211 protein-coding genes, 1 tRNA gene, 1 pseudogene and 1 riboswitch (2 of these 214 cut by a window edge) are annotated in these 230,686 nt (G+C 62.3%); of the genes and pseudogenes, 109 read left to right on the top strand and 104 right to left on the bottom strand.

Annotated features, from left to right (window positions below; genetic code table 11):
* From QN222_RS11350 to QN222_RS11340, 3 genes are all read left to right on the top strand, one after another.
* A protein-coding gene (locus QN222_RS11350) for a 6,7-dimethyl-8-ribityllumazine synthase (protein WP_283964663.1) crosses the window boundary here: on the top strand, positions 1-433 show its 3' portion. 41 nt of this gene lie to the left of the window's left edge; the window shows 433 of its 474 coding nt (coding positions 42-474); the start codon falls outside the window, past its left edge; it ends in the stop codon at positions 431-433.
* A gap of 189 nt (positions 434-622) precedes the next feature.
* Positions 623-1,507, top strand: coding sequence for an AraC family transcriptional regulator (locus tag QN222_RS11345; protein WP_283964662.1), 885 nt, complete (start codon positions 623-625; stop codon positions 1,505-1,507).
* A 183-nt stretch (positions 1,508-1,690) separates the two neighbouring features.
* Entirely contained in the window at positions 1,691-3,898 is a 2,208-nt protein-coding gene (locus QN222_RS11340; RefSeq protein ID WP_283964661.1) for a TonB-dependent siderophore receptor, read from the top strand.
* Positions 3,899-3,998: 100 nt separating this feature from the next.
* On the opposite strand, the gene QN222_RS11335 is transcribed toward QN222_RS11340, so the two are convergent.
* Together QN222_RS11335 and QN222_RS11330 are read right to left on the bottom strand one after the other, a co-directional pair.
* On the bottom strand, positions 3,999-5,276 hold the full coding sequence (locus QN222_RS11335) for a low temperature requirement protein A (protein WP_283964660.1): 1,278 nt from the start codon (positions 5,274-5,276) through the stop codon (positions 3,999-4,001).
* A 73-nt stretch (positions 5,277-5,349) separates the two neighbouring features.
* Entirely contained in the window at positions 5,350-6,153 is an 804-nt protein-coding gene (locus QN222_RS11330; RefSeq protein ID WP_283964659.1) for a LuxR C-terminal-related transcriptional regulator, read from the bottom strand.
* A gap of 287 nt (positions 6,154-6,440) precedes the next feature.
* Here QN222_RS11330 and QN222_RS11325 point away from each other — a divergent pair, with 287 nt between their 5' ends.
* The 5 genes from QN222_RS11325 to QN222_RS11305 all read left to right on the top strand — a co-directional run bounded on the left by QN222_RS11325 (position 6,441) and on the right by QN222_RS11305 (position 11,394).
* On the top strand, positions 6,441-7,559 hold the full coding sequence (locus tag QN222_RS11325; RefSeq protein ID WP_283964658.1) for an ABC transporter ATP-binding protein: 1,119 nt from the start codon (positions 6,441-6,443) through the stop codon (positions 7,557-7,559).
* Between the two features lie 12 nt (positions 7,560-7,571).
* Positions 7,572-8,732, top strand: coding sequence for a spermidine/putrescine ABC transporter substrate-binding protein (locus QN222_RS11320; RefSeq protein ID WP_283964657.1), 1,161 nt, complete (start codon positions 7,572-7,574; stop codon positions 8,730-8,732).
* A gap of 211 nt (positions 8,733-8,943) precedes the next feature.
* Complete coding sequence (locus QN222_RS11315) at positions 8,944-9,810, top strand: ABC transporter permease (protein ID WP_284005442.1); 867 nt, start codon at positions 8,944-8,946, stop codon at positions 9,808-9,810.
* Entirely contained in the window at positions 9,810-10,628 is an 819-nt protein-coding gene (locus QN222_RS11310) for an ABC transporter permease (RefSeq protein ID WP_283965960.1), read from the top strand. Before QN222_RS11315 ends, QN222_RS11310 begins: the two co-directional genes overlap by 1 nt.
* 4 nt (positions 10,629-10,632) lie before the next feature.
* Positions 10,633-11,394: an SDR family oxidoreductase gene (locus tag QN222_RS11305; protein ID WP_283965959.1), complete on the top strand. Its 762-nt coding sequence runs from the start codon at positions 10,633-10,635 to the stop codon at positions 11,392-11,394.
* Positions 11,395-11,413: 19 nt separating this feature from the next.
* Here the strand turns inward: QN222_RS11305 and QN222_RS11300 are convergent, their stop codons facing one another.
* The 6 genes from QN222_RS11300 to QN222_RS11275 form a co-directional block, all read right to left on the bottom strand.
* On the bottom strand, positions 11,414-13,072 hold the full coding sequence (locus QN222_RS11300; protein ID WP_284005432.1) for a urocanate hydratase: 1,659 nt from the start codon (positions 13,070-13,072) through the stop codon (positions 11,414-11,416).
* A 170-nt stretch (positions 13,073-13,242) separates the two neighbouring features.
* Complete coding sequence (locus QN222_RS11295; RefSeq protein WP_283964490.1) at positions 13,243-13,572, bottom strand: TfoX/Sxy family protein; 330 nt, start codon at positions 13,570-13,572, stop codon at positions 13,243-13,245.
* Positions 13,573-13,584: 12 nt separating this feature from the next.
* Positions 13,585-14,682, bottom strand: coding sequence for a DUF917 domain-containing protein (locus QN222_RS11290; RefSeq protein WP_283964491.1), 1,098 nt, complete (start codon positions 14,680-14,682; stop codon positions 13,585-13,587).
* A complete protein-coding gene (locus tag QN222_RS11285) occupies positions 14,683-15,951 on the bottom strand; it encodes a Zn-dependent hydrolase (RefSeq protein ID WP_283964492.1) in 1,269 nt (422 codons plus the stop codon).
* The gene (locus QN222_RS11280; RefSeq protein ID WP_283964493.1) at positions 15,948-17,330 is read right to left on the bottom strand and encodes a dihydroorotase family protein; all 1,383 of its coding nucleotides are present in this window, start codon (positions 17,328-17,330) and stop codon (positions 15,948-15,950) included. Before QN222_RS11280 ends, QN222_RS11285 begins: the two co-directional genes overlap by 4 nt.
* Positions 17,331-17,361: 31 nt before the next feature.
* Positions 17,362-18,900, bottom strand: a complete 1,539-nt coding sequence (locus QN222_RS11275; protein WP_283964494.1) for an aromatic amino acid lyase — start codon at positions 18,898-18,900, stop codon at positions 17,362-17,364.
* 134 nt (positions 18,901-19,034) lie between these two features.
* Here QN222_RS11275 and QN222_RS11270 point away from each other — a divergent pair, with 134 nt between their 5' ends.
* Positions 19,035-20,216 carry a LysR family transcriptional regulator gene (locus tag QN222_RS11270; protein WP_283964495.1) on the top strand — a complete coding sequence of 394 codons (1,182 nt, stop codon included), beginning with the start codon at positions 19,035-19,037 and terminating at the stop codon, positions 20,214-20,216.
* A gap of 84 nt (positions 20,217-20,300) precedes the next feature.
* Here the strand turns inward: QN222_RS11270 and QN222_RS11265 are convergent, their stop codons facing one another.
* A complete protein-coding gene (locus tag QN222_RS11265; protein WP_283964496.1) occupies positions 20,301-21,272 on the bottom strand; it encodes a GlxA family transcriptional regulator in 972 nt (323 codons plus the stop codon).
* Positions 21,273-21,381: 109 nt separating this feature from the next.
* Between QN222_RS11265 and QN222_RS11260 the strand changes: the two genes are divergently transcribed.
* From QN222_RS11260 to QN222_RS11220, 9 genes are all read left to right on the top strand, one after another.
* Entirely contained in the window at positions 21,382-22,284 is a 903-nt protein-coding gene (locus QN222_RS11260; RefSeq protein WP_283964497.1) for a 3-keto-5-aminohexanoate cleavage protein, read from the top strand.
* Positions 22,285-22,439: 155 nt separating this feature from the next.
* Positions 22,440-23,930 (top strand): carnitine 3-dehydrogenase, encoded by a 1,491-nt coding sequence (locus QN222_RS11255; protein WP_283964498.1) that lies wholly within the window; start codon positions 22,440-22,442, stop codon positions 23,928-23,930.
* A 252-nt stretch (positions 23,931-24,182) separates the two neighbouring features.
* Positions 24,183-25,343 carry an acyl-CoA dehydrogenase family protein gene (locus tag QN222_RS11250; protein WP_283964499.1) on the top strand — a complete coding sequence of 387 codons (1,161 nt, stop codon included), beginning with the start codon at positions 24,183-24,185 and terminating at the stop codon, positions 25,341-25,343.
* Positions 25,344-25,558: 215 nt separating this feature from the next.
* Positions 25,559-27,622 (top strand): acetate--CoA ligase family protein, encoded by a 2,064-nt coding sequence (locus tag QN222_RS11245; protein ID WP_283964500.1) that lies wholly within the window; start codon positions 25,559-25,561, stop codon positions 27,620-27,622.
* 5 nt (positions 27,623-27,627) lie between these two features.
* On the top strand, positions 27,628-28,410 hold the full coding sequence (locus QN222_RS11240; protein WP_283964501.1) for a carnitinyl-CoA dehydratase: 783 nt from the start codon (positions 27,628-27,630) through the stop codon (positions 28,408-28,410).
* A gap of 328 nt (positions 28,411-28,738) precedes the next feature.
* Entirely contained in the window at positions 28,739-30,328 is a 1,590-nt protein-coding gene (locus QN222_RS11235; protein ID WP_283964502.1) for an ABC transporter substrate-binding protein, read from the top strand.
* The gene (locus tag QN222_RS11230; protein ID WP_283964508.1) at positions 30,328-31,440 is read left to right on the top strand and encodes an ABC transporter permease; all 1,113 of its coding nucleotides are present in this window, start codon (positions 30,328-30,330) and stop codon (positions 31,438-31,440) included. The genes QN222_RS11235 and QN222_RS11230 overlap by 1 nt, the downstream gene beginning before the upstream one ends.
* On the top strand, positions 31,437-32,264 hold the full coding sequence (locus QN222_RS11225) for an ABC transporter permease (RefSeq protein ID WP_283964503.1): 828 nt from the start codon (positions 31,437-31,439) through the stop codon (positions 32,262-32,264). Before QN222_RS11230 ends, QN222_RS11225 begins: the two co-directional genes overlap by 4 nt.
* Positions 32,257-33,888, top strand: a complete 1,632-nt coding sequence (locus QN222_RS11220; RefSeq protein WP_283964504.1) for an ABC transporter ATP-binding protein — start codon at positions 32,257-32,259, stop codon at positions 33,886-33,888. Before QN222_RS11225 ends, QN222_RS11220 begins: the two co-directional genes overlap by 8 nt.
* A 118-nt stretch (positions 33,889-34,006) precedes the next feature.
* Here the strand turns inward: QN222_RS11220 and QN222_RS11215 are convergent, their stop codons facing one another.
* Complete coding sequence (locus QN222_RS11215; RefSeq protein ID WP_283964505.1) at positions 34,007-34,801, bottom strand: helix-turn-helix transcriptional regulator; 795 nt, start codon at positions 34,799-34,801, stop codon at positions 34,007-34,009.
* 128 nt (positions 34,802-34,929) lie between these two features.
* Between QN222_RS11215 and QN222_RS11210 the strand changes: the two genes are divergently transcribed.
* Positions 34,930-36,519: an ABC transporter substrate-binding protein gene (locus QN222_RS11210; protein WP_283964506.1), complete on the top strand. Its 1,590-nt coding sequence runs from the start codon at positions 34,930-34,932 to the stop codon at positions 36,517-36,519.
* A gap of 80 nt (positions 36,520-36,599) precedes the next feature.
* Positions 36,600-38,597 carry a CocE/NonD family hydrolase gene (locus QN222_RS11205; RefSeq protein WP_284005429.1) on the top strand — a complete coding sequence of 666 codons (1,998 nt, stop codon included), beginning with the start codon at positions 36,600-36,602 and terminating at the stop codon, positions 38,595-38,597.
* Positions 38,598-38,797: 200 nt separating this feature from the next.
* Here the strand turns inward: QN222_RS11205 and QN222_RS11200 are convergent, their stop codons facing one another.
* Together QN222_RS11200 and QN222_RS11195 are read right to left on the bottom strand one after the other, a co-directional pair.
* The gene (locus tag QN222_RS11200; protein ID WP_283963699.1) at positions 38,798-39,217 is read right to left on the bottom strand and encodes an ACT domain-containing protein; all 420 of its coding nucleotides are present in this window, start codon (positions 39,215-39,217) and stop codon (positions 38,798-38,800) included.
* A gap of 4 nt (positions 39,218-39,221) precedes the next feature.
* Positions 39,222-40,145, bottom strand: a complete 924-nt coding sequence (locus tag QN222_RS11195) for an alpha/beta hydrolase (RefSeq protein ID WP_283963700.1) — start codon at positions 40,143-40,145, stop codon at positions 39,222-39,224.
* A 227-nt stretch (positions 40,146-40,372) separates the two neighbouring features.
* Here QN222_RS11195 and QN222_RS11190 point away from each other — a divergent pair, with 227 nt between their 5' ends.
* The 11 genes from QN222_RS11190 (at position 40,373) to QN222_RS11140 (ending at position 52,546) form a co-directional block, all read left to right on the top strand.
* The gene (locus tag QN222_RS11190) at positions 40,373-41,281 is read left to right on the top strand and encodes a LysR family transcriptional regulator (RefSeq protein WP_136506594.1); all 909 of its coding nucleotides are present in this window, start codon (positions 40,373-40,375) and stop codon (positions 41,279-41,281) included.
* Between the two features lie 188 nt (positions 41,282-41,469).
* Positions 41,470-42,630 (top strand): ABC transporter substrate-binding protein, encoded by a 1,161-nt coding sequence (locus tag QN222_RS11185; RefSeq protein ID WP_283963701.1) that lies wholly within the window; start codon positions 41,470-41,472, stop codon positions 42,628-42,630.
* A 164-nt stretch (positions 42,631-42,794) separates the two neighbouring features.
* The gene (locus QN222_RS11180; protein WP_283963702.1) at positions 42,795-43,793 is read left to right on the top strand and encodes an ABC transporter ATP-binding protein; all 999 of its coding nucleotides are present in this window, start codon (positions 42,795-42,797) and stop codon (positions 43,791-43,793) included.
* Complete coding sequence (locus QN222_RS11175) at positions 43,790-44,740, top strand: ABC transporter permease (RefSeq protein WP_283963703.1); 951 nt, start codon at positions 43,790-43,792, stop codon at positions 44,738-44,740. Before QN222_RS11180 ends, QN222_RS11175 begins: the two co-directional genes overlap by 4 nt.
* Positions 44,730-45,545, top strand: a complete 816-nt coding sequence (locus QN222_RS11170; protein WP_283963704.1) for an ABC transporter permease — start codon at positions 44,730-44,732, stop codon at positions 45,543-45,545. The genes QN222_RS11175 and QN222_RS11170 overlap by 11 nt, the downstream gene beginning before the upstream one ends.
* A gap of 25 nt (positions 45,546-45,570) precedes the next feature.
* Positions 45,571-46,998, top strand: a complete 1,428-nt coding sequence (locus QN222_RS11165) for a gamma-aminobutyraldehyde dehydrogenase (RefSeq protein WP_283963705.1) — start codon at positions 45,571-45,573, stop codon at positions 46,996-46,998.
* A gap of 15 nt (positions 46,999-47,013) precedes the next feature.
* On the top strand, positions 47,014-47,505 hold the full coding sequence (locus QN222_RS11160) for an ester cyclase (RefSeq protein WP_283963706.1): 492 nt from the start codon (positions 47,014-47,016) through the stop codon (positions 47,503-47,505).
* Positions 47,506-47,768: 263 nt separating this feature from the next.
* A complete protein-coding gene (locus QN222_RS11155; RefSeq protein ID WP_283963707.1) occupies positions 47,769-49,970 on the top strand; it encodes a TonB-dependent siderophore receptor in 2,202 nt (733 codons plus the stop codon).
* Between the two features lie 5 nt (positions 49,971-49,975).
* A complete protein-coding gene (fhuF, locus tag QN222_RS11150) occupies positions 49,976-50,731 on the top strand; it encodes a siderophore-iron reductase FhuF (RefSeq protein ID WP_283963708.1) in 756 nt (251 codons plus the stop codon).
* Between the two features lie 24 nt (positions 50,732-50,755).
* On the top strand, positions 50,756-51,871 hold the full coding sequence (locus tag QN222_RS11145; RefSeq protein WP_283963727.1) for an ABC transporter substrate-binding protein: 1,116 nt from the start codon (positions 50,756-50,758) through the stop codon (positions 51,869-51,871).
* 156 nt (positions 51,872-52,027) lie between these two features.
* Positions 52,028-52,546, top strand: a complete 519-nt coding sequence (locus tag QN222_RS11140; RefSeq protein ID WP_283963709.1) for a hypothetical protein — start codon at positions 52,028-52,030, stop codon at positions 52,544-52,546.
* A 95-nt stretch (positions 52,547-52,641) separates the two neighbouring features.
* Here the strand turns inward: QN222_RS11140 and QN222_RS11135 are convergent, their stop codons facing one another.
* Positions 52,642-53,226 carry a cysteine hydrolase family protein gene (locus QN222_RS11135; RefSeq protein ID WP_283963710.1) on the bottom strand — a complete coding sequence of 195 codons (585 nt, stop codon included), beginning with the start codon at positions 53,224-53,226 and terminating at the stop codon, positions 52,642-52,644.
* 114 nt (positions 53,227-53,340) lie between these two features.
* Between QN222_RS11135 and QN222_RS11130 the strand changes: the two genes are divergently transcribed.
* On the top strand, positions 53,341-53,784 hold the full coding sequence (locus tag QN222_RS11130; RefSeq protein WP_283963711.1) for an Lrp/AsnC family transcriptional regulator: 444 nt from the start codon (positions 53,341-53,343) through the stop codon (positions 53,782-53,784).
* A 42-nt stretch (positions 53,785-53,826) separates the two neighbouring features.
* Here the strand turns inward: QN222_RS11130 and QN222_RS11125 are convergent, their stop codons facing one another.
* The 3 genes from QN222_RS11125 to QN222_RS11115 all read right to left on the bottom strand — a co-directional run bounded on the left by QN222_RS11125 (position 53,827) and on the right by QN222_RS11115 (position 60,470).
* The gene (locus tag QN222_RS11125; protein ID WP_283963712.1) at positions 53,827-55,371 is read right to left on the bottom strand and encodes a trimethylamine methyltransferase family protein; all 1,545 of its coding nucleotides are present in this window, start codon (positions 55,369-55,371) and stop codon (positions 53,827-53,829) included.
* A 207-nt stretch (positions 55,372-55,578) separates the two neighbouring features.
* Complete coding sequence (locus QN222_RS11120; RefSeq protein WP_283963713.1) at positions 55,579-58,026, bottom strand: FAD-dependent oxidoreductase; 2,448 nt, start codon at positions 58,024-58,026, stop codon at positions 55,579-55,581.
* Complete coding sequence (locus QN222_RS11115; protein ID WP_283963714.1) at positions 58,023-60,470, bottom strand: FAD-dependent oxidoreductase; 2,448 nt, start codon at positions 60,468-60,470, stop codon at positions 58,023-58,025. The genes QN222_RS11120 and QN222_RS11115 overlap by 4 nt, the downstream gene beginning before the upstream one ends.
* Positions 60,471-60,596: 126 nt before the next feature.
* Here QN222_RS11115 and QN222_RS11110 point away from each other — a divergent pair, with 126 nt between their 5' ends.
* Complete coding sequence (locus tag QN222_RS11110) at positions 60,597-61,448, top strand: LysR family transcriptional regulator (RefSeq protein WP_283963715.1); 852 nt, start codon at positions 60,597-60,599, stop codon at positions 61,446-61,448.
* Positions 61,449-61,626: 178 nt separating this feature from the next.
* Here QN222_RS11110 and QN222_RS11105 read toward each other — a convergent pair whose 3' ends face one another.
* Positions 61,627-63,309, bottom strand: a complete 1,683-nt coding sequence (locus tag QN222_RS11105; protein WP_283963716.1) for an alpha/beta-hydrolase family protein — start codon at positions 63,307-63,309, stop codon at positions 61,627-61,629.
* Between the two features lie 123 nt (positions 63,310-63,432).
* Entirely contained in the window at positions 63,433-63,891 is a 459-nt protein-coding gene (locus QN222_RS11100; RefSeq protein ID WP_153440780.1) for an Lrp/AsnC family transcriptional regulator, read from the bottom strand.
* Between the two features lie 230 nt (positions 63,892-64,121).
* Here QN222_RS11100 and QN222_RS11095 point away from each other — a divergent pair, with 230 nt between their 5' ends.
* Complete coding sequence (locus QN222_RS11095) at positions 64,122-65,405, top strand: cystathionine gamma-synthase family protein (RefSeq protein ID WP_283963717.1); 1,284 nt, start codon at positions 64,122-64,124, stop codon at positions 65,403-65,405.
* A gap of 2 nt (positions 65,406-65,407) precedes the next feature.
* Here the strand turns inward: QN222_RS11095 and QN222_RS11090 are convergent, their stop codons facing one another.
* Positions 65,408-65,791, bottom strand: coding sequence for a VOC family protein (locus QN222_RS11090; RefSeq protein ID WP_283963718.1), 384 nt, complete (start codon positions 65,789-65,791; stop codon positions 65,408-65,410).
* A gap of 31 nt (positions 65,792-65,822) precedes the next feature.
* Entirely contained in the window at positions 65,823-66,401 is a 579-nt protein-coding gene (locus QN222_RS11085; protein ID WP_283963719.1) for a helix-turn-helix domain-containing protein, read from the bottom strand.
* A gap of 82 nt (positions 66,402-66,483) precedes the next feature.
* On the opposite strand from QN222_RS11085, the gene QN222_RS11080 reads away from it, so the two are divergent.
* Complete coding sequence (locus QN222_RS11080) at positions 66,484-67,275, top strand: crotonase/enoyl-CoA hydratase family protein (RefSeq protein ID WP_283963720.1); 792 nt, start codon at positions 66,484-66,486, stop codon at positions 67,273-67,275.
* Positions 67,276-67,294: 19 nt separating this feature from the next.
* Here QN222_RS11080 and QN222_RS11075 read toward each other — a convergent pair whose 3' ends face one another.
* Positions 67,295-67,771, bottom strand: a complete 477-nt coding sequence (locus tag QN222_RS11075; protein ID WP_283963721.1) for an anthrone oxygenase family protein — start codon at positions 67,769-67,771, stop codon at positions 67,295-67,297.
* Between the two features lie 114 nt (positions 67,772-67,885).
* Here QN222_RS11075 and QN222_RS11070 point away from each other — a divergent pair, with 114 nt between their 5' ends.
* The 3 genes from QN222_RS11070 (at position 67,886) to QN222_RS11060 (ending at position 70,111) form a co-directional block, all read left to right on the top strand.
* On the top strand, positions 67,886-68,536 hold the full coding sequence (locus QN222_RS11070; RefSeq protein WP_283963722.1) for a TetR/AcrR family transcriptional regulator: 651 nt from the start codon (positions 67,886-67,888) through the stop codon (positions 68,534-68,536).
* A gap of 40 nt (positions 68,537-68,576) precedes the next feature.
* Positions 68,577-68,844: riboswitch (cobalamin riboswitch) on the top strand.
* Between the two features lie 41 nt (positions 68,845-68,885).
* On the top strand, positions 68,886-69,062 hold the full coding sequence (locus QN222_RS11065; protein WP_136506572.1) for a CbtB-domain containing protein: 177 nt from the start codon (positions 68,886-68,888) through the stop codon (positions 69,060-69,062).
* A 260-nt stretch (positions 69,063-69,322) separates the two neighbouring features.
* Entirely contained in the window at positions 69,323-70,111 is a 789-nt protein-coding gene (locus tag QN222_RS11060) for a CbtA family protein (RefSeq protein ID WP_283963723.1), read from the top strand.
* A gap of 168 nt (positions 70,112-70,279) precedes the next feature.
* On the opposite strand, the gene QN222_RS11055 is transcribed toward QN222_RS11060, so the two are convergent.
* A complete protein-coding gene (locus QN222_RS11055) occupies positions 70,280-71,131 on the bottom strand; it encodes a ferric iron reductase (protein WP_283963724.1) in 852 nt (283 codons plus the stop codon).
* Between the two features lie 16 nt (positions 71,132-71,147).
* Positions 71,148-72,461 (bottom strand): glucoamylase family protein, encoded by a 1,314-nt coding sequence (locus tag QN222_RS11050; protein WP_283963725.1) that lies wholly within the window; start codon positions 72,459-72,461, stop codon positions 71,148-71,150.
* Positions 72,462-72,800: 339 nt separating this feature from the next.
* Here QN222_RS11050 and QN222_RS11045 point away from each other — a divergent pair, with 339 nt between their 5' ends.
* A complete protein-coding gene (locus tag QN222_RS11045; RefSeq protein WP_284005428.1) occupies positions 72,801-73,595 on the top strand; it encodes a DUF1194 domain-containing protein in 795 nt (264 codons plus the stop codon).
* A 16-nt stretch (positions 73,596-73,611) separates the two neighbouring features.
* On the opposite strand, the gene QN222_RS11040 is transcribed toward QN222_RS11045, so the two are convergent.
* The 9 genes from QN222_RS11040 to QN222_RS11000 all read right to left on the bottom strand — a co-directional run bounded on the left by QN222_RS11040 (position 73,612) and on the right by QN222_RS11000 (position 84,031).
* Positions 73,612-74,364 (bottom strand): SDR family NAD(P)-dependent oxidoreductase, encoded by a 753-nt coding sequence (locus QN222_RS11040; RefSeq protein ID WP_284005427.1) that lies wholly within the window; start codon positions 74,362-74,364, stop codon positions 73,612-73,614.
* Positions 74,365-74,425: 61 nt separating this feature from the next.
* Positions 74,426-75,259, bottom strand: coding sequence for an ABC transporter permease (locus QN222_RS11035; protein ID WP_283965971.1), 834 nt, complete (start codon positions 75,257-75,259; stop codon positions 74,426-74,428).
* Positions 75,260-75,269: 10 nt separating this feature from the next.
* Positions 75,270-76,079, bottom strand: a complete 810-nt coding sequence (locus tag QN222_RS11030; RefSeq protein ID WP_180938520.1) for an ABC transporter ATP-binding protein — start codon at positions 76,077-76,079, stop codon at positions 75,270-75,272.
* A 29-nt stretch (positions 76,080-76,108) separates the two neighbouring features.
* Positions 76,109-77,104 (bottom strand): ABC transporter substrate-binding protein, encoded by a 996-nt coding sequence (locus QN222_RS11025; protein ID WP_283965970.1) that lies wholly within the window; start codon positions 77,102-77,104, stop codon positions 76,109-76,111.
* 68 nt (positions 77,105-77,172) lie between these two features.
* Positions 77,173-77,997, bottom strand: coding sequence for an NAD(P)-dependent oxidoreductase (locus QN222_RS11020; RefSeq protein ID WP_284005425.1), 825 nt, complete (start codon positions 77,995-77,997; stop codon positions 77,173-77,175).
* A gap of 20 nt (positions 77,998-78,017) precedes the next feature.
* Positions 78,018-79,787 carry a hydantoinase B/oxoprolinase family protein gene (locus tag QN222_RS11015; protein WP_283965725.1) on the bottom strand — a complete coding sequence of 590 codons (1,770 nt, stop codon included), beginning with the start codon at positions 79,785-79,787 and terminating at the stop codon, positions 78,018-78,020.
* Positions 79,787-81,847 carry a hydantoinase/oxoprolinase family protein gene (locus tag QN222_RS11010; RefSeq protein ID WP_283965724.1) on the bottom strand — a complete coding sequence of 687 codons (2,061 nt, stop codon included), beginning with the start codon at positions 81,845-81,847 and terminating at the stop codon, positions 79,787-79,789. The genes QN222_RS11015 and QN222_RS11010 overlap by 1 nt, the downstream gene beginning before the upstream one ends.
* Before the next feature lie 178 nt (positions 81,848-82,025).
* Positions 82,026-82,961 carry a LysR family transcriptional regulator gene (locus QN222_RS11005; RefSeq protein WP_283965723.1) on the bottom strand — a complete coding sequence of 312 codons (936 nt, stop codon included), beginning with the start codon at positions 82,959-82,961 and terminating at the stop codon, positions 82,026-82,028.
* Between the two features lie 11 nt (positions 82,962-82,972).
* A complete protein-coding gene (locus tag QN222_RS11000; protein ID WP_284005424.1) occupies positions 82,973-84,031 on the bottom strand; it encodes a LysR family transcriptional regulator in 1,059 nt (352 codons plus the stop codon).
* A gap of 256 nt (positions 84,032-84,287) precedes the next feature.
* On the opposite strand from QN222_RS11000, the gene QN222_RS10995 reads away from it, so the two are divergent.
* On the top strand, positions 84,288-84,449 hold the full coding sequence (locus tag QN222_RS10995; RefSeq protein ID WP_283965721.1) for a hypothetical protein: 162 nt from the start codon (positions 84,288-84,290) through the stop codon (positions 84,447-84,449).
* Between the two features lie 311 nt (positions 84,450-84,760).
* On the opposite strand, the gene QN222_RS10990 is transcribed toward QN222_RS10995, so the two are convergent.
* Positions 84,761-84,836, bottom strand: a tRNA-Ile gene (locus tag QN222_RS10990).
* 153 nt (positions 84,837-84,989) lie between these two features.
* On the opposite strand from QN222_RS10990, the gene QN222_RS10985 reads away from it, so the two are divergent.
* Positions 84,990-85,775 carry an SIMPL domain-containing protein gene (locus QN222_RS10985; protein ID WP_283965720.1) on the top strand — a complete coding sequence of 262 codons (786 nt, stop codon included), beginning with the start codon at positions 84,990-84,992 and terminating at the stop codon, positions 85,773-85,775.
* 286 nt (positions 85,776-86,061) lie between these two features.
* Here the strand turns inward: QN222_RS10985 and QN222_RS10980 are convergent, their stop codons facing one another.
* From QN222_RS10980 to QN222_RS10965, 4 genes are all read right to left on the bottom strand, one after another.
* Positions 86,062-86,421 carry a hypothetical protein gene (locus QN222_RS10980; protein ID WP_284005423.1) on the bottom strand — a complete coding sequence of 120 codons (360 nt, stop codon included), beginning with the start codon at positions 86,419-86,421 and terminating at the stop codon, positions 86,062-86,064.
* A 268-nt stretch (positions 86,422-86,689) separates the two neighbouring features.
* Complete coding sequence (locus QN222_RS10975; protein WP_283965430.1) at positions 86,690-87,094, bottom strand: ketosteroid isomerase-related protein; 405 nt, start codon at positions 87,092-87,094, stop codon at positions 86,690-86,692.
* 75 nt (positions 87,095-87,169) lie between these two features.
* Positions 87,170-87,592 (bottom strand): secondary thiamine-phosphate synthase enzyme YjbQ, encoded by a 423-nt coding sequence (locus tag QN222_RS10970; protein ID WP_283965431.1) that lies wholly within the window; start codon positions 87,590-87,592, stop codon positions 87,170-87,172.
* A gap of 240 nt (positions 87,593-87,832) precedes the next feature.
* Entirely contained in the window at positions 87,833-88,186 is a 354-nt protein-coding gene (locus tag QN222_RS10965; RefSeq protein WP_283965432.1) for a DUF1428 family protein, read from the bottom strand.
* A 217-nt stretch (positions 88,187-88,403) separates the two neighbouring features.
* On the opposite strand from QN222_RS10965, the gene QN222_RS10960 reads away from it, so the two are divergent.
* Positions 88,404-88,856, top strand: coding sequence for a VOC family protein (locus QN222_RS10960; RefSeq protein ID WP_283965433.1), 453 nt, complete (start codon positions 88,404-88,406; stop codon positions 88,854-88,856).
* Positions 88,857-88,863: 7 nt separating this feature from the next.
* Here the strand turns inward: QN222_RS10960 and QN222_RS10955 are convergent, their stop codons facing one another.
* Complete coding sequence (locus tag QN222_RS10955) at positions 88,864-89,433, bottom strand: transglycosylase SLT domain-containing protein (protein ID WP_180938534.1); 570 nt, start codon at positions 89,431-89,433, stop codon at positions 88,864-88,866.
* 70 nt (positions 89,434-89,503) lie between these two features.
* On the opposite strand from QN222_RS10955, the gene QN222_RS10950 reads away from it, so the two are divergent.
* Positions 89,504-90,334, top strand: coding sequence for a DUF2066 domain-containing protein (locus tag QN222_RS10950; protein ID WP_283965434.1), 831 nt, complete (start codon positions 89,504-89,506; stop codon positions 90,332-90,334).
* A gap of 79 nt (positions 90,335-90,413) precedes the next feature.
* Here QN222_RS10950 and QN222_RS10945 read toward each other — a convergent pair whose 3' ends face one another.
* From QN222_RS10945 to QN222_RS10915, 7 genes are all read right to left on the bottom strand, one after another.
* The gene (locus QN222_RS10945; RefSeq protein WP_283965435.1) at positions 90,414-90,707 is read right to left on the bottom strand and encodes a GYD domain-containing protein; all 294 of its coding nucleotides are present in this window, start codon (positions 90,705-90,707) and stop codon (positions 90,414-90,416) included.
* A 284-nt stretch (positions 90,708-90,991) separates the two neighbouring features.
* Positions 90,992-93,052 (bottom strand): RNA polymerase sigma factor RpoD, encoded by a 2,061-nt coding sequence (gene rpoD / locus QN222_RS10940; protein ID WP_283965436.1) that lies wholly within the window; start codon positions 93,050-93,052, stop codon positions 90,992-90,994.
* Positions 93,053-93,536: 484 nt separating this feature from the next.
* Entirely contained in the window at positions 93,537-94,571 is a 1,035-nt protein-coding gene (gene tdh, locus QN222_RS10935; RefSeq protein WP_283965437.1) for an L-threonine 3-dehydrogenase, read from the bottom strand.
* A gap of 34 nt (positions 94,572-94,605) precedes the next feature.
* The gene (locus QN222_RS10930) at positions 94,606-95,793 is read right to left on the bottom strand and encodes a glycine C-acetyltransferase (RefSeq protein WP_283965438.1); all 1,188 of its coding nucleotides are present in this window, start codon (positions 95,791-95,793) and stop codon (positions 94,606-94,608) included.
* Positions 95,794-96,051: 258 nt separating this feature from the next.
* Entirely contained in the window at positions 96,052-97,917 is a 1,866-nt protein-coding gene (gene recQ / locus QN222_RS10925) for a DNA helicase RecQ (RefSeq protein ID WP_283965439.1), read from the bottom strand.
* Between the two features lie 288 nt (positions 97,918-98,205).
* Positions 98,206-100,188 carry a DNA primase gene (gene dnaG, locus QN222_RS10920; RefSeq protein WP_284005422.1) on the bottom strand — a complete coding sequence of 661 codons (1,983 nt, stop codon included), beginning with the start codon at positions 100,186-100,188 and terminating at the stop codon, positions 98,206-98,208.
* A gap of 156 nt (positions 100,189-100,344) precedes the next feature.
* A complete protein-coding gene (locus tag QN222_RS10915; protein WP_283965140.1) occupies positions 100,345-100,794 on the bottom strand; it encodes a GatB/YqeY domain-containing protein in 450 nt (149 codons plus the stop codon).
* A 327-nt stretch (positions 100,795-101,121) separates the two neighbouring features.
* Between QN222_RS10915 and carA the strand changes: the two genes are divergently transcribed.
* Positions 101,122-102,327 carry a glutamine-hydrolyzing carbamoyl-phosphate synthase small subunit gene (gene carA, locus QN222_RS10910; RefSeq protein ID WP_283965139.1) on the top strand — a complete coding sequence of 402 codons (1,206 nt, stop codon included), beginning with the start codon at positions 101,122-101,124 and terminating at the stop codon, positions 102,325-102,327.
* Between the two features lie 201 nt (positions 102,328-102,528).
* Positions 102,529-103,167, top strand: coding sequence for a glutathione S-transferase family protein (locus tag QN222_RS10905; protein WP_283965138.1), 639 nt, complete (start codon positions 102,529-102,531; stop codon positions 103,165-103,167).
* 111 nt (positions 103,168-103,278) lie between these two features.
* Here the strand turns inward: QN222_RS10905 and QN222_RS10900 are convergent, their stop codons facing one another.
* Complete coding sequence (locus QN222_RS10900) at positions 103,279-104,169, bottom strand: LysR substrate-binding domain-containing protein (RefSeq protein ID WP_283965137.1); 891 nt, start codon at positions 104,167-104,169, stop codon at positions 103,279-103,281.
* 118 nt (positions 104,170-104,287) lie between these two features.
* On the opposite strand from QN222_RS10900, the gene QN222_RS10895 reads away from it, so the two are divergent.
* The gene (locus QN222_RS10895) at positions 104,288-105,049 is read left to right on the top strand and encodes an SDR family oxidoreductase (RefSeq protein ID WP_283965136.1); all 762 of its coding nucleotides are present in this window, start codon (positions 104,288-104,290) and stop codon (positions 105,047-105,049) included.
* A 24-nt stretch (positions 105,050-105,073) separates the two neighbouring features.
* Positions 105,074-105,970, top strand: a complete 897-nt coding sequence (locus QN222_RS10890; RefSeq protein ID WP_283965135.1) for an NAD(P)-binding domain-containing protein — start codon at positions 105,074-105,076, stop codon at positions 105,968-105,970.
* 89 nt (positions 105,971-106,059) lie between these two features.
* Here the strand turns inward: QN222_RS10890 and QN222_RS10885 are convergent, their stop codons facing one another.
* Positions 106,060-107,262 carry a pyridoxal phosphate-dependent aminotransferase gene (locus QN222_RS10885; protein WP_283965134.1) on the bottom strand — a complete coding sequence of 401 codons (1,203 nt, stop codon included), beginning with the start codon at positions 107,260-107,262 and terminating at the stop codon, positions 106,060-106,062.
* A gap of 485 nt (positions 107,263-107,747) precedes the next feature.
* On the opposite strand from QN222_RS10885, the gene QN222_RS10880 reads away from it, so the two are divergent.
* The 3 genes from QN222_RS10880 (at position 107,748) to QN222_RS10870 (ending at position 111,995) form a co-directional block, all read left to right on the top strand.
* Positions 107,748-110,060 carry a marine proteobacterial sortase target protein gene (locus QN222_RS10880; protein ID WP_283965143.1) on the top strand — a complete coding sequence of 771 codons (2,313 nt, stop codon included), beginning with the start codon at positions 107,748-107,750 and terminating at the stop codon, positions 110,058-110,060.
* Positions 110,053-110,721 (top strand): class GN sortase, encoded by a 669-nt coding sequence (locus tag QN222_RS10875; RefSeq protein WP_283965133.1) that lies wholly within the window; start codon positions 110,053-110,055, stop codon positions 110,719-110,721. The genes QN222_RS10880 and QN222_RS10875 overlap by 8 nt, the downstream gene beginning before the upstream one ends.
* Positions 110,722-110,804: 83 nt before the next feature.
* A complete protein-coding gene (locus QN222_RS10870; protein WP_283965132.1) occupies positions 110,805-111,995 on the top strand; it encodes a PQQ-dependent sugar dehydrogenase in 1,191 nt (396 codons plus the stop codon).
* 21 nt (positions 111,996-112,016) lie between these two features.
* Here QN222_RS10870 and QN222_RS10865 read toward each other — a convergent pair whose 3' ends face one another.
* Positions 112,017-112,454, bottom strand: a complete 438-nt coding sequence (locus QN222_RS10865) for a hypothetical protein (protein WP_283965131.1) — start codon at positions 112,452-112,454, stop codon at positions 112,017-112,019.
* A gap of 206 nt (positions 112,455-112,660) precedes the next feature.
* On the opposite strand from QN222_RS10865, the gene QN222_RS10860 reads away from it, so the two are divergent.
* The 3 genes from QN222_RS10860 (at position 112,661) to QN222_RS10850 (ending at position 115,136) form a co-directional block, all read left to right on the top strand.
* Entirely contained in the window at positions 112,661-113,560 is a 900-nt protein-coding gene (locus tag QN222_RS10860; RefSeq protein ID WP_283965130.1) for a DMT family transporter, read from the top strand.
* A gap of 780 nt (positions 113,561-114,340) precedes the next feature.
* Positions 114,341-114,556 (top strand): cold-shock protein, encoded by a 216-nt coding sequence (locus QN222_RS10855; RefSeq protein WP_128442587.1) that lies wholly within the window; start codon positions 114,341-114,343, stop codon positions 114,554-114,556.
* Positions 114,557-114,707: 151 nt separating this feature from the next.
* Positions 114,708-115,136, top strand: a complete 429-nt coding sequence (locus tag QN222_RS10850; RefSeq protein WP_283965129.1) for a BA14K family protein — start codon at positions 114,708-114,710, stop codon at positions 115,134-115,136.
* 126 nt (positions 115,137-115,262) lie between these two features.
* On the opposite strand, the gene QN222_RS10845 is transcribed toward QN222_RS10850, so the two are convergent.
* Positions 115,263-115,904, bottom strand: a complete 642-nt coding sequence (locus tag QN222_RS10845) for an MBL fold metallo-hydrolase (RefSeq protein ID WP_283965142.1) — start codon at positions 115,902-115,904, stop codon at positions 115,263-115,265.
* A 123-nt stretch (positions 115,905-116,027) separates the two neighbouring features.
* A complete protein-coding gene (locus tag QN222_RS10840) occupies positions 116,028-116,189 on the bottom strand; it encodes a hypothetical protein (RefSeq protein ID WP_284005421.1) in 162 nt (53 codons plus the stop codon).
* 212 nt (positions 116,190-116,401) lie between these two features.
* Between QN222_RS10840 and QN222_RS10835 the strand changes: the two genes are divergently transcribed.
* On the top strand, positions 116,402-117,031 hold the full coding sequence (locus tag QN222_RS10835) for a DUF1236 domain-containing protein (protein WP_283965702.1): 630 nt from the start codon (positions 116,402-116,404) through the stop codon (positions 117,029-117,031).
* A 444-nt stretch (positions 117,032-117,475) separates the two neighbouring features.
* The gene (locus tag QN222_RS10830) at positions 117,476-117,742 is read left to right on the top strand and encodes a hypothetical protein (RefSeq protein WP_283965703.1); all 267 of its coding nucleotides are present in this window, start codon (positions 117,476-117,478) and stop codon (positions 117,740-117,742) included.
* A 123-nt stretch (positions 117,743-117,865) separates the two neighbouring features.
* On the opposite strand, the gene QN222_RS10825 is transcribed toward QN222_RS10830, so the two are convergent.
* Positions 117,866-118,756, bottom strand: coding sequence for a branched-chain amino acid aminotransferase (locus QN222_RS10825; protein WP_283965701.1), 891 nt, complete (start codon positions 118,754-118,756; stop codon positions 117,866-117,868).
* Positions 118,757-119,026: 270 nt separating this feature from the next.
* On the opposite strand from QN222_RS10825, the gene QN222_RS10820 reads away from it, so the two are divergent.
* The 4 genes from QN222_RS10820 to QN222_RS10805 all read left to right on the top strand — a co-directional run bounded on the left by QN222_RS10820 (position 119,027) and on the right by QN222_RS10805 (position 122,735).
* Positions 119,027-119,509, top strand: coding sequence for a MarR family transcriptional regulator (locus tag QN222_RS10820; RefSeq protein ID WP_283965700.1), 483 nt, complete (start codon positions 119,027-119,029; stop codon positions 119,507-119,509).
* A 141-nt stretch (positions 119,510-119,650) separates the two neighbouring features.
* Complete coding sequence (locus QN222_RS10815; protein ID WP_180938560.1) at positions 119,651-120,352, top strand: response regulator; 702 nt, start codon at positions 119,651-119,653, stop codon at positions 120,350-120,352.
* A gap of 14 nt (positions 120,353-120,366) precedes the next feature.
* Entirely contained in the window at positions 120,367-121,749 is a 1,383-nt protein-coding gene (locus QN222_RS10810; protein ID WP_283965699.1) for an ATP-binding protein, read from the top strand.
* A gap of 194 nt (positions 121,750-121,943) precedes the next feature.
* Positions 121,944-122,735, top strand: a complete 792-nt coding sequence (locus tag QN222_RS10805; RefSeq protein ID WP_283965698.1) for a hypothetical protein — start codon at positions 121,944-121,946, stop codon at positions 122,733-122,735.
* 55 nt (positions 122,736-122,790) lie between these two features.
* Here QN222_RS10805 and QN222_RS10800 read toward each other — a convergent pair whose 3' ends face one another.
* The 6 genes from QN222_RS10800 to QN222_RS10775 form a co-directional block, all read right to left on the bottom strand.
* Entirely contained in the window at positions 122,791-123,474 is a 684-nt protein-coding gene (locus QN222_RS10800; protein WP_283965697.1) for a glycosyltransferase, read from the bottom strand.
* Between the two features lie 179 nt (positions 123,475-123,653).
* The gene (locus QN222_RS10795; protein WP_283965696.1) at positions 123,654-124,217 is read right to left on the bottom strand and encodes a protein-tyrosine phosphatase family protein; all 564 of its coding nucleotides are present in this window, start codon (positions 124,215-124,217) and stop codon (positions 123,654-123,656) included.
* 5 nt (positions 124,218-124,222) lie between these two features.
* Positions 124,223-124,564 carry a tRNA-binding protein gene (locus tag QN222_RS10790; RefSeq protein ID WP_283965695.1) on the bottom strand — a complete coding sequence of 114 codons (342 nt, stop codon included), beginning with the start codon at positions 124,562-124,564 and terminating at the stop codon, positions 124,223-124,225.
* Between the two features lie 26 nt (positions 124,565-124,590).
* On the bottom strand, positions 124,591-125,409 hold the full coding sequence (gene proC / locus QN222_RS10785) for a pyrroline-5-carboxylate reductase (protein WP_284005420.1): 819 nt from the start codon (positions 125,407-125,409) through the stop codon (positions 124,591-124,593).
* Position 125,410: 1 nt separating this feature from the next.
* The gene (locus QN222_RS10780) at positions 125,411-125,911 is read right to left on the bottom strand and encodes a YbjN domain-containing protein (protein WP_136506450.1); all 501 of its coding nucleotides are present in this window, start codon (positions 125,909-125,911) and stop codon (positions 125,411-125,413) included.
* A gap of 568 nt (positions 125,912-126,479) precedes the next feature.
* On the bottom strand, positions 126,480-126,746 hold the full coding sequence (locus tag QN222_RS10775) for an accessory factor UbiK family protein (protein WP_283965992.1): 267 nt from the start codon (positions 126,744-126,746) through the stop codon (positions 126,480-126,482).
* Between the two features lie 145 nt (positions 126,747-126,891).
* On the opposite strand from QN222_RS10775, the gene lgt reads away from it, so the two are divergent.
* The 6 genes from lgt to QN222_RS10745 all read left to right on the top strand — a co-directional run bounded on the left by lgt (position 126,892) and on the right by QN222_RS10745 (position 133,421).
* A complete protein-coding gene (gene lgt, locus QN222_RS10770; RefSeq protein ID WP_283965990.1) occupies positions 126,892-127,773 on the top strand; it encodes a prolipoprotein diacylglyceryl transferase in 882 nt (293 codons plus the stop codon).
* A gap of 12 nt (positions 127,774-127,785) precedes the next feature.
* The gene (locus QN222_RS10765; RefSeq protein WP_284005418.1) at positions 127,786-128,889 is read left to right on the top strand and encodes a class I SAM-dependent methyltransferase; all 1,104 of its coding nucleotides are present in this window, start codon (positions 127,786-127,788) and stop codon (positions 128,887-128,889) included.
* Between the two features lie 248 nt (positions 128,890-129,137).
* Positions 129,138-129,932: a peptidoglycan editing factor PgeF gene (pgeF, locus tag QN222_RS10760; RefSeq protein ID WP_283965574.1), complete on the top strand. Its 795-nt coding sequence runs from the start codon at positions 129,138-129,140 to the stop codon at positions 129,930-129,932.
* Between the two features lies 1 nt (position 129,933).
* Positions 129,934-131,085 (top strand): Xaa-Pro peptidase family protein, encoded by a 1,152-nt coding sequence (locus QN222_RS10755; protein ID WP_283965573.1) that lies wholly within the window; start codon positions 129,934-129,936, stop codon positions 131,083-131,085.
* 157 nt (positions 131,086-131,242) lie between these two features.
* Entirely contained in the window at positions 131,243-132,178 is a 936-nt protein-coding gene (locus QN222_RS10750) for a hypothetical protein (protein WP_283965572.1), read from the top strand.
* A gap of 310 nt (positions 132,179-132,488) precedes the next feature.
* Entirely contained in the window at positions 132,489-133,421 is a 933-nt protein-coding gene (locus tag QN222_RS10745) for a ribose-phosphate pyrophosphokinase (RefSeq protein ID WP_283965571.1), read from the top strand.
* A gap of 180 nt (positions 133,422-133,601) precedes the next feature.
* Here QN222_RS10745 and QN222_RS10740 read toward each other — a convergent pair whose 3' ends face one another.
* Positions 133,602-134,636 carry an aldo/keto reductase gene (locus QN222_RS10740; RefSeq protein ID WP_283965570.1) on the bottom strand — a complete coding sequence of 345 codons (1,035 nt, stop codon included), beginning with the start codon at positions 134,634-134,636 and terminating at the stop codon, positions 133,602-133,604.
* Positions 134,637-134,759: 123 nt separating this feature from the next.
* Between QN222_RS10740 and QN222_RS10735 the strand changes: the two genes are divergently transcribed.
* A complete protein-coding gene (locus QN222_RS10735) occupies positions 134,760-135,680 on the top strand; it encodes a LysR family transcriptional regulator (RefSeq protein ID WP_283965569.1) in 921 nt (306 codons plus the stop codon).
* Between the two features lie 18 nt (positions 135,681-135,698).
* On the opposite strand, the gene QN222_RS10730 is transcribed toward QN222_RS10735, so the two are convergent.
* From QN222_RS10730 to QN222_RS10715, 4 genes are all read right to left on the bottom strand, one after another.
* Positions 135,699-136,292, bottom strand: coding sequence for a hypothetical protein (locus QN222_RS10730; RefSeq protein ID WP_283965568.1), 594 nt, complete (start codon positions 136,290-136,292; stop codon positions 135,699-135,701).
* A 217-nt stretch (positions 136,293-136,509) separates the two neighbouring features.
* Positions 136,510-136,899, bottom strand: coding sequence for a DUF779 domain-containing protein (locus QN222_RS10725; RefSeq protein ID WP_283965567.1), 390 nt, complete (start codon positions 136,897-136,899; stop codon positions 136,510-136,512).
* 99 nt (positions 136,900-136,998) lie between these two features.
* Complete coding sequence (gene adh, locus QN222_RS10720) at positions 136,999-138,507, bottom strand: aldehyde dehydrogenase (protein ID WP_283965566.1); 1,509 nt, start codon at positions 138,505-138,507, stop codon at positions 136,999-137,001.
* 154 nt (positions 138,508-138,661) lie between these two features.
* A complete protein-coding gene (locus QN222_RS10715; protein ID WP_284005416.1) occupies positions 138,662-139,618 on the bottom strand; it encodes a helix-turn-helix domain-containing protein in 957 nt (318 codons plus the stop codon).
* A 299-nt stretch (positions 139,619-139,917) separates the two neighbouring features.
* On the opposite strand from QN222_RS10715, the gene QN222_RS10710 reads away from it, so the two are divergent.
* The 7 genes and pseudogenes from QN222_RS10710 to QN222_RS10680 all read left to right on the top strand — a co-directional run bounded on the left by QN222_RS10710 (position 139,918) and on the right by QN222_RS10680 (position 146,727).
* Positions 139,918-141,099, top strand: coding sequence for a benzoate/H(+) symporter BenE family transporter (locus QN222_RS10710; RefSeq protein WP_283961609.1), 1,182 nt, complete (start codon positions 139,918-139,920; stop codon positions 141,097-141,099).
* A gap of 158 nt (positions 141,100-141,257) precedes the next feature.
* Entirely contained in the window at positions 141,258-141,875 is a 618-nt protein-coding gene (locus QN222_RS10705; protein ID WP_283961610.1) for a 50S ribosomal protein L25/general stress protein Ctc, read from the top strand.
* Between the two features lie 126 nt (positions 141,876-142,001).
* Positions 142,002-142,292 (top strand): hypothetical protein, encoded by a 291-nt coding sequence (locus QN222_RS10700; RefSeq protein ID WP_283961611.1) that lies wholly within the window; start codon positions 142,002-142,004, stop codon positions 142,290-142,292.
* Positions 142,289-144,661, top strand: coding sequence for an EAL domain-containing protein (locus QN222_RS10695; RefSeq protein WP_284005415.1), 2,373 nt, complete (start codon positions 142,289-142,291; stop codon positions 144,659-144,661). Before QN222_RS10700 ends, QN222_RS10695 begins: the two co-directional genes overlap by 4 nt.
* A gap of 26 nt (positions 144,662-144,687) precedes the next feature.
* Positions 144,688-145,422, top strand: a complete 735-nt coding sequence (locus tag QN222_RS10690; protein ID WP_284005413.1) for an ABC transporter substrate-binding protein — start codon at positions 144,688-144,690, stop codon at positions 145,420-145,422.
* Between the two features lie 128 nt (positions 145,423-145,550).
* Positions 145,551-146,270, top strand: a complete 720-nt coding sequence (gene pth, locus QN222_RS10685) for an aminoacyl-tRNA hydrolase (protein ID WP_283961614.1) — start codon at positions 145,551-145,553, stop codon at positions 146,268-146,270.
* A 6-nt stretch (positions 146,271-146,276) separates the two neighbouring features.
* Positions 146,277-146,727, top strand: a pseudogene (locus tag QN222_RS10680) (GNAT family N-acetyltransferase).
* 4 nt (positions 146,728-146,731) lie between these two features.
* On the opposite strand, the gene clpS reads toward QN222_RS10680, so the two are convergent.
* Complete coding sequence (gene clpS, locus QN222_RS10675; protein WP_283961615.1) at positions 146,732-147,043, bottom strand: ATP-dependent Clp protease adapter ClpS; 312 nt, start codon at positions 147,041-147,043, stop codon at positions 146,732-146,734.
* A gap of 285 nt (positions 147,044-147,328) precedes the next feature.
* Between clpS and ychF the strand changes: the two genes are divergently transcribed.
* From ychF to QN222_RS10660, 3 genes are all read left to right on the top strand, one after another.
* Positions 147,329-148,432, top strand: a complete 1,104-nt coding sequence (gene ychF, locus QN222_RS10670; RefSeq protein ID WP_283961616.1) for a redox-regulated ATPase YchF — start codon at positions 147,329-147,331, stop codon at positions 148,430-148,432.
* Between the two features lie 103 nt (positions 148,433-148,535).
* A complete protein-coding gene (locus tag QN222_RS10665) occupies positions 148,536-148,991 on the top strand; it encodes a MaoC family dehydratase (protein ID WP_283961617.1) in 456 nt (151 codons plus the stop codon).
* Complete coding sequence (locus QN222_RS10660) at positions 148,988-149,458, top strand: MaoC family dehydratase (RefSeq protein ID WP_283961618.1); 471 nt, start codon at positions 148,988-148,990, stop codon at positions 149,456-149,458. The genes QN222_RS10665 and QN222_RS10660 overlap by 4 nt, the downstream gene beginning before the upstream one ends.
* Positions 149,459-149,534: 76 nt before the next feature.
* On the opposite strand, the gene QN222_RS10655 is transcribed toward QN222_RS10660, so the two are convergent.
* Positions 149,535-150,080, bottom strand: a complete 546-nt coding sequence (locus QN222_RS10655; protein ID WP_283961619.1) for an adenine phosphoribosyltransferase — start codon at positions 150,078-150,080, stop codon at positions 149,535-149,537.
* A 253-nt stretch (positions 150,081-150,333) separates the two neighbouring features.
* Between QN222_RS10655 and QN222_RS10650 the strand changes: the two genes are divergently transcribed.
* Positions 150,334-150,519 (top strand): DUF1059 domain-containing protein, encoded by a 186-nt coding sequence (locus tag QN222_RS10650; RefSeq protein WP_173509582.1) that lies wholly within the window; start codon positions 150,334-150,336, stop codon positions 150,517-150,519.
* 45 nt (positions 150,520-150,564) lie between these two features.
* Here QN222_RS10650 and QN222_RS10645 read toward each other — a convergent pair whose 3' ends face one another.
* Genes QN222_RS10645 through QN222_RS10635 form a run of 3 tightly spaced genes read right to left on the bottom strand, consistent with a single transcriptional unit; the run spans position 150,565 to position 153,076 of the window.
* A complete protein-coding gene (locus QN222_RS10645) occupies positions 150,565-151,827 on the bottom strand; it encodes a CCA tRNA nucleotidyltransferase (RefSeq protein WP_283961620.1) in 1,263 nt (420 codons plus the stop codon).
* Positions 151,824-152,456, bottom strand: a complete 633-nt coding sequence (locus QN222_RS10640) for a CoA pyrophosphatase (RefSeq protein ID WP_283961621.1) — start codon at positions 152,454-152,456, stop codon at positions 151,824-151,826. The genes QN222_RS10645 and QN222_RS10640 overlap by 4 nt, the downstream gene beginning before the upstream one ends.
* On the bottom strand, positions 152,453-153,076 hold the full coding sequence (locus tag QN222_RS10635; RefSeq protein WP_283961622.1) for a DUF1285 domain-containing protein: 624 nt from the start codon (positions 153,074-153,076) through the stop codon (positions 152,453-152,455). The genes QN222_RS10640 and QN222_RS10635 overlap by 4 nt, the downstream gene beginning before the upstream one ends.
* Before the next feature lie 281 nt (positions 153,077-153,357).
* Between QN222_RS10635 and QN222_RS10630 the strand changes: the two genes are divergently transcribed.
* Genes QN222_RS10630 through QN222_RS10615 form a run of 4 tightly spaced genes read left to right on the top strand, consistent with a single transcriptional unit; the run spans position 153,358 to position 160,191 of the window.
* Entirely contained in the window at positions 153,358-154,371 is a 1,014-nt protein-coding gene (locus tag QN222_RS10630) for a MoxR family ATPase (protein ID WP_283961623.1), read from the top strand.
* A gap of 3 nt (positions 154,372-154,374) precedes the next feature.
* Positions 154,375-155,295 carry a DUF58 domain-containing protein gene (locus QN222_RS10625; protein WP_283961624.1) on the top strand — a complete coding sequence of 307 codons (921 nt, stop codon included), beginning with the start codon at positions 154,375-154,377 and terminating at the stop codon, positions 155,293-155,295.
* Positions 155,292-158,111, top strand: coding sequence for a DUF4159 domain-containing protein (locus tag QN222_RS10620; RefSeq protein WP_283961625.1), 2,820 nt, complete (start codon positions 155,292-155,294; stop codon positions 158,109-158,111). Before QN222_RS10625 ends, QN222_RS10620 begins: the two co-directional genes overlap by 4 nt.
* 10 nt (positions 158,112-158,121) lie before the next feature.
* Complete coding sequence (locus tag QN222_RS10615; protein ID WP_283961626.1) at positions 158,122-160,191, top strand: hypothetical protein; 2,070 nt, start codon at positions 158,122-158,124, stop codon at positions 160,189-160,191.
* 88 nt (positions 160,192-160,279) lie between these two features.
* Here the strand turns inward: QN222_RS10615 and QN222_RS10610 are convergent, their stop codons facing one another.
* A complete protein-coding gene (locus QN222_RS10610; RefSeq protein ID WP_283961627.1) occupies positions 160,280-160,840 on the bottom strand; it encodes an N-acetyltransferase in 561 nt (186 codons plus the stop codon).
* Positions 160,841-161,097: 257 nt separating this feature from the next.
* Between QN222_RS10610 and QN222_RS10605 the strand changes: the two genes are divergently transcribed.
* Complete coding sequence (locus QN222_RS10605; RefSeq protein ID WP_283961628.1) at positions 161,098-162,129, top strand: glutathione S-transferase family protein; 1,032 nt, start codon at positions 161,098-161,100, stop codon at positions 162,127-162,129.
* A gap of 3 nt (positions 162,130-162,132) precedes the next feature.
* On the opposite strand, the gene QN222_RS10600 is transcribed toward QN222_RS10605, so the two are convergent.
* A complete protein-coding gene (locus tag QN222_RS10600) occupies positions 162,133-162,600 on the bottom strand; it encodes an NUDIX domain-containing protein (protein ID WP_283961681.1) in 468 nt (155 codons plus the stop codon).
* A gap of 111 nt (positions 162,601-162,711) precedes the next feature.
* Here QN222_RS10600 and QN222_RS10595 point away from each other — a divergent pair, with 111 nt between their 5' ends.
* The 4 genes from QN222_RS10595 (at position 162,712) to QN222_RS10580 (ending at position 165,867) form a co-directional block, all read left to right on the top strand.
* Positions 162,712-163,614, top strand: a complete 903-nt coding sequence (locus tag QN222_RS10595; protein WP_283961629.1) for a metallophosphoesterase — start codon at positions 162,712-162,714, stop codon at positions 163,612-163,614.
* A gap of 138 nt (positions 163,615-163,752) precedes the next feature.
* The gene (locus QN222_RS10590; protein WP_283961630.1) at positions 163,753-164,298 is read left to right on the top strand and encodes a tetratricopeptide repeat protein; all 546 of its coding nucleotides are present in this window, start codon (positions 163,753-163,755) and stop codon (positions 164,296-164,298) included.
* 219 nt (positions 164,299-164,517) lie between these two features.
* Positions 164,518-165,036, top strand: coding sequence for an RNA polymerase sigma factor (locus QN222_RS10585; protein WP_283961631.1), 519 nt, complete (start codon positions 164,518-164,520; stop codon positions 165,034-165,036).
* A 3-nt stretch (positions 165,037-165,039) separates the two neighbouring features.
* The gene (locus QN222_RS10580) at positions 165,040-165,867 is read left to right on the top strand and encodes an anti-sigma factor (protein ID WP_283961632.1); all 828 of its coding nucleotides are present in this window, start codon (positions 165,040-165,042) and stop codon (positions 165,865-165,867) included.
* Positions 165,868-165,946: 79 nt separating this feature from the next.
* On the opposite strand, the gene leuA is transcribed toward QN222_RS10580, so the two are convergent.
* From leuA to QN222_RS10545, 7 genes are all read right to left on the bottom strand, one after another.
* On the bottom strand, positions 165,947-167,656 hold the full coding sequence (leuA, locus tag QN222_RS10575) for a 2-isopropylmalate synthase (protein WP_283961633.1): 1,710 nt from the start codon (positions 167,654-167,656) through the stop codon (positions 165,947-165,949).
* Between the two features lie 441 nt (positions 167,657-168,097).
* Entirely contained in the window at positions 168,098-168,685 is a 588-nt protein-coding gene (locus tag QN222_RS10570; protein WP_153438054.1) for an ATP-dependent Clp protease proteolytic subunit, read from the bottom strand.
* 167 nt (positions 168,686-168,852) lie between these two features.
* A complete protein-coding gene (gene queF / locus QN222_RS10565) occupies positions 168,853-169,317 on the bottom strand; it encodes a preQ(1) synthase (RefSeq protein ID WP_283961634.1) in 465 nt (154 codons plus the stop codon).
* Positions 169,318-169,433: 116 nt separating this feature from the next.
* Positions 169,434-170,345 carry a cation diffusion facilitator family transporter gene (locus QN222_RS10560; RefSeq protein ID WP_283961635.1) on the bottom strand — a complete coding sequence of 304 codons (912 nt, stop codon included), beginning with the start codon at positions 170,343-170,345 and terminating at the stop codon, positions 169,434-169,436.
* Between the two features lie 169 nt (positions 170,346-170,514).
* The gene (locus QN222_RS10555) at positions 170,515-172,704 is read right to left on the bottom strand and encodes an anthranilate synthase (protein ID WP_283961636.1); all 2,190 of its coding nucleotides are present in this window, start codon (positions 172,702-172,704) and stop codon (positions 170,515-170,517) included.
* Positions 172,705-172,817: 113 nt separating this feature from the next.
* Complete coding sequence (gene trpLE / locus QN222_RS10550) at positions 172,818-172,862, bottom strand: trpE operon leader peptide TrpLE (protein ID WP_180980694.1); 45 nt, start codon at positions 172,860-172,862, stop codon at positions 172,818-172,820.
* 121 nt (positions 172,863-172,983) lie between these two features.
* Entirely contained in the window at positions 172,984-175,185 is a 2,202-nt protein-coding gene (locus QN222_RS10545; RefSeq protein WP_283961637.1) for a TonB-dependent hemoglobin/transferrin/lactoferrin family receptor, read from the bottom strand.
* Between the two features lie 273 nt (positions 175,186-175,458).
* Here QN222_RS10545 and QN222_RS10540 point away from each other — a divergent pair, with 273 nt between their 5' ends.
* Entirely contained in the window at positions 175,459-176,292 is an 834-nt protein-coding gene (locus QN222_RS10540) for an extensin family protein (RefSeq protein ID WP_283961638.1), read from the top strand.
* Positions 176,293-176,381: 89 nt separating this feature from the next.
* Positions 176,382-176,891 (top strand): DUF1993 domain-containing protein, encoded by a 510-nt coding sequence (locus QN222_RS10535; RefSeq protein WP_283961639.1) that lies wholly within the window; start codon positions 176,382-176,384, stop codon positions 176,889-176,891.
* 134 nt (positions 176,892-177,025) lie between these two features.
* Here the strand turns inward: QN222_RS10535 and QN222_RS10530 are convergent, their stop codons facing one another.
* The 7 genes from QN222_RS10530 to QN222_RS10500 all read right to left on the bottom strand — a co-directional run bounded on the left by QN222_RS10530 (position 177,026) and on the right by QN222_RS10500 (position 186,385).
* Positions 177,026-178,705: a formate--tetrahydrofolate ligase gene (locus QN222_RS10530; protein WP_283961640.1), complete on the bottom strand. Its 1,680-nt coding sequence runs from the start codon at positions 178,703-178,705 to the stop codon at positions 177,026-177,028.
* 92 nt (positions 178,706-178,797) lie between these two features.
* Complete coding sequence (locus QN222_RS10525) at positions 178,798-180,024, bottom strand: DUF2333 family protein (RefSeq protein WP_283961641.1); 1,227 nt, start codon at positions 180,022-180,024, stop codon at positions 178,798-178,800.
* A 3-nt stretch (positions 180,025-180,027) separates the two neighbouring features.
* Positions 180,028-181,317, bottom strand: a complete 1,290-nt coding sequence (locus tag QN222_RS10520) for a DUF6638 family protein (RefSeq protein ID WP_283961642.1) — start codon at positions 181,315-181,317, stop codon at positions 180,028-180,030.
* A gap of 49 nt (positions 181,318-181,366) precedes the next feature.
* Positions 181,367-183,283 (bottom strand): AAA family ATPase, encoded by a 1,917-nt coding sequence (locus QN222_RS10515; RefSeq protein WP_283961643.1) that lies wholly within the window; start codon positions 183,281-183,283, stop codon positions 181,367-181,369.
* A 2-nt stretch (positions 183,284-183,285) separates the two neighbouring features.
* Entirely contained in the window at positions 183,286-184,434 is a 1,149-nt protein-coding gene (locus tag QN222_RS10510; protein ID WP_283961644.1) for a hypothetical protein, read from the bottom strand.
* A 61-nt stretch (positions 184,435-184,495) separates the two neighbouring features.
* Positions 184,496-185,584, bottom strand: a complete 1,089-nt coding sequence (locus tag QN222_RS10505) for a hypothetical protein (protein WP_283961645.1) — start codon at positions 185,582-185,584, stop codon at positions 184,496-184,498.
* A 213-nt stretch (positions 185,585-185,797) separates the two neighbouring features.
* The gene (locus QN222_RS10500) at positions 185,798-186,385 is read right to left on the bottom strand and encodes a thymidine kinase (protein WP_283961646.1); all 588 of its coding nucleotides are present in this window, start codon (positions 186,383-186,385) and stop codon (positions 185,798-185,800) included.
* Positions 186,386-186,745: 360 nt separating this feature from the next.
* Here QN222_RS10500 and QN222_RS10495 point away from each other — a divergent pair, with 360 nt between their 5' ends.
* From QN222_RS10495 to ade, 7 genes are all read left to right on the top strand, one after another.
* Positions 186,746-187,702 (top strand): choline ABC transporter substrate-binding protein, encoded by a 957-nt coding sequence (locus tag QN222_RS10495; protein WP_283961647.1) that lies wholly within the window; start codon positions 186,746-186,748, stop codon positions 187,700-187,702.
* A 185-nt stretch (positions 187,703-187,887) separates the two neighbouring features.
* Positions 187,888-188,733 (top strand): choline ABC transporter permease subunit, encoded by an 846-nt coding sequence (gene choW, locus QN222_RS10490; protein WP_283961648.1) that lies wholly within the window; start codon positions 187,888-187,890, stop codon positions 188,731-188,733.
* Complete coding sequence (gene choV, locus QN222_RS10485) at positions 188,730-189,779, top strand: choline ABC transporter ATP-binding protein (protein ID WP_283961649.1); 1,050 nt, start codon at positions 188,730-188,732, stop codon at positions 189,777-189,779. The genes choW and choV overlap by 4 nt, the downstream gene beginning before the upstream one ends.
* A gap of 96 nt (positions 189,780-189,875) precedes the next feature.
* Positions 189,876-190,619, top strand: a complete 744-nt coding sequence (locus tag QN222_RS10480; RefSeq protein WP_283961650.1) for a HugZ family protein — start codon at positions 189,876-189,878, stop codon at positions 190,617-190,619.
* Positions 190,620-190,738: 119 nt separating this feature from the next.
* Positions 190,739-191,080 carry a metalloregulator ArsR/SmtB family transcription factor gene (locus QN222_RS10475; RefSeq protein WP_283961651.1) on the top strand — a complete coding sequence of 114 codons (342 nt, stop codon included), beginning with the start codon at positions 190,739-190,741 and terminating at the stop codon, positions 191,078-191,080.
* Between the two features lie 243 nt (positions 191,081-191,323).
* The gene (locus QN222_RS10470) at positions 191,324-192,652 is read left to right on the top strand and encodes an aspartate aminotransferase family protein (protein WP_283961652.1); all 1,329 of its coding nucleotides are present in this window, start codon (positions 191,324-191,326) and stop codon (positions 192,650-192,652) included.
* A gap of 192 nt (positions 192,653-192,844) precedes the next feature.
* The gene (gene ade, locus QN222_RS10465; protein WP_283961653.1) at positions 192,845-194,542 is read left to right on the top strand and encodes an adenine deaminase; all 1,698 of its coding nucleotides are present in this window, start codon (positions 192,845-192,847) and stop codon (positions 194,540-194,542) included.
* 3 nt (positions 194,543-194,545) lie between these two features.
* Here ade and QN222_RS10460 read toward each other — a convergent pair whose 3' ends face one another.
* Positions 194,546-196,192, bottom strand: a complete 1,647-nt coding sequence (locus QN222_RS10460; RefSeq protein ID WP_283961654.1) for an alpha-glucosidase family protein — start codon at positions 196,190-196,192, stop codon at positions 194,546-194,548.
* A 124-nt stretch (positions 196,193-196,316) separates the two neighbouring features.
* Here QN222_RS10460 and QN222_RS10455 point away from each other — a divergent pair, with 124 nt between their 5' ends.
* Positions 196,317-197,240, top strand: a complete 924-nt coding sequence (locus QN222_RS10455; protein WP_283961655.1) for a sugar kinase — start codon at positions 196,317-196,319, stop codon at positions 197,238-197,240.
* On the opposite strand, the gene der is transcribed toward QN222_RS10455, so the two are convergent.
* The 3 genes from der to QN222_RS10440 all read right to left on the bottom strand — a co-directional run bounded on the left by der (position 197,241) and on the right by QN222_RS10440 (position 200,138).
* Positions 197,241-198,674, bottom strand: a complete 1,434-nt coding sequence (gene der, locus QN222_RS10450) for a ribosome biogenesis GTPase Der (protein ID WP_283961656.1) — start codon at positions 198,672-198,674, stop codon at positions 197,241-197,243.
* A 118-nt stretch (positions 198,675-198,792) separates the two neighbouring features.
* Complete coding sequence (locus QN222_RS10445) at positions 198,793-199,461, bottom strand: tetratricopeptide repeat protein (RefSeq protein ID WP_283961657.1); 669 nt, start codon at positions 199,459-199,461, stop codon at positions 198,793-198,795.
* Between the two features lie 89 nt (positions 199,462-199,550).
* Positions 199,551-200,138 carry an NnrU family protein gene (locus tag QN222_RS10440; protein WP_283961658.1) on the bottom strand — a complete coding sequence of 196 codons (588 nt, stop codon included), beginning with the start codon at positions 200,136-200,138 and terminating at the stop codon, positions 199,551-199,553.
* Positions 200,139-200,284: 146 nt separating this feature from the next.
* On the opposite strand from QN222_RS10440, the gene QN222_RS10435 reads away from it, so the two are divergent.
* Entirely contained in the window at positions 200,285-201,289 is a 1,005-nt protein-coding gene (locus tag QN222_RS10435; RefSeq protein ID WP_283961659.1) for a polysaccharide deacetylase, read from the top strand.
* 10 nt (positions 201,290-201,299) lie between these two features.
* Here the strand turns inward: QN222_RS10435 and sbmA are convergent, their stop codons facing one another.
* The 9 genes from sbmA to glpK all read right to left on the bottom strand — a co-directional run bounded on the left by sbmA (position 201,300) and on the right by glpK (position 209,841).
* A complete protein-coding gene (gene sbmA, locus QN222_RS10430; RefSeq protein WP_283961660.1) occupies positions 201,300-202,562 on the bottom strand; it encodes a peptide antibiotic transporter SbmA in 1,263 nt (420 codons plus the stop codon).
* Positions 202,563-202,728: 166 nt separating this feature from the next.
* Positions 202,729-203,859 (bottom strand): MFS transporter, encoded by a 1,131-nt coding sequence (locus QN222_RS10425; RefSeq protein WP_283961682.1) that lies wholly within the window; start codon positions 203,857-203,859, stop codon positions 202,729-202,731.
* A 303-nt stretch (positions 203,860-204,162) separates the two neighbouring features.
* The gene (gene map, locus QN222_RS10420; RefSeq protein ID WP_283961661.1) at positions 204,163-204,912 is read right to left on the bottom strand and encodes a type I methionyl aminopeptidase; all 750 of its coding nucleotides are present in this window, start codon (positions 204,910-204,912) and stop codon (positions 204,163-204,165) included.
* A gap of 67 nt (positions 204,913-204,979) precedes the next feature.
* Entirely contained in the window at positions 204,980-206,038 is a 1,059-nt protein-coding gene (locus QN222_RS10415) for an LLM class flavin-dependent oxidoreductase (RefSeq protein ID WP_283961662.1), read from the bottom strand.
* A gap of 281 nt (positions 206,039-206,319) precedes the next feature.
* Entirely contained in the window at positions 206,320-206,574 is a 255-nt protein-coding gene (locus QN222_RS10410; RefSeq protein WP_283961663.1) for a hypothetical protein, read from the bottom strand.
* Positions 206,575-206,964: 390 nt separating this feature from the next.
* Entirely contained in the window at positions 206,965-207,192 is a 228-nt protein-coding gene (locus tag QN222_RS10405) for a hypothetical protein (protein ID WP_283961664.1), read from the bottom strand.
* Between the two features lie 64 nt (positions 207,193-207,256).
* Complete coding sequence (locus QN222_RS10400) at positions 207,257-207,688, bottom strand: SRPBCC domain-containing protein (protein ID WP_283961665.1); 432 nt, start codon at positions 207,686-207,688, stop codon at positions 207,257-207,259.
* Complete coding sequence (locus tag QN222_RS10395) at positions 207,685-208,008, bottom strand: helix-turn-helix transcriptional regulator (RefSeq protein ID WP_136505746.1); 324 nt, start codon at positions 208,006-208,008, stop codon at positions 207,685-207,687. The genes QN222_RS10400 and QN222_RS10395 overlap by 4 nt, the downstream gene beginning before the upstream one ends.
* A gap of 339 nt (positions 208,009-208,347) precedes the next feature.
* Positions 208,348-209,841 carry a glycerol kinase GlpK gene (gene glpK / locus QN222_RS10390; protein ID WP_283961666.1) on the bottom strand — a complete coding sequence of 498 codons (1,494 nt, stop codon included), beginning with the start codon at positions 209,839-209,841 and terminating at the stop codon, positions 208,348-208,350.
* 306 nt (positions 209,842-210,147) lie between these two features.
* On the opposite strand from glpK, the gene QN222_RS10385 reads away from it, so the two are divergent.
* The 7 genes from QN222_RS10385 (at position 210,148) to QN222_RS10355 (ending at position 220,309) form a co-directional block, all read left to right on the top strand.
* Positions 210,148-210,924, top strand: a complete 777-nt coding sequence (locus tag QN222_RS10385) for a 3-hydroxybutyrate dehydrogenase (RefSeq protein ID WP_283961667.1) — start codon at positions 210,148-210,150, stop codon at positions 210,922-210,924.
* Between the two features lie 163 nt (positions 210,925-211,087).
* Complete coding sequence (xdhA, locus tag QN222_RS10380; protein ID WP_283961668.1) at positions 211,088-212,578, top strand: xanthine dehydrogenase small subunit; 1,491 nt, start codon at positions 211,088-211,090, stop codon at positions 212,576-212,578.
* 189 nt (positions 212,579-212,767) lie between these two features.
* Positions 212,768-215,110, top strand: coding sequence for a xanthine dehydrogenase molybdopterin binding subunit (xdhB, locus tag QN222_RS10375; protein ID WP_283961669.1), 2,343 nt, complete (start codon positions 212,768-212,770; stop codon positions 215,108-215,110).
* 322 nt (positions 215,111-215,432) lie between these two features.
* Entirely contained in the window at positions 215,433-216,332 is a 900-nt protein-coding gene (locus QN222_RS10370) for a LysR substrate-binding domain-containing protein (protein WP_283961670.1), read from the top strand.
* 87 nt (positions 216,333-216,419) lie between these two features.
* Positions 216,420-217,652 (top strand): urate hydroxylase PuuD, encoded by a 1,233-nt coding sequence (puuD, locus tag QN222_RS10365; RefSeq protein ID WP_283961671.1) that lies wholly within the window; start codon positions 216,420-216,422, stop codon positions 217,650-217,652.
* The gene (gene guaD / locus QN222_RS10360; RefSeq protein WP_283961672.1) at positions 217,649-218,965 is read left to right on the top strand and encodes a guanine deaminase; all 1,317 of its coding nucleotides are present in this window, start codon (positions 217,649-217,651) and stop codon (positions 218,963-218,965) included. Before puuD ends, guaD begins: the two co-directional genes overlap by 4 nt.
* A 207-nt stretch (positions 218,966-219,172) precedes the next feature.
* A complete protein-coding gene (locus tag QN222_RS10355; RefSeq protein WP_283961673.1) occupies positions 219,173-220,309 on the top strand; it encodes an alpha-hydroxy acid oxidase in 1,137 nt (378 codons plus the stop codon).
* Between the two features lie 56 nt (positions 220,310-220,365).
* Here QN222_RS10355 and uraH read toward each other — a convergent pair whose 3' ends face one another.
* The 5 genes from uraH to QN222_RS10330 all read right to left on the bottom strand — a co-directional run bounded on the left by uraH (position 220,366) and on the right by QN222_RS10330 (position 223,622).
* A complete protein-coding gene (uraH, locus tag QN222_RS10350; RefSeq protein WP_283961674.1) occupies positions 220,366-220,728 on the bottom strand; it encodes a hydroxyisourate hydrolase in 363 nt (120 codons plus the stop codon).
* Positions 220,729-220,741: 13 nt separating this feature from the next.
* Positions 220,742-221,239: an ureidoglycolate lyase gene (locus QN222_RS10345; RefSeq protein WP_283961675.1), complete on the bottom strand. Its 498-nt coding sequence runs from the start codon at positions 221,237-221,239 to the stop codon at positions 220,742-220,744.
* A 69-nt stretch (positions 221,240-221,308) separates the two neighbouring features.
* Positions 221,309-221,812, bottom strand: a complete 504-nt coding sequence (gene uraD, locus QN222_RS10340) for a 2-oxo-4-hydroxy-4-carboxy-5-ureidoimidazoline decarboxylase (protein WP_283961676.1) — start codon at positions 221,810-221,812, stop codon at positions 221,309-221,311.
* Positions 221,812-222,741, bottom strand: a complete 930-nt coding sequence (gene puuE / locus QN222_RS10335; RefSeq protein ID WP_283961677.1) for an allantoinase PuuE — start codon at positions 222,739-222,741, stop codon at positions 221,812-221,814. Before puuE ends, uraD begins: the two co-directional genes overlap by 1 nt.
* An 80-nt stretch (positions 222,742-222,821) precedes the next feature.
* Positions 222,822-223,622, bottom strand: a complete 801-nt coding sequence (locus tag QN222_RS10330) for a DUF1045 domain-containing protein (protein ID WP_283961678.1) — start codon at positions 223,620-223,622, stop codon at positions 222,822-222,824.
* Between the two features lie 253 nt (positions 223,623-223,875).
* On the opposite strand from QN222_RS10330, the gene QN222_RS10325 reads away from it, so the two are divergent.
* Positions 223,876-225,153 (top strand): glycosyltransferase family 2 protein, encoded by a 1,278-nt coding sequence (locus QN222_RS10325; RefSeq protein ID WP_284005410.1) that lies wholly within the window; start codon positions 223,876-223,878, stop codon positions 225,151-225,153.
* A gap of 42 nt (positions 225,154-225,195) precedes the next feature.
* On the opposite strand, the gene QN222_RS10320 is transcribed toward QN222_RS10325, so the two are convergent.
* Positions 225,196-226,332, bottom strand: a complete 1,137-nt coding sequence (locus QN222_RS10320) for an FAD-binding oxidoreductase (protein WP_284005408.1) — start codon at positions 226,330-226,332, stop codon at positions 225,196-225,198.
* Positions 226,333-226,455: 123 nt separating this feature from the next.
* On the opposite strand from QN222_RS10320, the gene mnmD reads away from it, so the two are divergent.
* Complete coding sequence (gene mnmD, locus QN222_RS10315) at positions 226,456-227,175, top strand: tRNA (5-methylaminomethyl-2-thiouridine)(34)-methyltransferase MnmD (protein ID WP_283962266.1); 720 nt, start codon at positions 226,456-226,458, stop codon at positions 227,173-227,175.
* Between the two features lie 212 nt (positions 227,176-227,387).
* Positions 227,388-228,968: a trimethylamine methyltransferase family protein gene (locus QN222_RS10310; RefSeq protein ID WP_283962265.1), complete on the top strand. Its 1,581-nt coding sequence runs from the start codon at positions 227,388-227,390 to the stop codon at positions 228,966-228,968.
* A gap of 24 nt (positions 228,969-228,992) precedes the next feature.
* Here the strand turns inward: QN222_RS10310 and QN222_RS10305 are convergent, their stop codons facing one another.
* Positions 228,993-229,442 (bottom strand): host attachment protein, encoded by a 450-nt coding sequence (locus QN222_RS10305; protein ID WP_283962264.1) that lies wholly within the window; start codon positions 229,440-229,442, stop codon positions 228,993-228,995.
* 119 nt (positions 229,443-229,561) lie between these two features.
* Positions 229,562-230,236, bottom strand: a complete 675-nt coding sequence (locus tag QN222_RS10300; protein WP_283962263.1) for a YafY family protein — start codon at positions 230,234-230,236, stop codon at positions 229,562-229,564.
* 82 nt (positions 230,237-230,318) lie between these two features.
* On the opposite strand from QN222_RS10300, the gene QN222_RS10295 reads away from it, so the two are divergent.
* Both QN222_RS10295 and QN222_RS10290 read left to right on the top strand, forming a co-directional pair.
* Positions 230,319-230,618 (top strand): hypothetical protein, encoded by a 300-nt coding sequence (locus QN222_RS10295; protein ID WP_283962262.1) that lies wholly within the window; start codon positions 230,319-230,321, stop codon positions 230,616-230,618.
* Between the two features lie 22 nt (positions 230,619-230,640).
* Positions 230,641-230,686, top strand: the 5' portion of a protein-coding gene (locus QN222_RS10290; RefSeq protein ID WP_283962261.1) for a DNA alkylation repair protein. It continues 1,055 nt past the right edge of the window; the window shows 46 of its 1,101 coding nt (coding positions 1-46); the start codon lies at positions 230,641-230,643; its stop codon lies off the right edge, out of view.

The following is a 230,686-nucleotide window of genomic DNA, read 5'->3' as shown; positions in this document are numbered from 1 at the left end:
CCGCGCCCGCTGGCACGCCGACATCGTCGACCGGTGCGTCGATGCTTTCGTCGCGCAGTGGACGAAGCTCGGCGGCAACGCGGCCGACGTCGAGATCTTCGACGTTCCGGGTGCTCTCGAAATCCCGCTGCACGCACAGACGCTCGCCCGAACCGGCCGTTATTCGGCGATCCTCGGAACCGCCTTTGTGGTTGATGGCGGCATCTACCGCCACGACTTTGTCGCCGGCACGGTGCTCGACGGCATGATGCGCGTGCAGCTCGACACCGATGTGCCGGTCCTTTCCGCTGTGCTCACCCCGCATAATTTCCAGGAAAGCGAACCGCTGATCGCCTTCTTCCGCGATCATTTCGTCATCAAGGGCGAAGAAGCCGCCCGTGCCTGCGCCCAGATTCTCGACGCTCGCGCCAAGCTGGCCCTGATCGACGCCTGAGGACTCGTTCGAACAAACATATCGGGGCACGACCAATACCGGTCGTGCCCTCTTTTTTTTGCAAACCGCGGATGGCTGCTGCGGCGCATTGAAAATCCAGATGCACTGCGATATCGAAACTTGACTAAAAAAAGAAAGATTAATCACTTCGTCGGGCCGGGAAGGCCCAGCGGGGCCAGGGACGTGACAATGACATTTCAGCCGCGCATGCAAAACAGGATCAGCGGTTTCTCTGTCATAGGCGGAATGCACCGGCGTCATTGGAACGGCGTCGTCGCGGATGTGTGGGACGTTGAGTGCATTCCCCACGCCGGCGGCTACTATATCGCGGAAGACCCGCGCATGTTCATCGTGCTCGACGCGAAGGGCGGAGGAAATTGCCGAGTCAAACTCGCCTCAAGCGGCAGGAGCGCCGTCCAGAACTATCATCGGCAGGCCCTCTCCTACATACCCGCCGGCGTGGAGCTCTGGACCGATGTCGTCGATATCCAGTACCTGCGGCATCTCGACCTGCATTTCGACGTCGACGCGCTCAGCCGGCGCCTGATGGAAGATCTCGACCCCAGCGCGATCGAGACGCCTCGGCTCATGTTTCAGGACCCTCGGTTTCTCCATCTTGCGGAATTGATCGCGGCCGAATGCCTCAATCCGCAGCCGCTGCACGACCTCTACGGCGACGGGCTGACGCTGGCGCTGTTCATCGACCTGATGAAGATCAACCGAGGCGTGAGCCGCAAACGCAGCCAGTTGGCAGGCTGGCAACTGCGCCGCGCGGTGGACTACATCGGGGAGAACGTCGCCCGCAACGTCCGGCTCGAAGAGCTGGCGAAACTCACCGGGCTGTCACAATCGCATTTCAGCCACGCCTTCAAGGCATCGACCGGGATGGCGCCGCATCAGTGGCAGACAAATGCCCGGATCGAACGCGCCAAGGAAATGCTGATCAAGGGCGACCGGTCGCTGACCACCGTAGCGGCCGAAACGGGCTTCGCGGATCAGGCACACTTCACGCGCGTCTTCAGGAAGACGGTCGGCACCACGCCCGCGCTCTGGAAAAAGTGCCGCCTCTCATGACGGCGGTCGGCCGACCGCCTGGTGCCGTGCGGAAATTTGCCCAGGATCGTTCAATTTTCCCGGATCCGGACAAGCCCGACCGATATACTTGAGATAAACGCTCATCTTATCAACAGGACGACTGGCCACGCCGCGTTCTCCGGGGATGGAGCGCGACATGGCCTATTTCGGGGCAGAGATACGATGCAGAGCAATGGCAACAGAGTGCGTTTGAAGGACGTCTTGGGGGGCGGAGTAGCGTTCGCAGCGCTGCTGGTCGCCGGAGCGGCGCCAGCGCAGGACGGGAGCGCCACCCAACTGGAAAGGCTGGTGGTCGAAGGCGGGGCGTCCGCGAATGGCAGCGCCACAGGCCCTGTTGACGGCTACGTGGCCAAAGCGACCTCGACCGGATCTAAATCTGCGACGCCGGTCACCGCCATTCCCCAATCCGTTTCGGTTGTCGGGCGTGAGGAATTGGACGATCGCGGCGTCGTCAACAAGATCGACGAGGCACTGCGCTACACGCCCGGTGTTGCCACCGAGCCATTCGGCACCGACGCCGACACGGATTGGTTCTACATTCGCGGCTTCAATGCGACCCAGACCGGCGTGTTCCTCGACGGCCTGTCGCTATACAGTTTCGGCTTCGGCGGCTTCCAGATCGATCCCTTCATGCTTGAGCGAGTCGAGGTGTTGAAGGGGCCGGCATCGGTGCTCTACGGTGGCGCCAATCCGGGCGGCATCATTAACCTGATCAGCAAGCGGCCGCTTGACGAGCCGTTCCACTATGCCGAAATCGGCATCAACAACGACGGCAACGCCTTCACCGGCTTCGATCTCAACGACAGCCTGAACGAGGATGGAACCGTTCGCTATCGGCTGACCGGCGAGGTTGCCGGAGGCGACAATTATTCCGACTTCTCCGAGGATCTGCGCGGCTTCGTCCTGCCGCAAATAGCCTATGCCCCGGACGACGCGACGAGCCTCACTGTTTACGGCCTTTTGCAGGGCCTCGACCAGCTGCATGTCGGCAACGGCTTCCTGCCCTATGTGGGAACCGTCGTCGATGCGCCGTTCGGCAAGATCGACCGCGACGCCTTCTACGGCGAGCCCGATCTCGACGAGGGAACCTACGCCCAGCAGATGATCGGCTACGAGGCGAAACACGAGCTCGAAAGCGGCTGGACCTTCACTCAGAACGCCCGCTATGCCCATCTCCACAAGCACGAACAGGGACCCTACACTTTCGGCTACGTCGGCGGCACGCCGACCGGTCCCGACTACCTCCTCAACCGCATCGGTTTCGAGGCAACGTCGAAGGTCGACAGCTTCGCAATCGACAACCGGGTGGAGAACGAATTCGATCTCGGCGGCACGAACCACGCTTTGCTCGCCGGCCTTGACTACAAATATTACCGTCTCGACCACATCCAGGCATGCTGCGGGGCGACGCCGATCAGCGCTACCGACCCGGTCTATGGCGTGCCGCAGGGGCCGAACTTCGTCTACCTGAACCAGGTCGTGACGCAGCAGCAGCTCGGCGTCTATGCGCAGGACCAGATTCGCTTCGGCGACGGCTGGCTCGTCACCCTCAACGGCCGTTACGACTACGTCGATACGGACATCAAGAATGGCACTACCGCCTTCTCCAGCCCCTCCAATTTCTCGTACGACGACGGCGCACTCAGCGGCCGTGCCGGTCTCGCCTATGAGTTCGAGAACGGGATCACACCCTATGTGAGCATTGCCACGTTCTTCAACCCGCTCATCGGCAACCGCGACGCGAACCCCGATCCGGCAGTCGTGACGCTGGTGCCATTGAAACCGGAAGAGGGTTACCAGTATGAGGCCGGTATCAAATACGCACCGACATTCATCGACGGGCTGTTCACCGCCTCCGTCTTCGAGATAACCAAGCAGAACGTCCAGGTGACAGATATCCTTGGTCTGTCCACGCAGTTCGGCGAGGTGCGTGCGCGCGGGATCGAGCTCGAAGCCAAGGTCAATGTCGACGAAAACTGGCAGCTGATCTCGGCCTTCAGCTATACCGACCTCGAGATCACGGAAGATACCAACCCGTCGCTCATCGGCAAAACGCCCTATATTGTCCCCGAAACACAGGCGGCAGTGTGGCTCGATTACACCCTCACGAGTGGCGTGCTCGAAGGCATGAGCCTCGGCGCTGGGGTCCGTTACCAAGGCGAATCCTGGGCCGATGCGGAAAATACGAAGAAGGTGCCGGACGCCACGCTCGTCGATGCTGCGATCCGCTACGAGAAGAACGACTGGGCCGCATCCCTCAACGTCGCCAACCTCTTCGACAAGGAATATGTCAAGGGATGCCAGGGCCTCGAAACCTGCGGCTACGGCGAAGGCCGGACGATCACGCTGAAGCTCAGCAAGACGTGGTAAGCCCGCACTTGAATCACCTCGTGAAGCACCTGAATCGGATCCTCAGGCGCTTCACGCAAAGCCATGAAATGACTCGACAACTGCGTGCCGAAGCATGCCCTCAATGCGCGCTCTGCTCGCCCCCGAGCGCGCGGTCGAGCGATCGTGCCTTGTGGCGATGGCCGGCGCGTTCGTAACCAACGACGGTGATGATCGGCGCGAACATCAGAATAATGAGGCATACCGCCATATCGATACCCGCCATCGCGGCTCCGACTGAAGTCGCCAGCACGAGGATCGTAGCAAGGAACTGCCAGAAATGGCGACGCTCCGCCGCCCTGACCAGATAGATGTACATGGCGTAAATCAAGCCTATGTAGATCGCGACCGGAACGGCAACGGTCATCACCGCCGCGACGGACGAAATATGCGCCTTGTGCTCGATATAGTAGGCGGCGACATGCAGACCCGCGCCCGTCGCGACGATTGCGGCGAAGATCGGCATGTGCCCATAACCCCATACGAGGGAGCGCTTGCGGAACTTGTGAAGGATTTCCGCGCTCGGGAGCGTGAAGTAGATCCACCACATGCCGAAGGTCAGCCCTGTGCCTGCGATGCAGACAAGGGCGACATCGGCACTCCAGCCGTGCCCCTCGACCACCGCTGTCACGGAGGCGACCGTTCCAACCACTCCTTCGCCGAGCGCAATGATGGCGAGCAGGCTGTGGCGCTCGGCTATGTGGTGGGCATGCCAGGGCGTTCCGCCCTGGAACGATTCCCCGATCACCGGCCCGGCCATCTCGACCGCCGTCAGCACGACGACGAAGGCAAGCGTCACGAGCAGGGAGAAATCGATGAAGATCAGCACGATCCAGCCGATCTGCGCAATGGAGATCGCGATGGCATAGGTCGTACAAGCCTTGCTGCGGAGCGGGTCCTCTCGCGCCGCTCTGAGCCATTGGAACACCATGGCGACCCGCATCACCACGTAACCGAGCACCATGATGCCGTTGTTCAGGTTTTCGCCCTTGTCGATCGACTCGAACATAGGCGGAAGTCCGATGGCGAGAATGAGCACGCCGGCCATCTGCACCATCGTCACGCAACGAAACACCCAGTCGTCGGTATCGTAGGCGGATGCGAACCAGGAAAAGTTCACCCAGGCCCAGCAGATCGCGAACGTCGCGAAACCGAAGCCGATCAGCCCGGCCTTGACGTGCCCCTCGGCCAGCAGGTGTGCAAGCTGTGCGGCAGCAAGGCTGAAGGCGATGACGAAGGTCAGGTCGAAGAGCAGTTCCAGCGGCGTGGCAGCGCGATGGCTCTCGTGCGGATCCCGACCGCTCATTCTGGCGACATGATGAGCAACCGAATGCGGCTTGGATGGCGGGATCTCGGACATTGAACGCTCCGGCTCTTTAAGGGAATGCGGGCATCCTCAAATATTCCCTGGAAGCCAGTCAAGGCCGCGCGCCTTACTGGCCGAGATTCTTCAGGTAGAGCGAAAGAAGCTGGGTCTGAGAGGAGATGCCGAGCTTGCGATAGACGTTGCGCCGGTGGACCTTCACCGTGCCTGTCGAGATGCCGAGCTTGAGGCCGATCGACTCCGACGAATGCCCCTGAAGCACCAGTTCGATGATCGCCGCCTCCCTTTCGGTCACGTTCAGATGTTGCCAGACGCCGTCGGCGGGCGGATGCACCGCCTTTCGCCGGCTCCGCCCTGTCTTCGCCAGTGCCACGTCGAAGCGGCGGCCGAGATCGGCCCAGTGATGGCGCACGAGCGCCGCCACCAGCGGCTCCCCCTTCTTGAGCAAAGCGAACTCCGCCGCGCTGAAGGTGCCGGTCGCCTCACGCCGCATCAGCGAGAGGACGACAGTGATCTCATCGCTGATCGGCACGAAAAAGCCGACCTCCTCCGCAAGCCCGGTCTGGACGTAATAGGTGCGGTAGTATTCGCTGGAGAAAAAGCGATCCGGCGCCAGTTCCCGCATCCGCCAGACGCCAGGCTTCGGCGCGCATGCGGCATGATAGAAGGGATCGAGCAGATAGGGCCCGGCCTGATAGAGACTGACGAAAAGAACGTGATCCTTCGCGTCGAAGGTGCTGTAGAGATCGATCGGACGTTCCTTGCCGCGATAGGCGAAGACGACGACATAATCGAAGTTCATCAGGGTCGACATTAGCCGACGAAATGCGCCACCGACGGCCTGATCCTCCATCGGCGCACCGTCGACCAAGGGCGCCAGCGCCTGAAAAAGCCCATCGAGGTCGATACTCAAACCGCGCTCCCCGCCCGATTTTCCCGCTTCGGGGTATACTCCTTCCACAGGGCAATCCGGGTTGAAATACCTCTCTTGGGGTATATACCAGCGCCGCCGCATTTGACTAGGCTGCTCGGCAATGACGGTGGAAGTAGCGGCCTCCTGCATGTTTCCTTAAATCGCAGCTGATTTAAGGATAAGAACATGCAGCAATTTCAAGGTGCTGCAGCGTGCTTCGCGAGTCCGATAAGACGCGCGACGCTGTGGGAACGCCACATCTTCAAAAACAACCGCAGGGAACAGACGTGACATCCGCTTCGACGAACGACATCGAATTCCGTTCGGTCGCCAAACGCTATGGCGGCGTGACGGCAGTCTCGGACATCAACCTCGCGGTGCCGAAGGGCGCCTTCGTGGCGCTGCTTGGCCCTTCCGGCTGCGGCAAGACCACTTGCCTGCGGATGATCGGGGGCTTTGAGCAGCCGAGCGAAGGCACGGTCTATATCGGCGGCCAGCCGATGAACGGCGTGCCCGCCTATCGCCGGCCGGTCAACATGGTGTTCCAGCAATATGCGCTGTTCCCGCATCTCGATGTCGAACAGAACGTCGCCTATGGCCTTAAGCAGATGCGCCCGCGCATCGCCGCCGCGGAAATCGCCCGCCGGGCGCGGGAGGCGCTGGAGATGGTTCGCCTCGGCGGCTTCGGCAAGCGCCGCATCCACGAGATGTCCGGCGGCCAGCAGCAGCGCGTGGCGCTCGCCCGCGCCATTGTCAACAAGCCCAAGGTGCTGCTTCTAGACGAGCCGCTGGCCGCCCTCGACAAGAAACTGCGGACGGCCATGCAGATCGAGCTCCAGAGTCTGCAGCGCGAGCTCGGCATCACCTTTGTCCTTGTCACGCATGACCAGGAAGAGGCGCTGTCGATGAGCGACCTCGTCTGCGTCATGAGCACCGGCCGGATCGTCCAGATCGGCCCGCCGCAGGAGATCTACGACCGGCCGGCAAGCCTCTTCGTCGCCGACTTCGTCGGCAAGACCAACCGTGTCCCCGCGACCATCGAGGCGGGCGCGAATTCGATCCGGCTGGCGAACGGCGTCGGCCTCCCGAAACCCGCGAGCGCCAACGGCACACTCGGCGCGGCCATGGTTGCGCTCCGCCCGGAGGCGATCACCCTCGTCCGCGATGGCGCGGCGACGCTTCAAGGCACAGTCACCCACCGCATCTTCCTGGGCTCGTCGGTCGAATATTCCGTCGAGGTCGATGGCCTCGGCGACTTCCTGGTGACCGCCGACCGCCGGAGCCTCAACGAACGCGATCTCGCGGAGCCCGGCGAACGGATCGGACTCGCCTTCGACCCCAATGCGCTTCACGTCTTTCCGGCCTCAACCGCCGGATCTGCTGCCATCACTGCACGTCAACGATAAGGGAACAGCATCATGACCAAGTGGTACAGAGAGAATGCCCCGATCACTGCCGACAAGCTTGCCGATGAACTGATGCGCCTGAAGCGCGGCTCGATCACGCGCCGCCACTTCCTCGGCGTCACCGGCCTCGGCCTTGCGACCGCCGTCTTGGCACGCCAGCCCGGACTGTTCAATTCCACCGCCTTCGCCGGCGATCTCGGTACGCAGATGTCGATCGCGACCTGGCCGAACTACCACGACCCCGCGACCTTCGAGGCCTTTACGGCCGCTACCGGCGTTGCCGTCGAGGTCAATGTGTTCGGCTCGAACGAGGAAATGCTGGCGAAGCTCCAGGCGGGCGGCACCGGCTGGGACCTCTTCGTTCCGACCAACTACACGATCTCGACCTATGCGAAACTCGGCCTCATCGACGAGCTCGACCTGTCGAAACTGCCGAACTACGACGCCTCGACCGAGACCGCGCGCTTCACCAACGAGGGCATCGTCGACGGCAAGACCTATGCCGTGCCGAAAAACTGGGGCACGACCGGCATCGCCGTGAACTCCAGCAAGATCAAGACGCCGGTCACGAGTTGGAAGGAGTTCTTCGACGTCGCGATGACCGAGGCGGACGGCCGCGCCATGGTGCACGACTACCAGCTCACCACCATCGGCAATGCGCTGGTCTCGCTTGGGTTTTCCTTCAACTCCGTCAAGCCGGACGAACTCGCCAAGGCCGAGGAACTCCTGATCAAGGTGAAACCGCATCTCTACGCGATCAACAGCGACTACCAGCCGTCGATGCGCGCGACCGACGCCTGGATGACCATGTGCTGGACCAATGACGGCGCGCAGCTCAACCGCGACATGCCGGAAATCCAGTTCTTGCTCGGCAAGGATGGCGGCGAGATCTGGTCGGATTTCTACGCAATCCCGAAGAGTGCGGCCAACAAGGCCGCCGGCTATGCGTTGCTCAACTACCTGATGACACCGGAAAACGCCGTCAAGGAGCACGTCGCCAACGGCGCGCCGACGACCGACAGCCGTGTTCTGAAGCTGCTGCCGGCCGAGGTCACTTCCAACAAGATCGTCTATCCGGACGAAGCGGCGCTGACGCCGCTCGAATTCGGCGCCGCCGTGACGCTGACCGATCCCGGTCGCGCCGAGCTGATGGCGCGTTTCAAGTCGGCGTGATTTTCGAAGCCTGCCCCTCACCCTAGCCCTCTCCCCGCATGCGGGGAGAGGGGACAAGGAAGTGCCACTCGTCGCTTTCTTTCGCCGCATCGCTCCAGATGAGAGGAGACGACGCCGCGAGTCTCCTGCTCCCCGAAAAAACGGGGAGAAGGAGACCGGCAGGCCGGATGAGGGGCAAATCTTGAACGTGCGTTCCAACGGACCGAACTTCATGCAAGCGGCAATGAACACGAAGAGAAACCTGGTGACGGCAGCGCTGGTTGCGCCGGCGGCCGCGTGGCTTTGCATCTTCCTCGTGCTTCCCTTCATCGCCATGCTCGTCTTCGCCTTCGGCGAACGCGCGCCGGAGGGCGGGTATCAGGCCGCCTTCACGTTCGCCCAGTTCGCCAAACTGCCGACGCGGGCGGCCGCCTTCTGGAACACGCTGGTGCTTGCACCCGCCGGCGCGCTCCTCTGCCTGCTGGTCGCCTATCCCGTCGCCTATTATCTCGCCGTCAGGGCGAACCCGCGCTATCGCCTCATCCTCGTTTCGCTCGTGGTCGTGCCGTTTTGGACGAGCCTGCTCGTGCGCACTTACGCCTGGATGTATATCCTCGGCTCGCGCGGCATTCCCAATCTGCTCGCGATGATCGGCATCGAGGACGTGCGCATGCTCAACACGCCCGGGGCGGTCCTCCTCGGCATCGTCTATGGCTACCTGCCGCTGATGATCATGCCGATCTATGTGAGCCTCGAAAAACTCGACCGCCGGCTGCTGGAGGCTTCCGCCGATCTCGGCGCCAGGCCGGTCTCCACCTTCTTCGGCGTCACCCTGCCGCTTTCGCTACCCGGTGTGATGACCGGCGTCGCGCTCGTCACCATCCTGCTGCTCGGCGAGTACCTGATCCCGCAGCTTCTCGGCGGCGGCAAGGTCTTCTTCATCGGCAACGCGCTCGTCGATCTCTTCCTCCAGTCGCGCAACTGGCCATTCGGCTCGGCAATCGCCGTGACCCTGGTCGCCGTCGTCGTGGTGGTGCTGATGGTGGCGATGCGGATCGCCTGGAAGGTCGCCGGCACAAGACAGGTGGACCTCGTCTGATGCGCGCCTTCATCTCCTCTGTCTATCTCTTCCTCTATGCGCCGATCGCGCTGGTCGTGCTGTTCTCCTTCAACGCCGGCCGCAATGCGAGCGAGTTCACCGGCTTTTCGACCGCCTGGTACGGCAAGGCCCTCGCCAACACGTTCCTGGTCTCGGCGCTGCAAAACAGCCTGATGATCGCCTTTACGAGTGCGGCGCTCGCGGCCGTCTTCGGCACGATGGCCGCGCTCGGCATGGAGCGGCTCGGCACGCGCACGCGCGCCGTCTTCGATGCCTTGTTCGCTGCGGCGATCGTCGTGCCGGGCGTCGTCATCGGGATTGCTACGCTGGTCGCGCTCGTCGCCGTGTTCTCCTTCGTCAATCCGGCGCTGGCGACGATCTGGCCGGGCGATCAGCCGCCCCAGCTCGGCCTCGGCTACGGCTCGATCATCGCCGCCCACGGCCTTTTCTCGATGGCGCTGGTGACGATGATCGTCAAGGCGCGGATCGCGAGTCTCGGCCGCGATATCGTCGAGGCGTCGAGCGATCTCTACGCGACGCCGCTCACCACTTTCCGCCTGATCGTGCTGCCGCAGATCCTGCCGTCGATCCTTGCCGGCTTCCTGCTCGCCTTCACCTTCTCCTTCGACGATTTCATCATTGCCTTCTTCGTCGCCGGTTCGAAGACGACCCTGCCGATCTATGTCTTCGCCTCGATACGGCGCGGCGTGACGCCGGAAATCAACGCGATCGCGACCCTGGTATTGGCGGCCTCGCTGCTCCTGATCCTGACCGCGCGCCTTCTGATGGGCGAAAAGAAAAGCAAATCCGGGGAGTGAAACAATGATCCTGAAAGACCGGGTCGCGATCGTCACCGGAGCAGGCTCCGGCATCGGCCAAGCGGGCGCGGCCATCATGGCGCGCGAAGGCGCCCATGTGGTTGTCGTCGACCGCAGCCAGAAGGCCGCGGAAGCGGCCGTTGCGGCGATTGCCGGCAAGGGCGGCAGCGCCGAACCGCTCGCCATCGACGTGACCGACGACCAGGCGCTGTCGGACGGGATCGCCGACGTGCTTTACCGCCACGGCCGCATCGACATCCTGCACAACCACGCTGGCGCCCAGGTTGCCGGTGATCTCGAAGGGGTCGAGGTGGCGGGTTTCGATCGCTCCTGGAGCCTCAACGTTCGCGCCCATTTCATGGCCGCCCGCCTCGTCATGCCGTCGATGAAGGCGGCAGGCCGGGGTGTCATCGTCAACACGTCCTCGTCCTCCGGCGTGCTCTACGATCGCGAGATGATCGCCTACACGACGACGAAGCACGCCGTCATCGCCATGACCCGCCAGATGGCCGGCGACTATGCGAAATACGGCGTGCGCGTCAACGCGCTCTGCCCCGGCTGGGTGGACACGCCCTTCAACGAGCCCTTCATTGCGCAAATGGGCGGGCGCGGCGCGATCGAGGCCTATATCCGTGAGAAAGTGCCGCTCGGCCGCTGGGCAAGCGTCGACGAAATCGCCGAGTCGATCCTCTTTCTCGTCTCCGACCGGTCGTCCTACATGACCGGGCAGATCCTTGTGGTCGATGGCGGGGAGACGGTTGTCTGATCCCCCATCGCAGCTGCCCTCACACCTTCACATGCCCGATGCCCTTCGCCGCAATCTCATCGAAGGATTCTTCGTAGCCCGCGTCCGCATAGCGGATGACTCCGAGCGATGTGTCGTTGGTCAGCGCATGGTCGAGCCGCTCGTCGGCCGCCTTCGTGCCGTCTGCAACGACCGTCACGCCGCAGCTCGTCATGTAACCGGCATAACCGCCCCCGCCCGAATGGACGACGACGAGGTCGGCCATCGAGGAGCAGAGCAGCATGGCGTCGAGCAGTGGCCAGTCGGCGATCGCGTCCGACCCGTCCTTCATCCGCTCGGTCATGATGTTCGGATGCGCCATCGCGCCGGCATCGAGATGGTCGCGTGAGAAGGCGATCGGTCCCTTGAGCTCGCCGCTGGCGACCAGTTGGTTGACGCGCCGCGCGAGCGCCGTGCGTTCGCCGTGGCCGAGCCAGGCGATGCGTGCCGGCAGGCCTTCGAAGGGAATATGCTGACGCGCAAGCAGGATCCAGTTGGTGATGATCCGGTTCTCCGGGAACATTGCGAGGAGCAGGTCGTCGATCAGGGCGATGTCGCTCTCGTCGCCGGAAAGGGCCATCCAGCGGAACGGACCAATGGCGCGGGCAAAGAGCGGCCGGAGATAGGCTTCGGTGAAGATCGGGATGTCGAAGGCATCAGCAACGCCCCCCTCCCGCGCCTGCGTGCGGATCAGGTTGCCGTTGTCGAAGACCTCCGAGCCCTTTTTCTGGAAGTCGAGCATGGCCTTCACGTGCTCGACGATCGAGGCGCGGCTTGCGGCCATCAGCTGGCCCTGCCCGTCTTCGCGCAGCGACCGCACCTGGTCGAGGCTCATGCCCTTCGGCACATAGCCGTAGACGAGATCATGCGCCGACGTCTGGTCTGTCACCACATCCGGAACGATGCCGCGCCGGGCGATCTCCGGATAGATTTCCGCGGCGTTGCCGACGAGGCCGACGGACAGCGCCCGTTTCTCCTTGACCGCCGCGGCGATCATCGCGAGCGCCGTGTCGAGGTCCGGCGCGATCTCCTGGAGATAGCCGACCTGCTGGCGCTTCTTCGCCCGCTCAGGGTCGATGTCGACGCAGAGGATGGCAGCCCCCGCCATGCGGCCGGCCAGCGGCTGGGCGCCACCCATGCCGCCGAGACCCGCGGTCAGCACGAAACGGCCGGAAAGATCGCCGCCGAAGCGGCGCTCGGCAATTCGCATGAAGATCTCGTAGGTGCCCTGGATCACACCCTGGCTGCCGATATATTGCCAGGCGCCTGCCGTTAGCCCGCCCCAGCAGATCAGCCCCTTGCGCTGCAGCTCGTAAAACACCTCGGCCTTCGCCCATTGGCCGACGATGTTGCAATTGGCCATGATGACGAGCGGTGCCTTGGCATGGGTCTTCAACAGGCCGACCGGCTTGCCGGACTGGATGACCAGCGTCTGGTCCTCGTCCATCTCGATGAGCGTCTTGACGATTGCCCGATGGGACGGCCAGTTGCGCGCGGCCTTGCCCAGGGCGGCGTAGACGACGAGGTTGTCCGGATCCTCGCCGACCGACAACACGTTTTCGAGCAGCCGCAGCAGCGCCTCCTGCCGCCAGCCCCTGGCGCGCAACTCCGGCCCTCCGGGAATCGGAAAATTCGGGTGACGGGGATTGGCCTTCGGCATCGTGATCGTTCCCTTGTTAGGCCGGCGCTGAATTTGCCCCTCACCCTAGCCCTCTCCCCGCTCGCGGGGATAGTAGGGGACCAGGAGGCCGCGGCATATCCCTTCTCCCCGTTTACGGGGAGAAAGTGCCGGCAGGCGGATGAGGGGCGAACCACGCCGCCCTCGTTCATTCACTTCGGCGGCAGCGTTTCGACATAGCCTTTCGCCGCATCCAGCAGGCGCCGGCGCAAAGCGTCATCGCCATAGGCCTCTGCGCCGGCGCGCACCCATCCGTGCATCCGGCGCTCGCCCATCACCATCTGCACGATGCCGGGCAGCGCCAAGGCCCAATCGTCGTTGCCCTTGCCAAGCCGCGCCAGCATTCCATCCTCGCGGGCGCCACAGAGCAAATTGCCGTTCAGGAGAAAGGCCAACCCACCGAACATCGGCTTTTCCGAAAGCCCCGGCCGCTCGCCAAGGTCTTGCCTCACCAGCTCTTCGAGTCCCGCGTCGCGTGCCACATCGTCCTCCCGTCAACGCTTGCCGGCGAGCGCGTAGCGTGCAATCTCGATCCCCATCGCCTTTTCGACGGGCGGATAGACGGTCGGGTCAATGACGCTGGAGGCAAGCGGGATCACGCTCTTCGGCACATGCAGCACAAAGACCGTCATGCCCACCTGCAACTGCCCGACGCTCAAAGGCTCGCCTTCCGGCGACAGCGTGGTGATGACATCCGGGAATGTTGCAAGGCGCGTACCGTCCAGCGTTTGCACGGCCATGTATTCGTTCATCACATGGAGTATCGTTGAGTCATCGCCCTGCCCCAGCGTGACCGTGCCGATGTCGAAGGCCTCCTTGGTATAAACCACCGATTTATCGGTGATCGTTCCCTCGGCGAGAATGGAGCCGTTGGTGGTATTTGCGATCGCGTCGATGACGGCGCTGCCGCCCTTGCCTTCCGCAGCGATAATCGCCTCGCCCAGAGTCAGCGCCATGGAGATGCCGCCGAGCGCAGCATTAGCCTTGACGTAGGACGCACGCACCGGATTGCGGCAGGAGGCGATGAAGCCGCCCGACATATCGGCCGCGGTCCTCAGGATCGGCGACACCTTGGCCGTCGCACCCCGGACCACGAGTTCGATATAGCGGTTCTCCTCGCGGTTTCCCCCGACCGCGGTCTGGATCATCGGTTCGGGCGAACCGGCGAGGCCGATCGATCCCATGTCACCCGTCGGATGAGCACGGATATCGCCGACGGCATCCACGACCTTGGTGCCGAGGATCGCCGAGGGCAGCCAGCCATTCAGCGTCGAGGATTTGCCGTTCTGCCCGATGATCAGGCCGGCGAGCTTTTCGCCGAGCGCCTCCTGCAGCAATTGAACGGCTTTCACGTAATCGACACCGCGCATCTCCCAGGGTGTAGTCGAGGCCGGCGCACCGATCGCAGCGGCGGTCGCCACCCAATCGTCCGGCTCCAGCTCGTTGATCGAAACCAGCTCCGGCTTGCCGATGGAGACGGCGGCGTATCCGAGCATGCGTCCGTGATCGGCCCAACCACCGCCACCCGCCGCATAGACGGAACCGCCCTTGACCGCCGCCTCGACATCCTTTTCCGTCAGTATCCGGCCCATCTATTTCTTCTCCTGCAATTGTCCATCGAGCCGTCGCACGGCTTCGAAGAGCACCGCCGCGCCAAGCGCGATATCGTCGTTTTCCGCCCACTCGTCGGGCGCGTGCGACCGGCCATCGCGACAGGGAATGAAGATCATCGCGGCTTTCGTTATCCGGCCCATCCAGGCCGTGTCGTGCCCGGCCCCGGAAGCCATCAGCCGGTGACGCGCGCCGACGCGCCCGCAGGCGGCTTCCAGCGTCGCGAGAACCAAGGGGTCGCCGGGTGTCGGGTGACTGTCGGAGATCAGCGTCGGCGGAGTGATCGCGACGCCGGTCTCCTCGGCGATGCGGACGGCAAGCACCTCGACCTCGGCGATAAACACTTCCATCTGCGGCCGCAGTTCGGCGCGGGCATCGATCAAAAGCCGCGCCCGCGATGGCACGACGTTGGCGGCATTGGGTTCGATCTCGAATTCGCCGACGGTCGCGGCGAAGTGACCCTCGCCTGCCGCATGGGCAAAGCCCAGCGTCTCGATCTCCAGCACGAGCCGCGACGCCGCGACAAGGGCGTCGCGACGGCGCCCCATCGGCGTCGTTCCCGCATGATCCGCCTGTCCCTCGACGACGATCTCGATGCGCGTGATCCCGGAGATTGCCGTCACCACGCCGATGTCGAGGCGCTCGGCCTCGAGCACCGGTCCCTGCTCGATATGCAGCTCCAGGAACGCCTTGACGTCGGAGCGCTTCGACGAAGGCAAACGGGAAGGATCACCACCGGCCTCGACGATCCCTTCGCGGAGCGTCAGCTCGTCGTGCGCACGGCTCAGCCAGGCCTCCGGAACAAGCCCGGCCATGCAGCGGCTGCCGACGCAGGAGACGCCGAAGATCGACACCTCCTCGGCAAGGAAGTCGACGATCTCCAGATCGTGGTCGAGCTCGATGCCCGCGTCTGAAAGCGACCGCGCCACTTCGAGCGCCGCCGCGACGCCGGCAATCCCGTCGAAGCGACCACCTTCCGGAACCGTGTCGGAATGCGAGCCGAGCATGATCGTGCCGAGCGCCGGCTTGCGGCCCTTGCGCCAGCCGATGAGATTGCCAGCCGCATCGATCCTCGTGTCGAGGCCCGCGGCTTTGAAGCACTGCTCCAGGAAAGCGCGACCTTCGAGAAAGAGCGGCGTGAACGCGCGGCGGGTATAGGGGCGATCGGGCTCGGTAATGCGCGCCAGCCCATTGACGATTTCGGCGATGCGCCGCGCATCGACCGGCAGATTGGTCCGCCTTGCGCTCATTGCCGCGACTCCTGGATCGGCAGGCTCGGGAGCGGCCGCACGAAGGCGCCGGTGCCCGGCTCCGCAAGCACGCGGCGGCCGTCAAAAGCAAGCCGCCCGCGCAGATATGTGGCGGAAACCCGCCATGGCAGGCGAATGCCGTTGTAGGGCGACCAGCCGACGACATTGTTGCCGCTTTCGGCCGCATCATAGACATAGGATTCCGGCGTCATGACGATGATATCGGCGTCCTTGCCGGCTTCGAGCGCGCCCTTGCAATGGTCGAGGCGGAAGTGCCGCGCGGGGTTGAGCGCCATCAGCTCGGCGGCCCGTGTCAGCGGGATGCCGCGCTCCAGCGCACCCTTGACGAAAAGCGGCACCATCGCCTCGAGACCCGGCACGCCGGAGGCATTGGCGAGCATGTCCGGATTTGTCTTGCGATCTTCCGACCAGCTCACATGATCGGTGGAAACCAGCGTCACGCTACCTTCAGCCACATGCCGCCAGAGTTTTTCGACCTCCGCACGCGGGCGGATCGGCGGATTGATCTTGGCCTTGCCGCCGAGGCGGCGCACGTCGTTCTCCTCGTCCAAAGTAAGGTAATGGATGCAGCACTCGATCGTCGCCGCATGCCCCTGCGCCCGATAGGCGGCGGCGATTTCATAGCCTCGACCGAGCGAGCAATGCACCACATGCGCCGGGCACCCGGTTGCCGCGCCCGTCTCATAGATCTGGTTGGTGGCAAGCAACTCCGTCAGCGGCGGACGCGAAAGGCCATGGGCCCGATAGTCGCTGATGCCGGCAGCCTTGACCCTGTCGATCGCGGCCCGAACCGCCTCGTCATCCTCGTTGTGAACGCCGGCGGTCAGTCCCGTCGGGGCAATGGCCCGAAAGCACTCCTCCAATAGCGCGGCAGGAATTCGAGGAAAACGTTTCGGATCCGTTCCGAAAGTCGAGAACTTGAAGGCGGCGACACCGGCTTCAACCATCTCGCCAATCCGCGACGGCCCCTCTTCGGGATCAATCGTGCCGTAGAGCGCAAAGTCGACGCGAGCCTGCGGACCGGCATGGGCGACCTTGCGCCTGACTGCTTCCGCCGAGCAAACGAGATTTCCCTCGTCATAGGGCATGTCGACGATCGTCGTCACCCCGCCGGCGGCAGCCGAGCGAGTCGACCAGATGAAATCCTCCTGGTTCTTCTGCGACAGCGAATGCACCTGGGCATCGATCGCGCCGGGCAAAATCAGCGCCTTGCCGAGGTCCTGCCTTTTGCGTGCCGAAGGCGCCACGCCCTGCCCGACATGCACCACCTTGCCGTCCCGCACGGCCACATGCCCACCTTTGACGACGCGATGCGGGAGGACGACGGTGCCTTTCAGAACAAGATCGAAATCGGACATTGCTCTTTTCCTTCCCGTTCATTCTGCCAGTTCATTTGGCCAGCGCGAAGAAGTCGTCGAATTCCGGCATCGGCGCCGTCTCGACGAAGGCACGCAACAGGTCGTGGTCGGTGAATGCCGCCTGCAGCGCTTCGATCTCCTTCGAGAGCGGGCGGTCCTTGAGATAGATCGGGCTGACCGAGCGTGTGCGGTCATAGGCGAGCCTGACGACACCCTTCGGTTCGTCGCCGACGAGATCGATGGCTTGTGCAGACAGCATCGCCTCGATCGCTGCAAGCTGCCGGAGGTCGCGAACCTGCGCCTCCATGCGCTCGACGATCAGCGGCAGGAAGGTCGCCTCCTCCTCCAATCCGCCGGCCACCACGATCGACTGCGCGGACAAGGGTACGGCAAGCGACTGGACACGCATGTAGAGCTCGACGGCCAGCTTCATCAGCGGCCCGAGCCCCGTGGCGACCTCCCCGGGCGCGACGAGATTGACCGAGAGGTTGCGCCGCCCGCCGTTCGAAAGCAGGATGCAGCGGTTCAGGACATTGCGCGCCACATGCGAAAAGGCGATCTGCGCCGCCTCGATATAGAGCGTCGTCGTCAGCGGCAGGGACGCGCCGGATGAATGCACCTGCCCGCCGAGCACCACGGGGTTGTCGTCCGAGAGATAGGTTGCCTCGACAAGTCGGCCGGCGGCGACCAGCAGGGTGTCGACGACCGCACCGAAGACCTGGGCGGTCATGCGGAGGCTCAGCGGATCGTGTATCGCCGTTGGCAAGGGCCACTCGGTGATGCCCGACTGGCCGTAGAGCCAGGAACCGACAAGCGCCTCGCCGCGCGTCGAAAGCGTTGCTGCGACCAGCCAAGGATCGGCCGACGCTCCGAGTGCGCGCGACGACATGACGCCGGTGACAAGCAGCACGCGGATCGCCGCGGCCGCCTCACGCAGGACGTCGCCCGCTGCCGCATAGGAGATTGCATTGACGCTGAGTGCGGCAAGCGCATCGCGCGGCCGCATGACGAAAGGCGCCAGTCCCGCCTCTTTCAGCGCCGATTCCGCCGTCATGAGCTGACCGTTAAAATAGGCTTCGCCGACGCCGGTCAACACGGAGGCCACCTGCCCCATCAGGCCGATATCGGCGCAGCCCATCGAGCCGTGGCGGCGCACGGCCGGGACGATCCCCCGCTCGAGAAGCGCGACGAAGGCATCGATAAGTTCCGGGCTGCACCCGGTATGCCCACGCATCGCGGTGTTGATGCGGATGGCGATCGCCTTGCGGATGACCGGCGCGGCAAAGAATTCGCCGGTGCCGAAGTGATGGGCGCGGACGAGCGACGTGTTGAATTCGGCGAGGTCGTCGGCCGTCCACAGTCGGTCCTTCATCGACCCGACGCCAGTGTTGGAGCCATAGACCGGCAGGCCCATGGCGACGCGGTCGGCGACCACCTTGTGGGCAGCGGCGACCCGTTCCATGCCGCTATCATCCGCAACCGGTCGCGCTAGCCCTGAGCCGATCTCTTCGAGCACCCCGAAGTCGAGCGGTTTTCCGCACAGGACGATGGTCTTGACCGATTGCAGCATGCTGAAACGAAACCTCTTTTGCGAGCATGCTATGCGCACAGTGCCGATGCGTGGTATATCCCAAATTGGGAACGAATGATGCTGAAATCCGAACAGCTCGACCCACATCCCTGTTCGAAGCGCGGGTAGATATCGTGGATATTGCAACGATCGTCCTTGTCGACGCGACGCTGCGTGAAGGCGGCGTACGGCGCGCGGCAAAGCTGAGCGGCCGCCCGCCGTCGAGTGTCAGCGCCGCCGTCCGGCGCTTCGAGCAGACGATTTCCGTTCCGCTGCTTCGCCGCGAGGGCGCCATGCTCGTGCCGACGCTGGAGGCGCAGGCGCGCACCGCGGACATAGCGGAAGCGGCCGACACCGCAACGCTTCTCGTGAACCGCCTTGGAAGCCCGGCGGCAGGCCCGATCCCGCCCGTCAGCCTGGCTGCGCTCGACCGTTTCGTGAAGATCGCCCGCAACGGCAGCATACGCTCGGTCGCGCGGATGCTCGGTCTCGGCCAACCGCAGCTGACCCGCCAGATGGCGGACCTCGAACGCCATCTCGGATACCGGCTGTTCGAGCGCGCTTACCACGGAGTGGCCTGCACCGAGGAAGCGCTCGCCGCCATCCCGCTGGCGGAGAAACTGCTTCAGTGCTGGGGGCGCCTGACACGCGCATCGGACGACCGCTTTCGCCGCGACGCGACGACATGGCGTCTCGGCGCGGTGATGCCGCTCGGGCCCGAGAGCGAGATCGCGCGCATGCTGGCAGCGCTGACGGCCGCCTGGCATGCTTCCCGCCCCCGTCAGCACCTCTTCATTTCGAGCACGACGGCAGACGAACTCATCGCCGGGCTGAAGAGCCGGCGCTTTGACGCTGCGCTCCTCGACGTCGCCGACTTTCCCCACGAATTCGACGGCCGGCTCGTATCGGAGACGCCGCTGGCGCTCGCCGGCGCTGCTGCAACGCTCTCCGAGATGGGCGGCGACTTCGCCCGCCTGCTCTGCACATCCCCGATCGCCGTGCCGAGTGCCAAGAGCGGGCTGAGGCGCGAGGCCACACGTTTTCTGGAAGATACGCTCAGCGAAAGCGAACGGCGGCGCGTCATCCTGATCGAAGTGGACTCCATCCCCGTCATCATCAATCTCGTCAGCCACCACGGCTATCTCTCGATATTGCCGGAAAGCTCGCTCGCCCGGGTCCATCGCCCGCCCGCAATGATCCGGCTCTCGCCCCGATACAGACAATCCCTGACCCTCGTCTGGCCCAGGAAGGCCCTTTGGGCCCAGGCCGGCGAAGCCATCTTCAGGATGATGAAGACCGGAACGGTGCGAACCTGAATCGCTGCCTATCGAAATCGCGCCAAGCCGCTGATTCGAATCGCCAATCTGGCGCCGCCCGATTCTCCGTCTGAAGCTGTTCAATCAGCTCTTGAGCTTCAGCCGCCGGCGCGTCTCGCTGGGGCTTTCGCGGTAGTGCGCGCGGTAGCTGCGCGAGAATGACGACGAAGAATTGAAGCCGGCGATCGCGGCGATATCGGCGAACTCCATCCGCGTTTCGATCACCTTTCGGCGCGCGGCATTGAGACGGAGAGCGAGATAATGCTCGTGCGGAGCAACGCCCATCGTGTCCTTGAATAGGTCCTGCAGATGCCGGGCGCTGACACCAGCGCGGCGTGCAAGCCGTGCCAGCGTCAGCGGCGCCTCGACGGTCTCCTCCATCAGCTTGACCGCCGTGCCGACCCGGGCGTCGAGAATGCGCATATTGCCGATTGCCGGCACCTGCAGCAGGTCGCCACGTGTGCGCTCCTGCTCGTAGATGAAGAGGCGCGAGACCTCGAGCGCCAGCGAGTAACCATGCGCCCGGCGGATCAGTTCGAGCATCAGATCAAGCGTCGGCAGCGAGCCGCCGGTGGTGATCCGCTTGCCGTCGATGACGAAACGCTCGCGCACCATGGTCACATGCGGATAGGCGGCGGCGAAATCCTCGAAATCCTCCCAGTGCGTCGTGCCGGAAAAATTGTCGAGCAGGCTGGTCTCGGCGAGGAGCCACGAGCCGGATTCGATCCCCGCCATGACCTCCCGATGCCGCGCCGTCTGCGACAGCAGCATCTTGAGTTGCGAAGTGGCACTGCGCTTCCAGTTGTAGCTCGAAATCACGAAGAGCGGCGCCGTCTCCCGCTGCGGCCGGAACGGGCCGGAGACCGGAATGGGAATGCCGCTCTTGGTCTCGATCGCTTCGCCGTCAGGGCTGAAGATCGTCCAGGTATAAAGTGTGCGGCCGGCGATGCGGTTGGCGGCGCGTAGCGGCTCGATCACGGAAGCAACGAGGATCAGGTTCGTCTCCGGAAGGACCAGCAAGTCGATGTGCTGCACGTGCGAAGCAACCTGATCCATGGTGAAACTTCCTGCTCCTGTCGCCGATAATGTATAGGATACGGCCGATAATGAAAAGCAAGACCAGCCGTTCTGGCCCGTAATAGCTCCCAACAAAAGGGAGACAGCAATGCCGCTCAGCATGAACCGCGAGGTATTCATCACGTGCGCCGTCACCGGTTCGGGAGACACAGTTTCCAAATCCGGCCACGTTCCGATTACGCCGAAGCAGATCGCCGAAGCCGCGGTCGAAGCCGCCAAGGCCGGGGCAGCAATTATCCATTGCCACGTTCGCGACCCGGAGACCGGCGCGCCGGCCCGCCGCCTCGACCTCTACAAGGAAGTGACCGATCGCATCCGTTCCGCCGACATCGACATTGTGCTGAATCTCACCGCCGGCATGGGTGGGGATCTTGTTTTCGGCAATGTCGAAAGCCCCCTCCCGGTCAATGAGAAGGGCACTGACATGGCCGGCGCCACCGAGCGTGTCGCCCATGTTGCCGAATGCCTGCCGGAAATCTGCACACTCGACTGCGGCACCATGAACTTCTCGCTCGGCGACTACGTGATGACCAACACGCCGTCGATGCTGCGCGAGATGGCCCGCCAGATGACCGCGCTTGGCGTCCGCCCCGAGATCGAAGCCTTCGACACCGGTCATCTCTGGTTTGCCAAGCAACTCGTCGAAGAAGGCCTGATCGAGGATCCGGTGCTGATCCAGCTCTGCATGGGCATTCCGTGGGGCGCGCCCGACGACCTCAACACCTTTATGGCGATGGTCAACAACGTGCCGTCGAATTGGACCTTCTCTGCCTTCTCGATCGGCCGCAATGCGCTCGCCTACCCGGCAGCGGCGATCCTTGCCGGCGGCAATGTCCGCGTCGGCTTGGAAGACAACCTCTATATCGGCAAGGGCCAGCTCGCGACCAACGGCCAGCTCGTCGAAAAGGCGGTGTCCGTCATCGAGGGCATGGGCGCAAAGATCATCGGCCCGGCAGAGGTCCGCGAGAAACTCAAGCTGCAGAAGCGGTAAGGCGAGTTCGGCCCCTCATCCGCCTGCCGGCACCTTCTCCCCGTACATACGGGGAGAAGGACGCAAATCGTAGGCGCCCAGTCCCCTCTCCCCGCCTGCGGGGAGAGGGTTAGGGTGAGGGGCAGATTGAGATTTCAAAGAATCGAGGAGAGGGCATGAGCATCATCACCAAGGCCGCCTGCGTCGGCGGCGGCGTCATCGGTGGGGCCTGGGCGGCGCGTTTCGCGCTTGCCGGCATCGACGTCAACATCTTCGATCCGCATCCGGAAGCCGAGCGCATCATCGGCGAGGTCATGGCCAATGCCGAGAAGGCCTATGGCATGCTGACCATGGCGCCGCTGCCGCCGCGCGGCAAGTTCACCTTCTGCAAGACGATCCAGCAGGCGGTCGAAGGGGTTGATTGGATTCAGGAAAGCGTTCCCGAGCGGCTGGAGTTGAAGCGCGGCGTCATCACCGAGATCGACGCATTTGCCCGCCCCGACGCGCTCATCGGCTCCTCGACCTCGGGCCTGCTGCCCTCGGACCTGCAGGCCGACATGAAAAACCCCGAACGCATGTTCGTGGCGCACCCCTATAACCCGGTCTATCTCTTGCCGCTGGTCGAGCTCGTCGGCGGCAAGAAAACCTCGGCGGCGACGATCAAGCGGGCGGAAGAAGGCGTTGCCGAAATCGGCATGAAGGGCGTCGTCATCGCCAAGGAGATCGAGGCCTTCGTCGGCGACCGCCTGCTCGAAGCGCTCTGGCGCGAGGCGCTGTGGCTGATCCAAGATGACATCTGCGATACCGAGACGCTCGACAATGTCATGCGCTATTCCTTCGGCATGCGCTGGGCGCAGATGGGCCTGTTCGAGACCTATCGCATCGCCGGCGGCGAAGCCGGCATGCGCCACTTCCTCGCCCAGTTCGGCCCCTGCCTGAAATGGCCCTGGACCAAGTTCACCGATGTCGTCGACCTAGACGACGCGCTCGTCGAGAAGATCGGCGCGCAGTCGGACGCCCAAGCCGCCGGCCGCTCGATCCGCGAACTCGAACGCATCCGCGACGAAAACCTCGTCGGCATCATGCATGCGCTGAAGGCCGGCAATGGCGGCGAAGGCTGGGGCGCTGGCAAACTGCTCGCCGATTTCGAAAAGCGCCTTTGGGCAAAGGGCGGCGATCAGCCGAAAAGCTATGATGCCTCCGGTCCGCTGCGCCTCCTCGACACCAAGGTCAATGCTGCCTGGGTCGACTACAACGGTCACATGACCGAGCACCGCTACCTGCAGCTCTTCGGCGACACGTCCGACGCGCTGCTGCGTCTGATCGGCGTCGACTTCGCCTATGTCGAAGCCGGCCACAGCTACTACACCGTCGAAACCCATATCCGCCATCTGGGTGAAGCCAAGCTCGGCCAGGCGCTTTACACGACGCTCCAGCTTCTCGCCTCAGACGAGAAACGGATCCACTTCTTCACCAGGATCCACGATGCCGCGTCCGGCGACGTTATCGCGACCGCCGAACAGATGATGCTGCACGTCGACGCCAAGGCCGGCAAGTCGGTCCCGGCGCCGGCGGAAGTGCTCACGAAGCTGACGCCGATCGCGGAAGGCCATGCAAAGCTCGCTGTACCGGAAGGTGCCGGGCGGCATGTGGGGCAGAAGCGCTGAGATGCTGCGGCGGCCGCCCCCTCATCCGGCTGCCGCCACCTTCTCCCCGCATGCGGGGAGAAGGGATCTGCCGCAGCCGCTCGCCTGGGCCTCAGCGCTGAGCGAAAAGCACAAACGTCCCCGCTCCCCGCTCGCGGGGAGAGGGCTAGTCCTCGGGTTAAACCCGAGGAGAGGGGCAAAATGCCAAAGACACCGCGGGCCGATGAGGAGATCGGCCCAGGCAGGCGGACCAAAAGAATACGAGGGAGAACAATGAATTTCGCACTGACCGAAGAACAGCAGATGATCGTCGATACGGTCCGCAACTTCGTCGAGACCGAGATCTATCCGCATGAAAACGAGGTCGAGCGCACCGGTATAGTACCACGCGAGCTCGGCCAGGAAATTGCCCGCAAGTGCAAGGAGCTCGGCTTCTTCGCCTGCAACTTTCCCGAAGCGGTCGGCGGTGCCGGGCTCGATCACCTGACCTTCACGCTCGTCGAACGCGAGCTTGGCCGTGGCTCGATGGGCTTGACCGTATTTTTCGGCCGCCCCTCCGGCATCCTGATGGCCTGCAACGAAGAGCAACGCGAACGCTACCTGCTGCCGGCCGTCAAGGGCGATAAATTCGACGCGCTCGCCATGACCGAGCCGGACGCTGGCTCCGACGTGCGCGGCATGAAATGCTTCGCCAGGCAGGACGGCGACGACTGGATCGTCAACGGCACGAAGCACTTCATCAGCCACGCCGACATCGCCGATTTCGTCATCGTCTTCATCGCCACCGGCGAGGAGCAGACACCGCGTGGCCCGAAGAAGAAGATCACCTGCTTCCTCGTCGATCGCGGCACGCCTGGTTTCCAGATCCGTGAAGGCTACAACTCCGTTTCGCATCGCGGCTACAAGAACTGCATCCTGACCTTCGACGACTGCCGCCTGCCCTCCTCGCAGATCCTCGGCGAGGTGCACAAGGGTTTCGACATCGCCAATGAATGGCTCTATGCCACGCGCCTGACGGTCGCCGCCACCTCGGTCGGGCGGGCGCGGCGCGCCTTCGACTATGCGCTCTCCTATGCGGCCGAACGCAAGCAGTTCGGCAAGCCGATCGGCGCCAACCAGGGCGTCTCCTTCAAGCTCGCCGACATGATCACCGAGATCGACGCCGCCGACCTTCTGACGCTGTCGGCCGCCTGGCGGCTCGACCAGGGCCTGCCGTCAAACCGCGAGATCGCCTCTGCCAAGGTCTATGCAACGGAAATGCTGGCGCGCGTCACCGACGAGGCGATCCAGATCTATGGCGGCATGGGCCTTATGGACGACCTGCCGCTCGCCCGCTTCTGGCGTGACGCCCGCGTCGAGCGCATCTGGGATGGCACTTCGGAAATCCAGCGCCACATCATCAGCCGCGACCTGCTGCGGCCGCTGGGGGCTTGAGGGATGATGTACGGTTTTCGGCTAGGCTATTTGCCCCTCACCCTAACCCTCTCCCCGCATGCGGGGAGAGGGTACGCCGTGCTGCGCGCGCTTCTCCTGTCGGTGAGGCCGGGCACGCGGGGGCGGCAGGTCCCTTCTCCCCGTGTTACGGGGAGAAGGTCGCGGCAGCGGGATGAGGGGCATCGCCCTGCCGCGTTGAGGGAGTGCAGGGCGCAATGACCACCCCTCCCCGCTCTCTCGACCGGCTGATCCGCCCGCGCTCCATCGCCGTCTTCGGTGGCAAGGAGGCGCGCCGCGTCATCGAACAATGCGACAAGATGGGCTTTGCCGGCGAGATCTGGCCGGTCCACCCGCGCGAAGAAGAAATTCTCGGCCGCCGCTGCTACCGCTCGGTGGCAGACCTGCCGGATGCGCCGGACGCCTCTTTTGTCGGCGTCAACCGGGCACTGACGATCGAGATCATCCGCGACCTCGCCGCACGCGGCGCCGGCGGCGCCGTCTGCTACGCCTCGGGCTTCCGCGAAGCAGCAAGCGAGCTTGCCGACGGCAATGATCTGCAGGAGGCGTTGGTTGCCGCTGCCGGCGACATGCCGATCGTCGGGCCCAATTGCTACGGCTTCATCAACATGCTCGACGGCGCCCTGCTCTGGCCGGACCAGCATGGCATGCTGCGCGTCGAGCGCGGCGTCGCGATCCTCACGCAGTCGTCGAACATTGCCTGCAATATCTCGATGCAGACACGCGGGCTGCCGCTCGCCTATGTCATGACCGCCGGCAACCAGGCGCAGACCGGGCTTTCCGACATCGCCTGCGCCGTGCTCGAAGATCCGCGCGTCACCGCCGTCGGCCTCCACATCGAAGGCTTCGACAGCATCGAGGCGCTGGAGCGGCTGGCGACCCGCGCGCGCGAACTGCGCAAGCCCGTCGTCACGCTGAAGGTCGGCAAATCGGAAGCCGCCCAGCTTGCGACAGTCTCCCACACGGCCTCCCTCGCCGGCAACGACCGTGTCTCCTCGGCACTGCTTGCCCGCCTCGGCATCGGCCGGGTCGACACCCTGCCGGAGCTCCTCGAAACGTTGAAGCTCCTGCACCTGCACGGGCCTCTTGCCAGCGCCGACATCTCCTCGATGAGCTGCTCTGGCGGCGAAGCCTCGCTGATGGCGGATGCCGGTGTTCGGCGCAGGGTCAACTTCCGGGCGTTGCGCGAGGAGCAGCGCCAGCCGCTGAAGGACAGTCTCGGCGAGATGGTGACTATCGCCAATCCGCTCGACTACCACACCTTCGTCTGGGGCAACCGTGACAAGCAGACGGCCGCCTTCACTGCGATGATGAAGGGCGGCTATGCCTTGAACCTGATCGTGCTCGACTTCCCCCGCCTCGACCGTTGCGACGCCGCCGACTGGGTGACGACTTGCCAGGCGGTTATCGCCTCGGCAAACGCAACCGGTGCCGCCGCGGGCATCGTCGCGAGCCTCGGCGAAAACATGCCGGAAGAAACCGCTCTTTCGCTGATGGCGGCGGGTGTCGTTCCCTTCTTCGGTATCGACGAAGCGCTCGCCGCTGCAGAGACTGCGGCTGAGATCGGCGCCGTCTGGGCAAGACCTGCCCCGCCGCCCCTCCTCAAGGTCCGGGCCGAAGCGGGCGATGCCATTACGCTGACCGAGGCGGAAGCCAAGGCCGAACTCCTGGAATCCGGCGTCGAAGTGCCTCGGGGAAAAACGGCCGCCACGGCCGAGGAAGCGGCAGATACCGCCGAAGCTCTCGGCTTCCCCGTGGTGCTCAAGGGCCTCGGCGTCGCCCACAAGACCGAAGCGGGCGCGGTGAAGCTCAACCTCGCAAGCCGCGACGAGGTCTACGCCGCCGCCGACGCGATGGCCGCGGTGGCTTCAAGTTATCTTGTGGAAAAGATGGTCGCAAAGCCTGTGGCGGAACTCATCATCGGGGCGATGCGCGACCCCGTTGCCGGCCCGGTACTCACCATCGGCGCAGGCGGAATCCTCGTGGAATTGCTCGATGATTCCGCGATCCTGACGCTTCCGACCACGGAAGAAGCGATTTCGGAGGCGATCGACAGTCTCAAGATCAAGAAACTGCTGGACGGCTACCGCGGCGGCCCGAAGGGCGATGTGGCGGCGCTGACCAGGACTGTCGCCGCAGCGGCATCCTATGTCGTTTCAAACGCTTCAAAGCTCGACGAACTCGATATCAATCCTATTATGGTGTTACCGGAAGGCCAAGGAGCTATCGCCGCTGACGCCCTGATCCGCCGGAGGAAATGACGCCTATGACCGGACCGATCCTCACCCGCCGCAAAGGCGGCATTCTCGAAGTCACGATCGACCGGCCGAAGGCCAACGCCATCGATCTGAAGACCAGCCGGATCATGGGCGAAATCTTCCGCGAGTTCCGCGACGACCCCGCCTTGCGCGTGGCGATCATCACCGGCGCAGGCGAAAAATTCTTTTGCCCCGGCTGGGACCTCAAGGCAGCGGCCGAAGGCGACGCCGTCGACGGCGATTATGGCGTCGGCGGTTTCGGCGGCATCCAGGAACTGCGCGACCTCAACAAGCCGATCATCGCCGCCGTCAACGGCATCTGTTGCGGCGGCGGTCTGGAGATCGCGCTGTCGACCGACATCATCCTTGCTGCCGAACATGCGACCTTCGCGCTGCCGGAAATCCGGTCCGGCACCGTCGCCGATGCCGCTTCGATCAAATTGCCGAAGCGCATCCCCTACCACATCGCCATGGACATGCTGCTGACCGGCCGCTGGCTCGACGTCACCGAGGCGAACCGCTGGGGATTCGTCAACGAAATCCTGCCGGCCAACCGGCTGATGGAACGCGCCTGGGAGCTTGCACACCTGCTCGAAAGCGGGCCGCCGCTCGTCTACGCCGCGATCAAGGAAGTGGTGCGAGAGGCGGAAGGCCGCGACTTCCAGACGACGATGAACAAGATCACCCGCCGGCAGTTCAAGACGGTCGATATCCTCTATTCGAGCGAAGACCAGCTCGAAGGAGCACGCGCCTTCGCCGAGAAGCGCGATCCCGTCTGGAAGGGACGCTGAGACGATACGGCCGCCGATGGCCGCGTGATTTCCAGCCGGCGAGAACCGGCATTCGACGTGGCAGGCCGCGGGAACCGGTGCACGCGGGAATACGGGTCGTCCATAAGCTAAGCTTATGGGAAAGATTTAGAATTTAGGACGTTACAAGCCTGTTCCGAACGACTAGCCTTATGGATCGGAACAGCTGTATCGCTACCGTAGATCGCAAGGGAGGAGAAACCAGACGACATCACGCGAGCTTTGAAGCCATTCAGACGATGGTGATACGCAACAGTCTCTACCAATCACAACAAACGGCGAATGCCGACGTAAAGAAGGGAACAGGGGAATGAGCGATTACAAAGACTATCTGACACGACAGGTCATGCTGGGCAAAATGAACCGGCGTGAGTTTCTCGGACGCGCGGCCGCTTTCGGCATCGCCGCTTCGACCGCCGGCACGCTTTTCGCAACCAGTGCCGCGGCGCAGGAGCCGAAGCGCGGCGGGCACCTGAAGCTCGGTCTCGAAGGCGCAGCGGCGACCGACTCACGGGATCCGGCAAAGGCTCTTTCGCAATTCATGTTTGTCGTCGGGCGCAACTGGGGCGACATGCTTGTCGAAAGCCATCCGACCACCGGTGCGCCAATTCCGGCACTCGCCGAATCCTGGGAGCCTTCCGCTGACGCAGCGACCTGGACCTTTACAATCCGCAAGGGCGTCAAGTTCCATGACGGCAAGGAACTGACGGTCGACGACGTCATCAAGACCCTGCAGCGCCACACCGATGACAAGTCGGAATCCGGCGCGCTCGGTGTGATGAAGTCGATCAAGGAAATCAAGGCCGACGGCGACAAGCTTGTGCTGACCCTGACGGAAGGCAATGCCGACATGCCGCTGCTGCTTTCCGACTATCACCTCATCATTCAGCCGAACGGCGGCCTCGACAACCCGGACGCGATGATCGGCACCGGCCCGTACAAGGTGGCGAGCTTCGAACCCGGCGTGCGCGCCACTTTCGAAAAGAATGCCGACGACTGGCGGACGGATCGGGGCTATGTGGATTCGATCGAACTGATCGCCATGAACGATGCGACCGCGCGCATCGCGGCGCTTTCCTCCGGTCAGGTACACTACATCAACCGCGTCGATCCGAAGACCGTCAGCCTTCTGAAGCGGGCACCCACCGTTGAGATTCTCAACACGTCTGGTCGTGGCCACTACGTCTTCATCATGCATTGCAACACCGCGCCGTTCGACAACAACGACCTGCGCATGGCGCTGAAATACGCGATGGATCGCGAGACGATGGTCCAGCGCATCCTCGGCGGCTACGGCAAGGTAGGCAACGACTTCCCGATCAACGATACCTACGCGCTCTTCCCGGAAGGGATCGAGCAGCGCGCCTATGATCCCGACAAGGCCGCCTTCCACTACAAGAAATCCGGACATAGCGGCCCGGTCCTGCTGCGCACGTCCGATGTCGCCTTCCCGGGGGCGGTTGACGCCGCCGTTCTCTATCAGGAGAGCGCCAAGAAGGCCGGCATCGAGATCGAGGTCAAGCGCGAGCCGGGCGACGGCTACTGGACCAACGTCTGGAACGTCCAGCCCTTCTCGACCTCCTACTGGGGCGGCCGTCCGACCCAGGACCAGATGTATTCGACCGCCTACCTCTCGAATGCCGACTGGAATGACACCCGTTTCCAGCGTCCGGATTTCGACAAGCTCCTGCTCGAGGCCCGCTCCGAACTGGACGAAGCCAAGCGCAAGGATATGTACCGCACCATGGCGATGATGGTGCGTGACGAAGGCGGCCTGATCCTGCCGATGTTCAACGATTTCGTGAACGCAGCTACCAAGCAGGTGAAGGGCTATGTCCACGACATCGGCAACGACATGTCGAACGGCTATGTCGCAACCCGCGTTTGGCTCGACGCGTGATGACGGAAAGCGGACCAATGACTGGTCCGGTTCTGACGGATGGGACCGCGGGTGAACAGCCGCGGTCTGCCGACCTTTCCGGAGTGCCAGCAAAACCAAACCCCACCGGCGCCGATGGCGAGATCGGTGGCACCTTCTGGCGGCGTTTCGTCTTTCGCCGTCCTCTCGTGGCGCTGATCGTTCAGCGCCTCGGCTTGAGTGTTGGATTGCTTTTCGCCGTGTCGCTGATGATCTTCGGCGGCATCGAAGCCTTGCCGGGCGATTTCGCCACCACCTATCTCGGCCAGTCGGCAACACCGCAGGCGGTCGAAAACATCCGCAAGGACCTCGGCCTCGACCGGCCGTGGAGCGAACGCTACCTTAACTGGCTCGGCGGCGCCGTTAAGGGTGACTTCGGCACCTCCTGGGCCAGCAAGAATTCGGTCAGCGAGCAGATCGGCAACCGGCTCGGCAATTCGTTGTTCCTCGCGTTCTTTGCCGCGCTCATCTCCGTCCCGCTCGCCGTCGGGCTCGGCATGCTGGCCGTGCAGTTCCGCAACCGCATGCCGGACAAGATCATCAACGTGATATCGCTCGCGGCGATCTCGCTGCCGGAATTCTTCATCGGCTACCTCCTGATCATGTTCTTCGCGGTCAAATGGGGCGTCGCCACCTTCCCGGCGACGGTCTATGAAAGCATGAGCTTCACCGAACGGCTTTCGGCAATCGCGCTTCCGGTCGCGACCCTCGTCCTTGTCGTTCTCGCCCATATGATGCGCATGACGCGGGCGGCGATCCTCAACGTCATGTCGTCTGCCTATGTCGAGACCGCCGAACTCAAGGGGCTCAGCACCTTCCGCATCATAGCTCGTCACGCCGCTCCCAACGCCGTGGCCCCGGTCATCAACGTCATCGCGCTGAACCTGGCCTACCTGGTCGTCGGCGTCGTCGTTGTCGAGGTGGTCTTCGTCTACCCGGGCATGGGGCAATACATGGTGGATGCGGTGACCGTGCGTGACATGCCGGTCGTCCAGGCCTGCGGCCTGATCTTTGCCGCCTTCTACATCTTCCTCAACATGGCGGCAGACATTCTCGCCATTCTCGCCAACCCGAGACTGAGGCACCCGCGATGAACCTGAGATCTATCCCCTTGAGCGCCTGGATCGGCATCGCGGGCATCGCGATCGCCATTCTCTGCGCGATTTTCGCACCGGTCATCGCACCTTTTGGCGAGCGGGACGTCGTCGGCGATATCTGGCTTCCGGCCGGCGGCGACTTCCTGCTCGGCACCGACAATCTCGGCCGCGACCTGCTCTCGCGCCTGATCTATGGCGCCCGCACCACCATCTTCGTGGCGCTGGCGGCAACCGTGCTCTCCTTCTCGCTCGGCATGATATTGAGCTTTGCCGCGGCGGTCATGGGCGGCTTCGTCGATCAGCTCTTCTCGCGCTTCAACGATCTGATGATGGCGATCCCGACGCTGATCTTCGCCCTCGTCGTGCTCGCGGTATTGCCGCAGCATCTCTGGATCCTGATCCTCGTGATGGCGGTGCTCGACTCCACCCGCGTCTTCCGCATCGGCCGTGCCGTCGCACTCGACGTTGCGGTGATGGAATTCGTCGAGGCGGCACGGTTGCGCGGCGAAGGCTCGCTCTGGATCATCTTCCGCGAGATCCTTCCGAACACGTTGTCGCCGCTGCTCGCCGAATTCGGCCTGCGCTTTGCCTTCTCGATCCTGTTCCTCTCCACCCTCTCCTTCCTCGGCCTCGGCATCCAGCCGCCGGCCGCCGATTGGGGCGGCATGGTCAAGGACAACAAGGACGGCATCATCTTCGGCATTTCCGCGGCGCTCGTTCCGGGCGCTGCGATCGCTACCCTCGCCATCTGCGTCAACCTCGTCGTCGACTGGCTGATGAAGCGGACCTCGAGCCTGAAAGGAGGGCGCGGCGATGCCTGAGCTTCTTTCCGTCAAGAACCTGAAAATCGAGGCGACGAGCTACCCGCCGGGCGAGCCGCCCAAGGTCGTGACCCTGGTCGAAGGCGTTTCTTTCGACTTGCAGAAAGGCAAGGTGCTCGGTCTCATCGGCGAGTCGGGCGCCGGCAAGTCAACGATCGGCCTCTCGGCACTTGCCTATGGTCGCGGCGGCTGCCGCATCATCGGCGGAGAGGTGCTGCTCAACGGCCGCGACATCCTGAAGCTCGGCCGTTCCGGCATCAACTCGGTGCGCGGCGCCCAGGTCTGCTATGTTGCGCAATCCGCAGCAGCCGCCTTCAACCCGGCCCACAAACTCGGCGACCAGGTCATCGAGGCCTCGGTCCGGCACGGCATCGTGACGCGGGATGAAGCCGAAAAGCGCGCGCTTTATCTCTTCCGCGTACTCGGCCTGCCCAATCCGGAAACCTTCGGGGACCGTTATCCGCACCAGGTTTCGGGCGGCCAATTGCAGCGAGCCATGACCGCCATGGCGCTCTGCCCCAACCCGGAACTGATCGTCTTCGACGAACCGACGACGGCGCTCGACGTCACCACCCAGATCGACGTGCTTGCCGCGATCAAGCATGCGATCGAGGAGACGCATACGGCGGCGCTCTACATCACCCACGATCTCGCCGTGGTGGCGCAGGTGTCCGACGACATCATGGTGCTGCGCCATGGCAAGACCGTCGAATACGGCACGACCAAGCAGGTGATCGAAGCGCCGAAGGAAGACTATACCCGCGCCCTCGTCAGCGTCCGTCAGACCAAGCGCGACGAAGCAGCGGACCAGTCCGGTACGCTTCTCAAGATCGAGCATGTCCATGCCGGCTATGCCAATGGCTTCAAGGTGCTGCACGACGTGTCGATGCACCTGCCGAAGGGCCAGACGCTGGCAATCGTTGGAGAATCCGGCTCCGGCAAGTCGACGCTCGCCCGCGTCATCACCGGCCTCTTGCCGCCGTCCGAGGGCCGCATCACTTTCGACGGCAAGGAACTGCCGAAGGCACTCAAGGGCCGGACGAACGACGAATTGCGCCGCATCCAGATGATCTACCAGATGGCCGACACGGCAATGAACCCGCGCCAGACGGTACGCGACATCATCGGCCGCCCGCTTTCCTTCTATTTCAGCATGCACGGCGCCAGGAAGACCGAGCGGGTCAAGGAACTGCTCGACCAGATCGAGATGGGGCCGCGGTTCCTCGACCGCTATCCGGCCGAGCTTTCCGGTGGCCAGAAGCAGCGCGTCGCGATCGCGCGGGCTCTTGCCGCCAGGCCGGAACTCATCCTATGCGATGAGCCCACCTCGGCGCTGGACCCACTGGTGGCCGAAGGCATCCTGAATCTGCTTCTCAGGCTTCAGGAGGAAACCGCTGTTTCCTATGTCTTTATCACCCATGACATCGCCATCGTGCGAGCCATCGCCGACAGCGTCGCGGTCATGCACCGCGGTCGCCTGGTGCGCTTCGGACCGAAGTCGAAGGTGCTCTCGCCACCATTCGACGACTATACCGACCTGCTCCTGAAATCGGTGCCGGAGATGGAAATCGGCTGGCTGGAGAAGGTGCTGAAGACGCGGCGCATGGAGAGCGCCGGAAATTGATCGCGAGGGGCGGCTGCGGAGCGCGGCCGCCCCCTCGCAGCGCTCGCTTGCCGCTTTCCGCGACGCCGCCAGGCACACCGGGCTCGAACGAGCTCAGCCCTGCGGCGATCCGCTTTCGTCAATACTCCGCCGGAATAGTCAGCACCTCGGCTTCCGGCGTCTCCAGAAAGCGCCTCACCGCAGAGGGCAGATGCCGTGATCCGAAAGGAAGCAGCCCGCAGCGCGAAAGCATCTGGCGCTTGTCCGGATCCTGCCCGATATGCCGCCAGATCATGCGCGAGGCGTAAGGCAGGTTCTCCTTCCGCCACGAGACCCCCATCGTGGTGCCGCGCAGATAGACCCGTTGGTGCACCTCGAACGGCATCAGGATCGTCTGCGCCAGCATCGACGCGTGCCCCACGGTACGCTCGGCAATGAAGATGCGGTTTTGCCAGAAGGTGACAAGGCCGACATATTTCGAGAACTGCTGGATCTCGTTTGCCGCATCGCGAATGCGCTCGATCGATTTCACCCGGATCGAGCCGCCTTCCTCGTAGATATGCGCGCAGGAACAGACGATGAAGCCGGGCCAGGAGAGCGAAAGATGATAGGTCTGGTAGTAACCGAAATGGCGGCGAAGGGCCGCGACATCGCCCGGAAAGCCTTCAAGGAGTTGCCCCGCCTCCAGGCGATGGCGCTCGGGACGAGTCATCCGCGCTTCGAACAGTTTCGGCGATAGCGAAAAATCCTGTGTCGAAAGGTCGAAGAATCCAGCGATCCGCGCAACATTGTGCGCCGACGGCCGCGCCTCACCGTTGATGTAACGGTTGAACTGCTGGCGATTGATCCCGATTTCGCGGCAAATCTGCGAGATCGAACGCCGGGTCGCGCAGGCGAAACGCAAGTTGGCGACGAATGCATCGTCCTGTTCCACATCCGGCTCCTGCGCTCTTGATTTCACAGAGCGTAAACTAGCGTAAATTAGCGTCAAGTCGCGAAATTGTGCTGCGTGGGGCAGGCGCTAGTTTTTTTCGTCGAACAACACACAATGGGAACTCTGAAATGACGGAATTCACGAAGCGTCCCGACGGTCTTATCGTCCCGACTGGCATCAACCGCCGCGGCTTCCTTGCAGGCACTGCGGCGCTGGGTCTCGCCGCCGGCCTCGGTGGCACAATGATAGCGGGCGAAGCGCAGGCACAGGAGCCGAAACGCGGTGGCCACCTGAAGCTCGGCCTCAAGGGCGGCGCGACAACGGATTCCCTCGATCCCGCCGCCTATACCGGCTCCGTCTCCTTCGTGATCGGCCATCTCTGGGGCGACAAGCTCGTCGAATCCGATCCGGTGACTGGCGCGCCCCTGCCCTCGATCGCCTCTTCCTGGGAGCCTTCGGCGGATGCTTCGGTCTGGACCTTCAAGATCCGTAACGACATCGCCTTCCATGATGGCAGCAAGCTGACGGTCGCCGACGTCGTCGCGACGCTGAAGCGACACTCCGACGAGGGCTCCAAGTCAGGCGCCCTCGGACTCATGCGGTCGATCAAGACGATTGAGGAAAAGGGCGGCGATCTCGTGCTGACGCTCTCGGAGGGCAATGCGGACTTGCCGTTGCTGCTCACCGATTACCATTTGATCATCCAGCCGGGCGGTGGCGTCGAAAATCCTGCCTCCACGATCGGAACGGGGCCGTACAAGCTCGTAAGCTATGAGGCCGGCATCCGCGCGACCTTCGAGAAGAACGCCTCCGACTGGCGCTCGGATCGCGGCTTTGTCGACAGCGTCGAGATCATCGTCATGAATGACAACTCGGCGCGCATCGCGGCCCTTTCCTCGGGCCAGGTGCATTTCATCAACAACGTCGACCCGAAGACCGTATCGCTTCTCAAGCGCGCCCCTCGCGTCCAGATCCTCCAGACGCCAGGCAAGGGCTTCTACAGCTTCCTTATGCATTGCGACACGGCGCCCTTCGACAACAACGATCTCAGGCTGGCGCTGAAATACGCTATCGATCGGCAGGCCATCCTGGATCGCGCCGTCGGCGGCTACGGCAAGCTCGGCAACGACTATCCGGTCAACGAAAACTACGCGCTCGCGCCGACGGGCATCGAACAGCGCGTCTACGATCCGGACAAAGCGGCCTTCCACTACAAGAAATCCGGCCATGACCGGCCGATCCTGCTGCGTACATCCGATGCCGCATTCCCAGGCGCGGTCGACGCAGCGGTTCTCTTCCAGGAAAGCGCCCGCAAGGCCGGCATCGAGCTGGAAATCAGGCGCGAGCCGGAGGATGGCTATTGGACCAATGTCTGGAACGTCCAGCCATTCTCCGCCTCCTATTGGGGTGGGCGCCCGACGCAGGATTCCCGCTATTCGACCTCGTATCTCTCAAGCGCGGAATGGAACGACACGCGCTTCAAGCGTGAAGATTTCGACAAGCTCTTGTTGCAGGCGCGCTCCGAGCTTGACGAGGCGAAACGCAAGGAACTCTATCATACGATGGCGGTTATGGTGCGCGACGAAGGCGGCCTGATCCTGCCCGTCTTCAACGACTACGTGAACGCCGCCTCCGCCTCGCTGAAGGGCTTCGTGCACGACATCGGTAACGACCTTTCGAACGGCTATGTGGGAAGCCGCGTCTGGTTCGACAGCTAAAACGGGATGAGGAAGAGTGCGGGCGGTTTTCCGCCCGCGTATTGCGCCTCTAAAATCAGGCATGGATCGGGAGGTAGACAATGGCCGATCGCAACTTTACCGTCTTCGAGAACGAATGGATCACGCTCAAGGACGGGACGCGCCTTGCCGCCCGCATCTGGATGCCGGAGGGCACCGAGCAGAATCCGGTGCCGGCCGTCCTCGAATATCTGCCCTATCGCAAGCGGGACGGCACCTGCGCCCGCGATGAATCGACCTATCCGGTCTTCGCCGCCGCCGGCATTGCCGGCGTGCGCGTCGACATCCGCGGCTCGGGTGAATCCGACGGCGTGATCGACGGGGAATATACGCTGCGCGAGCTTTCCGACGGCTGCGAGATCATCGAATGGATCGCGTCGCAGCCCTGGTCCAACGGCAAAGTCGGGATGATGGGCATTTCCTGGGGTGGCTTCAACTGCCTGCAGGTCGCGGCCCTGAAGCCGCCGGCGCTCAAAGCCGTCATCTCGATCGCCTCGACCGTCGACCGCTACAACGACGACATTCACTACAAGAACGGTTGCCACCTCTCGGCGCAGCTTTCCTGGGCGGCGACCATGCTCGCCTACCAGTCACGCTCACCGGATCCGGAACTTGCCGGCGAGCGCTGGAAGGAAATGTGGCTTGAGCGGCTCGAAAACGAACCGTTCTTCCTGGAGGAATGGCTCGAGCACCAGCGCCGCGACGATTTCTGGCGCCACGGGTCGATCTGCGAGGACTTCGAGCGCTTCCCTATTCCCGCCCTGGTAATCGCCGGTTGGGCAGACGGTTATCGCAACACCCCGATCAAGGCGGTCGAAGGACTCGGCGACAAGGCGAAGGCCCTCATCGGTCCCTGGGTGCACAAATACCCGCATTTTGCCTGGCCGAAGCCGCGCGCGGATTTCCACAGCGAGGCGATCCGTTGGTGGAATCGCTGGCTGAGGGACGAGAAGAACGACGCGGAACAGCTGCCGCAGATGCGCGCCTATATTCTCGACGGGCCGAAGCCGGCGCTCAGGCGAAATGAAGATCCGGGCCGATGGATCGCCAAGGACGTTTGGACGGCGCCGGAAATGCGCAAGTTTGCCATCGCCGGCGACGGCAGTCTGACCGCTGGAGCCTCTGCGGCGAAGGGCGTCGGCGACGTTTATCTCCGTTCGCCGCTCGATACCGGGACGGCCGCCGGCGAATATTTCACGCTGAAGCCCGATGCCGAAATGGCCGGTGACCAGCGCATCGACGACGCCGGATCGCTCACCTTCGAAACGCAGCCGCTACTTGAAGCGCAGGATTATCTCGGACAGGCGGTCCTCAGTCTCGAGGTCGCCTGCAGCGCCGAGACGGCTAACCTTGTCGCACGTCTCGTCGACATCCATCCCGATGGCACCGCGACGCGCGTCGCCTTCGGGGTGCTCAACCTCGCCCATCGTCACGGCAACGCGACGCCGCAGCCGATGGAGAAAAACCGCAGGACGCGCGTCACGCTGGTGCTCGACGCATGCGGCTATCGCTTCCGCGCCGGCCACCGCATCCGCCTGTCGCTGTCGACGTCCTACTGGCCGATGATCCTGCCGCCGCCGACCGATGCGGGCCTGACGATCGACACCGCCAGCCTGTCGCTCTCGCTGCCGCTCCTCGGCGACCACCGCGAGATCGTTGTGCCGCAACCGGCAAACCCCGACCCGCTGCCGCATTACATCGAGCACTCGCCGGGAGAGACGCGCCGCACCGTCGAGCGCGACATGGCTAAAGGCGTGACGCGTTACCGGATCTATGAGGATACCGGCCTCGTCGAGCACCCCGGCACCGGCAACGCCACCCAGGACGTTCGTGACGAAACCTGGTCGATCGCGCCCGGTGATCCGCATTCCATGACGGGCCATTCCACCTGGACCTGCATCGCCCGGCGCGGCGAGCAGGTCGTGAAGACGGCCTCGACGGCTCGCTTGGCCTGCACCGAAACCGAATGGATCACCTCGGCCAAGGTCGAGGCTTTCGAGGGCCAGGAGAAGATTTTCGAAAAAACCTTCGAAAAGCGTATTCGGCGAGACTTCATGTGAGCGACCGACGCGCGTCGAGCGTTATTGCGGCCCCTCATCCCGCTGCCGCGACCTTCTCCCCGCAGGCGGGGAGAAGGGGGTAGCCGCCCCGTCCAAGGTCCGTCTACCCCACCTGCGGACAGAAAGCACTGCGTCGATAGGAAACTGAAGGGGCGCGCCAACCGCGATGCCTAACCCTCTCCCCGCGCGCGGGGAGAGGGTTAGGGTGAGGGGCAAATCCACCGCGACCTAGTTAATCCCCGCAACGCCGCCATCGCCCGCTCGGCATGCGCCGCCGGCACGAAAATGTGGTCGTGGTAATAGGCGGCGACGACGTTGGCGCTGATCCCGGCTTGGGTCAGCGCCGCCGATACCGCCGCCGTCAGCCCCACGGCCTCCAGCGCCGAGTGCACGCTGAGCGTAATCAGCCGCAGAACCGGACCATAGGAAAGCCCGGCTGCATCCGCCCGTGATCGTTCGAGAACGAGCGTCAGGCCTTCGGCCTCGCGGAAAGTGCCGATTGGCTCAAGCGCAGGCCAGGGCGCCGTATCGCCCTGAACCGTGCAATAGACATATTCGCCTTCCTGCAGGATTGGGTTCATCTCCGCCAACAGTCGAGCAAGGTCGGTCTCTCCGCTCATACTGTCACCTCGCCCCGAGCAGTCGCGCCACGCCGTGGACGAGACGGCGAAAGCCCTCTTCAGCGCCCGGGCTCATGTGCCGAGCCCTGAGCCAGGCATGGATCATCTGCGGTTCTTCACGATACGTGACGTCAACACCGGCCTGCGCGAGCCGCGCCGCATAGTTCCGCGCGTCGTCCCGCAACGGATCGAAATGCGCCGCAGTGACATAGGCCGGCGGCAAGCCGGAAAGATCGCTGGCCTTCAGCGGATGGGCGAAAAGATTGTCCGCCGGCGCCTTCAGGATGTCGCGGTAATAACCGACGTCCGCCGTTGTGAGCCCCGGCGCATCGGCCATCTCGACATACGAACCGCTGACGAGATCGCCGCCGAGACCCGGATAGATCAGCACCTGACCGATGATGCCGGAAAGGCCCTCGGCCTTCGCCTTGAGCACGATGCCCGCCGTGAGATTGCCACCCGCACTGTCGCCGACGACGACCACCGGGCGGCGTCCCGCGAGCAGGTTCTGCAATACCTCGTAGCAGTCCTCGAAAGCTGCCGGCCAGACATGCTCCGGCGCCAGGCGATAGTCGATCGAGACCAGTTCGGCGCGGGCGCCGTCGGCGAGCTCCGCGCAGATCGCGTCATGGCTGTCGAGCGAACCGACGACGAAGCCGCCGCCGTGGATGTAGAAGATGCGCGTATCGGTCTCGACTTCAGCCGGTCGATAGTGCCGCACCGGAATGCACCCGGCCACGCGCTCATCCCGCCGCGTCAGCCCCGCCGGAGACGGCGCGTCGAACTCGGCGCAAAGCGCGTCGTACCAGCGGCGCTGCTGCGCAATCGAGGCGTCGACGGCATCGGCAGGATAGAATGCCTCGCAGCGTTCGTGAAAGGCGAGAATACCCGGCTCAGTCGGCATTGACCGCGATGTCTTCGAATCCATCCTGCTCTCCCTGCTGCATGTTTCCTTAAATCGTTGCCGATTGAAGGATAAAACCATGCAGCAATTCAAAGTGCTACAGCGACCTTTGTGCGTCTGAAAAGACGCACGGCGCTGTTGAAGAGACCTTACCACCGGCATCTTCCTGCGCACGACAAAATGCGGCGCGGCATGGCGCTGCCATGCTGCCTTGCTTGCAATCGGGTCCCCGCCCGGTGTTAAGTCCGTGCATGGCATTCACACTCCGGCAATTGCAGTATTTCATCGCCGTCGCCGAACAGGGCTCGGTCACCCGCGCCGCGCAGAACCTTTCGATTTCACAGTCGTCGATCACCGAAGCGATCAAGGAACTTGAAACCGACCTCGGCGTCGAGCTCTTCGACCGCCACCCGCGCGGCCTGTCGATCACCCACAACGGCCACCAGTTCCTACGCCACGCGACGAAGATCTTGGCCGATGTCTCCGATGCGCGGCGGAGCTTTTCCGACAGCCGCGAGGAACTTGGAGGCAAGCTCAATCTCGGCGTCACCTCGCTCGTCGCGGGCTACGTCCTCTCCGACCTGCTCGCCCGCTACCGCCGCGCCTGCCCCGGCGTCGAAGTGAGCGCGATCGAGGACAACGGCTCCTATCTCGAGCATCTCCTGATCGGCGGCGAACTCGACGTCGCGGTCATGGTGATCTCGAACCTGCGCGACCGCATGGCGCTGCAGGCGGAAATCCTCGAAACCTCCCCCTACCGTGTCTGGCTTCCGATCGGCCATCCGCTCGTCAGCGCCGATATCATCTCGGTCGACGACATTGCCAAGGAGCCGCTGATCATGCTGACCGTGGACGAAATCGAGGAGAACACCGGCAAGCTCCTGACGGCGCTTGGCGCCCGCCCGCACGTCGCCTTCCGCACCCGCTCGGTCGAGGCGGTCAGAAGCCTGGTCGCAACCGGCGCCGGCATCGCCCTTCTGCCCGATCTTGTCTACCGCCCCTGGTCGCTCGAAGGCGACCGGATCGAAAGCCGCGACGTGTCCGGCGCGCTGCCGGTCGTGCAGGTCGGCATGGTCTGGCGGAAAGGCTCCAGCCTGCCGCAATCGGCCCGCGATTTTGTCGGCATCGCCGAAGCCCTTCGCAGCGCTCGCCCCCGGTGACATCGTATTCGGCGGGAAAAAGGCGCGTTCGCGCGGAAAACGCTTCGAGCTCCTATCATTTCCCTTAGATATCGGAAAAACCGATAACGACATTCTGATTAATGAATTTGCGAATGCGGGGAAATCAAGGCACGCTTCGATCCGGGAACAAAGCTGCAGAAACGCGGCATAAACTGGGGAGACTTCCGATGACGCAGATCTTGAAATCCTGCACGGCGCTTACTCTTTCGCTGGGCCTCGTCGCCCCTGCGCTCGCGCAGGAGCCGCTGAAGGAGTTGGGCAAGGGCGAAGGGGAGCTGTCGATCGTCGCCTGGGCCGGTTACATCGAGCGCGGCGAAACCGACAAGAACTACGATTGGGTCACCGGCTTCGAGAAGGAGACGGGCTGCAAGGTCACCGTCAAGACCGCAGCCACCTCGGATGAAATGGTCGCGCTGATGAACGAAGGCGGTTTCGACCTCGTCACTGCCTCTGGCGATGCCTCCCTGCGCCTCGTCGCCGGCAAGCGCGTCCAGCCCATCAACACCGACCTCATCCCGAGCTGGAAGACGATCGACGAGCGCATGCAGAATGCGCCGTGGCACACGGTCGCCGGCGTCCACTACGGCACCCCCTATGTCTGGGGCCCGAACGTGCTGATGTACAACAAGGATGCGTTCAAGGGCGAAGCGCCGAAGAGCTGGAACGTCGTCTTCGAGGAAATGACGCTGCCTGACGGCAAATCCAACAAGGGCCGCGTCCAGGCCTATGACGGCCCGATCCACGTCGCCGACGCTGCCAACTACCTGATGGCACACAAGCCCGATCTCGGCATCAAGAACCCCTACGAACTCAACGAAGACCAGTACAAGGCCGCGCTCGACCTCCTTCGCGTCCAGCGCACTCTCGTCGGCCGCTACTGGCACGATGCGATGATCCAGATCGATGACTTCAAGAACGAAGGCGTCGTCGCTTCCGGCTCCTGGCCGTTCCAGGTCAACCTGATGGAGGCCGAAAAGCTGCCGATCGCCTCGGTGATTCCGGAGGAAGGGGTAACGGGCTGGGCCGATACGACCATGCTGCATGCCGACAGCGCACACCCGAACTGCGCCTACATGTGGATGGAGCATACGCTTTCGCCGAAGGTGCAGGGCGACGTTTCCGCCTGGTTCGGCGCGAACCCCTCGGTCGGCGCGGCCTGCAAGGGCAATGAACTGCTGACCGACGCCGGCTGCAAGACCAACGGCTACGAGGACTTCGACAAGGTCAAGTTCTGGAAGACGCCGGTGACGAAGTGTGAAAGCCAGGGCGAATGCGTGCCCTATCACCGCTGGGTTTCCGACTATATCGGCGTGATCGGCGGGCGGTAAGCCGCAGCAACCGCGTCGCAAGCATCGCCCCTCACCCTAGCCCTCTCCCCGCGCGCGGGGAGAGGGAACGCCTCCTGCAAAGCTGGAGCGTCGCCTTTAGGCAAGGCGCCGGCCGCTTATCGCCGGCAGGCGGATGAGGGACAAGAACTTTCCGGAGCATCCCCATGACCACCGCCGTCCTCTTCGACAACGTCTCCCGCTACTTCGGCGCCGTTCGCGCCGTCGATCGCGTGAACCTCGATATCGCCGAGGGCGAGTTCTTCGCCATGCTCGGGCCCTCGGGCTCCGGCAAGACCACGTGCCTCAGGCTGATGGCCGGCTTCGATCAGCCGACGGGCGGCCATATCGAAATCTTCGGTGAGACGGCCGAGGGAGTTCCGCCCTACCGGCGCAGCGTCAATACCGTATTCCAGGACTACGCGCTCTTTCCGCACCTCTCGATCCTCGACAATGTCGCCTATGGCCTGATGGTCAAGGGCGCCGGGCGCGAGGAACGGCGCAAGGCCGCCGAGGATGCGCTCGCCATGGTCAAGCTGCCGGGCTACGGCACGCGTCGACCCGGGCAGCTCTCCGGCGGTCAGCGCCAGCGCGTGGCGCTCGCCCGCGCGCTCGTCAACAAGCCGAAGGTGCTGCTCCTCGATGAGCCGCTCGGCGCGCTCGATCTGAAGCTCCGCGAACAAATGCAGGAAGAACTGAAGAGCCTGCAGAAATCGCTCGGCATCACCTTCATCTTCGTCACCCACGACCAGGGCGAGGCGCTCTCGATGGCCGACCGCATTGCCGTCTTCAACGAGGGCCAGATCCAGCAGCTCGGCAGTCCGGAAGAGGTCTACAACCAGCCGAAGACCCGTTTCGTCGCCGATTTCGTCGGCTCGTCCAACGTGCTGTCGACGAAGCTCTGCCAGAGGCTCGGCCTGAAGGCCGCCTTCGCGAGCCTCAGGCCGGAAGCAATCGTGCTCGCGGCGCCGAGCAATGGCGCTTTGAGCCTTGCCGGCACTGTTGCGGGCCAGAGCTTCCTCGGTGCGACCAACCGCGTCGTCGTCGATGTCGACGGCGCGCGCATCGCCGTGGCAAGCCCGGCCGCGCACGTCGTCCCGGCCATCGGTAGCCCGGTCACGATCAGCTTCGCCGCGCGCGACCTTCACCCGATGGAGGACGCATGACCATCGTCGCCGAAAGCATCATCCTTCCGGAACGTCGCGGCACCGCCGGCCGTCTTTCCGACTTTTTCTGGAGGCATCCGCGTGTGCTCCTGGCGGTGCTGCTCGGGCCGCCGCTTCTTTGGCTCGGCGTCGTCTATCTCGGTTCGCTCTTCGCACTCCTGCTGCAGAGCTTTTTCTCGATCGACGATTTCTCCGGTCTCATCAATTACGAGTTCACGCTCGCGACCTACCGCCAGCTTTTGAGCGAGACCAATCTCGACATCATCATCCGCACCGTCACGATGGCTGCGGTGGTGACGCTTGTCTCCGCGTTGATCGCCTTTCCGATCGCCTATTACGCGGCCCGCTACGCACGCGGAAAATGGAAGGTGCTGTTCTATCTCGGCGTCATGCTGCCGCTCTGGTCGAGCTATCTCGTCAAGATCTATGCGTGGAAGCTGATCCTCGCCAAGGAAGGCATTCTGACCTGGTTCTTCGAGAAGCTGAACCTGCTCTGGCTGCTCGACGCCTGGCTCGCGCTTCCGGTGGTCGGCGGCAATTCGCTGTCGGTCAGCTACACCGGCACCTTCATCGTCTTCGTCTATGTCTGGATGCCGTTCATGATCCTGCCGATCCAGGCGGCGCTGGAGCGGGTACCGTCAAACCTGATCGAAGCGTCGTCGGATCTGGGCGGTACACCGGCGCAGACCTTCCGCCACGTGCTCTTTCCGCTGGCGCTGCCGGGCATCGTCGCCGGCTCGATCTTTACCTTCTCGCTGACGCTCGGCGATTACATCATCCCGCAGATCATCGGCTCGTCGCGCCTCTTCATCGGCCAGGCGGTTTATGCCCAGCAGGGCACCGCCGGCAACATTCCGCTCGCCGCCGCCTTTACGGTCGTGCCGATCGTCATCATGGGCATCTATCTCTGGATGGCCAACCGCATGGGGGCCTTCGATGCGCTCTGAGAAATCGAACCGCGCTCCCCTGAGCCTGAAGATCGCTGCTGCGGGCGGCCTCACCTTCATGCATCTGCCGATCCTCTTGATCTTCCTCTACGCCTTCACGACGGAGGAGAAGAGTTATCAGTTCCCGCCGCCTGGCCTGACGACGCAGTGGTTCGGCGTCGCATGGGACCGACCGGACGTCTGGGCGGCGCTGGCGCTCTCGGTCAAGGTCGCATCGATCGCGACGGCCACGGCGCTGATGCTCGGCACGCTCTGCGCCGCCGCTGTCAGCCAGACCCGCTTCTTCGGCCGCGAGACGATCTCGCTGCTGGTCATCCTGCCGATTGCGCTCCCCGGCATCATCACCGGCATCGCGCTGCGCTCGGCCTTCTCGATGGCGGATATCCCGTTTTCCTTCTGGACCATCGTTCTCGGCCACGCGACCTTCTGCATCGTTGTCGTCTACAACAATGCGGTCGCCCGCTTCCGGCGGATCTCCGGCTCACTGATCGAGGCCTCGATGGATCTCGGCGCCGACGGCTTCCAGACATTCCGATACGTGATCCTCCCGAACATCGGCACGGCGCTGCTTGCCGGCGGCATGCTCGCCTTCGCGCTTTCTTTCGATGAGGTGATCGTCACGACTTTCACCGCCGGGCAGCAATCGACCCTGCCGATCTGGATGCTGGAGGAGTTGATCCGCCCGCGCCAGCGTCCAGTAACCAATGTCGTCGCCATGATCGTGGTCGTCGTCACCTTCCTGCCGATCCTCGGCGCCTACTACCTGACGCGTGACGGCGACCAGATCGCCGGCGCCGGCAAATGACATCGAACATAAAGGGAGAACAGATATGGACACCCAACTCTTGATCGGATCGCGCTTCGAAGCCGGGACCGAGGCCGAGGAGCACATCCTGAACCCGAGGACGGGCGCCAAGATCATCGATGTCGCGGAGGCTTCCCATGCGCAGCTCGACGTCGCCGTCGACGCGGCCCAGCGCGCCTTTGTCGCCTGGTCGCAGACCACGCCTGCCGAGCGCTCGAACTATCTCCTGAAGATCGCCGATGCGATCGAGAAAAACGCCGACGGCTTTGCCGCGCTGGAAGCGCTCAATTGCGGCAAGCCGATCAATGCGGTGAAGAACGACGAACTGCCGGCAATCATCGACTGCTGGCGCTTCTTCGCCGGTGCGGTGCGCAACCTGCATGCGCCGACGGCGGGCGAATATCTGCCGGGGCATACCTCGATGATCCGCCGCGACCCGATCGGCATCGTCGGCTCGATCGCACCCTGGAACTACCCGCTGATGATGATGGCCTGGAAGCTGGCGCCGGCCATCGCCGGCGGCAACACGGTGGTCTTCAAGCCTTCCGAACAGACGCCGCTGACGGCGCTGAAGCTCGCACGGCTGCTCGCGGAGATCCTGCCCGAAGGTGTTGTCAACGTCGTAACCGGCCGCGGCGAAACCGTCGGCAACACACTCATAAACCATCCGAAGATCGCGATGGTCTCGATCACCGGCGATATTGCGACCGGCAAGAAGGTGCTGGCTGCCGCCGCCAAGACGGTCAAGCGCACTCATCTCGAACTCGGAGGCAAGGCGCCGGTCATCGTCTATGACGACGCAGATCTGGAAGCTGTGGTGAACGGCATCCGGACCTTCGGCTACTACAACGCCGGCCAGGATTGCACCGCCGCTTGCCGCATCTATGCCGAGGCCGGCATCTACGAGAGGCTCGTTGCCGATCTGACATCCGCGGTCTCGACGATCCGCTACAACCTCGATGATGACACCGTGAACGAGATCGGCCCGCTGATCTCCAAGCGCCAGCGCGACCGGGTCGCGAGCTTCGTCGAACGGGCGGCGGACCAGAAGCATATCGAGATCACCACCGGTGGCGCCGCGGGCAGCAAGGACGGCTTCTTCTTCAAGCCGACCGTCGTCGCCGGCGCCACGCAGGAAGACGAGATCGTCCGCAGGGAGGTGTTCGGGCCGGTCGTTTCCGTCACCCGCTTCACCGGCAGCGATGATGCCGTCGCCTGGGCGAACGACAGCGACTACGGCCTTGCCTCCTCCGTCTGGACGAAGGACATCACCAAGGCGATGCGGGCGGCCTCCCGCCTGCAATACGGCTGCACCTGGATCAACACGCATTTCATGCTGACCAACGAGATGCCGCATGGCGGCGTCAAGCAATCCGGCTACGGCAAGGACATGTCGGTCTATGCGCTCGAAGACTACACCGCCGTTCGCCACATCATGATCAATCATGGCTAATGGGAGGATGCCATCATGTATCGCCGTCAATTACTCGCCGCCGCTGGCGCGCTGGGCCTGAGCGCCCTTCTCTCTTCAACGCCGGCCTTCGCGGCTGATGATGCTCCGACTGTCGTTGCGGCCTATCTCGCGGCGTGGAACGCCCACGATTCGAGCAAGGCCGCGTCCTACTTCGCTGACGACGTCGCCTATTACGACGCTTCCGTCGGCAAGCCCGTCAACGGCAAGGATGCCGCCAAGACCGGTGTCATCGACAATTTTCTGAACGCCGTTCCCGATGCCGTCTGGACCATGAAGGGCGACCCGATCGCCGCCGGCGACAAGGTATCGTTCGAGTGGGAGTTTTCGGGCACGAATTCAGGCGCCTGGGGCGATGGCACTGCTGCCACCGGCAAGACGTTCAAGTTCACGGGGGCTTCGATCTTTACCGTCAAGGACGGCAAGATTTCCACCCAGAGCGACTATTACGACGCGCTCGGCTTCTACAAGCAACTCGGCCTGATGTAGTCGCCACTTGGCGCCCGCGCCAATCACACCGGCATAGCACGCCCTCCGGTTCGTCCAGATCGACCGGAGGGCTTTTTTTATGCGCCTTCGGCCCGTCCCGAACACGGACGCGCGCCACGCCGCGCAGAAGCGGCTGTTGCAGATTTCCCACAAACTCAAAAACATGACTCTTATAGTCATAAAAAGCCTCTTGCGTGAACAGAAATCATGAGTGAATAGCTCATCTTATAGAATTTCGCTTATCGATCAGAAAGTTGCATCGCATGCCCGCCACGAGAACCCTCCTCCTGCCGCTCATTCGCGCTGCCCTCGCCGGCACCACCGCCCTTGCGCTCGTCTCAGCCGCCCATGCGCAGGAAGCACCGCAGGAGGAGACCACGTCCAGCGGAGATTCGACCGCACTCGAAACTCTGGTCGTCAACGGCGGCAGCGGCGGCGTCATTACGGCCGAAGGTTACGTGGGTATCAGTAGCGCGACTGGCGCCAAGGTCGATACGCCGTTCCTCGAGACGCCGCAGTCGATCTCGACGGTGACAGAACAGCAACTGAAGGACCGCAACCCGCAGACGTTGCTTGAGGCGCTGGCCTATACGCCTGGGACACGCGTCGGCGCCTACGGCTTCGACCCCCGCTTCGATGCATTTTTCGTACGCGGCTTCGACGTGACCTATACCGGCGTCTTCCGCGACAATCTTCGCCAGCCGGGAGCCGGATTCGCACTGTTCAAGAATGAGCCCTATGGCCTGGAAGGCGTTTCGATCCTGCGCGGCCCCTCGTCGGCACTTTATGGATCGAGCAGCGCCGGTGGCCTCTACAATCTCATTACCAAGCGCCCGACGGAAGAACCGCTGCGTGAGGTGCAGGTCCAATACGGCACCCACGAGCGATACCAGGGGCAGTTCGATTTCTCCGGGCCGATAAACGAGACGGACCCTGTCTATTACCGTCTCACCGGGCTCCTGCGTGACTCCGACACTGAGCAGGTGGGCGTTAAGGACGACCGGATCTACATAGCGCCTGCCCTGTCATGGATTCCGGACGAGGGCACCAAGCTGACGATCCTCAGCGAATATTCTCGTTCAAAGACGGGCGGGACAGCAGCCGACTTCACCTGGGTTGATGACAAAGATGTCCCTCATCACACCGATTTCTTCTCGGGTGATCCCTCATTTAACGACTCCGTCCAGGATCAGGGAAGGTTCGGTTGGGAGTTCGAACATGACTTCGACAATGGCCTGACATTCCGTCAGAACTTTCGCATTTCATCACTCCAAATCGAGGCAGACTATGTTTACGGCTTCGGCAAGCTAGTACCCGATGTAGCCGGTCCAGGCAGTTACGGCTTTAAACGCGCTTCTGGCATTCTCGATGAGCGCCTGACTGCAGCTGTCATGGACAATCAGCTCGAATACAAGTTTGAGACGGGCGCTCTCGACCACACGCTTCTCACAGGTGTCGACGCGCAGAAGCTTCGTTACAAAGCGCTAGCCGGTGGCGGGTTGGCGCCGCCGATTAACATCTTGGACCCGCACTACGGCGGCCCGATCACTCGGCCCGATTTCAGTTCGCGCACCGAACAGGATCAGTGGCAGCTAGGAACTTATCTGCAGGATCAGATCCGTTACGATGCTTGGACGCTCACGCTGGGCGGGCGCTACGACTGGACTTCGACGGACACAGATACGACTGACCTGACGACTGATGCGACGAGCAGTACTTCACAAACCGACAAGAAATTCTCTGGCCGCATTGGTCTCACCTATGAGACGGATTTCGGACTTGCGCCCTACATCAGCTATTCGACCGCATTCTCGCCCAACATCGGCATCGACTATGACACCGGCGGGCCGCTTCGACCCACGGAAAGCGAACAGCAGGAAATCGGCGTCAAATATCTTTTGCCCAACAGCAACACGCTACTCACGGCTGCCATCTTCAACATTGATCAGGAGAACGGCGTCGTCTGGGAGGTGATCAATTCCATCAACACGCAAGTCCAGCGCGACATGCGCTCGCGCGGCTTCGAACTGGAAGCAACGACCAGCCTGGACAACGGCCTCTCCCTCACCGCGGCTTACAGCTACAACGATGTGACCATCAAGGAAGGCTCTGCCCTAACGACCGGCAAGTATGTGTCGAGCACGCCCTTCCACACGGCTTCTGTTTGGGCCCACTATCTCATACCGGAAGACACTCCCCTTTACGGCTTGAGTGTGGGCGGTGGTGCCCGCTTTATCGGATCGAGTTACGGCAACGACCAGAATACGATCAGAAACGGCTCTCGCGTGTTTTTCGACGCTTCGATCGGTTACGACTTCGCGGCGATCGACAAGAAGTATGAGGGGCTGCAGTTGCAAGTGAACGCGACCAACCTCTTCGACCGTCGCGACATCACCTGCACGTCGAATTATTGCTACCGCGACCAGGGCCGCACCGTGATCGGCTCGCTACGCTACAACTGGTAAAAACCATGACAACGGGCGGGCATGAAAGCATGGCGGACGTCGGCGGGGCAAAGCTCCTGTCGGTGGCCTTTGCCGGTCCGCATGCCTGGTGCAACGAGAAGATGATGCTGGCGGAAGAGCTCTCCGACGGCATCCCGCTCGCCACTTTTTTTGCCTCGGGCGCCTTCGAACGGGCGCTCTCGACCTATGCCGAAATTTCGAATGGTAGCGACCGGCGTGCTGTCGCCTCCATGTGGTCGCTCTATTATTTCTCCTGCCTTACCATCCCTTATGTCGTCGCCCGGGTGCTGGATCACCAAGCGCTGCCCGTTGCGTTCGACGACATGACGGTGGCGCTCTCGGCCGATGGCCTTCCCCGCGCATTCGGCGTCGCGACGCCCGGCGCCTGGCGGGAAGATGGCGAGCAGGAGATATTTTCCGTCCTCGCTCCGCTGATGGAAGAGCATCTCGCCAAGGTCGTCGGTCATCTGAAGGCCATCGGAGGGATTTCGCCCCGGCTCGCCTGGAACAATGCCGCCGTCTATATCGACTATGCGCTTCGCACGGCCGGGATCGAACCCTTGAGTAATCAGGCCGATGCCATGGTCGGCTGTCGCCTGATGCCCAACGGCGCGCCCAACCCCTTCTTCGATTGCCTGCGCCATGAGGAAGAGGATGGGACAAGCGTCTGCCGGCGTAAGATCTGCTGCCTTCGATACCTGCTCCCCGGTATCCCGAGCTGCGGCAGTCTCTGCGCCCTTCCCAGCCAAAGGAAACAGTAATTGTCTCGTCCTAACGTCGGTCTTATGACCATCATCCGGGTCATCACGCTTCTGTCGATGACAGTGTTCTGCTTCGCCGCTCGTGCGGAACCCCAGTGGCCCATGACCATCACCGACGCGGTCGGTCGGCAAGTGAAGATTCCGGCCGCGCCCAAGGCGGTTCTGCTCGGAAGCGGCTTCAATCTTGTCGCCCTCTCGCTCATCCATCCGGATCCCGTCAGCCTCCTCGCCGGCTGGTCGGGCGACATGAAGAACGACAATTCGGAGATCTATGAAAGTTTCGTCCGCAAGTTTCCGAGGCTCGCGGAAGTGCCGTTGATCGATGACGGCAGCGGAGCGGGCCTGTCGTTCGAGGCGCTCCTGACGCTGAAGGCCGACCTCGCGATCCTTGCCAACTGGCAGGCCGATACGGAACCGGGTAAGCGCGCGATTGAATATCTCGAGAGCGTGGGCGTGCCGGTGGTCGTGGTCGACTTCAATGGCGACCCGTTGAAGAATACTGCCGGCAACATGCGGCTGCTCGGCAAGATCTTTGAGCGGGAGAAGCAGGCCGAAGATTTCGCCCGCTTCTACGAAGAGCGCCTCGACCGCATCCGCGAGCGGGTTGCGAAGCACCCCCAACCCGGACCGACCGTGCTCATGGAGGCGTTCCCTGGTGTAGCCGCCTGTTGCTGGGCCTATGGCGTCGGCGGCCTCGGCGAATTCATAAGCATCACCGGCAGCCGCAATATCGTCGAAGGAAAGCTGCCGCGTCCCGGCGGCATGGTCAACGCGGAAGCGGTCATGGCCGAAAATCCCGAGGTCTACATCGCCACGTCGTCGCCGGGCGGAAAGTACAGCGGCTTCTCCATCGGCCCCGGCGTGAAGGCGGAAGACGCAGAGCGGACCCTGGCGGAAGCCGTCGGAACCCCGCTAATGACGAGCATCGCGGCGGTCCGCAACGGGCGCGTCCATGGCCTCTGGAATTTCTTCAATGCCGTGCCGCTGAACATCCTCGCGGCGGAAGCCTTCGCCGCCTGGCTGCGCCCGGACCTTTTTCCGGATGTCGATCCAGCGGCAAGCCTTGCCGAAATCAACACGCGCTTCGCAGCGGTTCCTTTCGAGGGCAGCTACTGGATCAGCCTGAAGACCGGAAAATAGCACAGCCGGCGCATGGGAAAGAGCCCGCGGCAACAGGGCGCTAGCGCCTTGATTTCAAGCATCTTATTCCAATTGATCTTCCTCGGCGTGGATAGACGCGACTGGTAATTGCCAGTCGCGTTCGACCCCATATAAGGTTCCGCGAGGAGGAGCTTCATGCTGTGGTTGATTGTCCTGCTGGTCGCCGTCGCGATCGTATATCTTGCGGCCCGATACAGCCGCTTTCGGAGCCGCGCCGAGCTGATCCTGTCAATTGCCGTCGCGCTCGGCCTGGTCATTGCCTTCGTGATCTGGTTGAGCGACCGTGGCAACCAGCAAGCGTCGGCGCCTGAGCCAACCCGTCCTGCCGGGCTCGCGACCGCGGACCTTGCGCTCGAAGGCGTCACTTTCGAGCGCAACCAGTCCGAGCGGAGCTACCGCGTCCGCGGTACCGTTCATAACGGCTCCTCCCTGGCGCTCGAATATTTCCGGCTGACCGTCACGCTCGAAGACTGCCCTGGTGGCGCATGCGAGCGGATCGGCGATGACACGGCGCTCATCCTCGTCCGCGTGCCGGGCGGCCAGAGCCGGCCATTCGAGACGTTCCTTACATTTCCGTTCCGGGATGGAGAACCGCCAACCGCGCCGAAATGGAGCTACGAGGTGAGCCAAGTGCGAGGCGCGGCGACGCATTAGCGCAATTCCAGGTGTGCAGCGGTTTCCGCCTGGAATTGCCCAGTTTCAAAGAATTAGGAGCCACAGGCGGCATCCCGCCCCGCCAGCCCTCGCAATCACGCCGCCGCAGCGCCGCCGAGCGCCGCGAGCAGCTCGCCTGTCGTCACGACCGAAGCGAATTCCGCCCGCAGCGTCGCGATATGCGCGCGATGGATATCCCGCGCAGAAACCACGCCACCCGAGCCGTCGGCCAGATCGAAACAATCGCAAGCATCCTCCACGAGGATCACGCGATATCCCATGTTGGCGCCGACCCGTACCGAGGTCGAAACACACATGTCCGTGGAGATGCCGAAGAGCACGACGGTATCGGCGCCGAGACGCCGGAGCCGCAAGTCAAGGTCGGTGCCGATAAAGGCGGCGTTCACGCTCTTTGTGACCAGCGGTTCCTCGCCCTTCGGCCCGAAACCCGGGCGGAATGCATTACCCGGCCGTTCCGGCCGCAGCGTCGAGCCTTCCTCGACACTGTCGTGCCGCACATGGATGATCGGCCGCTTGGCGGAACGCCAGGCGGCGAGAAGCGCGAGACCGTTTTCGTCCACGCGGTCATTCCAGCGCGGCGGCCATGGCGCCGCATCAAAGGCCTGCTGCAAATCGATCGGTATCAGGACGGCATTGTCGGGCAATTTCAAGCTGTTCATGGATGAGGCTCCTTCGTTGTCCCTGGACGGTAACTGCCCTATCGTCCGGTTTCACTGAGCATGATGTTGCCCGGCCCGGACGTTCGTCCGGTAGCACCGGCAGGGGACGACGATTTGACCGAACTCGATGAAAAAGACCGGCTGTTGATCGCCGCTTTGCGTAAGGATTCACGCCAGAGCCTTGTGGCGCTCGCCCGCCATGCCGGCCTTTCCCGAAGCGCCACGCATGAGCGGCTGCGGCGGCTCGAGACGAAGGGTGTCGTTGCCGGTTACACGATCCGCCTCGGTCAGGAGGACAAATCGCCTGTCGTGCGCGCGCTTGTCGCGGTCGCCTTCCAGCCCGGCAAGAACTGCGACCATGTGGTGCCGCATCTTTCCGGCATGCCTCATGTTGTCAGTTGCTGGTCGCTTGCGGGCGCAACGGATCTGATGCTGCTCGTCGAATGCGATTCCAACGGCGACCTCGACACGATCCGGCGGCGCATCGCCGCGATCCCGGGTGTCGCCACTGTTCAGACGCATGTGACGCTCAGGACGCACTTCGACCGCCGAACCTGACCGAGAGAACAAGCTCGAAAGCGGAACCGCCCTGAACTGCCGTCAGCAATAGATCCTGAACTTTTCGCGGATCGCCCGGTCGATCTCCGGTGCGATCACCGAAGGCGCTGCCTCCGCGAGAATGCGGTTCTTCCTCTCGATCGCGCGTGCGACGAGATCCGGACGGCCGATCTCCACCCATTCCTTCGGGCTCGTGCGATCGGCGACCGCCGGGTAGATATATTCGGTTTGCATCAGCCCGAGCGTCTGCGGGTGGCCGAGATAGTGGCCGGGGCCGTCAAGGCAGACGGAGCGCATGGTTTCGAGCGAAACCGAATCCTCGGTCACGTCGATGCCGCGGATGCAGCGCTGCACCTGGCCCAGCAGATCGTCGCCGAGCACCAGCGATTCCAGGCAGAAGCCGAGAAGCGAAGCATGCATGCCGACGGCTTCATAGACCATGTTGAGGCCGGAAAGCCCCGCCATGACGTTGGAAATCGCCTGTTCCCAGCCGGCCTGCATGTCCGGCAGCTTGGCGTCTGCGATACCGGCAGCTGCCCCGCCCGGCAGACGGTAGAACTGGTGCATCTGCGCGCAACCGGCCGTCAGCAGCGCCTGCTCGCCGGAACCGCCGGACATCGCGCCGGTCCTCAAATCCGACACGAAAGGCCAGGTTCCGAAGACTGCCGGGTGCCCGGGAGACATGGCGTTGACATAGACGACACCCGCCAAACATTCGGCAACCGCCTGCACGATTGCCGTTGCAAGCGGCGCCGGCGCGGTTGCCCCCGCCTGCCCGGCGGAAAGCAGGAGGATCGGCATGCCGCCACGGATGCATTTTTCCATGGTGACGCAGCTTTCCTCGGCGAATTTCATCGGCGGCACGACGAAGCAGTTGGAATTGGAGACGAAGGGCCGCTCCCGCCACTTGCCCTCGCCGCCGGCGATCATGTGGATGAGATCGAAACAGCCCTCGACATGCGACGGATCGGAAAAGCTGGTGCCGACATGTTTCGTCGTCCCGGCGCAACAGGCATAGAGCGTGTTGATGTCCATCAGGAAATTGTCGGGAATGTCCCGGCACACCATGGCCCGCTGGAAGAAATGGATATTGTCGAGATGGTGGACGAGTTGGGCGGCGTTCAAGAGGTCCTTCGCGGTCGACTCCCGGTATTCCCGCTTCTCGACATCGACAACATGAACCGCCGCGCCGGCGGTGCCGTAGTAGACCCGCGTGCCGCTAAGCTCGAGATCCTGCTTCGGGTCGCGGGCATAGAGCGTGATGTCGCGGGCGGCAACGGCCAGCATGTCCTCGACCAGCGCGCGGGGAAAGCGGATGCGCCCGTCATCGCCGAGGATGGCGCCCGCACCGGTCATGATCTCGATGCCGGATTTCGGCGCATTGGCAAGGCCGATCTCTTCCAGCGCATCGAGTGCTGCTTCGTGGATGCGCCGGACATTCGCCTCGCTCAGCGGCTTGTACTGCCCGCCGGCAAGCCCCGGCCGCACCGGCCGGATGTTCTCGGCAAGCGGCGCCGAGCGAAGCGCCATGCGCGCCGCCCGTCCTCCGGACCGTCTCGAAACCGCAACTGCGCATTCCTCAGCCATCATTCGATCTCCCAATGGCACCTGTCGCCGTCCTCCTGTTGCCCCTCACCCTAACCCTCTCCCCACACGCGGGGAGAGGGGACGAGGCAGCGCCGCGTGTCCCTTTTCCCAAGGGCGAGGTCGGCCTCTCGGCCGCGGCATATCCCTTCTCCCCGCATGCGGGGAGAAGGTCGCGGCAGCGGGATGAAGGGCAATCATTTTTCCCACTTACATCCGCACCCGCTCCGCCTTCGGGTCGTACATCGGCTTCAGCGAAGCCTCAGCCCTGACCCGCGTTCCGGCAATCTCGATCTCGTAGCGTGACGCCAGCACATCCGCGGCGCTCTCGCCCTCGCAAGGCACATAGCCGAGGCCGATCGCGCCGCCGAGGTGGTGGCCGTAGTTGCCGGACGTAATCGTGCCGACGATCTCACCGTCGCGAACAATCGCCTCGTTGTGGAAGAGCAAGGGCTCGGGATCAGCAAGCCGGAACTGCACCAGCCGGCGCGCCAGCCCCTTGTCTTGTTTCGCAAGGACCGCCTCACGGCCGATGAAGTCGCCCTTGTCGGTCTTCACGGCAAAGCCGAGACCGGCTTCGAGCACATGATCCTCATCGGTGATGTCGTGTCCGAAATGGCGGAACGCCTTCTCGATGCGGCAGCTGTCGAGCGTGTGAAGACCGCAGAGCTTGAGGCCGACATCGCCGCCTGCGGCTTCCAGCGCTTCGAACACATGGGCCGCCTGATCGGTCGAGACATAGAGCTCCCAGCCGAGCTCGCCGACATAAGTGACGCGATGCGCACGGGCGAGGCCCATGCCGATCTCGATTTCGCGCGCGGTACCGAAAGGATGCGCCTGATTGGAAAAGTCGCTCGGGCTCACCTTCTGCATCAGCGCGCGCGACTTCGGTCCCATGACGCAGAGCACGCTTTCGGCGGCGGTGACATCGGTGATCACCACGAATTCATCGCGAACATGCTTGCGCAGCCAGGCGAGATCACGCTGCAGCGTCGCGCCGGGCACCACCAGGAAGAAAGCGGTTTCCGAAAGGCGAGTGACGGTCAGGTCGCTCTCGATGCCGCCGCGCGCATTCAGCATCTGCGTGTAGACGATCCGGCCCGGCTCGACATTCATCTCGTTGGCGCAGAGCCGCTGCAGGAACGCGAGCGCGTCTCGCCCTTCGACCCGGATCTTGCCGAACGACGTCATGTCGAAAAGGCCGACGCCGCCGCGCGTAGCAAGATGCTCCTGGCGCTGGTTTTCGAACCAGTTCTGGCGCTTCCAGGAATAGCGGTATTCGCGCTCCTGTCCGTCCCTTGCGAACCAGTTGGCACGCTCCCAGCCCGCCACCTCGCCGAAGACGGCGCCACGGGCCTTCAGGTGTTCATGGAGGGGTGAACGTCGCACGCCGCGCGCGGTCGCCATCTGGCGATAGGGGAAGTGATCGGCATAGAGCAGGCCGAGCGTTTCAGACACGCGGTCCTTGAGGTAGCTGCGGTTCTTCTGGAATGGCTGCGCGCGGCGGATATCGACCTCCCAGAGGTCGAAGGGCGGCTCGCCGTCATTCATCCATTGCGCCAGCGCCATGCCGGCACCGCCGGAGGAAACAATGCCGATCGAATTGTAGCCGGCGGCAACCCAGTAGCCTTTCACTTCCGGCGCCTCGCCGAGATAGTAGCGATCATCGGGCGTAAAACTTTCCGGCCCGTTGAAGAAGGTGTGGATGCCTGCCGTCTCCAGCATCGGCATGCGATTGACCGCCATTTCGAGGATCGGTGCGAAATGGTCGAAGTCCTCTGGCAACTGGTCGAAGCAGAAGTCCTCGCGAATGCCGTCCATGCCCCAGGGCTTGGCCTTGGGCTCGAAGGCGCCGACGAGCATCTTGCCGGCGTCTTCCTTGTAGTAGGTACACTCGTCCGGCACGCGCAGTACCGGCAACCGGCTCAGGCCCGCGATCGCCTCGGTGACTATGTAGAAATGCTCGCAGGCGTGGAGCGGCACGGTGACGCCGACTTGCCGGGCAAGCTCCCTGCCCCACATGCCGGCGCAGTTGACGACATTCTCGGTCTCGATCGTGAAGCGCTCGCCGTTCTGCTCGCAGGTGACGCGCGTCACGCGGCCGTCTTTCTTCAGAACGGACGTGACCTTCACACCCTCGATGATCGTCGCGCCGTTCTGGCGCGCGCCCTTGGCAAGCGCCATGGCGATATTGGCCGGATCGCACTGACCGTCGAGCGGAAGATGCACCGCCGCCCTGACATCCGAAGTGTTGAGATGCGGATACATCGCCTTCACCTCGTCCGGCGTGATCTCGCGAACGTCGACGTTGAAGGCGCGGGCGAGAGAGGCCTGGCGGTAGATCTCTTCCTTGCGCTCGTCCGTCAGCGCGACAGTGATCGAGCCGTTCTGGCGCATGCCGGTGGCGATGCCGGTCTCGGCCTCGAGCTTGACGTAAAGGTCCGCCGAATATTTTGCGAGCCGCGTCATGTTCTGCGAGGCGCGAAGCTGGCCGATCAGACCGGCCGCATGCCAGGTCGTGCCCGAGGTCAGCTGCTTGCGCTCGAGCAGCACCACGTCCGTCCAGCCAAGCTTCGACAGGTGATAGGCAACCGAGCAACCGGAGACACCGCCGCCGATTATAACCGCACGGGCTTTTGCAGGAATGGGTTTCGTCATGCTCTCAGTCTTTCATTCGAGGGATCCCAGAGCGGCTGGTCCGGCTGAACCACCGCCTTGAAGCGCTCGCCGAAAATCTCGACCTCGATTTCCTGGCCCGGCACGGCGAGATCGGCACGCAGCATGCCAAGCGCGATCGACTTGCCGACGCGGTAACCCCAGTTTCCGGAGGTCGTCTCACCGACCACCTCGCCGCCCGACCAGAGCGTCGACATGTAGGGCGCGTCGCATTCGCCGGCCTCGACCGTCAGGGTGACGAAGCGTTTGCTGACGCCCCGCTGCTTCTCGCGCTCCAGCGCCGCCTTGCCCTTGAATGCCGGTTTCGACCAATCGACGAAGCGCTCCAGCCCGCCCTGCAGGACCGTGTAGTCGGTGGACAAATCACCCTTCCAGGCGCGGTAGCCCTTCTCGATACGCAGGCTGTCGAGCGCCTCCATGCCGAAGGGTCTGAGGCCGTGTTTCTCGCCGGTCGCCCATACCTCGTCGAAGATTGCCGCCGTGTCGTCCACCTTCGTGTGGATTTCCCAGCCGAGCTCTCCGGCAAAGGAGACCCTAACGAGTTGGCAGTAGCGCCCCGCGATTTGCGCCGTCTGATGCGTGAGCCAGCCTTTCGAAAGGTCGGCATCGGAAACTTCGGCGAGGATGTCGCGCGATTTCGGGCCGGTCAGGATCTGGCAGGAGAAATTCGCGGTCACATCGTCAAGCGTGAAGGCCGCGCCGGCCGGACGGTGTTTCTGCAGCCATTCGAAGTCGTGCCATTGCGCCGTCGCCGCCGTGATCAGGAAGAAGAAGTCCTCCTCGATCGCCATCACAGACATTTCGGTAACGATGCGCCCCTTGTCGTCCGCGAAATAGGCAAGGCCGATGCGTCCCGGCTTCGGCACGCGGCCGGTGATCAGCCCCGTCAGCCACTCTCGCGCGCCCTCGCCCTTGACGCGGAAACGCGAAAAGCCCGGCAGGTCGAGGATGCCGGCCGCGTCGCGCACCGCCAGGCACTCCTCCTCGATGCGCCTCGCCCACGGCCCCTCGCGGCCCCAGGTCTGCGTCGCTTCCTCGGAGGTGTCGTCGCCGGGTTTTGTGTACCACATGGCGCGCTCCCAGCCGTTATAGGGCTTGAACTGGGCACCGAGCGCGGCGATGCGGTCGTGGATCGGCGACAGCTTCTTGCCGCGCCCCGCCGGCCAGTAATGCTTCGGGAAATGCATCGCGTATTCGTGGCCGTAGATCTCCATGCCCTTGGCGATGCAATAGTCCTGGTCGGTAAAGTTGGTGTAGCGGCGCGGATCGCAGGACCACATGTCCCATTCCGTCTGGCCTTCCGTCACCCATTCGGCGAGCACCTTGCCGGCCCCGCCCGCCTGGCAGATGCCGAAGGTGAAAACGCAGGCCTCGAAAGCATTCGGCACGCCGGGCATCGGCCCGATCAGCGGGTTGCCGTCCGGCGCGTACGGGATCGGCCCGTTGATCACGCGCGACAGGCCCGCCGTGCCGAGCATCGGCACGCGCTCGACCGCATCGTTCAGATACCATTCGAGCCGGTCGAGGTCGTCCGGGAAAAGCTGGAAGGAAAAATCCTCGGGCATCGGATCGTCCGGCCTCGTCCAGTGCGCCCGGCAATTCTTCTCGTAAGGCCCGAGATTCATGCCGTATTTCTCCTGCCGGAGATAATAGGAGGAATCGACATCGCGGAGCAGCGGCAGCTTGTGCCCCGCTTCCTTCGACCAGGCGGCGAGTTCTGGGATTTCATCGAAGAGAATATATTGATGGCTCATCACCATCATCGGCACGTCGCGGCCGAACATCTTGCCGACTTCGCGGGCATAATAGCCGGCGGCGTTGACGACGTATTCGCAACGGATCTCACCCTGCGGCGTGGAGATCACCCATTCATCGTTCTCGCGGCGCGCCCCCGTTACCGGACAGAAACGGATGATCTTTGCGCCTAAGTCGCGCGCGCCCTTGGCGAGCGCCTGGGTGAGCTGCGCGGGGTCGATATCGCCGTCATACGGATCGTAAAGCGCGCCGGTCAGCTCGTGGGTTTCGAGGAAAGGATAACGGCCGCGCATCTCGTCCGGCGTCAGGATGTCGAGATCCATGCCCTGGTAGCGGCCCATGCCGACGACCCGCTTGAACTCCTGCAGCCGTTCCATCGAATGACCGAGGCGGATCGACCCGGTGACGTGGTAGTTCATCGGATAATCGACCAGCGCTCCAAGCTCGCGATAGAGCGAGGCCGAATAGCGCTGCATGTTCATGATCGACCACGACGACGAGAAGGTCGGCACATTGCCGGCCGCATGCCAGGTCGAGCCCGCGGTCAGCTCGTTCTTTTCCAGAAGCACGCAGTCGGTCCAGCCGGCCTTGGCAAGATGATAGAGCGAGGAGGCGCCAACCGCCCCCCCGCCGATGATCACGACGCGCGCGTGAGACGGCAAATTCGACATGCGTAGTTCCCTCTTTTGAGTGGATATTTGACGAGGAAAATAAGGCCATCAAGCAGCGGAACGAGGTATTATTGATCGAGAATTTCGATTAGATTCACCGCGCTTTGGAGGCGGCGTGTCGCAAAGATGCAAGTTGAACTGATTGAGACATTTCTGGACCTGATGGAAACGCGGAGCTTCAACCGCACGGCCGAGCGGCTGAACATTACGCAGTCGACCGTGTCGCATCGCGTGAAGGCGCTGGAGGCGCAATTCAACCGCAAGCTTTTTACCCGCAGCAAGGGCGGCACGGTGCCGACGGCTTCAGGCCTGCGTTTTCTCGATTACGCGAAAGCGCTTCAAAATCAATGGCATGAAGCAACGCGCGCGGTCGCCAGTGCCGGCGCTTTCGAGCGCTCGATGCGGCTCGGGATCCAGCACGATCTCGCCGAGACCCTTGCCGGCAACTGGCTGGCCGCCATCCGTCGCGAGCTGCCGCAGACCGAAATCTACATGGAGTCGGATTATTCCAACCAGATGAACCGCGATCTCGCGGCTGGCGAGCTTGACCTCGCTATCCTCTACACCCCCCATTACCTGCCCGATCTCCACTATGAACGGATCGGCGAACTGCATTACAAACTGGTCAGCACGCAACTCTGCGATATAGCCCGGGTGAAGCCCGAGACCTATATTCGCTCGAGCTACTCGCCGGCCTTCGACCGCGCCCATCGCCTCGCCCTGCCGCACCTCTCCGCCGCGCCGCTTTCCGCCGGGCAGAACATGGCGATCACCGGCCTGCTTCGCGCGCTAGGCGGGGCCGCCTATGTCACCGGAGCGACTGCAATAAGGCTTGCCGACCTCGGTGTTGCGACCGCGGTCGCTGACGCCCCGGTCATTCCGCAGGCCGTCTACGCGGCGACCAGCCTCCGCACCCGCCATGCCCATCAGCACCGCAAGATCATCCGGGCGATGGAGGGGCTGCTTTTTGGTCTTTAGCGTGTAGTCAAACAGGACTTACGCCCGAGTTGCTGCGGAGATTGCCCCTCACCCTGGCCCTCTCCCCGCTCGCGGGGAGAGGGGACTGGAAGCGGCGCGGCTTATCCCTTCTCCCCGCGGGCGCGGAGAAGGTACCGGCAGGCGGATGAGGGGCGAATGCCGGTGAAGCCAGCGTCGCTCATTGCTCCTTGAACCGCGTCTTCAGCCGCGTGACATCTTCGGGTGTGACCGCCGGTGGATCGGTCACCGCCATCCAGGCATCGATATAGTGCTCCGGCGCGTAGACATGACCGTAACCGATCGGCGACGTCGTCGCCAAAGCAATGTCGGCGAGAAGCTGCAGTCCGGTCACCACGGGAAACCAGCTTAGCGCCGGCGAGACATCGGGCCCCCGCGGCGCTTTCATCCATTGCGGCTCGCGATAGAAGGCATGGGGATCGAAAAACGTCACCGGATCGCTCGCATATTGCAGATAAACGATCCGCATCGCCCCCCAGCGGGCGCCCGGAATCTCAAGCGCATTCTGCTGGTGCGTGAAACGGATGATCGAACTGTCCCGGTAGCGCGGCAGCCAGACCGGGGACGCAGGATCGCGATCCGCCGTCACCGATTGCCACAGCTCGCTCGTGAAAGGCGGCCCGCTCCAGAGCGCGCCCTGAAAGGGATCACTTATGACGTCGAACAGATCAACTGACCCTTGCGAGTTCATCGCGCCAAGGCTCAGGCCGTGAAGATAGAGCTTCGGCCGCCGGTCCTTCGGCAGCGTCCTCCAGTAGCTGTAGACCTCGTCGAACAGCGCATTGGCAGCATCGGCCCCGTAGCCCGGCTCGACCAGCAGCGACAGCCAGCTTGAGAGATAGGAATATTGGACCGCAACGCTCGCGACATCGCCGTGCAGCAGGTATTCAACAGGATCCAGTGCCGCCGGATCGACCCAGCCGGTGCCGGTTGGAACGACGACGATCAGCGACTTGCGTTCGAAACCGCCGGCGCGCTTCAGCTCTTCCAGGGCGAGCTTCGCCCGCTCCCTCGCTGAGTCCGCAGAATTCAACCCCGCATAGACCCGTATGGGCTCCCGCGCCTCGCCGCCGAAGAAGGTGCCGATCTCGGCACCCGTCGGGCCCGAGGCGATAAACTCACGGCCCCGCCGTCCAAGCTCATCCCAGTTGACCAGCGATGCGGCGCTGCCCGTCTTGGCCGGATCCGACGGAGGCGGCACCTCGGCGTCGATATAGGCATCGAGGCTCTGAAAGGAACTGTCGGCGGCACGCAATGCGAACCTGAAGATCAGACCATCGGCGACGGACCAGAAGAGTGCAATGGCTGCGAGCCCGCCGATCGCCCTTGCGATAGGGCGCGTGACGAGACGTTCCAGCATGCGCGAGAGAAAATGGAATGTCAGCCGGAACAGCCGCGCCAGAAAGACGAGCACGACAAAGACCGACGCTGCGATGAGACCGAGCTTCAAGGGTTCCGCCGTCTCGATCGGTTCGAGACCCATGATATCGCGGACGGTGTTCTGCCATCCCGCGGTCTGCCACAGGAACACCGCGACTGCCGCAGCGCAGACGAGCCCCGCCACGATCTTCAGCGTGTGTTGACGCCGCGGCGAGGCGTCGGGAAGCTCGAAAAAGGACCAGAGCCAGCGCATCAGCACGCCGATTGCATAGCCGGCCGCGAGCGAGAAGCCGGATATCGTTCCCTGGATCAAGTAAGGCCGCGGAATGAGGCTCGGTGTGAGCGAAACGGCGAAGAACAGCACGCCGACGAGCAGCCCGGTCGTAGAAAACGGACCCCAGAGGCTTGCGGGATGGCTTGAGAGCCGCGGCCTCGACATGTCCGTCCGTTGAAGGTGTTCCATGCGACCCTCCACTCTACAGGCACTACCAGCGGAATGTCCGGCGCGAGCGACACGCGCAGAGAGCAATGTCGCCCTGCTGTCCCATGCAGTCAATTGTTGCCGCCAAAAGGCGCGGGGGCGAGTCTAGATCCGCCGTTCCTTGATCGTGTTCATCACGAAGCTCGTCTCGATCGAAGCGACGCATTTCAACCGGGCGATCTTTTCCTTGATGAAGCGTTCATATTGTTCGAGCCCCGCACTCATCACCTTCAGAACATAGTCGCGCGAGCCGGTGACAAGGTGGCATTCGAGCACCTCGTCCCAGCCGCGGATCGCCTCCTCGAACATCACGATTTCATCCTCGTGCTGGCGGCTGAGCCGGACGGTCGCGATCGCCGTCATCGTCCAGCCTTCGATCGCTGGATCGACAAGCGCGGTATAACCGCGGATGACGCCGCTTTCCTCCAGCCGCCGCAGGCGCCTGAGGCAGGGCGAGGCCGACAGCCCGACGCGCTCTGCGAGCTCGTTGTTGGTGATCCTGGCGTCGGCCAGCAGTTCCTTCAGAATCCGGCGATCCATTTCATCAGCAATTTTCTGCGTCATATCTCTTCGGTTCCGGCAAATATTTGCGCTCATCAAAGCGAAGTGATCGCAAATAGCAAGGATCGGTCCAAGCGTCTGATATAATTTGGCTGTTACTGCATGTGTCCTGAAATCGTAGGCGATTTAAGGACAAAAACATGCAGCCAATTTAAAGTGCTACAGCGTCCTTTGCGCGTCTCACGAGACACGCGGCGCTGTAGCCGAATCCGCTTCGTTCGAGGAGAAAAGCCATGACCGCGCCGCATCCTTCCAAGACCCATATCGGCAACCACAAGCTGCACCCCGAAACCCTCATGCTGAACTATGGTTACGATCCGGAGCTCTCGGAGGGCGCGGTCAAGCCGCCGGTCTTCCTGACTTCGACTTTCGTTTTCCGCTCGGCCGAGGAGGGCCGCGATTTCTTCGATTTCGTTTCGGGGCGGCGCGAACCGCCGGCGGGCGTCGGCGCGGGTCTCGTCTATTCCCGCTTCAATCATCCGAACAGCGAGATCGTCGAGGACCGGCTGACTGTCTTTGAACGGGCCGAAAGCGGCGCCGTCTTCTCCTCCGGCATGGCGGCAATCGCGACGACGCTGCTCGCCTTCGTGCGTCCGGGTGACTCCATCCTGCACTCGCAGCCGCTTTATGGCGGCACCGAAACGCTGCTCGCCAAGACTTTTCTCAACCTCAACGTCTCGGCAGTAGGCTTCGCCGATGGGGTCGACGAGGCGGCCGTCAGGGCCGCGGCGGACGAGGCGATGAACAAGGGACGCGTCGCCGTCATCCTCGTCGAGACACCCGCCAATCCGACCAACAGCCTCGTCGATATCGCCATGATCCGCCGCGTTGCGGAGACGATCGGCGAAAGACAGGGGCACCGGCCGATAGTCGTCTGTGACAACACGCTGCTCGGCCCGGTCTTCCAGCACCCGCTCGATCACGGCGCCGACGTCTCTCTCTACTCGCTGACCAAATATATCGGCGGCCACTCCGACCTCATCGCTGGCGCTGTGCTTGGCTCGAATGCGATCATCAAGCAGATCAAGGCGCTACGCGGCGCGATCGGCACGCAACTCGATCCGCACTCCTGCTGGATGCTCGGCCGCTCGCTGGAGACGCTCGCGGTCCGCATGCACAGGGCGAATGACAATGCCCGCGTCGTCGCCGAGTTCCTGCGCGACCATCCGAAGGTCGAGCGGATTCATTACCTCCCCTTCCATGACGAGGCCTCACCGGTCGGGCGCGTCTTCGCCGCCCAGTCGACCGGCGCCGGCTCGACCTTCTCCTTCGACATCGCCGGTGGCCAGGACGCCGCATTCCGCTTCCTCAACGCGCTGCAGATCTTCAAGCTCGCCGTCAGCCTCGGCGGCACGGAATCGCTTGCGAGCCATCCTGCCGCGATGACCCATTCCGGCGTGCCTATCGAGGTGCGCCAGCGGATCGGCGTGCTCGAGTCGACCATCCGCCTGTCGATCGGCATCGAGCATCCGGACGACCTCGTCGCCGACGTCGCCAATGCGTTGACGACCGTGTGAATTTACGTCTTTCCGGAGCGCGATTTGAGCTCCGCTGAATGCGACAGGATGTTGACGATGTTGCCGAACGGGTCGCGCAGATAGAACCGGCGCACGCCCCAAGGCTCGTCAGTGATATCGTAGACGATCTCCGTACCGGCGTGCTTCGCGCGTTGATAGACCTCGTCCACGTCATCGACCTCGATCGAGAGCGCCGGCACCGGCGTTCCCGATCCACCCTCGATGGCGAAGCTCACCTGCGGCATGGCGGAGCCGCCTTTCGCTGCGAAGGTGAGGATCCACCCATGATCCATCACCACCTCGAGGCCGAGGAGATCGGTATAGAAAGCGCGCGCACGCGGCGGATCGGATGTCTGCAGATTGGGCACGATACGTCGGACTGCCATGCTTTCTCCTCCATTTGGCCGGCATTTTTCGTCACCGGTTGGGCAGCGCACTTCTGATCAGCGATGCCGCCGCCATCCCCGCCGTCTCCATATAGCTAGGATCGCGATGGAGCAAAACGACGGCGAAGCTGCCGTCGAGGAGCAGCCGAACCTGACGCGCAAGCACTTCTGCGCCGTCGATTCCCTCGTCTTCGAGGCTCTGCCGTAGCCAGTTCTCGAATTTCTTCTTATGCGCTGCCCCGATGCGCATCGCGGGATGCCCCGGCATATTCGCCAGTTCGGCGGAGGTGCGCAGGAAGCCGCAGCCCTTCCATTTTGGATGGCGCGCGGCACGGGCGAGATTGCGGAACATTCCCTCCACCTTTGTCGCCACGTCGCCGTCAGTCTCAGTGAACCATTTCTGGAAGAGCCTGAGGTTTGGCTGGTCGCGCCCCTCAAGATAGGCGGCGATCAACTCATCCTTGCTGTCGAAATGATAGTAGAGCGTGCGCTTCGTGACGCCAGCTGCTTCCGCTACCGCGTCGACGCTGACGGCGCGGATCCCCTCCGCGTAGAAAAGTTTGGCTGCAGCAGAAACAATACGGTCGCGGGTGGAGGAAGCAGCTGTCATGGTGCCATGTATACCGACTAGTGAATATACAGCCGGTTATCGCTCGCCTAGCCTGCTTCCGTCAACACCACGGGAGATAGCCATGTCCGATACAGTGCTTTTCGATGCCGCCGACGGCGTCGCGCTGCTCACCCTCAACCGGCCGGAAAAGCTCAACGCGTTGAGCTACGAACTGATCGACCGGCTCCTTCACCTCCTCGACCTGATCGAGGTGGACGACACGGTTCAGTCGATCATCCTCACCGGCGCCGGAGAACGCGCCTTTTCGGCCGGCGGCGACATTCACGAGTTTTCCAGAAGTGTGGCGCAGGGCGTAAATGTCGCCGTTCGCAATTTCGTGCGGCGCGGGCAAAGGCTCACCGCCCGGCTGGAAGCCTATCCGAAACCGGTGATTGCGGCTGTCAACGGCCTTGCCTATGGCGGCGGCTGCGAAATCACCGAAGCCGTGCATCTCGCGATCGCCAGCGAACGGGCCTATTTTGCCAAGCCCGAGATCAAGCTGGCCATGCCGCCGACCTTCGGCGGTACCCAGCGCCTTCCGCGGCTCGCCGGCCGCAAACGCGCGCTCGAACTGCTGCTCACTGGTGACGAATTTTCCGCGAACCGGGCGCTCGAGCTTGGGCTCGTCAACACGATCGTGCCACACGACGATCTCATCGCTTCCGCCCGCGCCTTGGCACTTCGGATCATGCGCCACTCCCCGCTTGCGGTCGCGGCGATCATCACCGCGGTCACGCGCGGTCTCAACATGACGATCGGCGAAGGGCTGCTGAACGAGTGCGAACAATTCGCGCGCGTGGTGCCGAGCCATGATCTCGCCGAGGGCCTTGCAGCCTGGAAAGAACGGCGCGAGCCGCACTACACCGGACGCTGACGCCGTAAAGAGCGCTGCACTAGCTTCGCGCGAAGCCGAGCACGAAGAGCGCCAGCGCTGCGATCGAGGCGAATGTCCGGACGTGGTTCCACCAGACCCAATCGGTCAGGTATCGCTTCTGCCAGATCTCTTGAGCCGCCTCTCCTGACGCGGCCGCAAGCGCATCGTTCAACGGCACGTTGAAGACGATCGTCACCAGCAGTGCTCCGACGACATAGGCAAGGCCGCCGGCCGCCAACAGCCAGCTACCCTGCCCTCCAGAAAAGAAGGCCGAGGCGACGAGGATCAGCCCCACAAGTGCCGTTCCCATGAAGGTACTGAGGAAGATCGGATTCTGGATCACCTCATTGATGGCATTCATCGCGGCGATTCCCTGCTCGGGCGGCAACCGCGACAAGGCCTGCATGATGCAGACGGAGAAGATGAAGAACAGACCGGCCATCAGGCCGGAGCCGATGACAGCGGCGAAAGCCAAAGCGGGAATCAGGGCGACCATCGCACAACACTCCGTATATCGGCGACAACTCGGAAAAATATGAGTAATCCTCATATTTGCAAATGTGATAAATCCTCGTATTTTGCGAGTCAAGTCAAAATGTGAGCGATACTCATGATCGAAGAGCCAATTCCGAGCGTGGAGCCAGCCGAAGAGCAACCAAGCCTTCGCCGCACGCCGAGTCAGAAGCGCAGCCGCGAGCGTGTCGAGCACATCCTCGCCTGCGCCAGTAAACTGATCGAGGAAAAAGGCAGCGACGCCATGCGCATGAGCGAAGTCGCGGAGATGGCCGGCATCTCCATCGGCTCGCTCTACCAGTATTTTCCCGACAAGGCGGCGATCGTGCACACCCTTGCCGAACGCTACAATGCGGCCAGCAGGGACTCCATCGCGAGCGAGTTCGCCAAAGTCACGACGCTCGCCGAGTTGCGCAGCGCCTTTTCGGCGCTCTTCGACACCTACTACGACATGTTTCTCGCCGAGCCAGTGATGCGCGATATCTGGTCGGCGATGCAGGCGGACAAGACCCTGCGCAAGATCGAACTCGCCGAAAGCCGTGCGAATGGGCGCCTGCTTGCCGAAACATGGGCAAGGGTTCAGCCGGAAACGCCACGCCAGAGGATCGAGGACGCCGCCTTGCTCATCATGCATCTCGGCGAATGCACGATGCGGCTCGCAGTCTCGGTCGACAGGCCTGAGGGCGACCGCATCGTCGCCGCCTTTAAGCACATGATCCTTCGTGAATTTGTCGCGGATGCAACTTGAGACGACGCAAGTTCAATTGACATCGCCCGCGACCGATCCTAATCATCTGGGATCGATTGGTTCCCGGAAAGCGAACGCGTTTCGGGAGTAAATGGGAACGTGACGGATGGACCCAAACTGGGCATCTTAATCACGGCCGACCCCGCGACTGTAGAGCGGCGTGAATTTGCCGTTCCGGAGCGATCCGGAAGAAGCCACTGGGAAAGACCGCGAGAGGGCGGTTCGATCCTGGGAAGGCGAGGCAAATCCTTGGTGAAAACCACCTGACGCCGTGAGCCAGGAAACCTGCCAAGCGATGCGGGCATAGTGCCCAACCCGGGAAACGTCCCACGCCATCACGGAGGTTGTCATGGCTACGTCTACAGCTTCGAGCATTTCGCTCTCCCTCAACGATCGTCTGGTCGCGGGCATCTCCGCCCTGTTGATCGGCGCCTTCCTCGTCTTCGGTGCAGGCCTCGCAAATTCGGCCGTTCTGCACGACACGGCGCACGACACCCGCCATTCCTACGGCTTCCCCTGCCACTGATCGATGCCATGGAACGCACGACGGCGCCGCGCGTCTTATCAGACGCGCAAAGGTCGCAGCAGGCGTTCCATCTCGAACAAGAGCGGATCGTTCCTCCGGCGTATAGCACGCGGGCGTATTTGCCGTTGGGCATGCGCCCCGGCGTGTTCCGCCGGCGTTTTGCATCCATGGAAACTGGAAATGGCGCCGGTCTTAGGGCGCGTTTGCGCGTCTTTGAAGACGCGCCGCGCAGCCGCGCGCCGGATTGAGGAATATCGACAATGATCGTCAAGACACTTCTGGCCGCGATCGTGGCCGGGCTGATTGCCGGCGTCTTCATGACCGCCGCTCAGGAAATGCGCGTCGTGCCGCTGATCCTGCACGCCGAGGAATATGAAGGGGAAACACCGGCGGCAGATCAGCCGGCAACGCAGGATCCCGCAGCCGCTGGCCACGACCAGCATTCGTCGCTGAGCGGCACTTCACCCGTCGGCGAGCTGCTTTCCGCGCTCTCGCCGGTCACGCCGGCCTATGCGCATGAGCATGAGGGTGAGCACGAGGAAGGCGGCATCATGTTCGGCCTAAGCCGCTTCTCCGGCACGCTCCTCGCCAATCTCGTGACCGGCGCCGGATTTTCGCTGCTGCTTGCCGGCGTCAGCCTCGTGATCGGCTATCCGATCACGCTCGCGAACGGGGCGCTCTGGGGCGCCTGCGGATGGCTCGCCGTCCACTTGCTGCCGGCGATCGGCCTTCCACCTGAACTGCCTGGCTTTCCGGCGGCCGAACTCGGCGACCGGCAGGTCTGGTGGGCTGCGACCGTACTGTTCTCGGCAGCCGGCCTCTATCTGCTGGCGCTACGCCGCGAGTTGGTCGCCAAGATCGCGGGTCTCGTGCTCATCGCCGCGCCGCAGTTCTACGGCGCGCCGCAGCCGCTCGACATCTCCAGCAACGTGCCCGCCGTCCTCGGCGCCGAGTTCGCCGTTGCGGCACTCGCGACCACGCTCGCCTTCTGGCTCGTGCTAGGGGTGGTATCCGGCTTCATCAACGACCGGTTCGTCAAGGCGCGTTAGGTCACGTTCTGATCTTTGCTGCCCCTCTCCCCGCTCGCGGGGAGAGGCCACGACCATTTATCAGTCTCCACTTGCAGCAACGTCGTGGCTCAGAAATACGCGACCGCGAATCCCTTCTCCCCGCCTGCGGGGAGAAGGTGCCGGCAGGCGGATGAGGGGCTTAGAAACTCACCCCGTTCGATCGCGAAACGCATCACGCAAATGCGCCCGAAGCCGTTCGCGTCGGGCCTCGGGGTCGAGCAACACGCAGCTGTCGCAATAACTGCCGCCGTCGGTGCGATAGTAGAGGCAGCACCCGCCGCGTCTCCTGTAGGTCCGCGAAAGATCCTTCCCATCCGCCGCGGCAACATCGATCCTCTCATAGCAAAGCGCCTCGGAATGAAGCGGAGACCCCGGACGCTTGACGATCGCCAGCGCCTGCGCGATCGCCTCCTCCTCCGTTCCGCGCCGTCGGCCGACTTCGAGAAAGGCACCTGCCAGACTGTCGGCCGCAAGCCGCCATTGCGCGCGCAGCGATAGGCCGCAGCGTCGCTTCAGATGAGCTATGACCGGCTTCAGATGAGCGACAAAGCGATCGTGAAAGAGCTTTTCGGCATCACCCCGATCACTGCCGGAGACATCACTGAGGCCCATGCAAAAATGAAAACGCCCGGCATCAACGGCGCCCGCCTTGCGCGGATGCACGTAGTGCTCGAAGCGTAGCCCCGTCACGTGCGGGACACGACCGCAGCAGAGATAGATGGCGGTGGCCGCGAGGCTGAGCTGATGGCTATAGAAGGCGATGAGATGCGCCGCCCGCACCTTGTCGTCCATCCCGGCGGCAAAACGATCCTGATAGGCGAGACAGGTCTCCAGATCGGCCGACCCCTCGGCCCAGAATGCCGACGGCGGCCGCACCTCCGCGTCCGAGGTCAGCGAGCAGGCAACCTCGGGAAACGCGGCTTCGAGCCAGGCGACCGCCGCCCTCGCCTCCCCCTCGCCCTGGGCGTCTTCCAGCTCCAACTTCGGCGCCTTCTCCATTCCGTCTCCGTCGCGCTCAGACTTGCGGGCCGCCCGCCGACAGCCAGCCACCCTCGAAACCGGCCCGGCGCAGTCCGCAGCCAAAGGCTGGAATGCTGCGCGTGATATCCCAGAGCAATCCGCTTCTCCAGTTCTCGATCATCATGACCAACAGGCCCTGGTCAAGCCCGACGACCCTGTCGTCCACCCAACCTTCGGCGCCCTCGCCTGGCAGGCTCGGATTGAAACCACCTGGAAGGCGGTCATCGCTGAGCAGCGCCGGATAACGGGAAAGCAGATGGTTGAGGCCGCCAAGGCTCGCCTCCGGCTCGAAGGGCAGGCAGGCAAGCGGCGCCCAGGGCACGAGTGTGCCGTCGTCGGCGCCAAAGGGCGCGCCGCGTGCCGCGTAGCCGAGCATCCTTTGCCAACGGCCGTCACGAAGCCGCAGCCGGCCCTTCGGCGCGTGGCAGGCGCTGAAGCCCCAGAGGTCGCGGCAATAACCGGCGAAGGCGCCGGGATTTTCCTCCGCATGCGAGCGCTGGAACGCAACCGCGCGACGGGTATTCTCGAAATAGTCGCTTCCCGCCTTGCGCATCGCGGCATCGCGAATGGCGCGAAAATCGATCCAGGCATGAGGAAAGAGGTGGATGAAAAGCGCGCCCGCATGAAGATGCCGGGCGCCGCCGATCGACAGCCACTCATGAGCCGCGGTGAAGGCGTCGTAGTTCTCAGGCGCGATCGCGTGGCGCGGTGCGGCAAGCGCCAGCACGTAGAGCAACAGTGCCTCGCTATATCCGCGCCAGCGATGCCTGAGGAAGCGACCCGGCGGCCGCCAGCCCATCGTCAGCGCGTTGCCGCGATTGAGGGCCCATGCCCAGTCCGCCCGCTCGAAGAGCCGTTCGGAAAGGCTGCGGATCTCCGTCTCGTCTCGCCTGCCCTCCGCGAAATAGGCAGCCGCCGTCAGCATCCCAGCAAAGAGCAGCGCGCTGTCCATCGTCGAAAGCTCGCAGTTCCAGCTGCGCTCGCCGGTGCGTATATCGAGGAAATGATAGTAGAGGCCACGGTAGCCTGTCGCGCGCCTATCACTTGCCTGCCTGCTGGCCGCGAGAAAACGCAAAACCGTCAGCACGCGACGCGCAGCCTCGGCACGGCTGATCCAGCCACGCTCGACCGCGACCGGATAGCAAGCAAGGCCGAAGCCCGTGGCGGCGATGCTCGATGGCGATCCCTCCCGCGAGGTGTCCGCTACGAGACCCGTCCCGGCATCGGAATATCGGAGAAAATAGCCGAACGCAGCGCGTTGCAACCGATCGATCCGTATGATGTCCGTATTTGACGTGGATTGAAGCATCCCCATGTCCCGTCTGGCGCACAGCGTTCGTGCCGGTTGCGTCAGCGATATCCAACGCCCTGAAAGCGGCCAATGCTTTCGCCCATCGGTACGGTTCCTTCAAGGGCAAAATCGGGCGAGCAGGATATCGGCGATCACCGAATATTGTAGGGCTGATCGTTCGCAACAGTCGCGCAAGGCCAATCCTATGCTACATTCTTCCCGATGCCTTGATTTTGGCGTGATGCAATCCAGACTCAAAGATGTGATCGATTTTTGAAGCGCAGGGTGCGGGCAGATTGCCTCATATTATTCCGCATCCAGCCCCGAAGTGACCACGAGCAGTAGACGGTTGATGCGATGTTGAGCACGTTGGCATTGATCCTGGCCCTCAGTGGGAGTCCGATCCAATCGGCCGCCATGCAGACGGATGTCGATGTGGAACTGGTGCTGGCCGTCGACATGTCCGGATCGATGGACATGGAAGAGGCGCGCGTACAACGGTCCGGCTATCTGCAGGCACTGCGGCATCCGGACTTCATCAACGCGGTCAAGGGCGGCCTGATCGGGCGCATCGCCATCGGCTACTTCGAATGGGCAGGACTTGTGAACGAGCAGTCGGTCGTCTCCTGGCAGGTCATCGACAATGCCGAGGACGCCGAAGCCTTCGCCGCGAAGGTCGAGGCGCGGCCGATCGGCACGCGTCGTGGCACATCGATCTCCAATGCCATCCTGTTCGGCACGAACCTGATCGATTCCAATGCCTTTTCCGGCGCACGCCGGGTGATAGACATCTCCGGCGACGGGCCGAACAATACCGGCCCGCCGGTCACGCCTGCCCGCGACGGAGCCATTTCACGCGGCATCATCATCAACGGCCTTGCGATCCTCATCCGCCCCTCGGTCTCGACCGGACCGCTCGACCAGTACTACGCTCAGTGTGTCATCGGCGGACCGGGATCTTTTGTGCTTCCGGTCCATGAACCGGAGGATTTCGCGATCGCGATCCGCCAGAAGCTGATCCTTGAAGTGAGCGGCCTGCCCCCACCGCCCACCTTGCAACTCACGGCCATGACGCCCGGCGCCGACTGCCTGATCGGCGAAAAGCTCAGGCCGGGATTTCTCGATCGGATCTATCCCGAACTCGACCGATAAGCCCCATCACAACTGCTCATTCGCTGCCGGGCATGAGCGCCGAAACGCCGCCGTCGACGAAAAGCGTCGTGCCGTCGATGAAATCGGAATCGGGGGAGACCAGGAACAGGATGGCGCGGGCGAGATCGTCCGGCACGCCCGGCCGGTCGCGCAAGTTCACGACGGGCCGGGTCGGATCGAATGTATCCTTGCCGACCGGCGAGCCGATCTTGTTCGGCACCACGCAGTTGACGCGGATCTTGTGCTTGGCGAGCTGGATTGCCAACGAGCGCGAGAGGTTCGTCACGCCCGCCTTGGCAGCCGTGTAGGCGACGGCGCGCGGGCGTCCGTAGAAACCCGAGGTCGAGCCGACGTTGACGATGTTTCCGCCATGGCCCTGCGCCACCATCTGCTGGGCGAAATATTTGCTCATCAGGAACGTCCCGGTCAGCGTCACGGCGATAACCCGGTCCCATTCTTCCTTCGTGACATCGAGAATGTGCTTGTTGTCGCTGATCGCAACATTGTTGACGAGGATATCGACCTTGCCGAAGCGGTCCGTCACGCTCTTGACGAGCGAGATGACGCCTTCTTCGTCGGCAACGTTGGCGAGGAACACCTCGGCCGTGCCGCCTGCCGCGCGGATCTCCCCCGCGACGCGTCCGGCGCGCTCGGCGTCGATGTCGGTCACGGCGATACTTGCGCCCTCCTTTGCCAGAAGCTTCGCCGTTGCCTCGCCGATATTCCGGCCAGCGCCGGTGACGACCGCCACTTGATCGATCAGTTTCATTCTGTCCTACCGTTCTTTAGTGTGGAGTGATCCAGCCGGTCGCGCGTGACCGGCCAGAAGATTAGAGCTTGTTGTCCGGCCGCCAGCGGTCGAAGCGCCGCTCGATCATCCTGAGGATGTTGGTGAGAACGACGCCGGCGGCGGCGATCAGGATGATGCCGAACATGACCCGGTCGGTCTGGAAGGTGGCGCCAGCGACGGAGATGAGATAGCCGACGCCCGCCTGTGCCGAGTACATCTCGCCCACCACGATGCCGATCAGCGCGTGACCAAGGCCGAGGCGCAGGCCGGTCAGCAGGAAAGGAACGGCCGCCGGGAAGGCAACCGTCAGGAACATCTGCCTGTCGTTCGCACCGAAGGACCGAGCCACCTTGATATAGTCGCGCTCGACGGTCTGGACGCCGGCGGTCGTGTTGATGAGGATCGGAAAGACGGCGCTCAGAAAGATGATCGCAAACTTCGAGCCGAGGCCGATACCGAACCAGATCATGATCAACGGCAGCAGCGCAATGCGCGGCGTCGCGTAGAGCGCCGAGATGATCGGGTCGAACGCCGCGTCGAAGCGACGGTACCAGCCCATCAGGATGCCGAGCGGCACACCGACGATGATCGCCAGCCCATAGCCAACAACCAGCTCCAATCCGCTGATGGCGAGGTGCGGATAGATGCTGCCGTCGGCGAACATCGCGTAACCGGTTGCGATGATGCGGCTCGGCGAACTGGTGAAAAGCGGATTGACCAGGTCGAGGCGGACGACTGCCTCCCAGAGCAGCAGCGCCACGATCATCGTGAAGCTGCCGAGCAAGGCGTTCTCGTGGCGCACCAGGAATTCGTAGATGGCGAATTCCGACTTGCGCGGTCTTGGGATTTCTCGGTCTTCGGTAACGGACGTCATCTCTCGCTCCTCAATGCACGCGCAGAAGGCCCATGCGGGCGCTTTCCTCTTCGATCAGCCGCCAGATATGGCGAAAGATCTCCATGAAGCGCGGCGTATGCTTCAGATCGAGCGTGCGCTCCTTCGGCAGGTCGATCTCGACGATCTCCTTCACCTTCGCCGGGCGTGCGGAAAACACGACGACGCGGTTGGAAAGGAAGATCGCCTCGTCGATCTGGTGGGTGATGAACAGGCCGGTTTTCTGGGCCCGGTCGAGAATGCGCAGCAGTTCGAACTGCATGAATTCGCGCGTCTGCGCGTCGAGCGCCGCGAAGGGCTCATCGAGCAGCAGCAGTTCCGGATCGACGGCGAGTGCCCTTGCGATGTTGACGCGCTGGCGCATGCCGCCGGAAAGTTCGCGCGGATAGCTGTCCTCGAAACCGGAGAGCCCGACGAGCTCGACAAACTTGCGCGCACGGGCGGCGATTTCCTCCTTGCTCAAGAGCTTTTGGATCTCGAGGCCGTAGGCGACGTTGCGCTGGACCGTGCGCCACGGAAAGAGCGAGTCCTGCTGGAAGACGAGGCCGCGATCCGGCCCCGGCTTCTTCACCTCCCGTTCGTCGATCAGGATTTTACCGCCGTCGATCGAGACGAGGCCGTCGACGGCGGCGAGAAAGGTCGATTTCCCGCAGCCGCTCGGGCCGACGATGCTGACGAGTTCACCCTCGTTGACGCTGAAGTCGATGCCGTCGAGTACGCTCAGATCGCGCTTGGTGCGATCATTGTAATAATTCAGTTTGACGCTATCGGCCTTCAGCTTGACCGGCGTTGCCTGCAACATGGGTGTCTCCTCCCGCCTTGTCCGCAGTTTCAGTCGAGCGCTTTGAAGAAGCCTTCGCTGTCAAGCGCATCGAGCGTGCTTGTGTCGACTATCGATTCCGGCTTGACGGAGGCCGCAGCCGGCAGCGTTTTGGAAAGCTCCGCCAGGACGGCAGCCACACCCGGCATCGAGGGGCGCAGATCCTGCGGGAATACCTTCTCGGAATAGAAGCGGAACGCCTGTTCGACCGACGGTCCCTTCTCAAGTTTCAGGAACGACGCGGTTACCTCCATTGCGTCCTGCGGATTGGCACGGAAGCCGTGGAGGCCCTCGCCCATCGCCATGAAGAAGCGCTTGACGACGTCAGGGTGCCCGGAAAGGTAGTTCCGCGAGGTCACATAGGCGGTATTCGGGTAATCCTTGACGATCTCGGTCACGTCCACGAGCATCTTCGAGCCGGCATCGACTATTTCCTGGGTGCGCGGATATTGCGACATCAGCCCCTGGACCTGATGGCTTTCATAGGCAGCCGCCCGCGTTCCCTCGCCTCCGAGCTGCAGAATGTTGACATCCGTTGCCTCGAGGCCGAGGGACTTGAGCGCGAACTTGAGGGCGGTGTCGGTCGACGAGCCGAACTTGCTGATGGCGATGCTCTTGCCGCGCAGCTGATCGGCATTCTGGATCGAGGAATCGACGACAAGCTGGAACGGCAGTTTGTTGGCCATGCTGCCGATGATGACAACATCGGCGCCGGCAACGGCCGCCGAGATCGACGGGGTATAGCCGTTCTGGGCGATGTCGATCGAGCCGCCGACGAGCGCCTGGGTGAGCACCGAGCCACCCTCGACATAGACGAGATTGACGTCGAGGCCATGTTTCTTGAACAGGCCCTTGGCAAGCGTGTACTGGATCGGCGCGCTCGTCATGGTGAAACCGTCATAGGCGACATTCACCGTGGTCAAGGCTTCGTCCGCCGCCGCCGGCGACAAGGCGCCGGCAACGAGGCTCAACCCCGCTGCCAAAACTGTCTTCAATAGATTTTTCATGCTCTCCTCCCACGGTTGGTTCGCCCTCACCCGGCTCTCCTCCGAGCCCTGGATAAGGGTCACTGGATTCAGCTAAGCAGGCTCTGCATTCGTTCCTTGTTCATGGATTTCATGAGCTGGTCGACGAGACCGTTGAGCGGCAGAGGCAGCTTGACGCTCTGCGCAAGGTCTAGGGCGACATCCATGTCCTTCTCCGCCCATTTACCGGTGCTCTTGCCCCAGCGCGACAGCGACCAATTGGCACCGGAAGAATGCATCAGCGCGGAGACCAGCGTCGGCACGTCGGCGCCGAGTTGCTTAGCGAGGCTGAGCGCTTCAAAGTTAGCGCAAATGCAGGCCCAAAGCAGCATATTGTTGGTCGTCTTGGCGATCTGGCCGGTGCCGCTCGGCCCGATGTGCAGGATGTTGCTGCCGAAGGCCGAGAGCACAGGGCGCGCCTTCTCGAGCCATTTCGCCTCGCCGCCGACAAAGACCGTCAGCGTACCGTTGTCCGCCGCTTCCTGGCCGAGCACCACCGGCGTGTCGAGAATGCCGACGCCCTTCTCGGCCGCCTCGCGCTCAAGCTGCCGGCAGGTGTCCGGCGCGATCGAGCTCGCGATGCAGATCACCGATCCCGGCGCGAGCGAGGCGAGAAGTCCGCCATTGCCGATAACGTCGACGACCTGCTTGTCGGTCTGCACCATGACGACGACAACCTCGGCGCCGCTGCCGACCTCGCCGATATCCGCCATGGTCGGAATGCCGATCGCCTGCGACTTGGCCGTGGCCTCGGCCGAAACGTCATAACCGGCAACGGTGAAGCCCTTCTCCTTCAGGTGCCGGGCCATCTGGTAACCCATCGCACCCAAGCCGATCACGCCGGCCGTCGGTTTCGTGTTCACGATTCCATCCATTGTTTCCTCCTGATCTCGCTTCAAGCCGCCCCGGTCTTCGACCGCGCTGCTCGCAATCTCTGCGTCGCCTCGTCGTCGAGGCTCGGACCCTTTGGCCCCGCCACCAGCACCACGCCGTAGTCGCGTCCGGCCGCCTCGACCGAGACATACCCTTCCCTGACATCTGCAAGCACCGATGCCGGATCACGCGTCAGCGGATCGCCGTAGCCACCACCGCCCGGCGTTTCGAGTTCGAACACGTCGCCAGTCTGCAGCGGATAATCGGCGTAGCGCGAAGGCAGGCGCTTCCAGCCGTCTCCATCCGGGTTGATGCGGATGTCGCCCGTACGTCCCGGCAGGCCGTCGGCATAACCCTCGGCCGGAATGACGTGCTTGGTCGAGCGGATCGAGAAGCGTGCCTCGGTGAGGTTCAGATATTTGCGCCGGATACCGAGTCCGCCGCGGAATTTGCCCGCACCGCCGGAGTCGCGGATCAGCTCGAAGGCAAGCACCCGGGTCGGAAATTCGCTTTCGATGATCTCCACCGGTGCGATCTTGGCGTTGCTCTGGTTGACGGTCGTGCCCGAAGCCCCGTCGCGCGTCGAGCGCGCCCCTGCTCCGCCACCGACGATCTCGTACTGCACGTAGCTGCTGCCGGTATTCGTGCCGCGGCCGCCGAGGATGATCGACCGGCTGCCGCAGCCGTCCGCCCGCGAGCGTTCCGGCACCACTTGCCCGAGCGCCGCGAAGATCGCGTCGACGACGGCATGCACCGTCGGATTGTAGGTATTGACCGGGGCAGGATAACGCGGGTTCAGCACGCTTGAGGGCCGCGTTTCGACCGTGAAGGAGCGCAAAATACCGCTGGTGATGAAGATGTTCGGGTCCACCAGCGAGATCAGCGCGTAGGCGCAGGCCGCCTGGACGAGCGGCGGACGGATATTCGCCGGCCCCCGCGTCTGGTCGGCCGAGCCGGTGAAGTCGAAGCGGATGGTGTCACCCGCCTTTTCCACCCGGACGTGGATGCGCACCGGCTTCGACAGTTCGACGCCATCGTCGTCGACAAAGCGCTCGGCCTCGAAGACACCGTCCTTCCAGGTATCGATGATCGCCCGCATCCGCCGCTCGGCGATGTCGCCAAGTTCGTTGAAGGCGGCGATGCATTTCGATGAGCCGAACTTTTCCAGAAGGGCGGCAAGTCGGCGCTCGCCGAGGCGCGCGGAGCCCAGCTGGCCGCGAATGTCGCCGAGCACCAGTTCCGGCGTGCGGCTGTTGGCAGCAATGATCTTCTCGACATCGCCGAAGGGCAGGTAATTGCGGTGGTAGCGCACCGGCGGCAATTGCAGGCCTTCGTTGAAGACTTCACGGGCCTGGCCCGAGCAGCTTCCCGGCACCGGGCCGCCGATATCGCCCTTGTGCGCAATGCTGGCGCAGAAGGCCACCAGGGTGTCGTCGAAGAAGAGCGGCGTGATCACCGCCATGTCCGGCGCATGTGGGCTGCCGCCCTCGTAAGGGTCGTTGATCAGGAATGCGTCGCCGGGCGCGATGTCGCCGGCAAAGGCGCGCAGCACCGCCTGCGTGCAGGCCGGGAAAGCGCCGATATGCAGCGGCAGGACCACGTGCTGGGCGATGACCGCCGCGTTGGCGTCGAGCAGCGCGCAGGAGGCATCCTGCGATTCCCGGATGATGGTGGAAAAGCCGGTGCGGAACAGCGAGTTCTGCATTTCCTGCACGATGCCGCCGAGGCTCGCGCGGATCACTTCAAGTTCGACGGCAGTGGGTCTGCCAAGCGAAGCGTTACGCTGCAGCATCACGCGACCTCCGTTACGATGAGATTCTTGAATTCGTCGACCCTAACCCGTTGGCCCGGCAGGATGACGGTCGTGCAGTCGAACTGTTCCACGACGGCCGGCCCGGTGAAGACGAGCCCGACATCGAGACGTTCGCGCTGGTAGACGGCGCAGTCGAGGTTTTCGCCGTCGAAGCGGACCGGGCGGCGGCCGAGGAAAGCATCGGCAAGCGTTCCGCCGCCCGGCTGGTAGCGCTTGGCATTGACCGGCGGCACCAGGCCGACCGCCTTCACCCGGTAGGAGACGATCTCTACGGATTCGCCCGAAGCCTTGTGGCCGAACATCACTTCGTGCTCCGCATCGAAAGCGCTGCGCACGGCATCGACATCCGCAGCATCGGCAAGCGCGCCGATCGGAACGGTCAGTTCGTACCCCTGCCCGGCATAGCGAAGATCGAGAGCCCGCTCGATACGGATGCGGTCCGCCGGGAAGCCTTCCTCGGCAAGATCGGCAAGCCCCTGCGCTTCCATGCCGGCAAATATCGCGTTGAGTTCGCTCGCCGGGGCGCCGTCGAGTGGTGTCAGCCGTGAGCGCACATAGTCGTGCGTGACATCCGACATCACCAGGCCCATAGCCGAGAAGACGCCCGCATGCAGCGGCACGACGAGACCGGCCATGCCGAGTTCACGGGCGATGCGGGCGGCATGCAGCGGACCGGCGCCGCCGAAGGGCAGCAGCATGAAGTCGCGCAGGTCGTGGCCGCGCATCGTCGAGATAGCCTTGATCGCCTCCTCCATCTTGACGTTGATGATCCGGACGATGCCTTCGGCCGCTTCGGGCACGTCCATGCCGAGCGGGCCGGCCACATGGGCATCCACGGCCTGCCGCGCCTTCTGCGCGTCGAGGCGCATCTTGCCGCCGAGGAAGTTTTCTTCCGAGAGATAGCCGAGCAGCAGGTTGCAGTCGGTGATGGTCGGCTTGGTGCCGCCGCGGCTGTAGCAAGCAGGACCCGGTATAGCGCCGGCGCTTTCCGGCCCGACCTGGAGGACGCCGAAACGGTCGACTTCGGCGATCGTGCCGCCGCCGGCGCTGACCGTGTTGATATCCATCATCGGCATGGCGATGTCGCGGCCCTCGACCTTGCCGCGGTTGGCGATCACCGGCGTGCCGTTCTTGATCAAGGCCACGTCGCAGGACGTGCCGCCCATGTCGAAGGTGACGATGTCGTGGTAGCCGGTCGAGCGCGCCATTGCGACGCTGGCGGTCACGCCACCTGCCGGACCTGAAAGCACCGTCGTGACGCCCTTTTTCGCCGTCGCCTCGAAGGTCGCCATGCCCCCGTTCGACTGCATGATGTATTTCTGCGGCGTCTTCACGCCCGCCGCTTCCAGCCGGTCGGCAAGCCGCGCGATATAGCGGGCGAGAACCGGCTGCAGGTAAGCATTGATCACCGTCGTGCTCAGCCGATGATATTCCCGGATCTGCGGCACGATTTCCGACGAAAGCGACACTTCGCAGCCCGGCAGTTCCTCGCGGACAATCTCACGGATCCGCTCCTCGTGGCGCGGATAGAGGAACGAGAAGAGCAGGCAGACGGCAACGGATTCGACCCCTTGGCCGCGGAGTTCGGCAAGCGTCTCGCGAAGTGCTGCTTCGTCGAGCTCGGCAAGGACGCTGCCGTCGTGGACCACCCGCTCCGATACTTCGCCGGTCAGCGACGGAAGCACGATCGGCGCGGGCTTTTCATAGAGGATGTCGAAGATCGCCGGCCCATGCGGACGCGCCTGTTCGCCGACTTCGTAGATACCGCGAAAACCTTTGGTCACCAGAAGTCCGGTCTTCGCCCCCTTGCCTTCCAGAATTGCGTTCGTCCCGACCGTCGTGCCATGGCAGAAATAGCTGACGTCGTCCGGGCGCACGCCGCGCTCCAGGAGAATATCGATCCCGGACAGGATTGCCCGCGACGGGTCGTCCGGCGTCGACGGAACCTTTGAAATCGACGTCTCTCCCGTCGTTTCGTCGAGATAGACAAAGTCCGAAAACGTCCCGCCGGTGTCGACGGTCACGCGATAGCCTCCCATGCGGCAGCCTCCCTGAATGCGCTCCAAACGGCCCGATATTCCGGCCGCCCGGCGCTCTCTCCTGACCGCGCCGGATTTGATATATGGCAAGCCTAGTGACGCGAAGACGGCCTGTCCAAGACCGTTGAAAGCGGCGAGCTATAAGTTTTTCGCTATGGCTGGGTGATGCCGCTGGGGGTCAGGAAGACGTCCCGGCGGTCTCGAAACGCGGATCGACGATGATCGCGTAAGGGGCCGAGGCGCGGCAGATGTGGCGAACCACGTCCTTCAGGAACGGTCCGATGAGTTCGTCTTCCAGAAGCGAGCGCTCCTCGCGCCGGCTCACCATGTAGAGTGTGCGGCTCGGCACGGGACGCTCTATCCTGCGGATGGCGAAGACGCCGCGACTGATGCCGTCGGCGACGCTGCCATAGGGCAGAAGGCTGGCGCCGCCTTCGGCGATGCGCGCCCGGATCGCCGGCACCGACTGCATGTCCGAAACGATGCGCGGCTCGAGCGAGAGGCGCTGGGCCATGCGGCGGACAAGGGTGACTATGCCACGCTCACCGGCGAAGAAGAGCTCCTCTTGAAGAGCATCGGCAAAGCTGATGGGGCTGTCGTCCGACGCATTGGCCCGCGCCGTCACGAACAGCAGTTCGTCCTCGATCACTGCCTCCCGCACCAGGCCTGGACGTCCCTCGACGTCGTAGGCGAAAGCGAGGTCGATCTCCTTGCGCTCGAGCGCGGCGATCAGCGCGAAGCTCAGTTCCTCGACCAGTTTCAAGGATGTCGCCGGCAGCTTCGCCCCCGCCGCGATCAACACGTCGGCCCCGACAAGGCGCATATGGCTCGGTGTCAGGCCGATGACAAAAGGCCTCGGCGCCGGGCTGCCGGCGGCGGAGCGGACGTCCGTGAGCGTCCGTTCAAGAAATCGCTCGAGTTCGTTATAGCGCTCGTACAGCACCTCGCCGGCCTTCGTCGGCACCACGCCGCGCGAATGCCGCTCAAACAGGCTGACACCGATCTCGCGTTCGAGGTCGCGAATCTGAATGCTGATCGCGGTCTGGGCAAGCTTGAGCTGGGCCGCCGCATGCGACATGCCGCCGGTTTTGACCACCATCGCGAAATAGCGCAACTGCCGAAGGTTTATGGCTCAACCTCCCCATGTCGACGTGGCAGGACGCTGCCGATCAGGCTGCCGTATGGCCCCATCCTCTCGGCAAGCCGCCCAATCATCCTGTCGAGAAAAGCGAGCAGCGCCGTCTCGTGAACGAAAGACACGGCATCCGACATGCGGTTGAGGAAGAGCGTGCGCTTCATGGACGGCTGGCGGATCGGACAGGCGACGATCAGCCCCTGCTGGATTTCCTCCGCCACCACCCCATAGGGCACCACGCTGGTGGCCGCTCCCCGCGCGACCAGCGTCTTGATCGCCGGCATCGACTGCACCTCGAAGGCGACGTTTACGGGAAGCTTTTGCCGGCCGGCGACGTCGTGGATCAACCGCCAGACGATATCGCGGTCGCTGACGAGCGCGAGGTCGGTGCGGATCGCCTCCTCGAAGGAGATCGATTCCCCGAGCACACCGGACCCGGCACCCGCGACGAACAGCAATTCCTCCTCGATCAGCGCCGTCGCGGCAAGCCCGGGACGGTTCTCGAACTCATAGGCAAGCGCAATATCGAGCTCGCCGCGCATGAGCGCGTCGATCAGGATGAAGCTCAACTCCTCGACGACGCGGAACGAAACGTCCGGGATCTCGTCGCGGGCGGCAAGGAGGAGTTCCGGGCCGATCAAAGCCTGGATGCTGGGCGTAACGCCGAGATTGACAACCTCTCGCCTCGCCGCCCCATGCGCCATCACCTCCCGGCGCGCCTCCTCGACGGAACTGAGAATGGCAAGCGCATGCCGGTGCAAGACTTCTCCCGGCTCGGTCAGCGAAATGCCGCGCGAATGGCGCACAAAAAGCCGGACGCCGAGCGATTCTTCCAGATGCCTGATCTGCTGGCCGAGCGCCGTCTGCGCGACATTCATGCTTTCCGACGCCCGGGTGATATTCCCGGTCTCGACCACCTTCACGAAATAACGAAGCTGCCTGAGGTTAATGGTCTCCTCCCAAATCCGCGCCCGAGGCAATGCTATCGCTCGCAGCGCTGAGCGCGCAATGGCATTTTTTCTACAGCGCCGGCGGCTTATCAGACGCACCAAGGACGCTGTGGCACTTTGAATTGCTGCATGTTTTATCCTTAAATCGGGTGCGATCTAAAGGAAACATGCAGCGGGCTTCGCCCGGCCTTTCTCTGCCATCGAGATCTATCTAGGACTTTAGTCCGATAAAGACATGGGCCAATGGTCTTAGCCCAATTTGGCCTTATCCCATTGAGCGCGCTCCGTAATCCTTGACTGCAACCTGCTCTGTGAGACCCTTCAATCCCATGGTTGTAGTGCGTAGGAGGGGACAATGATCTTCGACGACGATGTTGAGTTGGCGCTCGCTCTGGCCTGCGAAGAACTCCAGATGACCCGAGACGAGATAATCCGCCTCATCCTTCGTGAGTGGCTGGAGCAGTACGGCTTTATCGATGGGTTGGACGAAGACAACGATACAAAAGGCAGCGCGTGAGAGAACTTTAGATCAATGTGGTAGCGAGAGACCTGTAATTCAGTCCTGGAAGACCGCACGCAATGGCCCCGCCCGGCCCCGAGGGCATCGCTCTGAGACTACCTCCCCCGCCAGATTCGGGACGTGCTCGGCCACTGATCGATGCGCGAGTCCGATACGTATATTCCGCATGGCCAACCGCAAGCGGCTTTCCACGAACGCGCTTTCCGCCATTGAGGAGCGCGAAACGTGGCGGGCCATGAGACCCGGTTATCAGTTGCCAGGTAGGCCCTTGGGAAACTTTCAAAATTCCTGAATAAAATCAAAGATAATGGTGGGCCCGGAGGGACTCGAACCCCCAACCAAGCGGTTATGAGCCGCCGGCTCTAACCATTGAGCTACAGGCCCGTGCCGGTCGTCTGCCGGCTGACCGCGAACCAATGGTAATTCGCGGGTCGCAATGGCTCTAGCGGAAAACCTTTTTGACGACAAGCCATTGCCGCAATGCCTACACAATCGATAAGCAAGAGTTCGGCATAAAACAACCGGAGAGAAATAACCATGATTTCTACACGCATCGCCCGCACGGTTCATGTCGCTGCCATGGCCGCTGCTTTTGCCGGCGCTTTTGCGGCCGCCGCTGTGGCGGACGAGAGCAATGCCAACAAGGGCGCAAGCAACGCGCGTCCCGAAGGCGTGCGGGGCCGGCAGGCGCTGATCAAGGTCTCCGGTGAGGGCCGCGCAACCGCAGCGCCCGACATGGCGATCGTGCAATTGAGCGTCGTCAAGGACGCGAAGACCGCGCGCGAAGCGCTCGACGCCAACAACAAGGCGATGGCGGAGGTGCTCTCGGCGCTCAAGCAAGGCGGCATTGCCGAGCGCGACCTGCAGACCAGCGGCTTCGCCATCAACCCGCAATACAACTTCCCGCAGGGCAACGACGGCACCAACCGGCCGCCGGAACTCATCGGCTATCAGGTCGTCAACGGCGTTACCGTGCGCGTGCGGGATCTGAGCACCCTCGGCGAGGTCCTCGACAAGTCCGTGACCCTCGGCATCAACCAGGGTGGCGGCATCGAATTCACCAAGGACAAGCCCGACGAAGTCATCACCGAGGCCCGCAAGGCGGCAGTGGCCGACGCGATCGTCAAGGCGAAGGTGCTGGCGGAGGCGGCCGGCGTCTCGCTCGGCCGGCTGATCGAGATTTCGGAACAGGCTTCCCGCCCGGAACCGGTTCCGATGGTGCGCAGCATGGCCAAAGAGTTCGCCGCCGATGCCGTTCCGATCGCAACCGGCGAAAACGCCTACAACGTCACCGTCAACGTGACCTTCGCCATCGAGCAGTGATGCCGGTAGAAATCCTGCCGCATGTTTCCCTAAATCAGCGCCGATCTAGGGATACGAACATGCAGCAGCTCAAAGTGCCACAGCGACCTTTGCGCTAAGACGCGCGGCGCTGTAGGCGGGCACTTCCTGTTTCGCGCCAACTTCAAAGTGATCCTTCGCGGAAAAAACAACAGACAAGCCCCGGCGAATTGCATCGCGCGGGGCTTTTCGAATCAAAAGCCCCTCACGGTTTCCGTGAGGGGCGCATTTCCGCCGGCCGGGGGAGACGAGACGGAAATCCGGCAGCTTACCAGCGGCCGATCACCGGGCAGCCGCGCACATTGGCGAAGATGATCGCCTGGCGGTCACCATGGCGGCGGCCCTCGACGACGACCTGGCGCCGCGCGACATTGGCGACATGGGCCCGGCGCAGGCCGCGGTCACGTGCCTTTTCGACGGCAAGCCACGGGTCACAACGGCCGCGGCGCTCGCCGTCCCAGCGGGGGCGATCCCGGCGCCAGTCGCGATCATAGTCACGGTATTGGACGCCCTGCGGCGAGCCGAACTCGAATATCACCGATTCAGCGGAAGCCGTGGTGGCGGCACCGGCAAGACCGGTGAGCCCGATGACGGCAGCAACCGCGGCATTGACGAGGAATTTTCTCATAGCGTTTCTCCGGTAGCAAAGGGTTCAAAATTGGCGATTACCGCTCTCGACGATTGAGCCAAACTTAGACCGGGCAAACTGAACGCTACCGGAACCCTCCGTTCATGCGCTGTTCAGGTTGATGAAGCCCGCATGGACCAAACGGCAAGCAAAGCGATTCGCTGCCTTCCGACCGCGCCGCATTCGTCCGCCCCGGATACAGCGACCTTTGCGCGTCCGATAAGGCGCGCGGCGCTGTAGACGTTCAGCATGTTACGCGGGAGGCGGCTCAGCCCTGCAGTTCGCGCTCGAAGATGCGGAGATTGCGGTAGTGGCTGAGGCGTGTGATGGCACCGTCCTCGACTTCGAAGATGAAAACGCTCGGAATGGCGTAGCTCTGGCCCGAAGCCGTTGGAAAACCCGACATGGTCTTGCGATAGGTGCCGCGTGCAGTCATGTCGGCGGCAACCCGCTGCCCGAAGGCATCATGCATCAGCACGATATCGCTGAACGTTTCGTCGAAATGGTGCAGATAGTTCATGATCCAGGCCCTCAACGGACCGACGCCCACGGTTCGCTGGCCGGTCAGCGAATCAAGCGCGACGTCCTCGTCGACGAGCCGGGAAAGCGCGTCGAAATCGCGGCTGTTGACCGCCTCGATGAAACGGCTCGCGATGGTCTGGGCGTCTGTCATCGTCTTTCCCCGAAGCTGTGGCCACTCAACTCTACCGCAGATCAGGCCGCCGGAGCAGAGCTGCGTTGAGCCCCATCACGTGCCAAGATGCAGCACGATTTCGCGCCGGTGCGGGCGATCGCGGTGTTCGAACAGATAGATCCCCTGCCAGATGCCGAGCGTCATGCGCGCATCAGTTACCGGGATGCCGATCGAGACCTGGTTGAGCGCCGCCTTGATATGCGCCGGCATGTCGTCTGGTCCCTCCTGGGTGTGAACGATCCAGCGCATGGAGGGGTCCGACGATGGCGGCACCAGGCGACGAAAGAATTCATTGAGGTCGCGTTTCACGTCCGGGTCGGCGTTTTCCTGGATGAGCAAGGATGCGGACGTATGACGGACGAACACGGTGAGAAGCCCCTCCGCGACGCCTGATTGCCGCACGAAATCGGCGGCCGCATCTGTAAACTCGTAGAGTCCCTGCCCACGGGTTGCGATCGTGATGACGGTCTGCGGCATTGCGGCTCTTCCCGTTCGTCTTATCAGATGCTCAAAGGACGCTAAGCACCTTGAATTGCTGCATATCCTCAAATCGGCTGCGATTTAAGGAACATGCAATAGCGGCGACGAAGTCGTCCTTGAACGAATCAATTTAGGAAAAATATCCAATAGGTCAAAATCCGGGACAGCCCATGCGGGAACGAAAAGAGCGTAAGGGCCGCGTCTTGCCAGGTCGAGCGGCGCGGCCCTCCCTGCCCGCTACAGTTCCAGAAACGGCTCGAAGCCTCCATAAATCATGCGCTTGCCATCGAAGATAGACTTCCACTCGTCTCCCTGGAGCCGAGGATCGGCCATGACCTTGGCAACGACCGCGTCACGATCCTGGCGCGACCGATAGACGACCCAGGAGAAGACCACTGTCTCGTCCTCTTTCGCCTGCACGGCGCGCGGAAAGGATGTCAATTCTCCATAGGGCACGTCGTCGGCCAAGCACTCGACGTAGTTGAGCGCACCGTGTTCCTTCCAGACGTCGCCCGCCCGGCGCGCCAAGGCCTTGTAGTCCTCGACCTTCTCCTGCGGCACCGCGACGAGAAAACCATCAACATAGGGCATGTTCGTCTCCTCCTGTTTGGCTGGACAGGCAAAGGACGATCGAAGCGGAAAGGTTCCGACAGCGGATGATGATTTTTCTTCATCTTGCACGGTCCGCAGACAGGGGCCGCCTTGTCTGGCGTATGTGGGCGAATGGCGCAGAATGCGGTGATCGATTGTCGGAATACCCTCCTCCCATTCGTCCTTGATCCGTAACGACGATCAAGGGAGAACCACCATGCAGAAGATCACGCCGTTCCTCTGGTTCGACAACCAGCTGGAAGATGCCATCGAATTCTACACCTCCATTTTCCGCAACGCCCGCGTCAAGGACATCAAGCGTGGACCGGACGGCAAGGCCTTTACCGCGAACTTCGAGCTCGAGGGCCTGCAGTTCATGGGATTGAACGGCGGACCGCATTTCAAGTTCTCCGAGGCTATTTCGTTTCTCGTCCGGTGCAGCGACCAGGCAGAGGTCGACTATTATTGGGACCGGTTGATCGAGGGCGGCACGCCGCAGCAATGCGGCTGGCTGAAGGACCGTTACGGCGTTACCTGGCAGATCATTCCCGACGCGCTCATCCGGTATCTCAGCGACGCGGACAGCGCAAAGGCCGGCCGGGTGCAGCAGGCGATGATGGGCATGGTCAAGATCGATGTTGCGGGGTTGGACACCGCGGCAGCCGGCTAGATCTGGCTCACGAACCGCAGCCGCGCAGTTGCTGAGCGTAGAGCGTCGCCATGCCGGAAGCACGCTTTGCGCCCGTCTGCGCCGTTTGGCTCCAGTTGCCGCGCGCGTAGCCGCCGTGACCGTGGTAGTAGGCAATATAGAGCCGATAAGGGTCGTTGAGCGCGATGCCGTTCTGCTGGTGGCTTTGATTGTGGTACCAGGCGATGAAGCGGACAGCGTCGGCGAAATCTGTCCGGCGCGCCGTCCAGCGTCCGGTTTCAGACTGGTAGCGGGCCCAGGTGCCGTCGAGCGCCTGCGAATATCCATAGGCGGAGGAGACGCGCGTCCAGGGAATGAAGCCGAAGAGCTTTGTGCGCGGCGGCCTTGCGTTGTGCTGGAAACCGGATTCCGTGTAGATCGTCGCCATCAGCACCGGAACGGGCACGCCATATTCGCGCTCCGCCGCATAGGCGGCCCGACGCCAATTGTTGAAAAGACCGTCTCGCTGCTCGAAAACCGCGCAGGCGTTCCGGGTGTTTTTCGGCACCGTTCCGCAGCCGGCCAGCAACAGGAGGACGACGACAAAAACGCAACGCATCGCGGAACCTCTCGTTTGCGAGAGATTGATAAAGCGTAAATCTTAAGGATCGGTTTTGAGGCGACGTTGAATGACCGCCAGAATGACAGCCGTCCTGCCGCTTCTCGCCATGCTTGCCGGCGTGATCTCGTCGGGGATGGCACGAGCCACTAACGCGCAGGATCTTTACGTGAGCGACGCGATCGTCACCGGCACCGGCGAGGAAAACCGGGAGATCGGATTTCGTGAATGCCTGGAGGAAGTCCTCGTCAAGGTCTCCGGCGACCAGCGTGTGCTGGCCGCACCAGCGCTCGCGCCGCTCATTGAACGCGCCGGCAGCTTCGTCGCGTCCTTTGCCTATCGGGATCGGCTGGAGGGTATTCCGATCCACGACGAACAGGGCACGCACGACCGGCCGCATGATCTGACCTGTCGTTACGAGCCGGCAACGATAGACCGGTTGCTTGACGAGCTCGGAAGCAGGCCCTGGCCGCAGGCGCGCCCGAGGATTGCAGTCTTTCTTGCCGTCCACGACCAAAAGCGCAGCTTCATGCTGACGAGCGACGGCGAAGAGAGCCCCTACATGGCCGAGTCGCTCGCCGCCGCGACCGTGCCCCTCGCGCTTGAAGCAAGACTGCCGGATCGGAAAACGCTTACCCAGGAAAAGCTCGGCCTCGACTTCCTGTCGAGTGAACGGGCGCTACAGTTGGAACGGCTGGCAAAGGCGATCGGCGCGGACGTCGCGCTCGTCGGGACGATTTCCTGGAACGACGAGGCGCTCGGCTGGATTGCCGACTGGCAACTGACGGAAGACGCCGGGAAGAGGTATCGGTGGCAAATCCGCGGCGTCAGCTTCGACGACGCCTTTCGCAACGCGATCCGCGGCGCGGCGCAAATCCTGTCGGGCAACGGCGCGCCTTGACGTCCGGGCATCGAAGCCAAAATCATCTCACTGTTTCATTGAAACAGTGAGATGATCCAATTCCTTGACACGACGCAACCTAGCCGAGCGTGCCGATCAGTTCACGATAGGCGGCTTCCGGAAATGCCTTCAACGTGCGCGTGCGCACATTGCCATTCATCCCAAGCGTCAACGCAAACCGTGCTGCAACCGCGTCGTCGGGCGCTTCGCAGACTGCGACCATGTCGTATTCGCCCATGGTCAGGTAGAAGTCCTTGAAGGACCCGCCCATTTCGTTAAGCACCTTCCTAGCAGCATCCAGCCGCTTCGGAGACTCGCGTACGTTCTTGATACCCTGCTCGGTCCAATTGAGAAGCACGACATAAGTAGTCATCTCACACCTCCCCACAGAGCATCCCGCTTTCGGGGTGAAGGCGAACAAGATGCTCTGGATTCAAAGGACTAGCGCCGATGATGCGTTCATCGCATGGGCGCTCTGGTTCGCGCCCGCGGTGCGCCCTCCCTGCATCGCGGGCCCGCTGCAAGCCGCAAAGTATAATCCCGCGGTCATGCGCGAACAAGCGCGGCCGGAACAGGGTGCGTGCGCAAAAAGCGGAATGATGGGGGCATAAAAAAGCCGGGCTCGAGGCCCGGCTTTTTTGACTTTATCTGTTGCGCTTAGCTGTCAAGGAACGAGCGCAGCTTGCGCGAACGGCTCGGGTGCTTGAGCTTCCTCAGCGCCTTCGCTTCGATCTGACGGATACGTTCGCGGGTGACCGAGAACTGCTGGCCAACCTCTTCGAGCGTGTGGTCGGTGTTCATGCCGATGCCGAAGCGCATGCGCAGCACACGCTCCTCGCGCGGCGTCAGCGAAGCGAGAACGCGGGTCGTCGTTTCACGCAGATTCGCCTGGATGGCCGCGTCGATCGGCAGCAGTGCGTTCTTGTCCTCGATGAAATCGCCGAGGTGTGAATCTTCCTCGTCACCGACCGGCGTTTCGAGCGAGATCGGCTCCTTGGCGATCTTCAGCACCTTGCGCACCTTCTCGAGCGGCATGGCGAGCTTTTCGGCCAGTTCTTCCGGCGTCGGCTCGCGGCCGATCTCGTGCAGCATCTGGCGCGAGGTACGGACGATCTTGTTGATCGTCTCGATCATGTGCACCGGAATGCGGATGGTGCGGGCCTGGTCGGCGATCGAACGGGTGATCGCCTGCCGGATCCACCACGTGGCGTAGGTCGAGAACTTGTAGCCGCGGCGGTACTCGAACTTGTCTACCGCCTTCATCAGGCCGATGTTGCCTTCCTGAATGAGATCCAGGAACTGCAGGCCGCGGTTCGTGTACTTCTTGGCGATCGAAATGACGAGACGCAGGTTGGCCTCGACCATCTCCTTCTTGGCGATGCGCGCCTCGCGCTCGCCCTTCTGCACCATCGAGACGATGCGGCGGAACTCGGCGATGGAAATGCCGGTCTCGGTCGCGAGATTCTGGATCTCCTGGCGGATATCGCGGATCGTCTGGTTTTCGGCCTTGGCAAACTCCTTCCAGCCCTTGCCGGCGAGGTTGCTGATCGACTTCATCCAGTTCGGGTCGAGCTCGGCGCCCGAATACTGTTCCAGGAACGAGTCGCGCTTGACGCCGTAGGATTCGGCAAGGCGCAACAGCCGGCCTTCGTTCTGCATCAGCCGCTTCGAAATGTCGTAAAGCTGCTCGACCAGCGCATCGATGCGGTTCTGGTTGAGCGACAGCGACTTCACCGCCTTGATCAGCTCGTCCTTCAGCTCCTTGTAGCGGCGCTCCTGCGCCGGCGACAGCGTGCCGGTCGCGGCAAGGCGTGCTTCCACCTGCTGGTCCTGCAGCTTGCGGAGCTTCTTGTAGGTCTCGGCGATGATGTCGAGCGTTTCCATCACCTGCGGGCGCAGTTCCGCTTCCATCGCGGCGAGCGAGAGGTTCGATTCGTCATCGTCCTCTTCTTCTTCCTCGGGCGGCTGGCCATCGCCGCCGACATTGGTTATGTCGTCGTCATTGGCAGCGGCTGCGCGCGTCTTGCGCACCTTTTCCTTCTCTTCGGCCGCCTTGCGGTCAGCCTCGATCTTTTCCGGGCTCTGGAACTGCGGGGCAGCCTTCGCCTCGGGACCGGAGTAGGTCGTTTCGAGATCGATGATCTCGCGCAGAAGCGTCTGGCCCTCGTTCAGTTCATCGCGCCAGATGATCAGCGCCTGGAAGGTAAGCGGGCTCTCACAGAGACCGGCAATCATCGTCTCGCGGCCGGCCTCGATGCGCTTGGCGATCGCAATTTCGCCTTCGCGGGAGAGAAGTTCGACCGATCCCATCTCGCGCAGATACATACGCACCGGATCGTCGGTGCGATCGGTCGGCTCCTTCTTCTTGCCGGTCGCAAGCGCCGTGCCGCTCGACGTGGTGAGTTCACCGCCCTCGCCGTCGCCGTCGTCGCTGCTGTCTTCGTCGTCGCCGCCACTGGCGGCTTCCTCGGCTTCTTCATCCTCGATGACGTTGATGCCCATGTCGGAAAGCATGGCCATCGTGTCTTCGATCTGTTCGGAGGTGACTTCCTCGGACGGCAGGACTGAATTCAGTTCGTCCATCGTCACATAGCCGCGCTTCTTGGCGGCCTTGATCATCTTCTTGACAGCGTCGTCGGAAAGGTCGAGAAGCGGGCCGTCCGGAGCGCCTTCGCGTTCAACGTCTGCTTCTTCGTTTTCTTTGACTTTAGTTGCCATTTATTCGTCGCTTTCCTTGTCGCAACCAGCGTGAGCCTGGTGCCAATGCCGCTTCGGGGTCCGGGCGCCGCGCACCCGCCACCGACTCATTTCCCCTGACGTAACGGGATGATGTTTAATTCCTGATTAACCACGACAACGATCGCGGTTGAGCTGGCAGGCCTCGACAGCCCTGCCACTGAAACGTCTCAGGCATGATTTTCCTATCCGCCGTACCGTGTCGCCATTTCTGCTTGAAATGGTGATTCCCAGAATTTTTGATCCCGTCAAGCATTTCCGGCGAAAAACCGCGTAAATCGGCAAAAAACGCTTCTCCGCGGGTTTTTGCGCTGTTTATCAGCTTTCGCTCAAGATGTAGGGACGGTCCAAAAAAAGACAAGGGCGGCGCTGGTTTTCCAGGGCTGAAGTCAGGAAGCCGGCCGCAGGGGCGACCTGCGGGGGGCTAACCACGAGATCGAGATCAGTCAACGCAAACGCGCGATCTCTACCAATCCATCACGACCTTGCCGGAATTTCCGGACCGCATCGCCTCGAACCCCTCGCGGAAATCGTCGATGCCGATCCGGTGGGTGATGACCGGTGAGAGATCCAGTCCGCCCTGGACAAAGGCGATCATCTTGTACCACGTCTCGAACATTTCGCGGCCATAGATGCCCTTGAGGTTGAGCATCTTGAAGATGACCTTGTTCCAGTCGATCTCGAAGCCCGCCGGCGCGATGCCGAGGATGGCGATCTTGCCGCCATTGTTCATCTTGTCGATCATGTCGCGGAACGCAGGCGCCGCGCCCGACATTTCGAGACCGACATCGAAACCCTCGGTCATGCCGATCGATCGCATCACGTCGGCGAGGTTTTCCTTGGACGCATCGACGACATAGTCGATGCCGACCTTGCGGGCGAGGTCGAGGCGCGTCGGGTTGATATCGGTGATCACCACCTTGCGCGCGCCCGAGCGCTTGGCGACGAGCGCGCCCATGATGCCGATCGGTCCGGCCCCGGTGACGAGCACGTCCTCGCCGACGAGGTCGAAGGAAAGCGCCGTGTGGACGGCATTGCCGAAGGGATCGAAGATCGCGGCGATCTCATCCGGCACATCGTCGGGGATCGACACGACATTATATTCCGGGATGCAGACGAACTCGCCGAAGGAGCCCGGACGATTGACGCCGACGCCAAGCGTGTTGCGGCAGAGGTGCCCCCTGCCGGCCCGGCAATTGCGGCACTTGCCGCAGACGATGTGGCCTTCGCCCGAAACGCGTTCGCCCACGTGATACTTGGTAACGGCGGAGCCGACTTCCGCGATCTCGCCCATGAACTCGTGGCCGACGACCATCGGCACGGGAATCGTCTTCTGCGCCCACTGGTCCCAGTTCCAGATGTGAACGTCGGTGCCGCAGATCGCCGACTTCTTTACCCGGATCAAGACATCGTTGGGGCCTACTTCCGGCACCGGGACCCGCTCCATCCAGAGCCCGACTTCCGGCTTCGTCTTGACCAGCGCCTTCATCATGTTCGTCATCGCAGGATCCTCACTCGCCCCTCGGCCCAACTCTTCAAATCACGCCCAGTTCACGGCCGACCTCTTCGAAGACCGCTATCGCGCGCCGGACATCCTGTTCGCTGTGCGCGGCCGACATCTGGGTGCGGATGCGCGCCTGCCCCCGCGGCACGACCGGGAAGGAGAAGCCGATGACATAGACGCCCCTCTCGAGCATCCGCGCGGCCATCTCCTGCGCGAGCGCCGCGTCACCGAGCATGACGGGAATAATCGGATGCCCTTCGCCGGCAAGCGTGAAGCCGAGCTTCGACATTTCAGCCCGGAACAGCGCGGCGTTCGCATAAAGCCTTTCGCGCAGCTTGTCGCCGTTCTCGATCAGGTCGAAGACCTTCAGCGAAGCCGCGGCGATGACGGGCGCCAGCGTGTTGGAGAAAAGATAGGGCCGCGAGCGCTGGCGCAGCCATTCGACGACTTCGGCCCTGGCTGAGGTGTAGCCGCCCGAGGCGCCACCGAGCGCCTTCCCGAGCGTGCCGGTTATGATGTCGATCCGGCCCTCGACGCCGCAATGCTCGGCGGAGCCGCGGCCGTGCTTGCCTACGAAACCGACCGCATGGCTGTCGTCGACCATGACCATCGCGCCGTATTTTTCCGCGAGGTCGCAAACGCCCCTGAGATTGGCGATGATGCCATCCATCGAGAAGACACCGTCGGTGGCGATCAGCTTGAAGCGGCTGCCTTCGGCCTTCTTCAACTCCTCCTCGAGCGCCGCCATGTCGTTGTTGGCGTAGCGGAAGCGCTTCGCCTTGGAGAGCCGCACGCCGTCGATGATCGAAGCATGGTTCAGCGCATCGGAGATGACCGCGTCTTCCTCTCCGAGCAAGGTCTCGAACAGCCCGCCATTGGCGTCGAAGCAGGAGGAATAGAGGATTGTGTCCTCCATCCCAAGGAAAGAGGATATGCGCGCTTCGAGCTGCTTGTGCTCTTCCTGCGTGCCGCAGATGAAGCGGACCGAGGCCATGCCGTAGCCATAGCGATCAAGCGCCTTCTTGCCAGCCTCGGCAAGCTCTTGGTTATCCGCCAGACCGAGATAGTTGTTGGCGCAGAAGTTCAGCACGCGATCGCCGGACGCTACCTCGATTTCACCCGCCTGCTTCGAGGTGATGACGCGCTCCGACTTATAGAGGCCGGCCGATTTCAGGCCTTCGAGTTCCGAACGAAGATGGGACAGAAAGGCTGAGGTCATGGCTGGCCACTCGCTGTAAGAAGGATGTTTCGAACCCGGGCGCCGCGCGTGGGCGCACGCTAGACGACTAGCACGACGGGCCGTCTCTTGCAGCAATTTCCAGCACCTCGGGGAGGCCGGAACGCACCGATCAATGAAAACGACAGGGGCTTTCGCGCTGGACGCGGTCCGCAGACACTTTCTGTCCCACGGCGCGCCTCAAGCGACATTTTCGTTCGTAAGGACGGGCCGATCAGTGGTGAGGCACCGACTGCGGCCCTACCCGTCGAGGTAGCCGTCTATGACGGCCAGGAATGCCTCGCCGTAACGCTCGCGCTTGCTCTCGCCGATACCGGGAATATCGAGAAGATCGTCGAAGTCGCGCGGACGCTGCTTGGCGAGCGCGATCAAGGTCGTGTCCGGGAAGACGACATAGGGCGGCACGTTCAATTCCTTGGCGATCGAGAACCGCTCGGCGCGCAGGCGCTCGAAAAGTTCGAGGTCGGATCCGGCGAGATCGGCTCTCTCGCGCTGGGCACCGGACTTCGCCGTTCGGGCGGCCTTTCCGGAGGTCGGCCTATCCTTGCGGAAGAACACCTGGCGCTCGCGCTTGAAGACCGCGCGGGCCTCCGGCTCGAGCTGCAGCGCCCCGAAGGCGGAATGATCAATCCGGACGAGGCCGCCGGCGAGCAACTGCCGGAACACCGATTGCCACGTTCGTGCCGGCAGATCCTTGCCAGCGCCGAAGACCGGCATACCGACATGGCCGAACCGCTCGGTTTTCTCGTTGATCGTCCCCATGAGCACATCGACCAGGTGGCCGGTGCCGAAGCGCTCGCCCGTCCGATAGACGGCTGCCAGTGCCTTGATCGCGGCCTCGGTACCGTCCCAGGTCTCGACCGGCTTCAGGCAGGTGTCGCAATGGCCGCAGCGGCCGGGATGCGCCTCGCCGAAATGCGCAAGGATCGCCTGCCGCCGGCAGCCCGCCGTCTCGCAGATCCCAAGCAGCGCATTGAGCTTCGCCCGCTCGATGCGCTTGATCTCCTCCGCGGCACCGCCCTCGTCGATCATCCGCCGACGCTGGATGACATCGGCCATGCCGTAGGCCATCCAGACTTCGGAGGGCAGACCGTCGCGACCAGCGCGACCGGTCTCCTGATAATAGGCTTCGACCGAACCCGGCAGATCGAGATGGGCGACGTAGCGAACATCCGGCTTGTCGATGCCCATGCCGAAGGCAACCGTCGCGACGAGGCAAAGGTCTTCCTCCTTCAGGAAGGCATCCTGATGGGCGTCCCGCAGGAGACGGTCCATGCCGGCATGGTAGGGAAGCGCCCGCACGCCTTGCGCGTTCAGCCATTCCGCCGTGTCCTCGACCTTGGCACGCGACAGGCAATAGACGATGCCGCTCGATCCCTTGAAGCGGGAGAGGAACCGCAGAAGCTGCTGGCGCGGCTGATCGCGCTCGACGATCTCGTAAGCGATGTTCGGCCGGTCGAAGCTGGTCGTGAAGACTTTCGCTTCGGTGAGCGCCAGCCGCTCGATGATATCGTCGCGCGTGTGCGGATCCGCGGTGGCCGTGAGTGCGATGCGCGGCACGCCGGCAAAGCGCGACCGGAGACAATCCAGGCCGCGATATTCAGGCCGGAAATCGTGGCCCCACTGCGAGACACAATGCGCCTCGTCGATCGCGAACAGTGCAATATCCATATCGCCGATCATCTCGGCGAAACCGTCGGTGACAGCGCGCTCCGGCGTCACGTAAAGCAGGTCGAGCGTTCCCTCCGAAAGCGCGCGCCGAACAGCGATCGCCTCGTCACGCGTCAGAGACGAATTAAGCGCGGCAGCGCGAATGCCGAGTTGCTTCAGCGCCTCGACCTGATCGCGCATCAAGGCGATCAATGGCGAGACGACGACGCCGACCCCGTTGCGGCAAAGTGCGGGAATCTGGAAGCAGAGCGATTTGCCCGCCCCTGTCGGGAAGAGCACCACTGCATCGCCGCCCGCCACCACATGCTCCACGACGTCCAGCTGCTGACCGCGGAAGGCGGAATAGCCATAGACGCGTTTCAGAACATCGAGAGGATTGGCGACGCCTTCGCTTTCGAACAGGCGCGCGGCGGAAGCATTGTCGTTATGAGGCATGGAATCGCTTTCGTCGGACGGCTGAGTATGGGGTTTGGGCAGGTGGGATGTAAACCGCTTGAAGACTCGAAGGAGAGCATCGCCTCGCTTCGCAGCTAACGCCCTCAGCCCTGCCCTCTCCCCGCAAGCGGGGCGAGGGTGGACTCGCGGCCGGCGCTGTACTCGATCGCAAATCCTAACCGCGATGGTTACGGCGCGGTGGACCGAGAGGGCGCTGCAAGGTCCCTTCTCCCCGCCTGCGGGGAGAAGGTCGGGCAGCGGGATGAGGGGCGGCCTCAGGCGGGTCTCCTACCGCGCAGCCGGACCCTTGACTCGGCCGGAAAGGACGCCGAAGCCTTCGATGATGGCTTCCTGGTTTTCAAGTCGCGTCACTTCGAGCTGGACCTCCTGGAGTGTCCTGAGCAGCTGCGGCACGACCTCGAGGTCCCCGTCCTCGGTGGCGTGGGCCAACTCCCGCTCCAGTTCGCGCCGCTGCCAATGCAGGGCTTTGCTGCGCCTGTGGAGGGCAAGCGCCTGAAGGTAACCCTCGCGCGCATCCTCAGGCGCCGCCGCAACCGTCGCCGTCCACAGCCGCGCATAGCGGACCTGCTGGTCGAGTGCTGCGATCAGCGCGCCGAAACCCTCCGCTTCCAATTGCTCGATGAGGATCTCGCGCGTCAGCCGCGGTCCGTTTGCCGCCGCAGCGTTCAAAACCATCGCCCAGCAGCGCTGCAGGTCACGGTGGTCGAACTCGATCGTCGAGATCTCGTCATATTCGTCGAAGAGCAATTGCGGGTGGTTGACGATGGTGAGCGCCAGCACGCTCTCGCGCAGCAGCGGCACCGCCTGTTGGCCACTGACGAGGGAAGAGCGCGCCAGGCGATCGGAGATCGCGGTCGGGCCGGCGGCAATATTCCGCGCGCCTGAAGCGCCGCGGGGGCCGCCACTCTGGCGCCCGCCTCGTTCGAACGGCCGCCGTTCATTCCTGAACGGCGCACTGCCCTGCAGAAAGGCATTGAGGCGGTCGCGCATGTCCTGGCCATAGTGGCGGCGCACACTTTCGTCGGCGATGACCGACGTCACCTGCCTCAGCCGCGCTTCCAGTTCGGCGCGTTTTTCGGGCGTATCGAATTCGCCGCCCTGGACCTCGCGCAGCCACACCATTTCGGCGAGCGAACGGGCATTGGCGAGCACCTTGTCGAAAGGTTCGCGTCCGTCATGGCGGACGAGATCGTCCGGGTCCTTGCCGTCCGGCAGCATGGCGAAGCGGACCGATCGTCCGGGCTTCAGGTGGGGCAGCGCCAGATCGACGGCGCGGTTGGCGGCGCGGATGCCCGCACCATCGCCGTCGAAGCAGAGCACCGGCTGCGGCGTCATCTTCCAGAGAAGATCGAGCTGGCTTTCGGTAAGCGCGGTTCCGAGCGGCGCCACGGCATTCTCGATGCCGGCCTGATGCAGCGCGATCACATCCATGTAGCCTTCGACGGCAATGATCGTGCCGGCCCCATCGGCGCCCTGCGAGGCCCGCCGGGCGCGTGCGAAATTGAACAGGACGTTGCCCTTGTGGAAGAGCTCCGTCTCATTCGAATTCAGATATTTGGCCGGCGCGTCGGGCGACATGGCGCGGCCACCGAAGGCGATCACCTTCTCGCGCGCCGAAAGGATCGGAAACATGATGCGGTCGCGGAAGCGGTCGTAGGAGACCGGCACGTCGGGTCCATGCACGACGAGGCCGCAGGCTTCGATCTGCTCCTTGCCGACGCCCTTGCCGGAAAGAAATTCCTTCAGCGCGTTGCGGCTGTCGGGCGCAAAGCCCAGCCGGAACGTCTCGATCGTGCGCCCGGTCAGCCCCCGCTCGCGCAGGTAGGCCCGTGCCTTGGCACCACTCGCCGTCTGCAACTGGTCCTGGAAGAACTGCGTCGCCATTTCCATGACGTCGAGCAGGCTGGTCCGCTCCTTCTCACGCCGCTCGGCCTGGGGGTCGGGTTGCGGCATGGCGACGCCGGCCATGTCGGCAATCTGCTGCACCGCTTCAGGGAAGCTCAGCCCTTCAAGGTCTGTCAGGAAACGGAAGTGGTCGCCGGAAACGCCGCAGCCGAAGCAATGATAGCGCCCCTTGCGGTCCTCGCAATGGAAGCTCGGCGACTTTTCGCCGTGAAAGGGGCAACAGGCCCAGTAGTCGCCGCGCGAAACATTGGTCTTGCGCCGATCCCAGGTGACGCGCTTGCCGACCACGTCCGAAATCGGAACGCGATCGCGTATCTCGTCGAGGAAGGACTGTGAAAAGCGCATGGATAGCCGATACCCCTAGCGGGCCTGCCACACAAGCAGCGCGATCCGCGGTGCCCGCAATTCACAGGCAGATGCCGGGGCGCCGAAGCTCAAAAATGAGGTCGGTCGGTGCGCCGGCGAGGAAGGCGACACGCCCGCTGCAAAGCGGGCGCAGGCTTATTTCAGCAGTTCCTTGACGAGACCGGAGGCCTTTGCGAAGTCCATCTGGCCGGGGTAGCGCTCCTTCAGCGCATTCATGCACTTGCCCATGTCGCGAAGGCCCTGGGCGCCGGTCTCCTCAATGATCGCGGCGCAGGCCTGCTTTACCTTGTCCTCGGAGAGCTGTTCAGGGAGGAAATGGTTGATGACGGCAATTTCCTGGCGTTCCTGCTCGGCGAGCTCGGGCCGGCCGCCCTCGTCGTAAATGCGGGCGGATTCTTCGCGCTGTTTGATCATCTTGGCGAGGATCTGCATGATCTCGTCGTCGCCGACCGGATCCTTGCCCTGGCCGCGATTGGCAATGTCGCGGTCCTTGATCGCAGCCTGGATCAGCCGGACAGTCGAAGTGCGCCGTGTGTCCTTGGCTTTGAGGGCTTCTTTCAATGCGTTCGCGAGTTGGTCGCGCATGTCCTTGCTCCATGTCGAAACCGGCCCGCGGAGCTCATGCCCGCAACCGGTTCGATTACGTCGTTGTTGTCGTCGTCTTAAACCAGTGCGGCAGGTGCAATCAAACGGATTACGCAACCAATTGAATTATAAGGAATTTTATTTCCTTACAATTCATGGCGGCCGGTTGACCCAGCCAAGGCCTTTCGTTATTTTCCGGCACCTGCACGAACATCGGCATGAACCTTTTCTCGCGGGGTTTCCGCGCGCCATGCCGCATGCGATTTGAAATGGCGCTGAACCGACCGGCTTTCAAGCCTCGCTTTCCGCCGCAACGGGATAGGAACGATGACCGCGACACCCGCATGGACAACCCAGAAACCCACCGCCCTTCTCGTTCTGGCCGACGGCACGGTGATCGAAGGCAAGGGCATCGGCGCGACCGGCAAGGTTCAGGCCGAAGTCTGCTTCAACACGGCACTGACCGGATACCAGGAAATCCTGACCGACCCCTCCTATCTCGGCCAGATCGTCACCTTCACCTTCCCGCATATCGGCAACATCGGCACCAATGATGAGGATATCGAGGACTTGACGCCCGCCGCCCGCCACGGCGCCGTCGGTGTCATCTTCAAGGCCGACATCACCGAGCCCTCCAACTACCGCGCCGCCAAGCACCTCGACGCCTGGCTGAAGGCCCGCGGCATGATCGGCCTTTGCGGCATCGACACGCGTGCGCTGACCGCCTGGATCCGCGAAAACGGCATGCCGAACGCTGTCATCGCTCACGACCCCGCCGGCGTCTTCGACATCAATGCGCTGAAGGCTGAGGCAAAGGCCTGGAGCGGTCTCGAAGGCCTCGACCTCGCCAAGGTCGCCACCTCCGGCCAGTCGTCCCGCTGGAGCGAAAAGCCCTGGGTGTGGAACGAGGGCTATTCGACGCTCGGTGAAACCGATGCCGCCTATCACGTCGTCGCCCTCGACTATGGCGTAAAGCGCAACATCCTGCGACTCTTCGCCGGTCTCAACTGCCGGGTCACGGTCGTCCCCGCGCAGACGAGCGCAGAAGAAGTTCTGGCACTGCAGCCGGACGGCATCTTCCTTTCCAACGGTCCGGGCGATCCGGCGGCGACCGGCGAATACGCCGTTCCGGTAATCCAGGACCTCCTGAAGACCGAGGTTCCGGTCTTCGGCATATGCCTCGGCCACCAGATGCTGGCGCTGGCACTCGGCGCCAAGACCGAGAAGATGCACCAGGGCCACCACGGCGCCAACCATCCGGTCAAGGATCACACCACCGGCAAGGTCGAGATCGTCTCGATGAACCACGGCTTCGCGGTCGATTCGAAGTCGCTGCCGGAAGGCGTTGAAGAGACTCACATTTCGCTCTTCGACGGCACCAACTGTGGCCTGCGTGTAACCGGCAAGCCTGTCTTTTCGGTCCAGCATCACCCGGAAGCCTCGCCCGGCCCGCAAGACAGCCACTATCTCTTCCGCCGCTTCCTCAACCTCGTGCGCGAGAAGAAGGGCGAACCGGCGCTCGCTGAGCGCTGAGTCCCAGCCGTCAGCCGGTTCGATAAAATACAGAGAACCCTCCGGGCGTCTGCTCGGAGGTTTTTTTATGTCGGGAACCTTGAAAACTCCCACGCTCGACCTTCGCGGCGATAAAATGCACCTCGCATGGTGCTGCGAAAATCTGGCGCGAAGTCGTCGCTTGATCACGGCTTTCGCGAACTGCCTTGTTAGGAATAGACAATGGCAAAGCCTCTTGTCTTTGGTGCCGATTACAGCGTCTACGTCAGAACTGTTCGCTTGACGCTGGAAGAAAAAGGCATCGGTTACGATCTCGTGCCAATCGACGTCTTTGGCGAAGGCGGCCCGCCTCGCGACTATCTGCAACGACACCCATTCGGCTGCATTCCGGCCTTCGAGCATGACGGCTTTCGGCTGTATGAAACAGGCGCGATAATTCGCTATATCGATGAGGCATTCGAGGGGCCGAACCTTCAGCCGTCGGATTTGCGACGGCGTGCCCGCGTCAACCAGCTAATCAGCATGATGGATGCATATGCTTATCCGGTCATGGTCTGGGGCATTTACGTCGAGCGGGTATCAAAACCCGCCAAACTCGGCTTTGCAGATGAGGCGTGCATCGCCGAAAATCTTCCCAAGGCAGCCATTTGCCTCAAGGCTATGGCCGATCTCATGAAGGATGCGCACTGGCTTACGGGCGACAGCCTGACGTTGGCCGATCTGCATGCCGCTTCGATGTTCGACTATTTTCTGATGGCTCCGGAAGGGCGTGCGCTGATCAAGGATCATCCCGATCTCGCATCGTGGTGGTCACGAATGGCGGGCAGACAGAGCATGCGGGCAACAAAGCCCGCGACGTAATTCGGCACCGAGCGCCGGCCTCCTACAGCGCCGCGCGTCTTATCGGACGCGCAAAGGCCGCACGTTGAATCGCTGCAGGTCTTCGTCCTTAAATCGAGTAGTCATCGAGAGTCAGCCTTCGCCGAGGCGGGCGGCCAGGAAATCCACTGTTGCACGCACCGAAGGCAATTGGCCGCGCCGATGCGGCATCAGGATCGTCGTCGTCACCCTGCCGGCCGTCCATTCAGGCAGGATACGGACGAGGACGCCGCCAGCAACCTCCGCTGCACAGAGCTTGCGAGGCAAGGCGGTGATCCCGAGTCCGGAAAGCGCCGCTTCGCGCAGAACGTAGGATTCGTCCGCGAGGAAGCGCGGCCGCGGCCGGGCCTGCACCTGCGAGCCCCTAGGATCGGTTGCCACCCAGCCTTCCGACGAGAGCGATGTCAGGAGTCCGTCATGGCTTTCGAGATCGCCAGGATGCGCCGGCGTGCCACGCGCGCTGAGGTAGGCGGGAGCCGCGACGAACCAGACCGCTTCGGAGCCGACACGCCGCTGCACGAGGCCGGAGTCCGGCAGCGACGCGAAATGATCGCGCACCGCGAGATCGAAGCCTTCCTGGACGATATCGACGAACCTGTCGGTCGCATGCACCATAAAGCGGATCTTCGGGTATGCGATCGCCAGCCGTGGCAACAGCGGCGCGAGCGAAAGCTGCGCCGTCGGAACGGATGCCGTGATTCTGACGGTACCGCTCGGCTCTGAAAGCCTTCCCTTGACTACGCTCTCGGCTGCTTCCGCCTCAATGAGCATTGCCGCCGCATGACGATAGAAATCCTCCCCTGTCTCGGTCACCGCAAAGCGGCGCGAAGTGCGGTTGATGAGCCGAACGCCGAGCGCCTTTTCGAGTTCCGCCACACGTTTGCTGAGCGTCGATTTCGGCACCTTGAGCGCGCGCGCAGCCGGGGCAAAGCCCCCGTGATCCGCGACGTGGACGAAGAACATGAAGTCATTGAGGTTTGCCATGAGCCTGAGCCACCGTCCGCATTTGTGGATGATAAGTCCACATTAAGCGGTCTGGCACATGTTCGTCCATAAATGCATCTCTTCCTCATCGTTAATTCGAACCCAAGAGGAAGACAGCATGACTATCTATGAAGGTAAGAAGGCCATCGTGATCGGCGGCACCCATGGCATGGGGCTGGCGACGGTCACACGATTGGTCGATGGCGGCGCGGAAGTGCTGCTGACAGGAAACAACGCGAACAACCTCGCAAAAGTGAGGGAGAGCTTCGGCACGCGCGTCCATGCCTTGCGCTCCGACATCGCCGATCTCAACGACATTGCAGCTCTCGGCATAGCTGCCGGTCAGAAGATGGGCGCGATCGATCTCCTCCACATTAACGCCGGCATTTCGGAACTCGAGCCGTTCGATCAGGTGACCGAGGCATCCTACGACCGCCAGTTCGCGATCAACACCAAGGGCGCGTTCTTCACCGTTCAGCGCCTGGCCCCGCTGATCCGCAAGGACGGCTCGATCGTCTTCACCTCCTCCGTCGCCGACGAGGGCGGATATCCGGGCATGAGCGTCTACAGCGCCACCAAGGCGGCGCTCGTCTCGTTCGCCTCCGTGCTTGCGACCGAGCTCCTGCCGCGCGGCATCCGCGTCAACGCCGTCTCCCCTGGCTTCATCGACACGCCTACCAAGGGTGCTGCGGGGTTGACGGAGACCGAGCGTGCCGAGTTCAAAGCGCTAGGCGATGCGGTCACGCCAATGAAGCGCAACGGTACGGCCGACGAGGTGGCGCGCGCCGTGCTGTTCCTCGCCTTCGAGGCAAGTTTCACGACCGGTGCAAAGTTCGCCGTCGATGGCGGCCTCGGCCAGAAGCTCGCAACCGCCTTCTGACGCGAAAAGCGGAAAGGAAGAAGCATGACCAGGATTTCGGTTCTCGGCCTCGGTGCCATGGGCGCCGCGCTCGCCGCAACCCTCATTAGGAAGGGCCATTCCGTCACCGTCTGGAACCGCACGCCATCGCGTGCGGAGCCTCTTGCCGGCGCGGGAGCAAGGATCGCCACGAGCCCCGCCGAAGCCGTCGCGGCAAGCGACCTCACGATCCTTTGCGTCGTCGACTATGCCGCCGCGGGCGCGGTGCTGACTAAGGCGCAGGGCGCGCTCCGCGGCCGCGATCTCGTCAATCTGACGAACGGCACGCCGCGCGAAGCGAAAAAACTCGCCGCCTGGGCGGAGGAAAACGGAGCGGCCTATCTCGACGGGGGCATCATGGCCATTCCGCCGATGATCGGCGAGACCGGCGCCTTGATTCTCTATAGCGGCTCGGACGCGGTCTTCGAACGGCACAAGCCATCGCTCGATGCCCTTGCCGAAAGCCGCCATCTCGGCGACGACGCCGGGCTGGCGGCGCTCTATGACCTCGCGCTGCTTTCCAGCATGTACGGTCTCTTCTCCGGTTTTCTGCATGCCGGCGCGCTGGTGGCAAGCAGTGGCGGCAAGGTCACGGATTTCCTGCCGCTTCTCCTTCCGTGGATCGAGGCGATGAGCGGCACACTCCCCGACCTTGCCGGCAAGATCGATAGCGGCAAGCACAGCGACGCCGTCGTCTCCAACCTCGCCATGCAGGCGATCGCACTCGAAAACATCGCCAAGGCGAGCACGGAGCAAAGTGTGGCCCCGGACTTCATCGAACCGATGCTTCGGCTCGCTACCCGCCGGATTGCGGAAGGTCATGGCAGCGATGATATCTCGGGCGTGATCGAGACGATCCGGGGAAAAGTGAATCCGTTTCAGCGAATTAGCACCGTCGCCTGATGTGGATTGGCAAGGCGTTGAATCGCTTTGTGAGGCAACAAAAAGCCCGCCGGCATCGGCGGGCTCCTCACTTGCGGCAAAGGCCGTTTTTATTTGCAGGCGGCGCAGAAGCGCTGGATGCGGCGGCAGGCCTCTTCGAGCAGTTCCTCGGAGGTCGCGTAGGAGATGCGGAAGTTCGGGCCGAGACCGAAGGCCGAACCATGGACGACCGCGACACCTTCGGCTTCCAGAAGCTCGGAGACGAAGTCCTCATCCGTCTCGATGACCTTGCCGGACGGCGCGGTCTTGCCGATGAGGCCGGCGCACGACGGATAGACGTAGAAGGCGCCTTCCGGCGTCGGGCAGGAAATGCCCTTGGCCTGGTTCAGCATCGAGACGACGAGATCGCGGCGGCCCTGGAAGATCTCCTTGTTGCGCGGGATGAAATCCTGCGGCCCGTTGAGTGCCTCGACCGCGGCCCACTGCGCGATGGAAGTGGCGCCCGAGGTCTGCTGGCCCTGGATCATGTCCATCGCCTTGATGAGGTGCAGCGGACCTGCCGCATAGCCGATGCGCCAGCCGGTCATGGCATAGGCCTTGGAGACCCCGTTCATCGTCAGCGTGCGGTCGTAAAGGCCGGGCTCGACCTCGACCGGCGTGGCAAACTTGAAGTCGCCATAGGTCAGGTGCTCGTACATGTCGTCGGTCAGAACCCAGACGTGCGGGTGCTTCATCAGCACGTCCGTCAGCGCCTTCAGTTCGTCATGCAAATAGGCAGCACCCGAGGGGTTGGACGGCGAGTTGAAGACGAACCACTTGGTCTTCGGCGTGATCGCCTTTTCGAGGTCCTCGGGCCTCAGCTTGAAATTGTTTTCCTGCTTGGTCGCGACGAAGACCGGGGTGCCGCCGCACAGCGCCACCATCTCCGGATAGGAGACCCAGTAGGGTGCCGGGATCACGACTTCATCGCCGGCATTCAGCGTCGCCATGAAAGCGTTGAAAAGAATCTGCTTTCCGCCGGTGCCGACGATCGTCTGCGCCGCGGTGTAATCGAGATTATTTTCGCGCTTGAACTTCTTCGCAATCGCTTCGCGCAGTTCCGGAATGCCGGAAACGGGCGTGTACTTCGTCTCACCGCGGTTGATCGCGTCGATCGCGGCCTTCTTGATGTTGTCCGGCGTGTCGAAGTCCGGCTCCCCTGCACCGAGGCCGATGACGTCACGGCCTTTCGCTTTCAGCTCACGGGCTTTCTGCGAAACGGCGATGGTGGCGGAAGGCTTTACACGGGAAAGGGCATCGGCAAGGAAGGCCATGGTGTGAGGTCCTGATCGTTTCGAAACGGCGTGAAGCGCTACGGAACGGAAGTCAGGCTCCATAGCGGTTAGGTCTATGTCGAAAGAAGCCCGGTCTTGCAAGCGCTCGAGCGGCAAAAACGGCGGCAAAGCCGCGCAAAATGCGTCACCATGACAAAGTTTCATGAATACCATCGCAGCGATCGATCGGCGACGCCATCGCGCCCTGGCATGCAAAGGTCCTGACGAGCAGGATTTCGGGGGAGAGCCGGCGACCGCGTGCGGCCGTGAAACAGGAGCGCCAAGAGACCTCCCGCTCCAGATTTTCTTCAAAAAAATCAGCACGTTTCGCCGATTTCCGCATTGCCTTAATTTGGTCACAACAACTGTCGCGGAGCGCCGCAATTTAGTCCCGCAAGAGCCGATTTCCGGGCCTCTTCTACCATGACGTGAATGCATTCGCATCGTGGGGGTATGCAATGTTTCTCGATGACGAAATCGCCGCCATGCGCACTCGGCGCAACGAGGCGCGCTGGGGCTTCTACCTGGCGCTCGCCGCACTTGCAGCCTGCATCGTGATGATCCTCGGCCTGTTGGCGCAGGCTTCGGCGCAAACGGCCGATGCCAGACCGCAACGGCTGGCGGGCTACGTCCGCCCGAACGACATGGGGACCGGCGCGCTGCTCTTTCCTTCGCGGGAACCCGGCTATTTCGTCGAGGCGCCGCGGCTGGCAACCGACGTCGAGATAGACGTCAACGGGCCCGTCATGCGAACCCGCGTCACCCAGCGCTTCGAAAACCCGAGCAAGGGATGGGTCGAGGGCACCTACGTCTTTCCGCTCCCGGAGGACTCCGCCGTCGACACGCTGAAAATGCAGATCGGCGACCGCTTCATCGAGGGAAAGATCAAGCCGCGCGCCGAGGCCAAGGAAATCTACGAACAGGCAAAGGCCGAGGGCAAGAAGGCCGCGCTTCTCGAGCAGCAGCGGCCGAACATCTTCACCAATCAGGTCGCCAATATCGGCCCAGGCGAAACCATCGTCGTGCAGATCGAGTATCAGAGCGGCGTTCGCCAGTCCAACGGGGTCTTTTCCTTCCGCTTCCCGATGGTCGTCGCGCCCCGCTACAATCCGCAGCCGGTCGTCAGCACGGTCGATATCGATGGCCGCAGCGGCTACGCCGTGAGCGAGCCGGTTCCGGATCGGGAGAAGATCGAGGCGCCGGTACTCGATCCAAAGGCAAACGCCAAGGTCAATCCCGTAACCCTCGCGGTGAACCTCAAGGCCGGTTTTCCGATCGCAAGCGTGACCTCCCCCTATCACGAGGTCGATGTCGCATCACTCGACGAACTCACCCGCCGGATCACGCTCAAAAACGGCAGCGTTCCGGCCGACAAGGATTTCGAACTGAGCTGGAAGGCGATCGAGGGCAGGAGCCCCTATGCCGGTCTCTTCCGCGAGACGGTGGGCGGCAAGACCTACCTGCTTGCCTTCGTCACGCCGCCGTCGGCCGTCGAGGCCGGCAAGCCGGTCAGGCGCGAAGTTGTTTTCGTCATCGACAATTCCGGCTCGATGGCCGGCCCATCGATGGAACAGGCCAAAGAGAGCCTTGCGCTGGCGATCTCGCGACTGGACGACGATGACCGCTTCAACGTCATCCGCTTCGACGACACGATGACGGTGCACTTTCCCGAACTCGTCGCCGCCACGCCCGACAAGCGCGAGGATGCCATCGCCTTCGTGCGCGCGCTCACGGCCAATGGTGGCACCGAAATGTTGCCGGCGCTGGAAGCGGCACTTCGCACCCAGGGACCGGTGGAACCGGGCGCCTTGCGCCAGGTGATTTTCCTCACCGACGGCGCGATCGGCAACGAGAGCCAGCTTTTCGACGAGATCCGCAACAACCGCGGCGATGCCCGCGTCTTCACCGTCGGGATCGGTTCCGCTCCCAACAGCCACTTCATGACCAAGGCGGCGGAATATGGCCGCGGCACCTTCACACTGATCGGCTCCGAGCGCGAGGTCGCCACCCGCATGGTCGAGCTTTTCGAGAAACTCGAAAACCCGGCCATGACGGAAATTTCGGCGACGTTCGACCGTGTCGCCGCCGCAGACATCACGCCAGACCCGATGCCCGACCTCTATCGTGGCGAGCCGGTGGTGCTGACGGCGGAACTCGGCGGCACGGCGCCGGAAGGCAAGCTCAGGATTGTCGGCAAGGCGGGGGATCAGCCCTGGCGGGTCGAGATGGACATCGCCAAGTCGGCGGCTGGCGATGGCATCGCCAAGCTCTGGGCGCGTCGGAAGATCGATGATCTCGAGGCGAGCGCCGCGGCAATCGCAAACGCGGACGACCTCGACCGGCAGATCGAGGCCGTCGCGCTCGCGCATCATCTCGTGTCGCGCGTCACCAGCCTTGTCGCCGTCGACGTCACCCCTTCCCGCCCGGCGGGAGAACCGCTCGCCGGCGCCAAGGTACCGTTGAACCTCCCGGAAGGATGGGATTTCGGCAAGGTTTTTGGCGAGAACCCGGCCGACCCCGGCAGGATCGACGAACGGGAGGCGGCGGCGGGCAACCGGAGCGAACGCGCCATGCTCGTCGCGGACCGGATGGCCGCAGCGCCGACGGCGCGCGCCGCAAGCCTGATCGCCGAGGCGACCAACCAGGTGAACCTGCCGCAGACGGCAACCGAGGCTGACAGGCAGATTCTGATCGGCCTGATGCTGCTTGCCATCGCGCTCCTGGCAGGCACGACTTTCGCATTCTGGCGGCAGCAGATCGCCGTATTCATCGTCGCAAGGGTTCTTCGCCATGGCTGACGACGATGACCTCTCCGACCGGCCTGCCGGTTTCCTTGCCAGACTGTCGGCGGTCGAAACGATCGTCGTTGCGATCATCGCCCTCATTGCCCTTGCCGGCTTGCTGCTGATCGGCAAGGGGTTCTACATGAAGGCCAAGGCCGAGCTTTCGCAGGTCCTGTTGCGAAAGACTTTCGAAGAACAGCTTCGCGGCGCCGCCGACGGCAGGCCCTGGCCTTGGGCGGATTTCGAGACCGAGGCGGAAATCGCCGCACCCCGGATCAATCGTTCGGCGATCGTGCTTGCCGGAGCAAGCGGCGAGGCTCTTGCCTTTGGCCCCGCCCGGCTCGCCAACACGCCGCTCCCGGGCAATGAGGGGACATCGGTGATCGCCGCCCATCGCGACACGCATTTCCGCTGGCTGAAGGACGTGAGCCCCGGTGACCTCCTGGTGCTGACGCGCAAGGATGGCCGCCGCTTCATTTTCCGGGCCGGCGAGGGCCGCGTCGCCCGTTGGGACGAAAGCGGCATCAACGCATCGGCCAGCGGCCGCCACCTTGCGCTCGCCACCTGCTGGCCCTTCGACGCCGTCGAACAGGGGCCGCTGCGCTACATCGTCAATGCCGAACTCGTCGGCGAGCAACGCGCGTTACCGCTCACCACCGGCTCGATCTCCCGATAAAGCCGTTTTGATCCGATGTGACTTGAAAGGCACGCGCCTGCGCCCCAGCTTACCTCAACCAAAGGCGCAATCCGGAGAACGCAATGCGGCGCTCGCTCTCGAGGGCAGGTTCGACGAACATCCCGACCCCATCGGCGCGGTCCGCGGCCCCTCTGCTTTCCGGTTTCCTATGCCTCCTCGCCCCGCAGGCAGCGCCCGCACAAGGGGCGCAGGAATTTTCAACCCAGACCGGCACGGTCCTTGTCGAAACGCTTGCGACCGGCCTCCGCCATCCCTGGGCCGTAGAGGCGATGCCGGACGGCGGCCTCATCGTCACAGAGCGCCCGGGACGCTTGCGCATCCTTCGCGACGGCGAACTGTCCGCCCCGATCGAAGGCGTGCCCGATGTGGCCGCACGCGGACAGGGCGGGTTGCTCGATGTCGCCCTGGATCCGCAATTCGCCACCAACCGCGTGCTTTACCTGACCTATTCCGCCAGTGACGGCGATGGCTATGGCACGGTGCTTGTTCGAGCCGCCCTCTCCGACGACCAACGACGATTGACCGATGTGAAGGAACTGTTCCGGATGAGCAAGTTCACCGGCCGGGGCCAGCATTTCGGCTCACGCATCGCCATAGACAAGGACGGCAGCCTGTTCTTCGGCATTGGTGATCGCGGTCAAGGTGAACGCGCGCAGGACCCGCGCGACCATGCCGGCGCCATTCTGCACATCAACCCCGACGGTAGCATTCCGGCGTCCAACCCTTATCGCGGCGGCATCGAAGGTCGCGCCGAGATCTGGTCGAAAGGACACCGCAATCCGCAAGGCATCACCTTCGACCAGGGCGACGGCAAGCTCTTGACCGTCGAACACGGTGCGCGCGGCGGCGATGAAGTGAACAACCCGCAGCCGGGCAAGAACTACGGCTGGCCGGTGATCACCTATGGGAAAGACTACTCCGGCGCGGAGATTGGCGAAGGCACGGCCAAGGAGGGCCTTGAACAGCCACTCTACTATTGGGATCCGTCGATCGCCCCGGGGGCGCTTGCGGTCTACCGCGGCAGCATGTTTCCGGAATGGGATGGCGACCTCCTGGTCGCGGCGCTGAAATACCAGCTGCTCGCTCGCCTGGAGAGAGACGAAAACGGCGCGATCACCTCCGAGGAACGGCTGTTCGACGGCGAGTTCGGCCGGATTCGGGATGTGGTCGTGGCGCCGGACGGCGCGCTGCTGATGGTGACCGACGAAGACAACGGCGCCGTTCTCCGGGTCTCCAAGGCTCCGACGCAATAACGGCGGTCAGAGCACTTCATTTCAACGCGTTTGAAGTGACGCCCGCACCTCCTTGCGAAACATGAACTTGAGCCCCGACCAGACCGGGTCGACGGCGCAAACCTTCACATCGACGAGATCGAGCGGCAAAAATATCTCGCGCAAGGCATTCTCTGTGAGGGTCGTCACAACACCCGAGGCCTGTTTCGGCCACGAGACCCAGAGCATTCCGTCCGGCTTCAGCCACGCCCCGAGCGCCTCGGCCTGGCCTGCGAGCGCGGTCCGGTCGGTTTCGAAGACATGGATATAATCATAGTGGCGCGAGGCGATCCGGCCGATCGACGTGTCGATGAGCGCGAAACCGGGAAAGCCGGCAATTTCAGAAAGCTCGACCGGGACGGCAAGCAGCAGGGCGGCCTGCCCGTCACGCAGGCCGAGCTTTTTTGTCAGTGGCGTTCCGGAATAGCCGGTGGCGCTCATCGGGTCACGTCGCGGCTGCGGAAATGGTCACAGGGCATCGCTTGCCTCTCGGCAGCGGGGATCGTTTCGTCGGTTTCCCCATTGAGGAGGCGGAGGATGAGGCTTGCCCGGCAAAAACGCAACTGATAGAGCGGCTTTGCAATCACCGGAGCGGCATGGCTTTGGATTGCCTCGATCCAAATCCGTCATGATCCGGGAGCACAGCCGTGACTCGCCTCCAGGCCAATCTATTCCTGCTGTTTTCCGGCGCAATCTGGGGCGCCGGTTTTGTCGCTCAATCGACGGCGATGGAGGCAATCGGCCCGCTCTGGTTCATTGGCCTGCGTTTTGCGATCGCGACGATCGTCGCGCTGCCCCTGGCCGTCGTCGAAGGAAGGCTCGCCAAGAAGCCGCTTCCGCAAAAATCGATCCGCAACTTCGTTGTCATCGGCCTGGCGCTCTTCGGCGGCGCGGTGACGCAGCAGTTCGGGCTTCTGACGACGAGCGTCACCAATTCCGGCTTTCTGACCGGGCTCTACGTCGTCTTCGTACCGATATTGACCGTCGTATTCCTGCGCCGCAAGCCGCATTGGGTCATCTGGCCGGGTGCCCTGCTTGCGAGCTTCGGCATCTTCCTCTTGAGCGGTGGCGCACTTTCGAGCCTGAACGGTGGAGACCTTCTGACGATCGTCTGTGCGCTCTTCTGGGCGAGCCAGATGCTGCTGGTCGGCATCTTCGCCTCCGATACCGGTCGTCCGATGCTCTTGTCGATGGTGCAATTCGCCGTCTGCGCGGTGCTTGGTTGCCTGCTCGCGGCCTTCAGCGAACCCTTGAGCCTCGGGGTGATCGAGGACGCCCTGCCCCAGATACTTTACGCCGGCATTTTTTCGAGCGGCGTCGCCTTCATCTGCCAGGTTGTCGGCCAGCGCTACACGACGGCGCCGCAGGCGGCGATCTTCCTGTCAAGCGAAGCCCTGTTCGCCGCTCTTTTCGGTGTGCTGCTGCTTGGTGAGGTCATCACACCGATCGGATACCTCGGCTGCGCGGTCATTTTTGTGGCGATGCTGGCGGTCGAACTCATTCCGGAACTGGCGAGAAGGCGCCAGGAGGCGGAAGCAGCCGCTTGATGGGACCACCTACAGCGCCGCGCGTCCAATCGGACGCGCAAAGGTCGCCGTAGCCTTTGAATTGCTGCTGATTTTCTCCTTGAATCGATTCCGATTTAAGGAATCATGCAGCAGGCAAGAGTTTTCTGTACTGCGCGCAAGCTGAACTTACGGTATTACTTATTACTGTCCAATAGCGTCCATTTTGCTTCGGAATGAGACAGCCGGGCGCCACCGCGCGCGAATTATCCAGTATTCCTTGTAGATTTTCTGCAAAGTTTGGCGGCAGCGTTTTGCCGCATGCGGAACATGAGACATATCAGGCGCTTGCGATTTTTCGAACGAAACCGCGCAAGGCCGCTGCATGATCGAGAGCGACAAAATATGGCGCAAACAGTCAAGTCTTCCCGTAACCGCGTTCAAAAAGCTGTGATTTCAACAGGTTGCGATGCGTTCAGAATATCCCGCGCCGGAACGGCAACTGATCGCTTTTTGAGCAATGAGAAGCGGCAATACCTCGTCAGAAAAGTTTTGCTTGCCAATTCAAAATAAACCCATCACTCTTACTGTGTTCGGGCAATCTGCGAACATGGGAAGATCTTGAATTATAAGCGGACCGGAGACGCAAGCCACTCCGGGCGGCCAGACTGGGGGGAGGCTTGTTTTCCCTTCTTAATGGCTGGTCGCGATAACAGGACCCTTTCCTCAAATTTCGAGAACTGCCTGCCCCCACGCCCATTTTGGGCAAAACTGCAATGCTGCCCGCGCCGTCAAGCGGGTGGAGAGAAAAGGACCTGACGCATGGCCGAAACTGGCACTGTAAAATTCTTCAACACCGACAAGGGTTTTGGTTTCATCAAGCCTGACAACGGTGGTGCAGACATCTTCGTACATATTTCTGCCGTGCAGGCTTCGGGCCTGAGCGGCCTTACGGAAAATCAGAAGGTAAGCTTCGACACCGAACCGGATCGCCGCGGCAAAGGCCCGAAGGCGGTCAACCTGCAGATCGCCGGCTGATACGGCCTCTGCTGACATATATAAGTTTAAGTTGCAGCCCGGCAGATTTGCCGGGTTTTTTCATTCAGGCTACGTTCAGTTTGGGCGCCCTAGTGTCGGTTCATGATGAAAACCGGAACTGATTCCGGCCCCATGCATAGGATTGAAGCCCATGAACAAATTCATCAAAGCCGCTGTTGTCTCGGTTGCCGCAGCCGCCGTGGTTCTCCCGACCTTCGGTACCGCCCAAGCAGGAGATCACGATGATGCATGGGCAGCGGGCGCCGTGGGCCTGGTCACAGGCACGCTCATCGGCGGCGCAATCGCCTCGCAGCCGCGCTACTACAGCGAGCCGGTCTACAGCGAGCGCGTCTATGTCGATCCGGAACCCGAATATTATGAGTCGCGCCCGGTCTATCAGCCGCGCCCGGTTTACCAGGCCCGCCCGGTCTATCGCCGGGTTGCCGTAGAGAGCTACGGCCTCGAACCCTGGACGCCGGCCTGGTACCGCTATTGCTCGCAGCGCTACCGTTCATTCGATCCGGACAGCGGCACCTTCGTCGGCTATGACGGCCGCAGCCATTTCTGCACGGCCGGCTGATCGAAGCGCGATACGCTCAACAGAAGGCACATGCCCTACCCGAGGCATGTGCCTTTTTTGATTCTCCCAGCGACATGCAGCAAGTTCAGATTCCCTTCAGTCGGTCGCAGGAATCACACTGCGATGTCAGAGACCCCTGAGATATGGATTGCTGCGGCGTTCCTCGCCGATCTGTCCGCCCGGACCGTGGCCGCAGATGAAACCGACATGGTCGCCAAGCGGCAGGATCTTGTCGCGAATCGAGGCAAGCAGTTGCTGGTGATTGCCGCCGGGCAAGTCGGTGCGCCCGATCGACCCGTGGAAGAGCACGTCGCCGACATGGGCGAAATTCTGCTTCCTGTTGAAATAGACCACATGGCCCGGCGCATGCCCCGGGCAATGCAGCACCTCGAAAACATGATCGCCGAAGGAGACGGTGTCGCCGTCTTCAAGCCACCGGTCGGGAAGGACGTTCTGCACCTTCATCGTCAAGCCGAAACGTTCCGCCTGGCTCTCCAGTCGCTCGAGCAAGGGCTGGTCGTCCTTGTGCGGACCGATGATCTCGAGCCCCAGCGCCTCCTTCAACTCCTTGGCGCCGCCGGCGTGATCGATATGGCCATGCGTGAGCCATATCGCTTTCGGGGTGATGCCATTCTCACGAATGGTCTGCAGGATGATGTCGACGTCGCCACCGGGGTCGACGACCACACCATCCTTGGTTTCACTGTCGAACAGGACCGTGCAGTTCTGCTCGAAATGCGTAACCGGGATAATGCCCGCCTGTAACATGGGACCGCGCCTCGCTTCTGGATCGTGTGGGTGCAAGGCAGGCGTAACCACCAAGCATCCAAGCCGATCTCAATCCGTTCCGCGGCCACCTATAGCGACATATGGGCGGGATGACAGCCCAATTCAGCGCAACGCCGCGATTTCTGGCGCGGGCGCAGGGGCAGGCGGAGACAATTGCACCGTGGTCAACAGCAGGGCCGATATCGCAAGTTTCGACGCCACGACGACAATCACCAGCGGACGAAGCCTCTGGGCCGTGATTCTGCGCTCATCGATGAGTTCCATTTCATCCCCCAGGATTGCAGCGGGCCGCCCCATCCGGGACGGGCAAATACCGAAATTTCACACAGTCATTCGACGGTCGGGCCGGTCGGCCGCATTGGTTCGATCGCCGAAGCGGCAGCAATATGTCTCATCCTCACACTTCGTGATGTCACGGGGGGAACATCCCGGCTCTACCAGGCGTTTCGCCCTCATCACGCAACAGGAGCAAGACGATGAAAACCCCTTCCCTCCACCTGTTTCGAGCGGTCGCGGCAGCGGGTTTGATGCTCGCCGCCGGCATCTCGACGGGCTATGCAGCAATGAGCGCAACCGCCGTTACGGATCTGAATATCCGCGCTGGCCCGGGGCCACAATATCCGACCATCGGCCTTGCAACGCGCGGCAGCGCTGCGGTTCTCGATGGATGCATCCAAGGAAGCAATTGGTGTCAGGTCAGCGTCAATGGTGTGCGCGGCTGGGCCTATGCCCGCTATCTGACAACCGATCTCGGCGGATCCGCGGTTGTCGTCGAGCAACGCCGCACGGAGCTCGCAATTCCGTCCGTGACCTATCAGGTACAGCCGGGTGACCCTGTCGTCGCCACGACTTCCGAACCGCTGGAACTGATCGGTCCGGTCGAACAGGTTGATGCCGTCACGCCGCCTGCGGCGGTGCGCACTTATATTACTGCAAATCCTGCCGACACGGTTTACCTCGAAGGCGAGCCCGTTATCGGCGCGGCATTGCCAAGTACAGTCGCCATCCGGCAGATTCCGGACTACGACTACGATTATGTCAGCATCAACGGACAGCCAGTGCTGGTAGAACCGGCGACGCGGCGCATCGTTTACGTCTATCGCTGACACAATCGACAGCCGGTCGAGGACGCGCGCGCAGCCTCCTCTTCCTGCATGCAGCAACGCAAGATGCTACAGCGACCTTTGCGCGCCTGGGAAGACGCGCAAAGGTCACTGGAGGAAGAACGATTCGCCGAATCACGCGCCAATATGCGCTTTCTACCGAGAAGAAAGATCGATCTCCGTTCGGAATTACTCAGACTTCTTCTTCTGGCAGCACCATTTACTATTCGCCAATTCCTTCCCTCAAAACCGCAAGCCGAACTAGATATCGATATAGATCAAAGCATTACAGTAATTTCCGAGCCCATGCTTGCAACCGGTCATCAGCGCCGCCTCTGCACAACCTCAACGTCGAAATTGACAGTTTTCGCTTTCGGTCTCAACCTGTCCGTGCCGGATCATCGGCGCATCGCGGCTCTTGGACGGGGGCCGCAGACGGAGGGTTCAATGGAAGCATTAATGCCTATCATTACCCAGTTAATCGCGGGGGCAGCTGGCGGCAACGCGGCCAGCGCCATGCTGAAGCAGCAGGCATTCGGGGTTGTCGCGCGCACGATCGTGGGAGCCATCGGCGGCCTCGGCGGTGGGTACCTGGTTCAGATGCTTGGCGGGGAAGCGGCAGCTACCGGCCTTGTCATGCAGGCAATTGGCGGCCTTGTCGGCGGCGGCGTGCTGAGCGGCATCGTCGGACAGTTCCTCGGCAAAACAGCGTGACGTCTCCCGAGCGATATCCGTAGCAAGACAAAAGGCGGCCGCAGGTCGCCTTTTCTGCTTTGAACGCTTTGCAGGGCGCCCCCGGTTCTTCGGAGGCGCAAGAATCCCTGTCCCAGGTCTAGCCTATTCTGCCGCGGCAGCGACCGGATTAACTTCCTTCGTATAGTCGTTCATCAGCGTTTCGGTGATCGTGGCCGGCGCGAAGCGATAGGGGCCGATCTCCGAGACCGGAGTGACCTCGGCGGCCGAACCGGTCAGGAAGCATTCCGAAAAACCAGAAAGCTCTTCCGGCATGATTACCCGTTCGACCACCTCGTAGCCCCGGCGCTTGGCAAGCTCGATGACGGTCCGGCGCGTGATGCCGTCCAGGAAGCAGTCCGGCACAGGCGTGTGGAGAACGCCGTCCTTTACGAAAAAGACGTTGGCGCCGGTCGCTTCGGCCACCTGGCCGCGCCAGTCGAGCATCAGGGCATCCGCATAACCCTTGGCTTCGGCCGCATGCTTGGAGATCGTGCAGATCATGTAGAGGCCGGCAGCCTTGGACTTCGAAGGCGCGGTCCGCGGATCGGGACGACGATACTCGGCGATGTCAAGGCGAATGCCCTTCAACTTCTCCGCAGGATTGAAATAGCTGCCCCATTGCCAGATAGCGATCGCGACGTTGATGCGGCTGTTCTGGGCGGAGACGCCCATCTGCTCGCTGCCGCGCCAGGCGATCGGGCGGACATAGGCTTCTGAGAAACCCTGGCGCTTCAGCAACTCCTTGCTGGCACTGTCGAGTTCATCGACCGAATAGGGAATCTTGAAGCCCAGAATGGCCGCAGACTGGTGAAGCCGCTGATTGTGTTCCGTAAGCTTGAAGATGCGCCCGCCATAAGCGCGCTCGCCTTCGAAGACCGCACTCGCATAGTGCAGCCCATGCGTCAGCACATGTATCTTGGCATCCTTCCAGGGCACGAACTCGCCGTTGAACCAGATTTCACCGTCCAACTGATCAAAGGGAATAGCTGCCATGGTATTATCCTCCGGCGCGTATGCACCATATCTACTGTTGATTATCTTGCTGTTTCCAGTTTATCGGCAAACAGACGGGGGGAAAATTCAATTTCACGATTTTGGATTTGCGAACGGAAACGCGCGGCCTATCCTCCAACGGCGACACCGAGCCCCGATGTCTCGCCCGACGAGCCGATCGCTATCAATGGCGTAAAAATATGTCAACAAAACTGACATATTTTGCGATATATTTCGCGAAGTGCAATTTGGTTGAAAGGAAATGATTGCGTGCCCGGCCGACCCAAGGACAACACCGAGTACCTGACCGAAGTTGCCGGTGAGGAGGAGGACACGATAGACTTCGAGATCATCGAACTGCTGTTTTTTGCCTATCGCGACTTCACCGGTGATCCGGACGCCATACTCGAAAAGAGCGGCTTCGGTCGCGCACACCACCGAGTCGTGCATTTCGTCAACCGCGAGCCCGGAATGACCGTTGCCGACCTCCTTGAAACGTTGAAGATCACCAAGCAGAGCCTGGCACGCGTTTTGAAGCAACTTATCGATTCCGGCTATATTCGTCAGGTAACCGGCCCCGAGGACCGGCGGCAGCGAATGCTTTACACGACACAGGAGGGCAAGGCGTTGGCCCGGGCGCTTGCGGAGCCACAGTCCCGCCGCATAGCCGAGGCATTGGCAAAAACGGGTCCCGGCGCGCGTGAAATCGTGAAGCGTTTTCTCGCCAACATGAAGAATGCCGCCGCGGACTGATGTTTATGGGGCCAGCGTCTCGAGCTTCATTCGGGCGAGGCAGGCGGACCCCTGGAATCGGGGAATTGGGCGGCCGCCGCGCGTCTGGTTGAATGCGTGATCCAGCCAGCCCGGCTTGCGGAAAATGAGGGTAGTCGAGCCATGACAGTTAAAGCGAAAGTCTCCGACGATGCGGCGCATCTTCTGATCGTCGACGACGACCGGCGGATTCGCGACCTGCTCAACCGCTACCTGGTCGAGCAGGGCTTCCGCGTGACGACGGCGGCCGACGCCGACGAGGCGCGGCGCAAGCTGATCGGCATCGATTTCGACCTCCTGATCGTCGATGTGATGATGCCCGGCGAGAGCGGCATTCAACTGACGCAGAGCCTGAGGCAGATCAAGACGGTGCCGATCATCATGCTGACGGCGCTGGCGGAATCGAATTCGCGCATCGAGGGCCTTGAGGCCGGTGCGGACGACTATCTGCCGAAGCCTTTCGAGCCGCGCGAACTCGTGCTCAGAATCAACAACATCCTGCGCCGCAACCAGCCGGCACAGGCGCCGAAGGTCGACCAGGTCATTTTCGGTCCCTATACCTTCTCCGTGGTGCGTAAAGAGCTCCGCCGTGGCGCCGATCATATCCGGCTGACCGACCGCGAGCAGGAGATCATGACCCTGTTCTCCCAGCGCGCCGGCGAGACCATCCCTCGGCATGAACTGATCGGAGACGACGCCGAGGTCGGTGAACGGACGATCGACGTGCAAATCAACCGGCTGAGGCGCAAGATCGAGGACGACCCGTCCAACCCCATCTGGCTTCAGACGGTACGCGGCATCGGCTACCGACTGAGTGTGGACTGAAATGCGGGAGAGTCATGGCAAGCTTTGACAGCATCAGGCGCGAAAGAACAGGCCCGGCCGACGGTGCCTGGAAACGCCTGACGCGGTGGTTGCGCCGCCGCCTGCCGATCGGCCTTTACGCGCGCTCGCTGCTGATCGTCATCATTCCAATGGTGCTGCTACAGTCGGTCGTCGCCTTCGTCTTCATGGAGCGACACTGGCAGCTCGTCACACAACGTCTCTCGGCGGCGGTAACCAGCGACATCGCCGCGATCGTCGATCTGATCACGACCTTTCCGCGCGATGGCGATATCGACCAGATCGTGCGCATTGCCCGTGAACAGCTCAATCTCAACATCGCCGTCGAGCCCGGCGGTGAGTTGCCGCCGCCACGTCCCAAGCCCTTCTTCGAAATCCTTGACCAGATCCTCAGCGAGGAGATTTCGAACCAGATCCGCCGCCCCTTCTGGATCGACACCGTCGGCAACTCGAAGCTCGTCGAGATCCGCATCAAGCTCAATGATGGCCGTATCCTCAGGGTCTATGCGCGGCGCAACCAGGCCTATGCATCAAACACCCATATCTTCCTGGTCTGGATGGTCGGCGCCTCGCTGGTGCTGTTGACGATCGCGGTCCTCTTCCTGCGCGGGCAGATCAGGCCGATCCTGGCGCTGGCGAGCGCCGCGGAAAGTTTCGGCAAGGGCCAGAAGATCGACGATTTCGCGCCGCGCGGCGCCGAGGAGATACGCCGCGCGGGTCTTGCCTTCATCCTCATGCGCGAGCGCATCGAGCGCCAGATCGAGCAGCGCACCGCGATGCTGACCGGCGTCAGCCACGACCTGCGCACGATTCTCACACGATTCAAGCTGCAGCTCGCGCTCGCCGGTAACAATCCGGACCTCGAAAGCCTCAACCAGGATGTCGAGGACATGCAGAACATGCTGGAAGGCTATCTGGCCTTTGCGCGGGGCGAGGCGGAAGAAGACGTCGGCGAGTTGAATCTCGACGACCTCATGGCCCGCCTTGCCGCAGAGTCCGACCTCTTTGGTAAGTCGCTGACCACCTCGATCGAAGGAGACACCAATGTTCGCGTCCGGCCAAACGCCTTCACCCGGCTCATCTCCAATCTGGCTTCGAACGCCTATCGCTATGCCAACACGGTGCGCATCGAGGCTCGCCACGGCACCAAATGGCTGACAATTACCGTCGATGACGACGGGCCTGGGATCCCGGAGCGATCGCGGGAAGACGTGTTCAAACCGTTCTTCCGCCTTGACGAGGCCCGCAACCTCGACAGCTCCGGCACGGGTCTCGGCCTTGCAGTAGCCCGTGACATCGCCCGAAGCCATGGCGGCAATGTCACGCTTGGAGACAGTCCACTCGGGGGCCTTCGCGCGACGGTACGCGTGCCGACGTGATGCCGATGGCGTTTGCGCGACTGACGCGCGGCGCGGCGAGTGCGGAGCTTCCGCATTCCTTGGCTCGTAGGAGAGTGGCCGTTGACAGCAAAGCAGGCAAGCGTGCCGCTCCGGTTGCCGCCGTTCGGGATTGGCGAACGAGCCGCCTTTGGCTATCAATGCTATAACTGTCCAACAGTCGGGAACCGCCGCCAATGCAAAGCAGGGTTTTCGAAGCGCTCCTCTCCAGATATGAAACCGTGGCCCTGATTGCCAACAGCGAGGGCGTCGACGTCGACGCGGTCGTGCGCGCCCTGCCGGAAAGAACGCTGTATGTCTTCTTTACCGGCTGCGCAAAGGTGCTGACGCGTCCCTTCGATGGGGATGCGGTGCTTTGCCACCGACTTATCGCCGACGGCACTCGCTTCCTGAAGTCGCGCAAGCATTTCGATAGGGCATATTCGCTCTTCTCGCAGCCACCGAAGGCCGAGATTGGCGTTCTTGCCGATCGCGGCGTGCCCGAAGGCGCGCCGCGCGTGACGACTGCGCGCACGAGCACCCTCGTGCCGTACACCCTGGACTTCGACCACGCTCTTGGGCCGCTCTATCCGGTCGACCGCATGCCCACAACTGGGTTTGCCGTTGCCCTGTGGCTGGTCGAGAAGGTCCCGGACGCAAATGTCTCTCTCTGCGGATTTACAGGCACCGCGGGCCTGCAGTTCAACATGTACAGCGAGCACGACTGGACCTTCGAACAGATCATGTTGCAACTTCTCGCCCAGAAGGGGCGCATCCAGCGCTTCGAAGACAGCCTTTGCGAACCAGCGGGCGCGCTGGCGCGCATCATTGGCCGCTTCCCCGAATTCGACGAGGCGACGATAGCGCTCGTGGCCGCCAACGTGCTGGCAAACCGCTTGACCGGCACGGAGCGTCAGGTCTCCAGGCTTTGGGCAAGGACGAAGCTCGAGCGAAACATCCGCGCGTTCTTCAAACGTTTCAGACATTGATACCCGCGGTGCGGGTTGCCAACATGCCGTCAGACTTGGCCGGCGTCATGCGGCATTACCGTTGCTCAACGAAAAGGACCCGATCGCGCGTGGCGAACCATTCCTCGGCATAATCATCGTTCTTGTATTCCACAAAATACGGACCTCCGTCGGTGAAGTGCACGAGGTCCGCCGCCGGATTGTAGTCATACTCGTTGACCAGCCAGTTCCAGGTCGGCGGCAGTGCGCCGATTAACTCCTCCGATTCCAGCCATTTGAACTGGTGCAGTTGCAGGCCGGTTGCCGTGTTGACGTAGTCTGGCGTAAGCGCCGTGCATTTGGCGTTATTGAAGAGGATGACGCTCGACCAATTTTTCTTTTCATATTTCGTCTGCGTCTGGCCGAGGAACTTTGTCGCGATTTTGGGCGTGTATTCGTGCTTCACGCACATCACGGCATAGCGCTCGTCGCGCAATTGCCACAGCCGCGCGATGTCGGTCCGCATCAGCATGTCGCAATCGGCGAAGAGACTCCATCCCTGATAGCCGCTGAGATAAGGAACGAGGAAGCGGGAAAACGAGAACTCCGTCGACTGCAACGGATTGCGCTCGCGGGTGAAAATCCCTCCCAGAGTGCTCAATGCGATCGGCAGAAACTCAACCGGAATCGAACTCTTCTCCAGAATGCTCTGGCAAAAGACGTGATAGGCGACGACCTCCCTGCTGTCGAAGCCGATAAAGACGCGCGTCGTGTTCGCCATTTCTCCTCCCATCGAAATTACCGCCGGCCGCATGCCAGTCATGCGGCGGCAACTAACCCGGGAAGGGTCGCGATAGGACAAGCGTTAGTCAAGGCTCCAACTGCAAGATGCGTAGTCGACCACCTCGCTAATCTTGGATCGGTTCAATCCAAATCATCGCGATCTAATCAAGAATCGCGCTACCGCGAATAGGTAGACCTAAAGCCGCGCCGGTGATTGAAGCGATGCCAGGCATCGATCCGCCGTGGATGGCGCGCGCGCATTGCGTCAAGCGGGGCAAGCAGCCTGCCTTCGCGGCCAAGGGAGGCATCGAGGATTTCGATGATCCGTCGGTTTGGCCACGGCTTGCGGGTGATCGTCAGCAGCGCTGCGAAGGCCTCCTCTTCCCTGCCCTTTCCCAACTGGTAGGCAATCAACCCGTAGGCGAAGGCCGTCGAGCGGCTGACACCGGCATGGCAATGGACCAGGATACGACTCGATCGATCGTCGGCGACCGGTCTCATGGCCTCGAAGACGTCGTGGACGAGATCCGGGAAATGCTGCGTCGCGCCGGCATTTTCCTGATCGCGCATGCGCACGACGTGGTGCGCGACTTCGGCGATGACCGGCACGTGCGCTTCCGGCAGTTCCGGATCGAGAAGCGAGAGCATATGGCTCGCTCGCCATTCCCGCGCGACCTCCGCCGCGCGCCAGAGACAGGAAACCTTGACGCGTTCACGTATCAGGTCACCGTTGGTCGTCATGACGCTCACATCAACTTCTTGCCGTTCGGAACCGGCTTGTCGGTCGCCGCCAGCACAATCGCGCCAGCCTCGTCTTCAAAGCCGAGGGTCAGCACTTCAGAACGCACGGGGCCGATCTGACGTGGCGGAAAATTGACCACGCCCAGCACCTGCCGTCCGACGAGATCCTCCGGCTTGTAGTGAACCGTAATTTGCGCCGACGACCGTTTTATGCCGATTTCAGGGCCAAAATCGATCTTCAGCTTGAGGGCAGGCTTGCGCGCCTCCGGGAAAGGCTCGGCCTCGATGATCGTGCCGACGCGAATGTCGACGCGTTCGAAATCGGCGAAGGAAATGGTTTCGGCCATGATCGTGCTCTTGAAATCGCGGTGACTTATCCGGCCAGTTCCTCGGCCCGCTTGCGCGCGGCCGCAATGGCCTTTTCGAAGAGCGGCTGCATTCCGTCGTCGGCCATCAGAATGGCGAGCGCCGCAGCCGTTGTTCCGCCGGGAGAGGTTACGTTCTGGCGCAGCTGCGCGGCTTCGTCGGGGGACTGATGCAGGAGTTCACCAGCCCCCGCGACGGTTTCCCGAGCGAGACGCATGGCGAGGTCCGCCTTGAGACCGGCCCTGCGCCCGGCCTCCGCCATGCACTCGACGAGATAGAAGACATAGGCCGGTCCACTGCCGGAAACGGCCGTCACTGCATCGATGTCGGCTTCGGTCTCGACCCATTCGACCGGACCGCTGACCCTCAGAAGGTCATGAACCAGGGCGCGCTGTGCCTCGGTTACGCGCGCATTCGCGTAGGCGCCGGTCACGCCACGGCCGATCATCGCCGGCGTGTTCGGCATGGCGCGCACGGTTGCGGCTTCACCGAGATGGCTTTCGATGGACCGGAGCGTCTTGCCGGCAGCGACGGAAACGATGACTGTCTCCGGGCCGACAATCCCTTTGAGCGGCGGCAAGACGGCATCCATGATCTGGGGTTTGATAGCAAGGAAGACCACGCCCGCCTTGACCCCTTCCGGCACGGACGTGGCATGGCTGACGCCATTGTCGGCAATAAACTTGGCCATGGCCGGCGGCGGACCCGGATCGATTACGAGGACGTCGCCGCCCTTGACGCCGCTCTTCAGCCAGCCGCCGAGCATCGCGCCGCCCATATTGCCGGCGCCGATGAGGACGATTGGACCGGACACGGCTACAGCCATCTCATGCCTCCCCGACGGTTTCGAACAGCACCGCATCGACGGCACGCTGCGCATCCATTCCGGACCAGACGACGAACTGGAACGCCTGGAAATAGGATTCGCAGGCATCGAGCGCACTCGACAACAGCACCTCGACCTGCTGATTCGTCGGTTCCGCACCGCCCGCGAGCAAGAGAGATTGGCGGAAGATGATGACTTCTTCTTGGCGCCAGAGATCGAAATGCCCCATCAACACTTGACCGTTGATATGGGACAACAGGCGGATCACCTCGTTGACGCGGCTTTCCGGCACCTTGATGTCAAAGGCGCAAGCCAGATGCAGCGCCTCGAACTCCTCCATCCAGGAGAAGGAAACGTGATAGTCCGCCCATTTGCCTTCGACCGTCATGGCGATCTCATCTTCGCCGGATCGCTCGAACGACCAGTCGTTGTTGGCGGCCACGAACTCGATCATGTCGACCGGGTTGGACTGGCGCTCGACTTCCATTTCCAAAAGGCTCATGCATCACCCTTACGGCGCGGCACAGGCGCGCATGATCGCGTTCACAAGACGCAACGCTGCAAACCCAATACCGGATACGGACACACTATGATTGCTGGACGCACGGCCATCCTGGCTTACTTACCCTGCCCGGAGCTTACGTGATCCGTTTCGAATCATCATTTAAAATCAGTGTATAACGGCAGAGTCAGCCTGCCAGCCCCTCGGGCGAAAAATTGCGGCGAAGAATGACGCCCGCGTTGCGATTTTGATTCAGCACAGATGCTTAAACGACTCTGCCATAACGACTTTTTGGCAGTGTCCACAGGTGGAAAACTTTTCAGATTTTATTAACCCTACGGCGCCGTACGTCTCTTCCGACAGGCAAGGATCGCCCTAGCACTTTGAATTGCTGCACGATTCCTCAATTCAGAGCCGATTTGAGGAACCAGGCAGCAAGCGTGACAGCGTAAAGACGCGGACAATCTCCTGGCTGGAGGCCGCGGGATTCGATGAACGCGGTTCACTCCATGAACGGGCCAAAAGACGGAACGAGCGGAGCCGCGAGAAGCGCGGCTCCGCTCGTTCGTTACTTTTTCTTTCCAGTCTCTGCGAGGCGCGCTTCGAGCGCTTCGATGCGGGCAAGCAGTGCGTCGTTTTCCTCGCGCGCCTTGACGGCCATTTCCTTCATCGCCTCGAATTCCTCGCGCTTGACGACATCGAGCGAGTTCAGCCAGCTTTCGGCCTGCGCGCGGAAGGCCGTCTCGACCTCGCGTCGCACGCCCTGGGCAGCGCCCGCCGCATCGGTCATCAGCTTGGCAAAGTCGTCCAGAATGCGGTTGGCTCCAGTGCTCATCGTCCAGATCTCCATTTCAGCATCGCGCAGCAGCACGGTCATGAAATTGAGGTAGGATTGTCGGCGAAAGGATGCAAGAAAAATAAGACGGCGCCGAGGGTGGACGGGGCGCACCGGCGGCTTGACCCGCCCGGATTCGATCGCCATGTTCCGCCAAAACAACCGGCCGGCACGAGACAAGACCTTGGAAACAATCGCCACCCGCCTCGCCATCCTCCCCTTCCCGGAAATCGATCCCGTCATCTTCACGATCGGGCCGCTTGCCATTCATTGGTACGGCCTCGCCTATGTCGCGGGCATCCTCATCGGCTGGGTTTATGCGCGCCGCATCGTCCAGAACGCCGCGCTCTGGCGCAACGAGACCCCGGCCTTCAACCTGACGCAGCTCGACGATTTCCTGCTCTGGGTTGCCGCCGGCATCGTCCTTGGCGGGCGCATCGGATACATCCTTTTCTACGACCTGAGCTCGGTCCTGCAGAATCCGATCCGCGCGATCGAGATCTGGAACGGCGGCATGTCGTTCCACGGCGGCCTTCTCGGCACGATGCTCGCGATGATCATTTTCGCGCGGCGCAACGCCATTGCCGTCTGGAGCCTGTTCGATGTCGTCGCCGCCGTGGTGCCGATCGGCCTCTTCTTCGGCCGCCTCGCCAACTTCATCAATGGCGAACTCTGGGGACGCCTGTCGTCCGTGCCCTGGGCGATCGTCTTTCCGACCGGCGGCCCCTTTGCCCGCCACCCGAGCCAGCTCTACGAGGCGGCGCTCGAAGGCATTCTGCTCCTCCTGGTGCTTGCCTATTTCGTCTACCGCCGGAAGGCGTTGAAGGTACCCGGCCTGGTCTGCGGCATATTCGTCTGCGGCTATGCGGCGAGCCGCATTTTTGTCGAATTCTTCCGCGAACCGGACGCTCAGATCGGCTATCTGGCCGGAGGCTGGCTAACCATGGGCATGGTGCTTTCGCTGCCGATGGCGCTCGCAGGCATATGGGCGATCGCGCGCGCACGCCGGGCAGCAGCGACCGCATAACTGGACGGGTGCATGACGAATCCTCTCGCCGACAAGATCAAGGCGTTGATCAAGGCCAACGGGCCGATCAGCGTCACCGACTATTTTTCACTCTGCCTCGCCGATCCGCAGCACGGCTACTATCGTGTTCGCGAACCCTTCGGCCCAGCCGGCGATTTCACCACCGCGCCCGAGATCAGCCAACTTTTCGGCGAGATGATCGGCATATTCCTGGTGCATGCGTGGCAGGAGCACGGCTGCCCGGAACCCGCGATCGTCGCCGAGATCGGCCCGGGGCGAGGCACGATGATGTCCGATATGCTGCGCGTGATCGCTCGGCTGGCGCCCGACCTCTATCGGTCGGCCAACGTGCATCTCGTAGAGACGAGCGAGCGGCTGCAGAAGCTGCAAGCCGAAACGCTCGCCGGACACCAGGGCAAGGTTCATTGGCACACGAGCTTCGAAACTTTGCCTGCGGGCTTTCTGCTGCTTGCGGCAAACGAGCTTTTCGACGCAGTTCCGATCCGGCAATTCGTTCGCACCGCGCAGGGATTCCGAGAGCGCATGATAGGTCTCGATGCCGACGACAACTTGATCTTCGCGGTTGGCGTCGCGGGCATCGATCCGTCGCTTCTGCCGTCGCCGGCGCAATCGGTCGGCGACGGTACGATTTTCGAGACAGCCCCGGCACGCGACGCGGTCATGGCCGCCCTATGCGAGCGCCTTCGCGCCGACGGGGGCACGGCCATTATCATCGACTACGGACATCTGGCGACCAGCTACGGCGACACGCTGCAAGCGGTCCGCGAGCATCGCTACGATCCTCCGCTGGCCAGCCCCGGCCAGGCGGATCTCACGAGCCATGTCGATTTCGAACAGCTTGCCCGTCGCGCGAAGGCGGAGGGAGTGCAGGTCAATGGACTCGCGCATCAGGGCGATTTCCTCGTCGGCCTCGGTCTGCTCGAGCGGGCGGCGGCACTCGGCCGCGGCAAGGACACGCTGACCCAGGAAGGCATTCGCTCCGCCGTCGAACGGCTCGCGGGCTCCGGAGCTGGAAAGATGGGCGAACTGTTCAAGGTTCTGGCGGTCAGCAGCCCTGAAGTCATGCTGGCGCCGTTTCAGAAGAAGGCACAGTGACGATCGACCGTCTCGGCGCCATGGGTCTTTTCAAACGCATGGCCGCCGCAACAGCTTGAATTGCCGCATGTTTTATACTCAAATCGATTCCGGTTTAAGGAAACATGCAGCAGGCCGGCGGCGGTTCGGCGATTGACAGTGCCGGCATGCCGCGTCAACATCGCGCCGCAAATCAGCCGCAAATCACCGGGCCGCGACGCGCCCTCATTTCCAATGAAACCTTAAAGACAGCAAGGGCGAGAACACCGATGCAGGACGATGCCTCGCTTTCCCCGGTTCAGAGTCCGCTCTTCAGCGCCAAGGCGGGACCGGCGATCGCACACGGCTATTTCACCCGCAAGGGCGGCGTTTCCGAAGGCATCTATCGCGGCCTGAACGTCGGCCTCGGCTCGAAGGACGACCGCGAACGCGTCGGCGAAAACCGAGCGCGCGTCGCGCGCTGGTTCGATGCGGAGCCGCGGCGCCTTGCAACCGTTCATCAGATCCACTCGCCGGACGCCGTCGTCGTCGACGGCAGCTATGATGGCGCGCGCCCCGATGCCGACGCGCTGGTGACGGCGACCCCGGGCATCGTGCTCGGCGTTCTTTCAGCCGATTGCGGGCCTGTGCTCTTTACCGATCCGCAAGCCGGCGTGATCGGTGCGGCCCATGCCGGTTGGAAAGGCGCACTCGGCGGGATTCTTGAAGGCACGATCGAGGCGATGATCTCGCTCGGCGCGCGCCGTGAGCGGATCATCGCCTGCCTTGGCCCGTCGATCAGCCGGACGCACTACGAGGTCGGAACCGAATTCGTCGAACGTTTCATCGCCGCTGACGACGACTATGTTTCTTTCTTCAGCCCTTCAGAACGGAACGGCCATGCGATGTTCGACCTGCCGGGGTTGACAATCCGGCGACTGACGGAAGCCGGGGTGACGGCGGAGAACCTCGACATCTGCACCTACGCGGACGAGGACCGTTTCTTTTCCTACCGCCGTACGACACACAGACAGGAGCCAGACTACGGCCGGCAGATGTCGGCGATCTGCATACGGGAGAATTGAAATGGCGCTTCAGTTTGCGGCAGAGGAATACGCAGCCCGCCTTGCGCGGCTGACGGCCAAAATGCAGGAAGAGAAGCTCGACGCCCTGCTGCTCTTTGCGCAGGAAAGCATGTACTGGCTGACCGGTTACGATACGTTCGGCTACTGCTTCTTTCAGACGCTGGTCGTCAAGAGGGACGGCTCGATGGTGCTCTTGACACGTTCGGCCGACCTACGCCAGGCGCGTCACACGTCCAATATCGAGCGCATTGAAATCTGGGTGGACCGGGTCAATGCCGATCCGGCGGTGGATCTCAAGAATCTCCTGAACGAGCTTGACCTGCTCGGCTGCCGGATCGGAGTCGAATACGACACGCACGGCATGACCGGCAGAACGGCGCGACTGGTCGACCATCAACTCGCCAACTTCGGCGAACTGATCGACGCCTCGTTGCTTGTGAGCCGCCTTCGCCTGATCAAGAGCCCCGCCGAAGTCGCCCATGTCGAAAAGGCCGCCAGCCTCGCAGACGACGCGCTCGAGGCGGCTTTGCCGTTGATCCGCCCGGGTGGCAGCGAAGCCGCCATTCTCGCGGCCATGCAGGGCGCGGTCTTTGCCGGCGGCGGCGATTATCCGGCCAACGAATTCATCATCGGCTCGGGCGCCGACGCCCTGCTCTGCCGCTACAAATCGGGCCGGCGCACGCTCGACGCCAACGACCAACTGACCCTCGAATGGGCCGGCGTCAGCGCCCATTACCATGCGGCGATGATGCGCACCGTCGTGATCGGAGAGCCGACCAACCGCCACCGTGAGCTCTACAGCGCCTGCCGCGAGACGATCCAGGCGATCGAAATGGTGCTCCGCCCCGGCAACACCTTCGGCACCGTCTTCGACGTCCATGCCAGGATCATGGACGAGCGTGGCTTGGCCCGCCACCGGCTGAACGCCTGCGGCTATTCACTCGGCGCGCGCTTCTCCCCCTCCTGGATGGAGCACCAGATGTTCCATGTCGGCAACCCTGAGGAGATCGAGCCGGACATGTCGCTCTTCGTGCACATGATCATCATGGATTCCGACAGCGGAACGGCCATGACGCTCGGCCAGACCTATCTCACGACACCGGATAAACCGCGTGCGCTCTCACGTTACGGACTGGACTTCATTTCTGCGTAAGGAAATCCGCCTATGATTTCCGACCGAGACGGACGAACGGAGGCAGCTTCGTAGAGCATCCCGCTTTCTAGAAGCTGTCGCGAACCGGAACGGGATCAGGGCGTGCGAAGCTCCCCTCCCGCTCCGACTGTTAGAGTCGAGACGGACGGTGGGAACGATGCGAAAGCTGATCATGCCTATCGCAAGCCTTGGTCTTGCAACAGCACTTACGGGCTGCAACAGCACCGATGTGCTGATACCGCAGGTGGACGTGGGCGCCGGGACCTTCCGATCCCCGCCGGTGACTCAGTCCGATCTCGACACCATGTCGACGCAAACTGCCATCGTTCCGGTGCAAACCGTGCCACCAAGCAGCACGGCCGCCTTCTCTGCGCAGCCGAACATCTCCAGCCCGCCGACGCAATATGCCACCGGCGATGCCACCTATACGGACCCTGCCGGCACGCTCGACGCCCAGGCAAACCGCCTTGCCGAAGGTGCGGCGCCAATCCAGACAAGGCAGGCCCAGACCGTACAAGGCGAGACCGGGCAAGGCGAGACCGGGCAAGGCGAGACCGGGCAAGACGAGACCGCGCAGGTTGAGGTGAGGACGGTCCAGACCACGCGCATACAGAGCCCCGCCCCTCAGCAGGAGCCGGCAGGGCAACGATCCTCGACCGAACCAGCAGCGGCCGCGCGGCAGCAAGAAGAAGTAAACCACGCCGCCCTGCCAGCGGCCACAAGCGGTTCAGGCAGCATTCGCTTCCTGCCGATCATCGGTGCACCGGTCGAGGCGGTGACCCCGCTTTCGAAACAGCTCGGCGCCGACGCCCACGCACAGGGGCTGGCGATCAAGGGCTCTGCAGACAAGACGAGCGAGCATATCCTCAAGGGCTATTTTTCGGCGCTCAACGACGGCGGCAAGACAACGGTCGTTTATGTCTGGGACATTCTCGACGGCAACGGCAATCGCCTGCACCGCATCCAGGGACAGGACACCGTCGCAAGCACCGCTGCCGAGCCCTGGAGCGCGGTTCCGCCGGAAACAATGCAGGCGATCGCTACCAAAACCATCAAGGCCTATCTCGATTGGCGTCAGTCCAGAGCAGGATGAGGAAACGCGCGCGCCTCCATCCGCTCTAACTCACTAAAATCGATCACGATCTGTGATTACGCGTGCGGTCGCCCCGAATCGGCGTGATCTTGGCCGGTTGACACAAAGTTTTTAGGGTAATGGCCTTTGCGCCGCAGCATTCCCCCTTGCATTCGAGTTCAGGGACGCTAAAAAGCGGCCGATCAGCTCTGAACAGCGGCCATTCCGTAAAGATTGCCCGCGATCGGAATGGCTTACGGAATTTGCGCGGAAAAAACCGCCCCGGACTGCACGCCGGACGGAGGCCGCGCCAGCTCAAGGCGGACCGTCAATGAAGGTTTTCGCAGGCAATTCGAACCGGCTGCTTGCCGAAGCGATCTGCAACTATCTCAACCTGCCCCTCGGCAAAGCTACAGTAAGGCGGTTCGCCGACCAGGAAATCTTCGTCGAAATCGGCGAGAACGTGCGCGGAGAGGACGTTTTCATCGTCCAGTCCACCTCTTTTCCGACCAACGATCACCTGATGGAACTGCTCATCATGATCGACGCGGTGCGCCGCTCTTCCGCCCGCCGCATTACCGCCGTCCTTCCCTATTTCGGCTATGCCCGACAGGACCGAAAGCCCGGTCCTCGCACGCCGATCTCCGCCAAGCTGGTCGCCAACCTCATCACCGAAGCCGGCGCTGACCGCGTTCTCACCCTCGATCTCCACGCCGGCCAGATCCAGGGCTTCTTCGACATTCCGACCGACAACCTCTATGCGGTTCCGATCCTGGCACGCGACGTCAAGGAGCATTACGACCTGAAGAACGTCATGGTCGTCTCGCCGGACGTCGGCGGCGTCGTGCGCGCCCGCGCGCTTGCAAAACGTCTCGACTGTCTGCTGGCGATCGTCGACAAGCGCCGCGATCGCCCGGGTGAATCGGAAGTCATGAACGTCATCGGCGATGTGAACGGCAAGGACTGCATCTTGATCGACGACATCGTCGATTCCGGTGGCACGCTTTGCAACGCCGCCGAGGCACTCTTGAAGAATGGCGCCACCAGCGTCACCGCCTATATCACCCACGGCGTGCTTTCCGGCGGTGCGGTAACCCGCGTCGCCTCCTCGATGCTGAAGGAACTCGTTATCACCGACTCCATCCAGCCGACGACCGCCGTCCAGTCGGCGCACAATATCCGCGTGATCTCGACCGCCGCCCTGATCGGCGAAGCGATCAGCCGCACCAGCCAGGAAGAATCGGTTTCGAGCCTGTTCGACTGAGGTCATTCAGTCCGAGACTAGAGCATCCCGCTTTCACGTGGCATCACTGAAGGCGGATAAGATGCTCTAGAATCAAAGTGCCAGAGCGTCCTTTGTGCGTTCATTTGAACGCACGGCGCTTGGAGTGCATCGACGCCGGCGCATCGAGCGCCGGCGTTTGTCTGGCAGGTGCGAACCAAGCTATCGACTCTTCCCGAGAACCTGCGTCACCGGCTGGTCGGCAAGATTGTCGATGAACCAGTTCGGATAGACCGGCGGAGGCACGGTCTCGGCATCGAGCGCTGCGATCTCGCCTCCCGTCAACGTAAGCTCGGCGGCGCCGAGATTGTCTTCGAGCTGATGCAGCTTGGAGGCGCCGAGCAACACGCTCGTCACAGCATCCTTCGCCAGCAGCCAGGAGATCGCCACCTGAGCGACGCTTGCTCCGTGCGCGTCGGCGATCGTGCGCATGCGTTCGACGAGACGGAAGCCCTGCTCCTTGTCGAAAGGTAGAATGTCGAAGCCGGAATAGCGGTTGTCTGGATCCCCGAGATTGTCGCGGGTGTACTTGCCAGAGAGGAAGCCGGCGGCGAGCGGGCTCCAGACCGTCAATCCCAGGCGGTAGCGCTGCATCATCGGGATCACGTCGCGTTCGACGTCCCGGCCGAGAAGAGAATAGTGCATCTGCCCATGCGTGAAGCGCGCGAAACCGGCGGCTTTCTGGATTTCGAGCGCCGCCGCCACCTTCCAGGCCGACCAGTTCGAGAAGCCGATATAGCGCACCTTCCCCGAGCCGACCACCTCGTCCAGCACCGACAACGTCTCTTCAAGTGGCGTGTGGGGATCCTCCTTGTGAACGATGTAGACGTCGATCCAGTCGGTGCCGAGCCGTTTCAGGCTCTGGTCCACGGACCAGAGAATATGGCGACGGGAGAGACCGGCCTGCGTCAGCGGCGTGCCGGTTCGAAACCCCACTTTCGTTGCGATGACCACTTCATCGCGGCGCGTCCTCAACGCCTCGCCGAGAATGCGCTCCGACTGACCGGAGGCGTATGCGTCGGCCGTATCGAAGAAATTGATGCCGGCATCCAGCGCCCTCCCGACGAGTGTGGCCGCCGCCTCTGCATCGGTCTTGTAGATCGCACCGATCGTGCGGTCGCCGGCCGTGAAGGTCATGGCGCCGAAAGCAAGACGCGAAACCACGAGACCGGTATTGCCAAGCGTTGTGTACTGCATGTTTTCCTCCGTTGCCGAATAGGCCGCATTTGCGGTTGGCGACGATCATGCCAAAACGGATTATTGCGAAAAACCGGATGCCTCTATAAAGGTTATGAAGCACAACTTCATAATGGCGCGACAGTGGCAGCCGACCATTTCAGCGGATTGACGGAATTTCTGGCGGTGGCGGAGCATCGCAGCTTCACCGCCGCAGCGGCTGCGCTCGGCGTTACGCCGAATGCCGTCAGCCAAGCGATTAAGGCGCTCGAGAGCAGGCTCGGCGTTCAGCTCTTCGTTCGCACCACGCGCCGCGTGGCCCTCACGGAGGCGGGCAGCGCATTCCTGCTGCGCGTGCGCCCGGCGGCATCCGACATCGCCGAAGCCCATGACCTGCTTGGCGGTTTTCGCGACCGGCCGATCGGCAACCTCCGCCTGACCGTCCCGCGCATGGCGATCCCGCTCGTGCTGACCCCTTTGCTGCCGCGCTTTCGGCAGGCCTATCCGGACGTGTCCGTGGAAATCTCGATCGATGACGCGGCGATCGATATCACCGAACGCGGCTTCGATGCCGGCATCCGCATCGGCGAAGCCATTGAAAAGGACATGGTTGCAGTCAGGCTAACTCCTGACATCGCCTGGGCCGTCGTCGGCGCACCGTCCTATTTCGCCAAACGGGGACGCCCGGCAACGCCGGAGGAACTGACGCGCCATGAGGCGATCCGCTACCGTTATCCCACGTCGGGCACGATCTATCGTTGGGAGTTCGAGCGTGGCGGGCGCGATTTCTCCGTCGACGTCCCGGGCGGGCTGACCGTCAACGACTTCCTGTTGCTCATCGAACTGGCGGAAGCCGGGATGGGGCTGGCTTATCTGCCTGAGCCTTCGGTCCGCGAAGCCGTCGCAGCCGGGCGTCTCGAACGCGTGCTGGAGGCGTATCTTCCGACCTCGCCCGGTCTCTTCATCTATTTCCCGGCGAAGGCGCAGACACAACCCAAACTGCGGGCATTTCTCGATCTGGCAGCCAAGATTGGGCACGAGAAAAAATCAGCGAAGGGCCGCTGACTTCGGCAAGTCGCGCGGCTACGCGGCGAAGGGCTTTGCCAGTTCTTCCGATTTTGGAAGACTGTTTTCGAGAAGGGCGACTGCGGGTTCCGCAGCATCGAGTACCAGAACTTTCACGACTTGCGACAGTGCATTCAGCTTGACGGCTGCAGGATCGGGGGATGCTTCAGCAGCGGCGATTTCCGCGTCGAACGCGGCCTGTTTTTCCGCAATCCGCTCTCTGAAGATTTCACCTTTCATCGCAGCCACAGACGGAATGGTGGTCGTGATCGATGCTTCTTCCGGCAGATCCGTGTATATCGTGAACTCTTCCGGCGGAAAGCTTTCCCGATGCTTCATAATCAAATCAGCGAGCGCCATGTGCTTGGCGTTGTCCGGGTGTATTCCGCCTAGCGTCGCCCCGAGTTTCATTGCGGCATCATAGGAATCCGAAAACTCCTTCTGAAAGTCGCGATTTTCCGCAATGGCATTGAAAACAGCTGCGGCCACCGCGTCCGAACTGGCCTTGAACACTGGTGAGAGGAGGAAATCGGCAGCCGACACCTCTGCCCGCGAACCGGACCGCAGGATGGCCAGCGCAGCCGAATTGCCGGCAGGTGAGATCGTTGTCATGAAACTGCTTCCTCGCAAATTTCAACGCCTGCATCGACATCGAAATCAATCAGCATCTACGGCTTCATGCCTAGCAACAATAGGATCGGGAAAATTTGCTGCCACGACTATAGATTGTAACATTTTAAAAGGAGCCTAACGCGCTTTGACGGCCTCGGGAAAACACCTGTCTCAGTCGACCGCTAAGTGATTGCGAAGGCGACCGGCACAGCCGGCACTAACTGCCGCCACCGACCAGGGGCTGTATCGTGCAAACCTCGCCTCCACCGAACAGACGCGAGCGCGTCAAAAACCGCTTCTCCCGGCCATTGTCGAGCGAGAACATCCCGCCCCTGCCCGGAACGACATCGATGATCAGTTGCGTGTGCTTCCAGACTTCAAACTGGCTGGCGCTGATATAGACCGGCACACCATCAATTTCGCCGAGCTTCACGTCATTGTCGCCGACGATGTACTCGTCCGCCGGATAACACATCGGCGACGAGCCGTCGCAGCAACCACCCGACTGGTGAAAGAGAATGTCGGGATGGTCGCGCCGGATTTCGCGGATGAGTTCGATCGCCGCATCGGTCGCAAGCACGCGCGGCTCGCCATTTGGCTCCGTCATCATTTCCTCCCTCCTGCACGACCGACAGGCCCCCGATGAAATATCGGGAGCCCGCCGGGAGGATCACCGGCGACCACCGCCGGGATCGAACAATGAGGATCAGAAGAAGCCGAGCGCCTTCGGGCTGTAGCTCACCAGCATGTTCTTGGTCTGCTGGTAGTGGTCGAGCATCATCTTGTGCGTCTCGCGGCCGATGCCGGACTGCTTGTAGCCGCCGAAAGCGGCATGCGCAGGATAGGCGTGGTAGCAATTGGTCCAGACGCGGCCGGCGTGAATCTCGCGCCCGAAGCGATAGCAGCGGTTGGCATCGCGGCTCCACACACCGGCACCGAGGCCGTAAAGCGTATCGTTGGCGATCTCCAGCGCCTCTGCCTCCGTCTTGAAGGTCGTCACCGAAACGACGGGGCCGAAGATCTCCTCCTGGAAGATGCGCATCTTGTTATGGCCGCGGAACACCGTCGGCTTTACATAGTAGCCCTCGGAAAGCTCGCCTTCGAGCACGTTGCGTCCCCCGCCGGTCAGCACCTCGGCCCCTTCCTGCTTGCCGATATCGATATAGGAGAGGATCTTTTCGAGCTGCTCGCTCGACGCCTGCGCGCCGATCATGGTCGCCTTGTCGAGCGGGTTGCCCTGGCGGATCGCCTCGACCCGCTTCAGCGCCCGATCCATGAAACGGTCGTAGATACTTTCCTGGATCAGCGCGCGGCTCGGGCAGGTGCAGACCTCGCCCTGGTTGAGCGCGAACATCGCAAAGCCTTCAAGTGCCTTGTCGAAATAGTCATCGTCCTCGTTAAGCACATCGGCGAAGAAAATGTTCGGCGACTTGCCGCCGAGTTCGAGCGTCACCGGTATGAGGTTCTGGCTGGCATACTGCATGATCAGCCGCCCGGTCGTCGTCTCGCCGGTGAAGGCGATCTTGGCGATGCGCGGGCTGGTGGCAAGTGGCTTGCCCGCTTCAAGACCGAAGCCGTTGACGATATTCAGCACGCCCGGCGGCAGGAGGTCGCCAACGAGTTCCGCCCAGACGAGAATGGAGGCAGGCGTCTGCTCGGCCGGCTTCAGCACCACGCAGTTGCCGGCAGCAAGTGCCGGGGCGAGCTTCCATGCGGCCATCAGGATCGGAAAGTTCCAGGGGATGATCTGACCGACGACCCCGAGCGGCTCGTGGAAATGATAGGCGACCGTGTCGTGGTCGATCTCGCCGATCGAGCCTTCCTGGGCGCGGATGCAAGCGGCAAAATAACGGAAATGATCGATCGCCAGCGGAATGTCGGCCGCCATGGTCTCGCGGATCGGCTTGCCGTTGTCGAAGGTTTCCGCCCGCGCCAGCAGCTCAAGATTTTCCTCCATGCGGTCGGCGATCTTCATCAGGATGTTGGAGCGCTCCGTCGTCGACGTCCGCCCCCATTTTTCTCGCGCCGCATGCGCCGCGTCGAGCGCGGCTTCGATATCGGCGGCATCGGAACGGGCGATCTGGCAAAGCGTGCCGCCGGTGACCGGCGTCGCGTTGTCGAAATAGCGGCCCGCAATCGGCTCCCGCCATTCCCCGCCAATGAAGTTTCCATATTTCTGCTTGTACGGGTTCTCGACGATCTTCTGGTGCAACATGGCTTCCTCCCTGTAAACAGCAGTCCTTTGCTGTGCGAGGAAGGGTGCAGCCGAATATCGAACGGCGATAGAGAGCCGCGGCACTCGGCAGTGCCATCTGTTTCAGAATTGAGACAGGCCGGCCCGGCCCGGCGTGCTGCAGCGCAGCAATCGCTCAGTTGAGCGAAAGCCGCTTCATCTTGCGGTAAAGCGTGGCGCGGCTAATCCCGAGAAGGTCGGCTGCCATCGAGACGTTGCCGTTGGTACGCGACAACACGCGACGCAGGGCGGCCCGCTCGGCGTCCGGCAGTTCCCCTCCGTCACCGGGCGGCTCCTCCTGGAGCAGGTCTGAAGCCGGAACGCCCGCTGCAATTCGCCTGTCATCGAGGCCGAGCCGCTGCCGCGCGGCGCGGGTCGCGCCAAGGACGAGATCGTCGCGGTCGACCGCAAGCAATGCCGGCCCTGCCCTGTCCACCGGTACGAGCACGATGCGCGCCCCGGCAAAAGCCCGCCGGAACAGATTGGCCTCAATGCGGGAGGCGGCGTCGCGCACGGCCTGGGAAAGGATCGACACCGCTGCCTCGGATGCGTCGTCGCGGCAGGTGGAAATGTCGATCGCCCCCGCAAGCTGCCCCGCCTCGTCCCGGATCGGCGCCGTCGCGCAACTCAGTCCGATATTGCGGCTCAGGAAATGCTGGTCGCGCTGGATGACGACAGCGCGCGCGTCCGCGATCGCCGTACCGATGCCATTTGTGCCGACGCTCGCCTCGCTCCACACGGTTCCCGACCACAGGCCGACATCGCGAAATTCGGCATCGTCGCCGACCGCTCCGCGGCGTTCGAGCGCGACGCCCTTGTCGTCGGTCAATAGAAGGCAGCAGCCGGCCTTGCCGACGACAGCGAACAGCCGGTCGAGTTCTGCGACCGCCTCCGCAACCAACACGCCGGAACGTTCGTGCGCCTGCCGGAATTCGTTATCCGTAAGCCGCCAGGGCGAACGGACCTCCTCCGGCGCCAGTCCATGCAGCGTCACGCAGCGGCGCCACGATGCCGCGACCGGCGAACTCGCCGCAGCCGACGATTGATGGGCGATCCTGTAGACGTGTTCGGAATGATCCCTGACGGCAGGCATCCGCTCCCTCCCTAAAAGCGTCCTCCGGTTCACACAGGTATGCCGATCTCCCGCTCGGCATACCTGCAGCGGCTGCACTATAGGCATCGATTGCGCGGCCGGTCCAGCCAGACGAAGGTCGCGCCGTCAAGCGCCTTGATGAATGTATCAAGCGGCACAGCCCACGAGGCCATGTGTTTTCAAAATAATGCTGTAGCACTTTGAATTGTCGCATGTTTTTATCCTTAAATTGGGCAGTGGGATATGCTACTCGATGGGTCATTTCACGCCCGCGCCCCCGCAACATCCGGTTTTTCGCCATGCTTCGCGACTTTTCGCTTCAAAGCCTTTTCATGGGTCTGCTGATCGCCTTTGTCGGTTTTGCGAGCTCTTTCGCCGTCATCCTGAACGGACTTGCCGGCGTGGGCGCAACGGAAGCCCAGGCCGCCTCCGGCCTGATGGCTCTGTCGATTTCGATGGGGGTGTGTGCAATTGTCATCAGCAGTGTGACGCGGCTGCCGATCAGCGTCGCGTGGTCGACTCCTGGCGCCGCATTGCTCGCAAGCTCGACCGCCGTCGAGGGCGGTTTCAATGCAGCGGTCGGCGCCTTTCTCGTTTGCGGCCTGCTGATCGTCATCGCCGGGCTTTGGAAGCCGCTCGGCAGGATGGTTTCGTCGATCCCCTCGGCTTTGGCGAACGCAATGCTTGCCGGCGTGCTCATTGGCCTGTGCTTCGCACCGGTCAAGGCGATCGCCTTCAACCCGCTCTTCGGCCTGCCGATCGTTCTCGCCTGGGCTCTGGTCGGCAGGATCAACAAGCTCTATGCCGTGCCCGCCGCCCTCCTCGCCTTCGCGCTCGTCATCGCCTTCGGCATCGAAATGCCTGACGGTATCTTTGCAAGGCTTTCCTCGGCGCTGATCCCCCAAGCCGAATTCGTCTTCCCGGTCTTCAACACGGCCGCCTTGGTCAGCATCGCCCTGCCGCTCTTCATCGTGACGATGGCATCGCAGAACATTCCCGGGATCGCCGTTTTGAAGGTCAACGACTACCATCCGAACCCCGGCCCGCTCTTTGCAACGACCGGCCTCTTTTCGGTGCTGAGCGCGCCCTTCGGCGGCCATGCGGTCAATCTGGCGGCGATTACCGCGGCCATGTGCGCCGGCGTCGATTCTCATCCCGATCGCGCGCGTCGCTACTGGTCGGCGATCAATGCCGGCATTGCCTATATCGTCTTCGGCCTGCTCGCCGGCACCGTTACCACCTTTGTCAGTCTCGCACCCCCGGTGCTGATCGAGGCAGTCGCCGGACTGGCGCTCATCGGTGCCTTTGCCAGCTCGGCCATGGCGGCTTTCAGCGAAGCTCAGACGCGCGAAGCCGCCGCGATAACCTTCCTGGTAACCGCATCAGGCGTCAGCTTCGCCGGCGTCTCTGGCGCGTTCTGGGGTCTGATCGCCGGCGGTCTCATGCTCGCGCTCGCCCGGTTTACCAAGCGAAAGGCGTGAACTGCGGCGCCTCGCCTTGCATTTCCGCCCGTTCTCGGCTAAGGACCCCGCGTCCGCGCGGACACCCTTGGAGGCACCGCGGATGAAGCCGCATGCGGCTTCAGGTTTTTCCGCCTCTGTGGCGGACGAACTCTCCAAATAACCAGAAAGGTCTACCCATGAGCCAGACTTACGAGCTCAAGGCCGAGACGCGCGAACGGGTTGGTAAGGGGTCCTCCCGTGAACTTCGCCGCAACGGTCTTATTCCGGCTGTCATCTATGGTGACAAGCAGGCCCCCCTTTCCATCGCGCTCTCCACCAAGGACGTGACGATGAAGATCCACGCCGGCGGTTTCATGACCACCGTCGCGATCATCGACGTCAACGGCGAGAAGATCCGCGTCCTGCCGAAGGACTACCAGTTGGATCCGGTCCGCGACTTCACCATGCACGTCGATTTCCTGCGCGTCTCGAAGGACAGCCAGGTTTCCGTCCAGGTCCCGGTTCACTTCGAAAATGAAGAGAAGTCCCCGGGTCTCAAGCGCGGCGGTGCCCTGAACATCGTTCGCCACGAAGTGGAACTGAACGTTTCCGCCGACAGCATTCCGGAGTTCCTGACCGTTGACCTCACCGGCCTGAACATCGGCGACACCGTCCACATCTCGGACATCAAGCTTCCGGCAGGCGCGACCCCGGTTATCGCCGACCGCGACTTCACGGTCGCCACGATCGCCGGCCGCGTGATGGAAGCCGAAGGAGAAGAAGCAGAAGAGGCCGAGGGCGAAGCAGAAGAATAATCTGCGTTTCGCGCATCTGCCAGCACTACAGCGCCGCGCGTCCAGCGGACGCGCAAAGGTCGCTGTAGCACTTGAAGTGCTGCATGATTTTGTCCTTAAATCGATCCCGATTTAAGGAATCATACAGTGACGGCTGACAAGACAAACCCGCTCCATGTCACATGGGGCGGGTTTTTCATTTCCCGCCAGACTTCAGGCCGCCAGACTTCAGGCGGTCAGGACTTGGCTTTTTCCAAGCATCATCATCCGCTAATGCAAGCACAGCGTCTTGTCCGCGGCCTCATGAAATCTCGGCGTGCAACTTCAGCAACATTTAAGGTTTTGATGATGTCCTGCCGGCGGGGAGACATTGGTGGCAGCCCAAGAGAATTAGCAATGAATAAAATGGCAACGACTGCCGAGCGGGGCATGCAATGATGCACTCGGTGGAAAACCGGTTTGTGGCGATCATCGGCAGCGCAATGTTTGTATTCGTCGCACCGTTGCTCGCACTCTTTCTCACCATCTCCAGCGAACGCGTCGCGCGCGAGCGCCTGCAGAATGTCGAGCTTTTGATGGAGGCGAGCGGCGAAGCGCTCGGCAAGCCGATCTGGGATTTCGACCAGCAGGGCATCGACCGGATCGCCCGCTCGCTGATGAACGCCACCGATATCAGGGCCGTCGCCATTCGCGATGCGGGTGGAAATATCCTTGCTCAATTGCCGCGGGTCGGCATCGGCGGCACCACCGCAAGCCGCTCCTTGAAGACCGCCATCGCCTTTGAGAGTGTCGAGGGCGTCAAAGAAATCGGCACGCTCGAGGTCGTCGTCCCGATGCCCGGCATCCTTTCGCGTTTCAGCAAGGATGAATGGACCGTCCTCGCCATTCTTCTTTTTGCGGTCGCGATCGTCTTTGCGGCGGCCCTCGTCGGCAATCGTTTCACGGTCATCCGCCCGCTGATGCGACTGACCGCGGCGATCGAGGCGACAAGGCGGCTCGGATCCCGCCACCGGGTAGACTGGACTTCGGACGACGAGATGGGCACGCTCGCGGCGAACTTCAACGAGATGCAGGATCGCCTCGAGCGCGAGGAAAGCGAACTCAAGATCGCGCACCATCGCGCGACCGAAACCTACAATCTCACGCCGGCCATGCTTTTCTCGCTCGACGCTGCAAACAGGCTGAGCGCCGTCAGCGATTACTGGTTGCTTGCGACGGGCTACGCCCGCGAAGAGGTCATCGGCCGCAACTTCACCGATTTCATCGATCCGTTGTGGCACGAAGCCTATCGCCATCGCGCAAAGACGACCGCGGTCGACAATGACGATATCAGCGAAGTAACGCTGCCCTTCCGCAAGGCCGACGGCGAATTCATGACCGTCCTGATCCTGGAATCGGAAATGGCCCATGGCGCCGATCTTTCGCTGTCCGTCATGACCGATGTCACGGCGCTCAAGCAGGCGGAAAGCCGCAACCATGCCCAGGCGATCACCGATCACCTGACCGGGCTGCTCAATCGCCAGGGCTTCGAAAGCGCGCTCGACGACGCGATCCGCAGCGCCGACGAATGCGGCATGCAGCTTGCCTGCCTGTTCATCGACCTCGACCGCTTCAAATGGATCAACGACAATTTCGGCCACGCCGCCGGTGACGCCGTCTTGCGCCGGACGGTCGAACTGATCCGCACGACGCTTGGCGCAGGTGACGTGATGTCGAGACTCGGCGGCGACGAATTCGCCATTCTCGTCGCGGCAACGGATGTCGCCGCCCTCGCCTACGAGATTGCCGAGCGCATCTGCGCGGCGCTCCGCGAACCGATGGCGATTGCCGGCAACGAACTGTCGGTCAGCGCGAGTGTCGGCGTTTCGGTCTACCCGACGCATGCGGCAAGCGCCTCAGACCTTCTCTTGAAGGCGGATATGGCGATGTATGCACGCAAGCGCGACGGCAAGAACGGCTTGCGGATTTTCGACGCGAGCATGCTCGATACCGCACGCGAGCGCCACGAGATCGAGCAATACATCGAAACCGGTCTGAAAGAGGATTGGTTCGAGGCCTGGTTGCAGCCGATCGTCGGCCTCGGCGACGGCCAGATTGTCGGTTTCGAGGCGCTGATGCGCCTCGATCATCCGGAAAAGGGGCTGATGCCGCCCGGCAAGATCATCGGCATCGCCGAGGAGACAGGCACGATCGGCCGCATCGGCGACCGCGTGCTCGAGAAGGCGATTCGCCACCTCGCCGCGATCTCCGAGCTGGATGGAACGCAGAACACCTATCTGGCGGTCAACTTCTCGCCCCTGCAGTTCGAGCTGACCTTGCCCCACAAGCTGGCTGCGTTGCTGCTCAAGCACCACATTTCGCCGCAGAGGATCGTCATCGAGATCACCGAGGCGGTGCTGATGCTGGACAATCCCGAGGTTCACGCCGTCCTGAAACAACTCAACGAATTCGGCTGCCGCATCGCGCTTGACGATTTCGGCACCGGCTACTCGTCCTTGAGCTATCTCAATCGCTTCCCTGTCGATATCGTCAAGGTCGACCAGTCCTTCACCCGGTCGCTGAGTTCCGGCACCGCCGACGTCAGGCGCAAGAGCCGCATGCTCATCAAGGGCATTCGCACCATTTCGCATCAGATGGGATGTACGGTCGTCGCCGAAGGCATCGAGACGAAGGAGCAGTGGCAGCTTCTGCGCAAGCTCGGCGTAGATAATGGCCAGGGTTATCTCTTCAGCCGGCCCATGCCGATCGACGGCATGTTGGCTCTGCTGGAGAATGAATCCGAAGCCAAGGCGGCCAATCCGGCATAGCGCCGCTGGAAAAGGAGAAAATGGGCGTGAAGCATCTGATCCTGGCATTCCTGCTCGGTCTTTCCACCACCGCTCACGCCGAGACGATCCATTTCGTCACCGAGGAGTATCCGCCCTACAACTTCTCGACCGCGAGCGGCGCGAATGGCGCGTCGGTCGAACAGGTCGCGCTGATCATGAAGGCTGTCGATCTCCCCTACGACATCGAGGTCCTGCCATGGGCGCGCGCCTTCGCGCTTGCCGAAAGCCAGCCTTTCCACTGCGTTTTCACCACCGGTCACGACGCAGAGCGAGACAGGAAATTCAAGTGGATCGAGCCGCTCCTCGTCGATCACATGATCATGGTACGACGCAAGGGGGCTGCGATCGCGCCGCAAACGATCGATGACGCCAAAGAGTTCGTCGTCGGAACGCAGCGGGAAGACTTCTCCGCGGCGTATCTGAAGACGCATGGTTTCGAGAAGGTCGACTATGCCACCAATCTCGACTCCACCATGAAGAAACTCGCCGCCGGTCGCATCGATCTGCTCATGACGTCGGAAAAGACCTTCGAGACCATGCGGGCCGATGGCATACCGGTCGAGGCGGCATTGGTGCTGGAAGGCAAGCAATATGGCATCGCCTGCCATAAGGATGTGCCCGATGAGACGGTTGCCCGTATGCAAGCCGAACTCGACCGCCTGATCGCCAACGGCACGCAGGACCGGATCTTCGCACGCTACGGCCTGCGCCCGAACCGCATCGAGCAGGCGGCGAAATAAGGATTGACTTCCCCGGACCGCGATGATTTTGGGTTGATTTAACAACGACCGGGACACGCGCGATCGCCCCTTGCCCCGGCTCCCCCGCACGCGGTCGTGACGCAGGAAGCTCCAGGGAGTATGGCGACATGCTGATTATCGCGGGACTTGGCAATCCGGGTTCGAAATATGCCGGGAACCGCCACAATATCGGCTTCATGGCCGTCGACGCGATACAGCGTCGCCCGAGCTTTGCCTCGTGGTCGAAGAAGTTCAAGGCGGAAATTTCCGAGGGCGAGATCGCCGGCGAGCGCGTGCTTCTGATGAAGCCGCAGACCTTCATGAACCTGTCGGGAGAGTCGGTGGGCGAAGCCATGCGCTTCTACAAGCTCGCGCCGAAGGATATCGTCGTGATCTACGACGAACTCGATCTTCCTGCCGCCAAGGCACGGATCAAGACCGGCGGGGGCCACGGCGGCCACAACGGCATCAAATCGATCGACGCCCACTGCGGCAAGGAATACCGCCGACTGCGCCTCGGCATCGGCCACCCGGGTGTGAAGGATCTGGTGCATGCCCATGTGCTCGGCGACTTCGCCAAGGCCGATCAGGCCTGGCTTTCGCCGCTTCTGGACGCGATCGCCGACAACGCGGATATGCTGGTCAAGGGCGAGGATTCGCAGCTCATGAACAAGATCGCGCTGGCGACCGGCGGCAAGCCGACCGAGGAAAAGCCCCAGGCGGCCAAGAAGCAGCCCGCGCAATCCCACATTCACCAGGCCCGCAACGCCGCGCAGCCGAAAAAACTTCCAGCGACCGGCCCGATGGCCGAGATGCTGAGGAAGATGTTCGGCTCCAAGGGGGATTAGATCCTGTTGCCCTCCGCTCTCGCAATTCGCTCCGCTGCTGCCGACGACCTGCCCGGGCTTCTGGCGCTTTACCGCGAGTTGCATCCTGATGACGCTGGGCTTGACCAGACCCTCGCTTCGGAGCGTTTCGCGGCAATACGCGCCCAGCCTGGCATGACGATTTTCATCGGATTTGCAAACGGCATTGCGGCAGCGTCCGTCACCCTCGTCGTTGTACCGAACCTTACGAGAAATGGTGCTCCTTACGCGTTGATCGAGAATGTAGTCACCGGAGTCGCCTACCGCCGGCGAGGCTATGCGGGCGCCCTGATCAAGCACGCAAATTGACCGCGCTTGGACGATGGGGTGCTACAAAGTCATGCTGCTTACGGGATCAAAGGACGCAGCGACGTTGCGCCTCTACGAGCGTTGCGGCTTCGTCCAGGACAAGACCGGCTTTCAGATCAGGCGGCGTTGAGGCTTCATTCCTCCGGCTCGGTCGTAAACAGCAGCGGATAGCCCGCTTCCTTAGCGAGATCGGTCGCCTCCTTGGCCTTGGTCTCGGCGATATCCCTGGCACAGACGACGACGACCGAGGTGCCGAGCCTGTGTGCCGTCATCATCACCCGGTAGCCGGTTTCCTCGCTCATCCGGAATACGGCCTTGAGCACCATGACCACGAATTCGCGTGGGGTGTAGTCGTCGTTGACCAGAATGACCTTATAGAGCTTCGGCCGCTGCAGCTTGGGCTTCGATCTGGTTTTGGGCTTTGCGGCAACATCATTGTCACTCATCGGAAATCCACCCGTTGATGACATGAGGAGGCGATCACCGTCGCGCAGCACAATATTGCGCGTCGGGCATTGGCATTCAAGGGAAAGCCGGGCGATGAGGTCCACTGCATGTTTCGATCATTCGTTCGCGAATGATGGAAACATGCAGCAATTCAAAGTGTTACAGCACCGTTTGCGCGTCTGATGAGGCGCGCGGCGCTTCAGAAGCGCGTGAAGAGCTTGACCGCTCCCCTCCTTTACCCCATAGCCACCCCCAAGCAATCCGAGAAAAGACAGGTTTTAGCCATGGGCTTCAAATGCGGTATCGTCGGGCTGCCGAATGTCGGCAAGTCCACACTCTTCAATGCGCTCACCAAGACCGCGGCAGCGCAAGCGGCAAACTATCCGTTCTGCACGATCGAGCCGAACACCGGTGAAGTTGCGGTTCCGGACCCGCGCATGCGCAAGCTCGCCGATGTCGCGAAGTCGAAGGAAATCATCCCGACGCGCATCTCCTTCGTCGACATCGCCGGTCTCGTGCGCGGCGCGTCCAAGGGCGAAGGCCTCGGCAACCAGTTCCTCGCCAATATTCGCGAGGTCGACGCCGTGGTTCATGTTCTGCGCTGCTTCGAGGACGACGACATCACCCACGTAGAAGGCCGCATCCACCCGGTGGCCGATGCCGAGACGATCGAAACCGAACTGATGCTCGCCGATCTCGAAAGCCTGGAGCGGCGCACGGAGCAGACGCGCAAGCGCGCCGCCGGCAAGGACAAGGACTCGATGGCGCAGCTTCCGGTAATGGAAGCCTCGCTGAAGCTCCTGCAGGAAGGCAAGCCGGTACGGACCCTGCTTTCCAAGCTCGATGCGGACGAACTGCGCATTCTCCAGGGCCTCAATCTCCTCACCTCCCATCCGGTGCTCTACGTCTGCAACGTCGCCGAAAGCGACGCCGCCACCGGCAATGAGCACACGCGCGCAGTCGCCGAAATGGCGAAGGCCCAGGGTGCGGAAACCGTTGTCATCTCGGCCGCGATCGAATCGGAGGTCGCACAGCTGCCTGAGGAGGAAGCCAAGGAATTCCTTGCTGCGCTCGGCCTCGAGGAGGCCGGCCTCGACCGGTTGATCCGCGCCGGCTACAAGCTGCTCGACCTCATCACCTATTTCACGGTTGGCCCGAAGGAAACACGCGCATGGACCATTCCGCGCGGCACCAGGGCGCCGCAGGCGGCCGGCGTTATCCACACGGATTTCGAGCGCGGCTTTATTCGCGCAAACACGATCGCTTATGCTGACTATATTTCGCTCGGCGGCGAAACCGGCGCGAAGGAAGCCGGCAAGGCGCGCGACGAAGGCAAGGATTATGTCGTCCAGGACGGCGATGTCATCCATTTCCGCTTCAACACCTGACGCGGTGGCTATGCGGCAGAGCCGTCCTTAAATTGTCTTCGATTTAAGGAAACATGGAGTAGAGCCGCATAGCAGCACATCTCCGGCAGCGAGGGAGGCCGGCATGCTTTATTTCGAGGACTTCACGCCAGGTCGGCGCTTCGACTATCAGCCGGTCGCCGTGCAGGCGCCCGACATCATCGCTTTTGCCAGCGAATTCGACCCGCAACCGATGCATCTGGATGAAGAGGCCGGCAAGCGCAGTATTCTCGGCGGCCTTTCCGCCTCCGGCTGGCACACGAGCGCGATCGGCATGCGCATGATGATCGACGCCTTTCTCGGCAATTCCTCCTCTCAAGGCTCGCCAGGCATCGACTTCATGGATTGGAAGAAGCCGGTGCTCGCCGGCGACGTGCTGGCAGGCTTCAGCCTGGTGCTCGGAGCCCGGCCGTCGAAGTCGAAACCTGGCGTCGGCATCGTCAAGTTCCGCAACGAGATTAACAACCAGTCGGGGGAAGCAATCGCGGTTTCGGAATGCTCCGTCCTTTTCCGCCGCCGCGACCGGGGGCAGCGGCTATGATGACGTTGGCGGAAATCTACGCAGCGGGCCGAAAGACCGTGATCGGCAGCCTGACATTCACGGCAGACGACATCGTCCGCTTCGCGCGCAACTTCGACCCGCAGTCATTCCATCTCGACGCGGAAGCGGCCAAGCACTCGCTTTTCGGCGGCCTTTGCGCGTCCGGTTGGCACACGAGCGCCGGCTGGATGCAATGTTTCGTGCGGTTCTGGAAGGATGAGATCCGGCGCCTGGCAGCCGAGGGGCTGCACGCGCCGAAACTGGGCCCCTCACCCGGCTTTCGCGAACTCAAGTGGCTGAAGCCGGTCTATGCCGGCGACACGATAACCTACGCGGTCACATTTCTCGAAGCGCGAACCGTCGCGTCGAGACCCGGATGGCGTATCAACACCATTCTCTGCGAAGGCGAGAACCAGCACGGCGAACCCGTCATCCAGTTCGAAAGCAAGGTGATCGAATTCACCTGAGGCCTACAGCGCCGCGCGCCTTACCGGACGCGCAAAGGACGCTGCAGCAGGCGTCGTGCGCGTATCTCGGAGCGCTTCAATGCCCCGCGAATTCGATCAGCGTGCGGACATTGACGCCGAGGGCCTCGAGCTTCTTGCGCCCGCCGAGCTCTGGCAGATCGATGATGAAGCAGGCGGCCACGATATCCGCTCCCATCTGCTGCAGAAGCTTGACGGCGCCTTCGGCGGTCCCACCGGTGGCAATGAGGTCATCGACCAGGATTACCTTCTCGCCCGGCTGGATTGCATCCCTGTGCATTTCCATCTCGTCTACGCCATATTCGAGGCTGTAGGCGATGCGGACGGTATCGTGCGGCAGCTTGCCCTTCTTTCGGATCGGCACGAAGCCGGCCGAAAGCTGGTGGGCGATCGCGCCGCCCAGAATAAACCCGCGCGCCTCGATGCCGGCGATCTTCTCGATTTTGGTTCCGGCATAGGGGTGGACGAGTTCGTCGATCGCCCGGCGGAAAGCCTTCGGATTGCCGAGCAATGTCGTGATGTCGCGAAACATGACGCCTGGCTTCGGGTAATCCGGAATGCTCCGGATGGCGGAAATCAGTTCCGATTGAACGGTCGCGGTCATGACGGAAAACAGCCTCTGCGAGTCTCAAGGAAGGCAAAGCCATAACATCAACGACGTGCAATTCTACAGAAGTTTCTTCGCGTTGCCGTCAGAAAGCTGCCCTCCGCCGCGAACTCTGTCCCCCCGTAAAATCTCCGCAGGACAGGTGGAACAATTTGGCGGCGTCGGTGTTAATGGTAAGCTTGAATTTTGCAAGGCACGCAATTGGGGCGTGACTGCACCTTGAGCCAGCAGCAGAGGAAGGAGCAGCACCATGCGCTTGTTTGAATGCGGTTCGCTCGTCCCGGGTTGTGAATGGCACACCCGCGCCGACAATGATGCAGAGATCGTCCGTCGTGTTGTGGAACACATGCGCGTGACCCACGGCGAAACGACGATCCGTGAGAACATGATCGACAACATCAAGGTTCGGATCGTCGACGAAAGCAAGGCCGCCTGACCGGAGTGGGGCAAGACCGTCTTTCGGTCGAGTCCCTCCACCATGTCACTTGGTGTCTGAGACTATCGATTCGAGCCGGGTTGCGAGCGCTGCCCGGGTGGGGGTGAAATTGCGCTCGATCCAGAAATTTTCCAGCTCGGACAGCACCTCGCCAACCTTGGGACCGGCGGCAATGCCCGCCTTCAGGACATCGGTTCCCGTCAAAGGAAAGACTGGACGCTGCCATTTCTCCGCGCGCGACAGAAGCCGCTGAAACGCGGCCGTTTCGCCAAGAAGCGACGGATCGTTTTCGGACAGGCGACACGAGGATGCCAGGGCAAGCCGCAGGCGTGTTGTGATCCCCACGGCGCCGGAGCGGTATAGCTGGCGGTCGAGAGCCACATCTGCGAGCGTCGCGGGAATTACCGGAGCACTCGCAAATCGCGCGAAATAGGCGGCTTCCGCCTTCGAGAGACGCAACCGCACGGCCATCGCCTCAAGCCGCTCCGCATCCGGAGGCACGATCGCCGCCAGCCTCAGCAGCGGATCCGGTTTCCAGGAGAACGCCTTCTCGGCGGCAATGAGGCCGGGAACGGCATCAATGCCCCATTTTTCCGTCTCCGGCAGGATTTCGGTGAGCACCCCGGTCTGGCGCATCCACAGCAGCGCGCGGCCGGGATCATCCGCGGCGAGCAGTTTCTTCGTTTCTGACCACACCCGTTCCGCCGAAAGCGTCGAGAGCTTTGCGCGCGCCTGTGCGCAGGCCCGGAGCCCATCTGCGTCGGGCCGGCCGGCGCCGTAATAGGCGAAGAAACGGAAGAAGCGCAGGATGCGCAGATAATCCTCCCGGACGCGCTCGGCGGCATTGCCGATGAAACGCAGCGTCCTGCTCTCGATGTCGGCAAGACCGCCGACATGGTCGATTATCTGGCCTTTGCTGTCCGCATAGAGGGCGTTGATGGTGAAGTCGCGGCGCTCGGCATCCGCTCGCCAATCGGTCCCGAAGGCCACTTCGGCACGGCGCCCATCGGTCGCCACGTCGCGCCGCAGCGTCGTCACTTCATACGGTGTCCCGTCGATGACGAGGGTGACCGTGCCATGGTCGACACCGGTCGGCACCACTTTGATACCCGCTGCCCTCGCGCGCTCAGCAACGTCGTCCGGGCGCCAGGTGGTCGCCATGTCGACATCGCCCGCCGGCAGGCCCATGAGGCTGTTGCGGATCGCGCCGCCGACGACGCGCACCTCGCCGCCGTCGACGTTCAGAACGTCGAAAACGCGCCGGAGCGAGGGAGCGTGAAACCACGCCTCAGCGGCAACGGAAGTCATGCGTAAAGCCTTTCGTAGAGCATGCGGACGATCCCCGCCGTAATTCCCCAAATATTCCGCTCGCCATAGGGCATGCGATAGAATTGCCGCTCCGCACCCTGCCAATGGCTGCGTCCGCGCCCATGGTTGACAGGGTTCATCAGGAAGGAAAGCGGCACTTCGAACACGCTTTCTACCTCTTCCGGATTGGGCGCGAGCTCGAAGCCTGGCTGCACGACCGCGAGCACCGGCGTGATGCGGAATCCTGACATGGCCATATAGTGCGGCAGACGGCCGATCGTTTCGACGAAGCGAGGGTCGAGACCGATCTCCTCCTGCGCCTCGCGGAGCGCCGCAACTTCGATGGACTTGTCCTCGGGATCGACCACCCCGCCCGGAAAGGCGACCTGACCAGAGTGCTTGCGCAACGTCGATGTCCGCTGGGTAAAGATCACGCTCGCGTCTTCGCCATCGTCGACAACCGGCACAAGCACGGCAGCGTCCTTCAAATGCAGAGTCTCGAGATAGGGCACGATGCCCGGATTGAGCAGGAAATCGCCGTGATCGCGCCAGGCCGTCTCAATCGGTCCACCTGTCTGGGCGAGCGCCCTGCGGCGAAACTCCTCGGCGGAAAAGGGATGATTTGTCATTGCGACAGGGCTTCCAGCTCGGCCGCCGGCATGATCGGAAAGATCGCGCCGGACGATTTGACGCAGAACATGTCGATGCCGTCGATCTCGACGGTTTCGCCCAGTTCGACAATATCATACATGACCGGCCTCGATACGAGCGCCTCAAGCCGCCCACGCACATGAAGGTAGGGTTTCAGTTCGCGATTTTCGCCTTGAATGACAAAGCGAAGGAGATGCTCCGGCCCTGCCTCCACCACGTCGCCGACATTGGTGCGAAATGTCAGGACCTTTTCGCCATCCTTGACGGTAACGCGCATTTCCACGGCGATGAACGGAGCATCGGCGATGCGGATCCCGACCTTTTCCACTGGCGTGACAAGGTAGGTCTTGCCGTCCTCGTCCTTGCGCAGCACGGTGGAAAACAGCCGGACAAGCGGCTGGCGACCGATCGGAGTTCCCATGTAGAACCACGTTCCATCGCCACGGATTTCCATGTCGATATCGCCGCAAAACGGCGGATTCCAATGGTCGACCGGCGGCAATCCCCGCGCTTCACCGCCCCTTTCGCCGGCGGCGCGAGCAATCAGCGCGGCAAGGCCGGCCGCGTCGCCCGTTTGCTGAATCTTGGCTTCTGCCATCGTTCCGTCCCGTTTGGTCCCGATCTTGTTCCCGAAGCATATCTTGCTCCTGAAGCATAACGCGTTCAGATGAACGTGCCAGGGATGCTCCGGCCTGTGGTTTTGGGCATTCCGTCCGCATCGACAAGCATGCGGGATGCACGGCGAGCCTCCTGCAAGCTCACGACATAGTGCGCCGGCGGCGGCTTGTCAGCCGTCCGCCAGGGTCTAAATTGAAAAATAAGGACTGAATATTAGGCAATGGCGATTCGGTTCAGCAGCGACGATCTGGGAGAATTGCGATGACTGTAATGAAAAGCGCGACCGATGCGGCCGACGAGAAGGCAATCGTCGCGGCCGCGGAAGCCGCACTGGGTGAGATCGCGCTCATCCGCGCCGAGGTCGGCAAGGTGATCTTCGGCCAGGAAAGCGTCATCGAACAGACGCTGCTCGCCGTGCTGTCCGGCGGCCATGCGCTGCTCGTCGGCGTACCGGGTCTTGCCAAAACCAAGCTCGTCGCCACGCTCGGTACCGTTCTCGGGCTCGACAACAGCCGCATCCAGTTCACACCCGATTTGATGCCTTCCGACATTCTGGGCTCGGAAGTGATGGACCAGGATGCCGCGGGCTATCGGTCGTTCCGTTTCGTCCCCGGCCCGATTTTTACGCAACTGCTGATGGCAGACGAGATCAACCGTGCCTCGCCGCGTACGCAGTCGGCGCTGTTGCAGGCCATGCAGGAGTATCACATCACCGTTGCCGGCGTCCGCAAGGACCTGCCTCAGCCGTTCCATGTGCTCGCGACCCAGAACCCGCTCGAGCAGGAGGGAACCTACCCCCTGCCGGAGGCGCAGCTCGACCGTTTCCTGATGCAGGTCGACGTCGGCTACCCCGAGCTTGCCGCTGAACGGCAGATCCTTCTGGAGACGACCGGCGTCGCTGAAGCCGAAGCGCGACCGGTGATCGACGCCCAGCGCCTGCTGCAGATCCAGAGTCTGATCCGCCAGATGCCGGTCGGCGAGAAGGTGGTCGATGCCATCCTCTCGCTCGTGCGCTCTGCCCGCCCCGGAAACGGCAACTCGACCACCGACAAGACTGTCGCCTGGGGGCCAGGTCCGCGTGCTGGCCAGGCCCTGATGCTGTGCGCCCGCGCGCGCGCCCTTTATGACGGCCGCCTGGCGCCTTCCGCCGACGATATCCTGGCTCTTGCCGAACCCGTGCTGCAGCACCGCATGGCGCTCACCTTCGCCGCCCGTGCGGAAGGCATGACCGTCCGCGACGTCATCGCCGGCCTGGTGAAACGAGCCAAGGGTTAGTGCATGGCCTCCATCGGGCACATAGTCGCGCGTACCCCCTCCGGCGAAGTCCTGTCGCGCGCCCAACAGCGCGCAATGCTCGTTCCGGACTGCCTTGTCGAAGCGCGCAGGATCGCCAACACGGTGATCTCCGGCTGGCATGGCCGGCGCAAGCGCGGTATCGGCGAAAATTTCTGGCAGTTCCGCCCCTATAGCGAGGGCGAAAGCCTGTCGCGGATCGACTGGCGCCGCTCCGCCCGCGACGACCATACCTATGTCCGAGACCGCGAATGGGAGGCAGCCCATACGATCTGGCTTTGGGCCGACCTTTCCCCCTCGATGATGTACAAGTCGACGCTCGGCGCGGTCTCCAAGGAAAGCCGTGCACTCGTGCTGATGCTGGCGCTGGCCGAAATCCTCGCGCGCTCCGGCGAACGGATCGGCTGCCCCGGCGTCATGGAACCGGTCTCTGCTCGCAACGCCGCCGAACGATTGGCAACCGCGATCATGCTAAGCTCGCTTGCGGAGGGCCTGCCCGATACCAGCATGATCCGCAACGCCAGCGATCTGGTGCTGATCGGCGACTTCCTCGATCCCGCCGACAAGGTAATGGAGCGTCTCGCCCCGCTCGCACGCCGCGGCTTCCGCGGGCACATGGTAGAGATCGCCGATCCTGCGGAGGAGGTCTTCCCCTATGCCGGGCGAACCGAATTCACCGATCCGGAAACCGGCGAAAAGCTGACCGCCGGACGCGCCGAGATTCTGCAGGAGGATTATCAGCGCGCCTATCTTGCCCGTCGCGACAGCCTGGGCTCGAGCCTCAGGCATCTCGGCTGGACGTTCATCCCGCATAGGACCGACCGCCCCGCGTCCGAGGCGCTGGTTGCCGTGCACATGTATCTGTCCGGAATGCCTGGACGGGCAACGCATGGAGGTCTGCTATGATCGGCGGCCTTTCCTTCGTCTTCGCCAATCCTGCCATGCTGGCCGCACTTGTCGCGTTGCCGGTGATCTGGTGGCTTTTGCGGATGACACCGCCGCGACCGGCAGCCGAAGTCTTTCCGCCGCTGCGCATCCTCGCCTCGGTTCTGAAGCGCGAGGAGACCCCGTCGAAGAGCCCTTGGTGGCTGACGCTTCTCAGGATGCTGATGGCGGCCGCCGTCATCTTCGCGATCGCCGATCCGGTATTCAATCCGCGCAGCAATACGCTGGCGTCCTCCGGCCCGCTCGCGCTCTTGATCGACAACAGCTGGGCGACCGCACCCGATTGGGAGCGACGGATCGAGGCTGCCTCGGCGCTGATCGACGACGCCGAGGCGAGAGACCTTGCCGTGTCGATCGTCTTCACCGGCGATCGACAGCACAATGCCACGCCGGGATCGGCGGCATCGGCGCGCAACCGTCTGGCTGCGGCATCACCCGAACCGCTCCCGGCCGATCGCCGCTCTGCGATCGCCGCCATGCGGACGGCTTTCAAGGACGCTGCGCCCGGCACGCTCGCCTTCGTCACGGACGGCATCGAAGCAGCGGACGGCAAGACGATGGAGGCGCTTGCCGGAATGGGCGCCGCGAACCTCCGGATGATCGAGGCCGATGGCAGTCAAGCGATAGCGCTGACCAACAGCAGCAACGAAAATGACGGCATGTCGGTGACGGCGAGCCGGTTGAAAACCGATGACCGCCGTTCCGTGTCGATCGTCGCTTACGATACGCGTGGCCGCGCCATCGCCGACGGCGCGATCGACTTCGCGCCCGGTGAAGCGGTTGCGAAGGGAACGATCGCCGCGCCCTTCGAACTGCGCAACGATTTCGCCCGCATCGGCATCGAAGGAGCCGCGACCGCCGGTGCTGTCCATCTGCTCGACGATGGTTTCCGCCGCCGCCGTGTCGCTCTCCTGAGCGGCGAGGCTCGCGATCTTTCCCAGCCGCTGCTGTCGCCGCTCTACTACATCAACCGGGCGCTGGCTCCCTATGCCGATCTCATCGAACCGCGCGAGACCGACCTTGCCGTTGCCATTCCGGAACTTCTGGAACAACGGCCTTCGGTCCTGATCATGGCCGATATCGGCCGCTTGCCGGAAGAGATGTACCCGCTGATGAAGAAGTGGATCGACAATGGCGGCACGCTGATCCGCTTTGCCGGGCCGCGTCTTGCGGCGGCACCAGCCGACGACCCGCTCGTGCCCGTGACGCTGAGGCAGGGCGAGCGGGCGCTTGGCGGCGCACTTTCGTGGTCGGAGCCACAGCCGCTCGCCGACTATCCCGCCAACGGCCCCTTTGCCGGCATGCCTCGTCCCACCGACATTCTCGTCAAGCGGCAGGTCCTGGCCGAACCCACGGCTGACCTCGCCGAGCGGACTTGGGCAAATCTTGCGGACGGAACGCCCCTGGTGACGACGGCTGCCCAGGGGTCGGGACGCATCATCCTCTTCCACGTCAGCGCCGAGGCAACCTGGTCGAATCTGCCGATTTCCGGCCATTTCGTCGAAATGCTTCGTCGTAGCGTGCAGCTTTCGCGCAGCGGCGGCGTCGCGAGCGAAGGCAAGACACAGGCACAGACGCTGGCGCCCTACCGGCTGCTGAACGCCGACGGCGTCCTCGTCGCTGAAACCGGCAGTGCGCGGCCGCTCGACGTCGCTCCCGGCAAGGCGCCGCTTGCAACTCCGGAAAACCCGCCGGGACTCTACGGTTCCGAAGACGGTTTCACGGCGTTGAACCTGCTCCCCCGCGACGCGGAACTCAAGCGGATCGACATGGTGGCAGCAGGCCCGCACAGCTCAGAACGGCTGACCGGCGAGGAAAGCTGGTCGCTGAAGCCTGCTCTCTTGACGCTGGCGCTGCTCCTGCTCCTCGCCGACGCCGTCGTCGTTCTCTTCATGGGCGGAGCCTTTTCGCGAGTCCGCATGGCCAGGACGGCGGCCACAATGCTCTTCATCCTGTGCGGCACGCTTGGCACCCTCGTGCTCCTGCCACCGCAGGCACTTGCGGATGACGCGCGTCCGGATGACCAACGCATCCTCGAACACCTCGATACGACCCACCTCGCCTATGTCGTCACCGGGGAAGACGACGTCGATCGTCTCTCCGAACGCGGTCTCACGGGACTCACCGATTTCCTGACCTATCGCACGACGCTCGAGCCGGGTGCGCCCGTCGGGCTTGACATATCCAAGGACGAACTCAACTTCTATCCGATCATCTATTGGCCGATCTCCGCCAATGCGCCGATGCCGAGCCCGCAGGCTGTAAGCCGCATCGACGCCTATATGCGCGCGGGCGGCACGGTGCTCTTCGACACGCGGGACCAGTTCTCCTCATTGGGCGCCTCGTCAAATGGAACAAGCCCGAACAGCGAACGACTGCAGGCGATTTTGGCCAATCTCGACATTCCGCCGCTGGAGCCCGTTCCGGCCGACCATGTGCTGACCAAGGCCTTCTATCTGTTGACGAATTTTCCGGGGCGCTACACCGGCAGTCCTCTCTGGATAGAGGCGCAACTCGACAACCACGAAGAGCCAAGCGACCGCCCGGCCCGGTCCGGAGACGGCGTAACGCCGATCATGATCACCGGCAACGACTTTGCCGGTGCCTGGGCCGTGGATACGAATGGCGTTGCGCTCTTGCCGACAGTTCCGCCGGACGAGATGCAGCGCGAATACGCCTTCCGCTCCGGCGTCAACATCATGATGTATATGCTGACCGGCAACTACAAGGCCGACCAGGTGCACGTGCCTGCCCTGCTCGAGCGGCTCGGTCAGTGAGGACCGTTCGATGACCGTCGATTTTGCACCATTTCTTCCCTGGCCGTACCTCGCGGCGCTGATCATTGCGGCAGTCGCACTCGCGGCGCTCGGCCTGTGGCGTGGCATTCGCGGCGCCTGGTTGAGAACGGCGGCGCTGGCGGCGTTCTGCCTGGCGATCAGCAATCCATCGATTTTCCAAGAGGAGCGCGAGCCGCTTTCGACCATCGTTGCCGTCGTCGTCGACCGCAGCCAGAGTCAGAATAATGGCAATCGCCGCGAACAGACCGACAAGGCGCTTGCCGACCTCAAGGATCGCCTCTCCCGCTTTCCGCAGATCGAGACCCGCATCGTCGAGGCTGCGGACAGCGCCGAAACCGAGGCGCCTTCGACGAAGCTCTTCGGCGCATTGTCGACAGCGCTTGCCGACGTGCCACCGGCGCGGGTCGGCGGCGCGATCTTCATCACCGACGGACAAATTCACGACGTTCCCGCCGTCAATCAGAAACTCGGCTTCGATGCGCCGATCCATGGCCTGATCACCGGCAAGCCGAATGAATTCGATCGGCGTATCGAAATCGTCAGCGCACCGCGCTTCGGCATCGTCGGCGAGCAGCAGAAGATGACCTTCCGCGTCGTCGACGACGGTGCCGCACCCGGCGGTGGCGCCGAAGTGACGATCCGCCTCAATGGCAACGAGATCGCGACCGAGCATGCCGAGCCAGGCACCGATGTGCCCTTCAGCTTCACCGTGCCGCGCGGCGGCAACAACATCCTCGAATTCGCGGTGAATCCCATCGCCGGCGAAGTGACGGAGGTCAACAACCGCGCCGTCCACGTGCTCGACGGCATTCGCGAGAACCTGCGCGTGCTTCTCGTTTCCGGCGAGCCGCATGCGGGCGAGCGCGCCTGGCGCAACCTTCTGAAATCCGACGCTGCGGTCGATCTCGTCCATTTCACCATTCTGCGTCCCCCGGAGAAGCAGGATGGCACCCCGATCAACGAACTTTCGCTGATCGCCTTTCCGACGCGCGAGCTCTTCGTCGACAAGATCAGCGAGTTCGATCTGATCATTTTCGACCGCTACCAGCATCGCGGCGTGTTGCCGATCCTCTACTACGACAACATCGCGCAATATGTGCAGAACGGCGGCGCGTTGTTGATCGCCGCCGGCCCGGAACATGCCGGCGACGACTCGATCGCCGCCACGCCGCTTTCGGCCGTTCTGCCCGCGACGCCCACCGGCGTCATGAATGACAAGGCCTTCTTCCCCCGCCTCTCGGAGGAGGGAAGGAAGCATCCGGTTACGCGCGGTCTCGAAGGCGCGTCGAGCGAGCCTCCGAGCTGGGGCCGGTGGTTCCGCACCGTCGACGTGGACCGTCCGCTCGGGCAGACGGTGATGGAAGCGGCCGACGGAAAGCCGTTGCTCGTCCTCAACCGCGTCGGCAAGGGGCGTGTCGCGATGCTTCTGTCCGACCAGGGTTGGCTGTGGGCGCGCGGCTTTGAAGGTGGCGGACCGCATGTCGCGCTTTATCGGCGCACGGCCCACTGGCTGATGCAGGAACCGGCGCTTGAAGAAGAGGCGCTGACGGCGCGCGCCTCCGGCCGTACGCTGGAAATCACCCGGCAGACGATCGAAGGCGATCCCGGCCAGGCGACTCTCACCTATCCATCGGGGAAGACTGAAGAGTTCACGCTGACCGAGCGCGAACCGGGCCTCTACAAGACCGATGTCAAAACGACGGAGACCGGCCTCTTCGAGGTGGCCAATGACGAGCTCACGACCCTCGTCCATGTCGGCAATGTCGATGCGCCGGAATTCAAGGCGGCAATCTCCACGGAAGAAAAGCTCCGCCCCTGGGCGGAAAAAACCAAGGGGGCCGTGCGGCGGCTGGCGGATGCCGACGGCCCGGTCGATCTCCCCTCGATCCTGCCGGTGCGTGGCGCGGTCCGGGTGGCCGACGATGAGCGCCTCTCGCTGCGCATGACCGACGAGACGGTGCTGAAGGGCATCAACTCCCTGTCCCTGTTCGGCGGTCTCTTCGGGCTCGCCGCCCTGCTCTTCCTGATCTCGTCCATGTGGTATCGCGAGGGGCGGTGAGTGGCGGCGTGCGTCCTTTCCGACGCACGCGAGATCCCTGTTTTTCACGCCAAAGGCTGACTGCGCACCATCATGGAGGCACTTCAAATCAGGCGGCGGCACCCTCGGCCTGGGCTTCTACGGCGTGTTCGGCCACGGGGACAACGCTGTCGTCCCGCCAGCAGATCACGCCGCCGAGCCGCGCGTGGACATCCGCAGCCATCGGCACCACCAGAACCCTTGCCGGGTCGACAGGCCCTGGAAATTCAAGTGCTCCGTAATGCACCTTCTCGAAACCGAGCGGCTGGTAATAGGGCGGATCGCCGACGAGGATCACTGCCTCGGAGCCCTTCCGCCGCGCAGCTTCGACGGCAATCCGCACGAGCTCGCGGCCAATGCCCCGGTTCTTGTGCGACGGTCGCACGGCCAGCGGACCGAGCAGATGTCCCCTCACCGGCCCGGCCATGACCGGCGTCATCCGTACGGAGGCGATCGTCTCGCCGTCATCGGTGCAAATGAAGGACAGCGAACGGTCATGCGGACCCTGCTCGCGAATGCGAGCGGCGGCGCGCACGAAACGGCCGGGACCAAAGGCCTCTTCGTTGATGATTTCGATGGCTGCGTCGTGTGACGCGTCTTCAGTCAGATAGACGATGTCGTGCTTTTTCATGGATATCGAGAACCAAGCATGCGAGCGGACAATAAAGATGGCGCGCCCCGAAAGGGCGTTGGCGGCATCAGCGTCGTCGCAGGCTTCCCGACAGGATCATGGTTACGATCGTTCCGAACATGAAATTTGCCTGATCGCGATAGCAGAAAATCGCCGCCTGTCAAAGCCCAAAACGCAGTGTTCAGAATTTGATACCTATCACCGCCCCGCTGCTGCGTTATCTATCAAGGTAAGAGAAAACACGAAGGAGCTCATGCATGGGCAGGCTGGTCAACGGAGTCTGGCAGGACGTCTGGTACGACACCAAGACGACGAAGGGCCATTTCAAGCGCAGCGAGTCGCGGTTTCGCAACTGGATCACCGCCGATGGATCGCCTGGACCTTCCGGCCAAGGCGGGTTCGCGGCCGAACCGGACCGCTACCATCTCTATGTCTCGCTCGCCTGTCCCTGGGCGCATCGCACGCTGATCTTCCGCAAGCTCAAGAAGCTTGAGGAGATCATTCCGGTCTCGATCGTCGATCCCCTGATGCTGTCCAACGGTTGGGAATTCAAGGGCGTAAACGGCGGCACCGTCGACCATCTCTTCGGTTCCGACGCGCTTTGGCAGATTTATGTGCGCGCCGACCCCAGCTATTCCGGCCGCGTGACCGTGCCCGTGCTTTGGGACAAGAAGAAGAACACCATCGTCTCCAATGAATCGGCCGAAATCATCCGCATGTTCAACTCGGCCTTCGATCATCTTACCGGCTCGACCGAGGATTTCTGCCCAGCGGAACTGCGCGACGAAATCGACGCGCTCAACGCCCGCATCTATGACGCGGTAAACAACGGCGTCTACAAAGCCGGCTTCGCCACCAGCCAGCAGGCCTATGACGAGAGCGTCAAGGCCCTGTTCGCGATGTTGGACGAGTTGGAAGGCCGCCTCGCCTCGCAGCGTTATCTCTTCGGAGATCAGATCACCGAGGCCGACTGGCGCCTGTTCACGACGCTCGTGCGGTTCGACCCGGTCTATGTCGGCCACTTCAAATGCAACATCCGGCGCATTGCCGACTATCCGAACCTCTACGGGTATCTGCGCGACCTCTACCAGGTCCCGGGCGTCGCCGACACCGTGAACATGCACCATATCAAAGAGCACTATTATCGCAGCCACACCATGATCAACCCGACGGGTGTCGTGCCAGTGGGCCCGGTAGTCGACCTTACGACTCCGCACGGTCGCGATCGCCTCGACCGCACAGCACGTTCAAACGAGACTACGAGGCGCGTTGCCATCGGCACCCGTTGATACTCACCAGAACGTGTCCGGCGCCTCCGTTCCCGCAAGCTCCGCAATCCGCCGGCGCGTCGCGGCGGTCGTGTCCTCGGGCAGTTGGTCGAGCGCAAAGAAGCCGGCGGCGGCTATCTCCAGGTCGGGAACCTTCGGCTGTTGCTGGCGGACATCGTCGCAACGAAAGAAGATGACGTGATCGCGCTTGCTGGTGCCCCGGTTATAGTAGACCTGCACCAGCAACGGCGGTGACGTAAGTTCCAGATTGCCTTCTTCCCTGAGTTCGCGGGCGAGCCCCTGCACCGCCGTCTCATGGCGATCGAGGCCGCCGCCCGGCAGATGCCAGCCGGGAAGATAGGAATGCCTGACGAGGAAGATCCGCCCTTCGCCGTCGAAGCAGGCGGCGCGCACCCCAAGCGTCATGCCACGCGAGAGCGCAAAATAGGCATGCGCGAACCGCGTCAGCAGGCGAATTCGCCAGTTGCGCATTTCCGCCGGTCGCTGCTGCTTCAACCACGTCTCCTCGTAGCGGCGGCTTTCACCCGAAATCGTTACAATCTAGTGATTCCACTCTGATGGAATATGCGCTAGACGGGGGCGATGTTCAAACTTGCGCATATTTCGGACGTTCATCTCGGACCTCTGCCAGATCTGTCTCTGAGGGAACTTGCTTCCAAGCGGATAACCGGTTTCGTCAACTGGCACAGGAACAGAGCGCGCCATCTTTTCGCCGGCACATTGGATTGCCTGATGGCGGATATCCAGAGGCGACATCCGGACCATCTGGCGATTACCGGCGACCTCGTGAATCTCGCCTCTTCCCTGGAGATCGCGGCCGTGACCGCGTGGCTTGCGGAGGCCGGCGACGCCAAGGATATCTCCGTCGTGCCGGGCAACCACGACGCCTATGTTCCGGGTGCCTACGAGAAGACGACACGTGCCTGGTACCCCTACATGCGCAGTGATGAAGGTCCGCTCGGCTGGATCCGAGACCATCATTGCTTTCCCTATGTGCGCGTGCGCGGCCCGGTGGCAATCATCGGCTGCTCGACCGCAGTCGCCACGCCGCCCTTCGCCGCCAGCGGCTACTTCGGCCAGCGACAGGCGCGTGCGACCGTCGACCTACTGCAGGCGGCGGGCGAGGCTGGTCTCTTCCGGGTCGTGCTGATCCATCATCCGCCCATCCGGGGCGCGACCTCGATGCACAAGCGCATGATCGGCATTCGCCGCTTTGCTGCGACCATCTCGTCCGGGGGCGCCGAACTGGTGCTGCATGGCCACACCCACCTCAACACGGTTTATTACCTCAAGGGACAGACCGCGCCGGTGCCGGTCGTCGGGATCGCCTCGGCGTCGCAGGGGCCTGGGGGCAGCAAGCCGGCCGCCGCCTACAATCTCTTCTCGGTAGCGGGCGAGTCCGGAAACTGGCAACTCAGCCGCGAGCGCTACACGCTCAATGCCGACGCGACCGGCGTCGAACTCGCCGAAACCACCCTTTTCTAGGCTCGATCTGCCCACAACGCCGACAGCCTTGCAGGAAAATTCCGCTCTCGCCGAATAATTTGCCGTGCCCGTGCGTCATAATGCGGTTCGGGTTCGGCAGCCGGCCGTGCTGCGCGACGTTCCAGGGAGACAGGCACGATGTTCCGGAAGACGACTTTCTTTGTCCTTGCTGCATTCATGGCCTCGATCGCCGGCCAGTCGGCCTTGGCCGTCGGCGACACCAGCGAACCGCCGCGCAAGACCAAGACAAGCACCCAATGCAAGAACGGCAAGATCTGGGATACGCGCAAGGGCCAATGCGTCAACGCGAAGAAAAGCGGGCTCAGCGACGACGTCCTGTTCGAAGCCGCGCGCGAGCTTGCCTATGCCGACCAGTACGACAATGCGATCAAGGTGCTCGAAGCCGTAAGCGATCAGCGCAGTGCCCGCGTGCTCAACTATCTCGGCTACGCCAATCGCAAGGCTGGGCGCATGGAGCTTGGCATGCAATATTACAAACGCGCGCTTCAGGCCGACGAGAACTACATTCTCGCCCGGTCCTATCTTGGCCAGGCCCTGGTCGAGCAAGGCCGGATCGAGGAAGCCAAGGTGCAGCTCGTCGAAATTCGTGATCGCGGCGGCGAAAACACCTGGGCCTACAGGGCTCTGCTTCAGTCCCTCGGCGGCCTTCGCCATCATTACTGAGACGCGGTCGGAGACGACCGAAACTGCACTCGAGCAGCACGGCTTTCTCCGCGACCAGCTGCAGCCGCGAGGCAATGGCAAACCGACGCCGGAACGCAAAAACCTGTTTCCGTTCCGGCTCTTCCCTTGCAGACTTCGGATCAAATGTTTCATATCATTGGGTAGTGCATTTCGCACCGCGAATAGATGCCCGATCCGATACGTCTCATTGGAAGAGCGATGCGCCCAGCGGCAGAGACGAAAGACTTCAGACGGGATTTGGTCAGCCTGCTGCCCAAATTGCGCCGTTTTGCGCTGACGCTGACGCGCAATGCCAATGATGCCGATGACCTCGTTCAGGAGGCTTGCGAGCGGGCCATCGCACGCAGCCACCTTTGGAATGGGGAAGGCCGGCTGGAGAGCTGGATCTATGCCATGACGCGCAATCTCTGGGTCGACGAAGTCCGCAAGCGCAAGGTCCGCACCGGCGGCGGAGCCGTCGACATTTTCGACCAGAATGAGCTTCGCGTGGAGGCTGTTGCCGAAAAAGCGGTCTATGCCAATCAACTGCAGAAGATGATCCTGTCCATGCCGGAAGGTCTTGCCAGCGTTTTCCTGCTCATCAACGTCGAAGGTCACAGCTACCGCGAGACCGCAGATATCCTCGGGGTTCCGATCGGTACCGTGATGAGCAGGCTGTCCACCGCCCGCCTGCGGCTCGCCGCCATGCTGTCCGAGAATACCGAAAGGAGGGCCTGACCCTTGCAGCAGACGACAGGTCAAGCGCTCGAAGTTCGGTTGTCCGCCTATATCGACGGCGAGCTCGGCGATGCCGAGAGAGCCGAACTCGATGCTTTGCTGGCCCGTGACGACGATGCCAAGGTCATGCTCGAGAAGCTGAAGGCCGGCAGCGCATTTGGCAACAAGGCCTTCGAGGACTTTCTCCATGACCCGGTGCCGCTGGCGCTGGTGCGCCAGATCAAGCAGGGACCCGGCATCAATCCGCGATCCGAGCGCGTCGCGACGGCGAACCTGCCGGCGCGGACGGTTCGCGTCTGGCCGCGGGCGCTCGCCGCGGCCATGGCGCTATTGCTTCTCGGCGGTGCCGCGGGCTTCCTCGCCGGCAGCGCGCATTACGTCGCCGAGCCCGAAAGCGCCGCCTCCGCGCGCCCGTGGATCGATGAGATCGCCGACTATCACCGCATCTATTCCCGGCAGAAGGAACACCTCGTCGAGGCGCCTGCGTCGGACGGGCCGACGATCGAGACGTGGCTCGCCTCCAGCGTCGGCGTCGGCTTCAGGACCCCGGATCTCGCAAGCAAGGGCCTCACCTTCGAGGGTGCGAGGCTGTTGGTGGTGGACGGCAAGCCCGTCGGCCAGCTCGTCTACCGTGATGGCGAGGGCGACATCTACGCGATCTGTTTCCTCAAGGGTGGTGACAAGCCACAAGCGGATCAGTTCCGCGAGGATATCCGCGACAACCTCGGGCTGGTCTCCTGGCAGAAAGGCGATGCATCCCTGGTGCTCGTCGGCCCGTCCGCGGATGCCGCGCTCCGCGAACTCGCAGAAGCCGTAGCGGCGAGCATCTGACTACTCCAGGGGTTTAAAAAAAACCGCGCGGTCCGGAGAACCAGCGCGGCTTTTCTGCATAGGCTGATCGTGGCGGTCCTTACACCGCCTTCATCTCCAGCACCCGGTTGGCCGCCGAGACAATCGCTTCCAGCGAGGCAGCGACGATATTGGTATTGATGCCAACGCCGAACAGCGTGCCGCCCGGGTGCTCGACCTCGACATAGGCAATGGCCGCAGCGTTCGAACCATGCTGCAGCGAATGCTCCGAATAGTCGGCCACCGACAGCTCGATGCCGAGATAGATCGACAACGCGTTGATAAAGCCGTCGATCGGGCCGGTGCCCCTGCCCTCGATCCGCTTGGTCTCGCCCCTGTCGGTGATTTCCGCGGCAACGACGCGCAGGCCCTTGTGCTCGCCGACCGGATAGGTGTGGTGATCGACGAATTTCAGCCGCGCGCTGGGCTGCTCCACGTATCGCTCGATGAAACGGGCATGGATGCGCTTCGACGGAAGCTCCTTGCCCTCTTCGTCGGTGATGCGCTGGATGTCCTCGCGGAACTCGACCTGCAGGTTTCGCGGCAGGTTGATGCCGTAGTCTTCCTGCAGGATATAGGCGATACCCCCCTTGCCGGATTGGGAATTGATGCGGATGATCGCCTCGTAGCTGCGGCCGACGTCGCGCGGATCGATCGGCAGGTACGGCACCTCCCAGAGCGGCTTGTTGGCCTGCTTGATCGCCTTCATGCCCTTGTTGATCGCGTCCTGGTGCGATCCGGAGAAAGCCGTGTAGACGAGTTCGCCGACGTAAGGGTGGCGCTCGGGAATGACCATCTGGTTCGAATATTCGTAGACTTCCTTGATCCGCTCGATGTCCGAGCAGTCGAGCCCCGGGTCCACCCCTTGCGTGAACATGTTCAAGGCCAGCGTCACCACATCGACGTTACCCGTGCGCTCGCCGTTGCCGAAGAGCGTTCCCTCGACGCGGTCGGCGCCTGCCATCAAGCCCAGCTCGGTGGCGGCAATACCGGTGCCGCGGTCGTTGTGCGGATGCAGCGAGATGATCAGGTTCTCGCGGTTGTCGAGATTGCGGCACATCCACTCGATCTGGTCGGCATAGATGTTCGGCGTCGCCATCTCGACGGTCGAGGGCAGATTGATGATCAGCTTGTTGTCCGGCGTCGGCCTGACGATTTCGGTGACGGCGTTGCAGATCTCCAGCGCCACTTCGAGCTCGGTGCCGGTGAAGCTCTCCGGCGAATACTGGAAACGGTAGCCGCCGCCGGCCCTGGCCGCCATGTCGGTGATCATCTTGGCGGCATCGGTCGCGATCTGCTTTATGCCGGCGACGTCCTTGCCGAACACCACGCGGCGCTGCAATTCGCTCGTCGAATTGTAGAAGTGGACGATCGGCCTGCGCGCGCCCTCGAGCGCCTCGAAGGTGCGCGTGATCAGTTCCGGCCGGCACTGCACCAGCACCTGCAAGGACACGTCGGCGGGGACATTCGCGTCCTCCACGCACCAGCGTGCGAAGTCGAAGTCGGTCTGCGAGGCGGACGGGAAACCGATCTCGATTTCCTTGAAGCCCATATCGACCAGCAGATGGAACATCCGCGCCTTGCGGTCGTGCCCCATCGGATCGACGAGCGCCTGGTTGCCGTCGCGCAGGTCCACCGAGCACCAGATCGGCGCTTGCGTGATGGTTTTGGACGGCCACGTCCGGTCCGTCAGCGCGATCTGCGGGTACGGCTGATATTTCACCGCCGCATCGGGCATGCCGGTCTTGATGGAATGCGATTTCAGAATCATTGCAGCTTCTCTTCGTCACTGGGGCGTGGCTTGCCACATGCAATAGCCGATCATCGAAGTCATTGCGATGGCTCATGCCGCGTGGGCCGCGCCTTTTGTTTCAGCTCTCTTGGGGATTCGAGGAGCATCTGCCGGCTAGGCTCTTCGGCCGCCGGGCGCTCCTCAGCGAACCCGGCAACCGCGAATAAGGCCGAGAAGAAGAAGCGATGCAAGCGCACGAGACGGCGCACGATTGTCATCGTGTCCGGGGAAGATCGCTGCGATCTTATGTGCGTTCGCGCTGGTCATGCGAAAGCCTATACACGGCCTGCCGAAACAGGGCAAGGGCGATGGCGCCAATATCGCGCCGAAGCGGTTGCACCGCAGAAGCGAGAGCAAAGCAAGGAAAAAAGGGCACCGGCGCGTGGCCGGTGCCCTTCCTGTGATTTGTGCCTATCGGGCTTAGACGTCGGCGATCGACGTGATGATCCGCGAAACGAGGCCGTACTCCTTCGCTTCTTCCGCTCCGAGCCAATAGTCGCGGTCGGTATCCTTGGCGATCTTCTCGACCGGCTGGCCGGTTGCTGCGGAGAAGATCTTGTTCAGGCGCTCGTTCATCTTGAGGATTTCGCGCGCCTGGATCTCGATATCGGAGGCCATGCCGCGTGTGCCGCCGGACGGTTGGTGCAGCAGGAAGCGCGTGTTTGGCAGGCAAAGGCGCCGTTCCTTCGGCGGACCGACATAGATCAGCGCGCCGGCAGACGCGACCCAGCCGGTACCGATCGTCCATACCTTCGGCTTCACGAACTTGATCATGTCGTGAATGCTGTCGCCGGACTCGACGTGGCCGCCGGGAGAATTGACGAAAATGCGGATATCGTCATCGCTGGCGGAGGCGAGCGCCACGAGTTGCGAGCAAACCTTCTGCGCCAGCTCCTGGGTGATCGTCCCGTAGATGAAAATCGAACGCGACTTGAAAAGGTTCGCCTCCGTTTCCTTGCCGAGCGGCAATTCGGTCTTCTTTTCTTCCTGTTCGTCGTCGTTCCGCATTCTTCGGACTCCTCATGAAATGTCTACAAAGTGAGATAATGCGACTCGACCGCGAAGACAATGCAGCAAACCGAACCGTGAACTAGGGCGACCGGCCGGCTTGCTCACACTGTGGTAAACGCCCGCGGTCATGCCGCCCCATCGGCAGTTAGGAACCTCGTCAGCCCTCACCCACGACCGCGATAGGTCGGCACGCCCTGGTCCGGCAGCCAGACGCCCTCCGGCGGCTTGCCGGTCTGCCAGAACACGTCGATCGGAATGCCGCCGCGCGGATACCAATAGGCGCCGATCCTCAGCCACTTCGGCGAAAGCAGCGACACCAGCCGCTTGGCAATATCGATGGTGCAATCCTCGTGGAAGGCGCCATGGTTGCGGAAGGAGTGCAGGAAGAGCTTGAGCGACTTCGACTCCACGAGCCAGCCATCCGGCACATAGTCGATGACGATGTGCGCGAAATCCGGCTGTCCCGTCATCGGACAAAGCGAGGTGAACTCCGGTGCCGTGAAGCGGACGACAAAGTCCGTGCCCGCGTGCCCGCTCGGCACCCTTTCAAGCACCGCCTCATCCGGGTTTTGCGGCAGGTCGACCTTTGCGCCAAGTTGTGAAAGTCCCGATACGTCCGTTTTTGTCATTTCCTTACTGCTCCACGAGATCACGGGGATTTGGGTCTGTACGACCCAGATCCTGGCCGTGATCGATTCTAAATAGTAAGAGCGGGATGCGGGCGGAAAACCGCATACACTTTTCCTCATCCCGATCTGGTCTTCACGCGCACGCCGTGCGCCTTCTCGCCTTCCGGCTCGACATGAATGGCTATTCTCGCGCCCGGATGAACGACGCGGATCGCGTCCTCGACCCTGTCGCAAATGTCATGGGCGTCGCCGACGGGCATCGCTTCGGGAACGACCATGTGGAAATCCACGAAGATCGCCGGGCCGGCCTGTCGCGTCTTCAGATCGTGCACGCCGAGAGAACCGCGGGCATTTGCTGCGATTGCCTGCTTGATCGCCTCTTCCTCCTCCGCGGGCACGGCCCTGTCCATCAGGCCGTCGACCGAACGCGAGATGACCTTCCAGCCCTGGAACAGGATGTTGCCGGCGACGATCACTGCCAGCAGCGGATCGAGGATGGCGTAACCGGTGGCAATGGCAAGAAGAAGGCCAACGAGCACGCCTGTCGAGGTTATGACGTCGGAGAGAAGGTGGTGTCCGTCGGCGCTCAGCGCCGGCGAGCGATGACGGGTACCGGCGCGGATCAGCACATAGGCCCAGATCGCATTGATGCCGCTGGCGACGAAAGTGATCGCAAGACCGAGCGCCGGTGCGCTCAAGAGTTCCGGCGCCATCATCTCCGGCACCGCTTCCCATATGATCAGAAGCGCCGCCACAACAATCAATACGCCTTCGATGACTGCGGAAAAATACTCCGCCTTGTGATGTCCGAACGGGTGGGTCGCATCCGCCGGTTTCGCGGCATAGCCGATCACCACATAAGCGATCACTGCGGCAATCACGTTTACGATGGATTCCAGCCCGTCGGAAAGCAGCGCAACCGAACCGGTCACCCACCAGGCGAGCATCTTCAGCCCCATGACCCCGACGGAAAGCGGTATGCCCCAAAAGGCCAGCCTCAGGATCGTTCTGCTATCGGAAGCGCTCATCTTCATTCCTCGTGCAGATGCAAACGAGTTGCAAATGCAAGCCCATTCAAACGCAAAACCGCCCGCGCGAATTTTCGCGCAGGCGGGCTCTAAACACCATATGGGTGATTATGCACGTCTTGTCAAAGGGCCGTGAGTGCCGGCTTGTGACAGCCCAATTCGAGCGTCGTCAGGCGGCCTTGGTTTTCGCCCGCTTGGCGAGATGCGCGACCACGTTCTCGATCATCCGCATGCCGGCGTCGCCGCCGAGCGTCATGATCGACTCCGGATGGAACTGCACCGCCGCCACCGGCTCTTTCATATGTTCGATGCCCATGATCGTGCCGTCCTCGCTCTCTGCAGTGATCATGAACTCGGGCGGCAGGCTGGAAGGATCGGCAAAGATCGAATGGTAGCGCCCGACGGTCACATCCTTGCCGAGCCCGGAGAAGACGATGCCGGGTTCCAGCACGCGGATGCGCGATGGCTTGCCGTGCATCGGGATCGCCAGTTGCCGGAGGTTGCCGCCATAGGCCTCTGCGAGCGCCTGAAGGCCGAGGCAAACCCCGAAGATCGGCAGTTCGCGCGCCCTCGCCTTCTTGATCGTCGCCTTGCAGTCGAAATCCTTCGGGCTGCCAGGCCCGGGTGAAAGCACGACGAGGTCCGGTTTGACGCGGTCGAAAATCTCCTCGGCAACCGGCGTGCGCACGGTGGTGACGGTCGCGCCCGTTTGCCGGAAGTAGTTCGCCAGCGTGTGGACAAAACTGTCCTCGTGGTCGACGAGCAGGATGTTGACGCCCGCGCCGACCGGCGCAACGTCGCGCCCGGCCTTGGCGCTGTTGGCGGATTTGGCGTCGCGGATGGCTGCAATCATGGCGGATGCCTTCAGTTCGGTTTCGGCTTCTTCTTCTTCCGGATTGGAATCATAGAGCAGCGTGGCGCCCGCTCTCACCTCGGCGATCCCGTCCTTGATGCGGATGGTACGCAAGGTCAGGCCGGTGTTCATGTCGCCATTGAAGCCGACCATGCCGATTGCGCCACCATACCATGCGCGCGGGCTCTTCTCGTGGCTCTCGATGAAGCGCATCGCCCAGAGCTTCGGCGCGCCGGTGACGGTCACCGCCCAGGCGTGGCTCAGGAAGCCATCGAAGGCGTCCATGTCATCGCGAAGCCGCCCCTCGATGTGGTCGACGGTGTGGATCAGCCGCGAATACATCTCGATCTGACGACGGCCAATGACTTTCACCGAACCGGGCACGCAGACGCGGCTCTTGTCGTTACGGTCGACGTCCGAGCACATGGTGAGCTCGGACTCGTCCTTCTTCGAATTCAACAGCTTCAGGATCTGCTCGCTGTCGGCGATCGGATCGTCTCCCCGCTTGATTGTGCCGGAGATCGGGCAGGTCTCGATGCGGCGGCCCGAGACCCGGACGAACATCTCCGGTGAGGCGCCGACGAGATATTCCTGGTTTCCGAGGTTGATGAAGAAGGAATAGGGCGAAGGGTTGATCGCCTTCAGCCGGTTGGAAATCTCCGAAGGGCGGCTCTCGCAGCGCTCGTAGAATTTCTGTCCGGGCACGACCTCGAAGAGGTCGCCTCGACGGAAGCTTTCCTTGGCCTTGACCACGAGTTCGGCATATTCGCCGGGGCGGTGATCGCCATGGGGCGGAATGCTGTCGACGGTGCGGAACGGCTCCGGCGTGATTTCCGCGGCCTTGCCCTCGGTCGAATGGCCGCCCTTGGCAAAATCATAGCAGTCGACCCAGGCCTTCGCCGCATAGTGGTCGACGACGAGGATCTCGTCCGGCAGGAAGAGAACCATGTCGCGCTGGTCGTCCGGCCGCTGCAATTTCAGGTCGATCGCGTCGAACTGGAAGGCAAGATCGTAGCCGAAGGCGCCATAGAAGCCGAGATTGGAATCTTCGGCCGAATGGAAAAGGTTCGTCACGGCGCGCAGCACCGTGAAGACCGTCGGCATCTTCGAGCGCTCTTCCTCGGTAAACACACGGTCCGGCTGGTTGATGGTGAGATCGAGCCGACGCGTCGTCGACGCACCAATGGTGATGTCTGCAACGGATTTCAGGTGCTCGCCGATGAGCGCCAGCAACACCTCGCCGCGCCCATTGTAGGCTTCGATCCAGAGCGAACGACCGAAGGAAGAGATGGCGAGCGGGGGGTCGACGACGGCGGTGTCCCAGCGTGTGTAACGGCCGGGATATTCGTAGTTCGAGGAAAAGACCGCGCCGCGCCGCTCGTCGAGCTTGTCGACACAGGACGAGATCGCGTCCGTGTAGGACGCATCGCGCCGCCGGCGCGTGACGACGATGCCGCCTTCAGTGGTGTAGCTCTCCGCGCCGTCTTCCAGAATTACCGTTGCCATTCGCCTCGCTCCGTAAAAGCCCGGTCTTTCCACGCGGCCTGAATACGAAAAAGCCGCCTCGAAATCTTCGGGCGGCTTCATGTCTCAATCACGCATGACTGGTCAAGGCCGCCTCAGCGAGCCCACCACCAGATCGAAATGTTCTGCATGTTTGCCATGGGCGGAAGTGTTAGCGCGGCTTGCGCATGCACGCAAGCGGGAAAACGGGGTCGACAGCAGAGCTGCAGCGGGCGGCTACCGCAAGCCGCCCGTTCGATCGATCGGATGCGTTGGGCCGCCTCAGAAGCGTTGCGTCAGCGAGATCTTGAAGGTCCGGCCCGGCTCCGAATAGAAATCAGCCGGCTGCGTGAACGTGTTCTGAGTGTTTATGGCATCCCAATACGTCTTGTCGAAGACATTGTAGACGCCGGCATTCACCCGCATACCCGGCAACTCAACCGGTTCCCACCAGCCGGTGAGATCGACGATGCCATAGCCCGGTGCCTTGAAGCTGTTGGTCGACTTCTCCGAAACGGCCATTGCAGCCGTCAGGATGACGTCGGTTCCCCAGCTTTCCGCGGCATAGCCTACACCGAGGACTCCCTTCAGCGGAGCCACGGAACCGAGCACCTCGTCCGTATCGAGGTCCCGTCCATAGGCATAGGCGAGCGCGGTTCGGACGTGGAAGCCGTTGCTGAATACCTTGTGGCCCGACAGCTCGATCCCATGGATGGAGACGTTGGCGCGGTTTATCGCCTCGGTAATGCCGAGCGGATAGGTCCCGGTCGGATCAAAGCTCCAGCGCTCGTCGATGAAGTTCCTGTACCTATTGTAGAAGGCGCTTACGCGACCGCCGAATTCCTCGTCGCCGAAATTGGCCCCGACCTCAAAACCATGGCTCGTTTCCGGCTTCAGGTCGGGATTGCCGATCTGCAGGTAGCTGCCCGGCGCACCGTAGTTCAGATAGAGCTCCTCGGCTGTCGGCGGCCGGAAAGCCATCGCCCACTGTGCGAAAAGCTCGAGCTGTTCGGCTGCCTGATAGGTCGCAAGCAGCTTTGGCGACAGCGCCTGGTCGCTCTGTCCGGGTGGCAACCCGTCATAGTTGGGATTGCGCATATAGGCGGCCGTCTTCTGGGGCGAATAGTCGTACCAGTCGAAGCGGAGCCCCGGCGTCAGCGCGAAAGGACCATCACCGATCGACATGCGATCCTGCAAATAGATACCGACCTTCTTGCTGTCGACGTCGGGGCTATCCGACTGATTGGTATGCAGGAAGTTGCACGAAGGGCTTGGCGTTGTGTCGCAGCTGTCCTCGCCTGAGGAATACTGGTGGAGCTTGCCGATGGCAAAATCGCCGCCGAGCGTGACCTGATGCTGCAGGAGGCCGGTACCGAAGAACTTGTCGACGTAGCCGCTGGCGCCGAAGCTCTCGTCCTCTGCTTCGTTGAGCCGCGAATACGCGCCGATCACCGAGGTGCTGCGGAAGGCATCGACACCATTTTCGCGGAGCAGGCGCTGCCAATAGATGGTGGCCGAAGCGCTGTCGAACCAGGCGTTGTCGTCGGTGGCCTCGAATTCGTAGTCGAGCGACAGGCGCTCGCGCCGGGTATTGTCGAGCTTGTCGTAGTTGCCCGGCCGATAATTGCCGAGGAGACTCTGGCCGGACATGAAATCGATGTCCTTGTCGCGATCGAAGCGTTCCGCCGTCAGACCGAAAGTGTGGCCACTGTCGGTGTATTGCCGGACCTTGAACAAGAGGTTGTTCTGGTCGTAGTCGGCGGGATCCGCCTCGGTGCGCGTCGTCGAATAGCCGCCAACGTCGCCATTGCTCTGCCGTTCGTGTCCCCTCTTGTAGCCGCCCTGGAACAGGACGGCCGTGTTGTCGTAGCGCGCGGCGACGGCGGCGGATCCGCCGACGCTCTCATCGTCACCGTCGTAGGCGAACTTGAAGATTCCACCCCAGGTCCTGCCTTCGCCGATCAGGTCTTCCGGCTCCAGCGTGCGCAGGACGACGGCGCCGCCGAGCGCACCGCCGCCGGCGCGGCTCGAATCGGCGCCCCGCACGATATCGATCGTCGAGAGCGCGGCAAAATCGAAGCTGTCGATACCACCGTCTGCGTCGCGCGCCCCGTCGTCAAGGAAGGGGATCGGGATGCCGTCGATCGTCGTCAGCACCCGAGGCCCTTCGAGACCGCGAATATTGACGCTGCCGTTCGCGCGGTTGAAGTTCACACCGGGTTCAAGGCTCCTCCCCAGATCTTCGAAGCTCGATATCTGATTGTTGTCGAGTTCCTGTTCGGTGACCCGCTCGGCAAGCGGCGTATCGGCCACCCCCTCCTTCTCGCCGTTCGTGGCGATCAGTTTCTTCAGTGCCGTTACGCGCCCCTGCTTTTCGGCGGCAGTCGCCGCCTCGGTCGATTGGGCGTGCGAAAACGTTGTTCCGGCGAGAGTGATGAATGCCGTGCATGCGAGAAGAGCCAGGCGATGATGCCGGTTGAGCATAGACCAGTCCTTTGAGATGTTGGCCGGGCTTGCTGTTGAGCGGCAAACTCAAGGGGCTGGCTGGGCGAAGGTTTGGATGTGTGCGACGTGTCAGAGCATCGCCTCATTTACGCCACATAAAAAACTTGAGTGAAATTGTCAATATAAATCCAGGGGTGCCGGCGAGCTCCCGATTCACGCTCGTTGCAGGGCCATGTCCTCAGTTTCAGCACATTTTGAAACAGGATCTGCTCTCATGCGTTTTGGCTTCGGCAACGGATGGAAAGGACCTGCATGCGCCACTCCGCCGGAATGATCCTGTTGTCCGTCTTGATTCTTTCGGGCGCAAGCCTTCCCAGGAAGGGTCCGGTGCCGGTCCCAAAACCTGCAGTCCCTGGCGAGCAGGCAACGCCAACCCCGGAGCCGAAGCCTGGGGTGCCGCCCAAGGGCGCCGAGAGCAATGGCAAGACAGGTGCTCAGCCGAGCGCAGAAAAGAAAGAGGAAGCCCCCCGGGACACGACCAAGGACGACAGCGTTGAGGACGTATTCCTGCCCGTGAAAGAGGAGTCCGCCGAAGAGCACGCAACCTGCCTTGCCGACCTCAAGGCGCTCGGCGGGACATTCACTGACAGCAAGCGCATCGACGACGGCAAAGGTTGCGGTATCGACAAACCGATTCGCGTGACCGCCATCTTGCCGGGCGTCGCCCTGAAGCCGGAGGGGACGATGCGCTGCGCGACGGCACTGGCGCTTGCCCGTTGGACCAAGGAATCGGCGACCCCCGCGGCCGCCACGGCCTTCGGACCGGATACCCGGATCACGGCGCTGAACCAGGCCTCGACCTATGTCTGCCGCCTGCGCAACAACGCAACGACCGGCAAGATATCGGAGCATGCCCACGGCAACGCTGTGGACATCGCCTCGTTCACGCTCGGAGACGGCAGGACGATCGCCATTCAACCGCGTGACGAGGATGGCACGCTGACCGGCGCGTTTCAGCGCGCGGTCACCGCATCAGGCTGCCTCTATTTCACGACTGTCCTCGATCCGGGCAGCGACGCCGCCCATGAGACGCACCTGCATTTCGACATCATCGAACGCAAGAACGGCTATCGCTACTGTCGATAGGCGATCGGCGACGCGATTGAAATCGCCGCGGGCGAGCACGATCTATTGCGGATCATTCCCCTGCCACCGACCTTACCGAGGAACAATCCATGCCGCTAACCATGTACAAGCTTTCCGTACCCGCCTTCATCCGCGGCTTTTCCGCCCTCGGTGGCCTGCTCGACAAAGCCGAAGCCTTCGCTTCGGAGAAGGGCATGCCGCTCGCTGACCTCTTCGACGCACGGTTGGCGCCGGACATGCTGCCGCTGGCGGGCCAGATCCAGCGAGCGAGCGACACCAGCAAGAACGCCATTGGACGGCTGACGACGATTGAAACACCGCGCTTCCCGGATGAGGAACGGAGTTTTGCCGAACTACGCGAACGGATCGCCAAGACCGTCGCATTCCTCGAAACGGTCCAACCGGCTGATCTCGAAGGCAGTGAAAACCGCGAAGTGACGCTCAGCTTCCCCAACCTCAAAGTCAGGTTCAGCGGCGAGGACTACCTCTTGCAGTTCGTGCTGCCGAACTTCTACTTCCATGTAACAACCGCCTACGACATCCTCCGCCACAAGGGCGTGCCGATCGGCAAGGCCGACTACATCGGCGGCCTCGGCTGAAAGGCAACGGAAGTCGAGTGTCGATGCCCCCTGCCCGACAGGGCAGAGGGGCTACCACCCGCGCAGTTCGGGAGGATGCCGGCCGCAACACCCCCTAATCGGTCCGGTATCGCTCCCGCCGTGATCACACAGCCTCAGAACAGCCCCTCGATCAGCCCCTCCTCGTTGAGCCGTATTTTCTCGGAGGACGGCGCTTTCGGCAGGCCCGGCATCGTCATGATCTCGCCGGTGATGACGACGATGAAGCCGGCGCCGGCCGCAAGCCGCACCTCGCGGATCGGCACCGTGTGCCCGGTCGGCGCGCCGCGCAGGTTCGGGTCCGTCGAGAAGGAATATTGGGTCTTCGCCATGCAGATCGGCAGGTGGCCGTAACCCTGGTCCTCCCAGGTCCGGAGCTGTTCGCGCACCAGCTTGTCGGCAATCACCTCGCTCGCGTGATAGATGTCCTTGGCGATCGTCTCGATCTTCTGGAAAAGCGGCATGTCGTCGGGGTAAAGCGGCGAGAACTGCGTATGGCCAGCATTGGCGAGGTCCACGACCTTATGCGCGAGTTCCTCTATCCCTGCCGAACCCTCGGCCCAGTGCTTGCAGAGAACGGCTTCGGAACCAAGCGTCCTCACATAATCCTTGATCGCCTGGATCTCGGCCTCGGTGTCGGAGGTGAAGTGGTTGATCGCAACAAGGACGGGAACGCCGAATTTCTTGACGTTCTGGACGTGCCGCCCGAGATTGGCGCAGCCTTTCTTGAGCGCCTCGATGTTCTCCCGGCCCAGATCCTCCTTCTTGACGCCGCCATTCATCTTGACCGCCCGCACCGTCGCGACGACGACCGCGGCGTCCGGCTTCAGGCCGGCCTTACGGCACTTGATGTCGAAGAATTTTTCGGCGCCGAGATCGGCACCGAAGCCGGCCTCGGTAACGACATAGTCGGCGAGCTTCAGGGCAGTTGCGGTGGCGACCACCGAATTGCAGCCATGGGCGATATTGGCAAAGGGGCCGCCATGGACGAAGGCCGGGTTATTCTCGAGCGTCTGCACCAGGTTCGGCTGCATCGCATCCTTGAGCAGTACCGCCATCGCCCCGTCGGCCTTGATGTCGCGGGCGTAGACCGGGCTCTTGTCGCGCCGGTAGCCGATGATGATGTTGCCGAGCCGCTTTTCGAGATCCTTGATGTCCATCGCAAGGCAGAGAATCGCCATGACTTCCGAGGCGACGGTGATGTCGAAACCGGTCTCGCGGGGGTAGCCGTTGGCGACGCCGCCGAGCGAGCCGACAATCTGGCGTAGCGCCCGGTCGTTCATGTCCATCACCCGACGCCAGGCGATACGGCGAATATCGATCGCCTGCTCGTTGCCCCAATAGATGTGGTTGTCGATCAGCGCGGCGAGCAGGTTGTGCGCCGCCGTGATGGCATGGAAATCGCCGGTGAAGTGAAGGTTGATATCCTCCATCGGCACGACCTGGGCGTAACCGCCGCCGGCCGCACCGCCCTTGCTGCCGAAGCACGGGCCGAGCGATGCTTCGCGGATACAGACGACCGTCTTCTTGCCGATGCGGTTGAGGCCGTCGCCGAGCCCAACGGTCGTTGTCGTCTTGCCTTCGCCGGCTGGCGTGGGATTGATCGCCGTCACCAGGATAAGCCGGCCGTTTCCGTTTCCCTGCTGCGCGGCGATGAATTCAGCGCTGACCTTGGCCTTGTCGTGGCCGTAGGGCAGCAGGTGCTCCGGCGGAATGCCGAGCTTTTCGCCGATCTCCTGGATCGGCTTCTTCTTCGCGGCGCGCGCGATCTCGATATCGGATTTGACCTCCGGCATGGCTGCTCCCCCTCTTGTGGCACGCGCAATCCGCCTCCTCCGCGAAAATGGGCGCGTTTTGTTTCTTTGCGCTTACGCTTGCACGCCACGGATCAGCGGGCAAGGATATCGCGCATCTCGACCAGGTTGGACCGCACACGAAGGATGTAGAAACCCATCGTTGCCAGGTGCGTCGGCATGATCCAGCCATCCTCGCGGCCGTTGGAGATGATCAAGGGCTGGATGTTCAAGGCGGCGCGCAGCTGCCGCATCGTCTCCGTCCAGATCGGTGTCAGGCCGCGCTGGGCGACGACATTCTCGAAGTCGGCACCGGCGGCGGAAAGAATGCCGTAGTAACCATAGAGCTGGCCGAAAGCGAACCAGAAGCGGTCGTCGGCGCGCGTGTCGAACCAGCCGCCATTGTGGAATTCGGAGCGTTCGCGGATGATCGCCGAGGTGTTGCCGAGGTCGTTGGCGATGCGGTCGAGGAACTCGACCATGTTGTCGGACCGACCGTCGAAGATCGCCTCGCACTTTCCGAGCGAAACATTGAACTTCCTGAAATCGCGCATCGCCGCCCGATAGAAGCTTGGCGTCGGTGTCTTGGGCCCGAACGGGTTGATGCCGAAATACCAGGTCTCCTCGTCGAACTGGATGTTGCCGCGCGCGCTTTGCAGGTCGTTGTTGATGCCCGACGTGCCGCGGACGCGTCCGAGCGAATCGACGAGCTCCACCGAAGTGCGGCGTATTGCCTGGTTGATGCCGCGCTGGAATGACGCCTTGTTGTCGAGCCAGGGCGTATCGTCCCAGTCCATCCCGAAGAGGCCGAGCTTGTAGAGCAGCATGGAGGATATCCAGGCATTCTGGTTGACATTGTAGTCGATGAGATCGGCTGCTACGTCGACGATCGCCGAGGTCTGGCAAACCGTTCCTGCCGGCAGTTGCGCGACGGCGAGCGCCTCGGTCGTGTTGGCCTCGCCCGATGAACCGACTGCGGCAGCCTGGTCGCCGGTAGTCCCTGGATTTGGCTGCCCCGGCGTCGTTGCGCCGGGACCGCTTACCGGCGACCCTGCCGGCACCTTGCGCTCGGCGAGCTTGTAGCGGTCGACATAATCCGGGTCGAAATTGGTCCAGGCCTGCGTCTGCCAGATGAAGTAGCCGTAGAACAGAACGAGGCCAAGGAGGATCAGGCCGATCGGGCCCTTGATGATCCAGCTTCTTGCCCGATACCAGTTACCGAGTGCGACGAAGGGCCAGAGAAGCCAGGCCACCGCCAGGCCGATGCCACGGCCGATCGCCGTGAAAATACGCTGAAAAAACGCAACGATCGGATCGAACATGTCCTATTCCTCTTTGAGACCGTAGAGCTTGTGGCGGAAAGCGGCCTTGTCCTTGAGATACGTGCTGGTCAATGTCGCGACAACATATTCCCGGAACTTTTCGCTGAAGTGCTCATAAGCGCCATAGAATCCCTGCTTGTCGAACACGAAGCGGGAGACGAAATCGCGGGGGACGAGCTCTGAGATCAGGCGGTTCACCAGCCATTGATCGGGATGCATCGGCGCGGCGCGCACGAGCAGGAAGCGATGTTCCGGCGGGACCTCCGCCATGGTGATCGTGCCCGTTGCCGCTATCGTCCGGGCCATTTCCTGAAGGAAGGGGTAGGTTCCATCGCGCGACACAAGGGCCGCGTTACGGTGGATCCAGGTCTGCAGCCAGATCCGGTCGGCATTCATGGGATCGGCTGTCGGATCGGCATCGTTGATCAGCCCGCGAATGATCATGTCCGCCCGGTGCTGGAACAGCCCGGATTCCTGCACCCAGGAAGCCTGCGGCAATTGCAGCCGGTTGGTCCGGGCGAGAAACTCGTAGATACGGGCATGATCGTTGATGGCAATGTAGCTCACCTGCCATGGCCGCGATCGCCTGAAACCGGGCACCGAGGGATCGCAAATCACCGTCGTTGTTTTCTGGTCGAGGAAGACATAGACGCCGCCGAAGTGATTGGCCCAGAAGGCCTCGTGGCGGAAAACGAGTTCGTTTGGCACCAGCGCGTTCTGGCGGATGTCGCCGGTCACTTTTGCCAGTTCCACCATCCGGTTCAGCATGGCATCATCGGCCCAGGCGGTCGGTACCTTCTTCAACCGGTCCACCAGTTCCCTGAGTTCGGCTGCCTTGCCGAGCATGTCTTCCGCCGAAAGGACCCGGAAACGGACCTCATTGATCGACAGGAGGTCGTCGATGTCCTCGACCACGGAAACCGAGTCCTCGATCTCGCCGTAGAGCGCGTCCTTGATCGTCACCGCGTTGATCGCTCGGCTGTTGGCATTGAAGAATTCATGCATCAGCGCGGCAGTGTTGGAAAAACTCGTGTGGACGACGGGGAGGTCCGCCTGAGCCGGCGTCAGGATGATAAAACGCCGATTGACGCGGTTCGGGTCGAGATAATCTAGATCCCCGAGTTCGTCGGCAATCTCCGGCGAGAAGCCGGTCATGTCGATGCTGAAGTGGTCGAGCGCCGTCGGTTTCAGGCCTAAGCCCTCCAGCGCCTTGTTGTAGCGCGCGACGAGATGCGGCTCGGATATGTCGAGCAGCCGACCATAGATCAGCTCGGCTTCAAGGAGACGCTTCATGCGGGAATGCTCCCCGCCGTGGCAATTGAGCGCTCCCGATTCTCTTCGCTCATGCCTGCCATCTGCCCTCGCGTTTCATGGTCTCGATCTCGCGGATCGCCCTTTCGCGCTGGCGCTCACGCCGAATGATGTCGCCTACGGCGGCATCGTCCGCCTTGTCGGTGTAGCGGAACTCGCTGTCGGCATAGCGGTTGATTTCCTGCAGCACCATCTCGATCGTGATCGGGCCGCGCAAGTCCTCGATCATCGCCTTCTTCTCGTCGTAGGACCTGTGCATGAAGGCGCCGGCATCCTTGAACCAGTCGTCGGGCAGTTCGACGTCCATCGCCCGCATCTTGATCGCATCGGTGATGTTTCTGATCGCCCGGCCGGTAAAGCGCGGCTCGGCTTCCTTGATCATGTGCAGATAGGCGCCGACGTCGGCGAGCGTGGCAATCTTGCCCTTTTCCTTCTCGTAACGCTCCCAAACGGCGGCAAGCCCCTCTTCCTGCGGCCGTGAATGGGCCGCATAGGACTGTGAGACCGCGCGCTTGATCTCCTGGCCCGCGTAAAGATCATGCTCACCAAGCGGGATCTTGTGGTTCTTGCCGACAAGCAGCGCGAAGATGTCGATATAGTCGCCTTCCGTCAGTGGCCCATCGACGAGCCAGCGCGCACCCGCGCGCTGACGCAACGCATCATCGACATTCTCCGGGTAGTTCGAGAACATGCCGAAGGTGCAATTGCCCCGCACCACGGTCGACGCACCGGCGAAACTTTCCATCAGCACCGCCGTCACCTCATGCTGGCCGGCCGAGGCGCGGTCATCGGAGCGCTTGGCCGCCACCTGATCGACATCGTCGATCGTGCCGAAGCCGATCGCCCGAGGATTGATGACGTTGTTGACGAACTCCTTGCAGTTCTGACCGGATTTTCCCTGGTAGGAGGAAATCTGGTCGACGCCGAAATTCTCGTAGTGGAAAGCGTAGCCGGCGACGCCACAGTAATCGTGGAGCATGCCGGCCAGCATTTGGATGAGAATGGTCTTGCCGGTGCCGGGCATGCCGTCGCCGATGAAGGTGAAGAGGAAGCCGCCAAGTTCGACGAACGGATTCATCTGCCGGTCGAAGTCATAGGCCATCAGCATCTTGGCGAGCTTCAGCGCCTGGTATTTCGCAATGTGGTTGCCGATGATTTCTTCGGGCTTTTTGAAGGTCATCACCAGCGGTTTGCGCTTTTGTCCCGGCGCAATGTCGAAACCGTTCAGGGTGAAGTCGTCCTGGTCGAGCCGGATATGGACGTTTTCGAAGCTCTGAAGGCCGGTGAACCGCGCCTTGCGGGCGATCAGTCCTTCGATCGCGACCCGTGAAAAGGCGCGCGTGCGGGCCGTCAAGGCAAGATCGTCAGGCGCACCGGCAATGCTGCGATCGAGCGCCGCAATCATGCTTTTCAGCGCATCCTGGGGCGTATCGAAGAGAAAGTCGGGCTCTGCCGCATCGTCGACCGGCTCCCCTTCCCCCTGCAGGGTCGCGCCCAGATAGGCCGCAAGCGTGAAGGCGGCAACATAGGCGGCCGCCGAAAGCAGTGCCTTGAATTGGCCCGCCTCCTCGCCGCCGAGCGGCGCCGCGGCGTTGCGCGCCTGCAATTGCTCGAGATTCGTCTGGCGCGCGAAAACGTCGGCGACGGCAAGCGCCACTTGAATGCCGCGGCGCGCGCGGTAAAGGACGGCATGCTGGGCCGGCGACAGGAGCGGATCGGCGCCACGCACCGATTGGATCGTGCGCTGAAGCTCAACCTCGCGGCTGCGGCGCTGGCCGCCAGTCGAAACGGTCGAGACGAAACGACGGCCGGTGCCTGCGAGCGGCGTCCCCCCTGCTGTGTCATCCCGTTCAAGGATGATCAGCTTGATGACGAGGCTCTGGGCTGTCGCCTGATGCTTGGCGATGTCGTCCTCGTGCAGCGTCGTCAGGCCGGTATTCAGCGTCATCGTCAAACCTCGCTCACCACCTGGTTGCCGGAAATCACGTGCACCTTGTAGTCTCCAAAGACTTCCCCCGCCTCGCCCTCGGCGTAAAGCGCCTGATAGGCGTCGTGCGGCACGAGCGCATGCTTCTCGTAAGAGCTGACCCCCATCCGGGCAGCCTCCAGGTTGTCGGTGTCTATGTGGAATTCCTCCTGCGCCGGCGTCGAGGACCAGAAACCGCGCTCCGCAGGACGTTCGGCCTTGGAGAAGACTTCCTGCACCGTCCAGGTCAAAAGCCAGGCGTTCTCCGTCTTGCGCACCTTCGAGAGAATATCGTTGATCCTGGCGTTGTTCTCGGTGATCCCGGCCGAATAGAACGGGCCGAGCACGATGCGCCGAAGCTGTTTCGGGTGGAGCTCCGGGAAGTCCTTGTCGAGATTCGTGGCGATTGTCACCGGCGTCAGCGAATAGGCGCTGTTCTTCGAGGCGAAGTCATCGAAGCGGCTCGCAAGTTCAGGATTGAGGAGACCGCCGACCGGCAGCGGAATCTCGATGCCGGGATTGAGCTTGCCGTCACGGGTGACCAGCATCTCGACTATGTTGTCCGATGAATCCTCGATCGTCGCCATGTAGACCATGGGGAGCGTCTGGGTGCCATCGAAGGCGCCCCAGGAGACGACGTAGTAGGGCCGCATCGTCTTCGGGTTGACGGCGACCCGGATCGTCTCCGGCAGAATGAAGGGCGAGAAAATATCGCCTTTGCCGATCTGCTCGAGATAGAGCCTTTCCGCCATGCGGGCCTGCAAGCCCTCGGGAAAGGCTTTTTGCCTGAGAATGAAATCGGCCATCTCTTCGCGCAGAGCATCGGCCGGCGGAATGCTCGCCAGCCGCTTTTCCGCACTCTGCCGGTCGTTTTCCAATTCGAGCACGTTCTGGAAGACCGGGAAGCCGCTTTCGGCGCGCGAAATCCGGAACCGCTCGACGAAGCCGATGCGGTTTTCCCAGCAGGCGATCGAAGACTTCAGACGGGCGAGATAGGGAACGATGATCTCGCCGACCACGGTATTCTGGTAGAGCGGTGAGTTGCGGTCGCCGAGAAACAGCTCAAGCCCCGCCAGCGCGGAGCGGATGGAACTGAAATATTGCCGTACGGCTGCGGATGCGGCGGTGTTCATGCCTAGTCCCTCGGCAGGCGCCGAAAGGCGGTCGGAGATCTCGTCATTGCCGCCTTGCCGATCACTGCTTCACGTAGTTTGCCGCATTGTGCTTGTCCATCACCGTTTGGAAGCGACGGGCGAAGGCGTCGTCGGCGAGTTTCTTGCGCCGCTGGATATCCTGCGTTGCGAGCATGTTCTTCTCATGCATTTCGAGCAGGTCGCCGATGTGACGCTGCGCCGCCGCGCCGATGCCGGCCATGGTCTCCTCGGCCGCGGTGTCTACCTGGCTACCCAGCGTGTTGATCTTGTGCGCCACATCCTGCTGCGCCGCCGTCTTCAACGAATCCTCCAGCGACTTGTAAAGCACGATGCGCTGTTCGGTATCGATCGTCAGCTTGTTGATCAGCGTATTCTGCGCGGCGATCTGATTATTGAGCGAATCGACGAAGGTCTGGAACATCGACGTGTAGCGCTCGAGCGTCTGGCTCTCTGCGAGCAGCTCCTGCTCCTTCGCCTGTTTCTCGTTATATTCCGTCGCGAGCGTCGAGCGCTCGCCCTCCAGTTCCGTTCTCGTCTTCTGGTCGGTCGACGCGGCGATCCTGTTCTCGATGTCGAGCAACAGGGGATTTAGTTCCTCGATGCGCTTCTGCGTCTCCTCGAGCGACGCCATCGTCCCCTTGCGGCGGTCGATCACCTTGATGAGGCTCTGCTCGGAGGTCTTGTAGCGCTGGTCGAGGATCGCCCTCTGGTCCTTGAGGATGCCGACGATGGTGTCGGACTTGACGAGAAGTTCCTGCAGGTTGCCGGCAAGCGACATGTTGCGCACGCGATCGGTCCGCAGGCGCTGCATCTTCTGCTTGGAGAACATGCCGATGAATTTCTCGTAGCCGGTATAGCTCTTCATGCTTTCGAATTCGGAGCCGAAGACGTTGGTCGCATCTTCAAGCCCGATGATCAGATCGGCGATGTTGGCTTCCATCACCTTCTGCTGATTGATCACGTCCTGGATGCGGGCGTTCTCGATGTCAAAATTGACGCCACCGAGTTTGGTGTCGGCCTTGGCGAACTGGTCGAGAACAACGCCAGATTGCTCAAGCTTGCCGCGCATCTCCTGGACGACATTCCTCGTCTTTTCGATTTCCGCGTCAAAATTCTGCAGAGTCGCCATACCTTCCCCCTTTAATCTGGCCCCTGGATCGGGACAGTCACCCGCATCGGCGTGCCGAAATTATTCAGCCTTCGATTGCAGTTATATAAAGGATGTTTGGCCGGTTAGGACAAGTATAGCACACACGCTTTTTCGCGCGGGTTGTCGAACGGAGGCGAGCAATCGCGGCGACCGTCTACGTGCGATCATATCAAAAAATTTCAGCTGGCTTCTTCAGCCGTCGTGCATGCGGTCTTCCCAATGACGGCGGCAAAAGGAAACGTATTTCTCGTTGCCGCCGACATCCACCTGCGCGCCCTCGCGCACAAGGTTGCCGGCGCCGTCGAGGCGCACGACCATCGTCGCCTTGCGCCCGCAATGGCAGATCGTCCTGACTTCGCGCAATTCGTCAGCGATCGCCAGCAGCGCCATGGAACCGGGAAAAAGCTTGCCCTGGAAGTCGGTTCTGAGGCCATAGGCCATCACCGGGATGCCGAGGCGGTCGGCCACGCGCGCGAGCTGCCAGACCTGGTCTTCGGCGAGGAATTGCGCCTCGTCCACGAAGACACAGGCGATCTCGCCGGAACCGTCTGCGTTCAGGCGTTCGACAAGGGCGTAGAGATCGTCATCGCCGCTGAACGGGATCGCGTCCGATGCCAGCCCGATACGCGACGAGATGCGGCCGGTTCCGGCGCGGTTGTCGAAGGCGGCGATCAGCATGGCGACGCGCATGCCGCGCTCCTGGTAGTTATAGGAGGCCTGCAGCAACAGGGTGCTCTTGCCGGCATTCATCGTCGCATAGCTGAAATAGAGTTTGGCCATATTCCCTGTCTCCGGACGTCCTACAGCGCCGTGCGCCTTTCGGACACAAGCAATAATCCGCTTCATGACGGGGCTGGCGGCCGATGGCCAGAGCGGGTCAGCATGACCCACAGGTTTTCGCTTCCGCGCGATTCCCTAAGGCCACGTCGCTGGCCAAGGCATGACGACAACCCCTGCGCGTCGGCGCAAGAGCATGACGCAAAATGGCTTCCTTTTCTTGGATATTGCGACATTGGGCGTCGCATTGTGCATCCCGTCAATGTATTGACGCAATACACTTCCTTCGACATCAAGGCGCTTGAATTCGCGCTCCATTGGTGTTTGGCTAAAACAATAAATAGAGGCAGGGGAACGACAACGATGATAAGCATACGCTCTCTCAAACTCATGCTGGCTGGTGCCGTTTGCATGGCAGCCCTGACCGCCGGAACTGCCGTCGCGGCCGAACCGGAAAGCTGTGGCACCGTCCGCTTCTCCGATGTCGGCTGGACGGACATTACGGCGACGACGGCAACGGCAACGACGATTCTCAAGGGCCTCGGCTACCAGACGGACGTGAAGGTCCTGTCGGTTCCCGTCACCTATACCTCGCTGAAGAACAAGGACATCGACGTCTTCCTCGGCAACTGGATGCCGACGATGGAAGCCGACATCGCGCCCTATCGCGAGGACAAGTCCGTCGAAACCGTGCGGGAGAACCTCGAAGGTGCCAAGTACACGCTTGCGACCAACGCCAAAGGCGCGGAACTCGGCATAAAGGATTTCAAGGATATTGCCGCGCACAAGGATGAGCTGGACGGCAAGATCTACGGGATCGAACCAGGTAATGACGGCAATCGTCTGATCATCGACATGGTTGACAAGGGGACCTTCGATCTCAAGGGTTTCGAGGTGGTCGAATCCTCCGAGCAAGGCATGCTGGCGCAGGTCGCCCGCGCCGAGAAGGACGGCGAGCCGATCGTCTTCCTCGGGTGGGAGCCGCATCCGATGAACGCCAATTTCAAGCTCACCTATCTGTCGGGCGGCGATGACATCTTCGGTCCGAATTTCGGCGGCGCCACGGTGCTGACCAATGTGCGTGCCGGCTACGCGACCGAATGCCCGAACGTCGGCGCCCTGCTGAAGAATCTGAAGTTCTCACTCCAGATGGAGAACGAGATCATGGGCAAGATCCTGAACGACGGCGAAGAGCCGGAGGCAGCGGCGGCGGCATGGCTCAAGGCAAATCCGACGGCAATCGACCCCTGGCTTGCCGGTGTGACCACGAGGGACGGCGGCGACGGAATGGCTGCGGTGAAGGCCGCGCTCGGTCTCTGATCGACTACAGGGCCGTGTGTCCTGCAGCAGACATATAGATCGCTGTAGCACTTTGAAGTGCTGCACGTTTCATCCTTGAACCGGCCCCGGTTCAAGGAAACATGCAGCGGGCGGGGAACCACCCCGCCTTTTTTCACCGCTTCGCGCGATCCGGTTTTTGACCCTGACAAGAGGGATCCAATCTCGTGGAATTTCTGACTGAATACCGCATCCCCATCGGGGGCTGGGCCAAGGCGTTCGTCGACTGGCTGACAACGAATTTCGAACTGTTCTTCGATCAGCTCGCGAATTTCCTGTCGGCGGTCGTGGCCGTCCTGCTCTACGTCCTCCAGACTCCGCACCCGCTCATCGTTGTCGCAGTCGTCACGGCGCTTGCCTGGTGGTTCCGCCGTTCGCTCGGGGTGACGCTCTTCACCGGTCTCGGGCTTCTCTTGATCGTCAACCAGGGCTACTGGAAGGAAACGACCGAAACGCTGGCGCTGGTTCTCGCGGCAAGTTTCGTTAGCATGGCCGTCGGCGTTCCGCTCGGTATTGCGGCAGCTCGCCGCGCATGGGTCTATTCCGTCATGCGCCCCATTCTCGACCTGATGCAGACGATCCCGACCTTTGTCTATCTCATCCCCGCGCTGATTCTCTTCGGCCTCGGCATGGTGCCGGGCCTGATCGCCACCGTCATCTTCGCCATTCCCGCGCCGATCCGGCTGACGCGCCTCGGCATCATCTCGACACCGCCTTCGCTGGTTGAGGCGGCCGAGTCCTTCGGCGCAACACCGTGGCAGGTGTTGCGCAAGGTAGAACTGCCCTTTGCCACGCCGCAGATCATGGCCGGTCTCACCCAGACGATCATGCTTTCCCTGTCGATGGTGGTCATCGCCGCCCTCGTCGGCGCCAACGGTCTCGGCGTTCCAGTGCTTCGCGCCCTGAACTCGGTCAATGTCGCCAAGGGTTTCGAGGCCGGTCTTTGCATCGTCATTCTCGCGATCATCCTCGACCGTCTGTTCCGCTCGTCGGATGAAGGAGAAGGCGCATGACAGACGCCGTCGTTTTCAAGAATGTCGACATCATCTTTGGCAAGAGCCCGCAGGCCGCGCTGCAAATGGTCGATCAGGGAAAAAGCCGTGACGAGATCGGTGCCGCCACGGGGCTCGTGCTCGGCGTCGCCGGCGCTTCGCTGACAATCAACGAGGGCGAGATCCTGGTCCTGATGGGCCTCTCCGGCTCCGGAAAGTCGACGCTGCTCAGAGCTGTCAACGGCCTTGCGCCGGTGGTACGCGGCGACGTCGAGATCAAGACCGCAAATGGATCGCTGAACCCCTATCGCTGCACCGCCAAGTCGCTGCGCGACTTCCGCATGCACACGGTTTCCATGGTGTTCCAGCAGTTCGCGCTTCTTCCCTGGCGCACCGTCGCCGACAACGTCGGCTTCGGTCTCGAGCTCGCAGGCATGCCTGAGGCAGAACGCAAGAAGCGCGTCGGCGAACAGCTCGAACTGGTCAACCTTGGGAAATGGGCGGACAGGAAAGTCAATGAGCTTTCGGGCGGCATGCAGCAGCGCGTCGGACTTGCCCGCGCCTTTGCGACCGGCGCGCCCATCCTCCTGATGGACGAACCGTTCTCGGCGCTCGATCCGTTGATCCGCACCCGCTTGCAGGATGAATTGCTCGAATTCCAGCGACGGCTGAAGAAAACGATCATCTTCGTGAGCCACGACCTCGACGAAGCCTTCCGCATCGGCAACCGCATCGCCATCATGGAGGGCGGACGCATCATCCAGTGCGGTACACCGCAGGAGATCGTGAAAAACCCGGCAAACCAGTATGTCGCCGACTTCGTCCAGCACATGAACCCGATCACCATGCTGATGGCCAAGGACGTCATGCGGACCGGCGTCGAACGAGGCGCGACAATTGCCGGCGTGACGGCGACGGCGAAGCCGACGACTCCCCTCGTCGATATCCTGGACGCAATGTCCCGCCAGCCGGGCAGCATCGGCGTCGTCGACAACGGCTCGGTCGTCGGCACGATCGACGCGCAAAACATAGTCGAGGGCCTGACGCGTCATCGCAACAAAAGTTGACGCAACACGCCGAACGGCCAATAAAGCCCGGAGCAACCGCTTCGGGCTTTTTCATTTATATTGTTCGGGGTGACGAGCAGCGAAAGGAAGACCGGTATGAGCGAAAAACCCAGCGTTCTGCGCGAAACCGATGATGACGCCCGCAAGCTCGCCCGGACATTGCTTCGCTCGGCAAAAAGCGGCTCGCTTGCTGCAATCGAGCCCGAGAGCGACGGCTTCCCCTTTGTCAGCCGTGTGCTGATCGGCATCGACATCGATGGCGCGCCGGTCGTTCTCGTCTCGCGACTGGCAACGCACACGCAGGCGCTGCTCGCCGACCGGCGGGCGTCGCTCCTGACCGGCGAACCCGGCAAGGGAGATCCGCTCGCTCACCCGCGCCTGACCGTTCAATGCGAGGCTGAAGAGGTTCCGCGCGCTTCCGAGGTCCATGACCGCATTCGCGCGCGTTTCGTCCGCCGCCATCCCAAGGCCAAGCTCTATGTCGACTTTCCCGATTTCGGTTTCTTCCGGCTGAACCCATTAAGGGCAAGCCTCAACGGCGGTTTCGGACGCGCCTATGCACTGACGGCCGACGACCTCGCGATCACCTCAGCGGCCGCCGCCGACCTCGCGGAAATGGAGGACAGCGCGATCGAACACATGAATGCCGACCATGCCGGCGCCGTGAATCACTATGCGACCGTCCTTTGCCGCGCGCCGGCGGGGGATTGGAAGATCGTCGGTATTGACGCGGCGGGCCTCGATCTCTTTGACGGCGAGCGGTTGAAACGCCTCGAATTCGAGGCACCGCTCCAGAGGACAGCAGAATTGCGGCCGCTTCTGAAAAAACTTTACGGTTAATCGGTGTTTAGCTACCCCCATTTTTCGCAGTAGGTGGTTGCCCTTTTATGCATCACGTCTAATTATCGTGCTTCACCAATCATAACTACGCGTGATGTAATTTTCGCATGGAGCACGCAATGCAGCCCCTTCCGCCTGAAAAACACGAGGAAGCAGAAATAGCAGCCGGCTTCCTCTCGGCCATGGCAAATCCCAAACGCCTTCTCATCCTTGACTCTCTCATCAAGGAAGAGCTGGCGGTCGGCGCATTGGCCAACAAGGTCGGGCTGAGCCAGTCGGCTCTTTCCCAACACCTTTCAAAATTGCGCGCCCAGAATCTGGTAAGCACCCGTCGTGACGCCCAGACGATTTATTATTCGAGTTCCTCTGATGCGGTCATGAAGATCTTGGGCGCCCTTGCAGAGATCTACGGCGAAGACAATGCCGTGGCAGAGAAAGTCCTCGTCCGCAAATCGGCGTAATCTCCCAATACGTCCGTCACGCTGGACGCCTTATGAAGCCCCCACGAGCAATCGCGCGGGGCTTATATTTTTGGCGAGCCGCAAGGCTGACGGCCATCGTTCTCTCGAAAAACTTGCTGCAGGGACGCAAGCGCCGCAGGCTTGACGCTATCGGGCGCACTGATAGTTTGACCAAAGGGTAAAAGAATCCGACCTGGCCGCCTATGGCCGTCAGCAATCAGAATTCGCCGAGGAGAACAGGACATGTCGAACCGATTGAACACAACGCCGAACGATCTGCGCGCCTTCTGGATGCCGTTCACGGCCAACCGGCAATTCAAGAAGGAGCCTCGCCTCTTCGTCGGCGCCAAGGACATGTACTACACGACCCACGACGGCCGCACGGTACTGGACGGCACCGCTGGCCTCTGGTGCGTCAATGCGGGTCACTGCCGACCGAAAATCACAGAAGCGATCCGCGAACAGGCGGGCGAACTCGACTATGCGCCGGCTTTCCAGCTCGGCCATCCGAAAGCATTCGAGCTTGCGAACCGGCTGGTAGACATCGCGCCTGAAGGCATGAACCATGTCCTCTACACGAACTCGGGCTCCGAATCGGTCGACACGGCGCTGAAGGTCGCGCTTGCCTACCATCGCGCCAAGGGCAATGGCTCCCGCTTCCGGCTGATCGGCCGCGAGCGCGGCTATCACGGCGTCAACTTCGGCGGCATCTCGGTCGGCGGCATCGTCGCCAACCGCAAGATGTTCGGCACGCTGCTGACCGGCGTCGATCACCTGCCGCATACCCACCTTCCGGCAAAGAATGCTTTCACCCGCGGCGAACCTGAGCATGGCGCCGATCTTGCAGCCGAACTGGAACGGATCGTCACCCTGCATGACGCCTCCACGATCGCCGCCGTCATCGTCGAGCCGGTTGCCGGCTCCACCGGCGTGCTCATCCCGCCGAAGGGCTATCTCCAGAAACTGCGCGAGATCTGCACCAAGCACGGCATCCTCCTGATCTTCGACGAGGTCATCACCGGTTTCGGCCGCCTGGGCACGCCCTTCGCCGCGCAGTATTTCGACGTGAAGCCAGACATCATCACGACCGCGAAAGGCATCACCAACGGCGTGATCCCGATGGGCGCCGTCTTCGTGACGTCCGAGATCCACGACGCCTTCATGACCGGGCCGGAACATCTGATCGAGTTCTTCCACGGCTACACCTATTCCGGCAACCCGATCGCATCTGCCGCGGCGCTTGGCACGCTCGATACCTACAAGGAGGAAGGCCTGCTCACGCGCGCCGCCGAGCTCGGGTCCTACTGGGAAGAAGCGCTGCATTCGCTCAAGGACTGCCCGCATGTCATCGACATCCGCAACATCGGACTGATCGGCGCGATCGAACTGGAACCGATCGCCGGAGAGCCAACGAAGCGGGCGTTCTCCGCCTTCCTGAAGGCCTATGAGAAGGGGCTGCTCATCCGTACGACCGGCGACATCATCGCGTTGTCGCCGCCGCTGATCATCCAGAAACAGCAGATCGACGAATTGTTCGACAAGCTGCGAGACGTGCTGAAGAACAACATCTGAGACTGATCCCCAGCGATGTTTCCGCCCTTTCCCCGCATGCGGGGAGAGGGTTATTGTTATGCATCAATAGACAGCGTCGCGCGTCCAATCAGACGCGCTAATGTCGCTGTAGCACTTTGAATTGCTGCATGATTTTCTCCTTAAGTCGATTTCCGATTTAAGGAATCACGCAGGAGAAAGCGGAGCGCGCGCATGTCCGAGATGTTGGAACGTTTCATCGATCAGGGCGTGGGCCGCGTCCCGGCCGACATCGTGCTCAAGGGCGGCCGTTTCTTCGATCTCGTCACGGGTGAACTTATTGCCTCCGATATCGCCATTTGCGGCGACCGCATCGTCGGCACCTACGGCGATTATGAGGGACGCGAGGAGATCGACATCACCGGCCGCATTGTCGTTCCGGGTTTCATCGACACGCATCTGCACATCGAATCCTCGCTCGTTACGCCGCACGAATTCGACCGCTGCGTCCTACCGCTCGGCATCACGACGGCGATCTGCGATCCGCACGAGATCGCGAACGTCCTTGGCACCGAGGGCATCCAGTTCTTCCTCGAGTCGGCGATGGAAACGATCATGGACATTCGCGTCCAGCTTTCGTCCTGCGTGCCGGCAACACATCTCGAGACGGCCGGCGCCGACCTGCCGATCGAGCGCCTCGTGCCCTTCCGCCACCACCCGAAGGTGATCGGGCTCGCCGAGTTCATGAATTTTCCCGGCGTCGTCCACAAGGACCCCATTTGCCTCGCCAAGCTCGATGCATTCCAGGGCGGTCACATCGACGGTCATGCACCGCTTCTCTCCGGCAAGGAACTGAACGGCTATCTTGCCACCGGCATCCGCACCGACCACGAATGCACGACCGCGGCCGAGGCGCTCGAAAAAATCCGCAAGGGCATGCACATCCTCGTGCGCGAGGGTTCCGTCTCGAAAGACCTCAATGCCCTCATGCCGATCATCACCGAGCGGCTGTCGCCCTACCTTGCACTCTGCACCGACGACCGCAATCCGCTCGACATCGCCGAACAGGGTCACCTCGATCACATGATCCGCACCGCGATCGCGGCCGGCGTCGAGCCTCTGGCGATCTATCGCGCTGCCTCGATTTCCGCCGCCCGCGCCTTCGGCCTCAGGGACCGCGGCCTTGTCGCGCCCGGCTGGCGCGCCGACCTCGTCGTCATCGACAGCCTGGAGCGCTGCAGGGCCGAGATCGTGTTTTCCGGGGGAAGACGGGTAACCGATGCCCTCTTCGCGACGCGCAAGCCGGTCGAGCCTGTCGGGCTTGATAGTGTCAAGGCTGGCGCGATCAAAGCCGCCGATTTCGCGGCTCCCTATGCCGAGGGCCAAACCTCGGTGATCGGCGTCCTTCCCGGCAAGATCATCACCGAACATCGGCGCTTCCACCTGCCCGCTGAAGGAAACCAGACTGGAATCGACCTCGGCCGGGACATCATCAAGGTGGCCGTCATCGAGCGCCACGGCGTCAATGGCAATCACGCCAACGGCTTCGTCCAGGGCTTCGGCCTGAAGAAAGGCGCGATCGCCTCGACCGTCGGCCACGACAGCCACAATATCTGTGTCGTCGGCGTCAACGAGGAGGACATGGCGCTCGCCGCCAACCGGCTCGGCGAGATCAAGGGCGGCTTCGTCGTCGTCAACGACGGCAAGGTGACCGGTGAGATCGCCCTCCCCGTCGCCGGCCTGATGAGCCTCGAACCCCATGAGCGCGTGCGCGACATTCTCCATCACCTCCGGCAAGCCGCCTTCGCCCTCGGCGCCACGCTGGAGGAGCCCTTCCTGCAACTCGCCTTCCTGCCGCTGCCGGTGATTCCGCACCTGAAAATCTCGGACAAGGGCCTTGTAGACGTAGATACATTCACGCTTATCGGGTGATGCTCACCGCAACCGACCGCAGAAGACGTCGAGCTCGGAAAGTGCGATTGCGTCGTCGATCAACCGGGGTGCGAAGCCGGGCATCGGAAGCATTTCGTGAACGATCACATCGACCGGGAGTCGCACCTCCTGCGGCTCCCGCGTGAGGTTGAACACGAACAGTAACCGCTCGCCATCCTTCTCCCGTGTGAAAGCCAGGATATCCTGGTTGAAGGTGAGAAACGCCATGTCGCCGTCGAGAAGCGGCGCATGTGTCCGGCGAAAATCGAGAGTCTGGCGATAATGCTCCAGCACCGAGCCCGGAACGCCCTCCTGCGCATCGACCGCTAGCAACCGCTGTTCGTCGCGGACCGGCAGCCAGGGCGTCCCGAGGGAGAAGCCCGCATGGGGCAATTCCTGTTCCCATACCATCGGCGTGCGGCATCCGTCGCGGCCCTTGAAGGCTGGCCAGAAACGGATGCCGTAGGGGTCGCGCAGTTCCTCGAAGGCGAGTTCCGCCTCCGGCAATCCCAGTTCCTCGCCTTGGTAAAGGCAGATCGACCCGCGCAACGCGGCAAGCAGGGAGATCGCGAGCTTCGCCACCCGCTCGCGCTCGGCTTCATTGCGTGCGAACCGGCTGACATGGCGGATCACATCGTGGTTGGAAAAGGCCCAGCAAACCCAGCCGTCAGCGACCACCGCCCGAAACTTTTCCACGCAGCGGCGGATATGCCCTGCCGTGAATTCGGGCCCGAGAAAATCGAAGGTGTAGCACATGTGCAGCTTGTCGCGGCCGCCCGTGTAGGCGGCGACCGTCCGCAGTGAACGGGCGCCGTCGCCCACTTCGCCGACCGTTGCGCGAGCGCTGTATTCATCGAGCATGGCCCGTAATCTGCGCAGGAAGCCGACGTTCTCCGGCTGTGTCTTGTCGTAGAGATGATCCTGCATGCCGTAGGGGTTGACATCCGGCGCATCGTGGCTCGTTGCATCCGGATCTGGAACGAGCGGCGGATTGTCTCTGAGGTTGCGGTCGTGGAAATAGTAGTTGGCGGTATCGAGCCGGAAGCCGTCGACGCCGCGATCGAGCCAGAAGCGGACGGTCGAGAGCACGGCCTCCTGGACCTCCGGATTGTGGAAGTTGAGGTCCGGCTGCGACGACAGGAAATTGTGCATGTAGTATTGCCTGCGCACGCCGTCCCATTCCCAGGCGGGGCCGCCGAAGATCGAAAGCCAATTGTTCGGCGCCGTGCCGTCGGGTTTCGGGTCCGCCCAGACATACCAGTCGGCCTTGGCATTGGTCCTGCTGGACCGGCTCTCGACGAACCACGGATGGCGATCCGAGCTGTGCGAAATCACCTGGTCGATGATCACCTTCAGGCCGAGGCGATGCGCCTCTGCGAGCATGGCGTCGAAATCGGCAAGGGTGCCGAACATCGGGTCGACGTCGCAATAGTCGGAGACGTCATAGCCCATGTCGGCCTGCGGTGACCTGAAGAAGGGCGACAGCCAGATCGCATCGACACCGAGCGAGGCGATATGGGGAAGCCGCCCGGTGACGCCGCGAAGATCTCCGATGCCATCGCCGTTGGTATCCTGAAAGGAGCGCGGGTAGACCTGATAGATCACTGCGCCGCGCCACCAGTCGGCCGCTGAACTCGATGCTATCGCCATCGGCAAATCTCCTCGTTTCGCTGTCTCCAAGCAGATTTATCTTTGGGAGTTCTTCGAGTAAACGACGATGGTGATATTTGCTCGCAGGGCCTCGGCTCGCGTGATCCCGGAAATGGAGGAACATATGGCCTGCACACTGCTTTCGATCGGCGAGTGCATGGTCGAACTGATGCAGGCGGAAGGGGGCATGCTGCGCAAGGGCTATGCCGGCGACACGTTCAACACCGCCTACTATGCCCGTCTGTTCCTGCCATCGGACTGGAGCGTCGACTATTTCACGGCCGTCGGCACCGATACCGTCTCGGCCGAAATGCTGGCCTTTATCGAAAGCAAGGGCATAGGCACTGCCCATATTTGCAGGAACGAGGACCGGATCCCTGGTCTCTACATGATCCACCTGAAGGACGGCGAGCGCAGTTTCTCCTATTGGCGCTCCGCCTCGGCCGCCAAATTGCTCGCCGACGACCCCGATCGGCTACGGGCGGCGATCGAGACGGCGGACCTTGTCTTCTTTTCCGGGATCACGCTTGCAATCCTGTCGTCCAACGCGATCGAGACTTTGCTGTCGGAGTTGCGTCGTGCGCGAGCAAGCGGGAAGCGGGTCGTCTTCGATCCGAATATCCGTCCGCGCCTCTGGGAGCACCTGGCGCGGATGCGCGCTGTGCTGCAAGCGGGCGCGCGGACGGCCACCATGGTTCTGCCAAGCTTCGACGACGAAGCGAACCATTTCGGCGACAGTACGGTTTCTGCGACGATCGATCGTTATCGGGCACTCGGTGTCGAAGACATCGCAGTCAAGGATGGCGCCAACGGCGTAACCGTGGACCTCGCCGGCAAGGAACGCGTTCATGTTCCTGCGCTGCCGGTGCCGGTCGTAGTCGATACGACCAGCGCCGGCGACAGCTTCAATGGCGCGTTACTCGCCCGCCTCGCGGCGGGCGACAGCCACGCCGACGCGGCGGCATTCGCCGTTCGCATCGCGGCTGCCGTAATCAGCCACCACGGAGCATTGATCGCGCGGGACAAGTTGCCGGCAACGGTCCTCTGATCAGCGCTTCTTGCGTGCCTTCGATTCGTAAGGATTATCCGACGCGCGGAAATGCACCCGGATCGGCACGCCCGGCAGGTCGAAGTCGTTGCGAAGCCCGTTGATCAGATAGCGGGTATAGGATTCCGGCAGGGCCTCGGGGCGCGTGCAGGAGATCATGAAGCCCGGCGGACGGGCCTTTACCTGCGTCATGTATTTGAGCTTAAGGCGGCGCCCGGAAACGGCCGGCGGCGGATGTTGCACTTGCTGCGATTCGAGCCAGCGGTTAAGCCGCGCCGTCGAGATACGCCGGTTCCACACCTTGTCGGTGTCTATGATCGCCTGCATCAGCCGGTCCAGACCATAGCCCGTATGGCCGGAGATCGGCACCGCGCGGATGCCGCGCGCCTGCGGCAAGAGACGCTCGGTCTTTTCACGAAGATCGGCCAGCACCGCTTGCCAGTCCTCGACAAGATCCCATTTGTTGAAAGCGAGCACGGCCGCGCGTCCCTCGCGCAGGACCAGATCGACGATCTGCAGATCCTGCTTCTCGAAGGGAATAGTCGCGTCGAATACGACAACGACAGTTTCAGCAAAGCGGATCGCCCTCAACGCATCGGCGACCGAGAGCTTCTCGAGCTTTTCCTGGACCTTGGCCTTGCGGCGCATGCCGGCCGTATCGAACATCTTGATCGTGCGGCTGCGCCATTGCCATTCGACGGAGATCGAATCGCGGGTGATCCCCGCCTCGGGTCCGGTCAGCAACCGGTCTTCGCCGAGGAAGCGATTGATCAGCGTCGACTTGCCGGCATTCGGCCGGCCGACGATCGCCACGCGCAGCGGCTTCGTCTCGTCATAGGCGGGCTCGACATCCTCATCCTCGGCCCCCTCGCCCGGAGCACTCGGGCGGATGTCGACATCGGTCACCGCCACGTCTTCCTTCGGCGGAAATGCCCTCTCCTCGCCAAGCGCGGCGACAATGGCGTCGCGCAGGTCGATCATGCCCTCACCATGTTCGGCCGAGATCGGGCAAGGATCGCCGAGGCCGAGCGTGAAGGCGTCGTAAAAGCCGCCGTCGGAACCGCGCGCCTCGGCCTTGTTGGCGACGACGATGACGGGCTTGCCGCGACGGCGCAGCATTTCGGCGAGCGTCTCATCCGCCGGGGTCAATCCCGCCTTGGCATCGATCACGAACAGCGAAAGATCGGCCTCGTCGATCGCCGCCTCGGTCTGCGCCCACATCCGCCCCTGCAGGCTATCTGGCGCCGATTGCTCGAGCCCCGCCGTATCGATGATGCGAAACTTGAGGTCGACGAGCTTCGCGTCGCCCGGGCGCCGGTCGCGGGTCACGCCCGGCGTATCGTCGACAAGCGCCAGTTTCTTGCCAACCAGGCGGTTGAACAAGGTGGACTTGCCGACATTGGGGCGCCCGACGATGGCGACGGTAAAACTCATCTCAAATATCCGTTTCCGCTCTTATAGCGCCGTGCATCCCTTAGGGCGCACGGCGCTATAACTCTTTGAATCTACGCATCGTGCTTTCCGAAAATCGGGTCCGATTTTCGGGCCGATGCTAGGCTTTTCCGCTCGCAGCGATCACGTCAAGCATCATCTGCGCCCGGCCCATGACCCCGCGCGGGCTCTCGGTGTCGTCGGTGATCTGCTGGAACCAGCTTTTTGCCTTGGCGAAGTCGCCTGCCTTGTAGGCCGAAAGACCAAGCGCTTCCCGGGCGGAATGGCGCATCGTGTTTTGCGGAACGGCCAGTTGTTCGACCTCCGACGACACCTGCTCATAGGTCCCGTGGTCGATGAGCAGATAGGCGGCGCGCAGGCGCGCGGCATCGCGCAGCGCCGGCGGAATACGCGTATCCTTGCCGATTTCGGAGAAGGCAGTGATCGCCGCGTCGGTCTCGCCCTTCTGGGCCTGCAGGGTCGCAGACCGCAACCGGGCCAGCACCGGATAGGAGCCGTAGCCGTCCTTTTCCAAAGCCGTCAGCGCTGCAAGCGCCTCGTCCGACTTGTTTTCCCGGGCAAGATTGAGCGCCGCGAGGAAGGCATCTCCCGATTGCGAGGAGGATGTTTCCTGCCAATAGTCATAACCGACCTTGCCGACGGTGCCGAGCACGATCAAGGCGGCGAGCGCGACGATCAGCCCGCCGAAGCGCATCCAGATGGCTTTCATCTGGTCCGAACGGAGTTCTTCATTGACCTCGCGGATAAAGCTGTCGTCTTGGTTCGCCATGTCCCTGTGTTCCGGCTGCCCGGCCTTCATGATGAGAATTTTGCGCCTTCTACCCGATTTTGCGCCGCTTGTAAGGGGGAGAAGATCATTTAGCCGATGGCGATGGGTGCTACCCCGATCACCAGTTCGTGCAGCTTCCAGACAATCGCAACGAAGAGCGCAGCCCCGAGGAGGATTGCGCCGACATCGTAGCGATAGGAAAAGACGGTTGGGTAGCTGATCTCGCCGGCACGCCAGCGCTTCTTCATGGAAATGCGGAGAATGACGCCCCACGCCAGGAAGGAGCCGAAGAGCAGGACGGACGAGGTCTCGCCGTTGGCAAGCAGATGGGCAAGTGCCCAGATCTTGATGGCGAGGATCGCCGGATGCTTCGTTGCGACACGAATCTTGCCAGACGGCAGGAAGGCGGCCGCGAGACAGATGCAGGCGATCAGCATCAGGGTCAAGGCGATATGGGTGAGAAAGACCGGCGGCGTATAGAGGATGCCGGTGGTCGCGCGCGCCTGGTCGAAACCGAAGGCGATAAGTGCGAGGCCAATGACCGCCGAGATGCCGTGGATCGCGTGCCAGGTTCCGACGCCCTTTCGCTCGATCACGGCCTTGCGCACGCTCGGTGCGAAGCTTCGAACGAGGTGGATGCCCAAGAAGATCACAATGCCCAGTACGAGAAGCGCCATGTTTCACCCGCCGCAATTATTCATTTGTTTACCAAGCCATAGCGATATCAATCGCGAATTTCCAGATGCATCAAAGGATTGCCGCATTCCTGCACAACGGACGGCACGAACAATTCCTTTACTGATTCTCCCAAGATGCCTCCGAAATGACGCGCCAGATCCTTGCTCTCTCCCTTTGCCTTTTTCCCGCCCTCGCCATTGCCGAGCCGCTGCCGGCACCCGAGGCCACAGCGAACAAACAGCTCGTCATCGTCTCCTTCGACGGTGCGCATGACAACGCGCTGTGGGAGAGGAGCCTCACCATGGCGAGGCGCACCGGTGCCCACTTCACCTATTTCCTGTCCTGCACCTTCCTGATGACAAAAGCGGACGGCAAGCAGATCTACAAGGCGCCGGGCCAAAAGGCCGGGCGCTCGAACGTCGGCTTCGCGCAAAGCCGCGAGGAGATCGCGGCGCGGGCCGGCCATATCTGGCAGGCCCATATCGATGGACACGATATCGGCAGCCATGCCTGCGGCCATTTCGACGGCAAGGGTTGGAGCGATGCCGATTGGCAGCGGGAATTCACCGCTTTCCGCGAGGCTTTGATCAACGCCTGGAAGAAGGCCGACAAGGCAGGGGCGGAACCGCAAGGCTGGGCGGAGTTTGCGCGAAACGATATCAGGGGTTTTCGCGCGCCCTACCTTTCGTTGAGCGACGGCCTGGTGCCGGCGTTGAAGGCGTTTCGCTTCACCTATGACGCAAGCCTCGTGACCAAAGGGCCCGGGTGGCCGTCGTCACAGGACGGCTTGCCCCGTTTCGGCTTGCCCCTCATTCCCGAAGGTCCGTCGCACCGGCCGGTGATCGGCATGGACTACAACCTCTTCGTCCGCCATTCGATGGGCGTCGAGAACAAGAAGAACAGCGCGGCCTTCGAAGAACGCACGCTTGCGGCCTACCGCGAGGCGTTCCGCAAGGAATACGACGGAGGCCGTGTTCCGCTTCAGCTCGGCTTCCATTTCGTCGAGATGAACGGCGGCGCCTATTGGCGCGCGCTTGACCGCTTCCTGACGGAGACCTGCGGCAAGCCGGATGTCGCCTGCGTCAGCTATGCCGAGGCGCTCCCCCTCATCGAGAGCGCAAAAAAGAAGGCGGATCGCTCCGCCTTCTGATTGATCCGGCTTAAAGCGCCAGCTCTTCCTTGCCGCCGACCTTGATGAACTGCTGGTCGATCTCCGGCAGCGGCTCCTCGTCGAGGATCGCTTCGAAGGCGCGCAAGCGCTTGTAGATCGAGAGGAGCTCGACGATCGTCGGCCACGAGTTGACGAGATATTGGAACGAGGACGTCACCTGGCCGAACGCACCGGAAATCTGGTTCAGGGCGCCAAGCGATATTCGGCCGGCGATGATCGACGGAGCCAGGATCAGCAGCGAGAAGATGTTGTTGATCTGCAGATAGAAGATGCGGGCGATATTGAAATAGAGATAGTGGAAGTAAAGCCGGAAATAGTTCCGGCGGACATTATCGAACAGATCGGCGACCGTCGGCGGCTGGGCGCGGTCGGCGTGGTCCTCGCCATAGACCAGTTCCTTGCGGTAGGCGGCCTCCACGCGCTGATTGCGGAATTCCAGCCCCGGCAGCTTGATGCCGACGAGCGCCAGGAACAGGGTGCCGAACAGTGACCAGAGTACTGCGGCCGTTACCAGCGGATAGGGAATGATGCCTACAATCGGAAGCTCGGTGACGTTGGCGGACAGCCGGATCAGTACCGGCGTGAACGCGATCAGGGTCATGACGCTATCGATCAAGCTGACGCCAAGCCCCTCGACGGTGGTCGAGAAACGCATCGTATCTTCCTGGACGCGCTGCGAAGCACCTTCGATATGGCGAAGCCTGCTCCAGTGCTCCATGTAGTATTCGTTCATCGCCGTGCGCCAGCGGAAGATGTAGTGGCTGACGAAGAAGCGCGTCATGACCGCAACGGCGACGGCGACCATCGCAATCGCCAGGAATGTGCCGATCTCCCCGTAGAACTGCTCGGCCGTCACCACAGCCGACTTGGAAACCGCTGCCTGCACCAGATCCCAGAACGGGCCGTACCAGTTGTTGATCGCGACACTCACCTGGACCTGGAAATAGGTAACAAAAAGGATCAGAGACGAGCCCAGGATAGACCAGGTCTGCCAGCGATGCGGTGAATAGACGTACCAGAACGCCGTGAAAAGCCCGACGGCGACGGCGAAGTATATGTAAAACCACAGGAAAGCCGGCGACCAAAACGCGGAAATGCCGACGATCGGCGGCGCATCTACCGCCAAAGGAGGAAGGCCGAATGCGGCGCCCAGGCTTTCGCCCCAGCCGTACCAGAAGGCAATGGCTAACAGCGACCAGGCGATGACGGAAATGAAGAATTGCTTCGGCTTGGGGAAAAAGGATTGGAACAAGGTGCGGCACTCTCGGTTCTGAGGAAGGACAATGACTTGCCCCCTGATGTGCCGAAACTAGGGCAATTCACCCAAGGCAACAATTAGGTAATGTGAATGTTACTGTTATTTCATGAAGCTGCGCGTTTTTAAATTTTCCCGCAGATCGGCCGGATGACCTTGGAAATCAACGATCCAGGGCTGGACTGATCTTGCGCAACTCAAGCACGACCACGCCTCCGCAGCAAAACAGAACGAGCGCGGCTACGAGCGTCGGCAAGGTAAAATCGCCGGTCCGTTCGGCAAGCCAGCCGGCGACGAGCGGCCCGACGATCTGGCCGATACCGAAGGCAGCCGTCATCAAGGCAAGCGCCCGGCGCGGGCTTTGCGGCGCAAGCCGCCGTCCGATCTGCAGGCCATAGGCCGTGATCATCATGAAGGTGGCGCCGAGCATCAAGCCGCCCACGATCGGCGCGAAGGGCAACGGCAACGAGACGGTCAGCACAAGCCCGGCAGCCTCGACCAGAAGACCGATGGCGTAGACGCCAGCAAGCCCGAAACGCGGCACAGCGAAGCGCCAGAGATACACCGAGACCGCGGCACTTGCGCCTGTCAGCAGCCAGGCGAGAAACTCAACGCTGTGACCGCCGCTCGCATCGCGAGCCATGGCAACGAGAAACGTGGCGGTGATCACGTAGCCGAAGCCGAAGAAACCGTAGGTAAACGTCACGACCGTCAACGGCCGCGTCCACATCAGCGGCCCTTCACGTTGACCGCCACTTGCGGCGAGATGTCCGCGCGGCAGCAGCGCGGCCACGACGACCGTGCCCATGAGCGCGACGAGTGCGCCAGTGAACCAGTCCGCTTGCGACGTGGAGAAGCCGGCGGCTGCAAGCGGTGCGGCCCAGACGCAGATCGAGGAAAGGGCGATGCCAAAGCCGACTCCGCCGAAATGCACTGATGGGACATGCTCCGATCTGGCGCGCAGCCCCTCTCCGAGCACGATCCCCGAGATGAAGATCATCGCAAAAGCGCTGGCAACGCCAGCGAAGAAACGAATGATGGAGTAAGCGAGCACAGAGGACGTCAGTCCCATGGCGGCGAGCAACAGCGTCGTCGCCACGAGCGCCGCGAGGCCGATCCGCCGCTCGCGGCCATGAGCACAGCCATAGGCGGCAAGCACGGCGCCGGCGAGATAGCCAACGAAGTTCGCCGAGGCGATCAGCCCGGCGTCCCGTGGCGAGAGCCCCGCATCCGCCATCATCGCCGGCAGGATCGGCGTGTAGGAAAAACGGCCGAAGCCCATGGCAACCGCCATGGCGATGGCACCGGCGATCGCCGTTGCCGCGAGATTGCCGCCTGGGGTGGGAGGCGCGAGCGAAGGCGCCGGCTCTTTGGCGCCGCGGTGCTTTACCTCATGAAGGCCGGCACCGGCTTGCTTCGAAGGGACGTGATCGCGGTCCGGCAGTTTGTGAAGCGTGCTCATGTCTTCTTATTGCACCGCAGCAAGAAGACGACAAATGACAATAATTGAACGTCCTGTTGAAGGAATCGAACACTCCACCGAATTCGCTACAGCGTCTTTTGCGCGTCTGATAAGGCGCGCGGCGCTGTAGGGGCGTCACCCCGGCAAGGTGACGACCAGAGGCCCGCCGCGCGTGACGACGACGGTATGTTCATACTGCACCGTCGGAGCGCGTGGCTCGCTGTAGAGCGTCCAGTCGTCGTCTCCGCCTTCCGCCCAGTGGGCGCCCATCGACAGGAACGGTTCGACCGTGAAAACCATGCCATCGGTCATGTGCCGCCGCTCGGATGGGTCCGGCCAGGTGGCAATTTCGCCCGGCTCCTCATGCAGCGAACGGCCGATGCCGTGGCTTGCGAGATTGGTGACGAGGGAATAGCGGTTCTTGCGGGCGAAGTCGCCGATGGCATTGCCGATCGCCGCCAGGGATTGTCCCGGGCGCACCTGCTTCAGCCCGACCCACATGGCGCGCTTGCCGTCGCGGCAAAGCCTGTCGATTGCTGCGGTCACTGGAGGCACCGGAAAAGACGCGCCCGTATCGGCGAAGATACCGTCCTTCTCCGCCGAAACGTCGATATTGACCAGATCGCCGGCGCGGATCACGCGGGCGCCGGGGATGCCGTGGGCGATTTCCTCGTTGACGCTGATGCAGGTCGCGCCGGGGAATTGATAGCAAAGCTCCGGCGCCGAACGCGCGCCTGCATCCTCCAGCACCTTTCGCCCGATCGCGTCGAGTTCGGCCGTGGTGATACCGGGTTCGAGGGCCTCGGCCATAGCCTGGAGCGCATTGGCGCAGATGCGGCCGATTTCCTTCAGCCGCTCAAGATCTTCGTCGTTGTTGAGGGTCATGGTGTCTCGCTTTCGCGGCCACATGTAGCGTGCCGGCCCGGCATATGCCAGTGCCGACAGCAGACGTTCAGGTGCCGGCAGAATGCGATCGGCGTTGCTCCGCCAGCATCTCCCGGACCAGTGGCGCGACCTTGGTGCCGTAAAGCTCGATGCCGCGCATGATCTGGTCATGCGGCATCAGGCCGATCGCCATCTGCAGGAGGAAGCGATCATTGCGGAAGAGTTTTTGATGCGCGACGATCTTCTCCGCCACCGTCTCGGGATCGCCGAGGAAGAGATTGCCCGTCGGGCTGCGCGCCTGGTCGAAGTGGGCGCGGTTCGTCGGCCCCCAGCCGCGTTCACGGCCGATGCGGTTCATCACCTCCGCCTGCGGTCCGTAGAACTGGTCAGCCGCCTTCTCCGTCGTGTCGGCGATGAAACCATGAACGTTGATGCTCGTCTTCAGCGTCGCGACGTCCTGGCCTGCGCGGCGCGCCGCCTCGCGGTAAAGGTCGAAGAGCGGCGCAAAACGGCGCGGCTCACCGCCAATGATCGCGAGCGCCATCGGCAATCCGAGCGCGCCCGCACGCGCCACCGACTGCGGTGTGCCGCCGACGGCGATCCAGAGCGGTAGCGGAGCCTGCATCGGACGCGGATAGACGCCACGGTTGTCGATCGGCGGCCGCAACTCGCCCAACCAGGTAACCTTTTCGCTCTCCCGAATCGCCAGCAGCAAATCCAGTTTCTCTGAAAAGAGCTGGTCGTAGTCGTCAAGCGACTGGCCGAAGAGCGGGAAGGACTCGATGAAGGAGCCTCGGCCCGCCATGATCTCGGCACGACCGTTGGAGAGAAGGTCGAGCGTCGAAAACTGCTGGAACACCCGCACCGGATCGTCCGAGCTCAGTACCGTCACGGCGCTGCTGAGCCGGATCCTGCTGGTGCGCGAGGCAGCGGCCGCAAGGATCACCGCCGGTGCTGAAGCAGCGTAGTCCGGGCGGTGATGCTCGCCGAGGCCGAAGACGTCGAGCCCGACCTGGTCGGCAAGCTCTATTTCCTCGAGGAGGTTGGCCAGACGTCGCCGCCCGTCGGCACCCTTGTCGATCGCATTCGGATCCACGTCCGCGAATGTATAAAGCCCGAGTTCCATGATGCCTTCCTGTTTCTGTTCGCACAGAAATAGTTGGCATCCTGTCACGCCGCAAATGGCCATTCGGGAAACGCATCGTTTCCCCATTGCCGCCGCTGTGGAACCGGGACGGCCGGGCTAGGGAGCCGGCGGAGACCGCGCGGGCTTTCAACCTCCTGCTTGAGCCCCAGGTAACGCGGACGACGGTACGGAGGCGTGTTGGCCGAGCAGGACTTCGCCGGGAAAACCGTCCGTGGTTGGCGGTAGCGCGGGGCGTGGAAGGCCACCCCGCGTACGTCTTTCTACATGGCGTCCATGCCCTTGATCGCGTTACCCAGATGCGACTTGCACTTTTCCAGGTCATTGGCCGCCATGGCGTCCTTGGCCATGGTCAATTCCTTGGCAGATTCGACTTTCTTTGCACCGTCGGAAATCTGACTGATCTGCTGTTCGGCCTTCGCGATGGCGGCCGCATCGCAAACGACATCCGTCTGCGCAAGTGCAGGAGCGGCGAGTGCCGCAATGAAAGCGAGAGTAGCGACTGATTTCAGGATCATGAGTGTTCTCCATTGGCCGGCATGATGCCGGCTCGCATAGGTGAACCGCATGCGGCCGCATCTGTTCCTGCATTTGCAGCCGGAGAGAGCATCTTTTCGAGAAATCTCCACACAACTGCCGCGCATGCAGTTGGCCCAACAGGCTAAGATGAGCGTTCCTGATGTGGGGCGCCCCCTCGCGCATAACCCGCAGGGACGACCTCCATGTCCGTAGTTGGGCAGCAGGTCATACAGCCGGTTGACCGCACTCCTCGAGCGCTGTTGGGCCTTGTGAGAGCGAACGCGACGAGCCCGAGGGCGCACCGTCGCTTTTCCAGCCCGCATGGCGCGGCTTAGCCGCGACCGCTTGGGCAACTTCTCGGTCCTGCAGCATCTTGCCGGCGATTGTGTTCACTTGACTACGCCAGCGGCTCGACCACCATGCCACTTCGCAACATACGGCAACGCGAACATGTAGAGGCCGGTGAAAAGCAGCAAGAAAAGCGGGAGCAATGGCGCATAGACCACCCAGGCAGGAGGCTCCCCCAGTCCCATGGCGACGAAGTTGGCGATCACGGTCACCGTGAAGGCGATCGACAACCAGCGGTGGATCTGCCGAATCCACGTGTTCCAATTCATCGAAACCTCCCATTAACGCAGTGAATCAGGCCCGATTGGCCCATTTGGACGGTGCCGGCGGACTTCAATCCGTCTGCGCCAGGACGCGCTCCAGATTGGCAAAAAACTGCTGCCATCCCGCTTTGGCGCCTCCGAAGGCCTGCCGCTGTTCCGGCCGGAAGCCCGACTGCTCCATGCGCAGCTGGGTCCCTGTGCTCGTTGGGGTCAGCGTGAAAGTCACCACACTCCTCAAATCGTAGGCCGCATCGTCGTGGGCGAAATTCCAGGTGTAGGTCAGTTTTTTGTTCGGCTCTACGGCGAGGACCTCGCAGTCCAATACGCCGCCCCAGTCTCCGCGTAGATTGAAACCGTGGCCCACAACCGCTTTGAAATCGTTCTTCATCAGCCACTCCTCCACCAGGTGTGGCTGGGTGAGCGCGCGCCAGATCTTTTCCGGCGGATGCGGGATCTCGCGTTCGACCACGACGGAGCGCATTTCGGGCGACGTTTCGTTCATTGGTCCATCCTTTTCAGTAGGTCTTCGAGGTCGTCGAAGCGGCTTTGCCAGAAACCGGCCATCTGGCTTGTCCAATCGACCAGCGGAGCAAGCGCACCGAGTTGGGCGCTGTAGTACGTGTGGCGACCTTCGTGGCGGTCGCGCACCAACCCCGCCTGCTTCAGGACCCCGAGATGCTTTGAGACGACCGGTTGCGAGACCCCGGCCCGAGCCGTCAGTGCTCCGACTGTTCTTTCCCCCTCACGGCACAATCGCTCAAAGAGAGCCCGCCGAGTCGGATCGGCCAGGGTCCTGAAGAGCACGTCGTGAGCGTTCGACATTTAGGGATCCATACCCAGTTGGCTATTGATCGATATATAGCCATTCAGCTATGCGAGAGTCAAGTCGAACTGGGGCCGGCGTGATGACCCGCGATACAGCGACTCCTCGTCCTCGGACCGGCACCACCTTCGCGCGGGGCATCCTTCTCGCGCGACGCCCGGGAGTTCGGATTGCGTAACGAGACCTTAGGCAATCTTCCCATAGCCCATTGGCGATGCATCATCGACTTCATCGAACCATCGATGCTCGCAGCAGCGCTTCATTGCTGCGATCCGCAGATGCCTGCGTTATGTTTTTTGTAAGCAAGCCTTGCAAAACCGCAGGCGAAACGCTGCCGCTTACGCCGCGATCAGCGTCCTCTTGACCGCGTTGCGCCAGCCCTTGAGCTTTCCCTTGCGCGTCGCCTCGTCCATTTCTGGTTCGAAACGCCGGTCGCGCGCCCAGGACTTGGCAAACTCCTCCTGGCTTGGCCAGATGCCGGCGCGGCTTCCGGCAAGCCAGGCGACACCAAGCGCCGTCGTCTCAAGAATCACCGGGCGATCGACCGGCGCGTCGAGCAGATCGGAGAGGCGCTGCATCGTCCAGTCGGACGCGACCATGCCGCCGTCGACGCGCAGCACCGTATCCTTGCCGCCGTTACGCCAGTCCTTGTGCATGGCCTCGAGCAGATCGCGGGTCTGGTAGCAGACAGCTTCGAGTGCCGCCCGGGCGAACTCCGCTGGTCCGGTGTTGCGGGTCATGCCGAAGATCGCGCCGCGCGCGTCCGGATCCCAGTGCGGCGCTCCGAGGCCGGTAAAGGCCGGAACGAGATAGACGTCCTGCGAGGGATCGGCGCTCTCGGCGAGCGTGCCGGTATCCGGGGCCGCCTTGATCACCTTGAGGCCATCGCGCAGCCATTGCACCGCCGCACCCGCAACGAAGATCGAACCCTCGAGCGCGTAGGTGGTCTCACCGTTGAGGCGATAGGCGATGGTGGTAAGCAAGCGGTTCTTCGAGCGGACGATGTCCTTGCCGGTGTTGAGCAGTGCAAAGCAGCCTGTGCCGTAGGTCGATTTCAGCATGCCGGGCTTGAAGCAGGCCTGACCGATCGTCGCGGCCTGCTGGTCGCCCGCAACGCCGAGGATCGGGATCGGCGCGCCGAAGAGCGCTGCATCCGCCACGCCGAAGTCTGCGGCGCAATCCTTGACCTCCGGCAGCATCGCCCGCGGAACGCGCAGAATGTCGAGCAACTCGTCGTCCCAGGCATTGTCGGCGATGTTGTAGAGAAGCGTGCGCGATGCGTTGGTCGCATCCGTGGCAAAGGACTTGCCGCCGGTGAGCCGCCAGATGAGGAAGGTGTCGATGGTGCCAAAGCAAAGCTCGCCCTTCGTTGCGCGCGCATGCGCCCCTTTCACGTTTGAAAGCAGCCAGTTGAGCTTCGTGCCGGAGAAATAAGGATCGAGCAGCAGACCGGTCTTTTTCGCAAAGGTCTTTTCGAGCCCTCTCTTCTTGAGCTTGTCGCAGAACAGCGCGGTGCGGCGGTCCTGCCAGACGATCGCATTGTGGATCGGCTTGCCGGTCTCGCGCTCCCATACGACCACCGTCTCGCGCTGGTTCGTGATGCCGATTGCGGCGATCTCGCTCGCGGATATGCCGGCCTTCCCGATCGCTTCCTTGACGGTGAAGAGAACCGTTTGCCAGATTTCCTCGGGGTCGTGCTCGACCCAGCCCGACTTCGGGAAATGTTGTTTGAATTCCTTCTGGCCGACGCCGGCGATCTTCTGCTTGCGGTCGAAAACGATCGCCCGGCTCGATGTCGTGCCCTGATCGATCGCGAGAATATATTGGCCCATGCGCCCCTCCCCGGCCTTATGTTGATATCGCGCCTTCCTCAACGACGACATTCGAAAAACTTCAATACGATGGAAAAACGAATGTCAAACGAAAACGAAACGCAATATCACCGCTCCTCCGAACGGTGCCAAATCTGCGTCGGCAATCTGAAAAACACAATTGTCACTCGTGCATTTTTCCGCGTAGGTTGACGCTGTTGCATTGCAAAACCGAACCAAGGGCGGAACGAAGAACAGCGCGGCGAGTTTCGCCCGCGCCGCCGCTCGAACCGGCGACAAAGAGCGGCAGCGCAAGGGAGAGAAGAAATGACGAAGACTGCGGTCATAACAGGCTCGACGAGCGGCATCGGACTGGCGATTGCCAAGGCGTTCGCCAAGACCGGTGCCAATACCGTGCTGAATGGCTTCGGTGCGTCGGACGAGATCCGGGCCGTGACGGACGAGGTCGCCGACCTCGGCAGCGGCACGGTCATCTATCATCCTGCCGACATGACGAAGCCTGAGGAGATCGCCGACTTGATGGCGACCGCTGCAGCGCGCTTCGGCGGCGTCGATATCCTCGTCAACAATGCCGGCGTGCAATATGTCGAGAAGGTCGAGGACTTTCCGGTCGAACAATGGGACCGGATCATCGCGATCAATCTCTCCTCCTCCTTCCACACGATCCGTGCGGCTCTCCCCGGCATGAAGGCGAAAGGCTGGGGACGTATCATCAATATCGCCTCCGCGCATGGGCTCGTCGCCTCGCCCTTCAAGTCCGCCTATGTCGCGGCCAAGCATGGTATCATGGGCCTGACGAAGACGGTCGCGCTGGAGGTCGCGGAAAACGGCATCACGGCCAACTCGATCTGCCCCGGCTACGTGCTGACGCCGCTTGTCGAGAAGCAGATCCCGGACCAGGCGAGGACGCGCGGCATCAAGGAGGCGCAGGTAGTGAGCGACGTGATGCTCAAGGGCCAGCCGACAAAGAAATTCATAACCGTCGAGCAGGTGGCATCGCTAGCGCTCTATCTTGCGAGCGACGATGCCGCGCAGATCACCGGCACGCATGTCTCGATGGACGGCGGCTGGACCGCGCAGTAGCGGGCTGCAGTGTGAGCGATTTTCCACCGTTGACGAGCTACAGCGCCGCGCGTCTTATAACATAACACGCGCAAAGGACGCTGTAGCACTTTGAATTGCTGCATGTTTTATCCATATATCGGCTACGGTTACGGGAACGCGCAGCAGCCACGGAATGATTGGCATGGCACAGGCATCCAACAGCATCCGCTTCGTCCTGAATGATACCGAAGTCGCCCTTTCGGACGTCGCGCCGACTGCGACCTTGCTCGACTATCTGCGGCTGGAGCGTCGTTTGACCGGCACCAAAGAGGGCTGCGCCGAAGGCGATTGCGGCGCCTGCACAGTGCTGGTTGGCCGCCTTGCGGACGACGGCGAGAACGGCGAAAGGCTCGTGTACGAGAGCGTCAACGCCTGCATCCGCTTCGTCGGGTCGCTGAACGCGACACATGTCGTGACTGTCGAGCATCTCGCGACCACGGAAGGCACGCTCCATCCGGTGCAGCAGGCGATGGTCGATTTCCACGGCTCGCAATGCGGCTTCTGCACGCCGGGCTTCGTCATGTCGCTCTATGGCCTGTGGCTGACGAACGACAATCCGAGCCGGGCCGCGATCGAGAAGACGCTGCAGGGCAATCTCTGTCGCTGCACCGGCTATGAGCCGATCGTGCGGGCGGCAGAGGCCGCAGCGCGGGAACGCCCCTCGGCGCTCTTCGATCCGATCACCCGTACGCGGGAAGCCGTCACCGCCCGGCTGAAAGCGCTCCATTCCACGGAAACGATCGTGATCCGCAAGGGCGAGGACTGTCTGATCGTGCCGGCGGACGCGTCGGGACTTGCAACGGTGCTCGACGAACATCCGACCGCGACAATCGTCGCCGGTGCAACCGATGTCGGTCTCTGGGTGACGAAGCAGATGCGACCGCTCAATCCAGCGGTATTCATCAACGGCATCGCCGAACTGCAACGGATCGACCGTACGGAAGCGGGTCTGACGATTGGCGCCGGCGTCAGCTACACCGCCGCGTTCGATGCCCTCTCCAATGCCTACCCAGCCTTCGGCCAACTCATCGATCGCATCGGCGGCGAACAGGTGCGCAATATGGGCACGATCGGCGGCAACATCGCCAATGGCTCGCCGATCGGCGACAGCCCACCGCCGCTGATCGTCCTCGGCGCATCGGTCACCCTGCGATCGAAGAACGGCACGCGCACGCTGCCGCTCGAGGATTTCTTCATCGCGTACGGCAAGCAGGATCGCAGGCCGGGCGAATTCGTCGAAAGCATCTTCGTTCCGGCGTTGCCCGAAAGCGATCGTTTCGCCGCCTACAAGGTTTCGAAACGCCGCGACGAGGATATCTCCGCCCTCCTCGGCGCCTTCCGGATCGCGGTTGACGAGGACAACCGCGTCCGCACCGTCCTCGTCGCCTTCGGCGGCATGGCCGCAACGCCAAAAAGGGCGAAGGCGGTAGAGGCGGCCCTGATCGGGCAGCCCTGGAGCGAGGAAACCATTCGCGCGGCTCAGGCGGCTCTTGCGAGCGACTACCAACCGATCACCGACTGGCGCGCCACGAGCGCCTATCGCATCCTGGCGGCAAAGAACCTGCTGATGCGCTTTTTCCTGGAGAGCACCGGCGACACGGTTCAACTCCAGCGTTTCGAGGATGTGGCATGAGTACGGCGTTCGAAGCTTGTGCCGGGGGATTGCCCCTCTCCTCGGGTTTAACCCGAGGACTAACCCTCTCCCCGCAAGCGGGCAGAGGGGACAAAGGCGGCACGGCAACGTTCCTTCTCCCCGTCAGAACGGGGAGAAGGTGGCCGGCAGGCCGGATGAGGGGCGCTTTCTTCGAAAGGGATCGACAAGATGGATAAGTCCACCTTCGAAGAGCAGACCACCATCGCTGGCCCGATGCACACACGGCTGCGCCACGACAGCGCCCACAAGCATGTGGCGGGAACGGCAGACTATATCGACGACATGCCCGAGGCCGCCGGCACGCTTCATGGCGCGCTGGGCCTTACCGATCGCGCCCATGCCGAGATCCTGGAGATGGACCTCTCCGCTGTCGCCGCATTGCCCGGTGTCGTCTGCGTGCTGACCGCACGCGACATGCCGCATTCAAACGACATCAGTCCGAGCCACCTGCATGACGAGCCGGTGCTGGCCGACGGCCGCGTGCAGTTCCATGGCCAGCCGGCCTTTGCCGTGTTCGCCGAAACGCGCGAGATCGCACGCCGTGCCGCGCGGCTCGCCAAGATCACCTATCGCGACCTGCCGCATTTGATCGATGTGGCCGACGCCATGGTCCAGGGCGGCGAGCTCGTGACGCAACCGCTGACGCTCCAGCGCGGTGACGCCGAAGCTGAACTGGAGCGGGCGCCGCGCCGGCTGAAGGGACGGATGCGGATCGGCGGCCAGGAGCACTTCTATCTGGAAGGGCACATGGCCCTGGCCATTCCCGGCGAAGACGACGAGATGACTGTCTGGTCCTCGACGCAACATCCAAGCGAAATCCAGCATATGGTCGCGCATGTGCTAGGCGTGCCGTCCAACGCCATCACGGTGAACGTCCGCCGCATGGGCGGCGGCTTTGGCGGCAAGGAGACGCAGGGCAACCAGTTCGCGGCACTTGCCGCCGTCGCCGCGCGAAGGCTTCACCGCGCCGTGAAATTCCGGCCGGACCGCGACGACGACATGATGGCGACCGGCAAGCGCCACGATTTCCTCGTCGATTACGACATCGGCTTTGACGACGAAGGGCGCATCCACGCCGTCCATGCGAACTACGCCGCCCGTTGCGGCTACTCCTCCGACCTCTCGGGGCCGGTGACCGACCGGGCGCTCTTCCACGCGGACAGCTCCTATTTCTACCCGCATGTGAAGCTGACCTCGCAGCCGCTGAAAACCAACACGGTCTCCAACACCGCCTATCGCGGTTTCGGGGGACCGCAGGGCATGGTCGGCGCCGAGCGCATCATCGAGGAGATCGCCTATGCCCTCGGCAAGGATCCGCTCGAAATCCGCAAGCTGAACTTCTACGGCGAGAAGGGATCCGGTCGCGACATCACGCCCTACCACCAGAAGATCGAGGACAATATCATCCATCGGATCGTCGGCGAGCTGGAGGTGGATGCCGATTACCAGGCGCGCCGCGCCGCGATCGTCGACTTCAACAATTCAAGCCGGGTGATCCGAAAAGGAATTGCGCTGACGCCGGTGAAATTCGGCATCTCCTTCACCATGACTGCCTTTAACCAGGCGGGCGCGCTGGTGCATATCTACCAGGATGGCTCGGTCCATCTCAATCATGGCGGCACGGAGATGGGCCAAGGCCTCTACACCAAGGTGGCCCAGGTTCTCGCCGACAGCTTCCAGATCGATATCGACCGGGTGAAGATCACCGCGACGACGACCGGCAAGGTGCCGAACACGTCGGCGACCGCGGCCTCGTCGGGCTCGGATCTCAACGGCATGGCGGCCTTCGACGCGGCCCGTCAGATCAAGGACCGTCTGGTCGCCTTCGCGGCCGAGCGCTGGCAGACGACCGCCGAACGCGTCACCTTCGTGGCGAACCATGTAAAGATCGGCGAGGAGCGCGTGCCTTTCGCGGATTTCATCCGTCAGGCTTACACGGCCCGTGTGCAGTTGTCCGCAGCCGGATTCTACAAGACGCCGAAGATTCACTGGGATCGCGCCACGGGGCGCGGCACGCCGTTCTATTATTTCGCCTATGGCGCCGCCGTCTCCGAGGTCTCGATCGACACCCTCACCGGCGAATACCTCGTCGATCGGGTCGACGTGCTGCACGATGTCGGTCGCTCGCTCAATCCGGCCATCGACCTCGGCCAGATCGAGGGCGGCTTTGTCCAGGGCATGGGATGGCTGACCACGGAGGAACTCTGGTGGGACGACAAAGGACGTTTAAGGACGCATGCGCCCTCGACCTACAAGATTCCGCTCGCCTCGGACCGGCCGAAGATCTTCAACGTCCGCCTCGCCGAATGGTCGGAGAATGCCGAGATGACCATCGGACGATCCAAGGCGGTTGGGGAACCGCCCTTCATGCTGCCTATCTCGGTGCTTGAGGCTCTGTCGATGGCGGTCGCCAGTGTCGCCAACTACCGCGAATGCCCTCGCCTCGACGCCCCGACAACGCCGGAGCGTATCCTCATGGCGGTCGAACGGTTGAGGCAAAGCGGCGGTTGATTGGCTGCCGCGAGCACTATTGGAACATATCGTCGTCTCGCAGCGGCGAACGTCCATCCATAAAACCCATGTCTCTTTTCATGTAATCGGACAACGCCTCGACATCCAGTCTACGAGAGCGCGAGCGTTCGGAAGCAAGAGCGCTCGAAGCAAATCGCAAAATCATGTCGAAGGAGAAAAACGGTTTCTTCTCAGTGCATTCCATTGCATCGCAAGTCATTCAGACACCTGTTGCATTTGCTGAACTCGACTTGCAGGATGCCGCGAAAGGCGCTCGAATTCCAATCGAACATCCGTCTGCATGCATCAAGAGAGCTTATCCATGAAAATGTCGAAGCAGTTCCCGCTGAACGCACTAAGGGTATTCGAGACCGCGGCCCGGCTCGGTAGTTTCACCAAGGCGGGCAACGAGCTCGGCATGACCCAGACGGCCGTCAGCTATCAGATCAAGCTCGTCGAGGAGAATATCGGCGAGCCGCTGTTCCTGAGGCGCCCGCGGCAAGTCACGCTGACGGAAGTCGGCCAGCGGCTGGCGCCCAGGGTGACGGAAGCATTCGAGATGTTGCAGGAAGCGGTTGCCTCGGCGCGCGGCGATGCAGCGTCAGCCCTGCTCATCAGTTCGACCGCGACCTTCGCGTCGCAATGGCTCGCCCGCCATATGGGCTCATTTCAACTTGCCCATCCCAACATTGCCGTTCGCCTGTCGGCGAACGATGCGATGATCGACTTCAGCAAAGAGGCAGTCGACGTGGCGATCCGGTCCGGGTTGGGCGATTGGCCGGGTCTCGTCAGCCATCGACTGATGAAGGTGGAGTTTGCACCGATGCTCAGTCCGGCGCTCGCTTCTACGGTCGGGGGGTTGAGCGAACCGCGAGATCTCCTGAAGCTCCGCATCATCGACCCTCAAGACCGTTGGTGGCCGCTATGGTTCCGTGCCGCCGGCGTTCGCGATCCGGATCTCGAAGGCCGGGTTCCGACGCGGCTCGGCGCCCAGTCCTTCGAGGCTGGCGCCGCAATCGCCGGGCAAGGTGTGGCGATCCTTACTCCTCAATTCTACGCCGATGACGTCGCGCTCGGTCGGCTTTATCAACCTTTCGATCTGCGCGGCAGCGAGGGCCACGACTACTGGCTGGTCTATCCGTATGCGCGACGCAACGTCGCAAAGATTCGCAGTTTTCGCGACTGGATCCTTGCGGAATTCAAACAGGATGGCGGGGCCTAGCCCGTGGCGTGGATCGTCGAGAACAGCCCTTCCCCGTTTCGGTTTTTTCTCGCAAGCTGCGTCAACGAAGAAAACGAGGGGACCTGAATGTACGAATTCGCCATTGCCTGGGAATGGCTGGCCTTCGCCGCCCGCTGGCTGCATGTCGTGACGGCAATCGCCTGGATCGGCTCATCCTTCTATTTCATCGCGCTCGACCTCGGCCTGGTGAAGCGCGACCACCTTCCCCCCGGCGCCTATGGCGAGGAATGGCAGGTGCATGGCGGCGGCTTCTACCATATCCAGAAATACCTGGTCGCACCGGAGGCGATGCCGGAGCATCTCACCTGGTTCAAATGGGAATCCTACATGACGTGGCTCTCCGGCTTCGCCATGCTCTGCATCGTCTATTATGGCGGCGCCGATCTTTTCCTGATCGACCGTCATGTGCTCGACATCTCGGCGACGAAGGCGATCCTGATCTCGCTCGCCTCGCTTGGGCTCGGCTGGGTGCTTTATGACCTTCTCTGCAAATCGCCGATCGGCAAGAACACCTGGGGGCTGATGGCCCTGCTTTATGTCGTGCTCGTCGCCATGGCCTGGGGTTACACGCAGGTGTTCACCGGTCGCGCCGCCTTCCTGCATCTTGGCGCCTTCACCGCGACCATCATGTCGGCCAACGTCTTCTTCATCATCATTCCCAACCAGAAGATCGTCGTGGCCGATCTGATCGCCGGCCGCACGCCGGATCCGAAGCTCGGCGCCCAGGCCAAGCAGCGCTCCCTCCACAACAACTACCTGACGTTGCCGGTCATCTTCTTCATGCTGTCGAACCACTATCCGCTGGCCTTCGCGACGGCTTTCAACTGGATCATCGCAGCGCTCGTCTTCCTGATGGGGGTGACTATCCGCCACTGGTTCAACACCACCCATGCGCGCAAGGGCGAGCCGACCTGGACCTGGATCGTCACCGTAATCCTCTTCATCCTGATCATGTGGCTCTCGACAGTGCCGAAGGTATTGACGGGCGAGGAACAAGCTGAAGCCGCGCCAGTCTTCAGGCGCTTTGTCGAGAACGCGCATTTTCCGGCAGTGAAGGATACGATCTCGACCCGCTGCAGCATGTGCCACGCAGCCGAGCCCGCTTACGAGGGCATTGCCCGGGCGCCAAAGGAGGTCATATTCGACAGCGACGCGGAGATTGCCGCCCACGCGCGCGAAATCTATATCCAGGCCGGGCGCAGCCATGCCATGCCGCCCGGCAACATAACCGATATGACGGCGGACGAACGCAGGCTGCTGACCGCCTGGTACGAAAGCGCCGTCGGGGAGACACGATGACAACCACCCTCGTTCGCGGCCGCTTCTTGAGCTTCAACCGTGCCCCGCAAGCCATCGACGACAGCGCGGCCTATTCCTATGAAAGCGATGGCGCGCTTCTCATCCGGGACGGCGTGATCGAGGCGTCCGGCCCGTATGCGGTGGTGAAGGCCGCAGCGCCGGAGGGCGTGACGGAGATCGATCATCGCCCACATCTGATCATGCCCGGCTTCATCGACACGCATCTTCATTTCCCGCAGATGCAGGTCATGGCGTCCTATGCCGCCAACCTGCTCGAATGGCTGAACACCTACACGTTCCCGGAGGAATGCCGGTTCGTCGAAACGGCGCATGCCGAACGCATGGCCGTTCATTTCTTCGACGAGATGATCCGCCAAGGGACGACGACGGCGACTGCCTATTGCTCCGTCCACAAGGCCTCCGCCGACGCCTTCTTCGCCGAAAGCCGGAAGCGCAATATGTGCATGGTGGGCGGCAAGGTGATGATGGACCGCAACGCACCACAAGGCCTGCTCGACACCCCTCAGATGAGCTATGACGAAACGCGGGCGGTCATCGCGGACTGGCACGGCAAGGGCCGCAACCACGTCGCCATCACGCCGCGTTTCGCCATCACCTCGACGCCGGAGCAGATGGAGGTCGCGAAATCGCTCGTCGGCGAGTTTCCCGACCTGCATGTCCAGACGCATCTTTCCGAAAACCGCGACGAAATCACTTACACCTGCGAGCTCTATCCGGAAGCGAAGGACTACACCGACGTCTACGCCCGCTACGGCCTGCTTGGACCGAAGAGCCTCTTCGGCCATTGCATCCATCTTTCGGACCGCGAAGCCGATGCCATGAGCGAAACGGGATCCGTCGCGGTATTCTGCCCGACGTCGAATCTTTTCCTGGGGTCCGGTCTTTTTCCGCTGCGCGCCCTGACGCGCCGGCAGAAACCGGTGCGCGTCTCCGTCGCCTCCGATATCGGCGGCGGCACCAGCTACTCTATGCTCAAGACGCTCGACGAGGCCTACAAGATCCTGCAGTTGCAGGGCGAGCGACTGAACCCTTTCGATAGCTTCTACCTGATGACCCGCGGCAATGCCGAGGCGCTATCGCTTGTCGATCGCATCGGCACGCTGGAGCCGGGCACCGATGCAGACCTAACAGTGCTGAACATGGCGGCGACGCCGGCCATGGCGCTGCGTGCCGAAGTGGTCAATTCGCTGGCCGATGAGCTCTTCCTGCTACAGACGATGGGGGACGATCGGGCGATCGTGGAGACCTATGTGGCCGGCCGCCCTGCCAAATCTTCGCTCGGTACCAACTGAGTCGACGAAGAGGTCAATTTTTTTGACCTCTCTCTCCCAACAGCTATTACGCGTCTTCCCAAATCGTGATAATGGCCCCTACAGCGCCTTGCGTCTTAGAAGACGCACGAAGGTCGCCGTAGCACTTTGAGTTGCTGCATGACTTGCCCTTAAGTCGTCCCGACTTGAGGGAACATGCAGTCGTCATCCATCGATGAGGCCGTTCCCATGACGCAAATCCTCGAAATCCGCGACCTCAAGGCGCTTGCCAAGCGGCGTGTTCCAAAACTCTTCTTCGACTATGCCGACAGCGGCGCCTGGACGGAGGGAACCTATCGCGCCAACGAGGAGGATTTTTCGAAGATCAAGTTGCGTCAGCGGGTGCTGGTCGACATGAGCAACCGCTCCCTGGAAACGACGATGATCGGCCAGAAGGTGTCGATGCCGGTCGCCCTTGCGCCGACAGGCCTTACCGGCATGCAGCATGCCGACGGAGAAATGCTGGCGGCACAGGCCGCGGAAGCTTTCGGGGTACCCTTCACGCTTTCGACCATGAGCATCTGCTCCATCGAGGATGTCGCCTCGGTCACCACCAAGCCCTTCTGGTTCCAGCTTTATGTGATGCGCGAGCGGGAATTTGTGCTCAACCTCATCGACCGGGCGAAGGCGGCGAAATGCTCGGCGCTGGTGCTGACACTCGATCTGCAGATCCTCGGCCAGCGCCACAAGGACCTGCGCAATGGCCTTTCCGCGCCGCCGCGCATGACGCCGAAGCACCTCTGGCAGATGGCAACCCGGCCCGGCTGGTGCATGAAGATGCTCGGCACCAACCGCCGCACCTTCCGCAACATCGTCGGTCACGCCAAAAGCGTCACCGATCTTTCGTCGCTCGGCGCCTGGACCAACGAGCAGTTCGATCCGCAGCTTTCCTGGAAGGACGTCGAATGGATCAAGGAGCGCTGGGGCGGCCCGCTGATCCTCAAGGGGATCCTCGATCCCGAGGATGCGAAGATGGCCGCCAAAACCGGTGCCGACGCGATCGTCGTTTCGAACCACGGCGGCCGCCAGCTTGACGGAGCGCCCTCGTCGATCAGCATGCTGCCACGCATCGTCGATGCCGTCGGACACCAGATCGAAGTCCATCTCGATGGCGGCATCCGCTCGGGCCAGGATGTGCTGAAGGCGATCGCGCTCGGTGCGAAAGGGACGTTCATCGGCCGCCCCTTCCTCTACGGCCTTGGCGCCATGGGCAAGGAGGGCGTGACGCTCGCGCTCGACATCATCCGCAAGGAGATGGACATCACCATGGCACTCTGCGGCAAGCGCAGCATCACCGACGTCAGCCGCGACATTCTTACGGAATAGAGCGGGGGAGGAAAGTGTGCGCGGTTTTCCGCCCGCGTCCCGCGATAATTATCGGCTCAGCTTCCGCGATAGGTGGAATAGCCGTAGGGCGAGAGCAGCAGCGGCACGTGATAGTGGCTTCCTGGATCGGCGATCCCGAAGCGCAAGGGGACGAGGTCGAGGAAGGCCGGCTTCGGAAGCACGACGCCCGTTGCCCGGAGATAGTCGCCGGCATGAAAGACCAGCTCGTAATTGCCCGCCATGAAGGCCACACCTTCGACCATCGGTCCGTCGACGCGCCCGTCGCTGTTCGTGTGGACCGTGCGGATTAATTGCCGCTCTTCGCCCTCCAGCCAATAGAGATCGATTCTAAGGCCCTCGGCCGGTTTGCCGAGCGCGGTATCGAGGACATGGGTCGTAAGTCTCCCAGCGTTGCTCATCGCTTCATTTCCTTCAGAAGGGAACGGGGATGACGAAGGGCTCGTCGTAGAAGAACTCTTCCAGGTTGTTGCCCGGTCCTTCGCGATCGACGACGATGAAATCGCTCGCCGCTTCGACCGACATCAGCGGGTGATGCCAGACGTTGCGGCCATAATTGACCCCCTGTCGTCCGCTCGCCAGGAACACCCGAGGCCTGCCCGGGCGCCCGCCTTCATCCTCGGCCACCACTGCGAGCCACGGCCTATCATCGAGCGGCGAAAAACTCTGGCTGCCGAACGGATGGCGCTCCATCATCGTGATGGCATAGGGAAAGGCGCGCGGCTGACCGCGAAAGATGTTGATGATGACGCCGGCACCCTCGCCCGTGACATCGGCGCGCGCAAGGGCGTGAAACCGTTCGGTGTTGCCGCCATTGATGAAGCGCATCGAGGCCGGGTCCGCTTCAATGACGCTGCCGAAAGTGGCGAAAGCCTCCTTGGTCAGGGGCTCGATCGAAAGCAGGCGCGGCATCAGGCTTCGGCTCCGCAGCACAAGGGTGCGTGGCACGACGCCAAGGCGGACAAGTCACGAACGGCACTCTCAGACATTTTCGTCTCCGGGCAGCATGGATCTGAGGCGCAGCCGGGCGATCTGCTCCACCTGCGCGCAGGCGGTTTCAAATTCTTCTTCCGCCGAATTGTCAATCCGCCTTTCGAAAGCGGCGAGAATGTCGTCCTTCATCAGCCCCTTGACCGCAATGATGAAGGGGAAGCCGAACTTCTTCGTATAAACCTTGTTGAGTGCAGTGAACCGCTGATGCTCCTCGGGTGAAAGGCGGTCGAGTCCCGCGGACGCCTGCTCCGCCCGGGAGTCGGCGGTCAGCTTGCCGGCGATTGCAAGCTTGCCGGCGAGATCCGGATGGGCTTTGAGGACAGCGAGGCGTTCGGCGGGCGACGCCGCGCGAAAGGCGCAGCAAAGCGCAGAATGGACGTTGCCAGCCGTCAACCCGGCGGAAGCGGCGCGGTCGTAGGCGCGCTCAGCGACCCATGGTGAATGCTCGAAGACACCGCCGAAGCGATCGACGAAGGCCTCCCTGTCAGACATCAGCGCACACCTTCCGGTTTGTGGTGATCATACCAATGGCGCGCAATGTCGATGCGGCGCGGTATCCACACCTTGTCATGGGACATGACGTAATCGATGAAGCGGGCCAGCGCGGCCGCGCGGCCGGGGCGACCGACGAGGCGGCAATGGAGGCCAATGTTCATCATCTTCGGGCTGCCTTCCCTGCCCTCCGCATAGAGCACGTCGAACGTGTCTTTGAGGTAGGCGAAGAACTGGTCGCCGGAATTGAACCCCTGATTGGTCGCAAAACGCATGTCGTTGGCGTCGAGCGTGTAGGGAATGATGAGATGCGGTTTGTCGGGGGCCAATCCAGGAACCCAGTAGGGAAGCTCGTCCGCATAGGAATCGCAGGAATAGAGAAAGCCGCCCTCTTCCAGCACGAGCTTCAGCGTGTTGACCGAGGGCTTGCCCTGATAGATGCCGAGCGGCCGCTCGCCCGTCAGCTCCGTATGCAGGCGAACGACCTCGCGGATATGCTCGCGTTCCGCCTCTTCCGGGAAATCCTTGTATTCGAGCCAGCGCAGCCCGTGGCTGGCAATCTCCCAGCCCGCCTCCTTCATCGCCGCGACCGCCTCCGGATTGCGTGCCATCGCAAGCGTTACGGCATAGACCGTAAGCGTGACGCCGCGGCTCGTGAACATGCGCCACAGCCGCCAGAAGCCGGCACGGGCGCCATATTCATAGATCGATTCCATGTTGAGATTGCGCTGGCCCGGCCAGGGCTGCGCGCCGACGATCTCCGACAGCAGGCATTCGGACGCCGGATCGCCATCGAGAATGCAGCTTTCGCCTCCCTCCTCGTAGTTCAGGACGAATTGGACGGCGATGTGCGCGTCACCCGGCCAGCGCACCTGCGGCGGCGTCCGCCCATAGCCTATGAGATCGCGCGGATAGGAGGTCCCTGCCATCAAATCACCCTTCGATTTTTCCGGAACGGTAGCACTGCGGACCGGATTGTCGAGATGAATTTGAGGTTTGCGAGTGCCGCCTAGCGGCCCGCCAGCAAGGAGGCCATGATGAAGGGGATCGGTCTGGCGACGCGACCCTCGGCCAGGTTGTCGACGGCCAGCCGTTTCGCCGTGCCGCCGTGCAACCGGGCGGAAATCTTGCCAAGCGGATGCTGAGAATGAACCCGCATCGGCGCGCCCGGATCCTGCTCGATGAAGAGCGCAAGGCTGCCGATCGCCAGCGGCCTTTCAAGATGCGGCTCGAAAAGCTCCCTGAGGGGCGCTTCCATGCGCCGGGCGGTTTCCGGATTCAAGGCGCCCGTCAGCTTCATGTGAAAGCGATACTCGTCCATCACATAGGGATCGCCCCAGCGATGAAGGTTGCTGAATTGCGGCGCCGTCAGCCGGTCCGGATCGCACCGTTCGATCTCGTCCTCGCTTATCGGCGCGCGAAACCTGTCGAATGTCTGCACGACACGAGCGGCGAGCAGGTGCATTTCATGGCTCGGCACCTGCGGCACTAGGCCCCAGCACTGACTGAACCGGGCAACCTCCATCCGCGCGATGTCGAAAGGCGTTTCGGCGCTGGCGAAATGCATCAGCGCCTTCAGCAGATCGGCCTCGTCCGCGGCTGGGTTGAGGCAGAACGGGGCCATGATCATGGCATGAAAGCCGAAGCGGCGGGGTGCTGCCGTATGGAAGGCGATCTCCGAAACGCTCAATCCGGCAACAGAAGGCAGTTCCGTCGGCTCATCCGAATAAACGTTCCGCCCAAGCCAGCTGGCGGCCACTGCCGACAGCGGGTCCCCCATAGGCGTGGTGAAACAAATGGCGTAACGCATGGCGCATGCTCCGGAAGTCCGTGGATGGCCGCCTATTAGGTGATTTGCGTGACAGATTAACGAAGTTGGCGGCTGAGAACCGCGCCAAAAAATCGATCGTTTAAAAGCGACTGAAACGCCTCATGCGAAGCAAGATGGACATGGAAACACGCGGCGTCCACTCCTGCCAAGGCTGGTCGACATTCCGTCCACCGATCCGCCAAGGCCCTATTGTCAACACAATAAGTGCAGTTACTACGCCGCAGCGCTTCCCTTGAAGCGTCGAAGATCGCGCAACGGTGCAAGGCAGCAACCTGCCGTTTCGAGCACCGCTGCGCCGGAGGAAATCTACCCGCGGTTTCCTTTAAAGGTTGGTACCGGCCGCCTGTTTGGCGGGCGAATGCCTTATCGTCTCCAGACGAGATGCCGGCGACCGACCACTCACACTCGGCATGAGTACCGAAGCGACAAGCGGGGATCAGAGCGAGGGCAGGCTTTGCTGGACCAAACTTCTGTATCCATCATCATCACCAACTATAACTACGCGCACTTTCTCGGGCGCTGTATCGACAGCGCGTTGGCTCAAGATCACCCGCATACCGAGGTTATCGTTGTCGACGATGCCTCTTCCGATGAATCGCCAGGCATCATTCGACAGTACGGCGACAGGATCCGCGCCTGCCTGCGTCCGGAAAACGGCGGACACGCGGCGGCCTTTAACACCGGTTTCGCCGCGAGCTCCGGCGACATCGTGTTCTTTCTGGACGCCGACGACTATCTCTATCCGACTGCCGTATCCGAGGTCGTCAATGCATGGGACGCCTCGACCGCTCAATTTCAGTTCAGGCTCCATCTCGTCGATCAACGAGAAAAGGTAATGGATGTCTTCCCGCCGCCGGAGCAGCCCTTCGATACGGGCGACGTGACGCCAAAACTGTTTCATCGCGGTCGTTATCAGACGACGGTCACCAGTGGCCTCGCCTTCGCCCGTTCGGCCCTGGAAGCGGTGATGCCGATGCCGGAGGGAAAATTCCGGCAAGGCGCCGACGGCTATCTCGCAACTGTGGCACCGCTGCATGGACAGGTTCAGGCTACTGACGATTGCCTCGGGGCGTATCGCATGCATGGTTCCAATCATTCGCTGTTTGCCGAAAAACTGGCCGAACGGGCACGCTGGCGCATGCAACATGATTTCCGCCGCCTCGAAGCCCTCTCCGCTGAGGCGGCGGCCACCGGATCGCAGCTGCAGCCGGGGATCGCCCTGCGTGACCCGACCCACCTCGAAGAGCGACTTGCGTCCTTGTGCATCGAGGAGGCGCGGCACCCGGTCAGAGATGACTCGCGGCTGCGCCTGGCGGCCGCCGGTGCAACCGCCAGTCTTGCCATGAATTACTCTATCCGAAGGCGTGCCGTCGAAGCGGCCTGGTTCCTTGCAGTGGGGGTGCTTCCGCGGCAGTTGGCGACGTCGGTGCTCTCCTGGAAGCTCGTGGCATCGTCCCGCCCGGCTTTCCTGTCTCTCATGTCAAAAACCATACGGCGGGCAATGGGCTAAGCGCTCTATCATGTGGGGGCGCCCGTCTGGCCGGCCGCGGTCTTACTGCCGCAGCGCCGCGATGTGATGCGCGCACGCAAACGACTCGGGAAGATCGATGGTCGGCCGCCCGATGATGTCGTCGATCACGAAGCGCGCCAGGGCATGTGCCAAACCGAAACTGACTTTGAAGCCGCCACTCAGCACGGACAGATTGTTGTAATCGGGATGGCGTCCGACGATGGGCCCGCGCCCGGTCGCTTTCGGGCGTAGCCCGGCCCAACGCTCGATCACTTGTGCGCCGCGCAACGCCGGTGCCATTGCTTCAGCTCGCCGGATGAGCACGTCCAGTTGACCGTCCGTCGAATGCGGCTCGTCGAAGCGATTCTCGCTGGTGCTGCCGATCGCCACATGACCATCTTCGTGTGCAACGATGTAGAGTCCGTCGGTGAAGATGATCGGCGAGGCCGGATCGATGTCGGCGCTAAGCAATGCTGCCTGCCCCTTAACGGCGCTGCCGCTCGGCGCCTGTGCCGGATGCGCCAGGCGATCGATCAGGCCAAAGCTTTCGACCCCGGCGGAGAGAATGCAATGGCCGAAGTGGAACACCCTTCCGTCCGAGAGCGAGAGCCGCCCGCGTTGAGGATCGAGCGACGAAACCTCGGCACCCTCTTCGACCTGGACATGGGCGAATTGCGCGAGCGCGGCCTTGAGCACCTGCACCAGGCGCCGCGGCGCCACTCTCGCGGCGAGCGTGTCGTGGCTAATGCCGAATGGCGCCGCCTCCGCCGCCGGCCACGCGTTGCCGGTGCCCGCATCTCGGACATGCCAATGGAACCGGCGGTCACCGGAAATCCAATGCCGCACCGCGTCCTGCTCGTGGCCGAGAGCGATCTCTCGCAGATGCGGTTTGCCAAGCGGCATGACCCGGCCGCAGCGGCGATAATCGGCCGATAGTCCGGTCGCTTGCTGCAGTTCGGCGATCTCGTCTTCGAGCGCGACCAGCGCATCGAACTGGAATTGCTTCTTTGCATTCCACCGGTCGGGTATATGCGGCATCAGTGCTCCGAGCAGGCCTCCGCTCGCGCCCGCGCCGATGCGCCTGCGCTCGACAAGGCATGTGGCGACGCCGGCCCGGCCTGCCATCACGGCGGCCCACAGCCCCATGATACCGCCACCAACGATCAAGAGTTCACTCATCGATTGACCTTCTACGGCATAATTCCCTAGATCGAGATCGATCGAAGGACAGAATTATGCAGCGTCTCAAAGTGCTACAACGACCCTGGCACATTTTCTTAGGGTCGGAAGATGAACACCGCCATGACAGCAACTGATCTCCGCCAGAGCCATCCGCCATCGCGGCAAAGCCTTGAATGGCACGAGGGCGATATGCCCTACTCGACGGAGTTTGGCGATCACTTTTATTGCCGCACCGACGGCCGGCTTGAATGCGGCCATGTCTTCCTCTCCGGCAACAGGCTGCCGCAACGCTGGCAGACGGTAAAAAGCTTCGTGATAGGCGAGCTCGGCTTCGGCACGGGCCTCAATTTCTGCGAAACCTGGCGGCAATGGAAAAGGACGCGGACGGCGGCGGGCCGGCTGCACTTCATCTCCTTCGAGCGTTTCCCAATGATGGCGGCCGATATCGACCGGGCGCTCTCACATTGGCCGGAAATTTCCGAGGAAAGACAGGCGCTTGTCGCAAGCTGGCCGGAAACACCGGAAGGCCACGTCGATCTCGAGTTCACGGACGAGGCTCGGTTGACGGTGGTGTGTGGGCCTGCGCTTGCAAGCCTCGGCGCGTCGGAGCACACATTCGACGCGTGGTATCTCGACGGTTTTGCGCCATCGCGCAACCCGGACATGTGGTCGTGGGAATTGATGCAACTGGTGTTCGACAAGGCCGCGTCGGGCGGCACCTTCGCGACCTATGCCGCCGCCGGCTTCGTCCGACGGAATCTCGAGGCGGCCGGGTTCGTCGTCGAGCGGCGCCCAGGTTTCGCCGGCAAACGCGAGATGCTGCGCGGCGACAAGCCCTGATCCCTCTGTTTCCTTAAGTTTCTGCGATTTAAGGATAAAAAAATGCAGCAATGCGCGTCTGATAAAACGCGCGGCGCTGTCCGCGCTGGCAATTGCGACGGCGCTTTTTCAACCTCTGCTACACTGCACGAAGTGAACTGTCGCAAACGGCGGGGCATGACACGTCAAAATCTGCGACAGAGATCCTTCGGAAACGCGAGGGTGGATCTTTCATGACCGACAATCAATTCCGGGACGCTGCAGCAGGCGAAACGTCACCGCTGGAGCGGCGGCGCCGACCAGGCGGGCGGGGTGCGGAACGGTCACGAAAGCCGGTGGCGGCGAGATACCTAAACCTCGTCAACACGCTGGCGAAGTCGACAGTCCTCTCGGAGGACGCACTCGAAGCGATACATGACGCTTCCCTGACGATCCTCGAAGAAATCGGCATGGACATTATCCTGCCGGAGGCGCGCGATCGCATGAAAGCGGCCGGCGCGGCCGTAACAGCGGGCACCGATCGCGTCCGCTTCGACCGCGGCCTGATCATGGAGATGATCGCCTCGGCTCCCGCCGGTTTCACCATGCACGCGCGCAATCCGGCGAGAAACGTCGAGATCGGAGGCAACAACCTCGTCTTCGCGCAGATCGCCAGCGCGCCTTTCGTTGCCGATCGTGAGGGCGGCAGGCGCACTGGCAACCAGGAGGATTTCCGCAAACTGGCGAAGCTGGCGCAGTCTTACGACATCGTCCACACCACCGGCGGCTACCCGGTCGAACCGGTCGACCTCCATGCCTCGACCCGTCACCTGGATTGCCTCTCGGACATGGTGAAGCTGACCGACAAGGTGTTTCACGTATATTCGCTCGGTCGCCAGCGCAACACCGACGGCATCGAAATCGCGCGCATCGGCCGCGGTATCTCGATGGAGCAGATGGAGCGGGAACCGTCGCTCTTCACGATCATCAATACGTCTTCGCCGCTTCGCCTAGACGGGCCGATGCTTCAGGGCATCATCGAAATGTCGTCCCGCAACCAGGTGGTCGTCGTCACGCCCTTCACGCTTGCCGGCGCCATGGCGCCGGTCACCATCGCCGGTGCTCTGGTACAGCAGAACGCCGAGGCGCTTTGCGGCATTGCCTTTACCCAGATGGTGCGCAAGGGTGCACCGGTGATGTATGGCGGCTTCACCTCGAATGTCGACATGAAGACCGGCGCACCGGCCTTCGGCACGCCGGAATACATGAAGGCCGTCATCGCCGGCGGCCAACTCGCACGCAAGTACAACATTCCCTACCGCACATCCAATACCAACGCCGCAAACACGCTCGACGCGCAGGCCGCCTATGAGTCGGCGCTTTCGCTGTGGGCGCTGACCCAGGGCGGCGGTAATTTCGTCATGCACGCGGCCGGTTGGACCGAGGGCGGCCTGACGGCTTCCTTCGAGAAGTTCATCCTTGATGTCGACATGCTGCAGATGGTGGCTGAATTTCTCCAGCCGCTCGATGTCAGCGAAGATGCACTCGGTCTCGATGCGGTGCGGGACGTCGGTCCCGGCGGACATTATTTCGGCACGATGCACACGCTTCAGCGCTACGAAACGGCTTTCTACTCGCCGATCCTTTCCGATTGGCGGAATTTCGAGACCTGGACCGAGGCGGGCCGACCGACCACCTACGATCATGCCAACCGTGTCTTCAAGCAGAAGCTCAACGAATATGAGCGCCCGCCGCTCGACCCGGCGATAGAAGAAGAACTCGACGCTTTCGTCGCCAGGCGCAAAGCGGAAGGCGGCGTGCCGACGGATTTCTGACGGAACGCCTGGAGCATGTTTGCGCTACGGAAACACCACTGAGCGGACCGTTGCTATCAGTTGGTCCGTGGGCACGGCGACGCAGTTGCGATCGATCTCCGCAAGGGTCCTTTCCTTGACCTGATGCGAAAGCAGCTTCCTGAGGTCACCCAGCGTCTTGGGTGCAGCGCAGATCACAAGGTTCTCGAAGGCGTGTTCAAGCGCATAGTGGTCGAGCTTCCCGGCGATCTCCATGGCAAAGCGGTGCTGCTCCTCGCGAACCGGATCGCTGCTGTATTCCATCGCCGAACGGCCATGGCCGACCGACGTGTGGCTGCGGCCGGGTTTGTCGGCCATGATGTCCTGAGCACGTTTGGTTTCGATTTCGTACGTCTCCACTTCCGGTTGCTGGCGTCCATCCTTCAGCAAGTTGACGTCCTTGACGATGCGCGCCGTGTTTCCGTCGGCTGCCAGTATCCAAATCCGGTTCCGCACTATTTTCTCCCCCGTGTTCGATGGCAGATAGGTCGGTGAAGGTCATCAGGGCAGAACGACCGAAGCCGTTTCAAGTTCCCTTCTGCCGAAATCTTTCACACGCAGTGCGCGCGACCGGACTACATTCGGGCAAGGTAGGCGTCGAAGCTGCGCTCCGGTGTTGGCTCGTATTGCTCCCGCTCGATCTTGAGCGAATTGATCCTATCAACCCGAAAATCACGGAAGTCCTGGCGCAATTCGCACCAACCCGTGAGCAGCCAGTTGTGCCCGAAAACGCTAAGGCCGAGCGGCCAAATTGTACGCTCCGACGTTAGTTCTGCAAGGCTTTCGTACGTCACGTGCAGCTTCCGTCTGGTCGCAATCGCCTGGCGTATTTCGCCGAGCAGCCGGGGCGGATCGGGCTGCATTGCTGAGCGGAAGGCCCTCAACGGTGCTTCTCTCAACCTTTTTGCGTGATCCGGTGGCAGTCCATGTCCGATCTTCTCTATGGCCTCGCGCGCGGCCTGCGCCAGATGCCTGTCCCCAAGCATCTGAACGGCGCGAGCGCCAAATGCGATTGCCTCCAGTTGCTCGAAGGTGAAGGTGAGCGGCGGCGCGTCAAAGGCCTCCCGCAGCAGGTAACCCACGCCACGTTCGCCATCGATCGGCGCTCCCGAGGCCATCAGGTGCTCCATGTCGCGGTAGATCGTGCGCGGCGCTACTTCCATCCTTTCGGCAATTTCCCGCGCCGTCATTGCCTTGCCAGAGGCACGCATGAGTTGAATGATGCGAAACAACCGATCGGCGGGCCGCATGATCTCACCTCCCAAAACACTATGGCCATAAGGCTGGCAGTTGGAGTGTGGTTAAGTCAAGCTGTGTTGAAAGGAGGCAACGATGATGGCCCAACGTGTACTCGAACTGGCACTCTGCACCGTGCGAGACAAGAAGGCAGCACTCGTCGCTCGCGGCCGCGCCATGCAGGCCGTGTCCCGCTATCCCGGTTTCGTCTCCTGGCGTGCCGTGACTGCCTGCGAAACGACCGATCTGCTCGCTGACCTGGTCGAGTGGGAAACACTCGATGCCGCCGAGGCCGCCGGCCAGCGGGTGCTGAACGACCCGGAATTTACGCCGTACATGGCGGCGATCACACGGGTAAGGCTAATGCAGCACTTCGTCACCGAACGGCAGATCTGAGCGGAGAAGACGGCGCTGACCTATGGCTGAACCACTCAAGAACTTGCTGCATCCGGGAATCGTCCTGG

The sequence above is a fragment of the Sinorhizobium sp. 6-70 genome (genome assembly GCF_030124375.1).
Classification (GTDB): Bacteria; Pseudomonadota; Alphaproteobacteria; order Rhizobiales; family Rhizobiaceae; genus Sinorhizobium.
The sequence above is the reverse complement of the archived record's forward strand: the minus strand, read 5'-3'. Positions and strand labels throughout refer to the sequence as shown.

Bases quoted from the DNA above. Each gene is read 5' to 3' on its own strand.
- QN222_RS11345 (WP_283964662.1), top strand. From the start codon at position 623: ATGACATTTCAGCCGCGCATGCAAAACAGGATCAGCGGTTTCTCTGTC.
- QN222_RS11340 (WP_283964661.1), top strand. From the start codon at position 1,691: ATGCAGAGCAATGGCAACAGAGTGCGTTTGAAGGACGTCTTGGGGGGC.
- QN222_RS11335 (WP_283964660.1), bottom strand. From the start codon at position 5,276: ATGTCCGAGATCCCGCCATCCAAGCCGCATTCGGTTGCTCATCATGTC.
- QN222_RS11320 (WP_283964657.1), top strand. From the start codon at position 7,572: ATGACCAAGTGGTACAGAGAGAATGCCCCGATCACTGCCGACAAGCTT.
- QN222_RS11315 (WP_284005442.1), top strand. From the start codon at position 8,944: ATGCAAGCGGCAATGAACACGAAGAGAAACCTGGTGACGGCAGCGCTG.
- QN222_RS11310 (WP_283965960.1), top strand. From the start codon at position 9,810: ATGCGCGCCTTCATCTCCTCTGTCTATCTCTTCCTCTATGCGCCGATC.
- QN222_RS11305 (WP_283965959.1), top strand. From the start codon at position 10,633: ATGATCCTGAAAGACCGGGTCGCGATCGTCACCGGAGCAGGCTCCGGC.
- QN222_RS11300 (WP_284005432.1), bottom strand. From the start codon at position 13,072: ATGCCGAAGGCCAATCCCCGTCACCCGAATTTTCCGATTCCCGGAGGG.
- QN222_RS11290 (WP_283964491.1), bottom strand. From the start codon at position 14,682: ATGGGCCGGATACTGACGGAAAAGGATGTCGAGGCGGCGGTCAAGGGC.
- QN222_RS11285 (WP_283964492.1), bottom strand. From the start codon at position 15,951: ATGAGCGCAAGGCGGACCAATCTGCCGGTCGATGCGCGGCGCATCGCC.
- QN222_RS11280 (WP_283964493.1), bottom strand. From the start codon at position 17,330: ATGTCCGATTTCGATCTTGTTCTGAAAGGCACCGTCGTCCTCCCGCAT.
- QN222_RS11275 (WP_283964494.1), bottom strand. From the start codon at position 18,900: ATGCTGCAATCGGTCAAGACCATCGTCCTGTGCGGAAAACCGCTCGAC.
- QN222_RS11265 (WP_283964496.1), bottom strand. From the start codon at position 21,272: ATGGATCAGGTTGCTTCGCACGTGCAGCACATCGACTTGCTGGTCCTT.
- QN222_RS11260 (WP_283964497.1), top strand. From the start codon at position 21,382: ATGCCGCTCAGCATGAACCGCGAGGTATTCATCACGTGCGCCGTCACC.
- QN222_RS11255 (WP_283964498.1), top strand. From the start codon at position 22,440: ATGAGCATCATCACCAAGGCCGCCTGCGTCGGCGGCGGCGTCATCGGT.
- QN222_RS11250 (WP_283964499.1), top strand. From the start codon at position 24,183: ATGAATTTCGCACTGACCGAAGAACAGCAGATGATCGTCGATACGGTC.
- QN222_RS11245 (WP_283964500.1), top strand. From the start codon at position 25,559: ATGACCACCCCTCCCCGCTCTCTCGACCGGCTGATCCGCCCGCGCTCC.
- QN222_RS11240 (WP_283964501.1), top strand. From the start codon at position 27,628: ATGACCGGACCGATCCTCACCCGCCGCAAAGGCGGCATTCTCGAAGTC.
- QN222_RS11235 (WP_283964502.1), top strand. From the start codon at position 28,739: ATGAGCGATTACAAAGACTATCTGACACGACAGGTCATGCTGGGCAAA.
- QN222_RS11230 (WP_283964508.1), top strand. From the start codon at position 30,328: ATGACGGAAAGCGGACCAATGACTGGTCCGGTTCTGACGGATGGGACC.
- QN222_RS11225 (WP_283964503.1), top strand. From the start codon at position 31,437: ATGAACCTGAGATCTATCCCCTTGAGCGCCTGGATCGGCATCGCGGGC.
- QN222_RS11220 (WP_283964504.1), top strand. From the start codon at position 32,257: ATGCCTGAGCTTCTTTCCGTCAAGAACCTGAAAATCGAGGCGACGAGC.
- QN222_RS11210 (WP_283964506.1), top strand. From the start codon at position 34,930: ATGACGGAATTCACGAAGCGTCCCGACGGTCTTATCGTCCCGACTGGC.
- QN222_RS11205 (WP_284005429.1), top strand. From the start codon at position 36,600: ATGGCCGATCGCAACTTTACCGTCTTCGAGAACGAATGGATCACGCTC.
- QN222_RS11200 (WP_283963699.1), bottom strand. From the start codon at position 39,217: ATGAGCGGAGAGACCGACCTTGCTCGACTGTTGGCGGAGATGAACCCA.
- QN222_RS11195 (WP_283963700.1), bottom strand. From the start codon at position 40,145: ATGGATTCGAAGACATCGCGGTCAATGCCGACTGAGCCGGGTATTCTC.
- QN222_RS11190 (WP_136506594.1), top strand. From the start codon at position 40,373: ATGGCATTCACACTCCGGCAATTGCAGTATTTCATCGCCGTCGCCGAA.
- QN222_RS11185 (WP_283963701.1), top strand. From the start codon at position 41,470: ATGACGCAGATCTTGAAATCCTGCACGGCGCTTACTCTTTCGCTGGGC.
- QN222_RS11180 (WP_283963702.1), top strand. From the start codon at position 42,795: ATGACCACCGCCGTCCTCTTCGACAACGTCTCCCGCTACTTCGGCGCC.
- QN222_RS11175 (WP_283963703.1), top strand. From the start codon at position 43,790: ATGACCATCGTCGCCGAAAGCATCATCCTTCCGGAACGTCGCGGCACC.
- QN222_RS11170 (WP_283963704.1), top strand. From the start codon at position 44,730: ATGCGCTCTGAGAAATCGAACCGCGCTCCCCTGAGCCTGAAGATCGCT.
- QN222_RS11165 (WP_283963705.1), top strand. From the start codon at position 45,571: ATGGACACCCAACTCTTGATCGGATCGCGCTTCGAAGCCGGGACCGAG.
- QN222_RS11160 (WP_283963706.1), top strand. From the start codon at position 47,014: ATGTATCGCCGTCAATTACTCGCCGCCGCTGGCGCGCTGGGCCTGAGC.
- QN222_RS11155 (WP_283963707.1), top strand. From the start codon at position 47,769: ATGCCCGCCACGAGAACCCTCCTCCTGCCGCTCATTCGCGCTGCCCTC.
- fhuF (WP_283963708.1), top strand. From the start codon at position 49,976: ATGACAACGGGCGGGCATGAAAGCATGGCGGACGTCGGCGGGGCAAAG.
- QN222_RS11145 (WP_283963727.1), top strand. From the start codon at position 50,756: ATGACCATCATCCGGGTCATCACGCTTCTGTCGATGACAGTGTTCTGC.
- QN222_RS11140 (WP_283963709.1), top strand. From the start codon at position 52,028: ATGCTGTGGTTGATTGTCCTGCTGGTCGCCGTCGCGATCGTATATCTT.
- QN222_RS11135 (WP_283963710.1), bottom strand. From the start codon at position 53,226: ATGAACAGCTTGAAATTGCCCGACAATGCCGTCCTGATACCGATCGAT.
- QN222_RS11125 (WP_283963712.1), bottom strand. From the start codon at position 55,371: ATGGCTGAGGAATGCGCAGTTGCGGTTTCGAGACGGTCCGGAGGACGG.
- QN222_RS11120 (WP_283963713.1), bottom strand. From the start codon at position 58,026: ATGACGAAACCCATTCCTGCAAAAGCCCGTGCGGTTATAATCGGCGGC.
- QN222_RS11115 (WP_283963714.1), bottom strand. From the start codon at position 60,470: ATGTCGAATTTGCCGTCTCACGCGCGCGTCGTGATCATCGGCGGGGGG.
- QN222_RS11110 (WP_283963715.1), top strand. From the start codon at position 60,597: ATGCAAGTTGAACTGATTGAGACATTTCTGGACCTGATGGAAACGCGG.
- QN222_RS11105 (WP_283963716.1), bottom strand. From the start codon at position 63,309: ATGGAACACCTTCAACGGACGGACATGTCGAGGCCGCGGCTCTCAAGC.
- QN222_RS11100 (WP_153440780.1), bottom strand. From the start codon at position 63,891: ATGACGCAGAAAATTGCTGATGAAATGGATCGCCGGATTCTGAAGGAA.
- QN222_RS11095 (WP_283963717.1), top strand. From the start codon at position 64,122: ATGACCGCGCCGCATCCTTCCAAGACCCATATCGGCAACCACAAGCTG.
- QN222_RS11090 (WP_283963718.1), bottom strand. From the start codon at position 65,791: ATGGCAGTCCGACGTATCGTGCCCAATCTGCAGACATCCGATCCGCCG.
- QN222_RS11085 (WP_283963719.1), bottom strand. From the start codon at position 66,401: ATGACAGCTGCTTCCTCCACCCGCGACCGTATTGTTTCTGCTGCAGCC.
- QN222_RS11080 (WP_283963720.1), top strand. From the start codon at position 66,484: ATGTCCGATACAGTGCTTTTCGATGCCGCCGACGGCGTCGCGCTGCTC.
- QN222_RS11075 (WP_283963721.1), bottom strand. From the start codon at position 67,771: ATGGTCGCCCTGATTCCCGCTTTGGCTTTCGCCGCTGTCATCGGCTCC.
- QN222_RS11070 (WP_283963722.1), top strand. From the start codon at position 67,886: ATGATCGAAGAGCCAATTCCGAGCGTGGAGCCAGCCGAAGAGCAACCA.
- QN222_RS11065 (WP_136506572.1), top strand. From the start codon at position 68,886: ATGGCTACGTCTACAGCTTCGAGCATTTCGCTCTCCCTCAACGATCGT.
- QN222_RS11060 (WP_283963723.1), top strand. From the start codon at position 69,323: ATGATCGTCAAGACACTTCTGGCCGCGATCGTGGCCGGGCTGATTGCC.
- QN222_RS11055 (WP_283963724.1), bottom strand. From the start codon at position 71,131: ATGGAGAAGGCGCCGAAGTTGGAGCTGGAAGACGCCCAGGGCGAGGGG.
- QN222_RS11050 (WP_283963725.1), bottom strand. From the start codon at position 72,461: ATGCTTCAATCCACGTCAAATACGGACATCATACGGATCGATCGGTTG.
- QN222_RS11045 (WP_284005428.1), top strand. From the start codon at position 72,801: ATGTTGAGCACGTTGGCATTGATCCTGGCCCTCAGTGGGAGTCCGATC.
- QN222_RS11040 (WP_284005427.1), bottom strand. From the start codon at position 74,364: ATGAAACTGATCGATCAAGTGGCGGTCGTCACCGGCGCTGGCCGGAAT.
- QN222_RS11035 (WP_283965971.1), bottom strand. From the start codon at position 75,259: ATGACGTCCGTTACCGAAGACCGAGAAATCCCAAGACCGCGCAAGTCG.
- QN222_RS11030 (WP_180938520.1), bottom strand. From the start codon at position 76,079: ATGTTGCAGGCAACGCCGGTCAAGCTGAAGGCCGATAGCGTCAAACTG.
- QN222_RS11025 (WP_283965970.1), bottom strand. From the start codon at position 77,104: ATGAAAAATCTATTGAAGACAGTTTTGGCAGCGGGGTTGAGCCTCGTT.
- QN222_RS11020 (WP_284005425.1), bottom strand. From the start codon at position 77,997: ATGGATGGAATCGTGAACACGAAACCGACGGCCGGCGTGATCGGCTTG.
- QN222_RS11015 (WP_283965725.1), bottom strand. From the start codon at position 79,787: ATGCTGCAGCGTAACGCTTCGCTTGGCAGACCCACTGCCGTCGAACTT.
- QN222_RS11010 (WP_283965724.1), bottom strand. From the start codon at position 81,847: ATGGGAGGCTATCGCGTGACCGTCGACACCGGCGGGACGTTTTCGGAC.
- QN222_RS10995 (WP_283965721.1), top strand. From the start codon at position 84,288: ATGATCTTCGACGACGATGTTGAGTTGGCGCTCGCTCTGGCCTGCGAA.
- QN222_RS10985 (WP_283965720.1), top strand. From the start codon at position 84,990: ATGATTTCTACACGCATCGCCCGCACGGTTCATGTCGCTGCCATGGCC.
- QN222_RS10980 (WP_284005423.1), bottom strand. From the start codon at position 86,421: ATGAGAAAATTCCTCGTCAATGCCGCGGTTGCTGCCGTCATCGGGCTC.
- QN222_RS10975 (WP_283965430.1), bottom strand. From the start codon at position 87,094: ATGACAGACGCCCAGACCATCGCGAGCCGTTTCATCGAGGCGGTCAAC.
- QN222_RS10970 (WP_283965431.1), bottom strand. From the start codon at position 87,592: ATGCCGCAGACCGTCATCACGATCGCAACCCGTGGGCAGGGACTCTAC.
- QN222_RS10965 (WP_283965432.1), bottom strand. From the start codon at position 88,186: ATGCCCTATGTTGATGGTTTTCTCGTCGCGGTGCCGCAGGAGAAGGTC.
- QN222_RS10960 (WP_283965433.1), top strand. From the start codon at position 88,404: ATGCAGAAGATCACGCCGTTCCTCTGGTTCGACAACCAGCTGGAAGAT.
- QN222_RS10955 (WP_180938534.1), bottom strand. From the start codon at position 89,433: ATGCGTTGCGTTTTTGTCGTCGTCCTCCTGTTGCTGGCCGGCTGCGGA.
- QN222_RS10950 (WP_283965434.1), top strand. From the start codon at position 89,504: ATGACCGCCAGAATGACAGCCGTCCTGCCGCTTCTCGCCATGCTTGCC.
- QN222_RS10945 (WP_283965435.1), bottom strand. From the start codon at position 90,707: ATGACTACTTATGTCGTGCTTCTCAATTGGACCGAGCAGGGTATCAAG.
- rpoD (WP_283965436.1), bottom strand. From the start codon at position 93,052: ATGGCAACTAAAGTCAAAGAAAACGAAGAAGCAGACGTTGAACGCGAA.
- tdh (WP_283965437.1), bottom strand. From the start codon at position 94,571: ATGACGAACATGATGAAGGCGCTGGTCAAGACGAAGCCGGAAGTCGGG.
- QN222_RS10930 (WP_283965438.1), bottom strand. From the start codon at position 95,793: ATGACCTCAGCCTTTCTGTCCCATCTTCGTTCGGAACTCGAAGGCCTG.
- recQ (WP_283965439.1), bottom strand. From the start codon at position 97,917: ATGCCTCATAACGACAATGCTTCCGCCGCGCGCCTGTTCGAAAGCGAA.
- dnaG (WP_284005422.1), bottom strand. From the start codon at position 100,188: ATGCGCTTTTCACAGTCCTTCCTCGACGAGATACGCGATCGCGTTCCG.
- QN222_RS10915 (WP_283965140.1), bottom strand. From the start codon at position 100,794: ATGCGCGACCAACTCGCGAACGCATTGAAAGAAGCCCTCAAAGCCAAG.
- carA (WP_283965139.1), top strand. From the start codon at position 101,122: ATGACCGCGACACCCGCATGGACAACCCAGAAACCCACCGCCCTTCTC.
- QN222_RS10905 (WP_283965138.1), top strand. From the start codon at position 102,529: ATGGCAAAGCCTCTTGTCTTTGGTGCCGATTACAGCGTCTACGTCAGA.
- QN222_RS10900 (WP_283965137.1), bottom strand. From the start codon at position 104,169: ATGGCAAACCTCAATGACTTCATGTTCTTCGTCCACGTCGCGGATCAC.
- QN222_RS10895 (WP_283965136.1), top strand. From the start codon at position 104,288: ATGACTATCTATGAAGGTAAGAAGGCCATCGTGATCGGCGGCACCCAT.
- QN222_RS10890 (WP_283965135.1), top strand. From the start codon at position 105,074: ATGACCAGGATTTCGGTTCTCGGCCTCGGTGCCATGGGCGCCGCGCTC.
- QN222_RS10885 (WP_283965134.1), bottom strand. From the start codon at position 107,262: ATGGCCTTCCTTGCCGATGCCCTTTCCCGTGTAAAGCCTTCCGCCACC.
- QN222_RS10880 (WP_283965143.1), top strand. From the start codon at position 107,748: ATGCGCACTCGGCGCAACGAGGCGCGCTGGGGCTTCTACCTGGCGCTC.
- QN222_RS10875 (WP_283965133.1), top strand. From the start codon at position 110,053: ATGGCTGACGACGATGACCTCTCCGACCGGCCTGCCGGTTTCCTTGCC.
- QN222_RS10870 (WP_283965132.1), top strand. From the start codon at position 110,805: ATGCGGCGCTCGCTCTCGAGGGCAGGTTCGACGAACATCCCGACCCCA.
- QN222_RS10865 (WP_283965131.1), bottom strand. From the start codon at position 112,454: ATGAGCGCCACCGGCTATTCCGGAACGCCACTGACAAAAAAGCTCGGC.
- QN222_RS10855 (WP_128442587.1), top strand. From the start codon at position 114,341: ATGGCCGAAACTGGCACTGTAAAATTCTTCAACACCGACAAGGGTTTT.
- QN222_RS10850 (WP_283965129.1), top strand. From the start codon at position 114,708: ATGAACAAATTCATCAAAGCCGCTGTTGTCTCGGTTGCCGCAGCCGCC.
- QN222_RS10845 (WP_283965142.1), bottom strand. From the start codon at position 115,904: ATGTTACAGGCGGGCATTATCCCGGTTACGCATTTCGAGCAGAACTGC.
- QN222_RS10840 (WP_284005421.1), bottom strand. From the start codon at position 116,189: ATGGAACTCATCGATGAGCGCAGAATCACGGCCCAGAGGCTTCGTCCG.
- QN222_RS10835 (WP_283965702.1), top strand. From the start codon at position 116,402: ATGAAAACCCCTTCCCTCCACCTGTTTCGAGCGGTCGCGGCAGCGGGT.
- QN222_RS10830 (WP_283965703.1), top strand. From the start codon at position 117,476: ATGGAAGCATTAATGCCTATCATTACCCAGTTAATCGCGGGGGCAGCT.
- QN222_RS10825 (WP_283965701.1), bottom strand. From the start codon at position 118,756: ATGGCAGCTATTCCCTTTGATCAGTTGGACGGTGAAATCTGGTTCAAC.
- QN222_RS10815 (WP_180938560.1), top strand. From the start codon at position 119,651: ATGACAGTTAAAGCGAAAGTCTCCGACGATGCGGCGCATCTTCTGATC.
- QN222_RS10810 (WP_283965699.1), top strand. From the start codon at position 120,367: ATGGCAAGCTTTGACAGCATCAGGCGCGAAAGAACAGGCCCGGCCGAC.
- QN222_RS10805 (WP_283965698.1), top strand. From the start codon at position 121,944: ATGCAAAGCAGGGTTTTCGAAGCGCTCCTCTCCAGATATGAAACCGTG.
- QN222_RS10800 (WP_283965697.1), bottom strand. From the start codon at position 123,474: ATGGCGAACACGACGCGCGTCTTTATCGGCTTCGACAGCAGGGAGGTC.
- QN222_RS10795 (WP_283965696.1), bottom strand. From the start codon at position 124,217: ATGACGACCAACGGTGACCTGATACGTGAACGCGTCAAGGTTTCCTGT.
- QN222_RS10790 (WP_283965695.1), bottom strand. From the start codon at position 124,564: ATGGCCGAAACCATTTCCTTCGCCGATTTCGAACGCGTCGACATTCGC.
- proC (WP_284005420.1), bottom strand. From the start codon at position 125,409: ATGGCTGTAGCCGTGTCCGGTCCAATCGTCCTCATCGGCGCCGGCAAT.
- QN222_RS10780 (WP_136506450.1), bottom strand. From the start codon at position 125,911: ATGAGCCTTTTGGAAATGGAAGTCGAGCGCCAGTCCAACCCGGTCGAC.
- QN222_RS10775 (WP_283965992.1), bottom strand. From the start codon at position 126,746: ATGAGCACTGGAGCCAACCGCATTCTGGACGACTTTGCCAAGCTGATG.
- lgt (WP_283965990.1), top strand. From the start codon at position 126,892: ATGTTCCGCCAAAACAACCGGCCGGCACGAGACAAGACCTTGGAAACA.
- QN222_RS10765 (WP_284005418.1), top strand. From the start codon at position 127,786: ATGACGAATCCTCTCGCCGACAAGATCAAGGCGTTGATCAAGGCCAAC.
- pgeF (WP_283965574.1), top strand. From the start codon at position 129,138: ATGCAGGACGATGCCTCGCTTTCCCCGGTTCAGAGTCCGCTCTTCAGC.
- QN222_RS10755 (WP_283965573.1), top strand. From the start codon at position 129,934: ATGGCGCTTCAGTTTGCGGCAGAGGAATACGCAGCCCGCCTTGCGCGG.
- QN222_RS10750 (WP_283965572.1), top strand. From the start codon at position 131,243: ATGCGAAAGCTGATCATGCCTATCGCAAGCCTTGGTCTTGCAACAGCA.
- QN222_RS10745 (WP_283965571.1), top strand. From the start codon at position 132,489: ATGAAGGTTTTCGCAGGCAATTCGAACCGGCTGCTTGCCGAAGCGATC.
- QN222_RS10740 (WP_283965570.1), bottom strand. From the start codon at position 134,636: ATGCAGTACACAACGCTTGGCAATACCGGTCTCGTGGTTTCGCGTCTT.
- QN222_RS10730 (WP_283965568.1), bottom strand. From the start codon at position 136,292: ATGACAACGATCTCACCTGCCGGCAATTCGGCTGCGCTGGCCATCCTG.
- QN222_RS10725 (WP_283965567.1), bottom strand. From the start codon at position 136,899: ATGACGGAGCCAAATGGCGAGCCGCGCGTGCTTGCGACCGATGCGGCG.
- adh (WP_283965566.1), bottom strand. From the start codon at position 138,507: ATGTTGCACCAGAAGATCGTCGAGAACCCGTACAAGCAGAAATATGGA.
- QN222_RS10715 (WP_284005416.1), bottom strand. From the start codon at position 139,618: ATGCCTGCCGTCAGGGATCATTCCGAACACGTCTACAGGATCGCCCAT.
- QN222_RS10710 (WP_283961609.1), top strand. From the start codon at position 139,918: ATGCTTCGCGACTTTTCGCTTCAAAGCCTTTTCATGGGTCTGCTGATC.
- QN222_RS10705 (WP_283961610.1), top strand. From the start codon at position 141,258: ATGAGCCAGACTTACGAGCTCAAGGCCGAGACGCGCGAACGGGTTGGT.
- QN222_RS10695 (WP_284005415.1), top strand. From the start codon at position 142,289: ATGATGCACTCGGTGGAAAACCGGTTTGTGGCGATCATCGGCAGCGCA.
- pth (WP_283961614.1), top strand. From the start codon at position 145,551: ATGCTGATTATCGCGGGACTTGGCAATCCGGGTTCGAAATATGCCGGG.
- clpS (WP_283961615.1), bottom strand. From the start codon at position 147,043: ATGAGTGACAATGATGTTGCCGCAAAGCCCAAAACCAGATCGAAGCCC.
- ychF (WP_283961616.1), top strand. From the start codon at position 147,329: ATGGGCTTCAAATGCGGTATCGTCGGGCTGCCGAATGTCGGCAAGTCC.
- QN222_RS10665 (WP_283961617.1), top strand. From the start codon at position 148,536: ATGCTTTATTTCGAGGACTTCACGCCAGGTCGGCGCTTCGACTATCAG.
- QN222_RS10660 (WP_283961618.1), top strand. From the start codon at position 148,988: ATGATGACGTTGGCGGAAATCTACGCAGCGGGCCGAAAGACCGTGATC.
- QN222_RS10655 (WP_283961619.1), bottom strand. From the start codon at position 150,080: ATGACCGCGACCGTTCAATCGGAACTGATTTCCGCCATCCGGAGCATT.
- QN222_RS10650 (WP_173509582.1), top strand. From the start codon at position 150,334: ATGCGCTTGTTTGAATGCGGTTCGCTCGTCCCGGGTTGTGAATGGCAC.
- QN222_RS10645 (WP_283961620.1), bottom strand. From the start codon at position 151,827: ATGACTTCCGTTGCCGCTGAGGCGTGGTTTCACGCTCCCTCGCTCCGG.
- QN222_RS10640 (WP_283961621.1), bottom strand. From the start codon at position 152,456: ATGACAAATCATCCCTTTTCCGCCGAGGAGTTTCGCCGCAGGGCGCTC.
- QN222_RS10635 (WP_283961622.1), bottom strand. From the start codon at position 153,076: ATGGCAGAAGCCAAGATTCAGCAAACGGGCGACGCGGCCGGCCTTGCC.
- QN222_RS10630 (WP_283961623.1), top strand. From the start codon at position 153,358: ATGACTGTAATGAAAAGCGCGACCGATGCGGCCGACGAGAAGGCAATC.
- QN222_RS10625 (WP_283961624.1), top strand. From the start codon at position 154,375: ATGGCCTCCATCGGGCACATAGTCGCGCGTACCCCCTCCGGCGAAGTC.
- QN222_RS10620 (WP_283961625.1), top strand. From the start codon at position 155,292: ATGATCGGCGGCCTTTCCTTCGTCTTCGCCAATCCTGCCATGCTGGCC.
- QN222_RS10615 (WP_283961626.1), top strand. From the start codon at position 158,122: ATGACCGTCGATTTTGCACCATTTCTTCCCTGGCCGTACCTCGCGGCG.
- QN222_RS10610 (WP_283961627.1), bottom strand. From the start codon at position 160,840: ATGAAAAAGCACGACATCGTCTATCTGACTGAAGACGCGTCACACGAC.
- QN222_RS10605 (WP_283961628.1), top strand. From the start codon at position 161,098: ATGGGCAGGCTGGTCAACGGAGTCTGGCAGGACGTCTGGTACGACACC.
- QN222_RS10600 (WP_283961681.1), bottom strand. From the start codon at position 162,600: ATGCGCAACTGGCGAATTCGCCTGCTGACGCGGTTCGCGCATGCCTAT.
- QN222_RS10595 (WP_283961629.1), top strand. From the start codon at position 162,712: ATGTTCAAACTTGCGCATATTTCGGACGTTCATCTCGGACCTCTGCCA.
- QN222_RS10590 (WP_283961630.1), top strand. From the start codon at position 163,753: ATGTTCCGGAAGACGACTTTCTTTGTCCTTGCTGCATTCATGGCCTCG.
- QN222_RS10585 (WP_283961631.1), top strand. From the start codon at position 164,518: ATGCGCCCAGCGGCAGAGACGAAAGACTTCAGACGGGATTTGGTCAGC.
- leuA (WP_283961633.1), bottom strand. From the start codon at position 167,656: ATGATTCTGAAATCGCATTCCATCAAGACCGGCATGCCCGATGCGGCG.
- QN222_RS10570 (WP_153438054.1), bottom strand. From the start codon at position 168,685: ATGCGGAACGACGACGAACAGGAAGAAAAGAAGACCGAATTGCCGCTC.
- queF (WP_283961634.1), bottom strand. From the start codon at position 169,317: ATGACAAAAACGGACGTATCGGGACTTTCACAACTTGGCGCAAAGGTC.
- QN222_RS10560 (WP_283961635.1), bottom strand. From the start codon at position 170,345: ATGAGCGCTTCCGATAGCAGAACGATCCTGAGGCTGGCCTTTTGGGGC.
- QN222_RS10555 (WP_283961636.1), bottom strand. From the start codon at position 172,704: ATGGCAACGGTAATTCTGGAAGACGGCGCGGAGAGCTACACCACTGAA.
- QN222_RS10545 (WP_283961637.1), bottom strand. From the start codon at position 175,185: ATGCTCAACCGGCATCATCGCCTGGCTCTTCTCGCATGCACGGCATTC.
- QN222_RS10540 (WP_283961638.1), top strand. From the start codon at position 175,459: ATGCGCCACTCCGCCGGAATGATCCTGTTGTCCGTCTTGATTCTTTCG.
- QN222_RS10535 (WP_283961639.1), top strand. From the start codon at position 176,382: ATGCCGCTAACCATGTACAAGCTTTCCGTACCCGCCTTCATCCGCGGC.
- QN222_RS10530 (WP_283961640.1), bottom strand. From the start codon at position 178,705: ATGCCGGAGGTCAAATCCGATATCGAGATCGCGCGCGCCGCGAAGAAG.
- QN222_RS10525 (WP_283961641.1), bottom strand. From the start codon at position 180,024: ATGTTCGATCCGATCGTTGCGTTTTTTCAGCGTATTTTCACGGCGATC.
- QN222_RS10520 (WP_283961642.1), bottom strand. From the start codon at position 181,317: ATGAAGCGTCTCCTTGAAGCCGAGCTGATCTATGGTCGGCTGCTCGAC.
- QN222_RS10515 (WP_283961643.1), bottom strand. From the start codon at position 183,283: ATGACGCTGAATACCGGCCTGACGACGCTGCACGAGGACGACATCGCC.
- QN222_RS10510 (WP_283961644.1), bottom strand. From the start codon at position 184,434: ATGAACACCGCCGCATCCGCAGCCGTACGGCAATATTTCAGTTCCATC.
- QN222_RS10505 (WP_283961645.1), bottom strand. From the start codon at position 185,584: ATGGCGACTCTGCAGAATTTTGACGCGGAAATCGAAAAGACGAGGAAT.
- QN222_RS10500 (WP_283961646.1), bottom strand. From the start codon at position 186,385: ATGGCCAAACTCTATTTCAGCTATGCGACGATGAATGCCGGCAAGAGC.
- QN222_RS10495 (WP_283961647.1), top strand. From the start codon at position 186,746: ATGATAAGCATACGCTCTCTCAAACTCATGCTGGCTGGTGCCGTTTGC.
- choV (WP_283961649.1), top strand. From the start codon at position 188,730: ATGACAGACGCCGTCGTTTTCAAGAATGTCGACATCATCTTTGGCAAG.
- QN222_RS10480 (WP_283961650.1), top strand. From the start codon at position 189,876: ATGAGCGAAAAACCCAGCGTTCTGCGCGAAACCGATGATGACGCCCGC.
- QN222_RS10475 (WP_283961651.1), top strand. From the start codon at position 190,739: ATGCAGCCCCTTCCGCCTGAAAAACACGAGGAAGCAGAAATAGCAGCC.
- QN222_RS10470 (WP_283961652.1), top strand. From the start codon at position 191,324: ATGTCGAACCGATTGAACACAACGCCGAACGATCTGCGCGCCTTCTGG.
- ade (WP_283961653.1), top strand. From the start codon at position 192,845: ATGTCCGAGATGTTGGAACGTTTCATCGATCAGGGCGTGGGCCGCGTC.
- QN222_RS10460 (WP_283961654.1), bottom strand. From the start codon at position 196,192: ATGGCGATAGCATCGAGTTCAGCGGCCGACTGGTGGCGCGGCGCAGTG.
- QN222_RS10455 (WP_283961655.1), top strand. From the start codon at position 196,317: ATGGCCTGCACACTGCTTTCGATCGGCGAGTGCATGGTCGAACTGATG.
- der (WP_283961656.1), bottom strand. From the start codon at position 198,674: ATGAGTTTTACCGTCGCCATCGTCGGGCGCCCCAATGTCGGCAAGTCC.
- QN222_RS10445 (WP_283961657.1), bottom strand. From the start codon at position 199,461: ATGGCGAACCAAGACGACAGCTTTATCCGCGAGGTCAATGAAGAACTC.
- QN222_RS10440 (WP_283961658.1), bottom strand. From the start codon at position 200,138: ATGGCGCTTCTCGTACTGGGCATTGTGATCTTCTTGGGCATCCACCTC.
- QN222_RS10435 (WP_283961659.1), top strand. From the start codon at position 200,285: ATGACGCGCCAGATCCTTGCTCTCTCCCTTTGCCTTTTTCCCGCCCTC.
- QN222_RS10425 (WP_283961682.1), bottom strand. From the start codon at position 203,859: ATGGCGGTTGCCATGGGCTTCGGCCGTTTTTCCTACACGCCGATCCTG.
- map (WP_283961661.1), bottom strand. From the start codon at position 204,912: ATGACCCTCAACAACGACGAAGATCTTGAGCGGCTGAAGGAAATCGGC.
- QN222_RS10415 (WP_283961662.1), bottom strand. From the start codon at position 206,038: ATGGAACTCGGGCTTTATACATTCGCGGACGTGGATCCGAATGCGATC.
- QN222_RS10410 (WP_283961663.1), bottom strand. From the start codon at position 206,574: ATGATCCTGAAATCAGTCGCTACTCTCGCTTTCATTGCGGCACTCGCC.
- QN222_RS10405 (WP_283961664.1), bottom strand. From the start codon at position 207,192: ATGAATTGGAACACGTGGATTCGGCAGATCCACCGCTGGTTGTCGATC.
- QN222_RS10400 (WP_283961665.1), bottom strand. From the start codon at position 207,688: ATGAACGAAACGTCGCCCGAAATGCGCTCCGTCGTGGTCGAACGCGAG.
- QN222_RS10395 (WP_136505746.1), bottom strand. From the start codon at position 208,008: ATGTCGAACGCTCACGACGTGCTCTTCAGGACCCTGGCCGATCCGACT.
- glpK (WP_283961666.1), bottom strand. From the start codon at position 209,841: ATGGGCCAATATATTCTCGCGATCGATCAGGGCACGACATCGAGCCGG.
- QN222_RS10385 (WP_283961667.1), top strand. From the start codon at position 210,148: ATGACGAAGACTGCGGTCATAACAGGCTCGACGAGCGGCATCGGACTG.
- xdhA (WP_283961668.1), top strand. From the start codon at position 211,088: ATGGCACAGGCATCCAACAGCATCCGCTTCGTCCTGAATGATACCGAA.
- xdhB (WP_283961669.1), top strand. From the start codon at position 212,768: ATGGATAAGTCCACCTTCGAAGAGCAGACCACCATCGCTGGCCCGATG.
- QN222_RS10370 (WP_283961670.1), top strand. From the start codon at position 215,433: ATGAAAATGTCGAAGCAGTTCCCGCTGAACGCACTAAGGGTATTCGAG.
- puuD (WP_283961671.1), top strand. From the start codon at position 216,420: ATGTACGAATTCGCCATTGCCTGGGAATGGCTGGCCTTCGCCGCCCGC.
- guaD (WP_283961672.1), top strand. From the start codon at position 217,649: ATGACAACCACCCTCGTTCGCGGCCGCTTCTTGAGCTTCAACCGTGCC.
- QN222_RS10355 (WP_283961673.1), top strand. From the start codon at position 219,173: ATGACGCAAATCCTCGAAATCCGCGACCTCAAGGCGCTTGCCAAGCGG.
- uraH (WP_283961674.1), bottom strand. From the start codon at position 220,728: ATGAGCAACGCTGGGAGACTTACGACCCATGTCCTCGATACCGCGCTC.
- QN222_RS10345 (WP_283961675.1), bottom strand. From the start codon at position 221,239: ATGCCGCGCCTGCTTTCGATCGAGCCCCTGACCAAGGAGGCTTTCGCC.
- uraD (WP_283961676.1), bottom strand. From the start codon at position 221,812: ATGTCTGACAGGGAGGCCTTCGTCGATCGCTTCGGCGGTGTCTTCGAG.
- puuE (WP_283961677.1), bottom strand. From the start codon at position 222,741: ATGGCAGGGACCTCCTATCCGCGCGATCTCATAGGCTATGGGCGGACG.
- QN222_RS10330 (WP_283961678.1), bottom strand. From the start codon at position 223,622: ATGCGTTACGCCATTTGTTTCACCACGCCTATGGGGGACCCGCTGTCG.
- QN222_RS10320 (WP_284005408.1), bottom strand. From the start codon at position 226,332: ATGAGTGAACTCTTGATCGTTGGTGGCGGTATCATGGGGCTGTGGGCC.
- mnmD (WP_283962266.1), top strand. From the start codon at position 226,456: ATGACAGCAACTGATCTCCGCCAGAGCCATCCGCCATCGCGGCAAAGC.
- QN222_RS10310 (WP_283962265.1), top strand. From the start codon at position 227,388: ATGACCGACAATCAATTCCGGGACGCTGCAGCAGGCGAAACGTCACCG.
- QN222_RS10300 (WP_283962263.1), bottom strand. From the start codon at position 230,236: ATGCGGCCCGCCGATCGGTTGTTTCGCATCATTCAACTCATGCGTGCC.
- QN222_RS10295 (WP_283962262.1), top strand. From the start codon at position 230,319: ATGATGGCCCAACGTGTACTCGAACTGGCACTCTGCACCGTGCGAGAC.